The sequence below is a fragment of the Limnobacter sp. G6BE5S genome (assembly GCF_058448965.1).
In genome coordinates, this window is the sequence record NZ_JBZFLM010000006.1 from 115,344 (window position 1) to 311,968 (window position 196,625).

186 protein-coding genes, 4 tRNA genes and 1 pseudogene (1 of these 191 only partly in view) are annotated in these 196,625 nt (G+C 52.8%); 62 read left to right on the forward strand and 129 right to left on the reverse strand.

All coding sequences use genetic code 11. The features are described from left to right. The 4 genes from aspS to ACVL1J_RS12045 form a co-directional block, all read right to left on the reverse strand. Nucleotides 1-1,420 carry the 5' portion of an aspartate--tRNA ligase gene (gene aspS, locus ACVL1J_RS12030; RefSeq protein WP_341236906.1) on the reverse strand. Its footprint begins 386 nt before the window's first position, so only the first 1,420 of its 1,806 coding nucleotides appear in the window; it begins with the start codon at nucleotides 1,418-1,420; its stop codon lies off the left edge, out of view. Nucleotides 1,421-1,425: 5 nt separating this feature from the next. After that, nucleotides 1,426-2,118, reverse strand: coding sequence for a DUF502 domain-containing protein (locus ACVL1J_RS12035; protein ID WP_341236907.1), 693 nt, complete (start codon nucleotides 2,116-2,118; stop codon nucleotides 1,426-1,428). Beyond that, nucleotides 2,108-2,398, reverse strand: a complete 291-nt coding sequence (locus ACVL1J_RS12040) for an FmdB family zinc ribbon protein (protein ID WP_341236908.1) — start codon at nucleotides 2,396-2,398, stop codon at nucleotides 2,108-2,110. Before ACVL1J_RS12040 ends, ACVL1J_RS12035 begins: the two co-directional genes overlap by 11 nt. Nucleotides 2,399-2,618: 220 nt before the next feature. Further along, a complete protein-coding gene (locus tag ACVL1J_RS12045; RefSeq protein ID WP_341236909.1) occupies nucleotides 2,619-3,740 on the reverse strand; it encodes a fatty acid desaturase in 1,122 nt (373 codons plus the stop codon). Nucleotides 3,741-3,854: 114 nt separating this feature from the next. On the opposite strand from ACVL1J_RS12045, the gene ACVL1J_RS12050 reads away from it, so the two are divergent. Beyond that, the gene (locus ACVL1J_RS12050; RefSeq protein ID WP_341236910.1) at nucleotides 3,855-4,898 is read left to right on the forward strand and encodes an AraC family transcriptional regulator; all 1,044 of its coding nucleotides are present in this window, start codon (nucleotides 3,855-3,857) and stop codon (nucleotides 4,896-4,898) included. 124 nt (nucleotides 4,899-5,022) lie between these two features. After that, the gene (locus ACVL1J_RS12055) at nucleotides 5,023-7,065 is read left to right on the forward strand and encodes an alpha/beta hydrolase (RefSeq protein WP_341236911.1); all 2,043 of its coding nucleotides are present in this window, start codon (nucleotides 5,023-5,025) and stop codon (nucleotides 7,063-7,065) included. Here ACVL1J_RS12055 and ACVL1J_RS12060 read toward each other — a convergent pair. The 4 genes from ACVL1J_RS12060 to ACVL1J_RS12075 all read right to left on the reverse strand — a co-directional run bounded on the left by ACVL1J_RS12060 (nucleotide 7,040) and on the right by ACVL1J_RS12075 (nucleotide 10,216). Continuing rightward, nucleotides 7,040-7,540, reverse strand: coding sequence for a DUF411 domain-containing protein (locus ACVL1J_RS12060; protein ID WP_341236912.1), 501 nt, complete (start codon nucleotides 7,538-7,540; stop codon nucleotides 7,040-7,042). The two genes, ACVL1J_RS12055 and ACVL1J_RS12060, sit on opposite strands and share 26 nt — an antisense overlap. Before the next feature lie 4 nt (nucleotides 7,541-7,544). After that, nucleotides 7,545-8,204 carry a fumarylacetoacetate hydrolase family protein gene (locus tag ACVL1J_RS12065; RefSeq protein WP_341236913.1) on the reverse strand — a complete coding sequence of 220 codons (660 nt, stop codon included), beginning with the start codon at nucleotides 8,202-8,204 and terminating at the stop codon, nucleotides 7,545-7,547. 157 nt (nucleotides 8,205-8,361) lie between these two features. Next, nucleotides 8,362-8,868: a single-stranded DNA-binding protein gene (ssb, locus tag ACVL1J_RS12070; protein ID WP_341236914.1), complete on the reverse strand. Its 507-nt coding sequence runs from the start codon at nucleotides 8,866-8,868 to the stop codon at nucleotides 8,362-8,364. A 73-nt stretch (nucleotides 8,869-8,941) separates the two neighbouring features. Further along, nucleotides 8,942-10,216, reverse strand: a complete 1,275-nt coding sequence (locus tag ACVL1J_RS12075) for an MFS transporter (protein WP_159568996.1) — start codon at nucleotides 10,214-10,216, stop codon at nucleotides 8,942-8,944. 102 nt (nucleotides 10,217-10,318) lie between these two features. Here ACVL1J_RS12075 and uvrA point away from each other — a divergent pair, with 102 nt between their 5' ends. After that, nucleotides 10,319-13,213 (forward strand): excinuclease ABC subunit UvrA, encoded by a 2,895-nt coding sequence (gene uvrA, locus ACVL1J_RS12080; protein ID WP_341236915.1) that lies wholly within the window; start codon nucleotides 10,319-10,321, stop codon nucleotides 13,211-13,213. 59 nt (nucleotides 13,214-13,272) lie between these two features. Then, nucleotides 13,273-14,175 carry a mechanosensitive ion channel family protein gene (locus ACVL1J_RS12085; protein WP_341236916.1) on the forward strand — a complete coding sequence of 301 codons (903 nt, stop codon included), beginning with the start codon at nucleotides 13,273-13,275 and terminating at the stop codon, nucleotides 14,173-14,175. Between the two features lie 90 nt (nucleotides 14,176-14,265). Here the strand turns inward: ACVL1J_RS12085 and ACVL1J_RS12090 are convergent, their stop codons facing one another. The 11 genes from ACVL1J_RS12090 to ACVL1J_RS12140 all read right to left on the reverse strand — a co-directional run bounded on the left by ACVL1J_RS12090 (nucleotide 14,266) and on the right by ACVL1J_RS12140 (nucleotide 28,977). After that, nucleotides 14,266-15,753: a glutamate synthase subunit beta gene (locus ACVL1J_RS12090; RefSeq protein ID WP_341236917.1), complete on the reverse strand. Its 1,488-nt coding sequence runs from the start codon at nucleotides 15,751-15,753 to the stop codon at nucleotides 14,266-14,268. Between the two features lie 30 nt (nucleotides 15,754-15,783). Continuing rightward, nucleotides 15,784-20,508 carry a glutamate synthase-related protein gene (locus ACVL1J_RS12095; protein WP_491665351.1) on the reverse strand — a complete coding sequence of 1,575 codons (4,725 nt, stop codon included), beginning with the start codon at nucleotides 20,506-20,508 and terminating at the stop codon, nucleotides 15,784-15,786. A 156-nt stretch (nucleotides 20,509-20,664) separates the two neighbouring features. Continuing rightward, nucleotides 20,665-21,369: a transposase gene (locus ACVL1J_RS12100; protein ID WP_491665352.1), complete on the reverse strand. Its 705-nt coding sequence runs from the start codon at nucleotides 21,367-21,369 to the stop codon at nucleotides 20,665-20,667. Nucleotides 21,370-21,378: 9 nt separating this feature from the next. After that, nucleotides 21,379-22,512 carry a deoxyguanosinetriphosphate triphosphohydrolase gene (locus ACVL1J_RS12105; RefSeq protein WP_341236920.1) on the reverse strand — a complete coding sequence of 378 codons (1,134 nt, stop codon included), beginning with the start codon at nucleotides 22,510-22,512 and terminating at the stop codon, nucleotides 21,379-21,381. Between the two features lie 2 nt (nucleotides 22,513-22,514). Beyond that, entirely contained in the window at nucleotides 22,515-23,609 is a 1,095-nt protein-coding gene (gene aroB / locus ACVL1J_RS12110) for a 3-dehydroquinate synthase (RefSeq protein ID WP_159569003.1), read from the reverse strand. Continuing rightward, nucleotides 23,606-24,166 carry a shikimate kinase gene (locus ACVL1J_RS12115; protein WP_236550812.1) on the reverse strand — a complete coding sequence of 187 codons (561 nt, stop codon included), beginning with the start codon at nucleotides 24,164-24,166 and terminating at the stop codon, nucleotides 23,606-23,608. Before ACVL1J_RS12115 ends, aroB begins: the two co-directional genes overlap by 4 nt. Before the next feature lie 49 nt (nucleotides 24,167-24,215). After that, the gene (locus tag ACVL1J_RS12120; RefSeq protein ID WP_491665353.1) at nucleotides 24,216-26,297 is read right to left on the reverse strand and encodes a type IV pilus secretin PilQ; all 2,082 of its coding nucleotides are present in this window, start codon (nucleotides 26,295-26,297) and stop codon (nucleotides 24,216-24,218) included. Beyond that, nucleotides 26,294-26,812, reverse strand: a complete 519-nt coding sequence (locus ACVL1J_RS12125) for a hypothetical protein (RefSeq protein WP_341237505.1) — start codon at nucleotides 26,810-26,812, stop codon at nucleotides 26,294-26,296. The genes ACVL1J_RS12120 and ACVL1J_RS12125 overlap by 4 nt, the downstream gene beginning before the upstream one ends. Continuing rightward, nucleotides 26,809-27,453, reverse strand: coding sequence for a type IV pilus inner membrane component PilO (locus ACVL1J_RS12130; protein ID WP_491665354.1), 645 nt, complete (start codon nucleotides 27,451-27,453; stop codon nucleotides 26,809-26,811). The genes ACVL1J_RS12125 and ACVL1J_RS12130 overlap by 4 nt, the downstream gene beginning before the upstream one ends. Beyond that, complete coding sequence (locus ACVL1J_RS12135) at nucleotides 27,440-28,018, reverse strand: PilN domain-containing protein (RefSeq protein WP_491665355.1); 579 nt, start codon at nucleotides 28,016-28,018, stop codon at nucleotides 27,440-27,442. The genes ACVL1J_RS12130 and ACVL1J_RS12135 overlap by 14 nt, the downstream gene beginning before the upstream one ends. After that, nucleotides 28,009-28,977 (reverse strand): hypothetical protein, encoded by a 969-nt coding sequence (locus tag ACVL1J_RS12140; RefSeq protein WP_159569008.1) that lies wholly within the window; start codon nucleotides 28,975-28,977, stop codon nucleotides 28,009-28,011. Before ACVL1J_RS12140 ends, ACVL1J_RS12135 begins: the two co-directional genes overlap by 10 nt. Before the next feature lie 180 nt (nucleotides 28,978-29,157). Between ACVL1J_RS12140 and ACVL1J_RS12145 the strand changes: the two genes are divergently transcribed. Then, on the forward strand, nucleotides 29,158-31,638 hold the full coding sequence (locus ACVL1J_RS12145) for a penicillin-binding protein 1A (protein ID WP_159569009.1): 2,481 nt from the start codon (nucleotides 29,158-29,160) through the stop codon (nucleotides 31,636-31,638). Between the two features lie 5 nt (nucleotides 31,639-31,643). Here ACVL1J_RS12145 and cyaY read toward each other — a convergent pair whose 3' ends face one another. Further along, nucleotides 31,644-31,970, reverse strand: coding sequence for an iron donor protein CyaY (cyaY, locus tag ACVL1J_RS12150; RefSeq protein ID WP_159569010.1), 327 nt, complete (start codon nucleotides 31,968-31,970; stop codon nucleotides 31,644-31,646). On the opposite strand from cyaY, the pseudogene lptM reads away from it, so the two are divergent. Both lptM and lysA read left to right on the forward strand, forming a co-directional pair. Next, nucleotides 31,969-32,076, forward strand: a pseudogene (gene lptM / locus ACVL1J_RS12155) (LPS translocon maturation chaperone LptM); the annotation flags it as partial. The gene cyaY and the pseudogene lptM overlap by 2 nt on opposite strands. 78 nt (nucleotides 32,077-32,154) lie before the next feature. After that, nucleotides 32,155-33,462: a diaminopimelate decarboxylase gene (lysA, locus tag ACVL1J_RS12160; RefSeq protein ID WP_159569012.1), complete on the forward strand. Its 1,308-nt coding sequence runs from the start codon at nucleotides 32,155-32,157 to the stop codon at nucleotides 33,460-33,462. A gap of 85 nt (nucleotides 33,463-33,547) precedes the next feature. On the opposite strand, the gene ccsB is transcribed toward lysA, so the two are convergent. The 3 genes from ccsB to ACVL1J_RS12175 form a co-directional block, all read right to left on the reverse strand. Beyond that, entirely contained in the window at nucleotides 33,548-34,888 is a 1,341-nt protein-coding gene (gene ccsB / locus ACVL1J_RS12165; protein ID WP_341237509.1) for a c-type cytochrome biogenesis protein CcsB, read from the reverse strand. Then, on the reverse strand, nucleotides 34,885-37,062 hold the full coding sequence (locus ACVL1J_RS12170) for a cytochrome c biogenesis protein ResB (RefSeq protein ID WP_341237510.1): 2,178 nt from the start codon (nucleotides 37,060-37,062) through the stop codon (nucleotides 34,885-34,887). The genes ccsB and ACVL1J_RS12170 overlap by 4 nt, the downstream gene beginning before the upstream one ends. A gap of 105 nt (nucleotides 37,063-37,167) precedes the next feature. Continuing rightward, nucleotides 37,168-37,845, reverse strand: coding sequence for a c-type cytochrome (locus ACVL1J_RS12175; RefSeq protein WP_491665356.1), 678 nt, complete (start codon nucleotides 37,843-37,845; stop codon nucleotides 37,168-37,170). A 151-nt stretch (nucleotides 37,846-37,996) separates the two neighbouring features. Here ACVL1J_RS12175 and yihA point away from each other — a divergent pair, with 151 nt between their 5' ends. From yihA to ACVL1J_RS12190, 3 genes are read left to right on the forward strand one after another with little or no spacing between them, the layout of a single operon-like run. Continuing rightward, a complete protein-coding gene (yihA, locus tag ACVL1J_RS12180; RefSeq protein ID WP_159569014.1) occupies nucleotides 37,997-38,650 on the forward strand; it encodes a ribosome biogenesis GTP-binding protein YihA/YsxC in 654 nt (217 codons plus the stop codon). Beyond that, nucleotides 38,647-39,642 carry a porphobilinogen synthase gene (gene hemB, locus ACVL1J_RS12185; RefSeq protein WP_341237512.1) on the forward strand — a complete coding sequence of 332 codons (996 nt, stop codon included), beginning with the start codon at nucleotides 38,647-38,649 and terminating at the stop codon, nucleotides 39,640-39,642. Before yihA ends, hemB begins: the two co-directional genes overlap by 4 nt. Before the next feature lie 5 nt (nucleotides 39,643-39,647). Then, nucleotides 39,648-40,691 carry a magnesium transporter CorA family protein gene (locus tag ACVL1J_RS12190; RefSeq protein WP_341237513.1) on the forward strand — a complete coding sequence of 348 codons (1,044 nt, stop codon included), beginning with the start codon at nucleotides 39,648-39,650 and terminating at the stop codon, nucleotides 40,689-40,691. 14 nt (nucleotides 40,692-40,705) lie between these two features. Here ACVL1J_RS12190 and dsbD read toward each other — a convergent pair whose 3' ends face one another. The 50 genes from dsbD to ACVL1J_RS12440 form a co-directional block, all read right to left on the reverse strand. After that, nucleotides 40,706-42,607, reverse strand: coding sequence for a protein-disulfide reductase DsbD (dsbD, locus tag ACVL1J_RS12195; RefSeq protein ID WP_341237514.1), 1,902 nt, complete (start codon nucleotides 42,605-42,607; stop codon nucleotides 40,706-40,708). Then, nucleotides 42,600-42,944 (reverse strand): divalent-cation tolerance protein CutA, encoded by a 345-nt coding sequence (cutA, locus tag ACVL1J_RS12200; RefSeq protein ID WP_341237515.1) that lies wholly within the window; start codon nucleotides 42,942-42,944, stop codon nucleotides 42,600-42,602. Before cutA ends, dsbD begins: the two co-directional genes overlap by 8 nt. Next, the gene (locus ACVL1J_RS12205) at nucleotides 42,941-43,708 is read right to left on the reverse strand and encodes an ABC transporter permease (protein ID WP_341237516.1); all 768 of its coding nucleotides are present in this window, start codon (nucleotides 43,706-43,708) and stop codon (nucleotides 42,941-42,943) included. The genes cutA and ACVL1J_RS12205 overlap by 4 nt, the downstream gene beginning before the upstream one ends. After that, nucleotides 43,701-44,630 (reverse strand): ATP-binding cassette domain-containing protein, encoded by a 930-nt coding sequence (locus ACVL1J_RS12210; RefSeq protein WP_159569020.1) that lies wholly within the window; start codon nucleotides 44,628-44,630, stop codon nucleotides 43,701-43,703. Before ACVL1J_RS12210 ends, ACVL1J_RS12205 begins: the two co-directional genes overlap by 8 nt. A gap of 168 nt (nucleotides 44,631-44,798) precedes the next feature. Continuing rightward, on the reverse strand, nucleotides 44,799-45,197 hold the full coding sequence (gene rplQ / locus ACVL1J_RS12215; RefSeq protein ID WP_008249425.1) for a 50S ribosomal protein L17: 399 nt from the start codon (nucleotides 45,195-45,197) through the stop codon (nucleotides 44,799-44,801). Nucleotides 45,198-45,230: 33 nt separating this feature from the next. Further along, on the reverse strand, nucleotides 45,231-46,211 hold the full coding sequence (locus tag ACVL1J_RS12220; protein WP_008249422.1) for a DNA-directed RNA polymerase subunit alpha: 981 nt from the start codon (nucleotides 46,209-46,211) through the stop codon (nucleotides 45,231-45,233). 71 nt (nucleotides 46,212-46,282) lie between these two features. Next, on the reverse strand, nucleotides 46,283-46,906 hold the full coding sequence (gene rpsD / locus ACVL1J_RS12225) for a 30S ribosomal protein S4 (RefSeq protein ID WP_159569021.1): 624 nt from the start codon (nucleotides 46,904-46,906) through the stop codon (nucleotides 46,283-46,285). A 75-nt stretch (nucleotides 46,907-46,981) separates the two neighbouring features. Further along, nucleotides 46,982-47,377: a 30S ribosomal protein S11 gene (gene rpsK, locus ACVL1J_RS12230; protein WP_008249418.1), complete on the reverse strand. Its 396-nt coding sequence runs from the start codon at nucleotides 47,375-47,377 to the stop codon at nucleotides 46,982-46,984. 27 nt (nucleotides 47,378-47,404) lie between these two features. After that, nucleotides 47,405-47,770, reverse strand: a complete 366-nt coding sequence (gene rpsM / locus ACVL1J_RS12235; protein WP_008249417.1) for a 30S ribosomal protein S13 — start codon at nucleotides 47,768-47,770, stop codon at nucleotides 47,405-47,407. A 15-nt stretch (nucleotides 47,771-47,785) separates the two neighbouring features. Further along, the gene (gene rpmJ / locus ACVL1J_RS12240) at nucleotides 47,786-47,899 is read right to left on the reverse strand and encodes a 50S ribosomal protein L36 (protein ID WP_008249416.1); all 114 of its coding nucleotides are present in this window, start codon (nucleotides 47,897-47,899) and stop codon (nucleotides 47,786-47,788) included. Between the two features lie 24 nt (nucleotides 47,900-47,923). Then, nucleotides 47,924-48,142, reverse strand: a complete 219-nt coding sequence (infA, locus tag ACVL1J_RS12245) for a translation initiation factor IF-1 (protein ID WP_008249415.1) — start codon at nucleotides 48,140-48,142, stop codon at nucleotides 47,924-47,926. Nucleotides 48,143-48,145: 3 nt separating this feature from the next. Then, a complete protein-coding gene (secY, locus tag ACVL1J_RS12250) occupies nucleotides 48,146-49,474 on the reverse strand; it encodes a preprotein translocase subunit SecY (protein ID WP_159569023.1) in 1,329 nt (442 codons plus the stop codon). An 11-nt stretch (nucleotides 49,475-49,485) separates the two neighbouring features. Continuing rightward, nucleotides 49,486-49,920 carry a 50S ribosomal protein L15 gene (gene rplO / locus ACVL1J_RS12255; RefSeq protein WP_159569024.1) on the reverse strand — a complete coding sequence of 145 codons (435 nt, stop codon included), beginning with the start codon at nucleotides 49,918-49,920 and terminating at the stop codon, nucleotides 49,486-49,488. Continuing rightward, the gene (gene rpmD / locus ACVL1J_RS12260) at nucleotides 49,920-50,102 is read right to left on the reverse strand and encodes a 50S ribosomal protein L30 (RefSeq protein WP_130557594.1); all 183 of its coding nucleotides are present in this window, start codon (nucleotides 50,100-50,102) and stop codon (nucleotides 49,920-49,922) included. Before rpmD ends, rplO begins: the two co-directional genes overlap by 1 nt. A 2-nt stretch (nucleotides 50,103-50,104) precedes the next feature. Further along, on the reverse strand, nucleotides 50,105-50,629 hold the full coding sequence (gene rpsE / locus ACVL1J_RS12265; protein ID WP_008249411.1) for a 30S ribosomal protein S5: 525 nt from the start codon (nucleotides 50,627-50,629) through the stop codon (nucleotides 50,105-50,107). A gap of 9 nt (nucleotides 50,630-50,638) precedes the next feature. Continuing rightward, nucleotides 50,639-51,001, reverse strand: a complete 363-nt coding sequence (gene rplR / locus ACVL1J_RS12270; protein ID WP_159569025.1) for a 50S ribosomal protein L18 — start codon at nucleotides 50,999-51,001, stop codon at nucleotides 50,639-50,641. A gap of 18 nt (nucleotides 51,002-51,019) precedes the next feature. Beyond that, nucleotides 51,020-51,553, reverse strand: a complete 534-nt coding sequence (rplF, locus tag ACVL1J_RS12275) for a 50S ribosomal protein L6 (protein ID WP_341237517.1) — start codon at nucleotides 51,551-51,553, stop codon at nucleotides 51,020-51,022. 13 nt (nucleotides 51,554-51,566) lie between these two features. Beyond that, the gene (gene rpsH, locus ACVL1J_RS12280; RefSeq protein ID WP_138516976.1) at nucleotides 51,567-51,962 is read right to left on the reverse strand and encodes a 30S ribosomal protein S8; all 396 of its coding nucleotides are present in this window, start codon (nucleotides 51,960-51,962) and stop codon (nucleotides 51,567-51,569) included. A gap of 12 nt (nucleotides 51,963-51,974) precedes the next feature. Next, a complete protein-coding gene (rpsN, locus tag ACVL1J_RS12285) occupies nucleotides 51,975-52,280 on the reverse strand; it encodes a 30S ribosomal protein S14 (RefSeq protein ID WP_105028071.1) in 306 nt (101 codons plus the stop codon). Nucleotides 52,281-52,288: 8 nt separating this feature from the next. Next, entirely contained in the window at nucleotides 52,289-52,828 is a 540-nt protein-coding gene (gene rplE, locus ACVL1J_RS12290) for a 50S ribosomal protein L5 (RefSeq protein WP_159569027.1), read from the reverse strand. A gap of 10 nt (nucleotides 52,829-52,838) precedes the next feature. After that, the gene (gene rplX, locus ACVL1J_RS12295; RefSeq protein ID WP_159569028.1) at nucleotides 52,839-53,153 is read right to left on the reverse strand and encodes a 50S ribosomal protein L24; all 315 of its coding nucleotides are present in this window, start codon (nucleotides 53,151-53,153) and stop codon (nucleotides 52,839-52,841) included. Between the two features lie 7 nt (nucleotides 53,154-53,160). Then, the gene (gene rplN, locus ACVL1J_RS12300; RefSeq protein ID WP_159569029.1) at nucleotides 53,161-53,529 is read right to left on the reverse strand and encodes a 50S ribosomal protein L14; all 369 of its coding nucleotides are present in this window, start codon (nucleotides 53,527-53,529) and stop codon (nucleotides 53,161-53,163) included. 108 nt (nucleotides 53,530-53,637) lie between these two features. Then, nucleotides 53,638-53,910 (reverse strand): 30S ribosomal protein S17, encoded by a 273-nt coding sequence (gene rpsQ / locus ACVL1J_RS12305; RefSeq protein WP_008253346.1) that lies wholly within the window; start codon nucleotides 53,908-53,910, stop codon nucleotides 53,638-53,640. Continuing rightward, entirely contained in the window at nucleotides 53,907-54,101 is a 195-nt protein-coding gene (rpmC, locus tag ACVL1J_RS12310; protein WP_008253344.1) for a 50S ribosomal protein L29, read from the reverse strand. Before rpmC ends, rpsQ begins: the two co-directional genes overlap by 4 nt. Nucleotides 54,102-54,104: 3 nt before the next feature. After that, the gene (gene rplP / locus ACVL1J_RS12315; RefSeq protein WP_008253343.1) at nucleotides 54,105-54,521 is read right to left on the reverse strand and encodes a 50S ribosomal protein L16; all 417 of its coding nucleotides are present in this window, start codon (nucleotides 54,519-54,521) and stop codon (nucleotides 54,105-54,107) included. Nucleotides 54,522-54,535: 14 nt separating this feature from the next. Beyond that, nucleotides 54,536-55,342: a 30S ribosomal protein S3 gene (gene rpsC, locus ACVL1J_RS12320; protein WP_105028068.1), complete on the reverse strand. Its 807-nt coding sequence runs from the start codon at nucleotides 55,340-55,342 to the stop codon at nucleotides 54,536-54,538. Between the two features lie 9 nt (nucleotides 55,343-55,351). Continuing rightward, entirely contained in the window at nucleotides 55,352-55,681 is a 330-nt protein-coding gene (gene rplV / locus ACVL1J_RS12325; protein WP_130557584.1) for a 50S ribosomal protein L22, read from the reverse strand. Between the two features lie 10 nt (nucleotides 55,682-55,691). Beyond that, complete coding sequence (gene rpsS, locus ACVL1J_RS12330; protein ID WP_159569030.1) at nucleotides 55,692-55,967, reverse strand: 30S ribosomal protein S19; 276 nt, start codon at nucleotides 55,965-55,967, stop codon at nucleotides 55,692-55,694. A 15-nt stretch (nucleotides 55,968-55,982) separates the two neighbouring features. Next, complete coding sequence (gene rplB, locus ACVL1J_RS12335) at nucleotides 55,983-56,810, reverse strand: 50S ribosomal protein L2 (RefSeq protein WP_105028065.1); 828 nt, start codon at nucleotides 56,808-56,810, stop codon at nucleotides 55,983-55,985. Nucleotide 56,811: 1 nt separating this feature from the next. Then, on the reverse strand, nucleotides 56,812-57,108 hold the full coding sequence (rplW, locus tag ACVL1J_RS12340; protein ID WP_008253367.1) for a 50S ribosomal protein L23: 297 nt from the start codon (nucleotides 57,106-57,108) through the stop codon (nucleotides 56,812-56,814). Next, nucleotides 57,105-57,725, reverse strand: a complete 621-nt coding sequence (gene rplD, locus ACVL1J_RS12345) for a 50S ribosomal protein L4 (RefSeq protein WP_008253364.1) — start codon at nucleotides 57,723-57,725, stop codon at nucleotides 57,105-57,107. The genes rplW and rplD overlap by 4 nt, the downstream gene beginning before the upstream one ends. Before the next feature lie 10 nt (nucleotides 57,726-57,735). Beyond that, nucleotides 57,736-58,380 (reverse strand): 50S ribosomal protein L3, encoded by a 645-nt coding sequence (gene rplC, locus ACVL1J_RS12350; protein ID WP_159569031.1) that lies wholly within the window; start codon nucleotides 58,378-58,380, stop codon nucleotides 57,736-57,738. A 99-nt stretch (nucleotides 58,381-58,479) separates the two neighbouring features. Further along, complete coding sequence (gene rpsJ, locus ACVL1J_RS12355) at nucleotides 58,480-58,791, reverse strand: 30S ribosomal protein S10 (protein WP_008253393.1); 312 nt, start codon at nucleotides 58,789-58,791, stop codon at nucleotides 58,480-58,482. 99 nt (nucleotides 58,792-58,890) lie between these two features. Further along, entirely contained in the window at nucleotides 58,891-60,084 is a 1,194-nt protein-coding gene (tuf, locus tag ACVL1J_RS12360) for an elongation factor Tu (protein ID WP_159569032.1), read from the reverse strand. 33 nt (nucleotides 60,085-60,117) lie between these two features. Further along, nucleotides 60,118-62,220 (reverse strand): elongation factor G, encoded by a 2,103-nt coding sequence (fusA, locus tag ACVL1J_RS12365; protein WP_159569033.1) that lies wholly within the window; start codon nucleotides 62,218-62,220, stop codon nucleotides 60,118-60,120. Between the two features lie 18 nt (nucleotides 62,221-62,238). Further along, a complete protein-coding gene (rpsG, locus tag ACVL1J_RS12370; RefSeq protein WP_008253357.1) occupies nucleotides 62,239-62,709 on the reverse strand; it encodes a 30S ribosomal protein S7 in 471 nt (156 codons plus the stop codon). 112 nt (nucleotides 62,710-62,821) lie between these two features. Beyond that, nucleotides 62,822-63,208 carry a 30S ribosomal protein S12 gene (rpsL, locus tag ACVL1J_RS12375; protein ID WP_105028062.1) on the reverse strand — a complete coding sequence of 129 codons (387 nt, stop codon included), beginning with the start codon at nucleotides 63,206-63,208 and terminating at the stop codon, nucleotides 62,822-62,824. Nucleotides 63,209-63,350: 142 nt separating this feature from the next. After that, nucleotides 63,351-67,580 carry a DNA-directed RNA polymerase subunit beta' gene (gene rpoC / locus ACVL1J_RS12380; RefSeq protein ID WP_159569034.1) on the reverse strand — a complete coding sequence of 1,410 codons (4,230 nt, stop codon included), beginning with the start codon at nucleotides 67,578-67,580 and terminating at the stop codon, nucleotides 63,351-63,353. Between the two features lie 23 nt (nucleotides 67,581-67,603). Next, the gene (gene rpoB, locus ACVL1J_RS12385; RefSeq protein ID WP_341237960.1) at nucleotides 67,604-71,713 is read right to left on the reverse strand and encodes a DNA-directed RNA polymerase subunit beta; all 4,110 of its coding nucleotides are present in this window, start codon (nucleotides 71,711-71,713) and stop codon (nucleotides 67,604-67,606) included. Nucleotides 71,714-71,851: 138 nt separating this feature from the next. Next, nucleotides 71,852-72,226 carry a 50S ribosomal protein L7/L12 gene (gene rplL / locus ACVL1J_RS12390; protein WP_159569036.1) on the reverse strand — a complete coding sequence of 125 codons (375 nt, stop codon included), beginning with the start codon at nucleotides 72,224-72,226 and terminating at the stop codon, nucleotides 71,852-71,854. A gap of 47 nt (nucleotides 72,227-72,273) precedes the next feature. Continuing rightward, nucleotides 72,274-72,804, reverse strand: coding sequence for a 50S ribosomal protein L10 (gene rplJ, locus ACVL1J_RS12395; protein ID WP_159569037.1), 531 nt, complete (start codon nucleotides 72,802-72,804; stop codon nucleotides 72,274-72,276). Nucleotides 72,805-73,013: 209 nt separating this feature from the next. Then, nucleotides 73,014-73,712 carry a 50S ribosomal protein L1 gene (gene rplA / locus ACVL1J_RS12400; RefSeq protein ID WP_159569038.1) on the reverse strand — a complete coding sequence of 233 codons (699 nt, stop codon included), beginning with the start codon at nucleotides 73,710-73,712 and terminating at the stop codon, nucleotides 73,014-73,016. Next, nucleotides 73,713-74,144: a 50S ribosomal protein L11 gene (gene rplK, locus ACVL1J_RS12405; protein ID WP_159569039.1), complete on the reverse strand. Its 432-nt coding sequence runs from the start codon at nucleotides 74,142-74,144 to the stop codon at nucleotides 73,713-73,715. 114 nt (nucleotides 74,145-74,258) lie between these two features. Then, on the reverse strand, nucleotides 74,259-74,792 hold the full coding sequence (gene nusG / locus ACVL1J_RS12410; RefSeq protein WP_008248014.1) for a transcription termination/antitermination protein NusG: 534 nt from the start codon (nucleotides 74,790-74,792) through the stop codon (nucleotides 74,259-74,261). After that, nucleotides 74,792-75,175 carry a preprotein translocase subunit SecE gene (gene secE / locus ACVL1J_RS12415; RefSeq protein WP_159569040.1) on the reverse strand — a complete coding sequence of 128 codons (384 nt, stop codon included), beginning with the start codon at nucleotides 75,173-75,175 and terminating at the stop codon, nucleotides 74,792-74,794. Before secE ends, nusG begins: the two co-directional genes overlap by 1 nt. A gap of 57 nt (nucleotides 75,176-75,232) precedes the next feature. Then, nucleotides 75,233-75,308 (reverse strand) — tRNA-Trp (locus ACVL1J_RS12420). Nucleotides 75,309-75,322: 14 nt separating this feature from the next. Continuing rightward, nucleotides 75,323-76,516, reverse strand: a complete 1,194-nt coding sequence (gene tuf / locus ACVL1J_RS12425) for an elongation factor Tu (protein ID WP_159569032.1) — start codon at nucleotides 76,514-76,516, stop codon at nucleotides 75,323-75,325. Nucleotides 76,517-76,565: 49 nt separating this feature from the next. Next, nucleotides 76,566-76,640 (reverse strand) — tRNA-Thr (locus tag ACVL1J_RS12430). Between the two features lie 17 nt (nucleotides 76,641-76,657). Continuing rightward, a tRNA-Gly gene (locus tag ACVL1J_RS12435) sits at nucleotides 76,658-76,731 on the reverse strand. Nucleotides 76,732-76,784: 53 nt separating this feature from the next. Beyond that, nucleotides 76,785-76,870: transfer RNA gene (locus tag ACVL1J_RS12440), tRNA-Tyr, on the reverse strand. 50 nt (nucleotides 76,871-76,920) lie between these two features. On the opposite strand from ACVL1J_RS12440, the gene ACVL1J_RS12445 reads away from it, so the two are divergent. Continuing rightward, nucleotides 76,921-78,144 (forward strand): AmpG family muropeptide MFS transporter, encoded by a 1,224-nt coding sequence (locus ACVL1J_RS12445; protein ID WP_341237809.1) that lies wholly within the window; start codon nucleotides 76,921-76,923, stop codon nucleotides 78,142-78,144. Here ACVL1J_RS12445 and ACVL1J_RS12450 read toward each other — a convergent pair. Continuing rightward, nucleotides 78,094-79,116, reverse strand: a complete 1,023-nt coding sequence (locus ACVL1J_RS12450; RefSeq protein ID WP_491665357.1) for an AraC family transcriptional regulator — start codon at nucleotides 79,114-79,116, stop codon at nucleotides 78,094-78,096. The genes ACVL1J_RS12445 and ACVL1J_RS12450 overlap by 51 nt on opposite strands. 109 nt (nucleotides 79,117-79,225) lie before the next feature. On the opposite strand from ACVL1J_RS12450, the gene ACVL1J_RS12455 reads away from it, so the two are divergent. Both ACVL1J_RS12455 and ACVL1J_RS12460 read left to right on the forward strand, forming a co-directional pair. After that, nucleotides 79,226-80,122: an alpha/beta fold hydrolase gene (locus tag ACVL1J_RS12455; protein WP_341237811.1), complete on the forward strand. Its 897-nt coding sequence runs from the start codon at nucleotides 79,226-79,228 to the stop codon at nucleotides 80,120-80,122. Between the two features lie 20 nt (nucleotides 80,123-80,142). Further along, nucleotides 80,143-80,964 carry an SDR family NAD(P)-dependent oxidoreductase gene (locus tag ACVL1J_RS12460; RefSeq protein ID WP_341237812.1) on the forward strand — a complete coding sequence of 274 codons (822 nt, stop codon included), beginning with the start codon at nucleotides 80,143-80,145 and terminating at the stop codon, nucleotides 80,962-80,964. Here the strand turns inward: ACVL1J_RS12460 and glmS are convergent. The 10 genes from glmS to ACVL1J_RS12510 all read right to left on the reverse strand — a co-directional run bounded on the left by glmS (nucleotide 80,951) and on the right by ACVL1J_RS12510 (nucleotide 91,333). Further along, on the reverse strand, nucleotides 80,951-82,792 hold the full coding sequence (gene glmS, locus ACVL1J_RS12465; RefSeq protein ID WP_341237813.1) for a glutamine--fructose-6-phosphate transaminase (isomerizing): 1,842 nt from the start codon (nucleotides 82,790-82,792) through the stop codon (nucleotides 80,951-80,953). The two genes, ACVL1J_RS12460 and glmS, sit on opposite strands and share 14 nt — an antisense overlap. Before the next feature lie 16 nt (nucleotides 82,793-82,808). Beyond that, on the reverse strand, nucleotides 82,809-84,176 hold the full coding sequence (glmU, locus tag ACVL1J_RS12470; RefSeq protein WP_341237814.1) for a bifunctional UDP-N-acetylglucosamine diphosphorylase/glucosamine-1-phosphate N-acetyltransferase GlmU: 1,368 nt from the start codon (nucleotides 84,174-84,176) through the stop codon (nucleotides 82,809-82,811). A gap of 14 nt (nucleotides 84,177-84,190) precedes the next feature. Next, nucleotides 84,191-85,462 (reverse strand): FIST signal transduction protein, encoded by a 1,272-nt coding sequence (locus tag ACVL1J_RS12475; RefSeq protein WP_159569047.1) that lies wholly within the window; start codon nucleotides 85,460-85,462, stop codon nucleotides 84,191-84,193. Then, complete coding sequence (locus tag ACVL1J_RS12480; protein WP_159569048.1) at nucleotides 85,463-86,119, reverse strand: PhaM family polyhydroxyalkanoate granule multifunctional regulatory protein; 657 nt, start codon at nucleotides 86,117-86,119, stop codon at nucleotides 85,463-85,465. A 41-nt stretch (nucleotides 86,120-86,160) separates the two neighbouring features. Further along, on the reverse strand, nucleotides 86,161-87,048 hold the full coding sequence (gene argB / locus ACVL1J_RS12485) for an acetylglutamate kinase (RefSeq protein ID WP_341237816.1): 888 nt from the start codon (nucleotides 87,046-87,048) through the stop codon (nucleotides 86,161-86,163). An 87-nt stretch (nucleotides 87,049-87,135) separates the two neighbouring features. Beyond that, a complete protein-coding gene (hslU, locus tag ACVL1J_RS12490) occupies nucleotides 87,136-88,467 on the reverse strand; it encodes an ATP-dependent protease ATPase subunit HslU (protein ID WP_159569050.1) in 1,332 nt (443 codons plus the stop codon). Between the two features lie 4 nt (nucleotides 88,468-88,471). Continuing rightward, nucleotides 88,472-89,035 carry an ATP-dependent protease subunit HslV gene (hslV, locus tag ACVL1J_RS12495; RefSeq protein ID WP_159569051.1) on the reverse strand — a complete coding sequence of 188 codons (564 nt, stop codon included), beginning with the start codon at nucleotides 89,033-89,035 and terminating at the stop codon, nucleotides 88,472-88,474. 58 nt (nucleotides 89,036-89,093) lie between these two features. After that, complete coding sequence (locus tag ACVL1J_RS12500; protein WP_341237817.1) at nucleotides 89,094-90,092, reverse strand: septal ring lytic transglycosylase RlpA family protein; 999 nt, start codon at nucleotides 90,090-90,092, stop codon at nucleotides 89,094-89,096. A gap of 15 nt (nucleotides 90,093-90,107) precedes the next feature. Continuing rightward, nucleotides 90,108-90,749 carry a thiol:disulfide interchange protein DsbA/DsbL gene (locus tag ACVL1J_RS12505; RefSeq protein WP_394673079.1) on the reverse strand — a complete coding sequence of 214 codons (642 nt, stop codon included), beginning with the start codon at nucleotides 90,747-90,749 and terminating at the stop codon, nucleotides 90,108-90,110. A 5-nt stretch (nucleotides 90,750-90,754) separates the two neighbouring features. Further along, on the reverse strand, nucleotides 90,755-91,333 hold the full coding sequence (locus ACVL1J_RS12510) for an SPOR domain-containing protein (protein WP_491665358.1): 579 nt from the start codon (nucleotides 91,331-91,333) through the stop codon (nucleotides 90,755-90,757). A gap of 174 nt (nucleotides 91,334-91,507) precedes the next feature. Between ACVL1J_RS12510 and ilvA the strand changes: the two genes are divergently transcribed. Continuing rightward, nucleotides 91,508-93,028, forward strand: coding sequence for a threonine ammonia-lyase, biosynthetic (gene ilvA / locus ACVL1J_RS12515; RefSeq protein WP_341237819.1), 1,521 nt, complete (start codon nucleotides 91,508-91,510; stop codon nucleotides 93,026-93,028). Between the two features lies 1 nt (nucleotide 93,029). Here ilvA and ttcA read toward each other — a convergent pair whose 3' ends face one another. The 3 genes from ttcA to ACVL1J_RS12530 are packed head-to-tail and all read right to left on the reverse strand — an operon-like array spanning nucleotide 93,030 to nucleotide 95,070. After that, the gene (gene ttcA, locus ACVL1J_RS12520) at nucleotides 93,030-93,902 is read right to left on the reverse strand and encodes a tRNA 2-thiocytidine(32) synthetase TtcA (protein WP_159569056.1); all 873 of its coding nucleotides are present in this window, start codon (nucleotides 93,900-93,902) and stop codon (nucleotides 93,030-93,032) included. Between the two features lie 2 nt (nucleotides 93,903-93,904). After that, on the reverse strand, nucleotides 93,905-94,309 hold the full coding sequence (locus ACVL1J_RS12525; RefSeq protein WP_159569057.1) for a dihydroneopterin aldolase: 405 nt from the start codon (nucleotides 94,307-94,309) through the stop codon (nucleotides 93,905-93,907). Beyond that, nucleotides 94,306-95,070, reverse strand: coding sequence for an SDR family oxidoreductase (locus ACVL1J_RS12530; protein ID WP_159569058.1), 765 nt, complete (start codon nucleotides 95,068-95,070; stop codon nucleotides 94,306-94,308). The genes ACVL1J_RS12525 and ACVL1J_RS12530 overlap by 4 nt, the downstream gene beginning before the upstream one ends. 183 nt (nucleotides 95,071-95,253) lie before the next feature. On the opposite strand from ACVL1J_RS12530, the gene ACVL1J_RS12535 reads away from it, so the two are divergent. Then, nucleotides 95,254-96,309 (forward strand): class I SAM-dependent methyltransferase, encoded by a 1,056-nt coding sequence (locus ACVL1J_RS12535; RefSeq protein ID WP_491665359.1) that lies wholly within the window; start codon nucleotides 95,254-95,256, stop codon nucleotides 96,307-96,309. Between the two features lies 1 nt (nucleotide 96,310). On the opposite strand, the gene ACVL1J_RS12540 is transcribed toward ACVL1J_RS12535, so the two are convergent. From ACVL1J_RS12540 to ACVL1J_RS12550, 3 genes are read right to left on the reverse strand one after another with little or no spacing between them, the layout of a single operon-like run. Beyond that, a complete protein-coding gene (locus tag ACVL1J_RS12540; RefSeq protein ID WP_159569060.1) occupies nucleotides 96,311-97,042 on the reverse strand; it encodes a hypothetical protein in 732 nt (243 codons plus the stop codon). After that, a complete protein-coding gene (locus ACVL1J_RS12545; protein WP_159569061.1) occupies nucleotides 97,039-97,860 on the reverse strand; it encodes a type III pantothenate kinase in 822 nt (273 codons plus the stop codon). Before ACVL1J_RS12545 ends, ACVL1J_RS12540 begins: the two co-directional genes overlap by 4 nt. Continuing rightward, complete coding sequence (locus tag ACVL1J_RS12550) at nucleotides 97,857-98,609, reverse strand: biotin--[acetyl-CoA-carboxylase] ligase (protein WP_341236693.1); 753 nt, start codon at nucleotides 98,607-98,609, stop codon at nucleotides 97,857-97,859. The genes ACVL1J_RS12545 and ACVL1J_RS12550 overlap by 4 nt, the downstream gene beginning before the upstream one ends. Before the next feature lie 88 nt (nucleotides 98,610-98,697). Between ACVL1J_RS12550 and ACVL1J_RS12555 the strand changes: the two genes are divergently transcribed. Genes ACVL1J_RS12555 through ACVL1J_RS12575 form a run of 5 tightly spaced genes read left to right on the forward strand, consistent with a single transcriptional unit; the run spans nucleotide 98,698 to nucleotide 102,359 of the window. Then, nucleotides 98,698-99,843, forward strand: a complete 1,146-nt coding sequence (locus tag ACVL1J_RS12555) for a VanZ family protein (protein ID WP_491665360.1) — start codon at nucleotides 98,698-98,700, stop codon at nucleotides 99,841-99,843. 41 nt (nucleotides 99,844-99,884) lie between these two features. Next, a complete protein-coding gene (locus ACVL1J_RS12560; protein ID WP_159569064.1) occupies nucleotides 99,885-100,196 on the forward strand; it encodes a (2Fe-2S) ferredoxin domain-containing protein in 312 nt (103 codons plus the stop codon). Next, a complete protein-coding gene (locus ACVL1J_RS12565; RefSeq protein WP_341236695.1) occupies nucleotides 100,193-100,831 on the forward strand; it encodes an alpha/beta hydrolase in 639 nt (212 codons plus the stop codon). Before ACVL1J_RS12560 ends, ACVL1J_RS12565 begins: the two co-directional genes overlap by 4 nt. Before the next feature lie 46 nt (nucleotides 100,832-100,877). Continuing rightward, a complete protein-coding gene (locus ACVL1J_RS12570; protein ID WP_394673082.1) occupies nucleotides 100,878-102,071 on the forward strand; it encodes a D-alanyl-D-alanine carboxypeptidase family protein in 1,194 nt (397 codons plus the stop codon). A gap of 3 nt (nucleotides 102,072-102,074) precedes the next feature. After that, on the forward strand, nucleotides 102,075-102,359 hold the full coding sequence (locus ACVL1J_RS12575) for an HP0495 family protein (protein ID WP_159569066.1): 285 nt from the start codon (nucleotides 102,075-102,077) through the stop codon (nucleotides 102,357-102,359). On the opposite strand, the gene pyrE is transcribed toward ACVL1J_RS12575, so the two are convergent. Next, nucleotides 102,360-103,064, reverse strand: coding sequence for an orotate phosphoribosyltransferase (gene pyrE / locus ACVL1J_RS12580; protein ID WP_159569067.1), 705 nt, complete (start codon nucleotides 103,062-103,064; stop codon nucleotides 102,360-102,362). Nucleotides 103,065-103,088: 24 nt separating this feature from the next. Here pyrE and ACVL1J_RS12585 point away from each other — a divergent pair, with 24 nt between their 5' ends. Beyond that, the gene (locus tag ACVL1J_RS12585) at nucleotides 103,089-103,871 is read left to right on the forward strand and encodes an exodeoxyribonuclease III (RefSeq protein ID WP_491665361.1); all 783 of its coding nucleotides are present in this window, start codon (nucleotides 103,089-103,091) and stop codon (nucleotides 103,869-103,871) included. 339 nt (nucleotides 103,872-104,210) lie between these two features. On the opposite strand, the gene gatB is transcribed toward ACVL1J_RS12585, so the two are convergent. The 3 genes from gatB to gatC form a co-directional block, all read right to left on the reverse strand. After that, nucleotides 104,211-105,650, reverse strand: coding sequence for an Asp-tRNA(Asn)/Glu-tRNA(Gln) amidotransferase subunit GatB (gene gatB, locus ACVL1J_RS12590; protein WP_159569069.1), 1,440 nt, complete (start codon nucleotides 105,648-105,650; stop codon nucleotides 104,211-104,213). A gap of 14 nt (nucleotides 105,651-105,664) precedes the next feature. Further along, nucleotides 105,665-107,149, reverse strand: coding sequence for an Asp-tRNA(Asn)/Glu-tRNA(Gln) amidotransferase subunit GatA (gatA, locus tag ACVL1J_RS12595; protein ID WP_159569070.1), 1,485 nt, complete (start codon nucleotides 107,147-107,149; stop codon nucleotides 105,665-105,667). A gap of 63 nt (nucleotides 107,150-107,212) precedes the next feature. Continuing rightward, complete coding sequence (gene gatC / locus ACVL1J_RS12600; RefSeq protein ID WP_341236698.1) at nucleotides 107,213-107,512, reverse strand: Asp-tRNA(Asn)/Glu-tRNA(Gln) amidotransferase subunit GatC; 300 nt, start codon at nucleotides 107,510-107,512, stop codon at nucleotides 107,213-107,215. A 233-nt stretch (nucleotides 107,513-107,745) separates the two neighbouring features. On the opposite strand from gatC, the gene ACVL1J_RS12605 reads away from it, so the two are divergent. From ACVL1J_RS12605 to ACVL1J_RS12635, 7 genes are all read left to right on the forward strand, one after another. Further along, complete coding sequence (locus ACVL1J_RS12605) at nucleotides 107,746-108,789, forward strand: rod shape-determining protein (RefSeq protein WP_008248080.1); 1,044 nt, start codon at nucleotides 107,746-107,748, stop codon at nucleotides 108,787-108,789. 65 nt (nucleotides 108,790-108,854) lie between these two features. Next, nucleotides 108,855-109,757 carry a rod shape-determining protein MreC gene (mreC, locus tag ACVL1J_RS12610; RefSeq protein ID WP_341236699.1) on the forward strand — a complete coding sequence of 301 codons (903 nt, stop codon included), beginning with the start codon at nucleotides 108,855-108,857 and terminating at the stop codon, nucleotides 109,755-109,757. Then, nucleotides 109,747-110,271, forward strand: coding sequence for a rod shape-determining protein MreD (gene mreD / locus ACVL1J_RS12615; RefSeq protein ID WP_159569072.1), 525 nt, complete (start codon nucleotides 109,747-109,749; stop codon nucleotides 110,269-110,271). The genes mreC and mreD overlap by 11 nt, the downstream gene beginning before the upstream one ends. Continuing rightward, nucleotides 110,268-112,190: a penicillin-binding protein 2 gene (gene mrdA / locus ACVL1J_RS12620; RefSeq protein WP_341236700.1), complete on the forward strand. Its 1,923-nt coding sequence runs from the start codon at nucleotides 110,268-110,270 to the stop codon at nucleotides 112,188-112,190. Before mreD ends, mrdA begins: the two co-directional genes overlap by 4 nt. Then, nucleotides 112,187-113,311: a rod shape-determining protein RodA gene (gene rodA, locus ACVL1J_RS12625; RefSeq protein ID WP_159569074.1), complete on the forward strand. Its 1,125-nt coding sequence runs from the start codon at nucleotides 112,187-112,189 to the stop codon at nucleotides 113,309-113,311. Before mrdA ends, rodA begins: the two co-directional genes overlap by 4 nt. 10 nt (nucleotides 113,312-113,321) lie before the next feature. Next, the gene (locus ACVL1J_RS12630; protein WP_341236701.1) at nucleotides 113,322-114,167 is read left to right on the forward strand and encodes an NUDIX hydrolase; all 846 of its coding nucleotides are present in this window, start codon (nucleotides 113,322-113,324) and stop codon (nucleotides 114,165-114,167) included. A gap of 17 nt (nucleotides 114,168-114,184) precedes the next feature. Further along, nucleotides 114,185-116,098 carry an ATP-binding cassette domain-containing protein gene (locus ACVL1J_RS12635; RefSeq protein WP_159569076.1) on the forward strand — a complete coding sequence of 638 codons (1,914 nt, stop codon included), beginning with the start codon at nucleotides 114,185-114,187 and terminating at the stop codon, nucleotides 116,096-116,098. Between the two features lie 7 nt (nucleotides 116,099-116,105). Here ACVL1J_RS12635 and ACVL1J_RS12640 read toward each other — a convergent pair whose 3' ends face one another. Further along, nucleotides 116,106-116,969, reverse strand: coding sequence for a hypothetical protein (locus tag ACVL1J_RS12640; protein ID WP_341236702.1), 864 nt, complete (start codon nucleotides 116,967-116,969; stop codon nucleotides 116,106-116,108). Nucleotides 116,970-116,971: 2 nt separating this feature from the next. Further along, complete coding sequence (locus ACVL1J_RS12645; RefSeq protein WP_341236703.1) at nucleotides 116,972-118,060, reverse strand: phospholipase A; 1,089 nt, start codon at nucleotides 118,058-118,060, stop codon at nucleotides 116,972-116,974. 61 nt (nucleotides 118,061-118,121) lie between these two features. Here ACVL1J_RS12645 and ACVL1J_RS12650 point away from each other — a divergent pair, with 61 nt between their 5' ends. Then, entirely contained in the window at nucleotides 118,122-118,994 is an 873-nt protein-coding gene (locus ACVL1J_RS12650) for a MerR family transcriptional regulator (protein ID WP_159569078.1), read from the forward strand. A gap of 10 nt (nucleotides 118,995-119,004) precedes the next feature. On the opposite strand, the gene ACVL1J_RS12655 is transcribed toward ACVL1J_RS12650, so the two are convergent. After that, the gene (locus ACVL1J_RS12655) at nucleotides 119,005-122,085 is read right to left on the reverse strand and encodes a response regulator (RefSeq protein ID WP_341236704.1); all 3,081 of its coding nucleotides are present in this window, start codon (nucleotides 122,083-122,085) and stop codon (nucleotides 119,005-119,007) included. 6 nt (nucleotides 122,086-122,091) lie between these two features. Then, nucleotides 122,092-122,430, reverse strand: coding sequence for an STAS domain-containing protein (locus ACVL1J_RS12660; RefSeq protein ID WP_341236705.1), 339 nt, complete (start codon nucleotides 122,428-122,430; stop codon nucleotides 122,092-122,094). 247 nt (nucleotides 122,431-122,677) lie between these two features. Here ACVL1J_RS12660 and bcsB point away from each other — a divergent pair, with 247 nt between their 5' ends. Genes bcsB through bcsR form a run of 9 tightly spaced genes read left to right on the forward strand, consistent with a single transcriptional unit; the run spans nucleotide 122,678 to nucleotide 135,217 of the window. Next, a complete protein-coding gene (gene bcsB / locus ACVL1J_RS12665) occupies nucleotides 122,678-124,909 on the forward strand; it encodes a cellulose biosynthesis cyclic di-GMP-binding regulatory protein BcsB (RefSeq protein ID WP_341236706.1) in 2,232 nt (743 codons plus the stop codon). 2 nt (nucleotides 124,910-124,911) lie between these two features. After that, nucleotides 124,912-126,060 (forward strand): cellulose synthase complex periplasmic endoglucanase BcsZ, encoded by a 1,149-nt coding sequence (bcsZ, locus tag ACVL1J_RS12670; protein WP_341236707.1) that lies wholly within the window; start codon nucleotides 124,912-124,914, stop codon nucleotides 126,058-126,060. Then, on the forward strand, nucleotides 126,053-128,452 hold the full coding sequence (locus tag ACVL1J_RS12675) for a cellulose synthase subunit BcsC-related outer membrane protein (RefSeq protein ID WP_491665362.1): 2,400 nt from the start codon (nucleotides 126,053-126,055) through the stop codon (nucleotides 128,450-128,452). Before bcsZ ends, ACVL1J_RS12675 begins: the two co-directional genes overlap by 8 nt. Further along, nucleotides 128,453-129,859 (forward strand): hypothetical protein, encoded by a 1,407-nt coding sequence (locus tag ACVL1J_RS12680; protein ID WP_341236709.1) that lies wholly within the window; start codon nucleotides 128,453-128,455, stop codon nucleotides 129,857-129,859. Next, complete coding sequence (locus tag ACVL1J_RS12685; RefSeq protein ID WP_159569085.1) at nucleotides 129,856-130,065, forward strand: hypothetical protein; 210 nt, start codon at nucleotides 129,856-129,858, stop codon at nucleotides 130,063-130,065. The genes ACVL1J_RS12680 and ACVL1J_RS12685 overlap by 4 nt, the downstream gene beginning before the upstream one ends. Beyond that, nucleotides 130,062-130,802: a cellulose biosynthesis protein BcsQ gene (gene bcsQ, locus ACVL1J_RS12690; RefSeq protein WP_341236710.1), complete on the forward strand. Its 741-nt coding sequence runs from the start codon at nucleotides 130,062-130,064 to the stop codon at nucleotides 130,800-130,802. Before ACVL1J_RS12685 ends, bcsQ begins: the two co-directional genes overlap by 4 nt. Continuing rightward, entirely contained in the window at nucleotides 130,799-133,285 is a 2,487-nt protein-coding gene (gene bcsA, locus ACVL1J_RS12695; protein ID WP_341236711.1) for a UDP-forming cellulose synthase catalytic subunit, read from the forward strand. Before bcsQ ends, bcsA begins: the two co-directional genes overlap by 4 nt. Nucleotides 133,286-133,289: 4 nt before the next feature. After that, nucleotides 133,290-134,993 carry a cellulose biosynthesis protein BcsG gene (gene bcsG / locus ACVL1J_RS12700; RefSeq protein ID WP_341236712.1) on the forward strand — a complete coding sequence of 568 codons (1,704 nt, stop codon included), beginning with the start codon at nucleotides 133,290-133,292 and terminating at the stop codon, nucleotides 134,991-134,993. 14 nt (nucleotides 134,994-135,007) lie between these two features. Further along, complete coding sequence (bcsR, locus tag ACVL1J_RS12705; RefSeq protein WP_159569089.1) at nucleotides 135,008-135,217, forward strand: BcsR/BcsP family cellulose biosynthesis protein; 210 nt, start codon at nucleotides 135,008-135,010, stop codon at nucleotides 135,215-135,217. A 9-nt stretch (nucleotides 135,218-135,226) separates the two neighbouring features. Here the strand turns inward: bcsR and ACVL1J_RS12710 are convergent, their stop codons facing one another. Both ACVL1J_RS12710 and ACVL1J_RS12715 read right to left on the reverse strand, forming a co-directional pair. Then, a complete protein-coding gene (locus ACVL1J_RS12710) occupies nucleotides 135,227-136,639 on the reverse strand; it encodes a WS/DGAT/MGAT family O-acyltransferase (protein WP_159569090.1) in 1,413 nt (470 codons plus the stop codon). Nucleotides 136,640-136,724: 85 nt separating this feature from the next. After that, entirely contained in the window at nucleotides 136,725-137,528 is an 804-nt protein-coding gene (locus ACVL1J_RS12715; protein WP_159569091.1) for a crotonase/enoyl-CoA hydratase family protein, read from the reverse strand. A 53-nt stretch (nucleotides 137,529-137,581) separates the two neighbouring features. On the opposite strand from ACVL1J_RS12715, the gene ACVL1J_RS12720 reads away from it, so the two are divergent. The 3 genes from ACVL1J_RS12720 to ACVL1J_RS12730 all read left to right on the forward strand — a co-directional run bounded on the left by ACVL1J_RS12720 (nucleotide 137,582) and on the right by ACVL1J_RS12730 (nucleotide 139,635). After that, the gene (locus tag ACVL1J_RS12720; RefSeq protein WP_159569092.1) at nucleotides 137,582-138,181 is read left to right on the forward strand and encodes a thermonuclease family protein; all 600 of its coding nucleotides are present in this window, start codon (nucleotides 137,582-137,584) and stop codon (nucleotides 138,179-138,181) included. 5 nt (nucleotides 138,182-138,186) lie between these two features. Beyond that, a complete protein-coding gene (locus ACVL1J_RS12725; protein ID WP_341236713.1) occupies nucleotides 138,187-138,588 on the forward strand; it encodes an acyl-CoA thioesterase in 402 nt (133 codons plus the stop codon). A gap of 126 nt (nucleotides 138,589-138,714) precedes the next feature. Beyond that, nucleotides 138,715-139,635: a metal-dependent hydrolase gene (locus ACVL1J_RS12730; RefSeq protein ID WP_341236714.1), complete on the forward strand. Its 921-nt coding sequence runs from the start codon at nucleotides 138,715-138,717 to the stop codon at nucleotides 139,633-139,635. A 78-nt stretch (nucleotides 139,636-139,713) separates the two neighbouring features. On the opposite strand, the gene ACVL1J_RS12735 is transcribed toward ACVL1J_RS12730, so the two are convergent. Further along, nucleotides 139,714-140,871 carry an AI-2E family transporter gene (locus ACVL1J_RS12735; RefSeq protein WP_159569095.1) on the reverse strand — a complete coding sequence of 386 codons (1,158 nt, stop codon included), beginning with the start codon at nucleotides 140,869-140,871 and terminating at the stop codon, nucleotides 139,714-139,716. A gap of 32 nt (nucleotides 140,872-140,903) precedes the next feature. Next, on the reverse strand, nucleotides 140,904-141,815 hold the full coding sequence (locus tag ACVL1J_RS12740; RefSeq protein ID WP_201301423.1) for a DMT family transporter: 912 nt from the start codon (nucleotides 141,813-141,815) through the stop codon (nucleotides 140,904-140,906). Between the two features lie 60 nt (nucleotides 141,816-141,875). On the opposite strand from ACVL1J_RS12740, the gene ACVL1J_RS12745 reads away from it, so the two are divergent. Further along, nucleotides 141,876-143,117: an NADH:flavin oxidoreductase/NADH oxidase family protein gene (locus ACVL1J_RS12745; protein WP_341236715.1), complete on the forward strand. Its 1,242-nt coding sequence runs from the start codon at nucleotides 141,876-141,878 to the stop codon at nucleotides 143,115-143,117. A 20-nt stretch (nucleotides 143,118-143,137) separates the two neighbouring features. Continuing rightward, a complete protein-coding gene (gene sorU / locus ACVL1J_RS12750; RefSeq protein WP_201301424.1) occupies nucleotides 143,138-143,467 on the forward strand; it encodes a SorU family sulfite dehydrogenase c-type cytochrome subunit in 330 nt (109 codons plus the stop codon). A gap of 12 nt (nucleotides 143,468-143,479) precedes the next feature. Here sorU and ACVL1J_RS12755 read toward each other — a convergent pair whose 3' ends face one another. After that, the gene (locus ACVL1J_RS12755) at nucleotides 143,480-144,247 is read right to left on the reverse strand and encodes a class II aldolase/adducin family protein (protein WP_341236716.1); all 768 of its coding nucleotides are present in this window, start codon (nucleotides 144,245-144,247) and stop codon (nucleotides 143,480-143,482) included. Between the two features lie 150 nt (nucleotides 144,248-144,397). Between ACVL1J_RS12755 and ACVL1J_RS12760 the strand changes: the two genes are divergently transcribed. Together ACVL1J_RS12760 and ACVL1J_RS12765 are read left to right on the forward strand one after the other, a co-directional pair. After that, nucleotides 144,398-145,090, forward strand: coding sequence for a fatty acid hydroxylase family protein (locus ACVL1J_RS12760; RefSeq protein WP_341236717.1), 693 nt, complete (start codon nucleotides 144,398-144,400; stop codon nucleotides 145,088-145,090). A 188-nt stretch (nucleotides 145,091-145,278) separates the two neighbouring features. After that, complete coding sequence (locus ACVL1J_RS12765) at nucleotides 145,279-146,346, forward strand: FkbM family methyltransferase (RefSeq protein WP_341236718.1); 1,068 nt, start codon at nucleotides 145,279-145,281, stop codon at nucleotides 146,344-146,346. Nucleotides 146,347-146,349: 3 nt separating this feature from the next. Here the strand turns inward: ACVL1J_RS12765 and ACVL1J_RS12770 are convergent, their stop codons facing one another. Genes ACVL1J_RS12770 through ACVL1J_RS12780 form a run of 3 tightly spaced genes read right to left on the reverse strand, consistent with a single transcriptional unit; the run spans nucleotide 146,350 to nucleotide 149,034 of the window. Then, nucleotides 146,350-147,111: a glutathione S-transferase N-terminal domain-containing protein gene (locus tag ACVL1J_RS12770; RefSeq protein WP_341236719.1), complete on the reverse strand. Its 762-nt coding sequence runs from the start codon at nucleotides 147,109-147,111 to the stop codon at nucleotides 146,350-146,352. A 14-nt stretch (nucleotides 147,112-147,125) separates the two neighbouring features. After that, nucleotides 147,126-148,031, reverse strand: a complete 906-nt coding sequence (locus ACVL1J_RS12775) for a DMT family transporter (protein WP_341236720.1) — start codon at nucleotides 148,029-148,031, stop codon at nucleotides 147,126-147,128. Continuing rightward, on the reverse strand, nucleotides 148,024-149,034 hold the full coding sequence (locus ACVL1J_RS12780) for an MDR family oxidoreductase (protein WP_341236721.1): 1,011 nt from the start codon (nucleotides 149,032-149,034) through the stop codon (nucleotides 148,024-148,026). Before ACVL1J_RS12780 ends, ACVL1J_RS12775 begins: the two co-directional genes overlap by 8 nt. 111 nt (nucleotides 149,035-149,145) lie before the next feature. Between ACVL1J_RS12780 and ACVL1J_RS12785 the strand changes: the two genes are divergently transcribed. After that, on the forward strand, nucleotides 149,146-149,937 hold the full coding sequence (locus ACVL1J_RS12785; RefSeq protein ID WP_341236722.1) for a PaaX family transcriptional regulator C-terminal domain-containing protein: 792 nt from the start codon (nucleotides 149,146-149,148) through the stop codon (nucleotides 149,935-149,937). Between the two features lie 24 nt (nucleotides 149,938-149,961). On the opposite strand, the gene ACVL1J_RS12790 is transcribed toward ACVL1J_RS12785, so the two are convergent. After that, a complete protein-coding gene (locus ACVL1J_RS12790) occupies nucleotides 149,962-150,156 on the reverse strand; it encodes a hypothetical protein (protein ID WP_491665363.1) in 195 nt (64 codons plus the stop codon). A gap of 234 nt (nucleotides 150,157-150,390) precedes the next feature. On the opposite strand from ACVL1J_RS12790, the gene ACVL1J_RS12795 reads away from it, so the two are divergent. From ACVL1J_RS12795 to ACVL1J_RS12815, 5 genes are all read left to right on the forward strand, one after another. Further along, complete coding sequence (locus ACVL1J_RS12795; protein WP_341236723.1) at nucleotides 150,391-151,590, forward strand: alpha/beta fold hydrolase; 1,200 nt, start codon at nucleotides 150,391-150,393, stop codon at nucleotides 151,588-151,590. Nucleotides 151,591-151,662: 72 nt separating this feature from the next. Next, nucleotides 151,663-151,998, forward strand: coding sequence for an ArsR/SmtB family transcription factor (locus ACVL1J_RS12800; RefSeq protein ID WP_341236724.1), 336 nt, complete (start codon nucleotides 151,663-151,665; stop codon nucleotides 151,996-151,998). Beyond that, complete coding sequence (locus ACVL1J_RS12805) at nucleotides 151,991-152,491, forward strand: arsenate reductase ArsC (protein WP_341236725.1); 501 nt, start codon at nucleotides 151,991-151,993, stop codon at nucleotides 152,489-152,491. The genes ACVL1J_RS12800 and ACVL1J_RS12805 overlap by 8 nt, the downstream gene beginning before the upstream one ends. Beyond that, nucleotides 152,488-152,976 (forward strand): arsenate reductase ArsC, encoded by a 489-nt coding sequence (locus tag ACVL1J_RS12810; protein WP_341236726.1) that lies wholly within the window; start codon nucleotides 152,488-152,490, stop codon nucleotides 152,974-152,976. The genes ACVL1J_RS12805 and ACVL1J_RS12810 overlap by 4 nt, the downstream gene beginning before the upstream one ends. 7 nt (nucleotides 152,977-152,983) lie before the next feature. Beyond that, nucleotides 152,984-153,670: an MIP/aquaporin family protein gene (locus ACVL1J_RS12815; RefSeq protein WP_159569108.1), complete on the forward strand. Its 687-nt coding sequence runs from the start codon at nucleotides 152,984-152,986 to the stop codon at nucleotides 153,668-153,670. A gap of 117 nt (nucleotides 153,671-153,787) precedes the next feature. On the opposite strand, the gene pstS is transcribed toward ACVL1J_RS12815, so the two are convergent. From pstS to ACVL1J_RS12840, 5 genes are all read right to left on the reverse strand, one after another. Beyond that, nucleotides 153,788-154,828 (reverse strand): phosphate ABC transporter substrate-binding protein PstS, encoded by a 1,041-nt coding sequence (gene pstS / locus ACVL1J_RS12820; RefSeq protein WP_256366105.1) that lies wholly within the window; start codon nucleotides 154,826-154,828, stop codon nucleotides 153,788-153,790. Nucleotides 154,829-154,980: 152 nt separating this feature from the next. Beyond that, nucleotides 154,981-155,757, reverse strand: coding sequence for a phosphate ABC transporter ATP-binding protein PstB (gene pstB / locus ACVL1J_RS12825; RefSeq protein WP_159569109.1), 777 nt, complete (start codon nucleotides 155,755-155,757; stop codon nucleotides 154,981-154,983). A gap of 22 nt (nucleotides 155,758-155,779) precedes the next feature. Continuing rightward, nucleotides 155,780-156,697, reverse strand: coding sequence for a phosphate ABC transporter permease PstA (gene pstA, locus ACVL1J_RS12830; RefSeq protein ID WP_159569110.1), 918 nt, complete (start codon nucleotides 156,695-156,697; stop codon nucleotides 155,780-155,782). Nucleotides 156,698-156,700: 3 nt separating this feature from the next. Then, nucleotides 156,701-157,651, reverse strand: a complete 951-nt coding sequence (gene pstC / locus ACVL1J_RS12835; protein ID WP_159569111.1) for a phosphate ABC transporter permease PstC — start codon at nucleotides 157,649-157,651, stop codon at nucleotides 156,701-156,703. Between the two features lie 135 nt (nucleotides 157,652-157,786). Beyond that, nucleotides 157,787-159,769, reverse strand: coding sequence for a peptidase U32 family protein (locus ACVL1J_RS12840; protein WP_341236727.1), 1,983 nt, complete (start codon nucleotides 159,767-159,769; stop codon nucleotides 157,787-157,789). 117 nt (nucleotides 159,770-159,886) lie between these two features. On the opposite strand from ACVL1J_RS12840, the gene msrA reads away from it, so the two are divergent. Both msrA and ACVL1J_RS12850 read left to right on the forward strand, forming a co-directional pair. After that, a complete protein-coding gene (gene msrA, locus ACVL1J_RS12845; RefSeq protein WP_341236728.1) occupies nucleotides 159,887-160,495 on the forward strand; it encodes a peptide-methionine (S)-S-oxide reductase MsrA in 609 nt (202 codons plus the stop codon). A gap of 79 nt (nucleotides 160,496-160,574) precedes the next feature. Beyond that, nucleotides 160,575-162,533, forward strand: coding sequence for a hypothetical protein (locus tag ACVL1J_RS12850; protein WP_341236729.1), 1,959 nt, complete (start codon nucleotides 160,575-160,577; stop codon nucleotides 162,531-162,533). On the opposite strand, the gene ACVL1J_RS12855 is transcribed toward ACVL1J_RS12850, so the two are convergent. After that, nucleotides 162,465-163,337: an AEC family transporter gene (locus ACVL1J_RS12855; RefSeq protein WP_341236730.1), complete on the reverse strand. Its 873-nt coding sequence runs from the start codon at nucleotides 163,335-163,337 to the stop codon at nucleotides 162,465-162,467. The genes ACVL1J_RS12850 and ACVL1J_RS12855 overlap by 69 nt on opposite strands. Before the next feature lie 51 nt (nucleotides 163,338-163,388). Beyond that, on the reverse strand, nucleotides 163,389-164,312 hold the full coding sequence (locus tag ACVL1J_RS12860) for a LysR family transcriptional regulator (protein ID WP_159569116.1): 924 nt from the start codon (nucleotides 164,310-164,312) through the stop codon (nucleotides 163,389-163,391). A gap of 107 nt (nucleotides 164,313-164,419) precedes the next feature. Here ACVL1J_RS12860 and ACVL1J_RS12865 point away from each other — a divergent pair, with 107 nt between their 5' ends. Next, nucleotides 164,420-164,767 carry an HPF/RaiA family ribosome-associated protein gene (locus tag ACVL1J_RS12865; protein WP_341236731.1) on the forward strand — a complete coding sequence of 116 codons (348 nt, stop codon included), beginning with the start codon at nucleotides 164,420-164,422 and terminating at the stop codon, nucleotides 164,765-164,767. Then, nucleotides 164,764-165,642 carry a protease HtpX gene (htpX, locus tag ACVL1J_RS12870; protein ID WP_159569118.1) on the forward strand — a complete coding sequence of 293 codons (879 nt, stop codon included), beginning with the start codon at nucleotides 164,764-164,766 and terminating at the stop codon, nucleotides 165,640-165,642. The genes ACVL1J_RS12865 and htpX overlap by 4 nt, the downstream gene beginning before the upstream one ends. A gap of 70 nt (nucleotides 165,643-165,712) precedes the next feature. On the opposite strand, the gene ACVL1J_RS12875 is transcribed toward htpX, so the two are convergent. From ACVL1J_RS12875 to ACVL1J_RS12930, 12 genes are all read right to left on the reverse strand, one after another. Continuing rightward, the gene (locus ACVL1J_RS12875) at nucleotides 165,713-166,231 is read right to left on the reverse strand and encodes an NlpC/P60 family protein (RefSeq protein WP_341236732.1); all 519 of its coding nucleotides are present in this window, start codon (nucleotides 166,229-166,231) and stop codon (nucleotides 165,713-165,715) included. Further along, nucleotides 166,224-166,571, reverse strand: coding sequence for a DUF4870 family protein (locus ACVL1J_RS12880; protein ID WP_341236733.1), 348 nt, complete (start codon nucleotides 166,569-166,571; stop codon nucleotides 166,224-166,226). The genes ACVL1J_RS12875 and ACVL1J_RS12880 overlap by 8 nt, the downstream gene beginning before the upstream one ends. Nucleotides 166,572-166,698: 127 nt before the next feature. Next, nucleotides 166,699-167,106, reverse strand: coding sequence for a heme-binding protein (locus tag ACVL1J_RS12885; RefSeq protein WP_341236734.1), 408 nt, complete (start codon nucleotides 167,104-167,106; stop codon nucleotides 166,699-166,701). A gap of 93 nt (nucleotides 167,107-167,199) precedes the next feature. Beyond that, the gene (locus tag ACVL1J_RS12890; protein ID WP_491665364.1) at nucleotides 167,200-174,915 is read right to left on the reverse strand and encodes a two-partner secretion domain-containing protein; all 7,716 of its coding nucleotides are present in this window, start codon (nucleotides 174,913-174,915) and stop codon (nucleotides 167,200-167,202) included. Nucleotides 174,916-174,928: 13 nt separating this feature from the next. Continuing rightward, complete coding sequence (locus ACVL1J_RS12895; protein WP_341236736.1) at nucleotides 174,929-176,629, reverse strand: ShlB/FhaC/HecB family hemolysin secretion/activation protein; 1,701 nt, start codon at nucleotides 176,627-176,629, stop codon at nucleotides 174,929-174,931. Between the two features lie 80 nt (nucleotides 176,630-176,709). Beyond that, a complete protein-coding gene (locus tag ACVL1J_RS12900; protein ID WP_341236737.1) occupies nucleotides 176,710-177,495 on the reverse strand; it encodes a PP2C family protein-serine/threonine phosphatase in 786 nt (261 codons plus the stop codon). Then, complete coding sequence (locus tag ACVL1J_RS12905; RefSeq protein WP_341236738.1) at nucleotides 177,486-178,478, reverse strand: type VI secretion system-associated FHA domain protein; 993 nt, start codon at nucleotides 178,476-178,478, stop codon at nucleotides 177,486-177,488. The genes ACVL1J_RS12900 and ACVL1J_RS12905 overlap by 10 nt, the downstream gene beginning before the upstream one ends. A gap of 9 nt (nucleotides 178,479-178,487) precedes the next feature. Then, on the reverse strand, nucleotides 178,488-179,246 hold the full coding sequence (locus ACVL1J_RS12910) for a hypothetical protein (protein ID WP_341236739.1): 759 nt from the start codon (nucleotides 179,244-179,246) through the stop codon (nucleotides 178,488-178,490). Further along, nucleotides 179,239-180,612, reverse strand: coding sequence for a hypothetical protein (locus ACVL1J_RS12915; protein ID WP_341236740.1), 1,374 nt, complete (start codon nucleotides 180,610-180,612; stop codon nucleotides 179,239-179,241). Before ACVL1J_RS12915 ends, ACVL1J_RS12910 begins: the two co-directional genes overlap by 8 nt. Continuing rightward, nucleotides 180,609-181,085: a hypothetical protein gene (locus tag ACVL1J_RS12920; RefSeq protein ID WP_341236741.1), complete on the reverse strand. Its 477-nt coding sequence runs from the start codon at nucleotides 181,083-181,085 to the stop codon at nucleotides 180,609-180,611. The genes ACVL1J_RS12915 and ACVL1J_RS12920 overlap by 4 nt, the downstream gene beginning before the upstream one ends. Before the next feature lie 9 nt (nucleotides 181,086-181,094). Then, on the reverse strand, nucleotides 181,095-183,152 hold the full coding sequence (locus tag ACVL1J_RS12925) for a type VI secretion system Vgr family protein (RefSeq protein WP_341236742.1): 2,058 nt from the start codon (nucleotides 183,150-183,152) through the stop codon (nucleotides 181,095-181,097). Nucleotides 183,153-183,172: 20 nt separating this feature from the next. Further along, nucleotides 183,173-183,715 carry an OmpA family protein gene (locus ACVL1J_RS12930; protein ID WP_159569129.1) on the reverse strand — a complete coding sequence of 181 codons (543 nt, stop codon included), beginning with the start codon at nucleotides 183,713-183,715 and terminating at the stop codon, nucleotides 183,173-183,175. Nucleotides 183,716-183,874: 159 nt separating this feature from the next. On the opposite strand from ACVL1J_RS12930, the gene tssK reads away from it, so the two are divergent. From tssK to ACVL1J_RS12960, 6 genes are all read left to right on the forward strand, one after another. Further along, a complete protein-coding gene (gene tssK / locus ACVL1J_RS12935; RefSeq protein WP_341236743.1) occupies nucleotides 183,875-185,239 on the forward strand; it encodes a type VI secretion system baseplate subunit TssK in 1,365 nt (454 codons plus the stop codon). After that, nucleotides 185,236-186,609, forward strand: a complete 1,374-nt coding sequence (gene tssL / locus ACVL1J_RS12940; RefSeq protein ID WP_341236744.1) for a type VI secretion system protein TssL, long form — start codon at nucleotides 185,236-185,238, stop codon at nucleotides 186,607-186,609. Before tssK ends, tssL begins: the two co-directional genes overlap by 4 nt. Nucleotides 186,610-186,627: 18 nt before the next feature. After that, nucleotides 186,628-190,101, forward strand: a complete 3,474-nt coding sequence (tssM, locus tag ACVL1J_RS12945; RefSeq protein WP_341236745.1) for a type VI secretion system membrane subunit TssM — start codon at nucleotides 186,628-186,630, stop codon at nucleotides 190,099-190,101. Next, nucleotides 190,098-190,694, forward strand: coding sequence for a type VI secretion system-associated protein TagF (tagF, locus tag ACVL1J_RS12950; RefSeq protein WP_341236746.1), 597 nt, complete (start codon nucleotides 190,098-190,100; stop codon nucleotides 190,692-190,694). Before tssM ends, tagF begins: the two co-directional genes overlap by 4 nt. After that, nucleotides 190,691-192,292: a protein kinase domain-containing protein gene (locus ACVL1J_RS12955; protein WP_341236747.1), complete on the forward strand. Its 1,602-nt coding sequence runs from the start codon at nucleotides 190,691-190,693 to the stop codon at nucleotides 192,290-192,292. Before tagF ends, ACVL1J_RS12955 begins: the two co-directional genes overlap by 4 nt. A 71-nt stretch (nucleotides 192,293-192,363) precedes the next feature. Beyond that, nucleotides 192,364-193,371, forward strand: a complete 1,008-nt coding sequence (locus ACVL1J_RS12960; RefSeq protein ID WP_159569135.1) for a putative solute-binding protein — start codon at nucleotides 192,364-192,366, stop codon at nucleotides 193,369-193,371. Between the two features lie 12 nt (nucleotides 193,372-193,383). Here the strand turns inward: ACVL1J_RS12960 and lipA are convergent, their stop codons facing one another. Continuing rightward, the gene (gene lipA, locus ACVL1J_RS12965; protein WP_159569136.1) at nucleotides 193,384-194,367 is read right to left on the reverse strand and encodes a lipoyl synthase; all 984 of its coding nucleotides are present in this window, start codon (nucleotides 194,365-194,367) and stop codon (nucleotides 193,384-193,386) included. Between the two features lie 39 nt (nucleotides 194,368-194,406). Next, entirely contained in the window at nucleotides 194,407-195,102 is a 696-nt protein-coding gene (gene lipB / locus ACVL1J_RS12970) for a lipoyl(octanoyl) transferase LipB (RefSeq protein ID WP_159569137.1), read from the reverse strand. A 45-nt stretch (nucleotides 195,103-195,147) separates the two neighbouring features. Between lipB and ACVL1J_RS12975 the strand changes: the two genes are divergently transcribed. Further along, on the forward strand, nucleotides 195,148-195,807 hold the full coding sequence (locus ACVL1J_RS12975) for a GNAT family N-acetyltransferase (protein WP_159569138.1): 660 nt from the start codon (nucleotides 195,148-195,150) through the stop codon (nucleotides 195,805-195,807). A gap of 1 nt (nucleotide 195,808) precedes the next feature. On the opposite strand, the gene ACVL1J_RS12980 is transcribed toward ACVL1J_RS12975, so the two are convergent. Further along, nucleotides 195,809-196,465, reverse strand: coding sequence for a cupin domain-containing protein (locus tag ACVL1J_RS12980; RefSeq protein WP_341236748.1), 657 nt, complete (start codon nucleotides 196,463-196,465; stop codon nucleotides 195,809-195,811). Nucleotides 196,466-196,625: the final 160 nt, after the last annotated feature.

Sequence of the window (196,625 nt, forward strand, 5' to 3'; positions counted from 1 at the left end):
CCGTGGTCAGGTAGTCCTCGTGGCCGTCTTTCGGGCTGGTAAAGGGGTGGTGACACGCCACCCAGCGACCGGCTTCCTCATCCAGTTCGAACATCGGGAAGTCGATCACCCACAGTGGTTCCCACCGGCCTTGCACCAAGCCTACTTTCTGACCAAATTCGCTGTGACCAATCTTCAAGCGAAGGGCACCGATTGCGTCGTTCACCACTTTGGCTTTGTCGGCACCGAAGAACAGAATGTCGCCATCGGCGGCACCACTGCGCTTGAGCAATTCATTCAAGGCTGTGTCGTGAATGTTTTTCACGATGGGCGATTGCAGGCCGTCACGGCCCTTGGCCAATTCGTTCACCTTGATCCAGGCCAAGCCCTTCGCACCATAAATGCCCACAAACTTGGTGTAGTTGTCGATTTCAGAGCGAGGAATTTCAGCACCGCCCGGCACACGCAAGGCCACCACGCGGCCATTGTCCATATTGGCCGGGCCAGAGAACACCTTGAAATCCACATCCTTCATGATGTCGGTGAGCTCAGTGAATTCCATTTTTACGCGCAGGTCAGGTTTGTCTGAACCAAAACGCGCCATCGCTTCGCTGTAGGGCATCACGGGGAAGGGGTTTTGCAATTCCACATCCATGGTTTGCTTGAACACCTTGCGGATCATGTCCTCGAACAGGTCACGAATTTCCTGCTCACCAAGGAATGAAGTTTCGATGTCCACCTGGGTGAATTCAGGCTGACGATCTGCGCGCAAATCTTCATCACGGAAGCATTTGGTGATTTGGTAGTAACGGTCGTAACCCGCCACCATCAACATTTGCTTAAACAGCTGGGGCGACTGCGGCAAGGCAAAAAACTCGCCAGCGTGCACGCGTGAAGGCACAAGGTAATCGCGCGCGCCTTCAGGCGTGCTCTTGGTCAGCATGGGGGTTTCAATATCAACAAAACCCTGTGCGTCAAGGTGGTTGCGAATGGCCATGGCCACTTTGTAACGCAGCATCAGGTTTTTCTGCATTTGCGGGCGACGCAAATCGAGAACTCGGTGCGTAAGGCGCGTGGTCTCTGAAAGATTTTCGTCGTCGAGCTGGAAAGGAGGAGTCACTGATGCATTCAGAATTTCCAGTCCCTTGCACAACAGTTCCACAGCGCCGCTTTTCAGGTTGCTGTTCTCAGTGCCTTCAGGGCGGGCGCGCACCAAACCTTCCACACGCACACAAAATTCGTTGCGCAGGGTTTCTGCGGTCGCAAATACCTCAGCCAGGTCGGGATCGCACACCACCTGTACCAAACCCTCACGGTCACGCAGATCAATAAAAATAACACCGCCGTGGTCTCGACGACGTTGCACCCAGCCACACAGGGCAATGGTTTGGCCCAAGTAGGCCTGTGACACATTGCCACAATAGTCAGTACGCATTTTCATGAATGTCAGTCTTGTTTAATGGGTTGATCCAACACGTCGTCCGAAGGTGTTACCACCCCCAGCGACACAATGTACTTCAAGGCCTCGTCCACAGACAAACCGGACGGGCGCAATAGTTTTTCGGGCACCATGATCACGTATCCCGAGGCGGGGCTGGGCGATGTGGGCACATAAACCGACACCAGCGGGCCTTGATCATTCAGGTTTTCAAGCAGGCTGGGCGGCGGTGTTCCGGTCACGAACCCCAACGCCCAAACTCCGGGGTGCGGATACGGCACCAGCACCGAACGGGTAAATGCCTTGCCAGACGAGCTTAACAGCGTATCGGACACCTGTTTCACGCTGTTGTACACGATTTTGAACAAGGGAATGCGCGACAACACCCAATCCCCGGCCTTGAACAGCCAAGCACCAAAATAATTGGCTGCCAGTACGCCTGTGCCCAACAACACAGCCAGGGTCAGAATGACACCCAAACCCGGAATGTGCACACCCAGCCAAACCCTGGGGTGCAGCGCATCGGGCAACAGCATCAGGGTTTGATCCATTAAACCCACCACCAGAGCCAACACCCACAGGGTGATGCCCAAGGGCACCCAGATCAACAAACCTGTCAGCAGGTATTTTTTGATGATGTCTGAGTTCAAGACCCGTTCAGGCAGCTTGGCCGACGACTTGGTTGTGGTCTTAGCTGGCATCTGTACTGGGCGCCGTGGTTGAGGGCGGGCTGGTGCTTGGTGTCGCAGCCGCAGCAGACGCACCACTTGTTGGGCCAGCGGCCGACGATGCACCGCTGCCCCCCCTGAAGTCAGTCACATACCACCCCGAGCCTTTCAATTGAAAGCCTGCTGCAGTCACCTGCTTTGCAAAACTGCTTTGACCACAACTTGGACACTGGGTCAAAGGTGCATCGCTCAGTTTTTGCAACACGTCTTTTTCGAAGCTACACGCTTCACAGCGATACGCATAAATTGGCATTTCTGCTACACCCGCAAATACAAACGAAAAACCCCCCATTATAAGATGGAAGGCAGAAGAACTCCAACACCATGAATTTCAAAGACAAAAAAAGAGCGCTTTCCTTTCGAAAAGCGCCCTTCGTGTCGACGGAGTAGGCTGCCCCAATAAGAATTCAGCCAATGACACTAGAACTACGCCGCCCCCCTCTAGCAAAGGGCGGTTTTGGATCAACAGGCTCTTAAGCGGCCTGGTATCCTGCCTCTTGTTGACCCTGCTCCTTGACGGACCAGCGATTGGCCCGTTTAAAGGTGCCCAGGTCGTTGAATCGAACGCCGTTTTCACGCATGACTTCATGGCCCTTCTTGGCAGTCATTTGACGGATGTAGAAGGGATCTCGCACTACAAAGTGGTGAATACCGTGAGTCGAGCCAAAGTTGAAACAGAACAGGTGGGGGATAATGAACCACTTGCTGTTCAGCACCTGGCACTGCTGTACGAAGTTACCGTCTTCAATGTCACCGAAATAGTGCATGTTCGAGCTGATGAAGTTGATCGAGAACGAACGCAACAGGTTGGGGGCGAAAATCAGCACAGCAACCGTATTCGCTGTGGCCACCAGTTCAGGCGTTACAAACGCGGGCCAAGGTACGCTGTAACCAACCGCCCAGGCCGCCGCTTCCACTGCCCAGTAAGCCACGTAGGCGTGCCAGCCAATGTAAAAAATCGAAGCCAGCGGGAAGTTACCAATCGCACCGCGCATCAATGCCTTCAAACGCAAGTGCTTGGGCACCTTCATGATGCGCAACACCACGCTCAGCTCCAAATCCAGCATCATCAACAAACGCAGGGGGGTGAAACGCTCGCCGTTGGTAATGGCACGCTCTTCCAGATCGGTTTCTGTGCCGGAGTGTTTGTGGTGGTGCAGGTGCAAGTGGCGGCGCAACCAGGGGTTGATGGTGCTGGGGCGGCAAATCCATACCAAAGCCATCATCAAGTTGTGCATGAACTTGTTCTTGCGGAAATACATGTAGTGGATCAGGTCATGTTCCAATTCATGCGTGAAACTCAGGAAAATCGCAATCACAGGAATAGTTACATACCAGGCCAGCACGCCCTCCAGGTATGCCCAGCCTGTCAGCACGGCACCGCCCATGGAGAACAACAAAATGGCCATGCCGATGGCGTCTTGATGTCGCAAAATCGGGTACTTGGCGCGAATTCGATCGCCTTCCGCAAGCACCGCAGTCTTGATTGCGGCAATGCGCTTTTGATCTTGCGCATTGATGTTGTTCTGCTTGATTCGTGAACCACCTTCGGCTTTTGCCGGCTGGCTCATCAGCTTTTCACTCAAACTTGACATACTCTTGCCTCTTTCTGTTTTGGCTTTTCGTGATTGAAGTATGCTTGGAGTTGTGCAGTAAAGCTTGTTCTGAAACGCCAAGCCCATGACTTTCGACGCCAAAATAAGCACTCAATGACCAACAAAGTGACCAGTAAAGCGTCCAACCTACCCGGCAACACGCCAACGGCCCTAGCCAGTTGGATGCGCGGCCTTGCCCGCGAAATTGAACATCAAGGCTGCGATGCGCATGCCCTGTTTAGCGAGGCTGGGTTGGACTTTGATCTGTTGGACTCGCCTGAGGCCCGCTACCCCGTGCCCCAAACCACCCTGCTTTGGCAAAAAGCAGTGGCCCTTACTGGCGACGAAACACTGGGCATCAAGGCCATTCGACACATTACCCCGGCCACGTTTCATGCCGTGGGCTTGAGTGTCATGGCCAGCGAAACCCTGGAACAGGCTTTTGGTCGCATGCGCCGATTTGTCGACCTGGTCACTGATGCCAGCGAAATTGAGCTGCTCAGCACTGAACGCGAATTTGTTGTCGAATTGAAACTTAAAGATGATACACAACCCGCGCACCAATCGACCGATGGGTTTTTGTGCCTGCTGGCCAATGCAGGCAAAGGATTGGGCGACGCAAGCCTGGTACCGCTGCGTGTTGAACTAAGCCGCCCCGCACCCCAAGCGGGCAACCTGGACTTTTTTGAGAAAAGCTTTGCAGCACCACTGACGTTTGGCTGCAACACCATGCGGATTGTGTATGAACTCACCATGGTGCGTACCCGGCTTAAAGGCGCCAACACCTTGATTGCAGAACACCTGGACCAAGCCAGCCAAGCCGCAATCGACAGACTGAAACCCGCAAACAGTGTGAGCAGAAAATTACGTGACTGGGTCGCTAACCACCTGCCCCAAGGTGCACCCAGTATTGAAGACGCAGCCACCTACATGAACATGAGTGCCCGGAACCTGCAACGCAAGCTGGCGGACGAAGGCACCAACCTGGCGGGGATTGTGGATGAAATCAGGCAAAGCGAAGCCACGCGCCGCCTGAAACAAAGCGGGGATTCTTTGACCGCCATCGCGCTGGACCTTGGCTTTTCCGATGCGTCTGCGTTCAGCCGGGCCTGCAAACGCTGGTTTGGCAAAAGCCCCAGCGATATGCGCGAGAGATAGTTAATATTCTTAGAGTCTCGCACCTACAAGCAAGGCACAGGTTTTGCACCGCAACAAAAGTAAATCTGATGAATGCCAAGTCTTACCGACGGCAACTTGATTACTTTTGATTGGAGTTGGTGCAATGCTAAGTAATAAACCCACACGATTCTCTATTTCCTGCGCACTTGTTGTGCCCCTTGCACTGAGTGGGCTGATTGCATTTGGTGCAGCAAGCAGCAATTTACAACAGCAGGATATTGCACCCAGTGTACGCGAACAAGCCGGGGCCTCACGTGTGTCTGAACCCCTGGATTATCGATCCTCACAGATCATCGTTACAGATCCCGAAGGCATTGCCTACAACGCAGACGTGAATGCACTGGTGCGCTACCCACTGGACGGAGATGGGCCCTTTCCAGTGGTGCTTTATTTGCATGGCCGCCACGTAACCTGCAGCTATTTGGGTAACGAGTTTTTAAGTACTGGCGAATGCGATCTTGAATTACCCAGAGTGCTGGGCCAGCCAGTAAACGTGATCAAGTCGGTGGACAGCTACAAGGGATATGACTACATGGCCAGAAATTTGGCTGCACATGGCTATGTAGTGGTGTCGATTAACGCCAACGATGTAAATGACAAAGATTTGGCAGGTGATGCCGGAGTTCAAGCTCGGTCTGAATTGATTCTGCATCACCTCGACATACTCCGAGAAATCAATGAAACCGGTTTTTACAGCAAGTTGGATCAACCTTACTTGTTTGCCAGTCTTCGTGGAAAAATTGACATGACCAAAGTGGGCTTAATGGGCCACTCTCGAGGTGGTCAAGGTGTAACCCATGTGCTAAGCGTCAATCAAGCGCGAGGACCGACGATTGAAGTGGGTGAATTAAGGCCCGCTGGTAGTACATTTAATCAACCACACAACATTCGTGCCGTTTTTGCTTTGGCTCCCACGAATTTTGACTTCATCAATGCGCCAAATACAACTTTCGCAGTGTTGCTACCTTATTGCGACGGTGACGTATCCAACCTTCAAGGTGCATTCATGTATGACGAAAGTCGCAACCTGGAAGAGACAACTCCCAGCAGAAAGTTCCAGCTTGTAGCCATGGGTGCAAACCACAATTTTTACAACACCACGTGGTCTGGAGACGATTATTCCAATCAAGACCCCTGGTGTAGCAGCAACGCTGAAAATAGCGGCCGTGACGATCCCATTGATCAGCGCCGCCATGGTGAATTTTTGATGTCCTCCTTCTTTCGTCATTTTCTCGGAAACGAGACAATCTTCTCGTCATACTGGTCGGGTATGGCCAGTCTTCCGGCCGATGCATGCCCAGTGCAGTCGACAAACTCAGGGCAACGCTGCGACGATCGAGTTCATCTAAGCATTCAAACCCCGAAACAACAACGCTTGGAAATAGACAACACCAGCACATCCCTATCACTGACAATGAATCAGTTGGGTGGCGCGAACAGCACAAGCGACGCAGACCGTTTTGAATTTTGTTCAACAAGAAATGACTCGGGCAGTGTGAATTCCACGGGCTGTCCAAGTGTTCGCACCTGGGCAACCAGTGGGCAACTGTATCTAGAGTCAGACAACAGTGAATCGCAGTTCAAAACGATCCTTAATGATTTGGATGTAACTGCTTACGATAGTCTTACTTTTCGGGTTGGCATACCGGTAAAAACCTCCGAGAACAACCCATTGACCTCTGCACCCGAGATGCACGCAATCCTGACCGACACTTTTGGGCAAAGTGCGGCAATCGAAATTTCCAGTTATTCGAACGCCTTGTATCTTCCACCTGGCGACCCACTGAATACTGAAGGCGCCAAAACATTGTTGAACATGGTTCGTTTACCACTGGCCAGCTTTCAAGGTGTGAACTTTGAACATTTGGCATCTCTGGAATTGGTTCACATCGGCCCCACCCAATTACAACTGACAGATTTTCAATTCCAGGCATTGGCCGGCGAGCTGAAGCTTGCCAACACAGACACGGAAAACCCAACCGACTTGGAACCGAGCGAAAACAATATGGCAGAAACGGCCTCTTTCCTCGATGGTCAATCAGGTGGTGGCGGTTCAACTACGCTGCCTGGTCTGGCAGTCTTGGCATTGATGTTGAGTGCATTCAAACGCAAAAGAACGGTTAATTGCGTGCGCTGTAATGATTGAATGAACGGACTTCGCCTTGATTACTCACCAGCAACACGTCGTATTCGGCGCGTTTGCTGGGGTAATCTGGGTGTTCCATGCCGGGCGAACCTATGGGCATGGCGGGCACCGACAACCCCACCACATTGGCAGGCTTCTCGACCAACAGTTTTTTGATGTCATCTGCTGGCACATGGCCCTCGATGGCGTAGCCCGCAATTTTGGCGCTGTGGCAACTGCCGTATTGCTGCGGCATGCCCAAAGCTGCCCGGAAAGAATCCGTGTTTTGTACATCATTCACCTTCACGGTAAAGCCATTTTCTTCCAGGTGCTCAACCCACTCCGAGCAGCAACCACAGGTGGGTGTTTTCCACACCTCGACAAAGTTATCGCCTTGCTGGGCAACCTCAGCAGGCTTGTCGCTGCATGCCGCAATGACGACGGAACAACTCACCAGCAGTGCGCCCAACAAATAATTGGTTCGAAATTTTTGCATTGAATCAGTCCACGTTAAATTCTGTATCTATAAGACCCGGCAGCACCAATCGAGCCAAATCGCCGGTTTTTAGAGCCCCAACGCCCTCAGGAGTTCCGGTAAAAATCAGATCCCCCTCCTGCAAGGTAAACACCTGGCTTAAATAACGCACAATGAATGGAATCGGAAACAACATTTTTCGCACATCGCCGTGCTGCCGAATTTGCCCATTCAAATGCATTTGAAACTCAATATTATGGGGATGCTCAATGTGCTCGGCAGGAACAAACTGGGTCACCGTGGCCGCACAATCAAAACCCTTGGCGACCGCCCAAGGTAACCCACCTTGCTTGGCTTTGCTCTGCAAATCACGGGCAGTCAAATCCAGCCCCAGACCATAGCCCGCAATGTGTTTCAAGGCTTTGTCCTCTGCAATGTTTTTTCCGCCTTGCCCCACCAGCAAAACCAATTCTGCCTCGTAGTGAACATCGCTGGAATGCGCAGGCAACACGATCGGCGTACCGGGCGGGTGCAGGGCCGAGGTGGGCTTGATAAACACCACCGGGTCTTCTTCAGGGCGATTGCCCAGTTCTGCAATGTGTGCCGCGTAATTGCGACCAATACAAAAAATATTGCGAACCTGGACGGCTTTGGCTTGCTGGGCAAGCAGGGTAATGTGGGGCATCAGGTGTCCTTAAAACGAAATCGATGAGTTTGATATTGCCCTAAGCTGACACAATGTGCACTTCGGTTAAATACCTGCTTCTTTCAGGGAAGGCCTGAAACGAAAAAAGCCTGTAACTATTAAAGTCACAGGCTTTTCTCGCGTGCCGGGTATTCAGTTAAAACGGAATATCGTCATCCAGATCAGCAACACTTTGTGGGGCTGAGCGCTGAGGCGCTGGCGCGGAAGAGCGCATGCTGCTGCCACCCGAGCTGCGGCTTGGTGCGGGCGACTGATCAAAGTCATCCCCACCACTCATGGACGAACCACCGCCGCCACCACCGCCGCTTTCACGGCCGCCGAGCAATTGCATTTGGTCTGCAATAATTTCAGTGGTGTATTTGTCCACACCCGACTGATCTTGCCACTTGCGGGTTTTCAAACGACCCTCGATGTACACAGAACGGCCTTTCTTGCAGTATTCGCCGGCAATTTCAGCCAAGCGACCATAAATGACCACGCGGTGCCATTCAGTTTCTTCGCGCTTTTCGCCCGTATTTTTGTCTTTCCAATTGCTGGAAGTGGCCAATGCAAGATTCACAACGGCGCCGCCGTCGGGCAAATAGCGCACGTCGGGATCTTTACCCAAATTACCGACCAGAATTACCTTGTTTACTGAGGCCATGGAATGAATTGCTCCTTAGATTCTTGAAATATGTCTTGAAATGCGCCCCGAAGGGACTGCAGTAATTGGGCTATTAGTGGCTTGCCGGGTTGCCCACCGGCTCACTGACTGGTGCAACACTTGCTGAGCGTGGCGGCAAGGCTTTGATACCCATCGCCAATAAGAACCACACCACGACCAACAGCAACACACCCTCGAATACGCCCTGTGCACCCAAGTGACGAAATACCAAACCACCCAGTGCGCCACCGGCGAAAAGCCCAAGCGCTTGAGAAGTATTATATACACCCAATGCCAAACCCCGGTGACTGAGGGGTGCCACTCGTGACACCCACGAGGGAAGGGTAGCCTCGAGCAAATTGAAACCCACAAAGTAGGCCAACAACAGCAAAACCACCACCCAGCCTTGCTGTGCAAATAGCACGAGGCCAAGTAGCACCAAGCCCATCAGCCCGATTGAACCCAGTTTGACCTGCTTGGTTTTGGCTTTTTTTTCTGACCAAACCATCAATGGCACCATCAGCACGAACGAGCCCAGCACCACGGGCAGGTAAACCTTCCAGTGTTCAGCCAAAGGCAAACCCAAACCGCTGAGCAGCAAACTGGGCACCACGACAAACAGGGACATTTGGGTCAAGTGCAGGGTAAAAATACCCAGGTTCAAACGCAACAGGTCGGGTTTGGTCAGTACCGCCCAACCGTCAGCAAAACTGCCCTTGAGTTTCGCTTCCTGGTCGGCCAAATTCGGCGTGGGCAGCAGCCAAATCACAACGGCAATTCCAAAAATACTGAGCACGCCCGTGATGGCAAAAAGACCGCTCAATCCAAAAAACTTGTACAACACCGGTGAGAACACCAATGACAAGGCAAATGTAACGCCAATTGATGCGCCGATCATGGCCATGCCTTTGGAGCGCACTTCGTCACGGGTCACGTCGGCCAACAAAGCCGACAAGGCCGCTGAAATGGCGCCAGCCCCTTGCAGGGCCCTTGCCCACACCAGTTGCTCGACCGTTTCGGCCACATAACCCAGCCAGCAACCCGCCGCAAACAGCAACAAGCCACCGATGATAATCGGCTTTCTGCCCAGTTTGTCTGAGGCCCAACCCAGCGGAATTTGCATACAGGCCTGCGCCAGGCCGTAAATACCCATGGCAAAACCCACCAGGCTTAAATTGTCACCACCGGGCATGCCTGCCGCGTGCAGGGAAAAAACCGGCAAAATCATGAACATGCCAAACATGCGCAAGGCATAAATGCTGGCCAGCCACCCAGCGGCTTTTCGCTCGGCAGGCAACATTTTGAATGCGTCGGGGGCTGCGGTACGGCTCACGGTCTTGCGGCTCATGTGTGATTGAAATTCAAGGGCTTGAACTACCCGTGCGGATGTGTTGATCCAGGAAACCGTCTATAGTATCAGGTTGGCCGCTGATTCCATTTGTTGTACCGCATGAACTCCATTCGCATTCGTGGCGCTAGAACCCACAACCTGAAAAACATTTCGCTCGACCTGCCCCGCGATTCGCTCGTGGTGCTGACCGGGCTGTCCGGCTCGGGCAAATCCAGCCTGGCTTTCGACACCCTGTATGCCGAAGGCCAACGCCGTTACGTCGAAAGTTTGTCGGCCTATGCACGCCAGTTCTTGCAGCTAATGGAAAAACCCGATGTGGACTTGATCGAAGGGCTGTCACCTGCCATTTCCATCGAGCAAAAGGCCACCAGCCACAATCCGCGTTCCACTGTGGGCACGGTGACTGAAATTCACGATTACCTGCGCCTGTTGTTTGCCCGTGCGGGCACGCCGCGTTGCCCCGAGCACGACATGGAACTGAGCGTGCAAACTGTGTCGGAAATGGTCGACACGGTATTGGGCTGGCCCGAAGAAGCACGCATCATGATTTTGGCGCCCGTGTTGAACCAGCGCAAAGGCGAGCATGTCGATTTGCTCAACGACCTGCGCGCACAAGGCTTTGTGCGTATTCGGCTGAAGAAAGGCCCCCAGGACGCACCGGAAATTCTGGAACTGGACAAGCTGCCCCCGCTGGACAAGCACCACAAACACAACCTGGATGTGGTGGTCGACCGTTTGAAAGTGCGCGTGGACGCCCGCCAGCGTTTGGCAGAAAGTTTTGAAACAGCACTGCGCCTAAGCGACGGCAAGGCCGTGGCCGTGAACCTGGACACCAACACCGAAACCGTGTTTTCCAGCAAGTTTGCCTGCCCGGTGTGCGACTACAGCTTGACCGAGCTTGAACCCCGTTTGTTCTCGTTCAACAACCCGGCAGGTGCCTGCCCCGTTTGCGATGGCTTGGGTCACGAAACTTTTTTCGATCCGCTGCGTGTGGTGGCTCACCCCGATATTTCACTGGCTGCTGGCGCGATCAGCGGCTGGGATCGCCGCAATGCACTTTACTACCAGATGATTCAAAGCCTGGCGGCGCATTACGGCTTTGACCCGGAATCGGCCTGGAATGAATTGCCTGACGATGTTCAACAGGTGGTGTTGTATGGTTCGGGCAGTGAACAAATTACGTTTACTTACTTAAGCGAACGCAGCAAACCAGTTGCAAAAACCCATGCCTTCGAAGGCATATTGCCGAACCTGACCCGCCGCCACCGCGACACCGATTCCTCCGCTGTGCGAGATGAACTCGGTAAATTAATGGCCGTGCGCAGTTGCCAAGCCTGCCAGGGTTCGCGCCTGAAAACCGGTGCACGCCATGTGTTCATTGGCGAGCATGATCACCGCAAGGCCTTGCACCAGGTCACTGAATTGCCCATTCACAAGGCACTCAGCTATTTCGAGTCCATGCAAATGCATGGTGCAAAAGGACAAATCGCCGAAAAAATTGTGGTGGAAATCAAGGCACGCTTGCAGTTCCTGAATGATGTCGGACTGAACTACCTCACGCTGAACCGCAGTGCGGATACGCTGAGCGGCGGAGAAAGCCAACGCATTCGATTGGCCAGTCAAATTGGTTCTGGCCTTACCGGCGTGATGTATGTGCTGGACGAGCCTTCCATTGGCTTGCATCAGCGCGACAATGACCGTCTGATTCAAACCCTGTTGCGCCTTAAAAATTTGGGCAACACCGTGCTGGTCGTAGAACACGACGAGGACGCAATTCGCTGTGCCGATTACGTGGTCGACATGGGCCCGGGTGCCGGTGAGCATGGCGGGCAAGTGGTTGCACAAGGCACACCTGCTGAAATTTTGGCAAGCCCGGAATCGCTGACCGGCCAGTATTTAAATGGTAAACGAAAAATTGAACGCTTAAGCCCACTACGCAAGCCCGACCCAGCGCGCGCACTGACCATTCACAACGCCACTGGCAACAATTTGAAAGACGTCACTGCCAATATTCCGGTGGGTTTGTTTGTGTGTGTCACTGGTGTTTCAGGTTCGGGCAAGTCAACGCTGATCAACGACACCTTGCTGGCTGAGGCTGCGCACCAGCTAAACCGTGCGCACAGGGAAGGCGCACCGCACAGCCACATCAGCGGGCTTGAGCATTTCGACAAAGTCATTGCCGTGGACCAAAGCCCGATTGGCCGCACACCACGCAGCAACCCAGCTACCTACACGGGTTTGTTCACACCGATTCGTGAGTTGTTCGCCGGCGTGCCCGCATCGCGTGAGCGCGGATACGACGTGGGCCGCTTTTCATTCAATGTGAAAGGTGGTCGCTGTGAGGCCTGTCAGGGCGACGGCGTGGTGAAAGTGGAAATGCACTTTCTACCCGACCTGTACGTGCCTTGCGACGTGTGCCACGGCAAACGCTATAACCGCGAAACACTTGAAATTTTGTACCGCGGAAAAAGTATTGCCGAGGTGCTGGAACTGACCGTTGAACAGGCACTGGAAGTATTTTCTGCTGTGCCCAATATTGCACGCAAACTGCAAACCCTGATTGATGTGGGCTTGGGTTATATACGCCTTGGGCAATCTGCCACCACACTTTCCGGCGGTGAAGCACAGCGTGTGAAGTTGTCGCTTGAATTGTCGAAACGAGACACAGGCAAAACGCTTTACATTCTCGATGAGCCAACCACCGGCCTGCACTTTCACGACATTGCCATGCTGCTGAAAGTATTGAACCCACTGGTGGAACAGGGCAACACTGTGCTGGTGATCGAACACAACCTGGATGTGATCAAGTGTGCCGATTGGGTACTGGACATGGGGCCGGAAGGTGGTGACAACGGTGGCATGTTAATCGCCGAGGGCACGCCCATGGACATTGCGAAGAATACAAACAGTCACACCGGGAAATTTTTGGCACGCTTTTACAACGACGAAGCCGAACCCACCAAGCCCACTCGAAAGACCACGCGGAGCGCCTGAAGAAAACCGAAAAAGCAAGTCATGTACAATAGGGAGTTCTTTCAAGCAGTGGGAGCACCATGAACGAACAACTCGAAACCCTATTCAAATACATCGAACCAGCCAAACTGCTGGACCTCGGACTTCAAGCCACCAAATTCATTCTGGTCATCATCGTTGCACTAATCGTGCTGCGATTGGTTAAAGCCGCCATTGACCGGGTGGGCAAACGCATGCAAAACCGTAGCTCCACACTAGATGATCAAAAACGAGTTGAAACCCTGACACGCGTTTTGAAGTACGTGTCCAATGTGGTCATCTTGCTCTTGGGCTCACTGATTGCGCTGGGCACCATCGGCATTTCAATTGCCCCAGTGCTGGCCGCAGCGGGTGTGGTGGGCTTGGCCGTTGGTTTTGGTGCACAAAGTTTGGTGAAAGATTATTTCACGGGTGTTGTGCTGTTGATCGAGAACCAGATTCGCGCAGGCGACTTCATTGAGGTCGGCGGGAAAAGCGGCACCGTGGAAAACGTGACCTTGCGCTACGTTCGCATGCGCGATGCACACGGCAATGTGCACTTTGTGCCCAATGGTCAAATTGATTCAGTCACCAACTCCACCATGGACTTTGCCTATGCTGTTGTTGATATTGGAATCGCCTACAAGGAAGATGTGGAAGGTGCCATTCAAGTGATGCAGAAAGTGGGCACTGAATTGGCTGAAGACAAAGAATGGGGCGTCAAAATTACCGAACCCATGGCAACTTTCGGCGTTCAGGAGTTAGCTGATTCTGCGGTAATTGTTCGCGTTCGGTTCAAAACCACACCGGGCGATCAATGGGGCGTGCGCCGCGAATACAACAAACGCATCAAAGCGGCGTTTGACAATGTGGGCATTGAAATTCCATTTCCACATGTCACGATGTACCCTGGTGCAGGCGTGGAAATTGGTGGTTCAACAACCCCCCAGATTTCATCGAACTAAGAAAATCGTCAGGACTCAATACGGTCCAGAAAACAAAAAGCCGCTGATCGAAATCAGCGGCTTTTTTTTGGCCTTCCAACAAACAGCAAATTAACGTGGAAGTACGGTGGCGCCCATCAGGAACTCGTCCACTTCACGTGCAGCCTGACGGCCTTCGCGAATGGCCCACACCACCAAAGACTGACCACGGCGCATGTCACCAGCAGCGTAAACTTTGTCAACATTGGTGCGGTAGCAGCCTTCACCATCGGTGGTGGCTTTGGCGTTACCACGGTTGTCTTTCTCAACACCGAAAGCATCAAGAATACTTTTCGCGGGGTTGGTAAAGCCCATGGCAAACAACACCAAATCGGCCTCGACCATGAACTCTGAACCTGCAATTTCCTGCATCTTCATTTGGCCGGTGGCCTCGTCTTTCACCCATTCAACCTTGGCACACTTGGCTGCTTTCACATTGCCTTTGCCATCGTCGATGAATTCTTTGGTGGTCACCGCCCAGTCACGTGCCACACCTTCTTCGTGTGAAGACGATGTGCGCATTTTCATGGGCCAGTAAGGCCAAACCAAAGGCTTGTTTTCTTCTTCGGGTGGCTGGGGCATCAATTCAATTTGGGTAACCTGCTTGGCACCGTGGCGGTTGGATGTACCCACGCAATCGGAACCCGTATCGCCACCACCAATCACGAGCACGCTTTTCTTCGTGGCCATGATTTGGTCTTTCAATTTGTCACCGGCATTGACACGGTTTTGCAGTGGCAAAAATTCCATTGCAAAGTGAACGCCGTTCAACTGACGACCCGGAATTGGCAAGTCGCGGGGCACCTCTGAACCACCAGTCAAAATCACGGCGTCAAACTGTGCCATCAATTCTTTCGGGGTAATGGTTTCGCGGGCCAGGTTGGTGATGCCACCCTCTGCCAGTTTTTCGCCCACAAACACACCCGTTTTGAACGCAACGCCTTCGGCCTGCATTTGCTCAACGCGACGATCAATGTGGAATTTTTCCATTTTGAAGTCAGGGATGCCATAACGCAGCAAACCACCAATGCGGTCGTTCTTTTCGAACACGGTGACATCGTGGCCGACACGTGCCAGCTGCTGCGCAGCCGCCATGCCTGCGGGGCCTGAACCCACTACCGCCACTTTCTTGCCGGTTTTTTGGGCGGGTGCTTGTGGCACAACCCAGTTGTTTTCCCAGCCCTTGTCGATAATGGCGTGCTCAATACTTTTGATACCCACCGGTTCTTCGTGAATACCCAGTGTGCAAGCCGCTTCACAGGGAGCCGGGCAAATGCGGCCCGTGAACTCGGGGAAGTTGTTGGTGCTGTGCAGGGTGTGCAACGCCGCTTTCCAGTCTTGCTTGTAAACAAGATCGTTGAAGTCGGGAATGATGTTGTTCACTGGGCAGCCGTTGTTACAAAACGGAATGCCGCAATCCATACAACGCGCGCCTTGAATTTTGGCTTCGTCGTCGTTCAGCGTAATAACAAATTCTTTGTAGTGTTTGACGCGTTTTTCAGGGGCCTCACTGGCTTCCTTCAAACGCTCAAATTCCATAAATCCTGTGACCTTTCCCATTTTTCTAAATCCTCGTTAACAGGTTGGTTCTCAAGCAGCCACTGCAGGTTTTTCCTGCGCTACCACATACAGTTCTTTCAAGGCGCGACGGTATTCGGTCGGGAACACTTTCACAAACTTCTTGCGCTCTGTGCCCCAGTTTTCCAGAATTTCCTTGGCGCGTTCGCTGCCGGTGTAACGGGCGTGGCGTTCAATCAGTCCTTTCAGAATCACTTCGTCTGGCTGACGGTCTGCGCCCCGTGCCGGGCTGTGCCAAATTTCACGGTTGCTCAAGGCTTCCTGCTCAGTCGCGGACACCACCTCTTCCAGCTCAACCTGTGCCATGTTGCAGCGCTTGGAGAACAGGCCATCGATGTCGTACACGTAGGCCATGCCACCACTCATGCCAGCGGCAAAGTTGCGGCCGGTTTCACCCAGCACAACCACAGTACCGCCTGTCATGTATTCGCAACCATGGTCACCAGTGCCCTCAATCACGGCAGCTGCGCCTGAATTGCGAACCGCGAAACGCTCGCCGGCCACGCCGCTCAGGAATGCTTCACCTGCAATGGCGCCGTACAACACGGTGTTACCCACGATCATGTTTTCTTCAGACAGGCCGCGGAAATCGTTGGTGGGGCGCACAATAATGCGACCACCGCTCAGGCCCTTGCCCACATAGTCGTTGCCTTCACCCACCAGGTCAGCCGTTACGCCATGTGCCAAAAAAGCACCGAAGGATTGACCAGCCGTGCCAGTGAACTGAATGTGGATGGTGTCGTCGGGCAAACCAGCGTGGCCGTACTTCTTGGCCACTTCGCCTGACAACATGGCACCGGCTGTGCGGTTCACGTTCTTGATCGGTGTAATGAAGGAAACGCGCTCGCCTTTGTCCAAAGCTGGCTTGGCCAACTGAATCAGTTTCTGGTCCAGTGCCTTGTCCAAACCGTGGTCTTGGCCGCCAGTGTGCAACAGGGGCTCTGTGGTGCCTTCCGGTACCCACAGCAAGCGGCTGAAGTCCAGACCCTTGGCTTTCCAGTGTGAAATTCCTTTTTTCATGTCGAGCAAGTTGGCGCGACCAATCAGGTCGTCGAACTTGCGAATGCCCAACTGCGCCATGATTTCGCGCACTTCATTGGCCACGAAGAAGAAATAGTTCACCACGTGCTCGGGCTTGCCAGTGAACTTCTTGCGAAGTTCGGGGTTTTGAGTGGCAACACCCACGGGGCAGGTGTTCAAGTGGCATTTGCGCATCATGATGCAGCCTTCAACCACCAGCGGTGCGGTGGCAAAGCCGAATTCATCTGCACCCAACATGGCACCAATCACCACGTCGCGGCCGGTTTTCATCTGGCCATCGACCTGCACGCGAATACGACCACGCAAGCCGTTCAACACCAATGTTTGCTGTGTTTCAGCCAAGCCCAGTTCCCAGTTGGTACCTGCATGCTTGATTGAAGACACGGGCGATGCACCTGTGCCGCCGTCTTGACCGGCAATTACCAGGTGGTCGGCCTTGGCCTTGGACACACCGGCAGCAATGGTACCCACACCCACTTCAGACACCAGCTTCACCGAGATAGAGGCTTGTGCATTCACGTTTTTCAGGTCGTGAATCAGCTGGGCCAAATCTTCAATGGAATAAATGTCGTGGTGCGGGGGCGGCGAAATCAAGCCAACGCCAGGCACGGAATAACGCAACTTGCCGATGTAATCGGACACCTTGCCGCCAGGCAGTTGACCGCCCTCACCGGGCTTGGCACCTTGGGCCATCTTGATCTGGATTTGATCAGCAGAAGTCAGATATTCAGCGGTGACGCCAAAACGACCAGAAGCCACCTGCTTAATGCGTGAGCGCAGTGAATCGCCTTTCTTCAAGGGGAAGTCAGCAACCACTACATCACCCAACTCGCTTTTCAGTGTTGCGCCCTCAGCAATCGGACCGGTGCCTGGGCCAAACTTGTCCAGGCCAGCACGCAGTTCGGCACTGTAACGCTTCTCGTCTTCACCACCTTCACCGGTGTTGCTCTTGCCGCCGATGCGGTTCATGGCAACAGCCAGTGTGGAGTGGGCTTCAGTCGAGATGGAACCCAGTGACATGGCGCCGGTTGCAAAGCGCTTGACGATTTCCTCAACCGCTTCCACTTCTTCAATTGGAATGGCTTTTGAAGGGTCGATCTTGAATTCAAACAACCCGCGCAAAGTCATATGACGCTTGCTTTGGTCGTTGATGATCTGCGCGTACTCTTTGTAAGTGTTGTAGGTGCCGCTGCGTGTGGCGTGCTGCAATTTTGCAATTGCATCGGGCGTCCACATGTGCTCTTCACCGCGGGTACGCCAGGCGTATTCACCACCTGCATCCAAAGCGCCAGCCAACACGGGGTCAGGGCTGAATGCGGCTTGGTGTACACGAATGGCTTCTTCAGCCACTTCAAATACGCCAATGCCTTCCACCTTGGTGGGAGTACCTGCAAAGTAAGCATCAATAAAGGCTTGGTTCAAACCCACCGCTTCAAAAATTTGCGCGCCGGTATAACTCATGTAAGTGGAAATGCCCATTTTGGACATCACTTTCATCAGCCCCTTGCCCACCGCCTTGATGTAGTTGTATTCCGCCTTTTCGGGGCTCAGGTCACCGGGCAAGCCCAGACTCATCTCGGCAATGGTTTCCATCGCCAAATAGGGGTGCACAGCTTCAGCACCATAACCCGCCAACAAGGCGAAATGGTGTGTTTCGCGGGCAGAACCCGTTTCAACGACCAAACCGGTACTGGTTCGCAAGCCCACTTTCACCAGGTGCTGGTGAATGGCAGACACCGCCAACAGCGCAGGAATGGCCACGTTGTCACGGTTCATCATGCGGTCGGTAATAATCAACACGTTGACACCTTGCTTCACGGCGTCACGGGCTTCGGCGCACAGGGAAGCGATGCGCGCTTCAACGCCTTCCTTGCCCCAGGCAACGGGGTAGCAAATGTTCAATTCATGGCTGGTGAATTTGCCACCGGTAAAGGCCTCAATATTGCGAAGCTTCGCCATGTCCTTGGAAGTCAGCACCGGCTGTGACACTTCAAGACGCATGGGCGGGTTGATGTTATTCAGGTCCAGCAGGTTGGGCTTGGGTCCGATAAAGCTGTTCAAGCTCATGACCAGGTTTTCGCGGATCGGGTCGATCGGCGGGTTGGTTACCTGGGCGAACAACTGCTTGAAGTAGTTGTACAGTGGCTTGAGCTTGTTGGACATCACGGCCAATGGGCTGTCGTTGCCCATGGAACCGGTGGCTTCTTCGCCGTTTTGCAGCATGGGCGCCATCAGGAATTTCAGGTCTTCCTGGGTGTAACCAAAAGCCTGTTGGCGATCCAGCAAGGTTTCAAGCGGCTCGATTGGCTCAGGTTGACCTTCCACTTCATCGAGCTTCACACGGATGGTGTCGATCCACTGCTTGTAAGGCTTGGCTGCGCTGAGCTGGTTCTTCAACTCGTCGTCGTCAATAATGCGACCGGCTTCCATGTCGATCAGGAACATCTTGCCGGGCTGCAGGCGCCACTTCTTCACGATCTTGCTTTCTGGAATGGGCAATGTGCCTGATTCAGAAGCCATCACCACCAAGTCGTCTTCAGTCACGATGTAGCGGGCCGGGCGCAAGCCATTGCGGTCAAGCGTGGCTCCGATCTGCTTGCCATCGGTGAAAGCCATGGCGGCGGGGCCGTCCCAGGGTTCCATCATGGCTGCATGGTATTCGTAGAAGGCACGACGGTTGTCGTCCATCAGGGTGTGCTGTTCCCAGGCTTCCGGCACCATCATCATCATGGCTTGGGCAATCGGGTAGCCGGCCATCACCAACAGTTCCAGACAGTTGTCGAAACAGGCGGTGTCAGATTGACCTTCGAAAATCAAGGGGTACAACTTCTGCAGATCGTCGCCCAACACGGCGCTTTTCATCACGCCTTCGCGTGCACGCATCCAGTTGAAGTTGCCCTTCACGGTGTTAATCTCACCGTTGTGGGCCAACATGCGGTAAGGGTGAGCCAACGGCCACTCGGGGAATGTGTTGGTGGAGAAGCGCTGGTGAACCAGTGCCAATGCAGACACGCAACGTGGGTCTTTCAAGTCAAGATAATACTCACCAACCTGGTTGGCCAGCAACAAACCCTTGTACACAATGGTACGGGCGCTCATGGAAGGGCTGAAGTACTCAGTGCCGTGCGCCAGGTTCAGGTTCTTGATGGCGTGCACAGCGCGCTTGCGAATCACATACAGTTTACGTTCCAGCGCGTCGGTCACCATGATGTCGCGGCCACGACCTACAAACACCTGGCGAATCACGGGTTCTTTCAAACGCACGGTGGGGCTCATGGGCATGTCGGCATTAATTGGCACATCGCGCCAACCCAGCAACACCTGACCTTCTGCTTTCACGGCACGCTCAATTTCCTGCTCGCAGGCAATGCGTGAAGCAGTTTCTTTGGGGAGGAACAACATGCCCACGCCATATTCACCAGCGGGTGGCAGGGTCACACCTTGCTTGGACATTTCTTCGCGGAAGAAGGCATCGGGAATTTGAATCAGGATACCGGCCCCATCGCCCATCAAGGGGTCGGCACCTACGGCGCCACGGTGATCCAGGTTTTCCAGAATCTTCAAGCCGCCCGCAATGATGTCGTGCGTGCGCTTGCCTTTGATGTGCGCCACAAAACCAACGCCACAGGCGTCGTGTTCATTGCTGGCGGAGTACATGCCTTTTTCTTCGGCAATCTTTCGGATGTCTTGTTGCATGGAAAAGCCCCTGATTTCGGTACGTGGGACACTTTACTGCAGCGCGGCAAGATTCTCAAGAAAAATAAAAGGGGTCTGACCCCATTTTAAGCACCCCATCAAAATTAGGGCCTAAAAATTAGGGACATACCAGTTAAATTCATGTGTTTCGTGCACCTAGTCGGTGCTCTTCTTTTTTAAAACTGGGCGGCCACGAGGCCGAGGTCGAACCGAACGATTCGCAAGCTCTTGAATTTGCACACAGAAAGCATCATCGCTCCAAAGCCAACCTTTTTGCAAGCAGCGGGATAAGGCCTGGCAATCGCGCTCACTCAAACCCTGCTCACTGAACTGTCGGTATCGACTTTGGCGCTCAAATGGCGTGTTGCCCAGCTGCCAGTACACGGGCAAATCGATCAACCAGGCCTCGTTCACCACCCCAGCGTGGGCTGCAAAACTACTCCAGGGGTAAGTGGCCAAATCGGGCGCACCCGCCGCACGGGCTGCCAACTGCTCAACAAACAGGCACGCTTTCAGGCTATGCAAACCGGGTTGCACCACCGTGGACTTAAAACGAGGCTCCCACAGCGCACTGGAATGTACGGTTTGCACCTGACGCACGGCCGGCGAAAAATGACGATTCAGATTTTGGACAAACCGCCCCGCCCTGGGGGCCTCCGACGTGCTGATCATGATCAGCGCACCGGCAGGCACCATACAATAGGCATGAATGGCCACTTCTTCCTCAGCAGCACTCAATGGCAACTGGGTATAAAACAGCGAAAAAGCCTCGCGGGTATTGAATACTTCCTGACCTGCAATGCCCTGCAACTCCAGCACCATGGGGCAGTCAGGAATGAACAGGCGGGCTTGTCGAGCCATCGTGATGAATTACTGAACACCAGGCACGGTGAGGCGCTGGTGCTCTTTCATGGCATAGCGGTCGGTCATGCCAGCAATGTAATCGGCAATGGCGCGGGGAATGTCGTCCTCAGAGCGGCGATAAAACTGGGGTGGCAACAAGCGCGGATCGTCCATGAAAATCTGGAACAGCTCCTCCACCACGCGCCGCGCTTTCAATGTGGCCCGTAATACTTGATAGTGCTGGTAAAGTGCCTTGCGCAAGAAGACTTTCAGCTCATGATTGAGTTCCGCCATTTCGCTGCTAAAACCAATCAGCTTGTCCGCCAGTTGCACGTCAGCCACACAGGTGGGTTTCATGGTTTCAATCCGACGTTCGGATTCATGCAACAGGTCTTGAACCAGTGCATTGATAATGCCCCGCACGGTTTCATGAATCAGCCTGCGCCCTTCCAGGTTGGGGTGCCGGGCCTTAACCCGGTCCAGGTGTATTTTAAACAGGCGCACTTCGGCTGTTTGTTCCAGCGTGATCAAGCCCGAACGCAATCCATCGTCAATGTCGTGGTTGTTGTAGGCAATTTCATCGGCCAGGTTGGTCACTTGTGCTTCAAGCACGGGGCGGCGATTGCTTAAAAAACGATCGGCCACCTCGCCCAGCTTTTCAGCGTTGGGCTTTGAGCAGTGCTTCAAAATACTTTCGCGGGTTTCAAAGCACAAATTCAAGCCAGTGAAACTTGCATACTTTTCTTCCAGCTCATCCACAACCCGCAGGCTTTGCAGGTTGTGCTCGAAACCACCATGCGTGGCCATGCATTCATTGAGCGCATCCTGACCCGCATGACCAAACGGTGTGTGGCCCAAATCATGGGCCAGCGCCACCGCCTCGGTCAGTTCTTCATTCAAACCAAGATTTCGGGAAATGCTACGCGCAATTTGTGCCACTTCCAGGCTATGTGTAAGGCGGGTTCGGTACAGATCACCTTCGGTATTCACAAACACCTGGGTTTTGTACTCCAGGCGGCGAAAAGCAGCACTGTGAATAATTCGGTCACGGTCGCGTTCGAACTCGGTGCGTCCTTCCGGGCTTTTTTCGGGATGCAATCGGCCACGGGTGTTTGTGGAGCTGACGGCATAAGGGGCCAGGCTGAGTTCGAAGTTGCGCACGTTTAGTCCCCCGCCCCCATTTCCTGCAAGGTTTGCCGCACCAGCGCCTCATCGGCTGGTGACGTGGAGGCTCCACCCAAACCATTGAGCAATACATATTTGATGGAACCTGAATCGGCTTTTTTGTCGTGCGCCATCAGTTCCATGAATCTGTCCACACCCAAACGTGGCGGAATGGCAGGTAGCCGGGCTTCAATCACCACTTTCGTCAAGCGCGCAGCTTCTTCAGCACTTAAGCGGCCCATGCGGCGGCAAAGGTCGGCAGCAATTACCATGCCGCAACCCACCGCCTCGCCGTGGTACCACTGCCCATAACCCATACCTGCCTCAATGGCATGGCCAAAGGTGTGGCCAAAATTCAAAATGGCGCGAATCCCGCCCTCACGTTCGTCCTTGGACACCACATCGGCCTTGATCTCGCAAGAACGTTTCACCACCAAGGCCAGCAACTCGGGGTCGCGGTTCAGCAAGGCGGGCATGTTGGTCTCGACCAGGTCCAGGTAATCCGTGTCAGCGATTGCCCCGTGTTTGATGATTTCAGCAAGACCGCAACTCAGTTCACGATCAGGCAATGTGTTTAGCGTAGAAATGTCGGTGACCACCATTTGCGGCTGGTAAAACGCACCGATCATGTTCTTGCCCAAGGGGTGATTGATGCCGGTTTTTCCGCCAACCGAGCTGTCCACCTGGCTAAGCAGGGTGGTGGGCACCTGAATGAAGGGAATACCGCGCATGAAGGCCGAAGCGGCAAAACCACCCATGTCGCCTATCACGCCGCCACCCAATGCCACCAACACGGTTTTCCGGTCGCAATGATTTTGCAGCAAGGCGTCGAAAACACGCTGCAAGGTGGGCCAGTCTTTGTATTCCTCGCCATCGGGCAAGCTCACCATGTGCATCTGCTTGGCGCCGGCTTGCTGCAAAGTAGATTTCAAGCGATCTGCATACAGGGGGCCCACGGTGGTGTTGGTACAAATCATCACGGTTTTGCCCGCCACATGGGGCTCGAACAACTCCGGGCGACCTAGCAAGCCCGCTCCGATGTGAATCGGATAGCTGCGGTCTCCCAAATCTACTTGAAGGGTGTATTGACTCATTCTGTTCCGGTGGCCTTCTGTTCTGTGCCTGCGGGGGTTTTTTGTCCCAGGTTCAAGGCGTGGCTGATTTTATTAACGATTTGATAAACAGGTTGACGGCCGGTCTCAACGACCACATCCGCAACCTCTTTGTACAGGGGCAGGCGCGCAGCCAACAACTCTTCGATTTTTCGGCGAGGATTGGGGCCTTGAAGCAAAGGACGATTTTTGTCCAGGCGAGTGCGTTGATAAAGTTCGCCAGCAGCAGCGCTGAGATAAACCACCGCACCAATTTGCTTGAGAATTTCACGATTTTCTGCGGCCAGCACAATGCCACCGCCGGTTGCAATCACCTGCCTTTCCCTGCCGACAAAGCTGGCCAGTGCAGTCGACTCTCGCCGACGAAAACCCGCTTCGCCTTCAATCTCGAAGATAACAGGAATGCTGACACCCGTTTGATGCTCGATCAGGTGATCGGTGTCAGTGAATTCCCAGGACAGATGCTTGGCCAAGGCCTTGCCGACTGTGCTTTTGCCGGCGCCCATCATGCCCACCAGCACAATGCATTGATTAGACACTTCGTTGAATCTTTGTGAACAATCAAATCATTGTACGGTAAAGCTTGTGTTATTGGCTTGTGAGCACAACCGGCGTTAAAAAGATTAGCAATTCGGCACGACGCTTGGATTCATTTTTGCCGCGAAACAACACACCCAGGCCCGGGATATCTCCAAGAAACGGAGTTTTGTCATTCAACACATTGTCGTCCTCTTCAAAAATACCGCCCAAAACCACTGTACCCCCATCGCTGACCAATACTTTGGTTTTCACGCGGCGGGTGTCAATCGCGGGCCCATTGGAGGTCTCGATGCCGATAGAGTCTTTCGCAACATCCACGTCCAGCAACACAGTGCCATCAGGCGCAATTTGCGGGGTTACCGCCAGCTTCAAATTGGCCTCCTTGAATTCGGTGGCCGTTGCCCCACTGCTGGTTGCAATTTGGTATGGAATTTCCGTACCCTGCTCAATCAAGGCAGGTTCTTTGTTAGAGGTAATCACACGTGGATTTGACACCGTGCGCACCTTGTTCTCAAGCTCAAGCGCCCTGAGCTGCAAATTAATCAATCGGGTGGAATTGGCATTGAACAGTGTGTAGCCAAGGTTGGCTGCATTCTCAACACCCGTATTCAGAAAATTACCGCTGCCAAACTGGTCACCAACATCTTTGAAACCAGGATCAGCTCGCGAGGACAAAGCCCTTAACCGGATGCCCAAATCCCTGGACACCGAAGTGTCTGCCAAAACCACCCGGGCTTCAATCATCACTTGCTTCACGGGTTTGTCCAGTCCATTGACGATCATGCTGATACGTTCCAGCCTAGTGGGGGTATCCTGCACAAAAATCTGGCTGGTGCGTTCATCAGAAATCAAGGTGCCCCGGGCGGACAACAGCTTGGAATCTTCAGACTTGATCAATGTCACCAAATCGGCTGTTTTCTGATAACTGACCTGGAACACCTTCGACACCAACGGCTCCATTTCGTCCTGTGCCCGACGGTTTGCCGATTGAAACTGATCATTGTTCACATCGGTGGGCGTGGACACCAACAACACATTGCCCGACTGGCTCGATACCAAACCCTTGGAACGCATCACAATGTCCAAAGCCTGATCCCAGGGCACATCTTTCAAAAATACCGTCACCTTGCCCTGCACGGAATCACTCAACACAAGGTTCATCTTGGTGAAGTCGGCAAATACCTGCATTACGGTGCGGATGTCCGCATCCTTGAAATCAAGCGTAATTGGGCGACCAATGTAGCGTGCCACCAGACTTTGATCTGAACTCGCAGGCTTGATCTCAATTGCCTTGCCAGAGACAACACTTGATGACACCCGATTCACCTCCACTTCCACAACAGGTCCACTTTGACGTATCAGGTGAGTGGCTCCATCGAGCTGCATTTGAACTGTCAGGGCCAGGTCACCCGGCTTCAATTCAAGCTGCCTGATCGGTGAATCCTCACCAGTTTGCAGTTGCTGTTTTACACCGGCAGCAAGTCGCACATTCGCAAACCGAACCTTCAATTGATTATTGAGAAGTACTGCGTCGGCAACAATATCAGGCCGGTCAAACTCCAGCCTTAATACATGTCTGTTGGCAGATTTCTCCAACTTCCATGCTTTCAAGACCGGGCCTTCCGCAATCACGGCTGGCCTGCCCATTGCCTTCGCAACCGTGTCTTTCAATGCACTGTGCTCGGATAAAATCGCTGCCTGCCCACCATCGGGTCGGAAGGGCTTAGGCCCCGAAAATATCAACTCAACGGATCGATCTTTCTGGTTAAGCCGCACTTCATAATTTTGAGCCAACTCCAACACCAGGCGGGTTTTACCGCCAGCGGCAATCAGCTGCGTCTTTTTGATTCTTCCACCCGGAGGCAAATCGATTGGCAAGGTGCTGTTGCCGAGCTCGACGGGGAAATCGACCACTTGCCGCGCCGGATTCGAAATGCGAAACAATCCAAGCTTGCCATCAAAATTCTGGTCAAATGTCAGCGTGATTCGAGCCTGGTCGGCAAGCTCCTCAAGGCTGCCGTCGACAATGCTTAAAGCATGAACCTGAGCATGGATAAGAAAGGTAAACACGAGTGCCGCCAGTTTAAAAACCTTCGGCGCAAACCCGAGTGTGGGCAATTGATTGTTCATTGAGCGTCCCCGAATGTATTCACTGGCATCAAATTCAATTCAAGGCGTTTGTCTCCCGCCCTGGCGTCTATTCTTGACAGCACAACCCGCCCCGGTCCAAACGAGGTCACTTTGTAAAGACCCAGCACGTAGCTGCCCACCCCAACAACATGGTCCATTTGTCCATCATTGAGTATGGCGACCTGATGACCCGCAGATTCGATCAAACCAGTGAGGCGCAACGACTCCGCCGACAAATCAATGGCGGCTCGTCGATTGGCCTCATCGCCCCATTGACTGCTGGACCACTGAAACAAACGACCTGTAATCGGAGGTAACTCGGCTGATTCAATACTCAAGGTGCTGCCCTTGGACTTCAGGTGGTCTTGGCTGGGTTCCGCTTCCCCCACCGCCAGTTTTTGGCCCGCGCTCAGTCGCTGCTCAAGCTCAGTGATAGCCCCGGCATGATTTCGTCTGGGATCATCCAATTCCGGGAAAAATGGCACCAACAATATCGAGAAAAGAAAATCCATCATGGGTTTGGGCTCTCCACGGTCTGGTCCGGAGCGGGTTCGTCCGCAACCACCCTCGGTGCATTCTTGGGCAACTGTGCAAAAGCATTCAGCTCCCCGGTCATCTGCCACCCGCCGCCATCGGGCAGATAGGCCATGTCAAACTCGCTCAAACTGACTTGCCGGCTCAACGCAGCAATGTAATTGGGCAAACGGGAAATCGCCTCACCACTGCCGCGCACGCTCACTTTCACGGGGACCACACGCATCACCTCGCGATTCAAAGACGCCTTGGGTGTGAACTCCGCCAGCTTTAACTCATGGTCTAAAATCACATTATTGATGCGCTCCAGAAGGGAAGCCAACTCTCGCTCAGAGGGAAGCGCCATTTTCAACAAGGGCAACTGCACCTCCAACTGAGCCAGCTCCGCTTCGATCACAGGTTGGTCCAGCAACAATTGCGACTGGGTATCCAAACGTGCCAAGGATTCCTGAATGCTGACCTCAAGTTGCGTGCTCGTGTCCAAACTGTTTTTCCAAACCAGAATGAACCCCAACACCAAAACAAGCAGCCAGATTCCCGCGATCAGCAAAAGCCTTTTTGAAAAAGGCAGAAGAAGCAATTCTTCAATTAAATCCCGTAGACTCAGCTCATCCAGGCGCATGATTGGTACCTCGCAAAATTGCCCGGATTTCAAACAGATGCCGGTTATCAATCGCCCCATCCACGGTCTTTTTCGGTTCGGTTACCGACACAAGATCAACCGACTCAAATAAACCGTTGCCCGCCTCCATTTGGTCAACCCACTGAGCCAGACTCGACACGGCTTCTGTAAATCCATTGAGAATCAATACCTCTTTGCTGACAAACAACCGTGTCATGGACACGTTGGAGGGCACGGTGCCATCCAGGTAAGAAACCCACCTGCTCGCTAGAATCGACTCTTTCTCCACAGCCTCCAAAGTACTGACCTGACGATTCAGCACAGCAACCCTGTCCTTCATGGCCTGAACCTCAATCACCCGGGCTGCCATCTCAGACTCCATCGCACTCAACTGCCCAAGAAATATCTCCTGCCTGTCTACCCGTGCTTCAAATTCAGTTCCAATCGCGTAACAAACGCCAAGTCCAAGCAGAGAACCCACGGCCAGCTCAGCAATCAAGCGGCGCTTCTTGCGTCTTTCACGCAACGCACGATAGGGATACAGATTGAACAGAATCACTCGCATGGCATGGCCTCCAGCGCACCAAAAGGCACCACATCATCGTGCCAGCGTCCCTGTAATTCCTTCCGGGGTGCAATATCGATCAAACGAGGCGAGAGGGTCTGACTGCGCTTGGCGGTTGATTCGCAGCCTTTCGCATACATCAACTCGCCGCCCAGAATCAATCGAACCGAGGCCACTTCCTCGGGCGCGCCATCGCGGGTCCAGGTTGACACCAAACGCTCCAGTGCAGACACCGCTTGCACCACCGAGAATCCTTCCTCGCTGTGTTCCCAACTTTCGTTGAACAACACGCCCTGCGAGAAAACAGCCAAGCGAACATGATTGCGAGACAACTCACCGTGCAGCAAAAAACGGATGTCAGCGGACTTCAGCGCCGCAGGTGCCATCTGCAAGTACCCGTTCATGGCGGCAACGGTGTCCAGCGTAATGCCCAGGCAAGTCAACCCACACGCCTGACAAGCGCGCAATATTTCATCCACCTGTTTTTGATCAATTCCTGCCACAGCCAAACTGACGCTACCATCCGACAACTCAGCCTTGACCTGCCAATCAAAAGCCGCCTCGCGTTCAGATTCCCCCGCAGCAGCCTCCATCAGCTCCTGGATCTGGAACCGGATCAAGTTCTCGCGTTCATCCTTGGCAACACCAATCTCACCCAAATAAGCATGTTTGGACGGCACGGAGACCACCACATACTGCGGTCTGGGCAAAGCAGGCGGCAATTCCCGAATTACCAGGGCAATCGCCCGCTCAAGCGACACTGCGCTCAACAGGGCATCATCCTTCGGGACGACCTCCAAAGTACCGCCACCCGAAGCCCTGATCGATTTGAAGGACAAAATCTGTTGACGCTCTATTTCTCCATAAACCCACCGCCACCGTCCTCCGCTGAAAGAGATGGACAAAGCGTGGGCCGCGCCCGCGTGCAAGCTGAAAAACCAATGTCGAGCTGATTTCATGAGTAAACCCTGAGCAAGGTAGAGCTTCAGGGTAGAGAATTCAGCGCAAGCAGCTAACCCTCATTGGAGGGGGACAACCACTAGGGGGAGACCATGAATTCATCACTAGAGTCAACGATCGGAAATTCCCGTGCGTTGGCAGATACAATGTAGCCACTAACACCAATCCTGCACCGACCTGTGAATTCAAACAAAATCCGCCTCAAGCACCACTCCGATGGCTTTATCGCAACCACCCTCGCCGTACTTATTGGTTTGGGTGTGTCAGGCGCACTCTTGGTTGGCGTCGCCCTGGCGCTAATTTTTCCAAAGCTGCCCGACCTGGACACGCTGACCGATTACCGACCCAAAGTGCCGTTGCGCGTGTTGACCACAGACGGGGTGCTGATCGGTGAATTCGGGGAAGAACGTCGCCGCCCGGTGGACATCACTGAAGTGCCCCTCGTCATGCAACAGGCCATTCTGGCAGCAGAAGATGACCGGTTTTACCAGCACGGCGGCATTGACTTCATGGGCGTTGCACGCGCCTTGGTCACCAACGTCACCTCGGGTGGGCGCACGCAAGGTGCCAGTACCATCACCATGCAGGTGGCACGGAATTTTTTCCTGACTCGCGACAAAACCTGGACACGCAAGCTTTACGAAGTATTGTTGGCCTATAAAATCGAAGACAGCCTGAGCAAAGACGAAATTCTGGAGCTGTACATCAACCAGATTTACCTGGGCCAACGTGCCTATGGATTTCAGTCCGCTTCACAGGTTTATTTTGGCAAACCCCTGCGCGATATCAATGCCGCCGAAGCAGCCATGCTGGCGGGCTTGCCCAAAGCCCCCTCTGCCTACAATCCAATTGTGAACCCCAGCCGTGCCCGTGTTCGCCAGGAATATGTACTGCGCCGCATGAACAACCTGGAATATATCGACGATACGCAATTCGAAGAGGCACTGAAAACCGAGCTGGTGTACCGCAACCGAAAAGTCAACGGCGACGATATCGAAGCCACAACGGGCCTGACCATCAAGGCAGACTACGCCGCTGAAATGGCCCGCCAGGCTGTGGTTGAAATGTATGGCGAAGAAGCCTATACCTCGGGCATCACCGTCACCACCACACTGATCGCCAAAGAACAACGCGCGGCCGAGCGCGCATTGCGCAACAGCGTGATGGACTACGAACTGCGACAGTACTTTCGCGGCCCAGAAGGTTACATTGAGTTACCCAACGACCCCAAAGAAGCTGAAGAAGTCATTGGTGACAACATCAGCGATTACTCCGACTACGGCTTTTTGCAAAGCGCGGTTGTGCTGTCTGCCAGCCCCACTGAAGTTGTTGTATCACAGGGTGCAGGCGAACCCTTGAAACTCACTGGCGCAAGCCTGAAGCCTGCGGAAAGCTGGCTCAATGAGCGCGCGCCTGCCAACAAACGACTGAAGCGTGGCGCTGTCGTGCGCATTTTAAAGCGCAAAGACCAGCCTCCGATGCTCACGCAACTGCCTGAAGTAGAAGCGGCATTTATCGCCATCAACACCAAAGACGGCGCCATTCGCGCGCTGTCAGGCGGCTTTGAATTCTCGCGCAACAAATTCAACCATGTCACGCAAGCCACTCGCCAACCTGGCTCGGCGTTCAAGCCTTTTGTGTATTCCGCGGCGCTTGAGAAAGGCATTACGCCCACCACACTGGTAGCAGACGAGCCCATTTTCGTACCTGCGGACACACCAGGTGGAAAAGACTGGAGCCCGAAAAACTACGACGGCAAGTACGATGGGCCCATGCTGCTCAAAGAAGGCTTGGCCAAGTCCAAAAACATGGTGTCCATTCGCGTGTTGCAAGAAATCACCCCGCAATACGGTCAGCGCTGGGCCACCCAATTTGGCTTTCCCGCGGCCAACGTACCGCCCTATCTAACCATGGCACTGGGTGCGGTCACCACCAACCCGCTACAAATGGCCAGCGCATTTGCCGTGTTTGCAAATTCGGGCTATCGCGTAAAGCCCTATCTGATTGAAAAAATTACCGATGGCACAGGCCGCATTGTTGCGCGTGCGCGACCAGCGGTGGCGGGCGAAGAGGCCAACCGGGTCATCGACGCCAGAAATGCATTCCTGACCACACGCCTGTTGCGCGAGGTTGTTGAACGCGGCACCGCAACACGGGCTAAAGTGCTGAACCGTGGCGACATTGTTGGCAAAACAGGTACCACCAACGACAGCCACGACGCCTGGTTTGCCGGGTACAACAGGGATATTTCAGCGGTTGCCTGGGTGGGCTACGACCAACCCAGAAACCTGGGGGCCCGCGAAACGGGTGGCGGCTTGGCCCTGCCAATCTGGATTGATTACATGAAAGTGGCGTTGGCCGACCTGCCTGAGAAACCACAAGTGGTGCCGCCTGGCATCGAATACATCGACGGAAATTATTACTACTCCGAATACACGCCCGGCAACGGTGTAGCCCGCATTGATGTAAACGGTGGCAGTGATGACATTCCAAGCCTGTTCAACTTCTTGAAAGGATTGGGCGGCATGCTGGAAGGCAGTGGGGAAAGGCCAATTAACAGCAACCCGACCGGCGGGGGCGATGGCACCAGTCATGCTGCACCAGCCCGCTCGCGCGATCAGCCTCGGGACGAGATTGAGCGACTTTTTGGCAACAACTGAACCGATTAAAACTTGGGGCAGGCCTGCCCCAATTGACCACTCAGCAGTTCCACAAAGTGGGTTTTAAAAGGGACTTTACTGCGGGTGTCAAACCAGTCGCCATTGGAATATTGATAATGAAACCCGCCTGATTTCGCAGCCAGCCACAGCTCGTGGTTGGCCACCTGGCTGTTCAATATCATCTTGCCTTTGTCTTCAAAATCAAGGGTTAATACATTGCCCGAGCGCATTGAATCTGCATCAAGGTCAAGCGTATCGACCAAGGATTCAATATACTCTTCTACTTGAACCAAGGTGGCATCCACCACGGCCTGGAATTCTGTATCTGTCATGAAAAAATCACCTCTAAGAACATTGGCTATTGTCACCCTGTTTGCGCTGGGCTTGAATGCGTGTGGCCAACGCGGGCCACTTTATTTGCCCGAGCCACCGGCCCCCTTGCCAAAGCCTGCTGGCTACGACAAACCTGAACAAGAACAAAACCGCTAAACCTTCAATTTTCGAGCAAATTTTACCGTGCAAAACAATTCAGTGAAGCCCAGCGACCTCAACCCTCACTTGCAGTTTGATGCAGCCAGTGGCGAACTTCAATTCGAAAGCACAGAGCTTTCAGGCTTGGCGCAGGAATTTGGTACTCCTTTGTATGTGTACTCCGCCACCTCCATCAAATCCGCTTATCGCGCCTATGCCAGCGCCTGCCAGGGTTTGGCCCAGGTCACGATTTGCTACGCGGTCAAAGCGAACTCCAATATCCACATTCTGAAATTGCTGGCCCAGGAAGGCGCCGGATTCGACATCGTGTCTGCCGGTGAGTTGGCGCGTGTCATTGCGGCCGGTGGTGCCCCCGAAAAAGCAGTGTTTGCGGGCGTAGGCAAATCCACCCAAGAGATCGAATACGCACTCGAGCAAGGTGTGGGGTGCTTCAACGTCGAATCTGAAGCGGAAATGCAACGTGTGGCTCAAGTGGCAGAAAAAATGCAACGCATCGCCAACGTATCGCTGCGGGTCAACCCAGACGTGGATGCAAAAACCCACCCCTACATTTCCACAGGCCTGAAAGAGAACAAATTCGGCGTCTCCATGAATGCAGCCAAACGGGTATACCAGTTTGCCAATGCGCACCCTTGGTTGAACGTTCATGGCATTGATTGTCATATTGGCTCACAGTTGACCGACGCCAGCCCTTACTTTGACGCGCTTGACCGGGTGCTGGCACTGCTGGACCAGCTGGCGCTGGAGAGCATCGAAATACACCACCTCGACTTGGGCGGCGGTATCGGCATTCGTTATCTTGATGAAACACCACCCACACCGGCTGAAGTACTGCCAAAACTGATTGCCAAAGTGAAAAGCTGGGCCCAATCCAAGGGCCGTAGCATGCCAACCTTGTCATTCGAACCAGGCCGCTCCATTGTAGGCAATGCGGGTGTGCTGCTCACCCAAGTGGAATTCCTGAAAGAAAACGAGGGCAAGCACTTCGCAATTGTCGATGCCGCCATGAATGACCTGATGCGCCCCGCCATGTACAAGGCTTTTCACGGCGTGGTGGCTGTGCAGAACAACCCCCATGCCGCGGCACAAGAATATGATGTAGTGGGCCCGGTTTGCGAATCGGGCGACTGGCTGGCCAAAAACCGTACCCTGGCCATTGAACAAGGCGACTACCTAGCCATTCTGTCAGCAGGTGCCTATGGTCAGACCATGGCATCGAACTACAACAGTCGCGGCCGTGCTGCCGAAGTCCTCGTGGAAAACGGGAAGGTCACATTGATTCGTCGCCGCGAAACCATCGAAGATCAGCTGCGCCCTGAACTCGACGTTTAACAGCGCTCAATGCCTGGTTTTTTTCCGTGCATAAAAAAGCCCCGATTCAAAAGAACCGGGGCTTTTTTGTAACAAGAAACAGTGATTACAGCTCGCCGTAGGAGTGCAAACCAGACAGGAACATATTCACACCCAGGAAAGCAAAGCCTGTCACCAGCAAGCCCACCAAAGCCCAATACGAGGCAACCACACCACGCAAGCCCTTCACCAAACGCATGTGCAACCAGGCTGCATAGTTCAACCACACCACCAGCGCCCAGGTTTCCTTGGGGTCCCACTGCCAGTACGCACCCCAGGCTTCAGCCGCCCACAGCGCGCCCAAAATGGTTGCCACGGTAAAAAATGCAAAGCCCACAGCAATGGACTTGTACATCACATCATCCAGCACTTCCAGTGAAGGCAGGGCATCCGCAATTCGCCGGCGGGCCAACAAAATAGCCCCCACCACCGCACAACCAATACCCAAGTACAAGGCCCAGTAAATTGAAATACCCTCAGTGCGAAATACCATGGGCTCCAGGAACATCAACACACCCAGAATACCGGTGGGAATCAGCGCCTTGATGCTCGGGGCATGCGCATACACTTTCAACAGGTAAGCAAACGCAACCATGGCTGCGATCGAGAAGGTGCCATAACCGATGAAATTGGCTGGCACATGAATCTTCATCCACCAGCTTTGCAGTGCCGGCACCAAAGGCTGAATCGCGTAAGCCTGGCGTTCAACACCGTACCAGGCCAAAAAGCCCACGGCTGCAACCACCACCAGCATCACAAAAGCACCCAACTGGCGTGTTTTGTAAACTTGCTCGTAGAACAGGTAATACATCGCTGTAATCAAGGAAAACAGCACAAAAACTTCGTACAGGTTTGACACCGGAATATGACCGACATCTGGTCCAATCAAGTAGCTTTCATACCAGCGAATAAACATGCCGGCAAAGCCCATTACCACGGCACCCCAAGTCAGGGCAGTGCCTACGAAACTGGCTGTTGGCGAACGGCCCACCAGGCCTATCCAATAGGCCACGGTAGCCACCACAAACATCACGCCCATCCACAAGATTGCAGACTGGCTAGACAGCAGGTATTTCAGGAAAAACTTTTGTTCGGCCGCTGCCAAATCACCGCCATAGCTTGAAATCGCCAACAGGCTTAAACCCGCAACGGTCAAAATCAACCACTTGAGCGAACCCCAACGGTAAGCCATGTAAGCAACCACCGGCACACAACTCCACAATATGCTGATTTCATAGACATCCATGAAACTGTGGTACTGCTGCGAGGCATAACCCGCTGCGGCCATCAACAAGGCTGCAAACGCAAAATCGCTCCAATGAAATGATTTCGAAAACCAACCTGCTTTCTTGGTGGGCAAGCTTGGCTTCCCACCTGCAGGCGTTTGGTTAATCCAGGTCGAACTCATACTGCATCTCCTGCCGGGGCTGTTTTAGGCGCAGCCCTGCTGTTCAATTCATTTACAAACTGCTCGTACTCTTTCTCAAAATCCATGGTCTTTCGAGTTGTGGACATGCCCATCATGACTCTTGAGCCCACCTCATCCTGGGTCACCCAGAAAAATGCCCGGCGCTCTCGAATGTAGAACATCGAAAATACCCCGATGCACAAAAACAAACAACCCAAATAAACAATCCATTGCCCCGGCGCCTTGGCCAACTGAAACACGCTGGCTTTCACCTCATCAAACTGATCCAGCTGAAACATCACTGGCGCGCCATACAGCGACAAGTCAGACAGGGCAATTTGCGCATCTTGTACAAAACGACCATGCACTTCGTCGGGTACGGCCGGTGGCAAGCCAGCTGTAGTGCGGGAAAGCTGATAAACCTCCCACATTGCACCCTGCAACAGGCGAATAATTACATCACTGGCTTTTTCCCGCTCACCTTCGGGCACCGTGCTTTCAATAAACTGGGCAATGGCAGGCAAACCCGACAACGCATTGTTCAAGCCAGCAAACCGCTCCAAGGCACGTTGAGCACTATCGGCCACACTGGCCACCAGTTGGGTGGAGTCGGGTCGATCACCAAATGCCTGTTGTGCAAACCGCTGTGCAGCCGTTCTTCGAATCTCATCGCTCTGAAGCGCAGCACGGAAACGCATAAACCCTTCTAACTGACCGTTGTCGTCTACCGGAATCCGAAGGTATTTGAACCCATCTGCGGGGGTTTCACGTACCCCTGCCAAGTAGTAACGGCCACCATCCAGATTAATTGGCAACATGTAGTTGTGAAACTCGCGCGCTTGCCCAGCCTGATCACGCAACTTGTAGGTAATGCTGGGGCCGATGTTCGTAAACTTGGTTTTGGCGTCTTCTTTCACGCCAGGACCCAACACACTGGCCAGGTTCGTCTCGAATGGTGACAATGCATCGGCATTACCCAGTGCCAAATCATCCACGCTCACTTGGTCGGCGTTGTCGACAGGCAAAGCCTCTACGTTAATGGATTTGAACGCAGTGAACTCCACTTTCAAATCCCGGCTCGGCTCGCCCTGCAGCTGGCTCAAGTCTCGGCCTCCGCCTACCACTCCGTCCAGATCAAAGCGGTAATCACGCTCGCCAGTCAGCGGAATGCCTTTCAATTGAACCTTGGTGCCGCCGTCGTCAAAACTCGACTGGTAAACCGTTACGCCTTTGTAAATCAACGGTTTATTCACTTCAATGGTGGCTTCGAAACGTTCTTGGGTGTCAGGATCAAAAACCTCCACATCGCTGGCAAACAACTTGGGCATGCCTGTGCTGTAAAAATCGATTCGAAACTCTTTCAAGGTTAATTCGAAGGGCAGGTCTTGCACCAACAAACCATCATCGGTGTTCAGCACGGCAACCCGGCTGGTTTCACCCTCTGGCAGCAGCAAGTTGGCTCGATAACTGGGGTTCGATTCCGCCAAGCGCGCCTTGTCCGGAATACCCGATGCAATCTCTGACCCTGTCACCGGGGTTTTTCCCGTTGCCCATACAGCCACCTGCAAAGGAACACCGCTGTCGAGCAAACCACCAATACAAATCACAATGATTGACAAATGGGCCGCAATGTAACCAAACCGGTTCGCGCTGCCTGCTTTGGCGGCAACCATGGTGCCGTTATCGCGCACAGACTGCTTCACTTTGAAGCCCTTGTGTTCCAGCCACTCCGTGATAATGCCCGGCAGGGTATCCGGCTTTTCGTGAAAACGGCCTTCCCAACGATGTGCAAATGCTTTCAGGCTGTTTTCGCGAATATTCTCACGATAAACCCGCATTTCTTTGATCATTTTTGGCGTGTTGCGGTACACGCACAAGGAAGTGGACGTCACCAAAAACGCCATCACGGCGATGAACCAAGGCGCATTGTAAATGCGGAACAAACCCATGGGCTCGAAAAACGAGGCCCAGAAAGGTCCAAACTGGTTAACGTAATTCACCCAGGGATCAGCCTGCCCCACCACCGTACCAATCGCTGAAGCGATACATATCAGGGTCAGCAGGCTGATGGCAAAGCGCATGGAACCAAACAGCTCCATCACACTGACCCAAAACGACTGCTTACCCATTTTTGGTGGGTTCAAATTGTTTGCAATGTCCCCTGAACTACTCACACGATTCCCCGTTATTGACTCTCTGCACTTCTTTGACTCTTGCCCATGTCGAAAAAAAAGGGGCTACCTTTAGCCCCTTTTTTGACCGACGATTGCATCAAATGTTCAACGCAAACCTGCAATATAGTCAGACACGGCTTTCATTTCTTTATCTGACATTTTGGTTGCAATTGCACTCATTTGCTCGCTGTTGTTGCGTACACCATCACGGAAAGCCACCAACTGGCTCTCGGTGTATTGCGCATGCTGACCGCCCAAGCGAGGATACTGCGCAGGAATACCTGCACCGTTGGGGCTGTGACATCCCGCACAAGCAGGAATCTTTTTCTCGGCAATTCCGCCACGGTAAATCTGTTCACCCAAGGCCAAGGTGTCTTTGTTCTTTGCTGAACCCAGAGCCTGCTTTTGCGCCTCCAGGTACGCGGACACGTTTTTCATGTCGTCATCAGACAAGCCTGCAGCAAAACCAGCCATGATCGCGTTTTCGCGCAAGGGCTTCTCGCCATCCTTGCCAGATTTAAAGTTCACAAGTTGCTTGTACAGGTACTCCGCATGCTGACCGGCAATTTTGGGATAGATCGGCGCGGAAGCGTTGCCGTCAGCACCGTGGCAGGCCACGCACTGTTGCATGATTTCCTTGCCTTTGGCCAAGTCGGGCTTGAACACTTTTACAGGGCCGGCAGCCTGGGTCACAGACATTGAAAACATCAAAGCGGCAAACAGAGAACTCAGTTTAAGCGTCGTCAGCTTGTTCAGCATGGTCAAACCCATCAAAAAGTGCATCAAAAAATAGTGCGGTGATCTCAAAAACTTCGCTCAGCGCAAGTCAACAAAAGCATTGCCCCAACAAACAAAGGCGCGCAACCACAGCAAAGTTTTCACAAACCCTAGATTATAACCACTCAAGCGGCTGTCTTGCATCTAAAATGTGCGCATGACAATCAATTTCCACAACACGCATTTCGAGATCTCCGCATCTCGCATGGTCGAATGCCCGGGCGCCAGCGTCCCCGAGATCGTATTTGCAGGGCGTTCCAACGCCGGCAAGTCCACGGCCATCAATACTCTGTGCAAGCAACGTCAACTGGCCTATGCCAGTAAAATGCCCGGCCGCACGCAGCTTCTCAACTTTTTCCATGTTATCGAGCAGGCGGAACCCATCGCCAGGCTGGTTGACCTACCGGGCTATGGCTTTGCCCAACTGGCACAAACAAGTCAAAGCGTGTGGGACAAAGAACTGGGTAGCTACCTGGCTGACCGGCCAAGTTTGGTGGGCACGGTACTGATCGTAGACTGCCGTCGCGGTCTGCTTGAGCTTGACTATGCGCTAATCAAATGGGTAGGACATCGCCAGTTACCGGTGCACATCCTGCTGTCCAAAGCTGACAAATTCAACCGCCAAGAACAAGTACTTGCCTTGCGCGCAACCCAGAAGGCGCTCGACCCTTATCGGGTCAATGGCCACGAAATCACCGTTCAACTTTGGTCCGCACTGAAAAAAATAGGTATGGTTGAACTGGAAACGCAACTATCGAACTGGGTCCGCCCACCCGAAGCAAAACCCGAAACAGAAACACCCACGCCATGACCCAACACCTTTATCACCGCCCTCGTCGCCTGCGCAGAACCGATGCACTGCGTCGTCTGGTCTCTGAACACACGCTAAGCGCAGCCGATTTCATTTATCCCGTGTTCGTGATACCCGGAAACAACAAACGCGAAGTCGTGGCCTCCATGCCCGGCGTAGAACGCCTTTCGCTCGACCTGTTGTTTGCCAAAGCCGAACAATGCCTGGAATTGGGTGTTCCAGTCATGGCCCTGTTTCCGGTGATTGAAACCGAGAAAAAAACCGCCGACGGCTTTGAAGCCACCAACCCCGAAGGTTTGGTGCCACATGCCGTGCGTGAACTGAAAAAGCGGTTTCCTGAACTGATGTTGCTCACGGATGTTGCACTCGACCCTTTCACCAGTCACGGCCAGGATGGCCTGATTGACGACAACGGCTATGTGCTGAACGACGAAACCGTCGAAGTACTCCAGATGCAAGCCTTGGTGCAAGCGCAAGCTGGTGTCGACATCGTCGCTCCCAGTGACATGATGGACGGTCGCATTGGCGCAATTCGTGAAACGCTTGAAGCGAACCGGTGCATACACACCAGCATCATGGCCTACTCAGCAAAATATGCGTCTGCTTTTTACGGCCCCTTCCGCGATGCAGTGGGCTCCAGCAGCAACCTGGGCAAAGGCAACAAAAAGGTGTATCAAATGAACCCGGCCAACAGCAACGAAGCACTGCTGGAAGTGGGAATGGACCTGGACGAAGGTGCCGACATGGTCATGGTCAAACCCGGCATGTCCTACCTCGACATTCTGTGGCGCGTGAAAGAAAAATTCGCGCGCCCAACCTTTGCCTATCAAGTCAGTGGCGAGTACGCCATGATCAAAGCAGCCGCGCAAAATGGCTGGCTCGATGAAAAGGCGGTCATGCTCGAATCTTTGCTCGCCTTCAGGCGCGCTGGCGCCGATGGCATACTCACCTACTTCGCACTCGACGCCGCACAGCTGCTTAAAAAAGGGTAAAGCACATGGGAATCTGGACGCATCTGACTCAAGACACAATCAAAAAGTTAAGTGATGCGCCCAGCAGGCTGCCCGAATCCGGATTTCTGTGGTTCGACACGCAACTTGACGAGGAACTTGCCTGGCTGCCGTCCGTAGAACCCTTGCTCGGCTTCAAACTAGACGAACTGCACCTCGAAGACCTGGGCAACATTTTTCACCCCAGCCATTTCGACATCGGAGACGGCTACAACATCCTGATTATTCGATCCCTGTCCAGCAAACCCCTGTTCGACGAACACAATCGTCTCAGCATCAAAACCCGTCCGGTGTTTTTCGTGATCACCCCAAAACTGTTGATCACGTACCGTCCAAAAGACAGCCGTACTTTTGCGATGGCTCGCCAGTTTGTGGACAGCACACCCAAGAAAACGCTCGATGAAATAGAGATTTTCCTGAAGTTCAAACGCGCCCCAGCCAGCACAGATGAGTTGATGATCCAATTGGTGAGCAACCTTGTCGACCGTTTTATGGAAACACGAATTGAAATTTCAGAACAACTGGATCGCTGGCAACGGGATTTGTTGAACCCGCGTAAGCGTTTTCAGGACTGGAATGCCCTGCTGGCTGCACGCAACGAAATGAACCGACTAGAGTCTGTGGCACAAGACCAGCGTGATGCACTCACAGACTGGCAGGATGAACAGGAACGGGAGGGACCGATGGCCGCCTCTTTGCAAGTAAACGCCCGGGATACACTTGAACACCTTGAACGAGTGGTCAGCCTTACGCGGCGGCTGGGCTCCAACACAGAGACAGCGGTGCAGTTGCACTTTTCAGCCACCGCTCACAAAACCAATGAAATTGTCACTGTGCTGACCATGTTGACGGCCTTGTTCATGCCACTTACTTTGATCAGCGGCATTTTTGGCATGAACTTCGAGGAGACTCCCCTTCTGAAAAACCCAAATGGATTCTGGATCAGCGTAGGACTCATGGCATTGTCCAGCGTCATATCCATCGCACTGATTTTATGGATCAAAGGACGAAATCACCTCGGAAAGCCCTGAAACCCCAGTCGGAATTACAAACCCAGGTTGGGTCGGATCTGACTCAAGGTTTCGTCAAATCGCTTCGCATTCTGAAAGCCAATCACTTGGTGAATTGACTCCGTCTTTCCGGCCGGAAAAAACAAAATTGCGGGCGGTCCAAACAGACTGTATCGCTTCAACAAAGTCTGATCACCTGCAGTGTTGTCTGTCACATCCACCTGAACCAAACGAATACCTTTCAACTTTTCTTTCACCGTCGCGTCAGTCAAGGTGAACAACTCAAACTCTTTACAACTCACACACCAGTCTGCGTAAAAATCGAGCATGACCGGTTGCGGACTCGTGGATATCAAGGTCACAACGTCTTCACTGGCCACCTTTTCAAAGGCGGGTTTGCCAGCGATTGAATTACTCACTGCGCTCTCGGCAGCCCCTCTTGGCTGCCCATTCAAGCCTGCCAGGGGCTGAAGCAAGCTTCCAGACCCGGAAAACAGTCCCATCAGATAAATCAAAGCCAAAAGCGTGAACAACAAGCCGAACGTCTTGCTGATTACTTTGCCTCGTGATCCCATGGTCGCCATACTACTTGCACCATGAAACAAGGCCGCGGCGGTCATGCAAGCCAGCAAAGCCCACATGGCCATCACCAACCACACCGGCGTCACCGGCGTAATCGTCCACACCGCAACTGCCAGCAACACAAAACCGAAAGCCGCCGACACCCAACTCATCCAGGCACCCGCTTTGGGCAACGCAGCACCTGCACCAGCTGCAAACAACACCAATGGCAAACCCATACCCAAGGCCAGCAGGAACAAAGCTGCACCACCCAATACCGCATCACCGGTTTGACCGATATACAACAATGCCCCAGCCAATGGCGGTGCTACACACGGGCCCAACAACAATGCCGACAACACACCCATGACCAAAACCGGAATGAATTGTCCGCCCTTCAGGCGACCGGTTTTCTCTTGTAACCACCCCTGAAAACTGGCAGGCAGTTGCAATGAATAACCCATCAACAAGGCAACACCCAGCAAAGCCAACACGCCACCAAACGCCCAAAGCACAGGCGGCTGTTGCATGGCCATCACCAGGCTTTGCCCAGTCAAACCAGCCAGCACGCCCAACAAGGCATAGGTCAGTGCCATACCCAGCACATACACCAACGCCAAGGCCATCGGCCTGGCCTTGCCCTCGCTGTTACCACCCGCCTGTTGTCCAACCACCAGGCTGCTCACTATCGGCAACATCGGCAAGGTGCAGGGTGTAAATGCCAACAACAAACCCAAACCAAAAAATACCGGGAGCACAACCAGCCACGACTGTGCTGCCAGCCTGCTCGCCAAGTCACCCGCCTCATCCGCCGGCAAACCAACTCTCGACTGACTGCTGTTGCCGGCCGGCGAATCAGGTTTCTGACCAAAAAACGCACCAACGCCACCACCCAAGACCCCACCCAGCAACCCTCGCTCCTGAAAAACCACGGGGGTAGTCATGGGCGGGTAGCACAAGCCAGCGTCAGCACAACCCTGCGAAATCATTACAGCCTTGGCCATATCCACAGGGTTATCGCCCAATCCGTATCGAATCTGAAACGCCATCTCACCGCGAAGCGCCTCAATTTCCTGATTCAGAAACTCATCAAACTTGCGATCACCACGTGGCAACTCCACAAATTCAAATACAGGCAAATTCATCGGGTTTTCAAGCGCAAATCGCTCCCGATACAAGTAATATTCCGGCGCCACTTTGGCACGAACATCAAGCAGGCAGTTTTCCACACACGCAGCATCGTGCACAGTCAGTGTGAATTGAAAAGCCTCCTCAGGAGGCAAGAAATCATTGGCTCGGGCTTGGCTAAGCCCTATCCACACAACAGCGCACAGCAAAAACGCCATTGATATAAAACGCATTGCTCGCTCACTCATGCCCTACTCCCGCTCCACTGGCAGCAATCCAGTCCAGGTAAGCTGAATGTCCATCAGCAATCGGAAACATGATCAATTCCGGCACTTCATAGCTGTGCAAACGCGGCAAAGCCATCTTCAATTCTTCACACTGTGATTCAGAAAACTTCATCATCAAAATCCATTCCGTGGTCTGTTCGACCTTGCCTTGCCAGGAGTACACGGATTCCACCGGCCCCACAATATTCACGCAAACTACCAACTGTTTTTCCACCAAACTACGCGCCATTAAAGACGCACGCTCTTTTGAGTCCGTCGTCGTGTAAGCCACCCAACAGCGTTTCGCTTGATTTTTCATGCACCTTTCCGCTTAAACCGGCGTTCAGTCAGAAACATGGCCAACCCAACACCCACCATGGCATAGACAGTCATTTGGGCCAAAAGTGCCGGCAACAAACTGAAATCCCGAGCGTAAATACCCCTCAGGGCATCCACCACGACAGACAAAGGCATGAAGTCCGCCACCACCCTTAACCATTCAGGCAACTGCGCCCTGGGAAAGAACGCACCCGATAAAAAAGTCATGGGCGTGACCACCAGGGTGAAATAGAACATGAAGAAGTCATAACTGGGTGCCCTTGCATTAATACAAAGCCCAAATCCCGCAAACATCAGGCAGGCCAGAATCAACACCAGCCAGGACAACACCCAAAACTGCAAGTCACCAATACCCAATAGCGCCACAATCAAAAGCATCGCACCAGTACTAATCAAGCCTTTGCTGGCGGCCCAGGTACACTCGCCCAAAACCACCTCACGCAAACGCACTGGCGTGTTCATAATGACTTGCCAGGTTTTCTGGGTGTGCATACGAGAAAAGGCAGAATACAAAGCCTCGAATGTGGGTGCATTCATGGCGCTGATACAAACAGCCCCCACAGCCAAATAATTAAGATACGGCATACCGCCGACGTCGGGCAGCATTGAGCCCAAACCCAAACCAAAGGCCATCAATGCCATCACCGGGTCGACCACATTGCCCAGCAACGATGGAAGCGCAAGCTTTCGCCAAACCATAAAGTTTCGACGCCACACATGAAAAACCGCATGAAAATTAATCATCACGCAAGGCCCTGCCAGTCAAACTAAAGAACACGTCTTCCAGATTTCCCGGACGATAAATATAATCCACATCGGCCTGTGGGGAATGCTTGAGTGCCTCCAGCATCTCGTCTGCCTTTTCATTTCTAAAATAAAAAGTTTCACCACGTTGTTCAATCGGCGCATCGTGAGACCCCATAATCTGGGAAACACAACGCGCAGCGCCCGTGCCCCACAACTCCAGTACAGCGTGGCCTACTACATTGCGAATCAAGGTGAGTGGTTTGTCACAGGCAACAATATTGCCGTGGTCCAGCACCGCCACCCGATCGGCAAGACGCTGTGCCTCATCCATATAATGGGTCGTCAAAAACATTGCCATGCCCTGACGCTTTAAATCGACCAAACGATCCCAAATGACATGCTTGGCCTGCGGATCCAGTCCGGTGGTCGGTTCATCCAGAAACAGAACCTTGGGCTGATTAATCAGGGCACGAGCCAGCATTAAACGCCTGCGCATTCCACCCGACAAAGTCGCCACTGAATCATTTCTGCGATTAACCAGTTGCGCAAAACTCAACAAAGCTTCGGCACGCTCCCTTAATCTGCTTCCGTGCAAACCGAAGTAACGGCCAAAAACCAACAGGTTCTCAAACACTGTGAAGTCAGGGTCCAGCGCATCGTACTGCGGCACGACACCCACTTCCTGCCGAGCGATATGCCCTTTCTGTGGCAGCCCCTGACCCAGCAAACTGACAGTACCAACATCGGCCTCAGCCAAGCCCAATGCCAAGGCGATCGTAGTCGACTTTCCAGCGCCGTTAGGGCCCAACAAGGCAACGCACTCACCAGCACTCAGCGAAAAATCCAACCCGTTCAGTACTGTGCGTCCACCATAGGTTTTCCGCACGCCGCTTAAATTCAATACAGTAGAACCAGTCACTTACCGACATCCTTAACAACTGTAACAATCGCGCTGTTCCAGCATGGAAAACAAAAAAGCCGCGCCAGCATAAGCTAACACGGCTTTCTTGCAACTGATTGTAGCGTAAGCATATTCAACAGAACTTGACGGAGCAACACAGTTGCCCCATCAAGCCGTATTGAATAATCAGGCCTGCTCTTCAGCGATTTCTACGATTTCCGCTGTTTCTGGACGATCCACCAGCTCAACAAGAGCCATTGGTGCATTGTCGCCCTTGCGGAAACCAAACTTCAGAACGCGCATGTAACCACCTGGGCGAGCTGCGTAACGAGGACCAATCTCGTCAAACAGCTTCACAACCATTTCACGGTCACGCAAACGGCTGAATGCCAGACGCTTGTTGGCCAGTGTAGGCGACTTACCCATCGTGATAATAGGTTCTGCAATTTTGCGCAGTTCTTTGGCCTTTGGCAGCGTTGTTTTGATCACTTCGTGACGCAACAAAGCGTTGGTCATGTTTCTAAACATTGCAAGGCGGTGGCTGCTGGTGCGATTTAGTTTACGCAATCCATGACGGTGACGCATTTTAAATATCCTTCAATCTAACAAACGCTAAGCTCAGGGCTTATCGAGACCGGCTGGTGGCCAGTTTTCCAATTTCATACCGAGTGTCAAACCGCGTGCGGCCAACACCTCCTTGATTTCGTTCAATGATTTGCGACCCAGGTTAGGAGTCTTCAACAACTCGTTTTCCGTGCGCTGAATCAGATCGCCGATGTAATAAATGTTTTCTGCTTTCAAGCAGTTTGCTGAACGTACTGTCAGTTCCAGATCATCGACTGGGCGCAACAGAATTGGATCAACCTGTGGTGCACGCTGAGAAACCTCAGGCTCAGCCGTATTTTCCAGCGCAGCAAACACAGACAGCTGCTCCACCAAAATGCGGGCTGCCAGACGAATGGATTCTTCAGGCGACAACACACCATTGGTTTCAATGGACATAACCAAACGGTCAAGATCAGTACGCTGTTCTACACGCGCGCTTTCCACTGCGTATGAAACACGTTTAACCGGGCTGAATGAAGCATCCAACACGATGCGACCAATTGCCTTGCTTGGCTCATCAGGAAAACGACGAACTGAACCTGGCACGTAACCGCGACCCTTTTCCACTTTGATTTGCATGTCCAGCTTGCCGCCTTGCGACAAATGAGCAATCACGTGATCCGGATTGATGATTTCAACATCATGGGGCAGCTCAATATCGCCCGCTGTCACAACGCCCTCAACTTCGCGCTTCAAAGTCACGGTCACAACGTCGCGTGACTCAAGCTTGAACACGATACCCTTCAGGTTCAACAACAGGTCAACTACATCTTCCTGCACACCATCCAGGGTCGAGTATTCGTGAACCACACCAGCGATTGACACCTCAGTGGGTGCATAGCCGATCATGGATGACAGCAATACGCGACGCAGAGCGTTACCTAGAGTGTGGCCATAACCACGCTCAAACGGCTCCATTACAACTTTTGCACTATTGGGGGCGACTGTTTCGACCTCAACAATACGTGGCTTCAGCAAGCTAGCATTAAACATTCAAAATCCTTTTCAATACCCTCGGCTCGTTACACCGATAAGGCTGGGGATCCCTGGGATCAGTTAAAAAATTAACGTGAGTACAATTCGACGATCAAGCTTTCATTGATCTCTTGGGAGAGATCTGCGCGATCGGGAATGCTCTTGAAAGAGCCTTCCATTTTCTTGGCATCCACATTAACCCACAGCGGGAAACCCATCTGTTCGGCCAAAGTAACAGACTCAACAATGCGCGCCTGTGTCTTCGACTTTTCGCGAATGGAAACCACATCATTCAACTTCACAGCATATGAAGGAATGTTTACGGCCTTGCCATTCACCAAAATTGCCTTGTGACTTACCAGCTGACGTGCTTCGGCGCGAGTGGAGCCAAAACCCATGCGATAAACCACGTTATCCAAACGAGATTCCAGCAACTGCAGCAATGTTTCGCCAGTGTTGCCTTTGCGACGTGAAGCCTCTGCGAAATAACGACGGAACTGCTTTTCCAGCACACCGTACATACGTTTCACTTTTTGCTTTTCACGCAATTGTTGACCGTAATCAGAGGTACGAGCACCCGAGGTGCGACCATGCTGACCTGGCTTTGAATCAAGTTTGCACTTGGAATCGAGACTACGACGTGCGCTTTTCAGACTTAAGTCTGTGCCTTCACGACGAGACAACTTACATTTTGGACCTGTATATCTAGCCACTTGAAACCTCTTTCATTACGCGATGTAAATCGCTTCAGTTCGTCAAACGATCTGACGAACAATGGTCTTAAAAAATTAGATGCGACGACGCTTGGGAGGACGACATCCGTTGTGCGGGATCGGAGTGATGTCAGAAATACTGGTCACTTTGATACCCAATGCATTCAAAGCACGTACGCTAGACTCACGGCCTGGGCCTGGTCCTTTGATAAGCACTTCAACTGTCTTGATACCGCATTCCTGTGCAGCCTTGCCAGCAACTTCAGCAGCCACCTGGGCAGCAAAGGGAGTGGACTTGCGTGAGCCCTTAAAACCCTGAGCACCGGATGTAGACCAAGCCAGCGCATTGCCCTGACGATCCGTGATGGTGATGATGGTGTTGTTGAATGAGGCGTGTACGTGCGCAATACCGTCAGAAATATTCTTTTTGACTTTCTTGCGTGCGCGGTTATTCGCTGTTCCTTTGGCCATTTGGCTAACCTTCCTATGATTACCTGATTATTTCTTCAGTGCGATACCAGCACGCTTCGGACCCTTGCGAGTACGCGAGTTCGTGCGGGTACGCTGACCACGTACAGGCAGACCCTTGCGGTGACGGAAACCACGATAGCAACCCAAATCCATCAAACGCTTGATGTTCATGGTTACTTCACGGCGCAGATCACCTTCTGTAAGGTACTTGCCCACTTCGTCACGCAGCTTTTCCAAATCCGCGTCGTCGAGGTCTTTAACCTTCTTGGACTCTGGAATTGAGGTCACTGCACAAATTTTCTTGGCGGTGGAACGACCAATGCCGAAAATAGCAGTCAGACCGATAACGGTATGCTGGTGGCTTGGAATGTTAATGCCGGCAATACGAGCCATTTAAATCCCCTTTTATTAACCTTGACGCTGCTTGTGGCGCGGCTCAGAACAAATCACGCGAACAACGCCTTTGCGCTTGATCACTTTGCATTTTCTACAAATCTTTTTTACAGATGCCTGAACTTTCATGGCGAAACTCCAAAAAGAACCAATTCATTTGGCTCGAAAAACAATTCGTGCTCTGGACAAGTCGTACGGTGTTAACTCAACCGTCACCTTGTCACCAGGAAGAATGCGAATATAGTTCATGCGCATCTTGCCCGATATGTGACCAAGCACCACGTGACCATTTTCCAATTTCACTCGAAAAGTGGCGTTAGGGAGGTTTTCTACTACCTCTCCCTGCATTTGGATAACGTCGTCTTTAGACAATCACTACCTCGTTAATCCAGAGCCCTTGAAGCTTGATTTCTTCAAGAGGCTGTCGTATTGCTGGGACATCACGTAGGCCTGAACCTGAGCCATGAAATCCATCGCAACCACTACAATAATCAATAGAGATGTACCGCCAAAATAGAACGGAACACTCAATCCCAAAACCAGGAACTCAGGCAGCAAACACACCAAAGTGATGTAGGCCGCGCCAATCAAGGTCAAACGTGTCAACACCTTGTCGATGTATCGTGACGTCTGTTCCCCAGGACGAATTCCCGGCAAAAATGCACCGCTTTTCTTCAAGTTGTCCGCAGTTTCCCTGCTGTTAAACACCAATGCCGTGTAAAAAAAGCAGAAGAAAATGATCGCAGCTGCGTACAACAGCATGTACAGAGGATGGCCTGGAGACAATGTCTGAGACACTTCTTTAAGGATACCAACCACAGCACCGTCACCTGAACCAAACCAGCTAGTCAACGTTGCAGGCAACAAGATAATGCTTGACGCAAAAATCGGAGGAATAACACCAGCCATATTCAACTTCAATGGCAGATGTGAAGTTTGCCCCTGATAGATCTTGTTACCGACCTGTCGTTTTGCGTAGTTGACTGTGATTTTTCGCTGACCACGTTCTACGAACACAACCAGGTAGGTCACGGCAACTGCCAGCACAACAATCATCAAGGCAATCAAGGAGTTCATCGCACCAGTTCTAACCAGCTCGAACAAACCGCCAATTGCACCAGGCAAGCCCGCCGCAATACCCGCAAAGATCAAGATTGAAATTCCGTTACCCAATCCGCGTTCGGTGATCTGCTCACCCAACCACATCAAAAACATGGTGCCAGTGACCAAAGAAACAGCAGTTGTAAAGCGAAATGCCATTCCTGGATCAATTACCAACCCAGCCTGAGACTCCAAGGCCACCGAAATACCGATCGCTTGGAAAGTGGCAAGGAAAAAGGTGCCGTAGCGTGTGTATTGGGTAATCTTGCGACGACCCGCTTCACCTTCCTTTTTCAAAGCCTCTAGCTGAGGTACAACCACACTGGCAAGCTGCATGACAATCGAAGCCGAAATGTACGGCATGATACCCAGAGCGAAAACTGTGAAACGCGAAAGCGCACCACCTGAGAACATGTTGAACATGCCCAAGATTCCGCCTTGCTGGCTATCAAACAACTGCTTCAGTTGAGTAGGATCAATCCCAGGTACTGGAATGTGTGCGCCAATACGATACACAATCAGAGCCAACAACAAAAATACCAAGCGCTTGCGCAGATCAGCAAATTTGTTGGATGACGCCAATGTAGATGGATTAAAGGCCACGCGATGCTCTCTTAAGCGTTAATGGTGCCGCCAGCTGCCGCGATGGCCTCTGCTGCGCCTTTCGTTGCCTTAATGCCGTTGAGTACAACAGCACGCTTGATCTCTCCAGCCAGAATCACCTTCACAGCCAAAGTCTGGGCTGGCACAAGACCAGCCTGCTTCAACGTCAGGATATCCACGGTATCAACAGCCAATGTATCCAAGTCTGTCAAACGAATTTGAGCATTGAACGCTGCAGTACGTGAAGAGAAACCACGCTTGGGCAAGCGACGGTGCATCGGCATCTGACCGCCTTCAAAACCGACCTTGTGAAAACCACCACTGCGCGACTTCTGACCTTTGTGACCACGGCCAGCAGTTTTACCCCAGCCGGAGCCAATACCACGGCCCACACGCTTGCGGTTGAACTTACTGCCTGGTGCAGGTGCAAGTGTATTCAGTTCCATTATGCAGCCTCAACTTTCAACAGGTAGGACACCTTGTTAATCATTCCACGCACTTCGGGTGTATCAACCAGCACTCGGCTATGGTTTATACGACGCAGACCCAAACCACGCACGGTTGCGCGATGAGTTTCTTTGGTCCCGATAATGCTCTTAACCAACGTAACTTTTACAGATCCGCTCATGATTAAGCCTCAAATAACTTTTCAACTGACAAACCGCGCTTGGCGGCAATCTCAGCTGGGGTTTGCAACTTGCCCAAAGCATCCAGGGTTGCACGTACCAGGTTGTACGGGTTCGATGAACCGTGGCTTTTCGCCACAATATTACGAACGCCCACAACTTCCAGAACGGCACGCATTGGGCCACCCGCGATAATACCGGTACCTTCTTGCGCTGGAGCCAGGAACACCTTGGAGGCGCCATGCTGACCGTACACAATGTGGTGGATGGAACCATCACGCAGTGATACTTTTTCCATTTGGCGGCGAGCTTGTTCCATAGCCTTCTGAACAGCTACAGGAACTTCACGAGACTTGCCTTTACCCATACCCACGCTACCATCACCATCGCCCACTACGGTCAATGCTGCGAAGCCGAGGATACGACCACCCTTAACAACCTTGGTCACGCGGTTTACCGCGATCATTTTTTCTTTCAGGCCGTCATCACGCGCTTCAGGCGCGGCATTTTTACCTTGCATTCTTGCCATGATCACTCCTTAGAATTTCAAGCCAGCTTCACGCGCAGCGTCAGCCAGTTCTTTAACGCGACCATGGTAGGCAAAGCCTGAACGGTCAAAAGCAACTTCGCTGACACCTGCGGCCAAAGCGCGCTTGGCGATAGCAGCCCCAACCAATGCAGCAGCGGCCTTGTTGGAACCGGACTTGCCGCCCAATTCAGCGCGCAGATCTTTGTCATTGGTAGACGCAGCTGCCAACACTTTGCCACCATCTGCAGAGTGAACCGCTGCATAAATGTGGGAGTTGGTACGGAACACACACAAACGGGTCGCACGAGCAAGTGCGATACGACGTCTGGTTTGTTTTGCACGACGGGCACGTGCTTCTTGTTTAGTTTCCATGATTTACCTCTTGGCGCCTTATTTCTTCTTGGTCTCTTTGATAACCACACGCTCATCCGAATAACGTACACCCTTGCCCTTGTAAGGCTCTGGTGGACGATATGCGCGGATTTCAGCGGCAGTTTGACCAATCACTTGTTTGTCGGCACCCTTCAAGATGATCTCTGTAGGCGTTGGCGTTTCAGCCTTCACGCCGGCGGGCAGCTTGTGAACAACCGGGTGAGAGAAACCGAGCGCCAGGTTGATTGAATCACCCTGAACTGCAGCTTTGTAACCCACGCCAACCAGTTGCAATTTGCGTTCAAAACCTTTGCTAACACCGTTGACCATATTCGCCAACAATGCGCGGGCAGTACCCGCCTGTGCGTTCGCGTCAGTTGTATCCACAACTGGCTTCACAGACAGCACACCATTTTCAAACACTGGCATCACCAGAGAATTGACATTCAGCTTCAACTCGGCATTACCGCCTTTCACTGATACAACCTGTCCATTCACAGTAACCTGCACACTTGAAGGTACAGAAATGGGAGCTTTTGCTACTCTTGACATTTCACTACCCCTTTTAAGCCACGTAGCAGATAACTTCGCCGCCGATACCAGTGGTACGGGCTTTGCGATCAGTCATCACGCCTTTGGAAGTTGAAACGATTGCCACGCCCAAGCCATTCATCACCTGAGGAATGTCGTCTTTACCTTTGTAAATACGCAAACCTGGCTTTGAAACGCGCTCGATTTTTTCAATCACAGGGCGACCAGCATAATATTTCAACTCGATTTTCAATACAGGCTTTGCCGACTCACCTACAATTGAGAAACTCTCAATGTAACCTTCATCTTTAAGAACCTGCGCAATAGCTACCTTCACTTTTGAGGAAGGCATCTCAACCGAAACCTTGTCAACACCCTGAGCATTGCGAATGCGGGTCAACATGTCGGCGATTGGATCACTCATACTCATAATTAGAACCCCTTACCAACTTGCCTTAGTGATTCCAGGAATCTCACCACGCATGGCAATTTCACGGATCTTGTTACGGGCCAAACCGAACAAACGGAATGTGCCGCGGGGACGACCAGTCAATTCGCAGCGGTTACGCTGACGAGTTGGGTTCGCGTTTCTTGGCAGCGCCTGCAACTTAAGACGTGCCTCATAGCGGTCTGCTTCACTGACCGACTGATCTTTTACAATCTTGTTCAAAGCCTCACGCTTGGCCGAATACTTCTTGACCAGGGCTGCGCGCTTTTTCTCACGATTAATCAAAGCTAGTTTTGCCACGTCACACCTCAGTTACGGAACGGGAACTTGAAAGCGGTCAACAAAGCCTTGGCTTCGTCGTTGGTACGCGCTGTCGTAGTTACGCTGATGTTGAGACCCCGAAGTGCGTCGATTTTGTCGTACTCAATCTCAGGGAAAATAATTTGCTCTTTGATACCGATGTTGTAGTTACCGCGTCCATCAAATGACTTGCCGGACACACCACGGAAATCGCGCACACGAGGGAACGCGATCGTTACCAAACGATCCAGGAATTCATACATGCGGTCGCCACGCAAAGTCACCATACAACCAACTGGATAACCCTCACGAATCTTGAAACCCGCAATCGCCTTCTTGGCTTTTGTAACCACTGGCTTCTGGCCAGCGATTTTTGTCAGATCACCAACGGCGTGCTCAATGATTTTCTTGTCATTGACCGCCTCACCAACGCCCATGTTCAGCGTGATTTTGGTGATGCGAGGCACTTCCATTACCGACTTGTAACCAAACTGCTTGGTCAACTGACCAACCACTTCGCTTCTATAAAACTCTTGAAAACGTGACACGACGGCCCCCTTAGTTTGCCAACTGAGCGCCGGTTTTCACCAGTACTCGCACGGACTTGCCATCCATCTGCTTGATGGCTACACGAGATGGCTTACCTGTCTCTTTGTCAAACAAACTGACATTGGACTGGTGAATGGGCATTGTCTTGTCAACAACACCACCAACATCTCCCTTCATAGGATTTGGCTTTTGATGCTTCTTAACGATATTGACACCCTCTACCAAGAGGTACTCGTCATTCACACGGGAAAGCACAACGCCTTTCTTTCCCTTGAACTTGCCGTTAAGAACCAGCACTTCATCGCCTTTGCGAATTTTGTTCATATTTACCTCACAGAACTTCTGGTGCCAACGACACGATTTTCATGAACTTTTCATTACGAAGTTCGCGTGTCACTGGGCCAAAAATACGGGTACCGATGGGTTCAAGTTTTGCATTCAACAAAACTGCTGCGTTGCCGTCGAACTTAATCAACGCACCATCCGGGCGACGAACACCCTTGGCCGTGCGCACGACCACAGCGTTGTAAATCTCGCCTTTCTTGACGCGACCGCGTGGGGCCGCATCTTTAATGGACACCTTGATGATGTCACCAATGCCCGCATAGCGGCGCTTGGAACCACCAAGGACCTTGATGCACATTACAGAACGCGCACCCGTGTTGTCGGCCACATCTAGCCGTGATTGCATTTGTATCATGGATTGTCAAACCAACTTAATCGCTTTCGCAACCAGTTTTGGTCCCGCAAGGGTTGAAAAGATAGCCTGCTATATTAGCAGGCTTGAATTACTTGAGCAAGACAAAAATCAAATGATTTTCGCTTTCTCCAACACTTTGGTCACACTCCAAGATTTTGTCTTGGAAATTGGACGACCTTCGCAGATCTCAACCAAATCACCCTCTCCGACTTCATTGCTTTCATCGTGAGCAGTGTATTTGTGTGACTTAACGATGTACTTGCCATAAATTGGATGCTTGATACGATTTTCAACCATCACAACTACTGACTTGGTCATCTTGTCACTTACAACGCGCCCCACCAGGGTACGTTTCAAACTAACTTTCGCTTCGGTGCTCATGCGGACCTCTTCGATTGAGTCATCACTGTTTTAACACGAGCGATGTCTTTACGTACTTTTGCCAACTGGGAGTTGTTGGTCAGCTGCTGCGTAGCAGCCTGCATGCGCAGCGAAAACTGTGCACGCAACAACTCTTCCAACTCTTTAGTCAATTCTGCAGCGCTTTTGCCGCGCAATTCAGAAGCTTTCATTGCTTAACTCCCAATTTGACGTGTAACGAACACGCAAGGAAGAGGCAACTTGGCAGCCGCCAGGCGGAAAGCCTCACGCGCCAACTCTTCACTCACACCGTCCATCTCGTAGAGCACCTTACCGGGCTGAATTTCAGCCACGTAAAACTCAACGCTACCTTTACCGTTACCCATACGAACTTCCGCAGGCTTGTTGGTAATTGGCTTGTCCGGAAACACGCGAATCCAAATCTTACCGCCACGTTTAATGTGACGAACCATGGCTCGACGAGCTGATTCGATCTGGCGTGCCGTCAAACGACCGCGACCAGTAGACTTCAGACCGTAAACACCAAAAGAAACACTTGCGCCACGAGTGGCCAGACCAGTATTGCGGCCTTTGTGTTCTTTTCTATATTTGCGACGTGATGGCTGTAACATCATGCGCTCCTAGATTACTGTTCTGAGGAAGTGCTGGCAGCGCCTTCCTCTTTGTTTGAACCACTAGCTGCTGCGCTAGCACCTTCGGGTTTACGCGCCTTGCGCGCACCGGCCCCGGCTGGACGTGTGGAAGGACGACGAGGACGACGCTCTTCCTTTTCGGCTTCAACTGGTGCAGCGGCAACATCACCGCGACCCAATGTATCGCCTTTGTATACCCAGACCTTGATACCGATAATGCCGTAGGTTGTTGCGGCTTCGCTTGTAGCGTAATCAATATCAGCGCGCAGTGTATGCAAAGGCACACGACCTTCACGGTACCATTCAGTACGCGCGATTTCGATACCGTTCAGTCGGCCTGAAGACATGATCTTGATGCCCTGGGCACCCATGCGCATCGCGTTTTGCATCGCGCGCTTCATTGCACGACGGAACATGATACGGCGCTCAAGCTGCTGGGAAATACCATCAGCAATCAACTGCGCGTCAATTTCAGGCTTGCGAACTTCTTCGATATTCACGTGAACAGGCACGCCAACCAATTTCTGCAAACTGGCCTTCAACAATTCGATGTCTTCGCCTTTCTTGCCGATCACAACGCCCGGACGTGCCGAATAGATTGTGACGCGCGCATTCTTGGCGGGACGCTCGATAAGAACACGACCAACTGACGCATTCTTCAACTTCTTCTTCAAGAAATCACGAACCTGGATGTCCTCAAGAAGCATCTTGGAGAAATCACGATTCGATGCGTACCAGCGAGAAGCCCAGTTGCGTGATACCGCGAGGCGAAAGCCCGTAGGGTTAATCTTCTGACCCATGTAACCCCCTTAGTTTCCAACCGTCACATAAATGTGACTGGTCTTCTTAGTGATACGATTGCCACGACCCTTGGCGCGCGCCGTAAAGCGCTTCAACACAGGCCCCTCTTCCACGTAAATGGTTTTTACTTTCAGTTCATCAACGTCGGCGCCATCGTTGTGCTCGGCGTTGGCGATTGCACTCTCCAACACTTTCTTCACAATCAATGCCGCTTTCTGTGGTGAGAAAGCAAGAATGTTCAAGGCTTGATCAACCTTTTTACCGCGAATCAAGTCAGCGACCATACGGCCACGCTGAGGAGACAAGCGAACACCCTTCAAAATTGCACGAGTTTCCATTTCCTACCCCTTATCGCTTGGCCTTCTTGTCGGCCGCGTGACCCTTGAATGTGCGAGTCAACGCAAATTCACCGAGTTTGTGACCAACCATGTTTTCGTTGATGTACACAGGCACATGTTGCTTGCCATTGTGAACAGCGATTGTCAGACCGATGAACTCAGGGAGTACAGTCGAGCGACGGGACCAAGTTTTAATTGGACGCTTGTCCTTGGATGCTGCAGCAGTCTCCACTTTTTTGATCAAGTGGGCGTCGCAGAAAGGACCTTTTTTTAATGAACGAGACATATCTGTTTACCCCACTTAACGCTTGTGACGACGCTGAACAATCATCGAATTGGTACGCTTGTTGTTGCGAGTGCGGTAGCCCTTGGCTGGTTGGCCCCATGGGCTAACTGGCACACGGCCTTCGCCGGTCTTGCCTTCACCACCACCGTGTGGGTGGTCTACCGGGTTCATCGCAGTACCGCGCACTGTTGGACGAATGCCCTTCCAGCGTGTTGCACCAGCCTTACCCACTTTCTTCAAGCTGTTTTCTTCGTTACTAACCTCACCGATGGTGGCGCGGCATTCAATATGAACGCGACGAATTTCACCGGAGCGCAAACGCATCTGGGCGTACGTGCCATCACGAGCCAGCAACATGGCAGAACCACCCGCGGAACGCGCAATTTGAGCACCCTTGCCAGGCAACATTTCAACGCAGTGCACAGTAGTACCTACGGGAATGTTCCGAATCGGCAATGTATTACCGATCTTGATTGGCGCCTCAGATCCATTCACAACAGTTTGACCCAATTGCAAACCACGAGGAGCAATGATGTAAGCGCGCTCACCGTCTGCATAGCAGATCAGGGCAATGTGCGCCGTACGGTTTGGATCGTACTCAATCGTTTCAACTTTCGCAGGCACACCGTCTTTGTTGCGCTTGAAATCAACCATGCGGTAGTGCTGCTTGTGACCACCACCCATGTGACGGGTTGTAATACGACCGTTGTTATTGCGGCCAGCAGTCTTGGACTTCTTCTCAAGCAGCGGCGCGTAAGGCTCACCCTTGTGCAAATGCGGGTGAACCACTTTCACCATGGCACGGCGGCCTGGTGACGTTGGCTTTAATTTAACTAATGGCATGTTACGCAGCCTCCGAGAAATTAATTTCTTGACCAGCTTTCAGCGCAACATAGGCTTTGCGCACATCGGAGCGACGCCCCATGGTGCGGCCAAAGCGCTTTTGCTTGCCAGCAATGTTAACCACACGCACAGCCTCAACCTCAACTTTGAACAGCAGCTCCACGGCCGCCTTGATCTCGTGTTTAGTTGCAGTGGTGCAAACCTTGAAAGCAATTTGCTCATGCTTGTCGGCCAACATGGTGCTCTTTTCAGAGACGATGGGCGCCAACAAAATTTTCATTAAACGCTGGGTGTTCATGCGTACATCTCCTGCAGTTTGTCGATTGCAGCACGAGTCGCAACCACCTTCTTGAAATAAATCAAGGAAAGGGGATCGGCGTAACGTGGCTCGACCACTGCCACATTGGGCAGATTTCTGGATGCCAGGTACAAGTTTTCGTCCACTGAATCAACAATCATCAGGACTGAATCGAGACCCATGCCTTTCAATTTTTGATCAAGCAACTTGGTCTTCGGTGCTTCCAAGTCCAAGGACTCGACCACAACCAACCGACCTTCGCGACTCAACTGAGACAGGATGGAACAAACACCAGCACGGAACATTTTCTTGTTCAGCTTTTGGGTGAAATTCTCATCGGGAGAGTTCGGAAAGGTCTTGCCGCCTCCACGCCACAATGGGCTGGACACCGCACCAGCACGCGCGCGGCCGGTACCTTTTTGCTTCCATGGCTTACGCGTTGAAGCACGCACTTCCGAACGATCTTTTTGTTGACGCGTACCCTGACGCGCGTTGGCTTGGTATGCAACAACCAACTGATGAATCAGCGGTTCGTTGTACTCACGACCAAACACAACATCGGAAACCTGAACAGTTTGAGAGGCCTGCCCAGAATCACTAATGACTTTCAATTCCATCTGGTTCCCCTTACGCCTTTGCCTTGACAGCTGGCTTAACCAACAATTGGCCACCCTTTGATCCAGGCACAGCGCCCTTAATCAAAAGCAGACCACGCTCGGCGTCTACACGAACCACTTCCAGATTCTGGGTGGTGCGATTTACGTTACCCAACTGGCCGGCCATGCGCTTACCAGGAAATACTCGACCCGGATCTTGAGCCATACCGATTGAACCAGGAGCATTGTGCGAGATCGAGTTACCGTGAGACGCGCGCTGCGAGCTGAAGTGGTGACGCTTAATAGCGCCACTAAAGCCCTTACCCTGCGTTACGCCACTGACGTCAACTTTTTGACCTGGCGCGAAAATTTCAGCAGACACAGCAGAACCGACTTGCAATTCAGCAAGCTTGGCTGTATCAACACGGAATTCAACAAGGGAAGATGCCGCCTCAATAGAAGCTGCTGCAAAGTGACCAGCCTGCGCCTTGACAACGCGGGAGGCTCGCTTGGACCCGTAGGCAAGCTGAACGGCTGTGTAGCCGTCTTGTTCGAGTGTTTTGAGCTGCGCAACACGGTTAGAAGACACATCCACAACAGTCACAGGAATAGAAACACCCGCGTCTGTAAAGATGCGCATCATGCCGATCTTGCGACCAATAAGGCCTAGACTCATGATTTCTCCAATTTCGGCTACGATTGGCCGAATGATTAAATTCTATCTAAAGCTAACCTTTTGAAAAGGTTAGCCAAAGATTATATGCGTTAATTAAATTTATTGCAACTTGATTTCAACATCCACACCAGCCGGCAGATCCAACTTCATCAAGGCGTCTACAGTTTTGTCTGTAGGATCCACGATGTCCATCAAACGCTGATGAGTACGGATTTCAAACTGGTCACGTGAAGACTTGTTCACGTGAGGCGAACGCAGAATATCGAATCGCTTGATACGGGTAGGCAAAGGAACGGGGCCCTTTACGACAGCACCGGTGCGCTTGGCTGTTTCAACAATTTCCAATGCAGACTGATCAATCAGTTTGTAATCGAAAGCTTTCAAGCGAATACGAATTTTTTGGTTGTTCATGGTTTTTCCTAAAGAGCTAAATGAGTGTGACCAAACATTACTTTCGGCTCACCTCAAAATTGCCCGCACCAGTTGACTGATGCGGGCGCATTCCAAGTATTACTTGGTAATTTTGGCAACTACGCCAGCACCTACCGTACGGCCACCTTCGCGAATCGCGAAACGCAGACCTTCTTCCATCGCGATTGGCGCAATCAATTCAACATTGATCGACACGTTGTCGCCAGGAAGAACCATTTCCTTGCCTTCGGGCAGGCTGATTGAGCCCGTTACGTCGGTTGTACGGAAATAGAACTGTGGACGGTAGTTGTTAAAGAATGGCGTGTGACGACCACCCTCTTCTTTGCTCAACACGTAAATTTCTGCGCTGAACCCTGTGTGCGGCTTGATTGAACCTGGCTTGGCCAACACTTGACCACGCTCCACGTCTTCACGCTTGGTACCACGCAGCAACACACCAACGTTGTCGCCCGCCTGACCCTGATCCAACAACTTGCGGAACATTTCCACGCCCGTGCAAATTGTCTTGACCGTGTCTTTGATACCCACGATTTCAATTTCTTCGCCAACCTTCACCACACCACGCTCGATACGGCCTGTTACTACAGTGCCACGACCAGAGATGGAGAACACGTCTTCGATTGGCATCAGGAAGGTGCCGTCGATTGCGCGCTCGGGTGTTGGAATGTAGTTGTCAAGCGCTGCTGCCAACTGCTTGATTGCGCCTTCGCCCAAATCGCCTGTGTCACCTTCCAGGGCCAGCTTGGCTGAACCCTTTACGATTGGCACATCGTCGCCTGGGAAGTCGTACTTGGAAAGTAGCTCGCGCACTTCCATTTCAACCAACTCCAGCAACTCTTCGTCATCCACCATGTCGCACTTGTTCAGGAACACGATGATGTAAGGTACGCCAACCTGGCGAGCCAACAAGATGTGCTCACGCGTTTGTGGCATGGGGCCGTCGGCTGCTGAACAGACCAGAATTGCGCCGTCCATCTGCGCTGCACCAGTAATCATGTTCTTGACGTAGTCGGCGTGACCTGGGCAATCCACGTGTGCGTAGTGACGTGTTTCTGTCTCGTACTCAACGTGGGCTGTGTTAATCGTAATGCCGCGCGCCTTTTCTTCCGGAGCCGCATCGATCTGGTCGTAGCCCTTGGCTTCACCATGGCCGCTCAGTCGCGCCAATACTGTTGTGATCGCCGCCGTCAATGTTGTCTTGCCATGGTCCACGTGACCAATCGTTCCAACGTTTACGTGTGGCTTCTTACGCTCAAACTTTTCTTTTGCCATTGCAAATACCTCTTTTCAGTTCTTTAATTTCAATTATTTGGCGCGGGCGCTGATCACAGCTTCCGCTACGTTTTTCGGTGCTTCACTGTAGTGCTTGAATTCCATGCTGTACGTTGCGCGACCCTGCGTCAAAGAACGCAGTGTAGTGGAATAACCAAACATCTCAGCCAATGGCACTTCCGCCTTGATTGCCTTGCCGCCACCAGGAATATCGTCCATACCTTGAACCACACCACGACGTGAGGACAAGTCGCCCATCACTGTGCCGGCGTAATCTTCTGGCGACTCAACTTCAACAGCCATCATAGGCTCTAGCAACACAGGGCTGGCACGACGCATACCTTCCTTGAAACCCATGGAAGCTGCGATCTTGAACGCTGTTTCGTTCGAGTCAACATCGTGGTATGAACCAAAGTGCAAAGCAACTTTGATGTCAACGACCGGATACCCAGCCAACACACCATTGCTCAAAGACTCTTCAATACCTTTTTGAACCGCAGGAATGTATTCGCGAGGAACCACACCACCCTTGATCTCATCGAGGAACTCGAAACCTTTGCCTGCTTCGTTTGGCTCAACACGCAACACAACGTGACCGTACTGACCGCGACCGCCAGACTGACGAACAAACTTGCCCTCAACTTCTTTGACCACGTTGCGAATTGTCTCGCGGTACGCAACCTGAGGCTTGCCAACGTTGGCTTCCACGCCGAATTCGCGCTTCATGCGGTCCACGATAATTTCGAGGTGCAATTCGCCCATACCAGCAATAATGGTCTGACCTGACTCTTCATCGGTGCGAACACGGAATGAAGGATCTTCTGCGGCCAAACGACCCAAGGCAATACCCATTTTCTCTTGGTCTGTCTTGGTTTTTGGTTCCACAGCCTGCGCAATCACCGGCTCTGGGAACACCATGCGCTCCAGCGTAATAATGGCCGAAGGGTCACAAAGGGTTTCACCGGTCGTCACGTCTTTCAAGCCTACGCAAGCGGCAATGTCACCCGCACGAATTTCTTCAACTTCCAAGCGGTTGTTGGCATGCATCTGAACAATACGACCGATACGCTCTTTCTTGCCGCGCACAGGGTTGTATACAGAATCGCCCTTGTTCAACACACCGGAATACACTCGAACGAATGTCAGCTGGCCCACGAAGGGGTCAGTCATCAGCTTAAATGCCAAGGCTGACAGCTTTTCTTCGTCGTTGGCGTGGCGAACGATTGGCTCTTCATCTTCATCTGTGCCAGACACTGGTGGAATGTCCACTGGTGATGGCAGGAAATCGATCACGGCGTCGAGCATGCGCTGAACACCCTTGTTCTTGAACGCCGTACCACACAACATCGGCTGAATTTCAGTCGAAATGGTGCGGGTGCGAATGCCCAGAATAATTTCAGCTTCTGACAAGTCACCACCTTCGAGGTACTTGTTCATCAGCTCTTCAGAAGCTTCAGCCGCAGCTTCCACCATCTGCTCGCGCCACTTGTCAGCTTCGGCTTTCAGTTCTGCCGGAATTTCACGGTAATCAAACTTCATGCCCTGGGATGCTTCATCCCAGTAAATTGCCTTCATCTTGATCAGATCAACCACGCCCTGGAATTTTTCTTCCGAGCCGATTGGAATCACGATTGGCACTGGGTTTGCGCGCAAGCGCAGACGCATTTGTTCAACCACCTTGAAGAAGTTGGCGCCAGTGCGGTCCATCTTGTTCACGAAAGCCAAACGAGGCACCTTGTACTTATTGGCCTGACGCCAAACAGTTTCGGACTGGGGCTGAACGCCACCCACCGCACAGTACACCATGCAAGCACCATCCAGAACACGCATGGACCGCTCAACTTCAATCGTGAAGTCTACGTGCCCCGGTGTATCAATGATGTTGAAGCGGTGTTCTGGGTAGGAATTGTCCATACCCTTCCAGAAACAGGTAGTAGCCGCAGAGGTAATGGTAATACCACGCTCTTGCTCCTGCTCCATCCAGTCCATGGTAGCTGCACCATCGTGCACTTCACCAATTTTGTGACTTACGCCTGTATAAAACAGGATACGTTCAGTCGTTGTGGTTTTACCGGCATCAATGTGCGCGGAAATACCAATGTTGCGATATCGCTCAATGGGCGTCTTACGAGCCATTTGCTACTCCAGTTAAATTTAGAATCGGAAATGCGAGAAGGCTTTGTTGGCTTCAGCCATGCGGTGCACTTCATCACGCTTCTTCATCGCACCACCGCGACCTTCAGCAGCCTCGAGCAGTTCACCTGCAAGGCGAAGGTCCATCGACTTTTCACTACGCTTCTTGGCTGCTTCACGCACCCAACGCATGGCCAGGGCCAAACGACGTGAGGGACGAACTTCCACCGGAACTTGGTAGTTCGCACCACCGACGCGGCGAGACTTCACTTCAACAACAGGCTTTACGTTGTTGATCGCGGCGTTGAACACCTCGAGTGGGTCTTTACCAGCTTTCGTTGAGATGCTGTCAAAAGCACCATAAATAATACGTTCTGCAACAGCTTTCTTGCCAGACAACATGATGACGTTCATGAACTTGGCTACTTCTGTGCTTTGAAACTTTGGATCTGGCAGCACTTCTCTGCGCTGCACTTCGCGACGACGTGGCATCTTGACTATTCCTTTATCTTCAGCGTGGGCAATCCCACTTATGCATCTGCTTACTCGACACACCAAATGTGTGCCGCACGGAATGCGGTTTTAAATTGACCAATGTAAAAACTTACTTGGCCTTAGCAGCTTTTGGACGCTTCGAACCATACTTGGAGCGAGCCTGCTTACGGTCTTTAACGCCTTGCAAGTCAAGTGAGCCACGCACGATGTGATAACGCACACCAGGCAAGTCTTTCACACGACCGCCACGGATCAACACAACTGAGTGTTCCTGCAGGTTGTGGCCTTCACCACCAATGTAGGAAATCACTTCGAAGCCGTTGGTCAGGCGAACTTTGGCCACTTTACGCAGCGCAGAGTTTGGTTTTTTTGGAGTTGTTGTGTAAACACGAGTACACACGCCACGTTTTTGAGGGCAATCCTCAAGCGCGGGGCTTTTGCTCTTCATGGTCACACTGGTGCGTGGTTTACGCACTAGTTGATTAATGGTTGGCATAGTTCCAGTTCCGGTTAAAAAAACAAAAGGGCTACGGGCGTGCCCGCAGCCAATTTAGCCCGCGATTGTATTCCAAAACACAAGCGCGGGTCAATGAGGAAGGTGAAGTTTTAACATCACCTTTCATATTTCCGTCAACAACTTAGGCTTCGTCAGAACCCTCTGAAGCTGGCAGATTGAACAAGGCCTCGGCTTGCGCACGTGGGTCATGTTCGGCTTCCATCTGGCGCAGCTCTTCAGCCTCACGCCCTTCTTTGTCCTTGCGTGCCTTGTGGAAGGCCATACCAGTACCGGCTGGGATCAAGCGACCTACAATCACGTTTTCTTTCAAACCACGCAATTCGTCGCGTTTGCCCATAATGGCCGCTTCGGTCAATACCCGGGTTGTTTCCTGGAAGGAAGCAGCCGAAATGAACGAATCGGTTGACAAGGACGCTTTGGTAATACCCAACAAGATGTTTTGGTAGGTAGCTTCGCGTTTGTTTTCGCTACGCATTTTGTCGTTTGCATCCAACAGTTCGGAACGCTCAACCTGCTCACCAGGGATGAAGCCAGTTTCGCCCGCATCGCTCACAATGACGCGACGCAACATTTGACGAACAATCACTTCAATGTGCTTGTCGTTGATCTTCACACCTTGCAAGCGATACACATCCTGAACTTCGTCCACGATGTATCGGGCCAAGGCTTCGATGCCCAACAAACGCAAAATGTCGTGAGGATCGGCTGGGCCGTCAACGATGCTTTCGCCCTTGTTCACCACCTGGCCGTCGTGCACCAGAACGTGCTTGTCCTTGGGGATCAGGAATTCATGTGATACACCGTCGAGGTCTGTAATGACCAAACGCTGCTTGCCCTTGGTGTCCTTACCGAAGGAAACCGTACCCGTGACTTCGGCCAGCATGCCTGCATCTTTGGGCGAGCGGGCTTCAAACAGTTCAGCCACACGCGGGAGACCACCAGTGATGTCACGAGTCTTCTGGCTTTCCTGAGGAATACGAGCCAGCACTTCACCCACAAACACGTCCTGATTGTCGCGCACGGTAATCAGTGCACCTACCGGGAAGCTGATATTCACTGAATGATCGGAACCGGCAATCTTCACTTCATTGCCTTGTGGATCAATCAACTTAACCTGTGGACGCTCACCTTTGCTGCCAGCAGTACGACGCTTGGCATCAATTACCACCAAAGTGGACAAACCAGTTACATCGTCGATCTGTTTGGCAACAGTTGCGCCTTCCTCGATGTTCTCGAAGCGGATCTTGCCTGCGTATTCAGTCACGATCGGACGAGTCAAAGGATCCCAGGTTGCCAACATCGCGCCAGCCTTAACCTGATTTCCGTCGAGCACGGCCAGCGTGGCACCGTAAGGTACTTTGTGACGTTCACGCTCACGACCGAAGTCATCGGTGATCAACACTTCGCCTGAACGGGAAATCACGATTTGCTCGCCTTTGCCGTTGGTCACGTAGCGCATGGTGGCCGTGAAACGGATCACGCCGTTTGACTTGGCTTCAATGCTGGACACCACGGCTGCGCGAGAAGCAGCGCCACCGATGTGGAACGTACGCATGGTCAACTGAGTACCGGGTTCACCGATGGACTGCGCGGCGATTACACCCACAGCTTCACCATTGTTGACCAGGTAACCACGACCCAGATCGCGGCCATAACACTTCGCACAAAGACCGTAACGCGTGTCGCAAGACAAGGGAGTGCGAACGCGAACTTCGTCAATACCCAAGTGATCAATCAATTCAACTGCGTCTTCGTCGAGCAACTTGCCCACTTCAAACACAGTTTCCTGAGTTTCAGGATTGACCACATCGGACACCACAACACGACCCAAAATACGATCGCGCAGGGCTTCAATGACTTCACCGCCTTCAACCAAGGCCTTCATGGCCACGCCATTGGTGGTGCCGCAATCGTCTTCGACTACAACCAGGTCTTGCGTCACGTCAACCAAACGACGTGTCAAGTAACCGGAGTTCGCTGTCTTCAATGCCGTATCGGCCAGACCCTTACGCGCACCGTGGGTTGAAATAAAATACTGCAACACGTTCAGACCTTCGCGGAAGTTCGCGATGATCGGTGTTTCAATGATGGAGCCGTCAGGTTTGGCCATCAGGCCACGCATACCCGCCAACTGACGAATCTGCGCAGCAGAACCACGGGCACCGGAGTCGGCCATCATGTAAATCGCATTGAACGATTCCTGACGCACTTCATTGCCGTTGCGGTCAATCACTGGCTCGGTCGCCAGCTGTTCCATCATGGCCTTGCCCACTTGGTCGCCTGCACGGCCCCAAATGTCAACGACCTTGTTGTAACGCTCGCCCTGAGTTACCAAACCCGAGGTGTACTGGGACTGAATTTCTTTCACTTCGGCTTCAGCCGCAGCGATGATCACTTGCTTTTGCGCTGGAACGACCATGTCGCCCATGGCAATCGAAATGCCGCCGCGAGTTGCCATGCGGAAACCGAACTGCATCAATTTGTCAGCAAAAATCACGGTTTCACGCAGACCACAACGACGGAAAGAGGCGTTGATCAAGCGGGAAATTTCTTTCTTCTTCAAAGGACGGTCGATGAAGGAGAACGGCAGACCTGGAGGCAGAATTTCAGACAGCAAAGCACGGCCCACGGTTGTTTCGTAGCGTGTGCGCTTGGATGTCTTTTCGCCGGTTTCCCTGTTGACGTCGTATTCGGTGATGCGAACAGTCACGCGGGTGGCCAACTCAACTTCTTTGTTGTCGTAGGCACGGTTTACTTCGCCCACGTCAGAGAACATGATGCCCTCGTTCTTGCCGTTCACTTTGTCGCGGGTCGTGTAATACAAACCCAACACGATATCTTGTGAAGGAACAATTGAAGGATCACCGTTGGCTGGGAACAGCACGTTGTTGGAGGCCAGCATCAGGGTACGTGCTTCGATCTGGGCTTCCAGAGACAAAGGCACGTGAACCGCCATTTGGTCACCGTCAAAGTCGGCGTTAAACGCAGCACATACCAATGGGTGCAATTGAATGGCCTTGCCTTCAATCAACACAGGCTCAAATGCCTGAATACCCAAGCGGTGCAGCGTTGGCGCACGGTTCAGCATGACCGGATGCTCGCGAATTACTTCTTCCAGGATGTCCCAAACGATGGGTTCCTGATTTTCAACGAATTTCTTGGCCTGCTTGATGGTGGTTGCAATACCCATCACTTCCAAACGATTGAAAATGAAGGGCTTGAACAACTCGAGTGCCATCAGCTTGGGCAAACCGCACTGGTGCAGTTTCAGCTGTGGGCCCACCACAATCACGGAACGACCAGAGTAGTCCACGCGCTTGCCCAGCAAGTTTTGACGGAAACGACCGCCCTTGCCTTTGATCATGTCGGCCAACGACTTCAATGGACGCTTGTTGGCGCCTGTCATGGCTTTTCCGCGACGACCGTTGTCGAGCAACGAATCAACCGCTTCCTGCAGCATGCGCTTTTCGTTTCGCACGATGATATCGGGTGCGTTCAATTCGAGCAGACGCTTCAAGCGGTTGTTACGGTTGATCACGCGACGATACAAATCGTTCAGGTCGGAAGTCGCAAAACGACCACCATCCAGAGGAACCAATGGACGCAACTCAGGTGGCAACACTGGCAACACTTCCAGAATCATCCACTCAGGCTTGATACCGGATTTCTGGAAACCTTCCAGCACCTTCAGGCGCTTGGCGATTTTCTTGATTTTGGCTTCAGAGTTGGTGGTACCCAATTCTTCGCGCAGTGTTGTGACTTCGCGGTCAATGTCAATTGACTTCAACAGTTCCTTGATGCCTTCGGCACCCATGAATGCCACGAAATCGTCGCCGTATTCTTCTTGCTTGGCCAGGTAATCTTCTTCGGTCAACAACTGGGCGCGCTTCAATGGAGTCATGCCCGGTTCAACAACCACGAAACCTTCGAAGTACAGTACGCGCTCGATGTCCCGCAGGGTCATGTCCAGCACCATACCCAAACGGGACGGCAGGGACTTCAGGAACCAGATGTGTGCAACGGGTGACGCCAGGTCGATGTGGCCCATGCGTTCGCGACGCACTTTGGCCAATGTAACCTCAACGCCACACTTCTCGCAGATCACGCCACGGTGCTTCAATCGCTTGTACTTGCCGCACAAGCATTCATAGTCTTTGATTGGGCCAAAAATCTTGGCACAAAACAGACCGTCGCGCTCAGGCTTGAAGGTGCGGTAGTTGATGGTTTCTGGCTTTTTAACTTCACCGAAAGACCACGAACGGATTTTGTCGGGCGATGCGATCGCAATCTTGATTGCGTCGAACTGCTCGTCTTGCTGGACCTGTTTAAACAGATCTAATAAAGCTTTCATTTAAATACCTCCGTCGCGACCGATCAATTACGGTCCAGATCAATATCAATACCGAGTGAGCGGATTTCTTTCACGAGTACGTTGAAAGATTCCGGCATACCGGCATCGATCGTGTGATCACCTTTGACCAAATTCTCATACACCTTCGTACGACCATTCACGTCGTCTGACTTCACAGTCAGCATTTCCTGCAGAACGTACGATGCGCCATATGCTTCCAAAGCCCACACTTCCATCTCACCGAAACGCTGACCACCAAACTGGGCTTTACCGCCCAATGGCTGCTGTGTAACCAGCGAGTAAGGTCCGGTTGAACGGGCGTGCATCTTGTCGTCGACCAAGTGGTGCAATTTCAGCACGTGCTTGTAACCAACAGTCACCTTGCGGTCGAAGGCATCACCAGTGCGGCCGTCGTACAAGGTCACTTGGGTCTTGGACTCGTTAAAGCCCAATGCTTGCATGCGTGGATCTTCGTCGGGGTAAGCCAAACGAAGCATTTCCAGAATGTCTTCTTCGTTCGCACCGTCAAATACTGGTGTGGCGAATGGCATACCCTTGGTCAGATTCTTGCCCATATTGATAATTTCAATATCGGTTAGGGAATCAAGATCAACTGTGGTGCCAGTGCCGTTGTACACCTTGTGCAGATATTCACGCAGGCGTGCCACGGCATTTTGTTCACGCAGCATTTCATTGATGCGATCACCAATGCCTTTCGCTGCCCAGCCCAAGTGAGTTTCCAGAATTTGACCCACGTTCATACGTGAAGGCACACCCAAGGGGTTCAACACGATGTCCACGGGACGGCCATCGGCCATGTGCGGCAAGTCTTCCACGGGAACGATCTTGGAGACCACACCCTTGTTACCGTGACGGCCTGCCATTTTGTCACCGGGCTGCAAGCGACGCTTGACTGCCAGGTAAACCTTGACCATTTTCAAAACGCCTGGTGGCAATTCGTCACCTTGTGTCAATTTCTTGCGCTTCTCTTCAAAAGCCAAATCGAACTGATGACGCTTGTCTTCAATGGACTTTTTCAGTGTTTCGAGCTGACCTGCGGCTTCTTCTTCCGCAAGGCGAATATCGAACCAGTGATGGTGATCCACTTCTTTCAGGTATTCCGCTGAAATTTTGCTGCCCTTGGCCAGCTTGGCTGGGCCACCGTTGGCAACCTTGCCGATCAGGAAACGTTCGATACGGCTGAACGCATCCGCCTCAACGATACGCATTTGATCGTTCAAATCGAGGCGATAGCGCTTCAATTCGTCGTCAATGATGGATTGGGCACGCTTGTCGCGCACAATGCCTTCACGTGTGAAGACCTGAACGTCGATCACGGTACCTGTCATGCCGGAAGGCACGCGCAGGGACGTGTCTTTCACGTCAGAGGCTTTTTCACCGAAAATGGCACGCAGCAATTTTTCTTCCGGGGTCAGCTGGGTTTCGCCTTTTGGCGTTACCTTACCGACCATCACGTCGCCAGCCTGAACTTCTGCGCCAATGTACACAATGCCTGACTCATCGAGGCGAGACAATTGGGCTTCGGACAGGTTGGAAATGTCACGTGTAATTTCTTCGGAACCCAACTTGGTGTCACGTGCAACCACTGACAGCTCTTCGATGTGAATCGATGTATAGCGGTCTTCGGCAACCACGCGCTCGGAGATCAAGATTGAATCTTCGAAGTTGTAACCGTTCCAGGGCATGAACGCCACCAGCATGTTTTGACCCAAGGCCAACTCGCCAAGGTCAGTCGACGCGCCGTCAGCGATAACATCACCCTTGGCGATGATATCGCCCTTGTTGACGATCGGACGCTGGTTGATATTGGTGTTTTGGTTTGATCGTGTGTACTTGGTCAGGTTGTAAATATCTACACCCACTGAGCCAGATTCGACTTCGTTGTCGTTCACACGAATCACGATACGGTTTGCATCCACATAGTCGACCACACCACCGTGGTCGGCCACGATTACTGTGCCCGAATCGACGGCCACAGTGCGCTCGATGCCTGTACCTGCAAACGGCTTTTCAGGACGCAGACATGGAACAGCCTGACGCTGCATGTTGGCACCCATCAAGGCGCGGTTCGCATCGTCGTGCTCCAGGAACGGAATGAGTGATGCAGCAACAGACACGATTTGCCCTGGTGCAACGTCCATCAGCTCAACGCCGGATGGATCCATCAATTCAAATTCGCCTGCAACCCGACAAGAAACCAGGTCGCCGACCAAACGCTTCTTCTCGTCGATTTCCGCGTTGGCCTGAGCGATTACGAAGCGCCCTTCTTCAATGGCTGACAGGTACACGATTTCATCGGATACCACGCCACCTTCAACCTTGCGGTAAGGTGTTTCCAGGAAACCGTACTCGTTCAAACGAGCAAACATGGCCATGGAGTTGATCAAACCGATGTTTGGACCTTCCGGCGTTTCGATCGGGCACACACGGCCATAGTGGGTGGTGTGTACGTCACGAACTTCAAAACCAGCGCGTTCACGGGTCAAACCACCTGGGCCCAAAGCTGAAACACGACGCTTGTGCGTGATTTCGGACAACGGGTTGGTTTGGTCCATAAACTGCGACAGCTGAGAGGAACCAAAGAATTCTTTGATTGCAGCAGAAATTGGCTTGGAGTTGATCAAGTCGTGCGGCATCAGGTTTTCGGCTTCAGCCTGACCCAGACGCTCTTTCACTGCTCGCTCAACGCGCACCAAACCGGCACGGAACTGGTTTTCAGCCAATTCACCAACACAGCGAACACGGCGGTTACCCAAGTGATCAATGTCGTCGATTTCGCCATTGCCGTTACGCAGATCAACCAGAATCTTGATTACAGCCAGGATGTCACTGTCTTGCAGCACCATGGCGCCTTCCACTTCTGGACGGCCCACGCGACGGTTGAACTTCATGCGACCAACGCGCGACAAATCGTAAGAGTCTTCGCTGTAGAACAAACGGTTGAACAACATTTCAACGGCTTCTTCTGTGGGCGGCTCGCCTGGGCGCATCATGCGATAAATAGCGACGCGTGCAGCAGTTTGATCCGCTGTTTCATCAGTGCGCAGTGTTTGCGAAATGTAAGCACCGTGATCCAGTTCGTTGGTGAAAATGGTCTCGACCACTTTCACACCTGCGTCACGGATTTTGCCCATGATTTCTTCAGTGATTTCGTCGTTGGCAGATGCAACAACTTCACCAGTACTGCCATCAACAATATTCTTGGCCAAAGTGCGACCAATCAGGAAATCTTCCGGCACAGAAATTTTCTTCAGGCCAGCCGCTTCAATGTCGCGAATGTGTTTGGCATTGATACGCTTGTCTTTCTGAACCAGCGCCTTGCCAGCTTTGTCAACGATGTCGAACTTGGCCACTTCACCCTTCAAACGGGAGGTGATCAACTCCATCGACGCGCCTTCGGATTTGATTTCAAACTGATCGAAGTCAAAGAAGGAGGAGAGAATCTGCTCGTTGTTCATGCCAATGGCTTTGAGCAGAATCGTGACAGGCATCTTGCGACGACGGTCGACACGGAAATAGAGCACGTCTTTCGGATCAAATTCGAAATCGAGCCATGAACCGCGATAAGGAATAATTCGCGCCGAGAACAGCAATTTGCCGGAACTGTGGGTTTTGCCACGATCGTGCTCAAAGAACACGCCCGGGGAACGGTGCAACTGAGACACGATCACGCGCTCGGTACCGTTAATCACGAAAGAACCGTTTTGTGTCATGAGCGGCAATTCGCCCATATACACTTCCTGCTCTTTTACTTCTTTCACAGTGGGCTTGCTGGCCTCACGATCCAAAAGCACCAAGCGCACACGAGCGCGCAGTGGCGAGCAGAAGGTCAGACCACGCTGTTGACATTCTTTGACGTCAAATGCGGGTTCGCCCAGTGCGTACTGCACAAACTCCAAGCGAGCGTAACCGTTGTGCGAAACAATTGGAAATACAGACTGGAATGCTGCCTGTAACCCTTGTTCCACACGTTTTTCAACGGAAACACCCAATTGAAGAAAGTCAGTGTAAGAGTCAAGTTGAGTGGTGAGAAGATACGGTACATCCAAAACTGGAGGCCGTTTCGCAAAGCTTTTGCGTATGCGTTTTTTCTCGGTGGCAGAGTAAGACATATTTTCTGTCCTGATGTCGAGCGGATTAAGCGATATGCATGTGTTCTACACATGGCTTAACACACTCTAGTTTGTAATCGCTTTTTCAAGCGCAAAAAGCCCGGAGGCAAAAACCCCCGGGCATTTCAAAAACCGACGTTACTTAACGTCGACTTTTGCACCAGCTTCTTCAAGTTGCTTCTTGACGTCGTCAGCTTCAGCTTTGGAAACGCCTTCTTTAACAGCTTTCGGTGCGCCGTCAACCAGGTCTTTCGCTTCTTTCAGGCCAAGACCTGTCAGTGCGCGAACAACCTTAATTACGTTAACTTTGCTTTCGCCAGCAGCAGTCAGAATTACGTCGAATTCTGTCTTTTCTTCAGCAGCAGCAGCGCCAGCAGCAGGAGCAGCGGCTACGGCAACAGCAGCAGCGGCAGCAGAAACGCCAAACTTCTCTTCCATTTCTTTGATCAGTTCGGACAATTCGAGTACGGTCATGCCAGCGATGGCATCTAGGATTTCGGCTTTAGTGGCCATGTGAGTATTCTCCAGTTAAAAGTTTGATTCGGCTATCTTGAAAAAAGTTAAGCAGCTTGCGATTCTTTCTGATCACGAACGGCAGCAACACCGCGAACAAATTTCGTAGGTACTTCGTTAAGCGTACGTACGAATGTCGCGATAGGTGCTTGCATCGTGCCCAGCAATTTCGACAGAAGCTCGTCACGACTAGGCATGGTGGCCAAGGCCTTCACACCGTCTACACCCATCACCTGACCGGGCAGCGCACCGCCGGTCAGAACAAGTTTGTCGTTTGTCTTCGCGAAATTAACCAACACTTTGGCTGCTGCTACAGGATCAGTACTGATACCGTAAATCAGCGGGCCAACCATTTTGCTGGACAGGCCTTCAAAGGCTGTACCGGCAATGGCTCGCTTTGCCAAGGTGTTCTTCAGAACACGCAAATAAACACCTGCTGCACGAGCATCCTTGCGGAGCTGCGTCACACTTTCTACAGACAGACCACGATATTCAGCAACAACCACTGCTTGAGCACCGGCCAATTGACCTGTGATCTCTTCAATGACTGCTGCTTTTTCTTGGCGATTTAATGCCACGGTCTTTCTCCAAAAAGAAGCGCTTATTGCACTGTTTAAAACAGGCGACCGAAATCAAGCTTTGAACATTCATTCATTACTTTTACTCGGGACCGCCATCTAGGTTGGATGGTTTTTTAAAAAATCAGGTTTGAAAACAAGCCTTCAATTTCCAACGGTCTTTGACAACCTGTGAATACCAATTAATCAGTATTCACAGCCCAAAGTTCTTACTGACCCAACACTGAAGTTTGGTCAACGCGTACACCACCACCCATGGTGCTGGATACGGCAATCTTTCTCAGGTACACACCCTTGGACGATGCTGGCTTGGATTTGTTCAATGCGTCCAACAGGGCGGACAAATTGGACTTCAGCTTTTCAACATCGAACGAAGCGCGACCGATTGTGCAATGGATGATACCTGCCTTGTCAGTACGGAACTGCACTTGACCAGCCTTGGCGTTTTTAACCGCAGTGGCCACGTCAGGAGTAACAGTACCTACTTTTGGGTTTGGCATCAGGCCACGTGGGCCCAAAATTTGACCCAAAGTACCTACGATACGCATGGTGTCAGGGGATGCAATCACCACGTCAAAGTTCATGTTGCCCGCTTTAACTTCAGCAGCAAGATCATCCATGCCCACGATGTCTGCGCCGGCTGCCTTGGCTTCTTCAGCCTTTGCGCCTTGAGCAAACACAGCTACACGAACTGTTTTACCAGTGCCGGCAGGAAGAACAACTGAACCGCGGACAACCTGGTCTGATTTGCGTGCATCAACGCCCAACTGAATGGCTGCGTCAACTGACTCGTCAAACTTGGCGGTTGCTGTTTCCTTGATCAAGCCCAAAGCCTGCTCTACGGGGTATACGGCATTGCGATCGATTTTCGCGCGCAATGCTTGAGTGCGTTTAGACAACTTAGCCATTTATAGACCCTCCACCACAATGCCCATGCTGCGAGCTGAGCCAGCGATGGTGCGTACAGCAGCATCCATGTCAGCAGCGGTCAGGTCAGGCATTTTTGTTTTTGCAATTTCTTCTGCTTGTTCACGAGTGATCTTGCCCACTTTGTCCAAATGAGGACGTGGCGAACCTTTCGTGATTTTTGCAGCCTTCTTGATCAGCACGGTTGCAGGAGGAGTCTTCATGATGAACGTGAAAGACTTGTCTGCGAATGCGGTGATTACCACTGGAATTGGCAAGCCTGGCTCTACACCCTGTGTTTGGGCATTGAACGCTTTACAGAATTCCATGATATTCAGACCACGCTGACCCAGTGCTGGACCGATGGGTGGGGATGGGTTTGCTTTACCAGCCGGTACTTGCAGCTTGATAAAGCCAATGATTTTCTTGGCCATTGAAATTTCTCCGTGAGTTCAAACGCAGCGTATCGCCGCTCCTCTGTTGCTTGAATTACCGTGCACCCTGTCAGCAATCAAATACAGGCGGCGGGAAAACTTGCTACGCTCAGATCAAACTTTTTCGACCTGATGAAAATCAAGCTCTACGGGTGTGGCGCGACCGAAAATGGTCACCGACACACGAAGCTTGCTTTTCTCATAATTAATTTCTTCAACGTTGCCGTTAAAGTCCGCGAAGGGGCCCTCTTTGACTCGAACCATTTCGCCAACCTCATACAACACCTTCGGACGCGGCTTTTCCGCACCCTCTTGCATCTGCTGCATGATTTTATCGACTTCTTTTTGAGAAATCGGCGTTGGACGATTACCCGTTCCACCAACAAAACCGGTGACCTTGGGCGTGTTCTTGACCAAGTGCCAAGAGTCGTCCGTCATTTCCATTTCAACCAGCACATAACCTGGAAAGAAACGGCGCTCTGAAATTGATTTTTGACCACCCTTGATCTCAACCACCTCTTCAGAGGGAACCAGGATTTGGCCAAACAAGTCCGAAAACTCGGAACGGTCAATGCGCTCCTGCAGTGCTCGCTGCACACTCTTCTCGAGTCCCGAGTAAGCGTGCACCACGTACCAGCGTTTTGACATTATATTGTCCACCCTAAAATCAGATCGTAGAACACCCACTCAAGTGTTTTGTCCACCAGAAGAAGATAGATCGACATGATCAACACAAACACAAAGACCACACCGGTCATTTGCATACCTTCTTTTCGGGTGGGCCAAACCACACGCTTGGCTTCGTTCACAGAATCTTTGGCGAAACCCACAAACCGCTTACCGGTTTGCGAGAGCAGAAAGCTGCCAACCGCCAGCACAACACCCAACAAGACAACGCCAAGGCGAATGAAGAAATCTTCTGCTGACAAAATCTGAAAAGCCACAGCGCCTCCGATTGCAAATGCAACCGCAAGCGCAAGCATCAGCTTGTCTTGACCTGTAGATACTGTTTGAATGTCGTTTTGTGCCATATTCTCAAAATGTAAGCCGCCGCTGAATCGCTTCAGCGGCGACGATCCTACCAAATTTGGCAGGGCAAGAGGGAATCGAACCCACAACCTTCGGTTTTGGAGACCGACGCTCTGCCAATTGAGCTATTGCCCTAAAAAACTCGAATATTACTTGGTAATTTTGGCAACTACGCCAGCACCTACCGTACGGCCACCTTCGCGAATCGCGAAACGCAGACCTTCTTCCATCGCGATTGGCGCAATCAATTCAACATTGATCGACACGTTGTCGCCAGGAAGAACCATTTCCTTGCCTTCGGGCAGGCTGATTGAGCCCGTTACGTCGGTTGTACGGAAATAGAACTGTGGACGGTAGTTGTTAAAGAATGGCGTGTGACGACCACCCTCTTCTTTGCTCAACACGTAAATTTCTGCGCTGAACCCTGTGTGCGGCTTGATTGAACCTGGCTTGGCCAACACTTGACCACGCTCCACGTCTTCACGCTTGGTACCACGCAGCAACACACCAACGTTGTCGCCCGCCTGACCCTGATCCAACAACTTGCGGAACATTTCCACGCCCGTGCAAATTGTCTTGACCGTGTCTTTGATACCCACGATTTCAATTTCTTCGCCAACCTTCACCACACCACGCTCGATACGGCCTGTTACTACAGTGCCACGACCAGAGATGGAGAACACGTCTTCGATTGGCATCAGGAAGGTGCCGTCGATTGCGCGCTCGGGTGTTGGAATGTAGTTGTCAAGCGCTGCTGCCAACTGCTTGATTGCGCCTTCGCCCAAATCGCCTGTGTCACCTTCCAGGGCCAGCTTGGCTGAACCCTTTACGATTGGCACATCGTCGCCTGGGAAGTCGTACTTGGAAAGTAGCTCGCGCACTTCCATTTCAACCAACTCCAGCAACTCTTCGTCATCCACCATGTCGCACTTGTTCAGGAACACGATGATGTAAGGTACGCCAACCTGGCGAGCCAACAAGATGTGCTCACGCGTTTGTGGCATGGGGCCGTCGGCTGCTGAACAGACCAGAATTGCGCCGTCCATCTGCGCTGCACCAGTAATCATGTTCTTGACGTAGTCGGCGTGACCTGGGCAATCCACGTGTGCGTAGTGACGTGTTTCTGTCTCGTACTCAACGTGGGCTGTGTTAATCGTAATGCCGCGCGCCTTTTCTTCCGGAGCCGCATCGATCTGGTCGTAGCCCTTGGCTTCACCATGGCCGCTCAGTCGCGCCAATACTGTTGTGATCGCCGCCGTCAATGTTGTCTTGCCATGGTCCACGTGACCAATCGTTCCAACGTTTACGTGTGGCTTCTTACGCTCAAACTTTTCTTTTGCCATGACGACCTCGGTGCGGGCACCCAACAATGCGAGTGCGGTTATAACGGTATGGTGCTCATGGGCAGGATCGAACTGCCGACCTCTCCCTTACCAAGGGAGTGCTCTACCACTGAGCCACATGAGCAACTTTCTATTAAAGCCTGGAGCGGGTGAAGGGAATCGAACCCTCGTCTTAAGCTTGGAAGGCTTCAGCTCTACCATTGAGCTACACCCGCACACCTTGTGAACCCCTTTTCAAGGGCGCACTCGGTTAAACTGCTTGAATTCTTGGTGGAGAGAGCTGGATTCGAACCAGCGTAGGCATACGCCAACAGATTTACAGTCTGCCTCCTTTAGCCACTCGGACATCTCTCCAAAAGAGAACCCCGGATTATGTATGCTTTTTTAATTACCGTCAACACCCCATGCCCCCTTTCCGCCTTATTTGTATATTAATTCTTGGTTTTTCCAGTGGTCTGCCCCTTGCCTTGACGGGAAGTACGCTTCAAGCGTGGCTTGCTGTCGAAAATGTGGACATCAAAACCATCGGCTTGTATGCGGTGGTTGGATTTCCTTACACGTACAAGTTTTTGTGGTCGCCCTTTCTGGATTATTTGAAACCCGGTTTTTTTGATCAGCGACGCGGCTGGATCGCGCTGATGCAATTGGCATGCGCCGGATTAATCGCGGCCATGGCATTTGTGGATGCCCATTCCGCGTGGACTGTCGCTGCGGTGGCAGTCGCCATTGCCTTTTGCTCCTCGACCCAGGACATGGCAATTGACGCCTATCGGACTGACTTGCTGCCCGCCCAGGAACGTGGTCTTGGCGCTGCGTATTACGTGACGGGCTATCGTGTGGCCATGTTGGTGTCTGGCGGATTGGCACTGATTTTGGCGGGCGAGTACCTGGGCTGGACTGGCACCTACCTGCTGATGGCGGGACTGCTTGCTGCCTGCGCCGTGATTACGGCTTTAAGCCCGACAGCTGATACGGCTGAAGATTTGGCCCGAAGGGAGAGCAAACGAAACCTGTTTGGAATTGTGAAGGAGTCAACGCGCAACTTCATGAGCAAGGAAGCCGCTATCTGGATTTTGGTACTGATTGTGCTTTACAAGGTGGGCGATGCATTTGCTGGATCACTGACCACTGCATTTTTACTCAAGGGCCTTGGCTTTACCCTGACCGAAGTGGGCGCGGTGAACAAGACTGTCAGCCTGATCGCTACCCTGTTAGGTGCATTTCTTGGTGGCGCCTTGATGACTCGAATGGGCTTGTATGGCTCACTGATGTTGTTCGGTATTTTTCAAGCTGTGTCCAATTTGTCGTTTTGGGTTTTATCGGTAATTGAACCGAATATTTGGGCGATGGGGGGTGCTGTATTTGTTGAAAACCTGTGCGGGGGAATGGGCACAGCAGCCTTTGTGGGCTTGCTGACAAGCCTGTGCAGCAAGGAGTTTTCGGCTACACAATACGCGCTTCTTTCGTCGCTTGCCGCCATGGGGCGTGTTTACCTGGCAGCCCCTGCAGGTTATGTAGTGGACGCCTATGGGTGGAGTGATTTTTTCGTGTTTTCAACCCTGGCGGCCATACCGGGCCTAATCGCGCTTTATTTGCTCCGATCGAGCATCCAAAAATTGGCGCGGTGAGCAACTGTGCCATTTCTGGAAAGCGTGAATAAAAGCCGATGGAGAGGAATAGCCAAGCCGGGCGGAGACCTCTGACACGCTCAGCCCCGTAGAACCGAGTAATTCTTCGGCCATGGTTTGACGAACTTCTGCCAACAAATCGCGATAGCTGGTGCCCTCATCGGTTAATCGCCGGCGCAAAGTGCGCTCAGTCATGAAGTGGTCGGTGGCAATTTGCGCCAGACTTGGGGAAGAGGACAAGTCGGCCAGCAACTTGTTGCGCAACCACGCGGAGACTCCCCCCCTTTGCATTCTGCGGGAGAGCAGATTTTCCAATTGGGTTTCACAGAACCTGGCACTGTGCTCATTGGCTTTGGGCAGCGGCAAATTCAGCCATTGCTCGTCAAATGTGGCCCTGTTGACCGCTGCGTTGAACTGCGGAATACAGCCAAACATGGCTTCGTATTGAGCCATGGGCGCATTCGGCGCAAAAGCAAATTCAACCGCGCGCAAAGGCAGGCTGACACCAAATAATTCGCGCTGTAAAACCTGAATCGCAGAGCAGTCCCGTTCGGCCACAAATGAACGCACCGCGGGCGGCAAATGATCGACTGTCAAGACCATGGATGCGAGGCCATTGCCCAAAGCCAACTCAACTTTTGAGAACGCGAAAGTGAGATCGAGATAACGCAAGCCAAGTTCAACAGCCTGCCGGAAGGTGGGGCTGGTGATTAAGGCATAGCCCCATATTCCATAGGTCGTGAGATGATACTCAGAACCTGCCATAAGCCCCAAACCAGGAACCTTGCCGTGCAGACGCACCAGGTTGTGGATCACCTGCAATTCCTGATCCGGATCGATTTCAACGTGGGGATCGTCAAGCTGGGCTGGCAATATGGAAGAGCCGGTGAGGAGCGCGCTGCGGGTGGAGCCCAGCCGCACACCCAGCTCACTCAGAATTTTCACGCTAACAACGGTTCGGCGAGCTGGCATAGAGAAATGGGGTTTGTCCGGAAATATCAATCATCATTGATTGTAATCAAGTTCGAACAGAGTGTGTGGCTTCTACACTGTCATGGAACAAAACCAAGGGAGACGTTGCTTGAATCGATTACTGAATGAGTTTGGATGGGCTGGCCCAGACAAGAAAACACTGATTGAAAAACATGCGTTGCCCACATCAATTTTTCTGGATTGCATGGGCATGAAAGTGCATGTGAGCATTGAGGGCAGCGGCCCCGATGTGGTCATGATTCATGGCTTTGCGGCGAACTTGCACACTTGGAGTGATGTTTGCGCGCACATGAGCAAACAGTTTCGGATCATTCGCTTCGATTTGCCCCCCTTCGGCCTGACCGGACCTGCACTCGATGAACAAGGAAACATTCGCAAAATGGATGTGGCCTTTTATCAGCAGTTTGTGGACGCTGTGTTAAACGAGTTGCAGATTAAAAAATGCGTGATGATCGGCAATTCGTTTGGTGGATTTTTGAGCTGGGACCAAGCCCAAAGACACCCGGAGCGGGTTCGTGGATTGATTATTTCGGATGCGGTGGGATACCAGCAACCTTTACCAATCTACATTACCCTGTTCACGATTAAGCCAATCGCTTGGCTGACGCGATATACGGTGCCGGCATTTTTGCTGCGAATGGCGGTACGGGATGTGTATGGCGACAAAAGCAAACTGAAAAAAGAAGTGCTGGAAAGGTACCTTGAGTTGTTTATGCACAAGCCAAACCGAAGCGCTGTGGGCAAGATGGTGGGCGTGTTTACCGATGGTGAACTGGGTTCGGAGCGACTTTCCGAAATACAGTGCAAAACGCTGATTGTGTGGGGAGGGAATGATCGATGGGTCAGTATCGAGATGGCGGGACGATTCAACCGGGACATCCCAAATTCGGAATTGAAGGTGTATCGCGAAGTGGGCCATATTCCGATGGAAGAAACACCTGATCGTTTTGCGGCGGATTGCATTTCTTTTATTGAATCACTTTAACGACATTGACGGAAAACAACATGAAGAACAAGGTGGTTTTTATTACAGGTGGCGCCCGCGGACTTGGGGCAGGACTGGCAGCGAAAGTGGTCAGCAAGGGTGGCAAGGCTTTTATTGTGGATTTGAATGCCGAAGCCGTGTTCGAGCAAGTGGAAACATTGGGCGGCGAGGCAATAGCCGGCTGCCAGGCCAATGTGTGCAAGCCTGCTGACCTTGAGCTTGCGATGGCGGAGTGCAAGGAACGTTTTGGCCGGATTGATGTGGTGGTTGTGAATGCGGGTATTTTGAAAATGGGTTCGATTGAACACATGAACCCGGCTGATTTTGATGCCGTGATGCAGGTGAATGTAAATGGTGCATTCAACACCATTCGCGCTGGCATTCCTTACCTGCGCGAGACCAAGGGTTACCTACAGGTTATTTCGTCCCTGGCTGCTGCAATTCACACACCACTGATGGGGCATTACGCTGCATCGAAGGCGGCGGTTGAGGCACTGGCGGATGTTGCGCGCCAGGAGCTTGCACTGGACGGCATTGACGTGGGCTGTGTACACCCGACGTTTACCAACACCGCCATGATTCAAGAGGTGAATGCAGGCGTGCTGTGGGGTGGCCACAAAGGTGCATTTGGCGCAGTGGAGCCCGAGCAGGTGATTAATGCCATGTTCCGTGGCATTGAAAAGCGCCAAAGAAAAATTATTGCGCCCAGAACCATTGCACCCCTGATATTGGCACCCGGTTTATTTCACCGGGTGGCAGAGGGCCTGAGCAGGCTGCAAGGCTCGGAAAAAGCCTTGAAAAAATTCAAGGCAGAAGAAGCGGAGTCGCTTACTCGACGGTAACTGACTTGGCGAGATTGCGGGGCTTGTCCACATCGGTGCCTTTTACCAGTGCCACATGATAGGACAACAATTGCAATGGCAAGGTGTGCAAAATCGGGGACAAATGCCCGGCGTGGTCAAGCAGGTTGATCACGTGCACGCCGTCGGCTTTCTCGATTTTGGTATCACGATCAGCAAAAATGTAAAGTTCGCCACCGCGCGCACGAACTTCCTGCAGGTTCGATTTCAGCTTTTCGATCAGTGTGTCTTTGGGTGCAACCGCCACCACGGGCATGTCTGCATCGACCAAGGCCAGCGGACCGTGTTTCAATTCCCCTGCCGCATAAGCCTCGGCGTGAATGTAGCTGATTTCCTTCAGCTTCAATGCACCTTCCATGGCAATGGGGTAATGCACACCACGTCCCAAAAACAGTGCGTGGCGCTTTTCTGCAAAACTGGCCGCCAAAGCCTTGATTTCTGGCTCGAGTGCCAAGATGTTTTGCATGGCGGAAGGCAAGTGACGCAGTTGGGTCAACAGGGTTTTTTCCTGCTCAACATCGAGTTTGCCGCGCAATTTGGCCATGACCAACGTGAAGGTAAAGAGCGCCGCAAGCTGCGTGGTGAACGCTTTCGTTGACGCCACACCGATTTCCGGACCCGCCCGAGTCAGGAATTTCAAATTACTGGCGCGAATCAGCGCAGATTCTGGAACATTGCAAATGGAGAGCGCGTTCACCATGCCTTGTGACTTGGCGTGTTCAAGCGCGGCAAGAGTATCGGCTGTTTCTCCGGACTGTGAAATGGTGATCACCAAAGTATTGGGAAGACTGACACTGGTGCGATAGCGATATTCGCTTGCGATTTCAACGTTGGTTGGCAGACCAGCAATCGATTCGAGCCAATAACGTGCAACCGATGCAGCGTGATAGCTGGTGCCACACGCAAGAATGAGTACTTGCTGAATACCAGGAAGAATATGGCCTGCCTCAGCGCCGAATAACTCGGGCTTTACCGCGGAGGCATTGCTGACCATTTCCAGCGTTGCCGCTATTGCGCCAGGCTGCTCATAAATCTCCTTCTGCATGTAGTGGGCATAAGGGCCAAGCTCTACTGCATCGGCAGACAACTGACTCTCGATGATCGAACGCTCAACCTGTTGGCCTGCGCCGTCAAAAAACGAGACTCCCGCTGCTTGCAACTGAACCACGTCATTTTCTTCGAGATAAGTAATTTGTTTGGTATAGGCCACCAATGCAGACGCATCGGAGGCGAGAAAATATTCTCCATCTCCGTGCCCAACCAACAGTGGCGCACCTTTCTTGGACGCAAGCAAGGTCAGTGGCGCAGTGTTGCAAATCACCGCAATGGCAAAAGCACCTTGAAGCTTTTTCACGGTGGCCTGCACAGCTGCCCGCAACGCGAGCCCTTGCACCAAGTGTTTGTGGGTAAGGTGGGCAATCACTTCGGTATCCGTGTCGGATTGAAACACGTAGCCTTCAGCGGTGAGCGCCTTTCGAATTTCTTCGTGATTTTCAATAATGCCGTTGTGCACAACACTGACTGACACGCCCTGCCCTTCACTGATGTGAGGGTGTGCATTGCGCTCGCTGGGCACACCATGTGTGGCCCAACGGGTGTGAGCGATGCCCATACGCGCACTCAGTGTTTTGGTGCTGGAATCGAGCTCAACCACGCGACCGACACTGCGTGCGCGGTGAATGGATTGATCGGTATCCGACTGAATGGCCAACCCGGCCGAGTCATATCCGCGATATTCAAGTTTTTTCAGGCCATCGATCAACACTGGCACGCTGTTGGTTTTAGAAAGTACGCCGACGATTCCGCACATGGTGTGAGGTATTCCTTTATTTTTTGGTTGATTTGACCGGGCGCTTCCAGCCCGTGATCGTGATTTGTTTGGCACGTGACACGGTGAGTGCGTTTTCAGGTGCGTCTTTGGTGAGGGTGGTGCCCGCGCCAAGCGTGGCCCCTTTCTTCACGGTAACGGGTGCAACCAACTGTGTGTCTGAACCGATAAAAACGTCATCTTCAATGATGGTGAGGTGTTTGTTGGCGCCATCATAATTGCAGGTGATGGTTCCTGCACCCACATTTACCCTTTCACCGATTTGCGCATCGCCAATGTAGGCGAGATGATTTGCTTTGGACTGGTTGGCAATGCTGGCATTTTTGACCTCGACAAAGTTGCCGATGTGTACTTCGTTGCCCAGCCGGGCACCGGGGCGCAAACGTGCATAGGGGCCGATGACTGCATTTTCTCCCACTGTTGCATCAGAGAGATGGGAATAAGCCTCGATGCGGGTACCTGCCGCGATGTTGACGTTATTGAGTATGCAATAGGGGCCGATGGATACGCCATTGCCCAAAGTGACTTCGCCATGAAATACACAGCCGATGTCGATGGACACATCCGTGCCACAACGCAACGTGCCGCGCAAATCGAATCGGGCTGGATCGAGTAGCTGAACACCTTCAAGCATGAGCTTTTCTGCCTGATGCTGTTGCCAGATTCGCTCAAGCTCAGCCTGCTGAGCACGGGAATTAACACCTGACACTTCCCAGCTTTGCCCTGGTTGGCAAGTGCGCACCAAGAGGCCTTCTGCATGCGCCATCGCGACGATGTCGGTGAGGTAATACTCGCCCTGCGCATTGTTGTTGCTTAGTTTGCCGACCCAGCTTTTCAATTGGGCAGTGGGACAGGCAAAAATGCCGGTATTGACCTCTGTGATGGCCTGTTGTGCAGGCGTAGCGTCTTTTTGCTCAACAATTCCAACCACCGCCCCTTCGATGTCGCGAAGAATTCGGCCATAACCTTGCGGATTGGGCATGTTCAATGTCATCAAACCCAATTGCCCGGCCTGCGCAGCCTGAACCAAAGGTTGCAAGGACTCGAATTGAATAAGGGGTACATCCCCGTACAAAATCAAAGTGACTGCGTGGTCGACCAGTGCGGAACTGGCGCACTGAACGGCGTGGCCCGTGCCCAGTTGTTCTGACTGAGTGGCGAATTGAATGCGGGGCTGTGAGGACAAATGACTTTGAACCGCTTCGGCGCCGTGCCCAACCACCACCACCACATGTGGATTGTCAAACTGGAAAGCCGTGCTGGCCACACGCCCCAGCATGGATTGTCCGCCCACCGGGTGCAACACCTTGGGCAAGGCGGACTTCATGCGGGTGCCTTTGCCCGCTGCGAGTATCAAAATATTCATGTCAGTATTCAAATTTAGAAAAACAAAGCCAGCACACCGGTGTAACCGTACAACGCACCGCGGAAAATTTCACCGTTGGCCGAAAAACCGATGAGGGGAATATCGCCCAACTGTTCACGCACGATTTGCTGCTCAACGCCTTGAAGGCCGAACAATGCTGCCCCCCGTCCATTGCATGCAATGTACACTGCGCCGCGCGGTTTGCGCTGAGAATGGATTCCAGAAAAACCGGCTGCCTGTAGCTCGTTTAATTTGGGTGCAGGTGCATCAAGGTCTTCACGCAATTCAGCACACATGCGGGTGAGATCAACCCGCGCAGAATTTTCATCGCGGGTACAAAATGCCAAGCGATCGCCCAGCTTGAAGTCTTCTGCCACAGCAAGGGACTTTTTATTGGGATCCATGCCAACTACCGGGCGAACTTTCAACTGATGCGCTTCGGAGCGACCCGCCGTAAGACCTTTTAGTGCGATTGACTCCGCCAGGGCTCGGTCGGTTAAACCCACAAACAAGCCATGGGCGAAACGCTTGGCCAACACCTCGGCGGCCTGACTTGCCGGGTCACCTTCGTCTGAATCGGGCTGCAGACCCAAGTCGGCAAGCAGCACGTCGAGCGCGGGCATCCCGTCGAGCTCTTCAACAAAATTACCGCGCAGCCCGGTGATTTCATGCTCGACACCGACCACTTGGACACCTTGTGTCATGCGGACTTCGATCGGCAAACCACTGGCAAACACCACACCAGAGACCCCACCCGACAAGGGCTCGAGCGCGATATGGGTGTTGGCGGCACCTGCGCACACCAAACCACCGAAAATTTGACGCGTGCTGACTTTAAGCGATAAATCATCAAGCAGGTCATCGATGTCCTCGGTCAGCGGATCGATGTGGATCAGCGCAGAGTACATTGCATCACGCCCCGAGGCTGTGACAGTACCCGGCTTTGGCAAAGGCAATTTGCCAGAAAACACTCGGGCAGAATCTGCAGGAAATTCCATCAACATGACAGCCAACGCAGGTTCCTGATAGTACTCAACCCCACTACTGCACACACCAGGCGCCAGCCCACCAACCCATTCCTTGATGCCGGTTCGCTGGCGCAAACCCTGAAGAATTTGCGGCATGTTGTCGGCAAATGCCTCGGTGGCATAAATCAAACCCAATTTCTGAGGTCGGGAGATGTCGCTTGCGAACTGCTCCAGTTGCATTTGGCCTTCGAGCTGCACCAACACGAGTTCAAGTGCTTCTCTCCAGTTGGGGTGTGTGGCATGGCCAAAACGAAACATCTAGGTCCTTGTGCGCGCGGGGCGGGTGCTACTTGCTGTTTTTTTGCGAGGCGTCGCTGCACGCTTTGCTTTGGGTTTAACGGGCTTTTTGGCGGGCTCAGCCTCGTCCGGACTGGCTTCGGAGCCAGCGCCAGCCATGGCTGCTGTGGCCACCACCTTGTTGAACTGATCCTGCAGTAAACCCCACCAGGCTGTGGCGTTGGTCACCATGGCCTTCGAGGATTCCTGAGCGGCTGCGTCGCTTGCAGACGGTGCAGCGGCAGGCTCGGGGGCTGGAGTTTTCGGCGCTACCGGCTCGACACGCGGAACGGGCGGCGGTGCCACCGCGGCCTGCATGGCATTCCGGATAATCTCCTCGTTGACTGCCTGATTGACGTCGCTTGCGCGATCACCACCCAAACCCAGATTTGAACTGAAAGACTTGATGGTGGCGATGGTGCCACGCTGCACCTCCAGCCCTTGTATGGTGGCGCGGAGCATGCTGAGGTTGACATTCAGCCATTGCTCGACGGCTTTGAGATCGGAGATTCGCTTATCGAGCTCATCGAGATCGGTGGTCGGATTCATGACGCTGGGGATCGGCAAACTTCCCCAGATTTTCTTTACGAAATCAAATCCATCGGTAACCGATAAATTGGGTATTCTTTTGTTCGACATGCTTCCTCCTGCGTTTGACGCGGATTGCCCTGCTGAGTTTTTCAGTGACTGCGAATCATGGTTCCCACGCCTTGGTCTGTCAGAATTTCAAGCAGAAGGCAGTGAGGAACACGACCGTCTACCACGTGAACTGAGTTTACTCCGCTTTTTGCCGCCTCAATCGCGGAAGACAACTTGGGCAGCATTCCGCCTGAAATGGTGCCATCTTCAAACAGTTCGTCAATCCGCTTGGCAGTAAGGCCGGTGAGCAGCTTGCCATCTTTGTCCAACACCCCGGGGGTGTTTGTCATCATGATGAGTTTTTCAGCCTTCAGGATTTCGGCAATTTTCCCGGCGACAAGATCTGCGTTGATGTTGTAGGCCATGCCGTCTTCACCAAAACCAATCGGAGAAATAACGGGGATGAAGGCATCGTCTTGCAGGGCTTTCACAATGGCCGGATCGATAGACGCAATTTCGCCCACAAAGCCGATGTCGTGGAATTTTCCCGGCTCGCTTTTGTCAGCAAGTTTCATTTTGCGAGCCTGAATGAGCCCACCATCCTTGCCGGTTAGACCAACCGCCTTGCCGCCATGCTCGTTGATCATCATGACGATGTCTTGCTGTACCTGTCCACCCAATACCCATTCAACCACTTCCATGGTTTCCTCATCGGTGACACGCATGCCTTGAATGAAGGTTCCCTGCTTGCCAATGCGGCGCAATGCCTCGTCAATTTGTGGGCCGCCGCCGTGAACAACGATTGGGTTGATGCCCACCAGCTTGAGCAATACAACGTCGTGTGCGAAGGATTTTTGCAGATTGACATCGGTCATGGCGTTGCCGCCGTATTTGACCACCACGGTTTTGCCGTGAAAACGGCGAATGTAGGGCAGAGCCTCGGACAGAACTTTGGCTTTGATTGCAGAGGTAAGGATGTCGGTCGTCATGAGTTGTCCGGGTAGAAACTGGGCACAAAGTGCATTTTAAAGCGAATCTACCCGGACAAAGACGACAAGAATGCCGATCGACGGATTCTAGAGGATGAATTGGGCCAGATCCTCGGATTTGGCTGCTTCACCCAGCCTGGAGTCCACAAACTCTGCCGTGACTTTGACCTGCCTGGCCTGACCATTGGCCTCGAATGCCACCTCTTCGAGCAGACGCTCCATGACGGTGTACAAGCGGCGAGCGCCGATGTTCTCGGTTTTCTCATTCACCGTGAATGCGATTTCCGCCAGCCTGCGCACCCCTTCGTCCGTGAATTCCAGCTCGACACCATCGGTGACCAGCAAGGCTTTGTACTGCTCGGTAAGACAGGCATCGGTGCTGGTCAGAATTCGCGTGAAATCTTCAACGGTCAGCGATTCCAGTTCAACCCGAATGGGGAAACGCCCCTGTAACTCAGGAATGAGGTCGGAAGGACGGGACAAATGGAAAGCGCCGCTGGCCACAAACAGAATGTGATCTGTTTTAATCATGCCGTATTTGGTGTTGACGGTTGTGCCCTCGACCAGTGGGAGCAAATCACGTTGAACCCCCTGCCGGGATACATCGGTGCCGCGCCCATCGGCTTTCGTGGCAATTTTGTCGATTTCATCAAGAAACACAATACCGTCTTGCTCGACCCTTGAAATCGCTTTGGCTCGAACTTCCTCTTCGTTCACACGCTTGGCGGCTTCTTCGTCCTGAATTGCCTTGAGCGCCTCGGACACTTTCATTTTGCGCAGCTTTTTCTTGCCACCGGACATGTTCTGGAACATGGACTGCAACTGCCCGGTGAGCTCTTCCATGCCGGGAGGACCGACCACATCCAGCGACGGAGAGGCCGCAGCGACTTCGATCTCGATTTCCTTGTCATCGAGCTCGCCAGCAAAAAGCTTTTCGCGAAAACGAATGCGGGTTCGATTTTCATCGGGCTCTGGCGCTTTCTCGGTGAAGCCAAAATCACGGGCAGGCGGTAGCAAAGCATCCAGTACACGATCGAAGGCAGCAGTTTTAGCCTCTTCGATAACGCCAAGTTGGGCTTCTTCGCGCACCTGCTTCAAAGCGATTTCAATCAAATCACGAATAATGGTGTCCACATCGCGCCCCACGTAGCCGACCTCGGTGAACTTGGTGGCTTCGATCTTGATAAATGGCGCATTGGCCAGCTTGGCCAATCGACGGGCGATTTCGGTTTTACCCACGCCAGTTGGGCCGATCATAAGAATATTTTTGGGCGTAATTTCCTGGCGCAGAGGCATGGGCACCTGCATGCGACGCCAGCGGTTGCGAAGTGCAACCGCCACAGCACGCTTGGCGGCATCCTGGCCAACAATGTTCTTGTTGAGTTCTTCAACAATATTTGAGGGTGTAAGTTGAGTCATGGCGTTAACCTTTGCTGCCAGATGCTTCGGGGGCACCCAACACTTCAATGGTGTGATGTTGATTGGTGTAGATACACAATTCGCCGGCAATGGTCAGCGATTTCTTGACGATCTCTTCTGGTAACAGTTCGGTGTTTTCGAGCAAAGCCTTTGCCGCGGAATGCGCATACGCACCGCCACTACCGATTGCCACCAAACCTTGCTCGGGCTCCAGTACATCGCCATTGCCGGTAATGATCAGGGAATGATTTTCATCGGCCACGGCCAGCATGGCCTCGAGCCTGCGAAGCATGCGATCGGTACGCCATTCTTTGGCCAGCTCTACAGCCGCGCGCAAAAGGTGGCCCTGGTGCTTCTCGAGTTGGGCTTCAAAATGCTCGAACAGGGTGAACGCATCGGCCGTACCGCCAGCGAAGCCTGCAAGAATTTTGTTGTGGTGAAGACGCCTGACTTTGCGGGCTGACCCTTTGACCACAATATGACCCAGAGTAACCTGCCCGTCGCCTCCCAGCGCGACATGCTGACCTCTGCGTACTGACAATATGGTGGTGCCGTGATATTGCTCCATGCCTATCCTTTGGTTGGGGTGTTGCGCTTTGCGCGTCGATTTCCCGATATGGGGACAATCAGGGCAAGATCAAGTCTTGTTTGATGACCGGCTGAACCTGAACGAAGGCACTGAGTTCGATGGCGGCCTCATTGGCCTGATCGATGCTGGTGAATGGGCCCACCAGTACCCGGTGAACGCCCGCTTCGGAAAGAATTTGACTGGCTTTGCCGAAGACCTCGTGATTGGAAGACACTTGAGACACCAGGGCTTCCGCGTTGTTTTTGTTGCCGAAGGCACCAATTTGCAGATACAGCGGAATTCGATGGACGGGCACCAATGCGGAGGTATTGCTCATGGCAACCTGCTCAACCCGCACACCATTCTTGGCCACCACTGTGCCATTTTTTTCGGCATGGTACTGCGCGATTGCGTCGGGAGTCATTTTTTCAACGAGTACTTCAGCGCTACCTTGCTTGATGTAGTCCAGCTGATACGCGGCGGCATAACTGAGATCGATGATTCGGCCACGTAAAAATGGCCCCCTGTCGTTGACCCGAACAATAACAGACTTGCCATTGGCCAGATTGGTAACCTTGGCATAACTTGGCAAAGGCAAAGTGGTGTGCGCTGCCGTCATTTGATGCATGTCGTAAATTTCACCGTTGGCAGTTTTTGCACCATGAAATTTTTTGCCGTACCAACTGGCCCGACCTTTCTGGCTGTAAGGCTCTTCGAGAGAAGTTTGCGGCGTGAAATCCTGGCCCATGACGGTGTAAGGCCGGGTATTGCGAATTGCGATGGGCTCGAGCTGTGGTTCGGCAGAGGGCAAGTCGTCGAGGTTTGCCGGACGCAAATCGCCGGGACCATCATCCAGATAATAGCCACCACCTTGTGGAGCTGGCTCCCAGTTTTCATGTTTCACCGGCGGAGGCACCGAGGGTTTGGCCACGGTTCTCGCTGGCGGCGACGAAACAGGCTTGTCCAGAGGAACGCTGGAGCAAGCCCCCAGGATCAATGACAGCGATGCAAAAGCAACAAACCGGACAACACCACCGCGCATAGAATCCTCCTTCATCTTTTCCCCTGATTTTCAGGCCTGGCGCTGTCGTCGGATCAAGGCCTCGGCCACACGAATTGCATTGTCTTCAGAACCCGCGATCGATGCGGAGGTGAAAAATTTGCCATCAACCCCAAGGGTAGGAACGCCATCTGCACCGTAAGCTTCAAAAATCGACTTGGCTTGCGCACATTTCGCATTCACACCGAATGATTTGAACATGTTGGCGAACTCTTCGCGCTTCAGACCGAGAGATTCGGCAAAGTCGAAAATTTGTTCATCATTCGCCAACTGCTTTTTGTCTTTGTGCATGGCTTCGAATACCTTGCTGTGGGCCATATCAAGCTTGCCCATGGCCTCTAGTGTGTAATACAGGCGCTGGTGACCCTGGAAGTTGACACGCTGACTTTGATAAACGATCGGGATTTTGGTAAATACGACATCGCTGGGCAGCTTTTTGTACCAGGCATTCACCTTGGGCTCGAAGTTGTAACAGTGAATGCAGCCGTACCAAAAGAACTCAACCACATCAATTTTGCCGGGGGTGGAGCGAGGAACTTCCCGACGTACTTTTCGGAATGCGCCCGCATCTTGTGCCAAGGCCGGGGACAAGCCGCCCAAGGCACTTACTACGCCCAATGCAACTGCACTTTGAATTAATTCACGACGCTTCATTTTCTTTACTCCTTGACCACAGTTGCCTCGAAACCGCCTTTGGTAAGGGGGATTCGGGCCTGATAGGCTTCGTTCGCACTGCCGAATGGCCCCACACGAACGCGGTTTACAACATTGCCGTTGACTTCGCCCACGGCAATTTCGGATTCTGTGCCCACAAACGCCAACTGCGCCCGCAGTTGCTCGGCGTCTTCTCGATTTCGAAAACTTCCCAGCTGCAGAAAGTAAATGGCCTGAGCCACAGGTTCAATTTGTTGAATTGGAGTGCCATCACCGGTCTGAGGTTCCGTGCCCTGCTGAAATGGATCGATGGTAACCACATTGCCCTGATTGGCATTGGCTTTGCCATAAATGGCAGTGTTGGGATCAGGTGGACTGTTACCAGGCCCAGGCGACACATTGGGCACAGCCCCTTGCGTTTCGGCGCCCGAGAAAGGCAGTTGGGACTTGCTGACAAACAACGCCACTCCCAGCGCAATCAAAAGCCCAAACACCATGCCGAACACGAATGCGGGGATGGTATTTCCAAGGGATTTTTTGACTTGAGGTTTCGCTTTGGGTTTCGATGATTTTGTAGATGCCATTGGGGGTTTGAACCTGTCCTTGAGAAACTGAGCCTAAATTATGCCCGAAGGCGACCTGCAGATGCGACCCAAACGCGCAAGCCGGCTTTTGGGATTGCCCTCATGCTGTAAAGTGTAGCCTTCATGGGCAAAAGCTCGAAATTTGCTTAAAAATCTGCAATAAATAGGTGCTTTGTGGGTCTTGACTATCTAAAACGCATACTGACCGCCAAGGTTTACGACGTGGCCATTGAAACACCGTTGGAACGTGCACATTCCTTGTCTGTTCGCACTGCCAATGAGGTGTTGCTAAAGCGTGAGGACATGCAAGAGGTATTCAGCTTCAAGCTGCGCGGCGCTTACAACAAGATGGCCCATTTAAGCCCTATTCAACTGGAACGGGGTGTGATCGCCGCATCTGCAGGCAACCACGCGCAAGGCGTTGCATTGTCTGCAGCGAAGATGCGCTGCCTGGCCACCATTGTGATGCCCACCACCACCCCAGCCCTGAAAATCGACGCTGTGAAACGCTTTGGCGGCGACTGGGTGAATGTAGTGCTGTTTGGCGACAGCTACAGCGATGCGGCAGGACATGCTACCGAATTGGCGCAAGCCAAGGGCTTGACCTTTGTGCACCCGTTTGATGACCCAGATGTGATAGCAGGACAAGGCACAGTGGGCATGGAAATTTTACGCCAGCACCAAGGTCCCATTCATGCCATTTTCATTGCGATTGGCGGCGGCGGTTTGGCTGCTGGAGTGGGTGCTTATGTAAAGCAGTTGCGCCCCGACATCAAAATCATCGGCGTGCAAACCGTGGACTCCGATGCCATGGCGCAAAGCCTGGAACAACGCAAACGCGTGACGCTGGCAGAGGTTGGCCTGTTTTCGGACGGCACCGCAGTCAAGCTGGTGGGCGAGGAAACCTTCCGCCTGTGCGAGAAATATGTCGACGGCGTTGTTCGCGTGACGACTGATGAAGCCTGCGCTGCAATCAAAGATGTTTTTCAGGACACACGCAGCATTCTGGAGCCAGCAGGGGCCCTGGCTGTAGCCGGCTTGAAACAGTATGCCGCTGAAATGGGTCTACAGAATCAAACCCTGATCGCCATTTCCTGTGGCGCAAACATGAATTTTGATCGTCTGCGTTTTGTGGCTGAACGCGCAGAAGTGGGTGAGCAACGCGAGGCAATTTTTGCCATCACTGTGCCAGAGGAACGCGGCAGCTTCAGAAAGTTTTGTGATTTGCTTGGCCCCACCAATGTGACGGAGTTCAACTACCGCATGTCCGATTCGGCCAAGGCCAATATTTTTGTCGGCATTCAAATTGGCAGTCGCACGCAAGCAGATGAATTGCAACAACGCTTTATCGCATCTGGTTTTGACGCACTGAACTTGACTGACGATGAAATGGCGAAGCTGCACTTGCGGCACATGGTGGGCGGAAGGTCCAATTCGGCAGACCATGAACTGGTGTATCGCTTTGAATTCCCCGAGCGACCAGGCGCATTGACGAAATTTTTAACCGCCCTGAACCCAGGCTGGAATATCAGCCTGTTTCACTACCGCAATCATGGCGCCGACTATGGTCGTATTTTGGTGGGCATTCAGGTGCCGCCTGCGGACCACGGCGAGTTCGACAAGTTTGTAAAACAATTGGGCTACCCGGCGGTGAATGAAACGGAGAACCCGGCGTACAAGCTGTTTTTGAAGTAAGTTAGCACTCGTCATCCGCATCAAACGCTTTGTCACCCGCGCCGTCTTCAAGCGCCGCACCGGGGCGAATGGTTTCGAACGGAAACAGCTTGCGATCCATCAGGTGCGAAGGCACCACGGTGGACAGGGACGTGAACAGGTTGGCGATCCAGCGTGGGTTGTGTTTCTCCCACTGATTGAGTAACGCCGCCATTTCCTTGCGCTTCAGGTTTTCCTGACTGCCGCACAAGTTGCACGGAATGATCGGGAAATTCTTTTCTTCGGCATACCGCGCCAAGTCCCGTTCCCGGCAATAAGCCAATGGGCGAATGATGGTGTGTTCGCCATTGTCGCTGACCAACTTCGGTGGCATGCCTTTCATGCGACCGCCGTAGAACAAGTTCAGCAACAGTGTTTGCAAAATGTCGTCTTTGTGATGCCCCAAAGCCACTTTGGTGGCACCCAACTCGGAAGCAACACGGTACAAAATACCGCGGCGTAACCGTGAACACAAAGAACACGTTGTTTTGCCTTCGGGAATCACGCGTTTCACAATTGAGTAAGTGTCTTGTTCTTCAATATGAAACGGTACGTTGATGCTGCGCAAATAGTTGGGCAGCACTTCTTCAGGGAAACCGGGCTGCTTCTGATCCAGATTCACGGCGACAATGTCGAAATGAATTGGCGCACGCTGACGCAACAGCAACAAAATGTCGAGCAAGCCATAGCTGTCTTTGCCACCCGACACGCACACCATCACTTTGTCGCCGTCTTCAATCATGTTGAAATCGGCAATGGCCTGGCCCACTTGCTTGGTCAGGCGTTTCTCAAGTTTGTTGAACTCAAACGCGTCTTTCTGCTCGGCCTTGTTGGGGAAAATCGTGATGGTTTGCATGATTAAATACTTTGCGAAGATTTGAAGCGGAATACCTCGACACCGGCTGATTCACAGTCGGGATAGACCTCGGATTTTTCAGCGCGAACACGGGCCGCGAGTACCTTGGGGTGCTCGAGTACCAGCGCCAGGGTTTTGTCCACCAGCGTTTCAAGCAAGCCAATGTGGCCCGACTGAATGAGACCGTGAATGCCCGGGCGAACGAAGTCGTAATCAACGACATCGACCAGCAAATCACGCTCGGAAGGGGTGGAGGCGCACTTTACCCAAAAATCAATGTTGATGCGCACCGCCTGCGTGCGCCCCAACTCTTGGGGGAACACACCGATGGCAGCCGATACATCGAAATCACGAATAAAAACGCGACGGCAGTCGGCGAGGCGAGAATCAAAAAACCAGTCTGTCATGGTGTCATCATGCTGAAATCGCGCGCCATGGGCACCAGGTGCTGCCCGCCATCCACAAGAATGGTGGTGCCAGTGATTGCGCGGCTTTGCACCAGGAACAACACCGTGTTGGCGATGTCTTGGGGCTCGGAGGATTTGTTCAAAGGCGAAATTCGGTGTGTACTCTCGAATTGCGCATCGGTTTGCAGGTGCGATATCAAGGTAAGGCCTGGGGCCACGCCGACCACGCGCACCTTGGGGGCCAATTCCATGGCCAACATGGTGGTGGCGGTTTCAAGGCCCGCCTTGGTCAAGGTGTAACTCAAGAAATCAGGGTTCAGATTTTTCAGCTTTTGATCAAGCAGGTTCACCACGACAGCTTGCTCGTTGTCGGGTACATGCTGAAACAGGCGTTTGGCCAATTGAATGGGTGCAGCCAGATTCGAGGCCATGTGCCGATGAAAAAGCTCGGGCTGAAAGGTTTCGCCAGAATCGAACTCAAACAATGACGCATTGTTGACCACGCAACGGATGGGCCCGGTTTGTTCGGCTGCGTCGAACAGGGCTTCAACCTCGTCGGGCTTTTCAAGATCGGCCTGAACCACCACACACTGCACACCCAGGGCTTCAATTTGCGCCGCTGTGTCGCGGGCCTCAGCCAGCGAGGAACGGCAATGCAATACGATGGACCAGCCAGCGCGCGCAAGCTCGAGCGAAATGGCTTTACCCAGTCGCTTTGCGCCCCCTGTTACCAGGGCATATTGAGGATTGGCATGTGTCATCGCTGTGTCATCGCTGTGTCATCGCTGTTTGATCGGTTAGAATCTGAAAACCGAGGATACTCACCATCAAGCAAACAAGGGTTCACTTCAAGGCTTTGATTTTTAAAAGAAGAACCCGCTATTCTAAACCAGACCTGCCCCATGCTGTCGAATTTTAATCACGCCACTCGCTTTGACGAGTTCATGCGATTTGCACTGTACGACCTGCAAAATGGCTACTACGCCAGGGGCGAGCAAATTTTTGGTCGCCAGGGTGACTTCGTTACTGCACCCGAACTAAGCCCCCTGTTTGGACAAACGCTGGGGAAAGCCCTGCGTGACGTGCTGCCACGCTGCAATGGTGTTGTGTATGAGTTTGGTGCCGGAACCGGGCAACTGGCTTGCGATATTCTTCAAACCGCAGGGGATTTGATTACCCAGTACAACATCGTGGATGTGTCGGCAGGATTAAAACCCGTGCAACTGGCCAAGTTAAAGGCACTGCATGGCCCGGAAGTGGTGCAGAAAGTGCATTGGCTTGGTGAATTGCCGGATGAACTCCGCGGCGTAGTGTTGGGCAATGAGGTGCTCGACGCCACCCCGGTTCGTCGATTCAAATGGCAAAGCGACGGGCCACTTGAAGCTTGGGTTCAACACCTGAACGGCGAGTTGCGCTGGGTATGGAAACCAGCCGACCCGGTTTTAGCCACCGCCATTTCTGACCTGCAATCGGCCCACGGTCCCTGGCCTGAGGGCTATGAATCTGAAATTGCAGAGCAAAGCACCGCGTGGGTAAAAACAATGACGGAGCGCTTAAACGGCCTTGCGCTGATGATTGACTATGGTTTTCATGAAGCCATGTACTACCACCCTACGCGCAGCAAAGGCACCTTGCGCGCGACAAGCCGCCACACAGCACATGATGATTTTTTGGTGAAAGTGGGCCAACAGGATTTGACGGCCCACGTGAATTTCAGCGCGGTGTATGAGGCGCTGACAAGCTGCAACGGCGAACTCGAAGGCTATGCACACCAAGGCGAATTTTTATTGGCGCATGGCATTCTTGAACTGGCCCAACAACAGCCTGATTTTACTCACCCGACGCGTGGCGCCTTGATGCGTCAACATTTGAATACACTGCTGAACGAAGCCGACATGGGTGAAGCATTCAAAGTGATTTGCTGGAGCAAAGGCGTGAACGCGGAGGGCACACAGTTGGCCCAGATATTTTTAGACAAGGACCGAAGCGGAGACCTTTAACTCAGGATGCTGCTTGCGATTCGCAAGGCTTTAGCTCGCCTTTTCTGTTCAACTCAAACACTGAACGCATTGATTCAATTTGCGTGGCATTTCCCCGAAGCTCAAAAAACACACGCACCGGACCAAGTCGCTCCCGAATTTGAACCCCCACGACACCACGCCGGGCCAGGTCAGCCTTCTGAACATTCGCCCGATCCAGGTCCCTAAACAAGCCCAATGAAATAGTGCCTTGCAACGGCCCAGGTGTGGTGATGTAAAACATGTCGGTAATACCCTTGCCAGAGAGTTGGTCAATACCGACCCCACTGTTCACAATGTCTTGCGGCAGGTAAACCACGTAGCCTACTGGCACTTGTCGTTCGAGCCTGTCAGTTTCCCCGCCCCAATTCAGCAAGGCCTCTTGGACGCGCGCAGATTCACTTTGCAGCAATGGGCCCCACAACAGGCATTCCTGATTGAGTTTCGGATTCTCGAACACCTGTTTACTTGCATTTTCAATTGCACTGTCGAGCTGGGCTTGCCCCTGTTTCAAATCAATTTTAGGGGCCACGGGTGTAGGCGCACGAATGACATCAACAGCCTGATCCCAGGGGCGCTCTACGCCGACCCACTCAGCACGCAAGCCAGGCGAATCAATCGCTTTTTGCGAACTGCTGTTTGTAACAACACCCAAACCCAGCAAGACCAGATTACCCAATAGCAGGAACACAGCCAGAACACGCCAACCATTCATGCTGCCGCACCTTTCTGACCCAATAGATAATCAACCAACAAACCCTTGAACACAGCATGCTCAAGCAGCTTGGCCTGCGGCAAACTGGCCTGCATCATGGGTGCAAACCCACCCGAGAGCCACACCACGGCAGGCTCACGATGCTCCTGCTCCAACTGCGCCGCAATTGACTGCACCATTGCTGCCTGCATGCGACCAACGCCTTGGCCAATTGCCTGCTGCGTGCTGACAGGCCAAGTGTTGGCAGTGGCGAGATTGAAATCCACCTTGGGCAATTCAGCGGTGTTGGAATGCAAACTTTGAAGCATGGTTTCAATGCCCGGCACAATGTATCCGCCCAAGTGTTGCCAGTGGGTATTTTTGACCACGATGTCGAACGTGGTGGCCGTGCCAAAGCTCACCAACAAATTGACAGCAGCCTGGCTGACTTGAGTCAACGCCATGCATGCCGCCCATCGGTCTTTACCCAAAGCAGCTGGGGTTTCGTATGCCGATTGAACCTCGGCATGCCTGTTCACAGTCAATACATGCAGGGCCACGCCAGCAACCTCGCACACTTCGCGCACTGACCGTTCGAAATCCGGGCCCAAGACATTGCTGAGCAACACCGCCTGCACTGGGGACTGAGCATGATCCAAACAAGGCGCAAGTTGCTGGTGCAACAACTTCGATGCGCCAGAGAAAGGCTTAAAACCTGTGGTCGGGTGACTGAAAAAAGCCGAGGGTTGCTCAAACGGCAAACTGACGCTCGCGTGCAAGCACCACTTCACCAACGTGTTTCCTGCGTCGATACACAACAAACTGCCAGTATTGCTCACAGCCGCACCCTCAATGACAGATCGCCCGCATGAACTGCACGCAGGCCCTGTTCTGTATTTACCAAATACGCACCTTGCCGGTCAATTCCCATGGCCTCGCCTGTAAAACAAACCACCCCTTGGTCTTCCACTTGCACTGGATTGTGCAGCCAGGAATCACGCCGGGTGAATTCAGCAAATATCGCGTCAATTCCTTGTACGCTTGCCATGTCAATCCATCTCAAAACCGAAAACACGACCTGCTCGGCCAGGTTGCGCGATGAAGGCATACTAGACGCTGGCAAATAGTTCGACAAACTGGTGGCCCCCCGACCGGAAAGCGCGTCGGGAACATCGACGGGCTGAATATTCAGCCCAATCCCGACCACAGTGACTGCACCCTGCCCGGTTTGAAAGGATTCGCACAGCACACCGCCCAATTTTTGTTGGTCCGCCAACAAATCATTGGGCCACTTCAGGTGCACGGGTACATTCCATTGCTCAAGAACCTGAGCCACTGCCACGCCGACGCAAAGCGGCAAGAATGGCATTTGCAGCCCCGCCATGGGCAAGCCCAAAGACAGGCACAAACCAGAACCGGGCTGCGCCTGCCACACTCGCCCGCCACGCCCGCGGCCAGCAGTTTGCATGTTGGCCAGCACTGCCGCAACACCCGACACTCGCCCCTGCTGGTAAGCGCGGCTGAGATAATCATTTGTTGAGTCGACTGAATCGAGTTCGATCCAGTGCACTTCGGCTTGGGTTAACATCGGATGACGATTATTTCAGGCAAGTTGTGAAATTTCGCCCATCTTAACCCTCGAATGGGACTCAAAACCAAGGAACTGCTCAAACCCAATGTCACCAATCCATTCCAGCCTGCTGAAAAGAACCCCATACACCGGGATTCTGATGTTTGCGAGTCTGTATGCGTGCATGGTCATTCACCTGAGCCTGTTTCCTTACAGTGACTGGCGACACATTGGCATTGGTCCTTTTGAATTTCTGTTTGGCCCCTGGATACCCGTGCATCAAAAAGTACTGTGGGCCGATGTATTCATCAATATCGGGGGCTACATTCCGCTGGGCTTTCTGATGCTGCTGGGGCTGAACCGGCAGCCGCGTACATTCGACAAAATACTTGTGGTGCTGGTGTGTGCGCTGATCTCGCTGGCCCTGGAATCGATGCAAACATTTTTGCCAAGCCGGGTGCCTTCGAAAATGGACCTGGTCACCAATGCGATTGGTGGCGCCTTGGGCGTATTGGCGGGTATTTACGTGACCGCGCACCACCGAATTGCCCCATTATTAAACCGCAGAATTGAACATTGGCTGATTCAGCGTGCATGGATTGGCATGGGCTTGCTCAGCCTTTGGTTTCTCAGCATTTTACCGCCGCAAAACCCGACATTCAGCACAGGGCTGTGGCTGGGTAATTTGCTGGAAATACCCGGCCCGCTGCAGCACAGCACGCCATTTGGAATACCCCTGGAGGTATTGCTGAAAATTGAAACAATCGCCCCCACATTCATCAACTATTGTTTTTTGATGTGCGCCTGGATGGTTGGCCTTGCCCAGACCCATGCTGGCTCGCCACGAACACGACTCTTGATTGTGTTGATTGCGCTGACGCTATTGATTCGCTTGCTTGATTACCTGGTACTGGCACCCATGTCGGCGTGGAGCTACTTGGGGCAACGTTGGTTTGAGGCCAATAGTTTGGGCCTGCTGATCGCCTTTGTGGTAGCACTGACCATTTCGATGATGCAGGTGTTGCCCCACCACATGGCTCGCATCGGCCTGCTGCACTTGTTGGGTGGGTGGTTGATCACCTTGCTTTTACCCGGTGTTTACGACCCCGACCTGGGCAACCCAGGCAGCGGCATTCTGGCAATTTTTCGTAGCCTGCAAGAGGCCGGGCGCTGGGTGAGCGAGTTGTGGCCAATTTTGGCGCTGACTGTTTTGACCTTTTTGAGCCTGCCCGAGCGACGTTTTCGGCGATAATAGGAACCATACCCTGAGCAATCACGCGGATTCACCCAGCCATGAGCTACTTCGAGAAGCACGTTTTCTTTTGCACCAACCAACGCCCCAACAATGAAAATTGTTGCGCAGATTGCCACGCATCGGCAGCGCATGCACACGCCAAGGAGCGCATCAAAAAGCTGGGCTTGAATGGACAGGGGAAAATCCGGATGAACAAAGCGGGTTGCCTGGACCGTTGCGATGAAGGCCCCGTGATGGTGGTGTATCCCGAAGGTGTTTGGTACACCTATGTGGACATCTCGGACGTGGATGAAATTATTGATTCTCACTTGGTGGGCGGTGAAATCGTCGAACGCCTGCGATTGCCATGAATCCGAAAACCCGACATGAACTGTGGGACGGCCACGCAGGCCCGATTGAAGTGTCTATTGACGAGCCCACCGCAGCGATACGCGGCTTGGCGGTCATTGCACACCCCCACCCTTTGTTTGGCGGCACCAAAGACAACAAAGTTGTTCAAACGCTAGCGCGCGCGTTTCTTCAAATGGGCTACACGACCTTGCGCTTCAATTTCAGGGGTGTCGGTCAAAGCGCTGGCACGCACGACAACGGTCAAGGCGAAACCGACGACCTTGCGCAACTGACTGAACAGGCCCGCACAACTTTGCTGCCCGTGGAGCTACAAAGCCAGCCGGTTGCCATGGCTGGTTTCTCCTTCGGTGCATTTGTCACCAGCCACGGCGCACAACGACTGCGCGAGGCTGGAATAAACATCGGAAAACTGGTGCTGGTGGGCACTGCCACGAGTCGTTTTGACGTGGCCCCTGTACCTGACAACACACTGGTGATTCATGGTGAAGTCGACGACACTGTGCCGCTAAGCGATGTTTTACGTTGGGCAGGTGAACAAGACCTGCCAGTGATGGTCTTGCCAGGAGTGGAACATTTTTTTCACGGCAAACTGCCTCAACTCAAAGAGCTGGTTGTGCGTTATTACCCAAGCTAAACGCCATCCACTTTCCTTACCCATTTCTAGTACAGGAGCTTTTTACTTGTTTAATTCAGGAATTTCCCGATTCAAACGCCATGTGGGCCAACTTTCATTGGTTCTGGGCCTGGGTATCGGAGTTGCCACGCAAGCGGTTGCCCAATCCAGTGTCATGCCCCCTCCACCCGAAATCGGCGCGAAGGGCTATATGTTGCTAGACCTGACCACGGGCCAAACCCTGGCCGAGTTCAATAGCCGCGAACGCCTTGATCCCGCTTCGCTGACCAAGTTGATGACGGCCTACATGGCTTTTGCAGCACTTGAAAGCAAGCAAATTCGCATGGATCAACAAGTGCCAGTGTCACCCTATGCCTGGAAGGCGGAAGGTTCACGCATGTTTATCGAACCCAACAAGCCAGTCACAGTTGAAGAACTGCTTTACGGTGTGATTGTGCAGTCGGGCAACGACGCAAGCCGCGCGATAGCCGAACTGTTGGCAGGGGACGAAAACAACTTTGCGACACTGATGAACCAGCAAGCCAAGCGACTGGGCCTGACGGACACCAACTTCAAAAACGCCACAGGCCTGCCCGATCCGCAGCACTACACCACGGCGCGCGATCTGGGAGTTCTTGCAAAACGGATCATTCAAGACTTTCCTGAGTACTACAAGAAGATGTACTCGACCAAGGAATACACCTACAACGGCATTCGTCAGCCCAACCGCAACCGCCTGTTGTGGATCGACTCTTCCGTGGATGGCATGAAAACCGGCCACACTGAGTCGGCTGGCTATTGCCTGGTCAGCTCGGCCAATCGCACACTGCCCAACGGAGTTGATCGCCGCCTGCTGTCGGTGGTACTGGGCACCACATCGGACCAGGCCCGCACCCAGGAAAGCCTGAAACTGATGAACTACGGTTATCAAATGTTTGAAACCGTGAAGCTTTATTCAGCCAAGCAAGCCATTAGCACCAGCGAGGTCTACAAAGGCCAGGCCAAAGAGATAAAGCTGGGCGTGAACAAGGACCTGCTGATCAATGTGCCACGCGGCATGGCCAAACAATTGAAGGCCACAGTCGAGAAAAAAGGCACCCTGATTGCGCCAATTCCTGCGGGCACCGAATTGGGCACCTTGAAGTTGACACTGAACGGCGAAACAATTGGTACTGTGCCGCTTCTGGCCCTGTCCACAGCCGAAGAAGCCGGTTTGTTTGGCCGAATGGTAGACTCTGCCAAATTGTGGTTTGAAGAGTAAACAATGAGCACACCGACACCCAGTGAAGGCAAGAAAAGCCTGATTGAGTTTCCGACACACTTTCCCATCAAGGTGATGGGAAAGAATGTGCCTGAATTTTCTCAGGTAATTTGCGATTTATTGCTCAGCATGAGCCCTGGATTTGATGTTGCAGGCGTTGACATGCGCCCCAGCAGCAAGGGCAATTACCTGAGCTTGACCTGCAACGTCTATGTCCACAACCAAGACGAGCTGGACGACATCTACAGGGCGCTGTCCGGCCACGAGCTGGTGTCGGTTGTACTTTGATCAAACCCCGTAACGGGAACGATATTCCTTGACCTTTTCGTACCAGCCGGCCAGGCGAACATTGGCCGCTTGGCGAGTCAACAGGTAGCGCAACAAATCTTGCAGGTTGGCAATGGCCAGCACAGGGATACCATACAACTGCTCAACTTCCTGAACCGCCGAGTGCTGTGTGTCCTGACCATCGCGCATACCTTTTTCCATGCGATCAAGGGCAATCAGCACAGCTGCGGGCTCAGCCCCGTTGGCGCGAATGATTTCAACGGATTCGCGCACCGATGTGCCTGCCGAAATGACATCGTCAACAATGACAACACGCCCTTCCAGTGGAGCACCTACCAAAGAACCACCTTCTCCGTGGTCCTTGGCTTCCTTGCGGTTAAAGGCGTAGGGCACGTCTCGACCACGGCGGGCCATTTCCATGGTGGCGCCTGCCACCAAAGGAATACCCTTGTAAGCCGGACCAAACAACATGTCGAACTCAATTCCCCGCTCAGCGGTTTGCTCAAGCAAGGTTTGTGCGTAAAATTCACTGAGCTTTTGTAAAGAAGAGCCTGTGTTGAACAGACCCGCATTGAAAAAGTACGGTGACATTCTTCCGGCCTTGGTTTTGAATTCACCGAAGCGCAACACCTGCTTTTCGACAGCAAACTGCAAAAACTGGTCGGAAAGAACCTGTAAATTTTGATTTGAATCGACCACGATCAATCCCTAAAAAACTGACTTCATACAATGACCCGCATTATCTCAGCAAATCTGAATGGAATTCGTTCTGCCCACACAAAAGGGTTTTTCGACTGGATGAACCAAAGCCAGGCCGATGTGGTGTGCGTGCAGGAGATCAAGGCGCACTTGGCCGATCTTGGGCCGGAACACCTGCAACCAGGGGACTACCAAGGCTACTTTCAGGCTGCAGAGAAAAAAGGCTACAGCGGAGTAGGCATTTACAGCAAAATCGAACCACTTAATGTGACTTATGGACTAGATAACGCCGAATTCGATGCTGAAGGCCGCATGGTCACCGCAGAATTCGAGAACATGATTGTGTCGTCCATCTACTTTCCGTCTGGCAGCAGCTCAGAAGAACGACAAGAAGCCAAATTCCGGTTTTTAGATCACTTTGCGCAAATTTTCGACAATTTTGAGAGCAAGAAGAAGCCTGTTGTTTTGTGTGGCGACTGGAATATTGCCCACAAGGAAATTGACCTGAAAAACTGGAAAGGCAACCTGAAAAACAGCGGTTTCACCCCTGAAGAACGCGCCTGGATTGGCGAGGTAATTGAAAATCGCGGATGGGTAGACGCTTACCGCGTGCTGTACCCAGAGGAAACCGAGGCTTGCTACACCTGGTGGAGCAACCGAGGGCAAGCTTATGCCAAGAATGTGGGGTGGCGAATTGATTACCAGATGGTGAGCCCCGCATTGCGTGACTTGATACGTGAAGTGAGTGTTTACAAGGGCCAGAAGTTTTCAGACCATGCACCGCTGATTGCGGATTACGATCACCCGCTGTGAGTTTGGCAAGCTGGTTTGGATCGCTCAACCGGCTTGACTTCCGATAACGCGTAGCTCTTTAAGGCCCACTCGGCGCGAATTTCAATCTCTCGCCTGAAAACCTGTAGCTCCCTTGCTGAACCTTACGATGCCTGAGAACGACCCTCCTAAAAAGCGGGTCGGGTCCGTTCTCTGTCGCCCATACTGGGCAACACCGGCCCTGCTCGGCACGCAAGGGCAGGTTTTCTTGAAGGCGAAGCGATCGAAACATCGCCGCCGATTGGGCGTTAAGCCCCGCGGTGAGATGCGCCTTGGTGGAGATTTGCAAGCCGCCGGCTCAAGCCAAATCGAGATGTCAAATCAAGAACTCAACTTGGCTTTCAAAATCTCATTCACCTGCGCCGGGTTGGCCTTTCCGCGCGCGGCGCGCATGATCTGCCCAACCAAGAAGTTAAACGAGGCTTCTTTGCCTGCCTTGTACTCGGCCACAGGGCCGGGATGCGCAGCCAACACATCGTCAATCATTTTCTCGACAGCGCCTGAGTCGGAAATCTGCTCCAAACCTTCACCTTTGATACACGCATCCACGTCAGCGTACTTGCCTTCCCACAGGGCAGCAAACACCACTTTCGCAGTTTTGTTGTTCAGGGTTCCGTCTACCACGCGCTTCACCAAAGCAGCCATCAGGGCTGGCTCAATGGGTGATTCAGCAGGCGTTTTGTCTTCCCGATTCAGGTTGGCCGAAAACTCACCCAGCAACCAGTTGGCCAAGGGCTTTGCTTTGTCATTGCCTGCAACGGCCAAGGCCGCTTCAAAGTAATTGGTCATGGCCCGGCTGCCAGTGACGGTAACCGCATCGTATTCACTCAAACCCAAATCAGCGGTGTAACGCGCCTGTTTCTGGCCTGGCAATTCAGGCATTTCAGCGCGAACCTGCTCAACCCACTCCTGGGAAATCATCAGTGGAGGCAGATCAGGATCGGGGAAGTAACGGTAGTCTTCCGAATCTTCCTTGCTGCGCATGGAACGGGTTTCGTTGCGATCTGGATCGTAAAGTCGCGTTTCTTGCTTGATAACGCCGCCATCTTCGATGATTTCGATTTGACGCTGCGCTTCGAACAAAATGGCAGCCTGCAAGAACTTGAAACTGTTCAGGTTTTTGATTTCACAACGCGTACCCAGCTTGGTTTCGCCTTTGGGGCGAACCGACACGTTGGCGTCGCAGCGGAAGCTGCCTTCCTGCATATTGCCGTCGCAAATGCCCAGCCATGTGACCAGCGTGTGCAAAGTTTTTGCGTAGGCCACCGCTTCTTCGGCCGAGCGCATGTCGGGTTCGGTCACAATTTCGAGCAGCGGCGTACCAGCACGATTCAGGTCGATACCCGACTGGCCTGCAAAGTCTTCATGCAGGCTTTTGCCTGCGTCTTCTTCCAAATGGGCGCGCACCAGGCGCACGGTTTTCATTTGATCGCCCAGCAAAAAGCTGACTGTTCCGCCCTGCACCACAGGAATTTCAAACTGGCTGATTTGATAGCCTTTGGGCAAGTCGGGATAGAAATAGTTTTTACGCGCAAATATGGAGTGCTCGGCCACTTTGGCGCCCACGGCCAAACCAAACTGAATGGCACGCTGCACGGCGGCCTTGTTCATGACTGGCAAAACACCGGGCAAAGCCAAATCAACGGCACAGGCCTGTGCATTGGGCTCGGCACCAAAAGCGGTGCTAGCACCCGAGAAAATTTTTGATTCTGTTGTGAGCTGGGTGTGGGTTTCAAGACCCACCACAATTTCCCATTGCATGGTGTGATCCCTTTTTAAGACGGTGTACGAAGGTGCCAATCGGTAGCAAGCTGATAATGATCAGCCAATGCCAGCAATTCCCCTTCCTTGAAATAGTTGCCAATCAGCTGCATGCCCACGGGGCGGTTTTTGTCACCGAAGCCCACGGGCACACTCATGCCGGGCAAACCAGCCAGGCTGGTGCTCAGCGTGTAAATGTCGGCCAGGTACATTTGAACCGGGTCAGCCGACTTCTCGCCCAAATTCCACGCCACTGTGGGGCTGACCGGGCCAGCGATGAAATCACACTGCTGAAAGGCAGCCTGGAAGTCTTGCGCAATCAGGCGGCGAATTTTCTGGGCCTGCAAATAATACGCGTCGTAATAACCATGCGAAAGCACATAGGCACCCACCATGATGCGACGCTGTACTTCAAGGCCAAAACCTTCGCTGCGCGAATTCTCGTACATGGATTTCAAATCGGTGTAATCGGCCGCGCGGTGACCATAACGCACACCATCAAAACGCGACAGGTTGGAGCTGGCTTCGGCCGGGGCGATTACGTAGTACGCAGGAATGGACAATTCAGTGCGCGGCAGGCTGATGTTCACCAGCATGGCGCCCATGGCTTCAAGCTGTTTCAGTGCAGCATCAATTGGCGCGCGTACATCGGCGGCCAAACCCTCGCCAAAAAATTCAGCGGGAAGACCCACACGCACACCAGCCAGCGGTTTTGCGACATCGCCGTTTCTCAAGGCCTTGCCAAAACCGGCCGTGAAATCCTCTTGATCAACTGGACGCTGCACGCTGGTGCTGTCTTTCGCATCAAAGCCCACCATGGCATTGAGTACCAAGGCGCAATCGCGGGCACTGTGGGCCATGGGGCCAGCCTGGTCCAGGCTGCTTGCGTAGGCGATCATGCCATAGCGGCTGCAACTGCCATAGGTGGGCTTGATGCCGGTGATGCCGCACAACGAGGCAGGTTGGCGAATAGAACCACCCGTGTCGGTGCCGGTTGTAAATGGCACCACACCAGCGGCCACGGCCACCGCCGAACCACCCGAGGAGCCACCGGGCACAGCCAGCGAGTCCCAAGGGTTCAAACACGGACCGTAGGCGCTTTTTTCGTTGGACGAACCCATTGCAAATTCATCGCAGTTCAATTTGCCAATGCTGACGGTTCCAGCAGCATTCAAGCGCGACACCACCTCGGCATCAAAGGGGCTTTGGTAACCTGCCAACATTTTGGAGCCTGCCGTGCTGGTCCAGCCCTGTGTAACAAAAATGTCTTTGTGCGCAGTGGGAATACCCAGTAGCGCACCTTTTTCACCGGAAGCCAAACGCAAATCGGCAGCTTTGGCTTGTTCAAGGGTGAGGTCATCGCGAATGTCAACGAATGCGTTCAGACTGGATTGCTGACCCGCTTCGCGCAGGGCGTCGTGGGCCAGCTCAGTCGCGCTGGCTTTTTTCTCGTCCAGCAGGGTGCGCAGCGCGGAAATACTTTGAAGTTTGGAAGACATGCTTAAAACCACATTCCAATGTCAGATTTGCAAAATTAGGAGGTAAAACTTTTCAATGAACAATTATTCGATCACTTTGGGCACCAAAAACAAGCCTTTCTCGGCTGCTGGCGCGTTGGCCATGTTGGCAGTGCGGTTGTCTGCTTCTGTCACCAGGTCTTCGCGCAAGCGAAGCGCGATCGGCTGAATCAGCGAGATGGGATGCGCGAGTGGCTCAACACCTTCGGTGTTTTCACTGCTCAAGCGATCGGCCAATTGCATGATCTTGTTCAATTGTTGCTCAAGGGCCAGGGCTTGCTCGGGAGCCACTTTCAAGCGCGACAAGGCCGCAATTTTTGCAATTTGTCCGGAATCAAGGGACATAAATTTTCTCCGCCGACCAGCAGGCCTGAGCATCGCTTCTAAATGATGCAAAAGCCGCTTGGTGAAAGTCTGTGTTGATCAAAGTCTACTTATTTTATAGGTTATCATCGGTAGTTACGCCACTTGACAAGTGAAGTCCCATAAATAGTGGCGAACCGGACAACTTCTAGACAACTTTGAGCTTCGCGGGCTTGGCAGCTCTCCAACTACACGACACAGGTTAGAACATCACCATGTTTGGGTTTCTACGCAGCTACTTATCAAACGACTTGGCCATTGATTTGGGCACGGCCAACACGCTAATTTACGCCCGCACCAAAGGCATCGTTCTCGACGAGCCCTCCGTGGTTGCCATCCGCCAGGAAGGCGGCCCCAATGGCAAGAAAACCATCACTGCGGTTGGCCTTGAAGCCAAGCAAATGTTGGGTAAAGTGCCAGGCAACATCGAGGCCATTCGCCCCATGAAAGACGGCGTGATCGCCGATTTCACGGTGACTGAGCAAATGCTCAAGCAGTTCATCAAGATGGTTCACGAAAGCCGTCTGTTTTCTCCCAGCCCCAGAATAATCATTTGCGTGCCCTGCGGGTCGACGCAAGTTGAGCGCCGCGCCATTCGCGAAAGCGCATTGGGCGCAGGTGCATCCCAGGTTTACCTGATTGAAGAACCAATGGCTGCTGCAATTGGTGCAGGCCTGCCAGTTTCCGAAGCATCGGGCTCCATGGTGGTTGACATTGGCGGCGGCACCACCGAGGTGGGCATCATTTCCCTGGGTGGCATGGTGTACGCAGGCAGCGTGCGCGTGGGCGGCGACAAGTTCGACGAAGCCATCATCAGCTACATTCGCCGCAATTACGGCATGATGATCGGCGAACCCACAGCGGAAGCCATCAAGAAGCAAATCGGATCCGCCTTCCCCGGCTCGGAAGTGAAAGACATGGAAGTGACAGGCCGCAATTTGTCGGAAGGCATTCCACGCCGATTCACCATTTCTTCCAATGAAATTCTGGAAGCGCTGACCGAACCATTGAATGCAATCGTGTCCGCAGTGAAATCCGCACTGGAACAAACTCCACCAGAACTGGGCGCAGACATTGCCGAGCGCGGCATGATGCTGACCGGTGGTGGCGCCTTGTTGCGCGACCTGGACCGCTTGCTCATGGAAGAAACCGGCTTGCCTGTGCATGTGGCCGAAGACCCGCTGACTTGCGTGGTTCGTGGTTGCGGCCTTGCGCTGGAACGCATGGACAAGTTGGGCACCATTTTCACCAGTGAATAAATAGAGTACAAGCGGTTCGAACTCCGGCTTCTAACCCAGCCTAGCCTTGAACCGGCGACAAGCCTATGGAGTACACACCACCACCGTTGTTCAAACAAGGCCCATCCGCACGCGTGCGGCTGGCCTTTTTTGTCGCGCTCTCGGTGGGCCTGTTGTTTCTCGATTCGCGCTTTGCTGCCATGGAAGTGGTGCGCAAAGCGGTGGGCACCGTACTTTATCCATTACAAAAAATTGCAAGCCTGCCCATTGAGTGGAGCCAGGCCGGCATTGATTATGTGTCAACGCTCGACACGCTTCAATCCGAAAACAGAACCTTGATTCTCGAGCAACTTCAAGACAAACAAAGACTGCACGAACTGGAAACCCTGCGCCAGGAAAACGAGAAACTGCGCAAACTGATGAATGTGGGCAACACGCTGAAAGTGAAGCGCTCCATACTCAGTGAAATTGTCAGCGATGCACGCGATCCGTTTTCCCGAAAAATCATCATTGGGAAAGGTCTGATTCAGGGTGTGAAGGAAGGAATGCCTGTCATCGATGAACTGGGCTTGCTGGGGCAAGTCACCCGCGCATTTCCAAGCCGTGCCGAAGTCAGCCTGATCACAGACAAGGAACAGATCATACCGGTTGAAAACTTGCGCAATGGGATTCGCAGCGTGGCCTATGGCGGGCTGGACGGCGGTTTGCTTGAACTCCGATTCATGGCGGCCAACGCCGACATTGAGAACAACGATTTATTGGTGACCTCCGGGCTGGATGGGGTGTATCCCCGAGGCGTTCCGGTGGCACGAGTTATTCGCGTAGAACGCAATTCACGCTATGCCTTTGCCAGTATTTTCTGTGAACCCATCGCCGGTGTAGAACGCCACCGTTTTGTACTGGTACTGGACACATTCAGGGAAAAACCACCTGCCTTGCCCACGGCACCTCCCTCTGCGACCAACACGGAGGCTGGCAATGGCAATTAACCCGTTTGGCGACTCCGAGATTTTACGGCCAGTGAACCCATGGTTCATCACCTTCTCACTGCTGGCTGCAATGCTGTTCAAGTTTATTCCGATCGACAGAAACTGGATCACGCCCGATTTGTTGGCCTTGGTGTTGGTGTTCTGGAATATTCGTCAACCCCGACGAATTGGCATTGGTGTGGCTTGGTGTTTTGGTGCCGCAATTGATGTGCATTCAGCCAGCGTGTTTGGTGAACATGCCCTGGCCTACACCCTGCTTTCCTACTTCGCCATCACCATTCACCGGCGGGTGATGTGGTTCTCGCCAATGATGCAAGCGGCGCATATTTTTCCGTTGCTGTTGGCTGCGCAAGCAATTACCGTGGCCATTCGTGTCATGTTCGGCGGCACATTTCCGGGCACCTTGATATTTGCTGAAAGCGCGTTGACCGCTGCATTGTGGCCACTGACTCAATTCTTGCTGCTCGCACCACAGAAGCTTCCGGAAAACCGTGACAACGACCGCCCGATATGACCGAGTTTAACCACCCAGAACAAGCCATCAAACAGTTCCGGTTCCGGCTGTTTCTGGCTGGCCTCTTTGTGGTGTTGCTGTTTCTGGTGCTGGTGGCGCGCCTGCTTTGGCTTCAAGTGATCAGCTATGACAAATACCAATCCAAAGCCGAGGACAACCGAATCACCATTGTGCCGCTGGTGCCCAACCGCGGGCTGATTCTTGACCGCAACGGCGTGGTGCTGGCGAACAATTATTCAGCCTACACACTTGAAATCACCCCATCCAAAATCGACAACTTGAACGAGATGATTGATGAACTCGGCAAGATTGTTGAAATCTCCGCCCTGGATCGCAGACGATTCAAGAAACTGCGTGCTGAATCGAAACGATTTGAATCCATTCCGATTCGTACCCGCCTGACGGACGAAGAAGTGGCCCGGTTTGCGGTGCAAAGCTTCCGTTTTCCCGGCGTGGAAATTCGCGCTCGCCTTTTTAGACAATACCCATATGGCTCATATGCGGCGCACTTGCTGGGTTACATTGGTCGAATTTCGGCACGGGATCAAGACCGCATTGAAGAACTCGACCAAACAAACAACTACCGGGGCACGGCCTACATCGGCAAAGACGGTCTGGAAAAACGTTATGAAACGCAATTACACGGACGAACCGGCTTTGAAGAGGTAGAAACCTCGGCGGGTGGCCGAGCCGTTCGGGTGCTTTCACGCTCGCCCGCAGTGCCGGGTGAAAACCTGATGCTATCGATCGATATCCGCTTGCAAGAAGCCGCGGAGAAGGCATTGCAAGGCAAACGGGGGGCGCTGGTTGCCATCGATCCGCGCAATGGCGATATTCTGGCCATGGTAAGCGCCCCCAGTTTTGACCCCAATCTGTTTGTAGAAGGCATTGACTCTGAGAACTGGAAGCTACTGAATGAAAGCATCGATCGGCCTTTGTTAAACCGGCCATTGACAGGCACTTATCCGCCCGGCTCCACCTTCAAGCCCTTCATGGCGCTGGCCGCCCTGGAGCGCGGCTTTCGCACGGCATCCAGCACACTGCGCGACCCCGGTTACTTTGACTTCGGCTCGCGCCGATTCATGGATGACAAAATTGGCGGCCACGGTATGGTGGACATGTACAAATCAATTGCCGAGTCATGCAATACCTATTACTACATGCTGGGCAGTGAAATGGGTATCGACATCATTTCAGAATTCATGGGCCGCTTTGGTTTTGGTTCACGCACTGGTATTGATCTGGACGGAGAACGAACCGGTGTGTTGCCCTCACGGGAATGGAAAGTAGCTGCTTTTAAAAAAGCCGAGGCTCAACGCTGGTACTCGGGCGAAACCATTTCGGTGGCCATTGGCCAAGGCTACAACAACTACACACCGCTGCAATTGGCGCACGCCACAGCAGTGTTGGCCAGCGGCGGAATGAACGCAACACCCCGACTGGTGCGGGCTTTCCAAAACCCGGTGAGTGGACAAGTCACTGAAAAACCACTGGAAGCTTTTAAGCAACTCAACTTGCAACAACGGCATGTCGATACAGTCAAACTGGGCATGCGCGGCGCAGTGCTTGAAGGCACGGCACGGGGTGTTTTCAAGGACGTAAAATATGAGGTGGCGGGCAAAACAGGGACTGCGCAGGTGTTTGGACTGAAACAGGGCGAAACTTACAAAGACCGTGCCGCCTCGGCCGAACGCCTACGCGACCACGGCTGGTTTATTGCTTTTTCACCCATGGAACAACCCCGAATTGCCTTGGCTGCCATTGTTGAGAACGGCGGGTTTGGCAGTCAGTCTGCGGCCCCTGCGATCAAACAGGTACTCGATACTTTTTGGCGAATTGACGCGGAGAACGATCCCTCAATTGCTTTGCCAGCGCCCCAAGCTCCTGAACAGGCTGCAAACCTGGAGGCCTTGCCTTGAACCGAACCCGCGCCATTCAACGCGAACCGATTTGGCCGCGCATCAAACCATTCCTGACGGTATTTGACCCGGTGCTCAGCACCATTTTGCTGTCGCTGGTGGTGTTTGCGCTGATTACCCAATACAGTGCCGCTTTCGATTTCGAGGGCAGATTCATCGACCACTCCCGCAATCTTCTGATTGCATTCATGGTGATGTGGATCACTGCAAATTTGAAACCGCAGTTTTTGATGCGCATTGCCGTGCCGCTGTATGTGGTGGGGGTCATTTTGCTGATTGCCGTTGAACTGTTTGGCGACATCTCCAAAGGTGCGCAGCGTTGGCTTAACCTGGGTTTTATTCGAATTCAACCGTCAGAAATCATGAAAATTTCCATGCCGCTGATGTTGGCGTGGTTCTTTCAGCAGCGAGAAAACGTCTCTGGGTGGCGAGAATTCGCAGTGGCCTCGATTATTTTGGCCATCCCGGGCGTTTTGATTCTGAAACAGCCCGACTTGGGTACGGCGCTGCTGGTGTTGGGCTCGGGCTTCTTTGTCATTTTCTTCGCGGGCTTGTCCTGGAAAGTGCTGGCTTGGCTCACTGGTTTATTCTTGGCAAGCCTGCCCGTGTTCTGGACGCTGATGCACGATTACCAGCGTCAACGGGTACTTACCTTGCTCGACCCCACCCAAGATCCGCTTGGAAAAGGATTTCACATTATTCAGTCCACGGTGGCCGTGGGTTCGGGTGGGTTTACCGGCAAAGGATTCTTGCAAGGCACGCAAACCCACCTGGAATTTATTCCGGAACGCACCACTGACTTCATTTTCGCGGTGCTGGCAGAGGAGTTCGGCTTGTTGGGCTGCCTGGTGCTGTTGACACTTTATACCTGCCTGATTGTGCGGGGACTGGTGATTGCTGGCAACGCGCCCACGTTGTTCTCACGCCTGATGGCGGGATCCATGGCCCTGATTTTCTTCACCTATGCATTTGTGAACATTGGCATGGTCAGCGGTATTTTACCGGTGGTGGGTGTGCCGCTGCCCTTGATGAGCTACGGCGGAACCGCCATGGTGACCTTGGGCATGGGTGCAGGTATTTTGATGAGCATTCAAAATACCAAAAAACTGATTCAAACCTGAAGGCCTTGTCATGATTCAAGCCAGCAAAGCCTGGTTGCAAAACGCACTACCCGGAAAGTTTCAGCCCTTCACAGCGCGCTGGCGCGACGAGAACAGCGCCCCTGCCCAGCAATTCATTCCATGGATATTGAATGGCGAACACCTGGGTTTTTGGGACACCCAACACCAGACCACCTTTGACAAAGTGTTTCATGCTGCAGACCTTGCATGCACAAGCACCGCCCTTGGGATGAATTGCACAAGCACTGCCGGGCCACAGCTTCTTAGCGCGAAATTGGCCAGTGCAGGCAATATGCTCAAAGCCCTGGGCCTGGTACCAGGTTGGCGCAACGAGGAACAACTGCTACTGAGCCCACAAGGGCAGGTGCTGGCCACCGCCGAGCGGGCCTTGTTCAAGACACTGGGTTTGCGCAGCCGCGCGGTGCATGTTCATGTTGAAAACCACAACGGCTGCGTGTGGACAGGTGTGCGTTCGCTCACCAAACATGAAAACCCAGGGATGCTGGACAACCTGGCCGCTGGCGGTATTGCCAGTGCCGAAAGCGTTGAGCGCACCCTGTGGCGTGAACTTGATGAAGAGGCGGGGCTGAATTCAGACGATTTTGCCTGGATCAAACCTTTGGCCCCGCATGAACTGGTGTTAAGCCGCCCCTTGCTGTATGGTGGCTGGCATCACGAAACAGTCATTTTGTTTCATGGCCAGTTAAAGCGGGGTCGTCGCCCCGAAAACCGCGATGGCGAGGTAAGCGCCTTCCAGTTAATGTCGCCCAATGCCTGCGTCGAAGCAATCAATGCCTGGCAATTCACACCCGATGCAGCCCTGTGCTGCGCGCTGGCGCTGAATGCCACCAAATAAATACGAAAGGAACAAACATGTTGTTGGGTTTAAAAGCCGCCACGTACCGGATTGGTACCACTGTGCTGCTGGATCAGGTTGATTTTTCAATTGAAGAACGTGAACGCGTGGCCTTGGTAGGCCGCAACGGCACGGGCAAAAGTACTTTGTTCCGGATTTTGACTGGCGAAACCACCCCTGAAGACGGCTTGGTGATCAAGCAAGACGGCATTCGCATGACCTGCCTTGAACAGGCTGTACCGCAAGAACACGATGACACTATTTTTGATGTGGTGGCGCAGGGTTTTGGGGAGCTGGGCAAACACATCAGTATCAGCCGCACACTGGGCCCACTGGATCATGACTCGCTAACACCGGAGCAAGCGAAAACACTGGAGAATGCTCAACACGAATTGGGCGAGCACCACGGCTGGCATCTAGAAAGTGAAGTAGACCAAATGCTTTCCCGCATGAAGTTGCCTCCTGATTTGCCATTCGCCAAGTTGTCGGGCGGCATGAAGCGCAAGGTGATGCTGGCCAAAGCCATGGTGAGCAGCCCCGATGTGCTGCTGCTGGACGAGCCCACCAACCACCTGGACATTCCCAGCATTGAATTGCTGGAGGAACAAATTCGTCAGTTCAAGGGGGCGGTGATTTTCGTAAGCCACGATCGTTCCTTCATGCGCAAGCTGGCCACCCGCGTGTGCGACCTGGACCGCGGCATGCTGAAAAGCTGGTCAGGTGGCTACGAAGGCTTTTTGAAAGGCAAAGCTGAATTTTTGCATGCGCAGGAAAAAGCCAATGCGCTGTTCGATAAAAAGCTGGCTGAAGAAGAGGTTTGGATTCGCCGTGGAATTGAGGCACGCCGTACCCGCAACGAAGGCCGCGTGCGCGCATTAATGGACATGCGCAAACAGTTTTCAGACCGCCGCAACATTGTGGGCACTGCCAAGGTACAGGTACAGGAGGCCGAGCGCAGTGGCAAACTGGTCGCCGAACTGACCGACATCAACAAGCAATTGGGCGACTTGCCAATTTTACGCAATTTCACCAACACCATTTTGCGTGGTGAAAAAATTGGTTTTCTGGGCCCAAACGGTATTGGCAAAACCACTGCCCTGAAGGTGTTACTGGGGCAGCTACCCCCTGACTCGGGCCACATTAAGTTGGGCACAAAACTGGAAATTGCTTACTTTGACCAGTTGCGCAGTCAGTTCAACGAAGAAGACACTGCGGTAGAAATTATTGGTGCCGGCAAAGAGTTCATTACCATTGATGGGCAGGCCAAGCATGTAATTGGCTATTTGCAGGACTTTTTATTCACACCCGACCGCGCGCGCCAACCGGTGCGAAGTTTGTCGGGCGGCGAGCGTGCGCGGCTTATTCTGGCCCAGTTGTTTTCAACACCCTCGAACGTGATGGTGCTCGACGAGCCGACCAACGACCTGGACATTGAAACGCTTGAGTTGCTGGAAGAAAAGCTGATGGCTTACCAAGGCACACTGATTTTGGTCAGCCACGACCGGGAATTTTTGAACCAGATTGTCACCCGTTGCCTGGTATTTGAAGGCGATGGCGTGGTGGGTGATTACGTGGGGGGCTATGACGATTGGTTGCGCCAGCGCACCACTGACCCCTGGGCCAATGTGGGTAAGGCCATTACCCCGAGTGCAGCATCGGTAGCAACGCCCCCTACCCCGGCTGCACCCACTGCACCCACTGCCACCAAAAAAACCAAAAAACTGGGATACAAGGAACAACGCGAGCTGGAAATGCTGCCCGCCTTGATCGAGAAACTTGAAACGGAACAGGAAGCGTTGGTTGCCAAAATTGGCGACCCCAATTTTTACCAGCAAGATGCCGGCGTGGTGACTGCTGCGCAAGCCCGCATGGTGACACTTGAAAACGAACTTTTGGCAGCCTATGCCCGTTGGGAAGAACTGGACGGCTGAGGAAGTATTAGCGACGAATTCGGCTGGGTTGGCCCTGTGCGGTCAACACCATGCCCAATGATTGCCAAACTTCGTTGGCTTCCTTGAACGCATTGGCCAGCTGAAGACGCATGCCGTAATACAGCTTCGATTCAGGCAAAACCTCATCGGTGTCAGGCACCCTGGCTTCCAGCAAGCTGCGCGCAGTCTCTTCGCTTGCAATGTGAAAACTGCCGCTGGTTACTCGGCCACCAGTCAGGCGCCGCACTTCCCAGGTGAAACTTTGCCCCCACTCAAACTTCGCGGCGGGCGGCAAGCTGACATACTCACTTTCAAGCGGCTCCACCCAGAACCGTTTGCCTTTTGAGTCGAACAACATCAAGTTGCCCTCTCGGGGCAGCTCACCCTGAAAAACAAATTCGGGATTGCGCGTTAGCAACAGCGATCCGTCGATTGGTCGCAAAACACGAAGAGTATTTTCCTTGGGTGGCTCGGCCTTGCCATTCTTGGCTGGCTGAACACCACGCGGGCGAGCATACAAATTAACCCACTGATCAATCAAGTCCTGGTGCGCTTGCTCTATTGGAAACACTTTGACTGGCGGACCACTAAGCACCCGCACGGTATCGGCAATCACACGAAGCTGTGCGGGGCCAGTGAACACCCGGCGATTACCAGTCTTCAGCACCTGCACCGAGAAACGTTCGCCTTTGGGTACGTTAATGACATGCCCCTGAAGCAACCGCTGTGTGGGCAAGGCGCTGTACTTCTGACCTTTCGGGTTGGTCACGACCACTTTGTCAGTGGCTGCCAGCACGAAAACAACCGGGTCTTTGGCATGCGCAAATCCGGTCAACAACAGGCACGCGAGAAAAGCACTCTGTAACCACACGTTCAATACCACCCTACCAAGGACAGCCCGACCCCCAGGTAATCAGACTTGTAATTGTAATCAATCAGACTTTCACCGAAGCCGGTGAAGTATTGCAAATGGCCACGCAAATTGCTGGTAAGGGGAAATGCCCAATCGAATTGAACCGCTCCACGCGACTCGTCGCCACCGCGAAAGTTGTGCCGGGTAAGCAGCGAGTATTCATGGCCATTGTGTTTGTGGACCAGCAGCATATCGCCGCGCCCCATGAAATCACTGATGTCGGGATTGTCATCTTCGGCGGCATCTTCCGCTAAACGGATCCACGGCCTGAACTGCACCATGGTGTTCTCGCGTTCAAGCCCCACCATGCCAATCAGGCGATTCCAGGAGCGAGACAAAGGCAAGGCTCGCCCATTGGATTGGTGATTCAGGCTTAAACCAAGCAGCCGTGGCTCCCAGCCGGTGGCGTCTTTGAACTCGCTCCAGCTCGAGCGCCAGGTAAAGATCAGCTCAGGCTCGTAATTGGTCTCGCGAAACGGGCGGGAAATATCCTGGTTCATGACCTGCCAACGACTCGATTGCGTGTATGCAAACCACAAATCACCGTTGTCACCGAACATGTTCTCCATGACCTTGGTTTTCAGGCTCAGCTGAAATTTCAACTCGTTTCGATCCACACTCTCAGATGCCTGGTTTGGCTGTACTGTGTTGGCGGGGTTTGGGCTTGTTGGGCGAACGTTGGGCGATTTGTTGTGATACACCGGCAACAGGTAGACCGGCTGATAAGGGCGAATCGAGAACGTACCCCGTTTGGCTGCAGGGGCCAGCTCCCATCGACGATCCAGCCAACTCAATGTGGTGTCTTCGCTGCGTTTGTACAACAACAAACCACCATCCAGGGCTGCAGCTGCTTCAGGCGCTGAACCATCTTTGACCACCAGGCTTCTGCCTGTGGCATCATCGAAGCAGCGCAGGCGAAGTTGATCGTCTTCAACAAACAGGCAAGCTCGAAGTGCCCCTTCATCCAGAGTTTTGTTTTGAATGTTTTGGGCAGTTGCCCAGCCGCTTAGGCCCAAAAGGCCGATGGCAAGAAGTAAGTGTTTGTTCATAATTGCGCACTGCATCAAGCTTGGTTCGCTAGATACTCTCACATTTGGTTACAATTCTTAAATGGTTTCATTCCGCTTCAAAAAATCGTCGGCAAACAAAGACACTTCCACCAGTGGGCAGGGTCGCGAGTTTACCATTGATGAACTGGCGCGCACCGCCAACACCACCGTGCGAAATGTTCGCGCGTATCAAGACCGAGGCCTGTTGGCCCCACCTGAAAAACGCGGACGTGTCGGCTTTTACAACGAAGACCATTTGTCGCGACTAAAGCTTATTGGACAAATGTTGGGTCGTGGTTACACCTTGAGCAACATCCACGAAATGCTGGATGCGATTGACAAGGGTTACGACCTTCGCCAATTGCTGGGTTTAACGCACGCCATTACCAGTCCGTGGACCGACGAAATTCCAAAGAATTACAACCCAGTGCATTTGGCCACCATGTTTGGCACGAGCCTGAGCCGAGGGGCGCTAGCCAAGACAATCGAGTTGGGTTTGCTGGAACCTGATGGTTTGCGCTACCGTGCGCCAAGTCCGAAAATTCTGCATGCGGGCGCGGAAATGGCCAGCGCTGGCCTGCCGCTGCTCGACCTGCTTGATTTGATTGCCTCACTTCGGGGGCACCTTGAAAGCTTCTGCGATCAAGCGGTCTCACTGTTCGTCAAAGAACTGGATCAGTATGGTGACAACCTGCCCCCCAAGGAAGAATTGCCCAGGCTGGCACAATTAATCTGGAAGATTCGTCCCTTGGCCATGACAGCCATTGAATCGGAAGTGTCGCGGGCTCTGCAAAAGTCGGCCAGCAAGTTTGTAGATGAGCGCATTGTCGGCCTGATCGACAAGATGGCCGAGGAAATGCCGAACAACCCAGCCCTGCAACCCACGGGCTGGTTGCCCCCAGAGCCACCAGTCAACAGCGAAGAGAAAAAATAAAGACTTTAGACTAGAGCAACAACAGCAATCGGTTGGGGCTTCGATTTTGGCCAGCTTGATACACAAAACGTTGTGACACCATGCGCATGAATGCCAATCCCATTCCACCCTCCGGTAAATCGCCAAGACTAAGATCGTCTTGAAACGAATGCTCGTGGTGCATTTTGCTCAACACCTGCTGCGGTATGCAGTTGCCAAGGTCCTCAATCAATACGCCCACGCCCTGCTGAAAAGCAAGCACAGTGAGCTGTGCCGGCTCAGGGCGTTTGTCTTTAAAACCATGCAACATGACATTGGTCAGCGCCTCGGACACAACCAGATCCGTGTTGTAACAAACTTCCTCGGAGTAGGCCAATTCTTCAACGAAGGTTCGCACGGCACGGCTTAATACACCAATACTGACCGTATCAGCCACTGCACTGAAAGCTATGTAGTTCAGGAACTCGCCTAACTTGAACGCTTTCTCATGCGAATCAAACTCGTCCTTGACAGTCAAACCAGTTTGAACGAATTCTTCGGCAAGTTCTGAAATTCGACTGGATGATAATTCTGTGCGCTGTACATCAAAACTTTCGCGCCACTGGATACCAAGCAGGCACAAATCCCCTTCGGCCCCCACTTCTTGTTGTCCTGAATCGAGCAATCGCGAAAACTCCCGAGTCAGCACATGCCCTTGACTGTCATCCAGCAACACCGATTGCTGCCAAACCTGTGGCTTGGGTACCCCCAAGGTGTTCGCACATTCTTGCGGATAAAAATACAGGCGACTGCCTGGTGCAATCACACCTTGGTAAATAATTTGTCCAAGCCCATGGGCTTGGGCCGACCCGCTCTGAGAACCAAAAAAAGCAGGCGCCAGCCCTGGCTGTGCCATGACCATGGCCCAATCGCCAATGCCGGCCACCAGCAATGTGCCTTGGTCTAGATTGATCAAACCATACAGGAGGTCGAACTGGGGTGGCTCATCTTTCAGGGACGGAGAAATACTCGCAAGCTGGGACAGCACCTGCTCGGGACTGGCCAAATAGCGTCGAATCTTGGAACTGGTTTCCTCGATAGGAAACAATACACGCGTGGCTCGGGCCATGGAAAACCAGCGTGCCAGTGCCATGGTTTGCAAGGCCGTTGCCGTGTCTTGCCCAGCCATGTTGAGCATGAAAAAGCCGTGCTCGTTGGCTTGGGTTTCAAGCAAACCCATTTGCTTGCCACACACATAGCCATAAGGTTGGTAGATCGTTTGAATCGCAAACGGCCAAGGTTCTTGTTTGCTTTTGGGTAGCAAGGCACGCTGAATGCGGGACACTTCCCGCATGTCGCGCTGCAATGCTTCATACAACTGACTGAGCTCTGTGTGCCTGTGCTCAAGGCCTGTGTGCAAGTCTGCGATTCGCTCGGCGGTTTGCAGCCGCACCTTTAACTCGCCCGGGTTGACCGGTTTGGTCATAAAGTCATCGGCACCCACACGCAAACTGTTCAACAAATCATCGCGACTGGCATAGCCAGTAATCATGATGATGTAGGTGTACGCATTCTGTTTCTGGGCACGCACCTGCTCGCAAAGCTCAATGCCGCTCATGCCGGGCATGTCCCAGTCGGTCAGTACAAAGTCGGGTTGATGCGTTTCAATCAGGGGCAATGCTTCGTGGCCATTTTTTGCCGAATACACGGTGTAACCCCAACTGTGCAGCATGGCCTCAAAAATTCTCAAGAAGCTTCGGGAATCATCAACGATCACAACTGACTTGCCGGCTTTCACAGGCGATGTCGCTGGGCGACTTTCCTGAATTTCCTGAAGGCGAAAAATGAGTTCGGGCACTTGTCGGTCGGCATCAACCACATCGCATTGATCCAGCACACCGGGACGCGGGGCCAACATCAAAATGGACACATCGTCTTCGAAACCCTTTTGCCGAATGACCGAGCCGCCCCAATGTTGAACACGCATCTGAATGCGCTCGGGCAATTCGGACCAACGCCCCTGACTGCTTTGCTGATTGACAAACTCCAGCAACCGTTCTTCTCCAAATGCTTCTGAGCTGGTCGAGAGCACCTCGGTCACGCCATCGGAGTAAAGAATCAAAGAGTCATCGTCGCCCAAAGTCAGCTCGATGTCTTCGAAATCATCAAGTTCGAATAAGCCAACGGGATAACCCCCACCACCCAACACAGTGGCTGTGCTTCCTTTTGATAACAGAAGCGGAGACGGGTGACCTGCCTGGCACAGGGAGACATTGCGGTTTGCCGTGTTAAACACACCGTAGATCATGGTGAAATACGACAGGTCAGACTCGGTTTGCTGAAACAATCGATTCAGACGCGCCACCACATCGCGTGGTTTGGAAACAATCCGTTGTCCGTCGCTGCCCAAGCGTCCTTCGAAAACGATACTGGTGTTGGAACGGTCAGCAAACATTTGAACCAGTTGCATGGATTTGACCGCTGCCGGAATGCCATGACCAGACACATCGAGCAGGTAAAAACCATAGACGTCGCGCTGCAATTCAAAAACCTGCAGGTGATCACCCGACACATACTTGGATGGCACAGACAGCCACTGGTAATTCAGCCCCTGAAAGGGACTTTGCGCCTCGGGCAGAAAACTGCGCTGCAAACCAGAGACCGCACGCAGATCTTGTGCAATTACTTCGTGCGCATGCGCCAGTTCATTGGTTTTCCGGGTAAGTTGAGCTTGAAGCTCGATTCGACGCACAGCGGACTGCAGCCGTGCCTCAAGTTCATTGCCATCAACAGGCTTTGCGAGTACGTCATCGGCACCGGCATCCAGCGCCTTGATCAGAAATTCTTCATCATCTTGGGCCGACATCAAAATAATGTAGGTGTACTGCCCCAAGTCGAGTTGGCGTAACGCCACGCACAACTCGGTGCCCTGCATACCTGGCATTTGCCAGTCCGCAAGTACCAACTGAAAACGGTCACGTTCAATCAGTTCGATCGCTTCCTGACCGCTGGCTGCAAACTCAACCGGATAACCCCACTTGGCCACCATGTGAACGAAGAGGTTTCGCTCAACCACCGAATCATCAACAACCAGAATTCGGGGTAGCTGCTTGTTGAGGTCGTGTTCTGTCACAGTGGCTCAAGCCTGCTGTAAAAAGGCAACAGCTTTGGGCATGTCATCCAGCAAGGAAAACTGGCGATCCATTCGAGATAGCTCGAACATCATTCGCACGGATTTATTCATGCCAACCACGGCCAACTTGCCTTGGTGGTTGGTGATGTTTTTGAGCAAAGCAACCAGAGAACCCAAACCACCAGAGTCCACCAGTTTGACAGCCCCAATGTCCAAAGCAAATTTTCGGGTGGAGTCCAGTTTGGGCACCACCGCGTTGCGGATGATTGTTCCCACCGCACTGTCCAGTCGAACTGCATCTACGCGCAGCAAGAAAATATCCCCCACCTCTTCTGTCGAAACCATGTTGTTCGCCCTAAACTGTTAATTCTCTTTTCTAAAAGTGTGCGCTTTTCGGCACTTCACGCGATAATTGTATAAAACAAGCTCTACAAATTAAGCATATACAAAAACAATAGGATAACGTGTCAATTAATGATTCATATTTTTTTAAAGATTGACAAATATTAATCAAAATTGACCTTTGCAATGATCAGATCAGGTCAATATTTAAAGCCTGTTCTTACAACCAAGCAGACCAGCGACCCCACTTATGCGACACATATTTTATTTAGCCTTCGCCCTATTTTGCCTGACTGGTCACGCCCAAGAAAGCATTGAGGCCAATACTTCGGCAGCCAATTTGGAAAGCACAGTGGCGATAGAACGGAGCCGAACCCTGACTTTTACCGAGATGGGACAGCCCAACGGGGTCCGCTTAAGTGGTATTAACCGCTTTGTTGATTTGAATTCCGGTATTCGGCTGGACGAATTGGTGACTCGCGCCAATCTGAGTTTGCGTGTGCTGTACCCCCAAGGAATGCGACACGATCAGTCATTTGTGCGCGTGTACGTGAACAATCAGCTTTCGGGTATTTCTCAACTGAGCGTGGCAAGGGCTGGTGTACCACACACGATAAATATTGAACTGGATCCGTTGCTGTTTTCCGATTTTGCGACAGTGCGGATTGAATACGACGGTACTTACGACAGTGAATGCGTAGACCCGGGTAACCCAACCCTGCGCCTTGACATGCGCCCCGAAAGCACACTGACGATTGGCTCAACACCATTGAACCTGGTGAATGACCTGGCCTTGTTGCCAGCACCCTTTTTTGATCCCCGCGACAACCGCAAACTAAAACTGCCATTGGTTTTACCACTGGAGCAAACCGAAACAAGCATGAAGGCAGCCGGTATTCTGGCCTCTTGGATGGGAGCCCAGGCCTTTTACCGACAGGCTGAGTTTGATTTGCTTGAAACGGCGTCGAGCACCCGACACACCATCATTTTGACCAAAGGCAAGAAAATGCCTGAGGGTATGAGTGAGGCGGACATTGAAGGCCCATCACTCATGATTGTGAGCGCCAAAGAAAACCCATGGATCAAACACCTTTACGTGATGGGCCGTACTGACGAGGAGTTGTTGCAGGCCGTGTACGGTTTAGTGATTGAAGGCCAGGTGCTCAGTGGACAGAAAGCCTTGGTCAAAAAAGTAGACCTGGGGGCGCCACGAAAGCCCTATGACGCACCACGCTATGTGCCCACCAACCGACCAGTGCGCTTTGGTGAATTAATCGACTTTCCGGGTCAACTTGAAGTCAGCGCAGACAAACCGCGTGCTGCGATCAATTTGCGCCTTCCGCCCGATTTGTTCAGCTGGGCAGGCCGCAATATCCCGATGGATTTGAAGTACCGGTACACAGCACCCTCGCGCTGGAATGATTCACTGCTGAACATTGAAATCAATAATTCCCTGATTCAATCCTTCCGCCTTGCACCACGATCCGAGCAGGTACAAAACAAAATCAATATTGATTTGTTGGGCCAGGCCGAACTGACCAGCGAAGAAGCCTTGCAAATCCCGGCCTTCAGGGTGGGCGGCAACAACGAGCTGGCATTCGCTTTTGGATTCATGGCGGAGGGTGGTGGCGCCTGCACGCGGGTATCGCAAGTGGCACGCGGTTCCATTGATCCAGAATCCACCGTGGATTTTTCCAATTTGCCCCACTACACCCGCATGCCGAACTTGACTGCGTTTGCCAACGGCGGTTACCCATTCAGCATCATGGCTGACTTGTCAGATACTGCAATTGTTTTGCCAGCCAACCCCACGCCGCTTGAAATTCGCTCGTACCTGAACGTGATGGGCTTGTTTGGTCAGTGGACAGGTCTGCCTGCCACACGCACCAGCCTGATTGTCTCGGACAAACCCGAGGGTATTGGCAGCAAGAACTGGCTGGCCTTGGGCACCAGCGAACGCCTGAGCTGGCTGGATTCCGCAAGTAAAAACCTGCCAATGGTACTCAGCGAAACAGAGCGGAGCATGGGCCTGCCCCCAGCCATTCAATGGCTGAAAGGTTTGTGGCAAAGCGAGTCTGAATTGCAACCCAGCAACAATGCACGCGCCTTGATTCAAACAGCAGGCTCATTGGGCGCAATCATGGGGTTTGAATCACACCTGGCACCCAAAAAAGCAGGGGTGGTGATTACCGGCACCGATCAGGACAGTTTCGAGCGCGCCGTGGCCGCTTTGTCCGATTACGGCGATGTGGCAAAAATCAAAGGCAGTGTGAGCCTGATTCGTGGTGACGACATTCAAAGCTACAGCCTGGGCGAAACCTACATTAGCGGCGCACTGCCTTGGTGGTTGCGTTTGCGAATTGCGTTTTCCGAATACCCGGCCCTGATCGCTGTAGGCGGAGCGCTGGCTGGGGTCATTTTGGCGATACTCGCATTCGGCTGGTTGTCTGGCCGGGCTTCGCGCCGCACAAAAGGCAGTTGAACATGGCCTTGTGGCGTCAATTGCTCAAACGCCTGGGGCTCGGCGCCACGCTGATTGTGGCCTCCGCATGCAGCGCTGCGCCAGCGCAGTCGTGGCCCGCTTGGGAAGGCTTTAAAAGCGCTTTTGTCAGCGAAGACGGGCGTGTAATCGATCGCAGCCAGGAAGACTTGCGCACGGTGTCGGAGGGGCAGTCTTACGCCCTCTTTTTTGCATTGGTTGCCCAAGATCAAAAAACGTTCGACGCCATATTGGAATGGACTGAGAACAACCTGAGCGCTGGTGACATGGGTAAGCAGCTGCCCGCCTGGATTTGGGGAAAGCAGGGGGACTCGTGGGGCGTGATCGATGCTAACAGTGCTTCAGACGCTGACCTGTGGATCGCTTATGCGCTGCTGGAAGCCAGTCGGGTGTGGTGCCACACACCTTATGCCGACAAAGCCCGCGCCCTGGGCGAACTGATTCTGAACAAAGAAAGCATGGAAGTAAGTGGCCTGGGTTTGAGCCTGTTGCCGGGTCACACCGGATTTGTGCTGGACAACGGTGCTGTTAAACTCAACCCCAGCTACGTACCGCCTTTCATGATGGCCCGCTTTGCCAATGCCTGGGCGGACGACACCCGCTGGTCGCAAATTTACCTGGCCAGCCAACAATTGCTGCTTGAAACTGGCAAAACAGGCAGTTATCCCGACTGGGTGCTATACAACAACGGTGAAATGAGCCTTCCCGAGGACGAGCAACGTGGCGATTACGATGCCATACGCACCTATCTGTGGATTGCCATGACCAGTAAAAACGACCCCACTGCCGCAGCATTGTTGAAACAACTTTCTCCCATGGCGGCACTGCTGCTGAAACGACAGAACATGCCAGAATGGTTTGAACCAATGAATGGAAAGTTTTCTGGTGAACGTGGGCCTGCCGGTTTTCAAGCGGCGATGGCCCCGTTTCTGCAAACAATCGGCATGCCCGAACTTGCGAAAAAATTTCACGCGCAAAGCCTGAAAACTTCAAACCAGGAAGAATGGCTAAAGTACGGCTATTACAACGGCGCACTCAGCCTTTTTGGGCAAGGCTATATGGATGGCTTGTATCGATTCAACACCTTGGGCGAATTCATGCCCCGTGGCAAAGAGGTTAAAAGCTGTGGCTAAGTGCAAAAAAAATCCAAGTCTGCGGACCTACGCACTCGCATTGGCCATTCAAGCCTGTTTTGTAGCAATGCCCTTGGCAATTGCAGGGCAAGCCCATGCCAATGTGGATACACAGCAAACCAATATTCGTGCACTAAGCGACAAAGGGGTTTACTGGTATGAGCGTTTCCGGTTCGATCTGGCAGCACAGTCGTTCAACAAAATACTGTTGATTGAGCCCACCAATGCGTCTGCCCTGCGTTGGCAAGGTTTAATCGATATCGCACGCGGCGACGTACAGGCCGCCAACATTTGGCTTGGCAAACTACAGCTGGTGCATGGCAACACCCGGTTTTCCATTGAACTGCAACAGACAATTACACTGGCTTCAGACAAGCGGCAGCAATTCGCCGAGTTACGTTACCTGGCCGACAGCGAGCAAATTCCACCCAACCTGCCACAGCGACTTCAGCAGTTGTTGCCACAGCCACCATTGGGTGAGGCCGCTGTGCAAATATATCGCCTGATGAACCGCACAGCCGAGGGCAGAGCATATGCTCGCAGACAAGTGGCTGAGCTGGCCAAACAGTACCCGGATGACCGACGTTACAAAACACTATTGGCCGAACTGGGCGGTGTTGCTGGCAATACACTTGCACAATCACCCGCATCCGGTAGTGCTCGCCCCACCCGTCGACCAAACAATGTGGCACGGACAAACGCAGCACCGGTTAAGCAAGCTGAACCCGCAATACCCGAGGTACAGGCACAAGCCACTCCGGTGTTGTCTGACTTTGAGCAAGGACAACAACTGGCTGACCAGGCACAAAAACAGATTGATCAAGGCAACAAAAACGAAGCGGCACGGCTGCTTCAAAACGCGGTGGACCTGAACCCGGGCTACCCGTGGTTTCGGTATGACCTGGCCAGCCTGCTGGATGACCAAGGAGATACGGGCAGCAAGCTGGCTGCACAACGAATTATGGATGAAGGCCTGGCCCTTGAAAAAGGACAGGAAATGCGATTTGCCGCGGCACTGCTGGCCGCCCGCCAAAACCGCAATGAAGAAGCCGTTGCATTGATCAACGCGGTGCCCCGCGAGAACTGGACTGAAGGCATGACCGCGCTTGAAAAACGGGTGCAATACGGCCAGTACCTGGATGGACTTCGCGCACAAGAAAGGAACGGCCAGTTCAATGCACTGGCAAGCTCAATTGGGGCAGCGCCTAAATGGCGCGCTGAACCGGAGGTGCAGGCACTGGAACAAGGCCTTCAGCGCAAACGTCAGGTACGGCTGCGTATGTCCTATGAGAACGCGATCATCGACGGGGATGAAGGCGTATCGAGAATCGATAGCGATGAAATTCCTTTGCAACTGGATTTGCCGCTCGATTTTGAGCGCACCCTGTTTTTACGCGCGGACACATTGAACGCGAATTCTGGCCGGGTGAACCCAGCCACCGCCAGCAACTTTGCAAAATTGGGCACCACATTGCCCACCGACCCAGCCATTGCCAATAACCGGCTGGACCAGAATTACAAAGGCCACGTGGTGGGGTTGGGCGTACAAACCGAGCAATACCGGGTGGATGTAGGTACCACCGTGGGCGACTACCCGGTCAATGACTGGGTGGGTGGTGTGCAGTGGAGTACCAATGTGGGAGCGGGTTCATTGCGACTTGAGCTGGCCAGGCGCATGGTCAACGGCAGCGTACTCTCGACCACTGGCGCTATCGACCCGTTGACCGGCGAAACCTGGGGTGGCGCAAGGCGCAACGGTATTAGCGCGGTGTATTACCAGGCATTTGACTCCACACTCGACTTTGTGGGCATTGCACGCGCCAACCTGATTACCGGCAAAAATATTCCGGACAATACCGAGTACAACCTGCAAGGCATTGTGGGCAAAACCGTATTTCAACGCCCTGGGCATGAAGTGGAAATTGGTGCGTCGCTGTTTTTGTGGTCGTTCGAGAAAAACCTGCGCTTTTACACCTTCGGCCAAGGTGGCTACTACAGTCCACAGGCGTTTGGATCGTTGACCTTCCCCATCACCTGGACTGGCACCATGAATGGCTGGTCCTGGCAGGCTCAAGCACGTGTGGGCGCCAGTGAGTCACGCGAAGACGACACTGCCCTTTACCCACTCAACCCGGAACTGGCTGCTGCAGCTGCCGCGCAAGGCAACCCGACCTTGCAGACTGGCGGCCCAGGTGGGGGCACCAGCACGGGTTTGCGCCTTGCACTTGAACGCCAAGTATTGAAAAACTTTGTGGTCGGCGGTTACTTTGAAATTGACCGCTCTGAGGGCTACAACCCCGACAGATTACAGTTGTATGCGAAATATTCGTTTGGTGACTTTTTCGAACTGAGTGTGCCGCCCGAGGGTGTAACACCCTACTCGAGGTTTTGAATGATTGACTTGCCCAAGCCCGGAGCCTACGTTGTGCGAGCCCCCCATGCGAATCACTTTTCGCAGGGCCTGGTGCAACACTGGCTGAACTCGCAAGAAGAGACGCCATTCAAATCTTGCCTGTGGTTGACCGCAAGCCCAAAAAACGAAGTCCGCAGTTTTCTGGAACCCTACCTGCTTACACGCACAGGCGCTCCGAAAGGACTTGATGTGGTGTCAGTTCGAAATTTGTGGCCCAAAGGACATACAAAAAACGGCATTCGACAGCTGTGCCGTTCGCTCAACACCTTGTGCGTGCTCAAGCCTGCACTGGTTATTATTGACCATGCCGAGCTTTGGTTTAATGACAATTCTGAACCCGTGAGCCGACAAAACCCGCTGGCGCAAATGCGCTTGCTGCACCAATGGGCTCACCACGCACAAGCGCATGTGGTGACCACGGTGCAAGGCGACCTGCCAGAATGGTGCACCTTCGCAGACGGACTTGCCGATGTCAGCGACCATGGTGAATTTGAGTTTCGCCCTTGGTGGCCCACACAGTGGGGCCTGCAAACCAACCTGTGGAATGACCCCACCAGGTTTTCGAAGCTGCCCATACACCATGTGTTGGACAGCCGTGTATTTGGCAGCCTGAAACAACTGGCACAAACCTGCCATCGCCTTCGCTTTGACACCAACGAGCTACACGGAATTCATGTACAGGCACGCGGCGAAATGAGCGCTCAAGACGCATCGGTATTGATTCGCATGGGTGCCGACACCGTGTGGCTGCAAGAAGAAAACATTGAAACCTGGTTGGGCATTACGGCGATGCAGCTTCACAAACCCACGCTGATTCAGCCTGCAACAGAGAATCACCAGAACACGTTTGCCCGCGACTTGCATGAAGTATTCATGCCTGGGCTTTTAACGGTGGTGGCCAACCCCACTTTTGCTGCGCAGGGTTTGATGATGTTGCAATTGTCCAAGCAGTGGTCCATGCATTGCACGCTGACACGCCTTTCCCTGATGCACCACATGACTGCGCAAACTGCTCTGCGACTGGCCAACTGGTCGCAAGCCACCTGCGTATTCACAGCCACCCGAGAGGCCATTTACCTATTGAAAGTGTGGGTCAGCGAACCCGATGACACTAGCTACCGCAATTGGCTTGAATCGTGTTTCCGGGAAAACCTGCCTGTGCTATTTAGTGGTGACATTCAATTTTTGGGCGAGGAAACCCAAAGTGAATTGCTTGCAGACTTGCACGAAGAACTTGAGCCTTTGTCGGTCGAGGACTTGATGGGTACAGACTTGAGTGAACCCGCGAAACTTGCGGAACTTTGGGACGAAACCCCCGAAGCCATGAACCAGAACAGACCATGGACCCAGCGATTGAGCAGGCTGCTTGGCGAGGAAGCGAAATGATTGTTTTTGGGCTGATCCTGAGTGGCCTTTTACTGGGTGTTTTACTTGCCATTTTGCTGGTGGGCAAAATGATGAAGAACCCGACAACCCGAATCTGGTTAAGCGACTGGGTGAACTGGAGTAACAACCAGTTGCCTGACAACTGCTATCAGTTAGTGCGGCATGGCAAGTGGATTGCCAGCCCCGATGACAAAGAGGACGCATGATCATTATTGCATTGGTCTCCCCCACCGGGGGTGCAGGGCGTACCAGCCTGGCGATCGCCGCAGCAACTCACCTCAGCATGCTGGGGCGCAATGTCACGCTAGTGCAGGCCGACCCCATCAACAACATTGAATTTCAGCTGGGCTATACCAACAGCAGTGGGCGTGGTCTTGCCCATGTGATTTTGCAGGGTGAACCACTTGAACATGTGGTGAACACCAGCAATACCAGCTTCAAAATATTGCCATTTGGCGAGATTTCAATTGCCCAACAACTGGCCATTGATCGCGTGCTGATGGAGCAACCCCAACGCCTGAGCGAGCTGTTTCAAAAAGATGAATTTGCTGACGATGCGGTGGTGATCATTGACTTGCCGCGTTGGCCCACTCCCTGGTGCCAGAAAGTCATGGCACTTTCTGACCTGAACCTGATTACACTGATTCCGGATTCAGCCTCCATTTTGGGTATTGATACCTTGCTGCCGCACTTGCTGGAGAGCCGGGGCGCATCTTACTTTCTCATGAACCGCTTCGACTCGGCCAAAGTATTGCACCTCGATTTGTGGACATTGTGCAAAATGAAATTAAGCCACCGCCTGCTGCCTTTCTATTTGCATGAAGACCAGGCACTGGCCGAAAGCCTTGCAGCGGGACTGGTACTGGCAGACTATGCGCCCCGTTCACAGTTGGTTGAAGACCAACAAAAACTGTGCAACTGGATTGACTCGGAGATCGGATGAGCGCCTCCTCAAACTGGATCAACCGACTTGAGCGATTGCTTGATTTGCGGGAATTTCCAAACCTGAAAACGCGGGTGCGTTTGCTGCGCCTTTTTCAGGCACTTTGGTTGCGCCCAAACAGTTTGAACAGCGCATTCGAGGCGTCCAATGGTCGACAAGGCCGCAGCCTTCCGAGCTTCGTGTTTCATATTATTGCGGTGGCCTTGCATGATTTGCTCAGCCCGATTGCTTATCTGTTCAAGCTACTGATTCAACGCCCTTACCGAGCGGTGCGCGCCATGTTCAGCAGGCTTACCGACTACGCGGTACGCGCGGCACGGCTTGAACAGCGCATTGAAAACACCAGTCAATTTGTAGCCCGTCACAAGCCATTTCGTTGGGGACTCGGCCTTTCGGCATTGGTGCTTTTTTTGTTTACTGCACAAGCCTCGCTGCCCTTGGCGGGCCAATGGATTTTCATTGTGGTGTGCTACCTGTTCGCCATGTTGTTCAAACGGCTACCCGAGCGATTCGCCAACCTGTGTTTGATGGCGTTGACCATGCTGCTATTGGCCCGCTATGTGTTTTGGCGTTTTACAAGTTCTCTTGATCTTGAAAGCGGCGCAGAAATTTTCTTGGGCTACACGCTGGTTGCCGCCGAGGCTTACACCTGGGTCATCCTGATTTTTGGTTTTATTCAAACAGCCTGGCCGCTAAAACGCAAACCCATGCCACTGGAACTCAATTTGAGTGACTGGCCCACGGTGGACGTGTTCATCCCCAGTTACAACGAGCCCTTGTCAGTGGTGCGTCCAACGGTGTATGCCGCCAAGGGACTGGACTGGCCGCTTGAAAAAATCACGGTCTATATTCTGGACGACGGCCACCGCCCGGCCTTTGAGGAATTCGCGAAGCAAGCCGGCGTGGAGTACATTTCCCGCCCGGACAACTCGCATGCCAAGGCGGGCAATATCAACTATGCCTTGAAGCATACCCACGGCCAGTACGTTGCAATTTTCGATTGCGACCACATTCCCACGCGCTCGTTTTTGCAAACCAGCATGGGCTGGTTTAGCCGCGACCCCAAGTGCGTACTGGTGCAAACGCCACACCACTTTTTCTCGGCGGATCCGTTCGAGCGTAATTTCAATTCATTTCGGCAAATGCCCAACGAAGGATCGCTGTTTTACGGTTTGATTCAAGACGGCAATGACTACTGGAATGCTTCGTTTTTCTGCGGCAGTTGTGCTGTCATTGAGCGCAAAGCCCTGCTGGAAGTGGGTGGTATTGCGGTGGAAACAGTGACTGAAGATGCTCACACCGCCTTGAAACTGCACAGCCTGGGTTACAACAGTGTGTACCTGAACAATATTCAGGCGGCGGGCCTGGCCACGGAAACACTGGCGGGTCACATTGGTCAGCGTATTCGCTGGGCGCGCGGCATGGCGCAAATTTTCCGCACTGACAACCCCATGTTCAAAAAGGGTTTAAGCGTGTTTCAACGCATTTGCTACTCCAATGCAATGCTGCACTTTTTCTACGGTATTCCACGCATGATCTTTTTGATCATGCCAATGGCTTACCTGTTTTTCGAACAGCACCTGATCAATGCGGCGGCGGTCACGATTCTCAGTTACGCCTTGCCCCAATTGATTATTTCCAGCTATACCAACTCGGTCATACAGGGCAAATACCGACGGTCGTTTTGGTCGGAGGTCTATGAAACCGTGTTGTCTTGGTACATTATTTTGCCAACAACACTGGCCTTTATTAATCCGAAGCTGGGCAAGTTCAACGTGACTTCCAAAGGCGGCCTGATCGAGAAAAGCTATTTCGATTCGAACATTGCAAAACCCTATTTGATCCTGCTGTTGATCAATTTGCTTGGATTCTCCGTGGGTTTACTTCGACTGTTTGTGTTCAACACCCATGAAACTGGCACCGTGATCATGAACCTGCTTTGGTGCGGTTTTAACCTGGCAATTTTGGGTGCTGCCGTGGGTGTGGCCACCGAGTCGGTACAGCAGCACGTACACCATCGCGTGCGCATGGTTATGCCAGCTTTCCTTAAACTGCCAGGCGGCTACACGGTGAGCTGTTACACCGAGGAGTATTCTGCCGCTGGCCTGACTTTGACCGTGGCCGACACCGCGGGCATCAGCGAGTTCAGCCAGGTACAGGTTGGATTGCACCGAGGCGACCGGGAATTTCTGTTTCCTGCAAAAATTCATTTCACGGAAAGTGGGCATGTTGAAGCCTTGTTCACCAACCTGACTCCAGAACAGGAAACACAATTGATTCAGTGCACATTTGGACGAGCCGACGCTTGGCTGAACTGGCAAGAAGACCAGACACGTGATCGCGCGCTGGGCGGCCTGAAAGACGTATTCGCCAAAGGTATGATTGGTTATGTGCGCCTGTTTGCCTGGCTCAAAGGTGGTGCAGTTGGCCTGGGCAATCGCCTAATGGGCAACAAAAACCAAACCGAAAAGTGGGAGAACTAGGGCCATGTTGTTGTGGAACCTGTACTTCCTGATCAAGTTTGGCCTGCACTTTGCGGGGCAACTAACGCTCAGCCCACTGTGGAACCTGGGATTGTTTGCCCTGTTGATTGCCACCAACCCCGCAGCCTACCAAAACAAACAACTGATGAAGGTGCTGCGCTACCTGGTATTTACAGGCCCTGCAATTGCCTTGTTGCTGCATGAATTGGGCTTGGTGGTGTCACTGGCTTTGGTTGACCAAATCAAGGCGCTGTTCGGCTTCTCGCTTGACTACCTGTGGGAATTGCTTAAACGCACCATTCAACCCTGGATGCTGTGGGGGGCATTGCTCGGATTCATGGTGATTCGGGTATTGGATCGTTATATACGAATCAGCAGTTGGGTGGGCTTTGGGCTTTTGGCCATGCTCGGAATTCAGGCGCTGCCTTTTATTCAGAAACAAACTCAAACCAGTGATGCGGTGGCCTTGCGGGAAGCTCAAATTCAACCCCGCGAAAATCTGTCACCGGCTGAGTTTTTGGCGCTGGGCCAGGTGGACTTTCAAAAACTGCGCGTGGCGCGTGACCAGGAAAGCCCAACCAAATTGCGTGACAATGCCTATGATGGTGCAGGACCAGGCGCGGTGCTTGCCGGCTTTTTTGATCGACAGCGCACTGTTGCGCTGGCCCCTTTCTCACCTGTGTCTGGCCCCGATTTTGATGTAATCGTGCTGCAAATCTGCTCACTGTCCTGGGCCGACCTGCAATACGCCAAGCAGAGCCAGCACCCCACCATCCGGCAAGCTGATTTTGTGTTTGAGAACTTCAACTCGGCCACCAGTTATTCTGGCCCTGCTGCCATTCGCCTGTTGCGCGGCAAGTGTGGCCAAACGCCGCACGACGCACTTTACAGCGCGGCCAACAGCAGTTGCATGTTGTTTGAACAACTGCGAAATGTGGGTTTTGAAGTGGAGATGGGTTTAAATCACAATGGAAAGTTTCAGGATTTTTCAAAACTCGTCAAAACCAACCTCGGCGGCAAAGTCACCGAGCTGGTTGCCCATGACGAAGTGCCTGCGGGGGTGCAAGCTTTTGACGGTTCCCGCGTGGGGCGCGATGGCGATTATCTGCGCGCATGGTGGAACAAACGCGTTCAACAAAGCGGGCCCGCTGTGGCTTACTACTACAACAGCATTACCTTGCATGATGGCAACCGTTTGCCCAACAGCAACTTGAACAGCCTGAACAGTTACCCTTTGCGCCTTGAGCGGATGCTGAACGACATTCAATCTGTATTGGGTGAAATTCGTCGCAGTGATCGCAAAGCCTTGGTGGTTGTAGTACCCGAGCACGGCGCCGGGCTGACCGGCGAATTCGGTCAACTGGTGGGGCTTCGCGAGTTGCCAACACCTGCCATTACGAAGGTGCCTGTGTTCGGTTACTGGATTGCGCCCGGATACACACCGGCAAGCACGGGCCCCGTCACAGTGAAGCAATCGGTAAGCTACACGGCACTCAGCGAATTGTTGGTGCGGTGGCTGGCACAACCGCTGGAACAGCAACTAAAACCCACTTGGCCCGTGTTGCTCAGCGATTTACCCGATACCCGCTTCGTGTCCCAGCAAGGCAATATCACGGTGATGGAAAGTCAGGGTGCTTATTGGATCAAAGCGCCTGGTGCGGCCTGGAAAATGCTGGGCCCGGTTCAAACCATTGCGGCCAGCAACTGAAGGGGAAAAAAGCCATGGCACAATTTGACCCCAACACACCACCAGCCCTGTTCATGCCCCCCGCCGACATGGCACATGACATTTATGCGCTCAGCGCACAGCTGGAGGGTTTTGATCACAACATGTACCAGGACATTCAACAGGACCAGGCGATGTACGACTCGTTCCAGCGCTGGCCCTTTTTGTTTGGCATTGCCATGGCCTCGCGGTTTAGCGAGGAATAAGAACGTCAATCAAGCTGCGCTGCGCTTTTTCAGATTGGCATTGGCTTCCTTGGCGGCAGCCTCTTCAAGCTCGACCAAACCGTCCTCGAGAAACTGCAGAAGTCGCTGCATCGAGGGCATTGTTCGTCGGCACGCCACCAAACCAAACTCAAGCTTGCCCGCGTAGCTGTTCAACGTAATGTTCAAGGCCTGACCGTCGAGCAAGAGTGAAACTGGATACACACCATCCACTTCTGCACCGTTGAAATAAAGGGTGTGTTTGGGGCCTGGCACATTGGAAATCACAATGTTGAAAGCCTGCAATTTGGGCGCCAAACCAGTCAGCATATTGAACCCGCTAATGCCCATCATGGTGGCCACATAGTTCATGATTTCAGTTTGATTCATGCTGGCAAACCGTTCCTTGGAATGGTTCACCGAACGCGCAATGGTTTCAATCCGCTCCACGGGGTCTTCCGTGTCAGTGGCCAAATTGGCCAACAACAAGGCCACGTGGTTACCTGTTGCGGTGTCATCTTTTCGAAGCGACACCGGCACCATGGCCACCAAAGGGCGGGCGGGCAGTGCATTTAACTCCCCCAGGTAGGCACGCAAAGCGGAGCCGCACATTGCCAGCACCACATCATTCAAGGTCATGTTCAAACCATTCGCACAGTTTTTAATCCGCTCCATGGACCACGATTGCGCTGCCACTCGGCGTGACGCGGTGATGCGGCGGTTCAACACACTGCGTGGCGCTTGAATAACCGACACAAAATCGGGATCGGCCACACTGGTTTGCCACAAAGAACGCCCCACTTCCTTGACCACTTTGGGCAAACTGAACAACTGGGTTTTGGCTGTATCGACAACTTGCCCCAGCAAGGTCACGAGCCCCTCTGAAGCTTCGGAACGCTGTACCGATCCACGCAAATTCGGATTGGCCCACAAGGGCGGAATGTCGAGGATTTCCGGGCTGTCGGCCATGGACCGCTGCAGCATTTTCATACAGGCCACGCCATCAACCAGCGCGTGGTGCACCTTGGTGTACAAGGCCACGCGACCGTCTTCCAGGCCGTCAATGACATACGCTTCCCAAAGCGGTTTGGCACGATCCAATGGCGCGGCATGCAGCTTGGAAGTCAATTCCAGCAACTCGCGAATGCGGCCAGGCTTGGGCAGCGACAAATGAATGAAATGCGCCTCGAGGTCAAACTCATCGTCTTCCACCCAAAACCACATGCCCAAGCGCGACTTCAAGCGCAAACTGAACGGCGCCACCGGTTGGGTGTACGTGCGCATGTCGGCCACCACCTTGTGTACATAATCAATTGTGCTTTGCCCCTTGGGGGGCTTGAGCAATACCAGCCCACCCACATGCATGGGTTGGTTGCGGCGCTCCAGCCACAAGAACAATTGATCATTGGGGGTCAGGGCCTTCATGGGCATGTCTCCGTGTTGTGTTTTTTATTCCCTAATTGTTTGTTACTGCCCCACCTGCGCCGCTGGATGCGGTTTCGCTACAATTTCAGCGAATTTGACGTTTGGCAAAAGGCAGGGTCGGTTCTTTGCTGTTTTTCACCACGGAAATACGCTGGTTCTTGAAACCCAACACCCGGCGTTGCCAGCGGCGCTCCTGCGTTAAGTGTGCATTTTCATCAATGCCAAAAATTCGCTGAAGCATGAACTTGCTGGCAGCCACGGAATCGGGCGATCGGGTCAGAATTTCCTGCACCAAGGACTGCACCTTCTCTTCTGTGTTTTCAACTGTATGGGTTACCAAACCCAGTTCCTTGGCTTGCAGACCACTAAGAATGCGCCCGGTCATGGTGAGTTCCTTGGCCACGTCTACAGGCAACAGCTCGCGCACCAGTGCGGCACCTCCCATGTCTGGCACCAAACCCCACTTGGCTTCAAGAATCGACAATTGTGAATCGGGTGTGCACACCCGAATGTCTGCCCCCATGGCCAGCTGAATGCCGGCACCAAAACAATTGCCATGAATTTGGGCGATCACCGGCACACCCAGGTCGCGCCAGCCCATGCTCCAGGTTTGAAAAATATTGCGCATGGGCAACCACAAATTGGCATACATCACCAAGCCCGTTTTCGGGTTGCTCATCACCGATTTCACATCGAGCCCGGCGCAAAACGATGGGCCTTCCCCTTTCAAGATCACTGCTCGCAGGGTTTTGTGTTTGGCGAGCTGCTGTTGCACCTTGCGTATGTCCTTCAACATGGGCCAATCCACACCGTTGTGTTTCTCGGGGCGATTCAGGGCCACCGTGGCCACGGTGTTGTCGCTGTTGAACTGCAGGTTTACTCTGTCCATGGTACTCTCGGCTGTTTTTTGAAACGTTATTCGGCTCGCTAGCCATCTTAACCTTGAACATTCTCAAACCCAATATGATCTTTAAAGTGTTGGCTCTGCTTTTGGCCCTGTTGGGCTATTACATGAGTCCCTATGGCCCAAGTGCCACGGAAAACAGCAAACCTGACACGGCGAACTCTGGTTCGTATTACTTGGCTCAGGTTACCCGTGTGGCCGACGGCGACACAATCACCGTGCGCAATCAGGACGGTGCCACACACAAGATCCGCATGCATGCAGTGGACGCGCCCGAACTGAATCAAGCTGGCGGTGAACAATCGAAACGCTGGTTAAGCGATCGGTTGATGAATAAAACCGTGAAAATTGTGGTCAACAACACCGATCGCTACAAACGGCAAGTGGCCAAGGTCGTACTTCCTGTTGAGGGTTGTTCGCAACGCCTTTGCGCGGGCGACACCGATATCAACCTGAAAGCCATTGAGGCGGGGCACGCCTGGTGGTATCGGGAGTTTTCCCGCAGTCAAAGCAGCGAAGACCGTGTGCTGTACGAACAGGCCGAGGACTTGGCCCGCAATGCACGCAAAGGCTTGTGGCAACAAACTGCACCGCTTGCCCCTTGGCAGTGGCGTACAGAACAACGCAACCAACGCTAAATAACATGAAAGAAATTTACTCCACCACAGTGCCACTTCGCTGGGGCGACATGGATCAGATTGGCCATGTAAACAACACCGTTTATTTTCGTTGTTTCGAACAGGCTCGCGTGGAATGGATCGACCTGTTGCCTGCGGCAATCGACAACAACCCTGCCTATGTGGTGATCGTTCACACCGAATGCAGTTTTTTAAAAGAACTGAAAGCACCCGGCACAGTTGAAATCAAAGTGTTTGCCGGCGAGGTGGGGCGCAGCAGCCTGGTACAGCGCTATGAAATGCGCCGCACCGACGCACCCGATGTACTGGTGGCCACGGGCAGCGCCAAAATGGTGTGGGTCAGCCCCGACACAGGCCGCTCGACACCCATCCCAGACCGGTTCAAAAACACCCTTGTTGTGGGGTAAATCCTGACGATTTTCTAGAATGGGTACTCAGGTTTTGCTATTGTGGACACGAAATTTTATTGTTACATTCATCAATGTCACGGTCAAACGTGGCAACAACAATAAAACAAGTGTAGGAGTCAAACCATGAAGAACATCATGCCCGTACGCCGCGATGTCAAATTGAATTTGCCTGAAGAGAAGGTATCCAATTGGCATGAGCAAGGTCCCCACGTGACCCATTTCATGAATGCGCTGTCGCTGTTTTTCCCGGCGGGCGAGCGCATGTTCATGGATGCGGTACGCAACTACCGCGACGACATCACCGATCCCGAATTGAAAAAGGCTGTGGTGGCTTTCATTGGCCAAGAAGCCATGCACAGCCGCGAGCACGTTGAATACAACGAAATGCTGGACCGTGCTGGCCTGCCTGCTTCCAAACTGGACAGTTTCCTGTGGGGCTTTCTGGCTTTCGTCAAGAAAACCCTGGGCAAGCGCCTGACACTGGCTGGCACCATTGCACTGGAACACTACACCGCATTGATGGCAGACCAGTTGCTGCGCAACCCCGACGTGCTGGGTGAGAAATCCGAACCCGCTTACAAGCAAATGTGGATGTGGCACGCCTACGAAGAAACTGAACACAAGGCAGTGGCTTACGACGTTTGGAACCATGTGTTGCCTGACAACATGCACAACCGGTTCAGCCGCCGCCTTGCCATGGTATTGGCCACGGCACTGTTCTGGCCGCTGGTGGCTTACTTCCACATGCGCCTGGTGTTTGCAGACAAAACCATCCGGGGCGGTCACATCAAGGGCTTCTGGACCGTGACCAAAATGCTGTGGGGCAAAAAAGTCGGCGTGCTGCGCAACCCGGTGGCCAACGGCGAATTCATGGATTACTTCAAGGCCGACTTTCATCCATGGATGCACGACAACAGCCGATTCCTGACAGAAATCGATAACTTCGTGGCTTCTGTTGAGAACTCAGGCCGCAAACCAAATACGGAAATTGCCAATGCCATTCGTGCCCGCATGAACAGCCAGCTGAAGGCAAACGCAGCTTAAAAAATTTCGTGACAGAAATCTTGGGCTAATCGGCCGGTGGGAGAAGTGAGCAGCCCACCGGTTTTTTTTCGTCTTGATTTACCTGGCCTGCCGGTAATAGTCACTTTGCTCGTAATGGGCAAATGCATGCAGATACGCCACTTTAAAAATTGCTGCCAGTGGCAAGGCCAAAAACACCCCAACCAAGCCGAATACTGCGCCGAAAAACGCGAGCGCAAAAATAACAGCCAAAGCAGACAAACCAATTTTGTCGCCCACCACCAAGGGCGTGAGCACAAAACCTTCAAGAAACTGCCCAACCACAAACACCATCAGCACCAAAAGAATTGGCAAGAAACCTTGTAACTCCAGCGCCGCTGTGAGCAAACCCACCAACAAGGCCACTGCAAAACCCAAATAAGGCACCACACAAAGGACCCCGGCCAGCATGCCCAAAGCCCAACCACTTTGCAGCCCGACCACGCTCAAACCAATGGAGTAAAACGTGCTGAGAAACAGCATCACAATCATCATGCCCTTGATGTACTCGGTCATGACTGAATCGATTTCGCTGAACAGGGGGCGTGCGCGCGTCCACAAATGCGGTGGAAATACTTGCTGAAACTGTTTCGTGATCTGCGTCCAGCCCGGCAAGATGAACAGCGTGGCAATCACGGTCAGCGACACAAACCCGGTAATACCCAACACGGACTGCGAACCTGAACGCAAAACCTTCGTACTGATTTCAGCCAGCGTGCCCCGGTTTTCGCTGATATAAGCGGCAATACGGTCTTTCATCTCCGTGCTGTCCACGGAAATGGTCAAGCCAAACGCCTCATTCAACCAAGGCAATACCGTTCCTTTCACATTGACGATCAACTGCGGCAGGTTGTTTTGAATCAGTTCGAGTTGAGTCAGCACCACAGGGATAAACAACAAACCCACGCTTGAAAAGATCAACAGCAGCGCGAAAAAAGTGAGCACCGCACACACTGGCAAAGGAATGCGACCGCGCAACTTGCTGTGCACCCATCGACTGGGTGCTGCCAGCAAATACGCCAACACAAACGCAGCCACAAATGGTGCCAGCACTGGCCACAGGTTGATAACCACCGCGAACACCAAAGCGGCGCTTAACAACAAACCCCAGTGCTGCAGGTAAAACTGTTTGGCCAAGGTTGACAGGCTGGCCTGGTCCGCCTGGTTTGGTCCGCCCGCATCGGTGTTCTTGTTTTTGGGTTTTACGACTTCATTCATCGATTCATTGTCCAGCCAATAGAATTAGTACCTTAACGCTTGCCGCGCAAAACCAGATACACCCCACCCAGCGTCATGACCATGGCCACCAACAGTGTTGCAGTTACCGCTTCATCCAGAAACACGACACCCGCCAGTGCAGCAATGACAGGCACACTCAGTTGCACACTGGCAGCCGACGTGGTGGGCAAGGCGGGCAGTACTTTGTACCACACCGCATAACCAATGCCACTGGCCAGCATGCCCGAGGCCAAGGCAAACAAAACGCCCGCCACAGTGGGTGTTGGCAAATACACCGTGTACAGGGCCAAACCCCGCTCCACGGTAACACCTGGAATGTGAACACCCGCTTTGGCAGAAAAATACACGGCGACCCACACCAGCACCATTAGCAAGGTGGCTTTGGAGAAATTACCCGCCGTATCGGCTAGGGGCAATTTGGACCCCTTGCCCACCACCGAGTAAACACCCCAACAGGCGCCCGCCAAAGCCATGCTTGCCGCCGCCAAAATCGATGCCGGTGTTTGCAAATGCGGCCACAACAGCAACACCAAGCCCGCGGCAGCCACCACTGCGCCCAGTGCACGCAGGCCCTTCAAACGATCACCCTGCGTGGCAGCATAAGCAATCATGCTGAGCTGCACACTGCCGAACAAAATCAACGCACCCGTGCCTGTACTCATGTACAAATAGGCCATGGAAAAAAGTACCGCATAACCAAACAGCGCCCACGCACCAGCCCAACTGCCCTGCTGCCTGCCCTTGTTTTGAATGCGCAAACACAACCACAACGTGATTGCACCGCTGATCAGCCGAATGGCAGTAAAGCTGGCCGGGTCAATTTGCCCGGCACCCAAAGCGGCCCGACAAAAGAAGGAATTGGCCGCAAACGCACACATGGCGAAGGCCGTAAAAATTAGTGTGTTGATTTCAATTTTTTTCATTCGTGCAGGCTACTATGTGACAACAATAATTTTCAACTTCCAGAAGCCGGAGACCTCTTCATGCGCATCGAGCTACGCGACCCCCTTACCCTGCCTTGTGGCGCCACTGTTCCCAACCGACTGGTAAAGGCTGCCATGAGCGAAGCCCTGGGTACCCGGGACAACCGCGTAACACCGGAAATTGTACGGGTGTACCAGCGCTGGACCGCAGGTGGCATCGGTTTGAATATAACCGGGAATGTGATGATTGATCGCCGCGCGCGTGCAGAGCCGGGCAACGTTGTCATTGAAGACGACCGCGACATGCCCCTGTTGCAGCAGTGGGCCAAGGCAGGCCAGGCCAATGGCAGCAAAATCTGGGTACAAATCAACCACCCCGGCAAACAATGCCCAAAAGGCATGAACAAGGAAACCGTGTCGCCTTCAGCTGTGCCGTTTCACAAAAGCCTGCAAATGATGTTTGCCACACCGCGCGAGCTCACCGAGACTGAAATTCTAGACCTGATTGCCCGCTGGGGCCGCACCGCCAAGGTGTGCAAAGAAGCCGGTTTTGATGGCGTGCAAATTCACGGCGCACACGGTTACTTGATCAGCCAGTTTTTAAGCCCACTGAGCAACCAGCGCACCGACCAATGGGGCGGCAGCGCTGAAAACCGTCGCCGTTTTGTACTGGCCATTTACGACGAAGTGCGCAAGCAGGTTGGCGCTGATTTTCCGGTCGGCATCAAATTGAACTCGGCTGACTTCCAGAAAGGCGGTTTTTCCGAGGAAGAATCACTGGCTGTGATTCAAGAACTGACCGCGCGCGGCATCGACATGATTGAAGTGTCGGGCGGCACCTACGAAGCACCTGCCATGACCGGCGCAAGCGCCAAGCCCAAGAAAGAAAGCACCGTAAAACGCGAAGCGTACTTCATGGACTTCACCGAGAAAGTACGTGCAGTGTGCAAGGTACCCTTGATGCTGACAGGCGGTTTCCGCACCGTGGGCGGCATGAAAGAAGCGCTGAACAGTGGCGCGGTCGACTTGATTGGTTTGGCCCGCTCCATTGCCATGGAACCTGACCTGCCCAAGCGCCTGCTGAGCAACAAAGAAGCCCTGCACCCGGTCAAGCCGCTGATTACCGGCGTGAAAGCCGTGGACCGCACCGGATTGCTGGAAATTCAGTGGTACACCCGCCAAATTCACCGCATGGGCAAAGGCAAAAACCCTGTCCCGAACGAGAGTGCCCTGAAAGCCCTGTTTTTCTATATTCTTGACAGCAGTTGGGGCTTGTTCAAAGCCCGCAAATTACGGGCTTGATCAACTCAGGGAGTTTAAGAATGGTGAAATTCAGCTGCATGCTGGTGTTGGTCCTGAGTGCGTTCAATGCGTTCGCCATGGACGACGCAACCGTTCTTGAACAAGGCCGCAAACTGTTTCAAACCGATGCCGACCCCGCTTGCGCCATTTGCCACACCTTGGCCGATGCTGGCACCAAAGGCAAAATCGGCCCGGTGCTGGATGTGCTCAAACCCAGCGAAGAACGTGTGCTGAATGCGCTCAAAAACGGCAAGGGGGGCATGCCCCCCTTTGTGGATCACCTCACGGTTGATCAAATGAAAATTTTGGCGAAGTATGTTTCCACCGTGACAGGTGGAAACAAGCCTTAAGCAAAAAGCAACTCAGTTTTTGTAATCAGGCTGCTCGCGGTCCAGCTTGCGCAACAGGGCAGGCCAGGCAATGTTGCCACCCAAACCACGGGTTACCTGCGCCGCAGCGGCCCGAATGCCGTCCACAATCGGTTGTGCAATTGGAATCAAGGTGGCTCCGCCAGATTGCGCTGCAATTTGAACCTCGCAAGCACGCTGCAAAATAAACATATTCAAAAATGCGTCAGCCACAGTCGAACCACAGGTCAGCAAACCATGGTTGCGCAAAATCAGGTTGTTGGCCTCGCCCAAGTCGGCTTGCAGGCGGGCTTTTTCATCTTCCCGCAGGGCCAGACCTTCGTAGTCGTGGTAAGCCAGGCCAGCCAGCGGAAACAGCGACTGCTGCGAAATGGGCAACAAGCCTTGTTCCTGAATTGAAACAGCAACGCCGGCCACCGTGTGGGTGTGCATCACACAGTGGGCATCATGCCGAATGGCATGCACGGCACTGTGAATGGTGAAACCAGCCGGGTTCACGTCGTAGGGGCTGTTGTCCACCTTCTCGCAATTCATGTTCACCTTCACCAGGCTGCTGGCGGTAATTTCCTCAAACATGAAGCCATAAGGGTTGATCAAAAAGTGGCCTTCTTCACCGGGTACGCGAGCCGAAATGTGGGTGAACACCAGGTCGTCCCAACGGTGCATGGCCACCAAACGATAAGCTGCAGCCAGATCAACGCGGGCCTGCCATTCTTGCTGGCCAATGTGGGCGGGTGGTGTACTTGAAAGCGGTGCGTTCATAGTGGGTCTCCTTTGCTGCTTTTGGAATTGTGTTTTTTAAAAGTGTACCAGCGCACAGGCAAATGCTTGCGAAAGCACTTGAAATTCAAGGCAATCGGGGGCAATCTAACATTACAAAATAAAATTCATACTGTGGGAGACAGTAATACCATGCATGCCAAAGTCAAACAGCTTGTACCCAAGGAATCTCAAGACGAAGCCGTTCGATCGGTGCGTGCCAATTACCGGGCCGAATTCATTTCCGCCGGCTACCAAGGCTATTTGCACCTGGCCATGACCATGACCTTGGGCTTGGGTGTAATCGCCTTGTGTATTTATTGGCTTGAATCACCCAGCCTGCTGGAATGGCTCATCATTCCCGCCACTTTCTTATACGCAAACTTTGCTGAATGGGCTGGTCACAAATACGCCATGCACCGGCCGGTGAAAGGCCTGGGCTTTGTGTACAAACGGCACTCGCTGCAACACCACAAGTTTTTCACAGACACCCACATGGAAATTGACAGCAACCAGGACTTCAAAGCCGTGCTGTTTCCAATTGCCATTGTGGGGTTTTTCGTGGTGGCGTTTTTTGTACCCATGGGCTTTTTGCTGGCGTGGCTATTCAACCCCAACGTGGCCTTGTTGCTGGTGGCCACCGGCATGGCCTACTACCTGAATTACGAACTGTTTCATCTGTCTTACCACTTAAAGGAAGACCACTGGGTGCACCGCATTCCGGGCTTCACACACTTTGCCCGCTTGCACACCACGCACCACGATCAGCGAATCATGGCGCACAAAAATTTCAATATCACCTACCCCATCATGGACTGGTTGATGGGCACGTGGGACAGGCGGTAATTCAACGTTCAAGAAGGCTCATCAGGTGACTGCACCAACTAAGGCGTATTGACCGCCCCCCCACTCTGCGGGGGGATCAGCAAGGTCAAACATCAGGATAAGCGCCTGTTTTCCCTCGCTTTTCTACCGCTTCAACCGCAAGACATGTCTTTAGACTGGTTTCATCGCCACCCTTCACGTGCATCGCCATGAAACAACTCAGTCAAAAAGCCCACGCCGCCGCCTTTCATGCGGAATTCTTCGGCAACACCACCCAAAAACGCTTTGTACTGGGCATCAATGAATTTGCCGATGCAGTGGCCGATCGCGCTGATCTTGACGGCTTTATCGACGAGTACACCACCGCCACTGAGTACCGTGGCAAACCGGTGGTAAAACCAAGCCAGGTGCCAGCAGGCAGCATGGTGATTTCCACGGTTACGCAAGCGCGCCCGAAAACAGCCATGAACAAACTGCTGCGCCTCAATGGTGTGGTGTCGATGGATTATTTCGCAGTGGCCGATGCCAGCCACTTTCTGCTGCCGCAAGTGCAGGCCTTGGCCGACACCCAGAAAGAATACGCTGCACAGCCAGAAAAATTTGAGTGGGTACGCGACCTGTTCGCCGATCAGGAATCGCGGGAAGTGTTCAACCGGGTGATGGAATTTCGCCTGAATGCCAACCTGCGTGCCATGCGGTTTTTCGACTACACAGCCGACCAGCAATATTTCGAGCCCTTTGTAAAATTTGCACCGGGTGAAGTGTTTGTAGATGGTGGCGGCTTCGACGGTTACACCACCGAAGAATTCATCAAGCATTGCCCCCAATATGGCGGCGTGCACTTTTTCGAACCCACTAAAACCACCCTTGCTGCCGCCAAAACCAAGTTGACCGGGCACCGCGACATTCACTACCACCCAGTGGGTTTGTTCGATGAAAAGCAAACCTTGTCGTTTGACGCAGGTGCTGGTTCAGCCTGCAAAATTTCAGAAACCGGCAGCACACAAATTGAAGTGGATGCACTCGACAACCGAGTGACAGAATCAGTGAGCTTCATCAAGCTTGATCTGGAAGGCGCGGAGCCCAAAGCACTGGAAGGCATGAAGTGGCATATTCAGGAAGACCACCCCAAACTGGCCGTGGCGGTGTACCACGACCCCGCACATTTCTGGCAAGTGCCAGAAATCATTCTCGGTGTACGCAACGACTACAAGGTGTATTTGCGCCACTACACCGAAGGCTGGACAGAGACCGTGATGTTCTTCATCCCGAAATAAGTCTCACCCGCCGTAGGTTTCCAGCAGGTACTCCACAATCGCTTTGGATTCGAACATGGCTTTGCCCGTGTTCGGGTCTTCCAGATACGGCACCATCATCTTGTTGGTTTTGGCCATGAACTGCTCACGTTTGCCGCCCTTCACCGGGTTGTATTCGCCCACGGCAGCATGCACACCATTCACGCCCATGTCTGCAAATTGCTCTTTGCCCAAATTGACCAAGTGGTAGGGAATTTCCAGTTCACACAGCACTTCTCGCACTGGCCTGCAAAAAGGCGAGGCTTCGAAACCGTACAAGGTCAGCATTTGCTCAGGCTTTTTTGATGCACGTACCTTGGTACCCGCGCCCAAACCCAGGGCTGAATTGGCCAAGCTTGACACAGCCTGCGGCAGGGCCGCTTTCACGCGCAAGGGCACTGAACGCTTGCCGTAGGTGGTGTACAGGTACTCGATAATATCGGCAGACTCGTACAAATTCGCACCTGTGTTGTCATCCACCAAAAACGGAAACTGGGCCTTGCCTCCCAACTCCAGCACTTCGGATCGAAAACGTTTACCGCCCTTGGGACAAGGGTAAATGTCCGCGTCCAGTGCCAACTCGGTCAGTGTTTCACGCACCAGGCGGCAATAGGGGCAACTCTCGAACTCATACAATTTCAGCGGTTTTTCTGGTTGAACGGCAGCGGGCTCAGTCACCACCATGCCTTGCCAGCCTCGCAGCGTAGACGCCGCTGTGGCCATGGCCACCTTGAACAAATGATTCATGTTTTCTCTCCCAATCAATGCGCGTCCCTGCTTTCAAGCGCGCTTAAAGCAGCCGCCAGCAAAATCATGGCGCCACCAATTCCAACTTGCGGGGTCAGTACCTCGTTGGTCAATAAAATTGCAGACAAGGTTGCAAACACCACCTCTGACAACATCACCACCGAGGTTACATTGGCTGGCAATCGCGATGCACCGTACTGCAAACCATAGTTGGCCACCAGCAAAGAAACGGTGAAGCCCAACAACACCACACCGCCGTATAAACCGGGCGACACCGGCCATTGCACAATCGAATTGCCCTCACCCAACCACACCGCCAGGCCAGCAGCCACTGCCGCAGGCGCTACAACACCGCCTACAAACATGGCAAACAAACGTGCCTGAGCCGTACGCTCAGCCTGGTGGCGCAACAGGATATTGTTCAGTGCGAACGCCGCACCGCCCATCAAACCCAAAGTTTCTGCCAAATTCGATGGCACCGGGAAGCCCAAAGTTCCATTTGGGCTTAACAGCAATACAGCACCCGCAAACGCCAGAGCAACCCGAATCAAAGCCCTGCCAGTGATCGGCTCTTTCAATATCAGCCGCGCCAACAACACCGCCCAGATTGGCATCAGGTAGAACAGCAGCACCACCCGAATTACTTCGCCAATCGACACACCCCAATTAAAACCCACCATGGTGGTGCCAGCGGCCAAAGCCAGCAACCAAAGCGCTTTGTGCTGAACAAACTCACCCAACACCTTGGGCATGAAGCACAACATGGCCACAGCGCCCAACAAGTAGGTTGCAGCCGAGGACCACAACGGGTGCAATCCTTCGCCTTGCAATTCACGCAATGGCCACCAGGAAACGCCCCACACCAAGGCATTCAAAACCAGGGCCAGATACGGCAAAGCCCAAGCCCGGTTCTCAGGCACAGTTCACCACCACGCGCCCCTGTAATTGATTGGCCAACACAAGCCGCGCACTGTCCAAAGCCTGCGCCAGGCGCACTTCCTTGATCATGAAATCCAGATCGTACTCACCCAAAGCTTGCGCCAACATGCTCCAGGCACGGTCACGCTCAGCGTGGGTGCGGTATACACAGTTAATGCCGCGCAAGGTAATACCCCGCAAAATGAAGGGGGCTACACTGCCCTGAAAATCCATGCCCTGCGCCAAACCACACGCGGCCACTACACCACCGTACCTGGTTTGGGCGCATGCATTGACCAAAGTGTGGCTGCCCACGCTATCCACAACGGCGGCAAATTGTTCTTTTTGCAAAGGTTTCCCGGGGCGGGACATGGACTCACGGTGAATCAAGTGGGTAGAACCCAACTGCAAACGTTCAAAATGCTTGGCCGCCGATTCAGACACAGGCTCACCCATGGCATCGATTGAACCCGTCAAGCCCACCACCTCGTAGCCCAAATGCTGAAGCAGCAGGCAAGCCACCGTGCCTACACCGCCACTTACCCCAGTCACCAGCACTGGACCGTCTTCAGGTTTCAGGGGGTGATCCTGCAAAGCCATCACGCACAGGGCAGCGGTATAGCCCGCCGTACCCAAAGCGGCGGCCCACCGTGCACTGCGGCCCTCCGGAATCGGAGAAATCCACTGAGCAGGCACGCTGGCCCGTTCAGCCAAGCCACCCCAATGCGTTTCACCCAAACCCCAATCGTTCACCTGGCACACCGTGCCCACTGGCCATTGGTCCGAATTCGATTCAATCACCTCGCCCACCGCATCAATGCCATGCACCATGGGGTACTTGCGCGCAATGGGGGCAGTGTGGGTCAAAGCCAAAGCGTCCTTGTAATTCAGGCAGCTGTAATGCAACTTCAGCACCACATCCTGCCCTGCGAATTCAGACTCATCCAAAGTTTCCAGCTCAGCCTGCGTTTGGTCGGCTGCCCGGGAAATCCATGCCCTGATCATTTCATCTCCTTATTCTGGGTGAGGCAATGATCGCACAAACCAGCGATCAAATTTGCGTGCTGCGCCAGCCTTGCATACACTTCAGCTTTGCCTTAGAAGAACAATCACATCGTGCGCAAACCCACCGCCAAAAGCCTCATTCTCGACCTGTTGCTGGCATCCAAAGGTCGCCCTCTTTCAGCCAAGCAGGCCATTGCCGCTTGCAGCATTTTCGACATCAGCGTAAACAACACGCGTGTGGCCTTGGTTCGACTCTCCGCTGAAGGCCTGATCGAGTCGGCTGGACGCGCCCTGTATCAGCTGACCGACGATGCACACACACTGGCCGACGACGTTGCCGCCTGGCGCACCCGCAGCACCCGGGTTCGCCCCTGGGACGGCAGCTACATTGTTGTTCAGGCAGACAAACTGTCCCGAAACGAAGCCAAACAGCAACGCGCCCGTGCCCGAGCCTTGTTGATGTTGGGCTTTCAGCCCCTGAACGAGCACCTGTTCATTCGACCCAACAACATTGAAGACACCCTGCAAGCTGTGCGCAATCGGCTTTACAAACTGGGACTCGAGAAAGATGCGCCCGTCTTTGAAGCTCGCGGCTTTGATACAGACACGGAAAGTCGAATCGCCAAGCTTTGGCATGCGAAAGAGCTTGAAACCAATTACACGCAACTAGAAAAGAAAATGCGTACCTGGCTTGATCGGTCTGGTTCGTTAGAACCTGAAGTGGCCGCACGTGAGTCATTTTTGTTGGGTGGTACAGCAATCAAACACGTGGTGTATGACCCCTTCCTACCTGCAGAGTGGGTGAATGTTCAGGCACGGGAGCGGTTTTTAAGCGCCGTGGACGAGGTGGACCAGGCGGGCATGCGGATTTGGGGCGGGCTTTGGGCGAGCATGGAAGGATGATTTTTAGCGGCAGATTTGTTTAGCTCAGTCAGCCGGGGTTCTTGTGGGCTTTTCATCAGGGTTCAACACCCAATCAGCTTGGGCTGTGAACCCTGCGGTGAGCTGCGCGGTGGTGGAGATTCGCGAGCGCCGGTTCAAGCCAACTCGGCAGTGGGATTGCTTGGGACGCACTTCAAGAAAACCGCCCCGTTTGAGTTTAATCGCAGCGTTCGGCTTCACGCCGACACCGAGACTCGGCCCGCCCTTTTGCCGAGCTCGGTGAGCAAGAATGAATTCAAAAAGGGATTCAGCGGTTTTCAGTGCGGAACGGGCAACCCACGCTGAGGTGGCAAGAAACCCAAACAGTGACCCTTCAAGTTCCGATCAGAAATCAGTATTTAGAGTAAACCCTCATCCGAAACGCCACAGTCTGCGTATAAACTTCGACCATTCCAACATTGCACTGCAGCAACCGTGAAAAAACTATTCAAAACCGCCCTGAAAATCAACGAGTTGGCCGTCAACACCGCGACCAATGCGGCGGACTGGTTTTTTCGCAAGGAAATCCTGATTCAATCGGGCAAAACCGAATATGAAGTCATCGCCGAACACCTGCCAATGCGGGTGCGTTATTACGCGCCTGCCGAGAACTCGCCAAGCGCCAGCCTGGCTGACGGTGAAATCGAAGCACCCAAGAATCGCCAACACGCGGTGCCAGTGGTGTTGGTGCCGCCACTGGGCGTAACCACAGAAACATTCGACCTGATGCCCGACCGCAGCCTAGTGAAAGCCATGGTTGAAGCGGGCTTTCGGGTGTATTTGATTGACTGGGGCAAGCCTGAGCGCAAAGACGGCCATCTCGGCCTGTTCGACTACAGCTATGACATGATGGGTCAAGCACTCCACGCCGTGCGCGAGCACAGCAACTCCAAACAGATTTCCCTGTTCGGCTGGTGCATGGGCGGCTTGCTGTGTTTGTTGTATGCCGGTTACGGGCACGACAAAAACATTCGCAACCTGGTCACCGTGGCCAGTCCGATAGATTTGCGCGACGGCAAAAACATCATGGCAGTGGCCTCCAACACCCTGAACGTCACCGCCCGCTTTGTCCGCAAGTACAGCGAGTTCCGTCTGGACCGAATCAACCCCGCCCTGTTCAGCCCACCCGGCTGGATGGTCAGCCTGGGTTTCAAGCTCACCGCGCCTGTGGCCAGCATCACCACGTATTGGGACCTGCTGACCCGGCTGAATGATCGCGAGTTTGTTGAACAACACACCACCACCGCCGATTACCTCAACAACATGACGCTATACCCCGGCGGTGTGCTTCGCGATTTCATGGTTCGCTTTGCAGTGGACAACAAACTGGCCCAAGGCAAAGTCAAAATTGGTGAAAAAATCTCTGATCTAGGCAATATCAACGCCAATATGCTGGTATTTGCCGGGGAAACTGATCACCTGGTGCCAGGCAGCATGGCCAAGAAAAGCCTGATGCTGGTGTCTTCAAAAGACAAATCGTTTCTGTTGGCCCCGGGTGGCCACATGGGTGTCATTTTGGGCAGTCAAGCCCAAGAACACGTGTGGAAGAAAGCTGCTGACTGGCTACGGGGTCATTCTCAGCCAGAAACCCCCACGCCTAAATCACGCAAAGAAAGCCCCCCTCGCGCCGCCTGATTCAGCGCAATTTTTTGTGCGCTGTCACAAAAGTTTCATCAAATAATTCCATATTTCCATTATTATCGAATTATGGACGAACAAAATATTATCAAAGCGCTTGCCGCACTTTCACACGTATCTCGATTGCGTGTATTTCGCACGCTCGTGGTCACAGGGCCTGAAGGGCTCACGCCTGGCCAGCTGTGCGAAAAACTGGACATTCCCGCTGCCACCATGTCCTTTCACTTGAAAGAACTCAGCAACGCGGGCTTGGTTCAACCCATTCGCGACGGGCGCAATCTGATTTACAGCGCCCAATTTGATCACATGAACGGCGTGATTGCTTACCTGACCGAAAACTGCTGTGAAGGTCGGAACTGCGCCACCAACACCCACCCTGCCCACAATGAGGCTCACCATGAGTGACAAAACATTCAACGTGCTGTTTATCTGTACAGGCAACTCGGCCCGATCCATTTTGGCCGAGGCCATCCTGAATCAACTGGGCCGTGGCCAGTTCAAAGCCTATTCTGCAGGCAGCTTCCCGGCTGGCCGCGTGAACCCTTACACCCTTGAAATTTTGCAACGGTGGGAAATGGACACCAGCACGCTACGCAGCAAAAGCTGGGACGAGTTCGCTGCGCCTGGCGCACCAAAAATGGACTTCGTATTCACCGTGTGCGACCAAGCCGCAGGTGAGGTTTGCCCCGTGTGGCCCGGTCAACCCATTCTGGCGCACTGGGGTGCCCCCGACCCGGCCAAAGCCGAAGGCAGCCACGAGCACATCATTCAGGAATTCCGCAATGTCGGCCTGTTGCTGCGCAAGCGCATTGAGCTAATGCTTGCCCTGCCAATTGCAACACTCGAAAAATTAGCCATTCAACACGAAGTCGAACAAATAGGAAAAGTATCTTCATGAGCACCAACGTACTCATTCTTTGCACTCACAACTCTGCACGCAGCGTATTGTCGGAAGGCATGCTGAATCACCTTGCCCGGCAATACGGCAAAGACATCAAAGCCTTCAGCGCAGGCAGTGCGCCCAGTGGCCGTGTGAATCCATACGCGCTTCAGGCGCTTGCCAATGTGGGCATTGACACCAGCCAATACACCAGCAAAAGCTGGGACGTGTTCACCGAGCCCGGTGCACCAAAAATCGACATTGTAATTACCGTGTGCGACAGTGCGGCCGCCGAGCAATGCCCCTACTGGCCTGGTAGCCCGGTAAAAACCCACTGGGGCTACCCCGACCCCTCCAACGAGCTAGAGGAAAACAAGCCCCGCGCATTCGAGCTGACCCGCCAAGCCATTGCATTCAAAATGATGCAGCTGATTCAGCTGCCGCTGAGCACCATGAACCCAGCGGAATTGAATACCGCCCTGGCTGCCATTTCACGGAGTTAAAACAACCATGTATTCCTTGCAAAAACGTTTGGGTGCCGAGTTTCTGGGCACCCTGTTGCTGTTGGCCATTGTGATTGGTTCTGGCGTCATGGCCGAGAACCTGTCAGAAGGCAACAACGGCATTGCCCTGATCGCCAATACCCTGGCCACCGTGTTTGGCCTTTATATTTTGATCGAGGTGTTTGGTCCCATCAGTGGTGCCCATTTCAACCCGGTCGTCACGCTCGGCATGGTGCTTCTAAAACGCCAACCCGGTGCCGAACTGCTGCCCTATGTGGTGGTTCAACTGGCAGGCGCATTTCTGGGTGCCATACTGGTTCACCAAATGTTCGACATGGAGCTGTTTCAGTTCTCTGAAAAGGCCCGCACAGGTTGGGGCATCTGGACCGGGGAAATTGTAGCCACGGCGGGTCTGCTGCTGGTGATTCTAATGGCCAAGGCCGAACGGGTTTCTGGCATGGTGGCCTGTTACATTGGTGCTGCGTACTGGTTTACTTCCAGCACCTCGTTCGCCAACCCGGCCGCCGCATTTGGTCGCCAGTTCTCCAACAGTTTTGCGGGCATTGCGCCAGCCGATGTCCCCGCTTACGTGATTTTTGAAGTGGTGGGCGGTTTGCTGGCACTGGTGTTGTACAAAGCCTTCAGTGCAAACAGCGAAGTCACCACTTCTCAGGCACCCAACCCGGCGGCTTGATCAAGCACAGCATCCGGTTTTTGAAGTCTCGGGTGCTGGCTTTGTTTTCTCTGAAACCACATCCAAAAAAAGAAAAGGGTCCCGAAGGACCCTTTTCCGATCAACCTGGGTTGATTTTTACTTCAGTGCAATCGCCTTGCCGTTGTCCGACTTTACAGACTTCCAAGCGTTTTCGATCAGCTTGACTGTTGCATCTGGCAGTGGAACATAGTCCAGGTCAGAGCTCAACTTGTCGCCCTTGGCGTAAGCCCAGTTGAAGAACTTCAACACTTCAGAAGCCTTGGCAGCGTCAGCCTGTTGTGTGTGAAACAGGATAAACGTAGCACCGGTGATGGGCCATGCGGCTTTACCTGGTTGCAATGTCAGAATTTCGTAGAAGCTGTTGGACCAATCGGCACCTGCAGCAGCCGCCTTGAAAGTCTCTTCATCAGGCTGAACAAATTCACCTTCCTTGTTGTTCAACTGTGTGTGCGTCAGCTTGTTTTGTTTCGCGTAAGCATACTCAACGTAACCAATTGAACCGGGCACGCGTTGTACGAAAGCAGACACGCCCTCGTTACCCTTGCCACCCAAACCGACTGGCCACTTCACTGCGGTGCCTTCGCCAACAGTGCTCTTCCAGTCTGCGCTGACCTTGCTCAGGTAGTTGGTAAAAATAAAGGTTGTACCGGAACCGTCAGCACGACGAATCACGCTGATGTCCTGCGCTGGCAACTTCACGCCTGGGTTCAGGTCTGCAATTGCCTTGTCATTCCACTTGGTAATCTTGTTCAGGTAAATGTTGGCCAGTACTTCACCGGACAACTTCATTTGGCCTGGGGCGATACCTTGCAGATTCACCACGGGCACAACGCCACCGATCACGGTTGGAAACTGCATCAAACCTTTTTCTTTCAGGTCTTCTGGCTTCAAAGGCATGTCAGAGGCACCGAAATCGACTGTTTTTGCAGAAATCTGCTTGATACCACCACCGGAACCGATGGACTGGTAATTCACCTTGTGGCCAGTTTCTTTGTTATAAGCATCGGCCCACTTGGCGTAAACAGGAGCGGGGAAGGAAGCGCCAGCACCAGTAATTTCAGCGGCGTTCACAGAAGTCATACTCAGGGCCAGGGCGCCTGCGGAAATCGCTGTAGCGATTGTTTTGATGTTGAACATTTTTCACCTCACTTATTAAAGTGCCTCAATCATGCCGCAGCAATGTTTCAGAATAATGACAAATATAAGGCAATAACATAAATGTCAAAAAACCACACCGGGCGACCCAAATGTGGTTTTTCAGCAAACAAGTCAAGTACTTGTAGGCCGCGTTAACCGAATCGACCCGTAATGTAGTTCTCAGTTTCCTGCTTTTTGGGTTTCAGGAAAATTTGATCAGTTACGCCAAATTCAATCAACTCACCCAAATACATATAGGCGGTGTAATCCGACACACGCGCAGCTTGCTGCATGTTGTGGGTCACAATCACCACGGTGTAGTCCTCTTTTAATTCAGTGATCAGCTCTTCAATGCTCGCCGTTGAAATAGGGTCAAGCGCCGAACAAGGCTCGTCGAGCAACAGAATTTCGGGCTTGATCGCAATGCCACGTGCAATACACAGGCGTTGCTGCTGACCACCCGACAAGCCATTGCCACTTTGGTGCAGCTTGTCTTTCACTTCTTTCCACAAGGCGGCTTTGGTCAGCGCCCATTCCACGCGCTCTTCCATTTCGCCTTTGGACAACTTCTCGAACAGCCGCACACCGAAGGCAATGTTTTCGTAAATGGACATCGGGAACGGTGTTGGCTTCTGAAACACCATGCCGATCTTCGAGCGAATCAAAGCGATGTCTTTCTTGCTGGTGATCAGGTCTTCACCGTCCATCAGGATTTGGCCTTCTGCACGCTGCTCAGGGTACAGTGCGTACATTTTGTTGAACACGCGCAACAAAGTGGACTTGCCACAACCTGAAGGTCCAATAAATGCGGTGACCTTCTTCTCGGGAATGCTCAAGTTGACCGATTTCAAGGCCTGAAATGAACCGTAATAAAAATTCAGGTTCTTCACTTCAAGTTTGATCTTTTCTTCAACGTCAATCGTGGACATATTCTTGGCCTTTAAAGGTCAGTTATTTCGAGTTCTTCAGTAGCGAACGCGCGATGATATTCAACACCAGCACGCCAGCAGTAATCAGGAATACACCAGCCCATGCCAGTTCCTGCCACTCTTTGAAAGGGCTGAGCGCAAAGTTGAAAATCATCACTGGCAAGTTCGCCATGGGTTTCATCATGTCGGTGTTCCAGAACTGGTTCGACAAGGCTGTAAACAACAAGGGCGCAGTTTCACCGGCAATTCGAGCCACCGACAGCAAAATGCCGGTCATGATGCCCGCATAGCTGGCCTTTACAGTAATGGCCATGACCATTTTCCACTTGGGTGTACCCAAGGCAAAGGCCGCTTCGCGCAGGGCATCTGGCACCAGTCGCAGCATGTTCTCGGTGGTGCGAATCACAATTGGAATCTGGATCAATGCCAGTGCCACAACGCCTGCCCAGGCGGAGAAGTGCCCCATGATGCGAACCATGACCGCATATACAAACAAACCAATCACGATAGAAGGCGCGGACAGCAGAATATCGTTGATGAAACGGACAGAGCTGGCCAGCTTGTTGTCTTTGCGGGACTCGGCCAAGTGAATACCCGCCAAGATACCCAAGGGCGTGCCAAACAAAGTGGCAAAGCCCACCATCAAAAGGGTGCCGGTAATGGCATTGGCCAAACCACCGCCTTCTACACCCGGGGGTGGCGTCATTTCAGTGAACAAGTCCCAAGACAAACCATTAATGCCCAAGGTCACTGTGGTGTACAAAATCCAGATCAACCAAAACAGGCCAAAAGCCATGGCCGCCAGCGACAGTGTCAAGGCGAAAGAGTTGATCCGTTTGCGCTTGGCCTGCATTTTCACGCGCATTTTTTCATCCGTGGCAACAGTAGTCACCGAGGAGTCTTTGGACGTCACAGTGGGATCAGAATGAATGCTGCTCATGCTTTATCTCCCGTTGCTCGATAGTTTGGCCAAAAGCAGCTTGGAGGCGACCAGCACAAAGAAGGTGATGACAAACAGAACCAAGCCCAGCTCCATCAAGGCCGATGTATGCAAACCTGGGCCAGCCTCGGCAAACTCGTTGGCCAAGGCGGAAGTGATACTGTTGCCGGGCGAGAACAGGGAAATGTCATTGAGATAATTGGTGTTACCAATCACGAACGTCACCGCCATGGTTTCACCCAAGGCACGGCCAAGGCCCAACATAACTCCACCAATCACACCCACCTTGGTGTGTGGCAATACAATTTTCCACACCACTTCCCAAGTGGTACATCCCATGCCGTAACCCGCTTCTTTCAGCATCACAGGGGTTACTTCAAACACATCGCGCATTACTGCGGCAATGTAAGGAATGATCATAATGGCCAGCACAACACCGGCTGTCAGCAAACCAATGCCGATGGGAGGCCCGGAAAACAATGCACCGATCACAGGCACCTGACCAATGGTGGCATTCATTGGGCCTTGCACGTACTTGGCAAAAATTGGCGCAAAAACCAGCAAGCCCCACATGCCGTAAACAATGGATGGCACCGCGGCCAGCAACTCAATGGCCGTGCCCAGTGGGCGGCGCAACCAGGGAGGAGAAAGCTCAGTAAGAAACAATGCAATACCAAAGCTAATTGGAACGGCAATCACCAATGCAATCAGCGAAGTGACCAAGGTGCCGTAGATCGGGACCAATGCGCCGTATTCATCAACGGGAGGATCCCAGTTGGCGGTAAACAGAAAATCAAAGCCAAACGCAGTGATTGTGGGCCACGAGGCCACAATCAACGAGGCAATGATGCCACCGAGCATCAGCAAAGTGAAAACAGAAGCTCCGCTGGTTAACAGGCCAAATATGGCGTCGCCCCGCTTGGTTGGGGCCTTGATCGTCGAAGTATCAGACATATTGGTAAGTAATTAATCCAGCAGAAAGTTTCACGCAGACCTGCAAGGGTATCCAAGAATTATGACAAAAAAATGACAAAAATTTGACACACCCGTGAAATCGAATATCACGGCACGGAACCGTGGGCTAAAACCTCATGCTGGCTTGCGCTTCATGAATGTGATTGGCACCACCGACGGAGGCGGGCTATTGAAAATGTCTTTGCGCATTCTACCCATGATGTGCATTTCACAAGGTTTGCAATCGAATTTCAGGGTGTACTTTTGATCACCATTGACCAACACCATGGGCTCGGCCTTCACCTGCCCCTGCACACCTGTTACACCCTTAGCTTGTTTTGGGCACAAATTAAACGAAAATCGCAGACAATGCTTGGTGATCATAACAGGCACCTCGTCAGCTTCCTCATGTGCCTCGTAAGCTGCCGCAATCATCTGCACGCCATGTTTTTTGTAAAATTCACGCGCTTTGTCGTTGTAAACATTGGCCAGAAAGCTGAGCGACTTTTCGGGATAGTCCACATAGGGCTGCACAGGCGCTTTGCGAGCAGGGCGTTGCCAGGCCGCAATCCGCACCCTGTTCAAGGCCTCGATCGCGTCTCGACGCATGCCATTCAAAGTACTGGCCGGCACAAACCAGGGCTGACTCAGGTGTACATTCAGGCCCAAAGCGGAATAATCAGTACCCCCCAGCTTGCCCAAGTGGGTTTTAATGCTTTCTACTGCCGTGTCGGCCTGTTTGGCCAACTCCAGCGCCATTTCAACCTGCGCAGTGGTGGCAATGCCGTCTTCGTCGGTCAGGCTAAGTTGCAGGCCTTTCAACACATCGCCTTCCATCCACTCGGTCAGTGTTAGCCAAAGGCCAATTCGGCGCTCGGCACTTTCTTTGGTCAGCGCCATGTCCCAAGCGTGGTCGCGGTTACGGTGCATGGGCAAGCCAGCCTTCAGGCCGCCATAACTGCCAATCGTGTCTTTGGGAAACACGCGGTACACCGCCTGCCCTTCGCCTTTGCTGTGCAGTTTCTCGGCACGGTTCACGTGCAAGCCCACCACTTCGCGTTTGCGCATGAAGTTCAAGCCGTCGCCGTTGTTCAGCTCATCGCTGGTTTGAATGTCGATGCTTTTGTCATTCACCGCAATCACATGGCCAATGGGCTGACCAATGAATTTGGGTGAATCGAAGGCGCCGATGTCGATTTTCCGGCCACTGGCAAAATAATCGGTTGAGCCACGGTGAAAGTTGCGGTCCGGATCGGGCCTGAAATAGTGGCGTGCAGCACCACTGGATGCGCGGGTAAACTCTCCGCGCTGCTCCATGATCTCGTCCAGCAAAATGCGGTAGTGAGCCGTGATGTTTTTTACATAGGCCATGTCTTTGTACCGGCCTTCAATTTTGAAAGACCTTACACCCGCATCAATCAAGTGCTCCAGGTTGCCGCTTTGATTGTTGTCTTTCATCGACAGCAAATGCTTGTCAAATGCCACCACGGCACCACTTTGATCGGTCAGCGTATAGGGCAGGCGGCAGGCCTGCGAACAATCGCCCCGGTTGGCACTGCGCCCGGTTTCGGCGTGGCTGATATAACACTGCCCCGAAAAAGCCACACACAGGGCACCGTGAATAAAATACTCAATGGTTGCTGAATTGCCCACTGCGCCATGCACGGCGGTAATTTCTTCAACTGTCAGTTCTCGGGCCAATACAAGCTGGGAAAAACCACTGTCGGCCAAAAACTTTGCTTTTTCTACTGTGCGAATGTCGCACTGCGTGCTGGCATGCAGCTGAATCGGCGGCAAGTCCATTTCCAGCAAACCCATGTCTTGAATAATCAGGGCATCCACACCCGCGTCATACAACTGCCACACCAGCTTGCGGGCCTCTTCAAGCTCGGCATCGTGAAGAATGGTGTTGATGGTTGTAAAAATACGCGCATGGTAGCGGTGGGCAAACTCAACCAGTTTTGCAATATCCGCCACCGAATTGGCTGCATTGGCGCGTGCGCCAAACACCGGCCCACCCAGGTACACCGCGTCTGCGCCATGCAAAATCGCCTGGCGACCAATTTCAACGTCGCGTGCGGGGGCTAGCAATTCCAACTCGTGCGGCAACAAACTCATGATTTCACTAATCTTTTCAGGCAAAGGGTGAACATTATTTCAAAAAGCGGGTCTGAATGAAAGCAAAACCGTGGTGCTTGCCACAATCAGTTTGAACATTGCGCAAGGAGTCCTGGCATGACATGGGTAAATTGGTCCCGTAATACCGCAACCTTTCTGGTGGGGCTTTCCAGCTTTTTACCCGTGGCACACGCCCAACAGCTTGATGAAGCCATATTTGGGGGCGGGTGTTTCTGGTGTATGGAAGAGACATTCGAGAAAATCAGGGGCGTTAAATCAGTCGATTCCGGTTACACCGGCGGGCGCACCCCCTCACCCACCTACGAACAAGTCAGCCAAGGCAACACTGGCCATGTTGAAGTGGTGAGGGTGCAATACGACCCCCAACAAGTCAGCTACAGCACCCTGTTGAAGGCCTTCTGGACCAATATCGACCCCACAGTCGAGAACCGTCAGTTCTGTGATGTGGGTGCGCAGTATCGATCGGCGATTTACTACTTGAACAGCGAGCAGCACCAACAAGCCAAACGCAGCAAGGAAGAATTGCAAGGAACGGGCAAATTCAAAAAAATCTACACCACCATTGAAGCGGCCCAGCCCTTCTACGTAGCCGAGGAATATCACCAGGACTTTTATCGCAAAAACCCATTGCGTTACCAGTACTACAAAACCACCTGCGGCCGGGAAAATCGCTTGAACGAGGTGTGGGGCTACAAACCCAAATAACAACACCTAGAAGCCAAACTCCAGGAAAAACAATCACATCCGGCTACACTTCACCCCAAATTCACTCTGGCTTATTGTGATGAAGCATCAAGTTCGCCTGTTGGTCGCCCTTGTATTTACTACTTTCACCGCCTGCTTTTCCCCTGCTGCGTTGGCCGAAACGCTGGAGAAAGTTCAGGATTGGCGTACCGTACTTCCCGACAACTGGGGCAACAGCGAAATCGTATCCGTTCAGGTGCGCAACAGTCGTTTGGCACTCGCCAACAACATTCAATTCGACGTGAAGTCACTGCACGGCCAGCTGCTGCCGCACCAGGCCAATGCACCTGTATTGCTGGAAAACCTGTCGGCCTTTGACGTTCGTGTTGACCATGCTCAACTGCGCATTTCCGATGACGTGCTGCAGGCATTGGTACAAGCCGAATTACAGGCCAGTGAAGCCCCCTTGCGAATCAGGCAGGTGAGCACCCAACCCGGGGGAATTTTAATTACTGGCGATATCCGGCGGCTTGGCCTTTGGATTTCATTCTCGATGGAAGGCACACCCACCATAGAAAATGGCCAGGAAATTACATTGACGCCACGCACACTCAAAGTGGCTGGCCTACCCGTTTACAAGGCGCTGCTCGCCACCAACATTCAACTGCAGTCACTCATCGACATGAAATCCAGAGCAGTTGCCTTGCAAGGGCAAGCCATGGTGCTGCGCTTGGGCCAACTGCTACAGGCACCCAAAATTGCGTTTGAACTGAACTCGCTGCAACTTGGGCAAGGAGAAGTTCAACTCGGGCTGGGAACCAGCAAAACAGGCCCCGCCTTTTTTTGCAAATCCGAATGCCCCAGTAATTTTGTGTACACCCACGGGGGTGAATTACGCGCCGCCGGCATGGTGCTGGCAGGCCAGCCCACCTTGGTTACGGGAATCAGCGATGGCAGCCTGCCGATTGCACTGCACGATTTAAACCGCTTGATCACCACCAGCACAGTTCAGCTTCGAACCGACGGTGCACTGTGGATAAGCGCACAAGAAGGCTTACTCAATACCGATGACCTCTTGCTGCTGGCCACGGGCGAAAAAGCGCTCGCCCAACTGGCACTTCTCGTGGGCACCCAAAGCGACCCGGTCACCCTGGCTGTGCACCATGCCACCCTGCTGTCACAAGAAGGCGTCGAATTGCGCGTTGAAAAGCTGTTGGCCAGCACCAGGTCCACCAACCTGGGCCAACTGCCCACCGCCGCACAAACCGTTCATGTGGGCGAAATTTCCCTCAGTGAAACCGCATTGAACACCATGATGAACAAAGCCCTGTTCAATTTCAAAGGCAGCCCGATCCGCAAGGTGAGTGCCACCATTGGCGAACCTCACCTTCAGCTTGCCTTGCAGGCGAGGCCTGAAATTTTTGGCATTCCCCTGTTCTGGTTGCCTGCCAAACTTAGCGGGCCTCTTGTCATTTCAAACGACAGGCAGCACCTTGAATTCACACCCACCCAAGTGCGCATGTTCGGCCTCTCGGTGCTGCCGATCATCAAGTATGTGGGACTGAATCTCGGCGATCTGATTAAAATTGACGAAACTGCGGTGAAGCTGCAAGGCAATACCATTCGCATCGCCCTGGGCAGCGCACTGCCACCCTTGCGGCTCAACACCGAATTGCGAGCCATTAAAAACGTATTGCGCTCGCCTTTGGGGCCTTACTTGCAAGTGCATGTCGGCAAATTGACCGCTGAAAAAATTGGTGAAATTTACAACACCATGGAATTGCTGCCATTGGGCTTGTGGATGAACACACCTGAATTCACTGCGCTGGGCATGCGCACCGGGCCCACCCTGGGCCATGTTTACAATGACCCACGCCAGGAAAGGCTGGTAATCGACCTGGCCCGTTACCCCGATTTGTTGGCCAACGCCACACTGCGCTTGCCGAAAACAGAACGCGTGTGGGTCAGCATGCCCAGCCAGGGTGCGGGCTCACAGCACCCAGTACAAGGCCATCGGCACGAAAATCAGGCTCATCAGGTTCCCCATCATCACCAGTGAAGCCACGCGTTGGGGCTGAAGGCCATATTTTTCAGCAAACACGAAACTGAGCACCGCGGGCGGCAGGGCACCAAACACAATCAACATGGCTGTGTGTTCAGGGCTTAAAGGCAGCAACCACACACACAAAGCGGCGAAAATTAGCCCGGTGAGTGGGCACAACACACCGCCAATTACACCCAGTTTCACGTCCGAAAAATCAGCCTGTGTCAGCCGCACACCCAGCGAAAACAGCAGCAGGGGAATGGACACATCGCCCACCATGTCAATGGCAAAGTACAGAGGTGACCACACCTCGATATTCAATACACTGACCAACAAGCCCGCAATGGACGCCGCAATCACAGGTTCTTTCCAGAGCATTAAAATGCGCGCATTGGGGCTCATCATCCACGTGCCTAGCGAATAGTGCAGCGTGTTGCCCACCAAAAACAACATCACTGCGGCGGGCAAAGCCTGCTCGCCAAACGCCAGAATGGCCAATGGCAACCCCATGTTTCCCGAGTTGTTGAACATCATGGGTGGAACAAAAATCCGACTGTCTATGCCCAGCAAACGTCCAATGGGCCAAGCCAACAGGCCCGAACCCAATACAACAATGGCACCGCCCACAGCCAACATCCAATACGACTCAATTTCAAACGACTTGCTGGCCAGCGCAGAGAACACCAGCGCCGGCACAAAAATTTCCATATTCAGCTGATTGGCAAACTTCATATCGGGCTTTTTCACCCGGCCATACCAATACCCCAAAGCCACAACCGCAAACACCGGAAAAATAACTGCAACAATGCGCAAGAACATAAAAGGCCGTAAGGAGAAAGGGCTGGAAAAGTCGCAGTGTACTGCAAGCCATTAAACGGGGCGATTCGGGTTTGTATTGGTGTTGGCGTTCGGCGTGGCGTTAAACAGCAGCTTGAGCGCCGGGTGATTTAAATTGCGCGGATGGGTAAAAGCAAAAAAATCCTCAACTACACCTTGGGCGTCGCCCATGTGCACCACCGTGTGGTCACGCACCACATCTTCAATCAACAGTGCCGGCACTGCAAACAAGCCCAAGCCTGCACGCCCAAAAGTTTCAAGCAAAGCGAGGTCGTCGAATTCCCCCACCACGGTCACTTCAACCCCCACACTTTCCAGCCAGTGCTCAAGTTTCAAGCGCAGCACGTTGTTTCGAGAGGGCATCAGAAATGGCGCATGGTGCAGGCTGTGCGGGAAATTCTCTTCATACTTCTTTTTCAAGACCGGGCTTGCAAATATGCGCACCGGGTAGCTGAGTAACTTGGCCACCTGCAAGTGGGCCGTGCCTTGGCCTCCCGGGCGCTCGGCCAACACCACGTCTACGCTGTGCTGCACCAACTCGGAACACAGGGCTTCAAAACGACCTTCATGACACACCAGGCGCACTGGGCGCTGCATGCCCAAAATTGGCTCAATCATGTGAAACGACACTGTTTTTGGCAACGCGTCAGCAATACCCACCGACAAACGCAAGGTGTAATCCAGTTGCTCATCGCCCAGGCTTTCGGCCATTTGCTCGCCCAACTGGAAAATTTGATCGGCATAACGCAAGGCAATTCGCCCCGCCTCAGTCAGCCCCAAGCCCCGGCCCACCGGTTGAAACAGCGCCCTGCCCAGCGTTTGTTCCAACTGGGTAATTTGGCTTGAAAGCGTTTGTGCGCGCAGGCCCAGCCGCTCAGCCGCTGCCGTCAGGCTGCCCGTGTTCGCCACCATCCAGAAGTAGCGCAAATGATGGAAATTCAAGTCAGTAAGTTTCATTAACCCTTCGATTTATTCGAATATTCACTAAACAATTGTTCTATTTATTCTTACATTGAACCGGCGTACACTTCAACTGTCTATTTCCCCGAAAGGAGGACGCAACCATGAATACAGAAATTGTGGCTCGGCATCCCGAGATCGATGACACCCTGCGCAGGTATGTACTTCGCCGCGTGCGCTCGGCCATCAATCAACTTTCGACACAGATCAAAAACATCACAGTAAAACTGGACCGGCGCACTGCCCAACAGGCTGATCAGCGCAACTGTGTGATTGAAATTCGAATCGACGGGCAAGCGCCCGTGATCGTAGACAGCGCCGGGTCGCATTGGCTCAGCGCAATTGACCAGGCGGTTGAATCAGCCGCACGCGCCGTTCGCCGCCAATTGAAACACACCCTTCACCAGGTGACCCCCCACTTGCAATTGTTGAAAGGACAACACGCATCATGAAACGCATTGTTTTATTTTTAGCCACCAACGTCGCCATCATGGTGGTACTGGGCATTACCGTGCATGTACTGGGCTTGAACCAGTTCATGGCCGGGGGGCAGCTTAACCTGACCATGCTGCTGGCATTCAGTGCTGTACTGGGCTTTGGAGGTTCATTCATCAGCCTGTTGATCAGCAAAAAAGTGGCCAAGTGGAGCACCGGTGCACAAGTCATTGAAACCCCGCGCAATCCGACCGAGCAGTGGTTGGTGCAAACCGTTCAGCGTTTTGCGCAGAAAGCCAACATTCCCATGCCGGAAGTGGCCATTTACGAAGGCGCACCCAATGCATTTGCGACCGGCCCCAGCAAAAACAATTCGCTGGTGGCAGTCAGTACCGGTTTGCTGCAAAGCATGAGCCGTGAAGAAGCCGAAGCCGTGCTGGCCCACGAAGTAGCCCACATTGCCAATGGCGACATGGTGACACTCACGCTGATTCAAGGCGTGGTGAATACCTTTGTGTTTTTCCTGGCGCGCGTCGTGGGGTTCTTTGTGGATCAGTTTTTGCGCAAAGACGATTCCCAATCCAGCGGCACCGGCATGGGTTATTTCATCACCGTGATCGTGATGGAAATTACGCTGGGCATTTTGGCCTCCATCATCGTGATGTACTTCTCGCGTCAGCGTGAATTCCGCGCTGACTCGGGTGCAGCCACGATTATGGGCTCACGCCAACCCATGATCTCGGCGCTAAAACGTTTGGGTGGCATGCAGGCTGGTGAGTTGCCTTCCAACATGGCTGCCTCGGGCATTTCAGGCAAAGGCGGTGTGATGGCCTTGTTCAGCAGCCACCCGCCCATTGAGCAGCGCATTGAAGCACTGGCACAGCAGCGATAAATACACCGAGGCACAGTGCGCACCAACAAAAACCCGCCGAAGTTTGGCGGGTTTTTTATTGCGCTGAAATTCACATCACCCTTCTTACTTTCCAGAAGGTTTTTCGCCAGTACAAATCATCCAGCCGACTAATCGTGACACCGACTTTGGTCGAGGCATGAAGAAACTTCCCGTCCCCCAGATAAAACCCCACGTGCCGGGTGGAATAGCCTGTTCTGAAAAACAGCAAATCGCCCACCTGCATGGCGTCGCGTGCAATTTCATCTCCCATTTTCAATTGCTGGGCGGTGGTTCGTGGTGCCTTGATTTGAAAATGAGTGCTCAAGGTTTGTTGCACAAACGCTGAACAATCAATTCCTGCTCTGGAATTTCCGCCCAATTGGTAGGGCGTGCCACGCCATTGTCGAAACTGCGCCAGCAAACGTTGTTGAACTTCACCGTTTCCTGCGGCATCGCCAAAGAAAAGCGAACCGTCTTCAAGCACAAGAACATCCGATGGCCCATCGGGCGCGGTTGCACAGGCTTGCAAAACCACTACCGCGCACAACAGCAGGCTTCGCAGATTCAGCGTGTGGCCTTGCTTAAACAACCGCCTTCCTTTCGCTGAATCGCAGCAAACCTTTCACAAAACGATACAGCAACCACAGGCTTAAAATGCCATACACAATAAAGCCCACGCCAAACACCATGGTGATCATGGCCACGACAAACCAGAACATACCGATCCAGAAAGTTGATATAAGCCAGTCATAGTGGCTGTAATAAATGGTGCCGGTTGCTTCACCACGCTTCACGTAGCAAATAATGAGAGCAATCAGGATAGGAATGAAGGCAGTGAATATGCCAACAGCCCCCAACACATAGGCCACCAAAACGATGGTGCGGTTGGATTCTTCCTGATTGGGAACCGGATTGGGTTGATAGCTCATCAAGTGATACCCGTGTAATCGATGACGATTTATTTTAGACGACCCAAGGTGCTCAAAATTCAAAGTATCGGCATTGAATGCAAAAAACCCCGCGAAGGCGGGGTTTGCAATTGGAGTTGCGCAGCGCTTACAGCTTTAACGCAGCAATGCCGGCACGTGCAATTTGCGCGTCTTGATCTGATTTCACACCAGAAACACCCACAGCGCCTACCACTTGGCCATCGACCACAATAGTTACACCGCCTTCCAGCAGACCATCTACATACGGCGCAGTTACAAATGCTGTACGGCCGTTGTTGATGACGTCTTCAAGAATTTTGGTGTCTTTGCGGGCCATGGCAGCAGACTTGGCCTTGGAAGGGCCAATGTGCGCGCTCATGGGGGGTGCGCCGTCCAAACGGATCAAACCCAGCAGGTGGCCACCATCGTCGGCCACCGCAATGGTTACAGCCCAGGCATTGGCTTCAGCTTCAGCGCGGGCCGCTGTCAAAATTGCTTGAACGTCGTCAGCAGACAACATGGGTTTGGTTTTCATAAACTTGCTCCAATTCGATTTAAAAATTCAAACCGAAGTATGCGGCACACTTCCCGTGATGGCTACACAGGAAGTCCCTAATCCAGCCAGAACTTAAGGGTTGCAAGCCAACCCTGTGTCTGCCGCGTCACAAGAAGTAGGCTTGCCAGCACCACCCTCCCCTTCGGTGGCGGGGCGCCCTGGCCCAACCTCAACAACCACCCCATGAATAATTTTGCCAGCCACATTCTCGGTTCTGACTACCGAGCGGGTTTGCTCCTGGCGGGCCAGAACCACTGCGCCCTGCGCCGTTGTCAAAGCAGCGGTCTCTTGCGGTGAAAGCAACAAGCTTCCGTTGTAAACCACCGGCACACGATTCAGATTGCGTGCGCCATCGTAAAAGAAGGCCTGAGTGCCTTTGCGCTCCGGACCGGCAAGATACACCACTTGCCCGGGCAACAGGTTGCTGCCCTCGAAAGGCAATACGGTAAGGAACCCGCCCAACCCAGGCCTCGAGGTGTCACCCACTTCAACGCGAATGGCCCCCGCACTGCCCGGCAAACCATTGTCCGACGACTCGCCGAAACTGGCATTTGAACCTTGTGCCCCACCCGATGGGCTCAGGGGGATAGACAAAGTCAGACCCGCATAGGACCGGGCGGTGCCCACCGCAACATCGTTATACGGCATGCGCGCCCTTATCAACGACTCTTCACCCGGCGTGGCCAATCCACGGGCACGAATGGCAATGACATCGGCTTCCACGCCTTGCGCACCCACGAGCAGTTTCACCGTGTTGTTCACGGCAAAAAGGCTGGCTCCCCGATTGGGCAAATAGTCAAATGACATAGCGAAACGATCGCCCGACAAGGCGCTGACCTGGCCGTTGATCTGATTACCCTGCGTCAGGACAACCGAACCATTTTGCGACGCCTTGAACTGGGTCAGCGAACCCGCTGCTGTCGTGATTTGCCCACCGGTTTGCTCAATGGCCGTACTGGCCAAACTGATTCGCCCCAAGCCGGTGATTGGATTGGCAGCTTCTTTGTTCGAGAAAACGTCCAGTGCTGGTGGTAGCAACAGTGCAATTTCAGCTGAAGACAAAGGACTGGGTACACCATGCGCAGCAAAAGTCAGCGTACCACCTTGTTGCTCAATATTACCCAGCAGAAGCAAACGACCATCCGCCGTAATTTCACCACCTCGACTGCTCAGGTTCATCAGTTGCAAATCACGGCGCCCTGCGATATTTGTTTGCTCGGCGCTTGCACTGACATGCCCGGTAAACCGGTTGTTTGAATTCAGCAGATTAATGCTTCCGCCCACCGCAACCAGCTGCGTATTGCCTTGCACTTCTAGCGCATGCGAACCTGTCAGCACCTGGGAAATCTGGTTGGCATTGACTGACAAATTTTCGCTGAACTTTGATTGCGAAAACCTGACATGCTCACCTTGCAGGTTTGTATTCCCATCAACATTCAACTTCAGGATTGCATTTGACGAGCCAACATCTGCGTTGAAATCACCAGCCGTGCGAAGCACCACCTCGTCCGAGGCGTCCAGCGTGGTGTCACCCTTAAAAAGGTTGGCAGAGTTATTTAAAACAATTCGATCTGCGTTCAGCAAAGCATTGTTCAAACTCACCGCGCCGTTTTGGGTCAACTCACCTGTCAGTATTAGCTGACTATCGCCGAGTACTGCGGTTTGCCCCAGAACCAGATTATCTGCTAGCACAGTTAAATCGCCTTGAATTTGAGCGCTTAACTGTAAATCATCCCCCTGCACGGTCAATGAATTTTTATCAGCGATTTCTACAACAGGGTTTGACGAGACATAAGCCTGAACAAGCACGTCACCCACAAAGTCATTGCCTGAATCACCCAGTTCCACTTTGCGCGCTGTCAACGTGGTTTGCCCTTGCACCAACAAGGCTGAATTTTGATCCACTTTGTCAGCGACAACATTCAACGTTTGAAATTCACCCAATGCACCCAAGCTGACTTCGTTCGCGGTCAACGACAAATGTTCAAGACCTGCACCGGTCAGGGTTAAGCGGCCAGTACTGACCAAATTGGCGTCGACTGCATTTTCGATCCGAACCACGCCATTGAATTGATTGCCGGAATTGCCGAGGTTAACATTCGCAGATTGCAGCAGCAGGGAAGAACCTGTGGTCAAAGCACGGGTTTGCTCAATGCGCTTTGCCATGAACTGCGTGCTTCCGTTCACCTGACCTGAAACAGCCAAGGAGTTCGCATCAACCACACGGGCGCTGCCTGTGGCATTGAACACCACCTCACCCTGAAAATCGTTGTCCGCATGATCCAACGTTACGTTGTTGACATTCACATGGGTATCACCTACCACCGCCAGCGCACCACGCTGCTCAAGATTTCGCGCGTAAACATCCAACTGGCCAACCGAACCTTCCAAACCCAGGGTATTGCTATCTCGCAGCTGCGCCTGTTCAGTGACTTGTAAATTCACCACACCTTGAAAATCGTTGTTACCACGAAGGTCAACCGCCGTTGCCTTCAGTGTAGTTTCACCACTCACCTTAAGCGTCTGCCCCGGCTGAGTTGATTGAAGAACACGCTCTGCCTCAGCATTCAGCTTGTTGGCGAGCAAGCCAGTGAAAGTCAGTGACTCATCCGCCGACACATTGAATTGATCAACCACACCGCCTACAGTCAATTGGTGCTTGCTTACAAGATTTACTGTGCCGGCACCCTCAAGAATCAACTCGCCTGCAAAGTTGTTCTCCGCATGAGTCAAATTGATGACAGGCGCTGCCAGCGTAATTTGACCGCCCGTGCTGGCAGCTTCATTTTGAGTGATCAGTTCAGCCTGTAAGCGCACTGCGTCTGTAACATCCAATTGGTTTAATTCAATCGTGGCTGCGGTCAAAGTACCTCGCTCAATTTGCAGCTTGTCAGTGTCACCGGCGATGAAAGTTCCGTTCTCGGCGCTTGCATTCAAACTTTGAGAGGCACCTTGAATTTGCAAACTATTCCGGTCAGTCACAGTGGAGTTCTCTGCGACAGCCAAATTCACAATGCCTTTGAAATCATTGCCTGCGTTGTTCAACAAAACAGACTGTGCACCCAATGAGGCTTCCTCATTAATTTCTATCGCGCTCAAGGCAGTCTGTGTAATCTGTCCCCCAGCTGCAGCTGTCAGGCGCCCCAAAGTCAACGCACCCAACTCCAAATCGCCACCCACTGTCGCATTCAGACTTTCAGCGCGTCCTGCCACCAGCAAGTTCTGCTCGGCTTGCACGTTGGCAGTTTGATCCGCATGCAAGGTAACTTCTCCGCCGAAGCTGTTCGCCACATTGTTCAGTTGAATGTTCGCTGCGGTGGCCCGCGTCGTACCGGTAACTGCAAGTGAGGCGGACTGTTCTATATCACCATTGGCCAACAACTCCAGTGCCGCTGTACTGCCCTGAATGTGAATGTTGTTGTCGTCGCGAAGCGCGGCACTGCCAGTGACATTCAAAATGACATCACCCTGGAAATCATTGCCCGATTCGCTCAGATTCACGGCACCTGCATTGATTTGGGTCTGGGTCTCGACAAGCAACGCCGAATTTTCACGTTGACCCAACTGTTGCGTAAAGACCGCCAATCGACTGGTAGTGCCCTCCACCTGCAATGTATTTGCATCTCGCAGTTGCGTGTTCCCGGTCACTTGTAACTTCACCGCACCTTGAAAATCGTTGTTGTTGCGAAGTTCAACGTCTGCTGCAGCCAGACTGGTTTCACCACGCACCAGAACGACACTGCCAGGCGAGGTGATTTGATCGATCTGCTGTGCGCGGGCACTCAAGTTATTGGTCTGCAACGCGCCCAAGGTAAGGCGCTCTGTCGCTTCCACATTCAAGTTGCCCGTGGTACCGCTTATGGTCACTTGGTTTGCGTCCACAATATCAGCGATTCGAACACCATCTAAAACCAGTTCGCCGGCAAAATCGTTATCCGCCTGGGTCAAAGAAACCGTGTCGGCTTTCAATGTAATTTTGCCACCGGTATTGCTGGCTTGGCGTTGCGTGATTGAGTTGGCTTGCAAGCTGACGTCGTTCAACACGAGCAATCGATCCAGTTCGATAGTCGACGCTGTCAATGTTCCGTTGCTTACTTCCAGGCTTTCATTGCCACCTGCGATCAAGATCCCATTGCTGGCATCGACGATCAAATTTTGAGTGCCCCCCTGAAGAGTCAGGTCATTTCGATCCCGAATTTCGGTGCTTTCCTCGACAGTCAAATTAACAACACCTTTAAAGTCGTTGTTGCTGCCATCGATGCGAACATTTTGGCCACTCAATGTAGCCCGCTCTTCGACAGTGATAGCACTTGCAGAGTTTTGCCCAATCATACCGCCTGAAATTGCATTCAGGGTTCCTACCTGGGTGTCGCCCAATACAAGGTTTCCGGTCGTATTAACATTTAATGTCGCAGCGGTGGAGCGAAGCTGCAGATCGTGCGCGCTGTGTATTGTGGCTTCCTGCGTTGCCTGCAGATCTACCATGCTGCCAAACCGGTTGAACGTGTTGTTCAAATTGATCGTGGCCCCCTCGAAACGGGAAAAGCCATTAATACCCACAGCGCCCGTTTGTTCAAGAATCGTGGTGGCTTCAACCTGCAAGGCCTCGGCCTGACCTTGAATGCGAATGTCATTCATGTCGTGCAGTGCTACCTGCCCGGCGTCGTTGAATATCACCTTGCCTTTGAAATCATTGGAGGAGTCGACCAACTCAACCCGGCTTGCGCCCAGTGTGGTGTCACCCTCAACGGTCAAAGCGCCCTGCTGGCTTACACTGCCGCCATTCAGCGTCAAATTACCCGGTGCCACTAAATTGTTTAGCACCACATTTGCCGCGTTCAGTGAAATATCTTGTGCATCCAATTGACTCACAGCCAGTTCACCTGCCGCTGTTGCATTCACCAACTCAGCCTTCCCAAGAAGCGCGAGATCACCAGAGGAATGCAAAGCCACTTCACCAGTCAAATCCAGGTGAACAGTGCCCGAAAACGTATTGCTTGTTGAGGTGGCAAGGTTGGCCGTTCCACCCACCAAGCGCGTGTTACCGTTGGCAATCAGGCCACCTTCCTGTTGAATTGAATCGGCATGAATCGCTAAATCACCCTGCGCGGTCAATCCATCTATTACTGCAGTTTGCGCTTTCAGGCTGAGTGCATTAACAACGCCTTTCACGCGCAACTCGTTGGTGTCCTGCAAGTCAGCCTGTCCACCCACACTCAGGTTAACTGCACCAACAAAATCATTCTCGAAGCCATTCAGCTCAAGTTCGCTGGCATTTAAACTACTTTCACCGGTTACGACCACCGAGCCACTTTGCGCAATACGCTGTGAATTCACAACAAGACTTTCAACCGTCAAATCGCCCAGCGTAACCAGGCCAGAGCCTGCAAGCGGCGTTGACACTTCCAGAGAACTCGCCTGCCCCAGCACCTCGATGCCATTTCGATCAGCGAGTACCACCTCTCCGGCGTCGAGAAGATTCACCGCGCCTACAAAATCGTTTGTCGTGTTGTTCAAGCTTGCAATGCTTGATTGCTCAATCGTTGTAACTCCAGCCACGGACAGGGGAGCATTGCCTTGAACACGCTCTGCTTGCAAGTTCAAGTTGCCAGTCACGTTGAATGCTCCCGCCAGCTCGATTGAACTGGCCTCAAGCCGTGTATTGTGGGTTACACCTTCAACACGCAATTGATTGGCATCGCGAATTCTCGCTTCATCATCAACATTCAAATTGACCGTGCCCGCGAAGTCATTGGCGCTGTTTGCAAGCTCAACATGGCTGGCGTTCAGGTGTGTGGAACCAGACACACGAATGGCGCTACCTGGTTCGCTTGCATTGATATGGCGCACCGAATTTGCTGCCACAGTCAACGACTGCGCCTGCAAATTACCCAACGCAACAACACCGGAAACTGCGTCTGTAGACACAACACTGATATCGCCCGCCTGGCCACTCAGTTGGATAGTATTTCGATCAGTCAAATTGACTTCAGCCAGGTCGGCTCCAGCCAAGGTTACAAGACCGACAAAATCGTTGGATGAATCAAGATTAACTGCTGATGTGTTTTGAATAGTCGTGTTGCCATGTGCTACCAGGCTCGCCGTTTGACCAATGGTGTTTGCAACAAGACTTAAATTTCCCTCGGCATTCACACCACTCAAAACAAGGTTGTCTGCCTGCAACAATGCGTTGTTTACCTGCCCGGCCACTTCAAGACGTCCACTGCCGCGCAGTTCTGTTTGCGAGCTCACATCAAGGTTCACCAAACCGCTAAAACGATTGCTGTCCTGGTTCAAGGTCACGCTGTCAGCCAGCACAGTGGTGGTGCCTCCAACAGTTAGCGCGTCATTGCCCAGTTGGCTTAATTCACTGGCCTCCACGTGAAGACGACCTGTATTCAATTCACCAAGCACCACATGGTCACCTGTCAATACGGCTTGCCCAGCCTCACCTGTTACGGTCAAAGATTGGCTGCCATGCAGTGTGGCTTGTCCTTCAACTGCCAAGTCGACTACACCGTTGAAGCGATTCTCGCTGTTACCCAAGGTCACTCGGTTGGCGGTCAGGTTACTGCCCGCGCTCACGTCAACTGACGTATTTTGAATTTGGCTCACGCTTTGCGTATTGATGCTCAAGCTGTTGGCGCTCAAGTCGCCAAGGCTTGCTTCTGTGCCAGCGTCGATTCTCAAGTGATTGTTCACATGAAAGCCGTTCACCAGAACACTCTCGCCTGCATTCAGCGTTGCATCTTCTGCAACACCTTGAATGTCGAGACTGTTTGAATCGCTCAAACTGAGCTGCCCAGTGACATTCAGTGTCACTTTGTCTGAAAAATCATTTTGTGCATTCTGCAAATTCACTGAATCTGCATTCAACACCACTTCACCGCCCATGCTCACCGCGTTGAGTTGCGCAATATTGCGAGCAATGACCTCGACTGTGGCATTGCTTAGCGTCGAATTAATGTCGCCACTTAAACGCACCGAATCACCCTGCACGGAAATTTGCGTGGCCTGGTTCAGGTTCGAGACATTGATCACGCTAGGTGCACCACCTGCCGAAGCGCTTGCCAGGAAAACAATTCGCCCGCCCTCAGCCATCACTGTGCCAAGTTGCTCGATCAGGGCATTCTCGTGACCCGCCATGACTTGAAAAACCAGATTGCCATCGGCTGTGTTCACCGTGACTTCGCTTGCAGCAAGCAGTTGTACAGACGAGTTGGCAACATTCGACGCCAATGTTCCGTTGTTCTCAATGGTGGGGGCAATCAACAGAATGTCTTTTGCTGATATATGGCCATTGTTGATGATGCTTCCAGCGGTGCCATTGATCTCCAGGCCCACCTCATCCGAATTAGATTGCATTCCAGGCTTCAAACTCAAGGTGGAGGCCACCAGACCATTCACACTCACCTGCGAGTTCGCACCAAATACAATGCCGTTGGGGTTAATCAAAAAGACACGCCCATTGGCCTGCAAGTTACCCAGAATTCTTGAGGTGTCTTCACCGGTCACGCGATTCAGTATCACTGCGTTTGCGTTGTCTTGAAGGAACTGAACCGTTTCATTTGCCTCGATCGAGAAATCGCGCCAGTTGGCCACTGCACGGCTACCTTCCTGGACAACCACAGTAGTTTGAGCGTCAGGATTGCTCACCGTGACATTGCTGCCGAGTGAATTTTGAAAAACAGGTGCCGATTGAATGCCGGTGGCATAGATCAGCAACACTGCCGCAGCCAATGGCTTGAGTGGAAAGGAACGTACAGACGTGCAAATGGCGGAGTTCATGATTAATACTCGCTTAGAAATAGTAGATGTAAGATGCAAAAATTCGTGGTGATTGACGCTTCGGATCAGACTTGCGTATGCCCGTTAATTCCCAGGCCAAACTCAGGTTGAATGTGAATACGTCTTGGCGATCCCAGGCCAGACCAAGTCCATAACCAGCCAATTCAGCGTGATTGTCAAAGCCACTGGCCTGTGAACTTGCATCGTGTCGCAGTTGCACACGACCTTGGTCATAGAACACGTTGAACGACAATTCGCGTGCGTAACCGTCGAGCCAGGCAGCCGACGGCAAATAACGGGCTTCCAGCGTAAACAGGTCGCAACTGTCACCCGATGTTTCACCTTGGGCAAAAGCACGTACTGCCGTGGCACCGCCCAAGGAACATTGTTCACTGCTGTCAAGATTGTCAAAGGCCTGCTGGCCACGTAAATAAGCCCACAGCATGAGCTTGCCCGGAACAATTGACTGCAAGCGTCCCAGTGAATAGTTGGCCCGCATGGCACTCAGGTCATCATCCAGACCAAACGGCACTCCACCGGGATAGTTCACTTTGCTTTCTTCGTAAGTCAGATTGAAAAAATTCAAACCGCCGCCTGCGAAACTGTCACGGGAATCACCGTTTAAACCCAATCTGAACGAGTCCACTTGCTTGACTGTTTCCAAGCCGGTCAGCGTTTGTCGGTCAGTAAATTCTTTTTGATCCAAACCTGCCAGGACAAACAGGTTCAAGTTTCGCGAACGCAACAAGGGGTACAAGGCAAAGACCCCGAATGACTCAGCATCGCCATTCAATCCCAAGGGAAAATCATCTTCGCTCAGCTGGTAATTCACTGTGGACACGTTCGCGCCCAACTTCAATCCATTCGAACCCACCGGCAGTGTGTAACCGAGCAAGGTAAAGTCCAGACCACCGGTATCAGACTTCAAATGGCTGACTGACAGGGAATCACCAAGGCCCAAAGGGCTTTCCCATGACAGGGTGGCAATTCCACGGTATGTGCCCGCGAAACGTGAGCCATTTGTATCCACCCCAACGCTTCCGGTCAACGGCTTATCGTTCGTGGGTGTGGCCACCAAAATTGCCTTTCCGGCTTGAGTGCCTGGCTTGATCGCAAAAGACATTCGAATGCCACGCAGATCATTGAGCAGGAAAACCACGCGCTCAACCTCGTCCACGCGAATGATTGACCCGGGCCTCAGGCTTGCCAAATGTGACTGGACAATTTCGCGCTTCACCCTGAGTTCATCTGCAGGCCACACCACCTCTACAGACTCAAGAATCCCTGGCAGTACCGCAATACGAACCACACCATTTTTGATGTCCTGCGCAGGCAGATAAGCATAGGCCAGGTACAAACCCAGTTCACGTTGAAGGTATGCCGTTACAAGTTGCGCTGCGTTGCTGAGGTCTTCAAACGACCGGCCTGCTCCCACATAGGGAGCCAACAATGTTTCAAGATCGTTCTGGTATCGGGCTTCCACGTCGTCAATTCGGTAAGCCGTGACATCAATTGAGATGTCATTCAAGGGCTTACCAAGTTCGGGCGCCGCTTTGTCGGGCACCTGATTGTCAATCGTGGGCACTGGTGAGTTTTCTCGGCTTGATACAGCGGGCTTGGCGTTCAACAAGGTGGAGGGGGTATCAACCTGCGCCTGCAATGGCAGGGCGAACACCGCACACAAAGTGGCAAGACAAAAACGAAAGGGGAACATGGCTGGAACACTTAAAATAAAGGCGAACGCGATTGAAGCATCAAACTGGAAAATGAGAAAATAGGGTCGTTGGCATGGCATCAACCGTTCGAATGACACCCCTCACCTACGAAAAGAACCATGCTGCTTAAATTGTCTGCACGCCCTGTCGCACGATTAAGCGCAAGTTGGTGAATGTGCGTACAAAAACCCTCCTGATTCCAAAAACTCGATCCGATCAAGCCCAGTTCTGCATCACTGAAATGCTCCCAAAGCCCGTCACTGCACAACAAAAACCAATCGCCAGGCGTCACGGTGTAAACATCAGAAATATCAATGGTGAGTTCAGAAGGCTGCTCGCCAAGCGCGGTATAGAGCGTGTTGCGGGCTGGTGGCGAATGGTCAGGCTGGTGGTCAGTCATCCACTGCAACATGCTGTGGTCACGGGTTCTTGACACCAAATTGTCTTGATGAAACCTGTATACGCGCGAATCACCGACATGCAACCACAGAGCCTGCAGGGTGTCACGATTCACAACAAGTGCGCAAAAGGTGGTGTGCATGTCCTGTAGCCCGGCATTCAATTGCTGCATTTCAAGAATGTGTTTGTTCACCTGATTCACCATGGCGAGCAATTGCACACGGCAAACAGTTGGTTGCAGCAAGAACAATTCGAGAAACAAATCAACGGCCTGCTGAGCAGCAACCTGACCACCTTGGTGCCCCCCAGCACCATCAGCAAGCGCGCACACATGCCACGCACCCGAAACAGCATGGTTCAATGCGTCCTGATTCTCGTCACGATCACCTTGATCGCTACGAGAAATAACATGCAGTGAAACGGGTCGCGATTCACCGCAGGCTCCGAGCTGAATGGTCAACTCCATAATTCGCCCAACAATCGATACCGCTCGCAATAAAGATCCCACAAACGGGCTTTTCGGGAAGATGCGAGCTTCAGGTTGAATCCGCCTTCGTGCTGAAGTTCGTCAGCGATCAACTGTGGGTTCAGTGTGGTTTGTGCTTGTTCAATCACTTGTTGAACCTGTGCAATGCTCAGCTGCATGTGCGCAAGCAAATCCTGACAGGCCTGCTCCAAGGACTGTTCTGCAGGCAAGTATCCGGGAGACTGCCCGCCGGTCAACAAGGCCATGGCTTCATCCACGGTCTTGGAGAATTTCAGTGGATTATTGCCCTTGCCGGACAGGGACGTGTAGTCGCCCCCCAATTCTGTTTTGTACAATCGTCGGGCTTGCAACAACTGCATGTAACCTTTAACACTGATGCGTAACAGTTGCCTGACAGTGGCCAGCTCCATTTGCAACCCGGCGCTATCCACTGGTGCAACTGCAGGCCCCGGTGCGACTTGTGCCTGCTGCTGGGGACCCACATACATTCGCTGAGCGAGCACCGGAACCTGCCCGGAATCGTTGGATAACTCCGCAACTTGCTGTTCATCGTGATCACTCAACAGCGCATCAATCTGAATTTCGGGTACCGACTGTGGCGACAGAAAATCAAATGAATCCGTCGCGGGGTCAAACCAATTGTTCGGGAGTTTTTCCACAACAATCGAATAATCGCCCAACTTTACAATGTCGCCTGACATCAAAAGCGTGCGCTGAGAAGGATTCATCGGCTTGCCATTGACCTGTGTGCTGTTGGTACCCAAATCGGTCCAGTAGCATTGCTCAGCCTCAAGATCTATCCTGGCGTGCTGGCGTGAAATAACCCTGCCGGGATCGGGCAACACCCAATCGCAGTCAATCGCCCGACCAAGCAAACCGCCTTTCGACGGCACTCTCCATTCATCGATGGAAGGCGACAGCAAAAAACTCGACTGAATTTTGAACACCCAACTTGAACTCATGATGAAGCCCTATCGCAGTACAAAAACCTCACCGCCCAAAACGCCCACATGCATGGGAATTTGAAGTGCGGTGCCGTCATCGTCAAATTGAAGTTGAAAGAGCGGCTGATGCTGATTGTTGAGCAAGGCATACACTGCAGCTCGACGAACCGGAAGCAAACACCACGATTGAGAATCCCATACGCAGTCCGGGAAAATTCCATGTGTGGTGATGCGCCGAAGGTGCTGTTGAAAATCATGATGAACCTGCTGCGCATCCAAACCGTATGCAATGGCGATCTCCCTGTTTCTGACTGAGAAGAAAGGCAGCAAAAGGGTAGTTTTCCTCTCTTGCATCAGACGCAAGAGCTGGAGAATGAAGTCTTGGATTTTTTGCAGATCCTGACCATCGCTGCTTGCCTGCATCACGTCCAGGTAACGCCATTTCGGAAAGGACACGGGCAGATCAACACAAACATCGATCAGTCGGTTTTTCTCCAAACGTTCTCCACGTAACAGCGATTCTTCAAATTCATACAACACCTGAGGCTGAACAAGTACATCGGCACCCCTGTCTTTCTGTAACTCGACGCACACACGACTGTGGGTGTCATTCAGTACGCTTCCCACCAAAACCACTTGAATCCGGTTTTCACCAGACTGAATAAACTCATGCACCGGCAAACGCATTTCTTGCCCTGAAATCAATTTGCACAAGACCATGCCATTGAGGCACAGCAGCGCATCTGAGCCGGTCACGCACGCGCGTATCAACAAGGTTTTATCCATGCGTTACATTCCAGCTTGCGATGTGCGCTTGAGTGAGCAATGTCGATGAACCGAAGGACCTTCCCAGCAAGGCGTCCGCAAATTGCCAGTGATACTGCAACTCTGAATGACTCAAACTCAATTCAAGATCTAAGCAGTGCGTATCGGCATTTACGTGACCCTGCAAGCGAATAGTCAGGTATCCAGCCACACCGGGGGGCGTACTCAATACAGCCTGACCAACCGCCAATGGTGCGGTGCAGTTCACCACCACAGGCACAGTGTGCTCACGGATTAGAAACGGTTCCCCGAAGGGCAGTTGCCCCTCGTCCCACGCATGGGACAAACACCATTGCGTTTGCGAGTTCTGCTCGGGTTGCACAGTGAGGTACATGCGCACGCCCTTGTGCACAAGACTTGCATGCCATTGAATTGCATCTGCCTGAATTTCCACTGACGCGTTGCCTTGTACTTTGAACTGAAACTTGTGCCCCACCTTCTCCCATGCGGCAGTCAGTTGCATGGCGAAATCAAGCAAAGACTTTTGTACCAACACCTGCGCTTCACTGAGAGAACGCTGAGATTGCCAAGTGGACTGAAGAGCTTGCTTATCGCTCGTCGGGCATTCAAGTGGCCTGCGATCGAACTTGAACTGCAGCTGCCTTGCATCCAGCAAAGCGACATGGTGCGCAACTGTGAACTTGTTGTGGCGCATTTCACCAAAACTGCATTGAGCAACAACAGCTTGGAGGCTAAGTGCGGTTTCGCAGCGGGGCAACGCCTGAAGGCACACTTGTTGAATCAATGCCGACGGTGTGAATTTTCCAGATACCTTGTGCCGGAAACCCGACTCTGTGCACAAGTGATTAATGTCCTCGGAAAAAGGAGGCAAATGATCTGAATTCAAAATTCCGTCGTGAGTACAAGCCAAATACAGAAGACTTGGATCGGCCTTCGAATTCACCGCGGCAGGCAAACTCACGGTGCTGTTCAATGGCGCAAGCCAGATCTCATCAAACCGGCCCAGACCCGCAAAAATTTGTTGTATCCGATCCAGATTTTGCTGCAGATTCTGTGAATCAGGAGACTGCTCAACACACTGCTTCAAACACACATCAAACGAATTATTCATTTGTAGGGTCTTTAGCAATGTGGTCATGCAACATGCTTCAGTGAGCACGCAATAAAGCGCTTGTGTTTGCTCGGCGGCACCGTGTAGCCCCTGGTCTGCCAACGCTGAAATACAAGCGACAAGCCGCGTATTAAAATCAGTCTGTTGACTATAGCCATGACTGATGTCCAGATCCGTCAGGGTCGCTGAAACTCGCAGAAGGTGATCTGCTCGCGCCAACTCGGAGAAACGTTCCTTGAGGTCCAGGGTGATCATGCCGCAACCTTTTTGACAAGCAAACCATCCAGACCCAATTGATACAATTCAATCGCGTGAATATTGTCCGCGTTGTCATTGGCTACGAATCCGAAAGCCTGAATCGGACCAAACATGAAACTTAGCTCTGAACCTTCAAGCGAGTTCAGTGCCAGCTTGAGATAACGTGGGTCAAACCAAGGCCACACTCGGTTCTGTCCAAACTCATCTTGAAGATAACGAATCTTTCTCAGTTGATTTTTCAGTGCGCTGCCAGGCTGTTCGTTGAGCAAAACAACATAGCCACGGTTTGTCGGCTTCCATGGCCAATGCTCGGAAGACTTCCCAGCCGAACTCGAGAGCTCGAGAACTCCCGTTGGGCAGTCTACCGGGACAACGCCCCCCGCTGTTTGCCCAGAGAACGACGGGAATTCAGCCACAACTTTTCCGGATGAAATCAGATCGCTTGGGGCCACACCAAAGACGCTCAACATGATGTGCAATCAGGAAATCGGATCAAGCGGTGGCTCAACCACGGAAGGAGCCTGAGCTTGCTCGGGCGGCGCAGGCGAGGCGCTGGCAGCACCCGAGCCCCCACCGCCTGAATTGACTGAAATGGAGGGTCCGCTCATCGTGATTCCGGCGGCTGAAATCGACAATGAGGAGCCACCCACATTGAGTGAAAGACTGGAACCAGCGGTAAGCTTCAGACTGGCACCGGCTTTTAGATTCCCTTGTGCTGCAGTACTCAAGCTCAAATTTCCACTGGCATCGAGCTCGGTGCTTCCTCCAGACTTGATGGACAGTTGGCCCGTGGTGCTGACTGCAATTTGCCCCTGATTAATCAGACCCAGCAATCCTTGTACAGTGGCGAGAAGATCGTCGTTCACGGTGAGGTGCAAGGCTTTCTCGATTTGCTGACTGACCTGACCCAACACGGTACGAGATACATCTGCCTTGATTTCTTCAATCAGGTTGCCGTGTACAAGGCTGTTTGAATTGCCGCCAATTTCTGTATTGCTGTTGTTTTTGATCAAGCTGAGATAATCTTTTTCTGCTTGAAACCACACATATTCACTGCCAAGTTTGTCTTCGAATCGAAGCTCATTGAAATTGGAGGGAGCACCCTTCTCAGTAGATTGGGTGCGCCAACCTGACACTGTTTTGTGATCGGGCAAGGAATAGGGAACCGTTTGCTCAGCGTTGTAGACAACCCCTGTAATCAAGGGGCGATCGGGATCGCCGTCTTCAAAGGACACGACAACCTCTTGCCCAATGCGTGGAATGGCAATAAATCCCCAACCTTTTCCAGCAGCCGGTGTTGCAACACGAACCCAACATGAACTGTCCTGATTGCGCTTGCCGTAACGATCCCAGTAGAACTGCACTTTCACGCGTCCAAATTCATCAGTGTGAATTTCACGCCCTTCAGGCCCAACCACCAAAGCAGGCAAGGGGCCTTTCACATGCGGCTTTCTGGATTTGCGCTCTGGTCGGTATGGTTGAACCGATTCAATGGCTTCAAACTGGCAGTCAAAATCGGACTGTGCTCCGCCATTGGCCTCAGGTTCGGCTTCGTAAATTGCCAAATGGGTACTGACAATCAACAAGCTATTGGAGAATGCTGGATTGTCTTTGCACACCGACGTTAGCAGGCAACCTGTGCTGACACCGCGTGCTGTTGTGCTGCCACTGAAAATTTGTTGACGCGCCTGGGCCTCTTGGTGTCGCAGTTTGCTGTAGTGAGTCCCCTCGCCTTCGTCATTGTATTCCCCTGGATACTCAAACACTTCAAAAGCCGAGTTATAGGATTCTGACTTGCCTTGCGAATTGACCAGCAAAGACGTGGAAGGCGTTTTGAAGTTGTAATCCGACTGTGCGTGCCTGGGGGGCTCAATCGATTTTTTCAACGACAAGCTGGAAATGACTTCTTCTGGACTCAATCGCCCGCCCAAAGAACCCGGATTGTAATTAAGCGATTCGTAACCGGGGTAAGGTGCATGGCTTGTACCGGAATCCACCAGCACCAAGGTGTGCTGATTCTCGGCATGCTCGAAATAAAAATAAACGCCTTCTTGTTCAAGCACGCGCCGAATGAAATTCAGGTCACTTTCGCCAAACTGCACAACGTATTCCCACACACGCTTGGCTCCCAGTGTGCGATCAGAAAAACGCACGGACGAATGGGCGTGCCGACCAATGACCTCGGCCACGATATCGGGAATACTTTTGTGCTGATAAACACGAAACTCCTGATTTTTACTCAACAACCAGGACCATGATTTCAACTCAACACGATAAGAACAGCGCCCACTGATCGCCATGGAGGTTTGCTCCATTTCCACGACCACACCATCGAAGTAGCGCTTTTGTTGCTCCCGAGTCTCAAAACCCAGGCAAAGATTCTTTCCGAGGAAATCATCGGCATTCAAGGTGGCGACATCCGATTCAAGATAGACGGTGCCAGTGCTGTTTTCCGACAAGGACTCCAGAAGGCGAGCCGATCTGAAGTGCAGTTCTTCCAGCGGCACTGCGCCGCTCATGGTGATCAGTCTGTTCATGTGATGAGGTGATTGTGTTATCAGGGCAAACGGCTGATTTCAACCCGGCGGTTGGCCGGCGCAAATGGATTGTTCACATCTGCCAGTTTCTCGGCACCCTTGCCTTCAATGCGCAACAAGGCTGGCGAGACCCCTTTCTGGATCAAATAGCTTTTGACCGCTTTGGCCCGATCGGCTGAAAGTGCCTGATTCAAAGGTTCGTTGCCACTTGCATCCGCATGGCCAGTCACCAGCACCGGGGCTGAGTCGGCGGGTCGATTGCTCAAGACCTTCGCAAAGACATCGAGCTGCTTTTTTAAATCGACCGGCAGCTCTGCGGAACCCAACTGAAAGTGGGCATTCGGAATCGAGAAGCGCACCGCGGGCTTGAAGCCCATGCACTTGAAACCGTTCTTGCGCAATTCCTCGCAAGCCTCTTCGGGAAACAAACCCTCTTTGACCTGTTCGACTGCGGGAACTGTACCGGCCAGATCAACCACCAAGGACTCTGCATGGCCAGGTGAAAGCATGCTGAAGAAAAACGGCACTGCCAATGAACACTTCAGAATGGATTTATCAAACATAGCTACTCCGAAATAGGTAGGAGATTGGTAAAAAAATCACCTTAAAAAATCTCGTGTTAGGATTTTTCGCGACTTGGGCGTCGAGTCTATTCCTTTTGAAAAAAGTCGCTCAAAGAGTGATACATCCCCATCAGCAGAGAGTGAAACTCATCCCCCGTTATGACTAAAAACAACCGCGTCATCTGGAGTGAGGGCCTTTTCCTTCAGCCCCAACATTTCCAGCAACAAGAACGACATTTCGAGCACGAGGTCCATATAAGGACCGCTCACTTCAATGCGCACTGCCATGGTTTTCATGAATTGAAACTGGATCAAGACTTGCTGTTGGCCGGAAAAATTTCGATCTTGAAAGCATCGGGCTATTTTCCGGATGGAAGTTACTTTTCCATTCCCGATCAAGACCCGGCTCCGGCATGCCTGGACCTTTCAAGCAACGTGAAAGACAACAAGGTTTTTTTGACATTGGCCCGACCGCATTGGCAGGCTCAACATGTGGCTTGGTGTGCCGAGAATCCCGAAACCGGTGTTCAGCCAGACACACGATATGTGGCTCAAGGCGCGGAAATCCTCAGTATTTATGACCACGAGCTGGAAGCACAGACCATTGAAGTGGGACAACTCAATATGTTTCTAAGCGCTGGGCAACAGATCCGAGACGGCGTGGTTGGTCTGCAAATCTGTGAACTGCGCGAGACCAAACACGGCATGCAGCAAGTCGACGAAACATTTATAGAACCCTGTTTGTGCGGCATTCAGAACAGCAATATTCGTCGTACGCTGGAAACAGTGGTCAGTTTGCTCCAAAGCAAAATTGATCAGCTTCGACAACGGCGTGTGCGCAAGGGTAGCCACAACAGTTCGGAAATTGGCGATTTTCTGCTGCTACAAAGTTGCATTGAACACCGTTTGGTTTTTTTGCATTTGCTGACCAGCCACAGGCTACACCCAGAGTCTGCCTATATTCGACTGCTTGAATGCCTGGGTTCCGTAACCTTGTATGGTGACGACTCTGCCGCTGACTTTAGCCCCGCCTACGACCATGACAACCTTCGTACCGCTTTCTCCCCAGTGCTGGCCGCCATCAGAAATGCTTTGGCATCCATGCATGACCAACACGCCGTTCAAATTCCACTTAACCTAAAACAAAGCGGCGTACACCTGGCACAAATTACAGACCGCACCTTGCTCACCGATGCCCATTTCTATTTGACAGTGCATGCACTTGCGCCGGAAGAACTCGTACAGCGTCAATTCCCAAGCACCGTGAAAATTGGCCCAGCTGAGAAACTGCGCGATCTTGTCAATTTGAATTTGCCAGGAATCCGCTTGAAGCCCGTTCAGCAAAACCCGCCAGCCTTGCCCTACTATGCAGACCATCTTTACTTTCAACTGGAAACCCGCGCCGAGGTACTTTGGAAAATACTGGATCAAACCGGGCATTTGGCGATTCACTACGCGGGAGATTTGCCAGAGCTAAGAATGGAACTGTGGGCTGTTAGACGCGAACAGGAGCGCTTGCTTTGAATCCACTTGACCCCTTTTCAGCCTTGAGTGGCGAGCGCACCATTATTAAACCCCGGCTGGGTAAAACGGGTAAAACAAATACCCACGCGATTGACTCGATTGACAACATTCTCGGCCCAGTGTCCCAATCGAAACCCATGGGTCAAGATTCACCACAGGCTGCACAGAGTCAACTGAATCAGCTGCTCAGTCAGTTGAAAAACTGCCCGCCGGCGAGCAAGAACATTCTGTTGATTCAGACTTCGCATTTGCTTCGCCTGATGTGCACCGTCGCTGAGATGGCTGACCTGCCTTCCCCCAAGTTACTTTCCACAACCTTGTCGGCAGGCCTGCTAGAACTTGACCGCTCTTTGGAATTACTTCAGCGACCGCAGGCTGAAAGGCTTTCAGTGCGCTATTTGTTGTGTACCTACATGGATGAGCGCGCTGCGAACACACCCTGGGGTGGCGCCGGGCAATGGGCCAGCCACAGTTTGCTGCATCAGTTTTTCAGTGAGACCTGGGGCGGCGAAAAAGTATTTGCACTGATCCAGAAAATGATGCAAAACCCAACAGACAACCGTGACCTGCTTGGTTTGATGGCAGTTGTTCTCAGTCTCGGGCTTCAAGGAAAATACAAAGTCGAACCAGGCGGCGAGTCTGCCCTGAACCAATTGCGCTCCAGGCTATTTCAGCTTGTTTCGTTGAACTTGAATACGGGGACTCGCGGCTTGCATCCTGATCTTTGGCAGTCAAAAGCACCCAGCCCAAACCATCGATTTTTACAGATTCCGCTCTGGTTGCCCATGAGTGCAATGTGTTTAATCGGCGCAATCTTCTTTGTTGGCCTTTACTTCGATATGAACACGCAGTCCGATACGGTTTTCAATGAAATCGCCGCCATTTCTTTTCCACAACCTGAGTTCACAAAATCACAAGTTCAACCATTGCCGCCTGCTGTTGGGCTTGAATTACCGAGCCAGCTACAACAGGAAATTATTGGCGGCCAACTCACCTTGAAACAATCGGGCAACAGGTCCACTGTCGTGTTGGTGGGTGATGGCCTGTTCAGCTCGGGTAGCGCTGAACTTTCACCCGATGCCTTGCCATTGGTCGACAAAGTTGCGCGGGAACTGGCGCAGCACCCCGGTCAAATCACGGTAACGGGATACACCGACAATCAGCCGATTCGATCAATCCGTTTCCCATCGAACTGGCAACTGTCCGCAGCACGGGCCGACCACGTGGGCCAACGGATCGCCATTCATTTGCCCAATGTGGCCATTGCCACGGAAGGAGCGGGTGCAGCCAACCCGATTGCACCCAATGACACGTCCGAAGGTCGAGCCTTGAATCGTCGTGTCGAAATTACCCTGCTTCATGCCCAATAAAACACCTTCGAGTTCACTATGTTTTTGAGATTTGCTTTAAGCCTTTTGGCGTTTTCAGGGTTTGCTGTATTCATTTGGCTGGTGGGTCCCATCATTGCGATTGGCGAAATAAAACCGTTTGAAAAATGGTGGGCCCAAGCCCTGTTGATTTTGATTGTCGGGCTGCTTGTTTTTATTCCACTGACCTGGCGCTGGTGGAAAGTTCGCACAGCTGAGCAGGCATTGAAAGCGGGACTGACCCGCCAGGATGAACAGGCTTTTGCACAAACTGCGAAGCTTCAGGATATCTTCAACCAGGCGGTGCACATGCTCAAGCAGCATCAATCCCGAAAGGCCTGGTATCAAAGCAAACCAGGTTTATACCAACTTCCCTGGTATGTCATGATTGGTCCGCCTGGCAGCGGCAAAACCACTGCCCTGAAAAATGCAGGTCTGCGTTTTCCGCTGCAAGACCCCTTGGGAAAAGATGCGATCAAGGGTGTGGGGGGAACCCGAAATTGCGACTGGTGGTTTACGGATCAAGCGGTCCTGATCGACACAGCCGGCCGCTTCACCACACAGGATTCAGACCACAACACCGACTCGGCAGGATGGAATTCGTTTCTGAACCTGCTCAAGAAACATCGCCCCAAGCAACCACTCAACGGCGTATTGCTCACGATCAGCGTTCAAGAATTACTGGACAGTGAATCAAAGCAAAAAGACACAGCCACCAAGATTTCCCTGCGCCTTCAGGAAATGATCCGTGCGCTGGGCATGTGTCCGCCGGTGTATGTGTTGATCACCAAACTCGACTTGCTGACCGGTTTTCGTGAAACCTTTGGGCGACTCGCCGAAGTTGATCGAGCCAAGGCCTGGGGAGTCAATTTTGATCACCCCAATGCTTTGGACACAACGCTGAAACAGACGCTACCCAATGCGTTAAGCCACATGGTTGAGCACCTGGGCGAGCAACTTAACCAACGACTTGAGGAAGAGGAGCAAGAAAACAAACGCATCAAACTGTTTGAATTTCCACTGGCCTTTGCCCAACTGAAGCCCGCTATTGAAGGTCTTCTACAGCAGGCACTGCAATCAGACAGTCCATTTGAGCAACCCGTTGTGCTGCGTGGAGTTTATCTGAGCAGCGGCACTCAGGAAGGCAATGTATTTGATCGAATTGCACTGGGCATTGCCCCGAATAAAGCACTGGAAACGCCCACAGGCAAGCAGGGTAAAAGTTTTTTCATTCGTGAATTGTTGGCCAAAGTTGTTTTTCAAGAACAGCATTTGGCCGGGTACGTTAAAAAAACGGCACTGTTTGAACGCGCAATTTACATCGGCCTGTTAGGTGGCTCGGCGGCCCTGCTGTCTTTGTTGTTGCTTGGCTGGTGGATTAGCTACAGCAACAACAGCACAACGCTTGACCAAACCTTGCAGACAAGCCGTGCAGTGTCCGGGCAGGCGTCTACCTTGCAGACCGAGTCGCAGGCCTCTTTGCAACCCCTGTTCTCGACGCTTAGCCGGCTGCAAGATATTGCTCAACCCAGCCCAGCGGGTTTTACACACCATCTTGGATTAAACCAGGACGACAAATTGCGCCAAGCCGAACAATTGGCCTATCACAAAGCGCTTGAAACAGCGTTGATGCCAAGGATTGCAAAGCGTTTGGAGGACAGGTTACGTACGGCCCTGAACCAAGACATGGAACTGGCCTACGAGTCATTGAAAGCGTATGTCATGATTCATTCACCCACACATTATGATGCGCAGGCGCTGGCGAGCTGGGTGGTGTTTGACTGGCAGCAGAATGTTCTGGCCAGCTATGCGCCGCCGCTGCAAGACGCCGCCATACAACACCTGCAGGCAGCAATTGCCCTGGGGGCACCAGGTGGTTTGCCTGAGAAAGACGATGAGCTGATTGAAACCGCACGACAAGTGATTGGCGCTCAGGCTCTGGATGACAGGCTGTACAAGCGCATGGTTCGATTTTACAGACCAGAACCGAATGGCGGCTTTAATTTGATCGGTGCGGTGGGCGCAAGTTCAGCTGCGATATTTACGCGGCCCAGTGGTCAATCCTTAAGCCAGGGAATTGATGCGATCTACACACGTGACACCTACATCAAGTACTTTCTAAAACAGTTGCCAGATCAAGCGAATCGCCTGACACAGGAATCCAGCTGGGTGATGGGAGAAAGTAGAACAAGCAGCTCAGTCAAGGCAACTCAAATATCCGAACTTCTGAGTCAGGTTCGCGGTTTGTACATTCGCGATTACATCCGTATTTGGGACAGCTATCTGAAAGATGTCCAGATTCAGCGACCCGCCCAGTTTGAACAAGCGGTTGATCTTGCGCGGGTTCTGGCCTCGCCTCAATCTCCCTTGAAAAAATTCCTTGAAGAGGTTTCGGAAAATACCCGGCTTGCAGGTGGACTGGTGAAAACCGGCGAGAAACTTGAGACGCTCACAAACCAGAAAGCCCAACAAACCTTGTCCCCAAGCGCGGCGCTTTTGGCAGGTTCCGATTTTAAAGCCACAGACTTTGAGGCGCCGCTCGAGCAACAGGTCGACGATTACTTCAGCGACATCAACAACCTATTTGAAGGCAATCCACCTGCATACAACCAGGTGTCTGGCTTGTTGAATGATCTTTACGCACAACTGGCGGCCATTGCCAGTGCAAAAAAAAGCAAGTCTGCGCCACCACCTGCGGCTTCCATGGATTCATTGCTGGTGGGTGCCGGGGTTTTACCAGAACCAGTTCGCGCCATTGTCGGGCAATTGGCGGGGCAAGGCAGTGCGCAGGGCCGTGCAGCCGAGCGAGCCAATCTAAGCGCTGACCTGCGGCCACTGCAGGAAATTTGTCGGCGAACTGTGTCCAATCGCTACCCCATTCACCCCGGATCGGGTCTGGATGTACTAAGCGATGACTTTGCCCGTTTTTTTGCACCGAATGGATTGATGGATCAGTTTTTCATGAGCCGCCTAAGCCAGGTGGTGGATACCGGCGGGCCGAGCTGGAAACTGAAACCGCTCGGTGACGGATCGCAAGCACCGAACAACCCGTCGCTGATTCAATTTCAGCGTGCCGCAAGAATTCGCGACGTATTTTTCTCAGGCAATTCTGCAGTGGCGAAATTTGATGTGGAAATGCGCTTGGTGCAATCAAGCCACCCGAGCGATGTTTTTTATCTTGAAACCAATGGGGAGTTGAAAATGTTTTCTAAACAGTTTCAACCTAGTCACCGCATTCAATGGGGTGGGCAGGCCCCTTCGAGCACTTTGCGCATCCGGGCATCCGAGGGTGCACACAAAACTTACAACGGCCCCTGGGCCTTGTTTCGAATGTTTGATGCCGCGCAAATCGAGAACACGGAGCGCCCGGAAAAGTTCAGGGCACGCTTTGTACTTGAAGGCAAACAGTTTGATTTTGAGGTGTTGGCCAATTCGGCATTCAATCCACTTCGCTTAAGTGAACTTCGGCAGTTTAGATGTCCGGGGAATTTATGAAACGGGAAAAACGCGCGGTGTCCTGGTTTGGCAAACTGCCTTGTGTCGGCGATTTTTGTAGTAACAACATGTCTGAGCCCCTGCTTAACGCTTTGGATCTTTGGCTAAGCGCAGCCATGCAAAATGGTCACGAAAAACATGGCGCTGCCTGGACAAACGCATACTATCAGGCCCCAATGCACGGTTTTCTGTTGGGGGGAAAAGCCCTGCCAGCCCTGAGCGGTCAAAGTGCAGTCGGTGTGATCATGCCCTCTGTGGACAAAGCGGGCCGCGCGTTTCCTTTTGTACTCATGGAGCAACTGGACAGGGCTTTAACAACGCGCCCGAATCACGAAGAATTGGCAAGTTGGTTTTTACAGGCGCACACACTATGCGCCAGCGCGCTGGATGAAGAGTGGACATTGAAACGGTTCGGCGATGCGCTTGATCTTCTGCCCGAACTGCAAAGTACACACGCCTTGACCACCGAAGATACTGACAGCCATTGGTATCGGCTTGAATTCTCGGGTTCGGTCCAATGGTTGACACGATACCAAGGACTGCCCGACATCAGTGCCTTTGAAACGCTGTTTGGTTTGAATACAGCGCCATGACAGCAGACATTACCGTGATTCAGCCTGCGCCCACCGATTCAGGCCATCTCGACAAGCCCGGCAGTCCTGACACGCTTACGCACGGCACACAAATTGAGGGACTTGAAATTCGCGATGTCATCGGAATTGGTGGATTTGGCATTGTTTACAAAGCCTGGGACCCCATGCTCGAGCGGCTGGTTGCGCTCAAAGAATACTTCCCAAGTGCACTCGCCGTACGAACACCAAGAGGTACTGTGAAAGTAAGGGAGGAGCGACACCGCGGCACCTACGAATCGGGCTTGAGCAGCTTTGTGAATGAAGCGCGTTTGTTGGTCCAGTTCGACCATGCAGCACTTGTCAAGGTATACCGATTCTGGGAAATGCAGGGCACCGCTTACATGGTCATGCCCTTGTATCAGGGCATAACACTGAAGCAGTATGCAGCCCAACACGCCGAACCCATTTCGAATGACCTGCTGCTGAATTGGCTTGTGGCATTGACCGAGGCCCTGGAATGCATGCATGCGCAGCAGTGCTATCACCGTGATATTTCACCCGAAAATATCATTATTCAGGAAGGCACCGGGCTTCCCATTCTTCTTGATTTTGGTGCCGCACGCAGAGCAATTGGCAGTGTCTCGCAACCATTTACAGTGATATTGAAAGCGAGCTACGCACCCATAGAACAATATGCCGAGGTGCCCACCATGAAGCAAGGTCCCTGGACTGACGTGTATGCACTGGCCGCTGTTGCACATTATTTGATCACTGGCAAAACACCTCCTTCATCGGTCAGTCGATTGGTCAATGACACTTACGTGCCGCTAGAAACCCGGGTTGAATTGCAGTTCAATGCAGAAATCAAACAAGCCATTGACCATGCCTTGCGTGTACAGGTGCATGACAGAACTGCCAGCATGGCCGATTTTCGCAACGCCCTGCAGCCAAAACCGAGCGCGAACTTGCCGCACGTTTTAACTTCATCCCGAACTACAAAACGTTTAACAATGGGGGTTGTATCCGCAGCATTGTTTGCGGTGGCGTTTGCGGGTATCGCCTTGCTTGGCGTCACAACGAGCAATACGCCTGAAGACGTTGTTGCAAAACCCACAGTAATTGCAATGCAAGCTGAACCCGAAATACCTGACAACCCGATTGCCCCTGTATTTCAAAAGGTACTCGCCAAAGCGGAGAGCGCCTTGAGTATTCACATGGACAATCCTGTACTGAAAATCGGTGAGGACTTGTTGAGGTTTCAGGTTCAATCGCCATTGAACGGATATGTGGCCGTGTATGTGCTGTCATCTGATCAATCAGTCATTCAGTTGCTACCCAATGTTCGCGTGCCCCAGGTCACGATCAAGGCGAATGAAAAAATACTGCTGCCTCCTGGCAATGAACCCATACAGGCAACGGGACCCGCCGGCAGCAACCAATTTCTGGTCATCGTCACAGAAGACCCGCGTGATTACTCACAACTGAACATGACTGACCATTACGGATTTGGATTGATTCAGGAAAACAGCGCACCGCTGGAGGGCGTGACCACCTGCACAACAACAGCTTGCGGCGACGGACTGGCGGCCGCCTGGTTCTCGGTGGACGAAGTGGATTAATTATTCTGTAGAATAAAAAAAATCAAGGGGCTGAAATATTACAAAAAAAGCCCAAAACTACTGGAGACGAAATGAACACCATCAAAGCTGCAGCACTCGTATTGCTGGGCGCCAGCCTGGCCGCCCCCTTCCAGGCCCATGCAGAAAGCACCAAAATGTGTATTTTTGATATTGCTGGTCGCAGTGGGCCTGCCTTTGCACAGGCAAAAGATTACGCAATCGCCGCCAAAGCATGGGGGGTAAACATTGAGCTGGAAGCGTATGTCGATGAACGCCTGGCTGCCGAAGATTTCAAAACCGGCAAATGCGATGCTGCCGCAATTTCCACCTTGCGTGGGCGCCAGTTCAACAAGTTTGTGGGCAGTGTAGATTCAATCGGTGCGGTACCCACCTACAAGCACTTGCGCACCGTGATCGACCTGTTAAGCAATCCGAAACTGAATGACAAAATGACCTCGGGCCTTTTTGAAGTGGCCGGTATTTTGCCAATTGGTGCCGCGTATGTGATGGTGAACGACAGGGCAATTAATTCAGTAGAAAAAGCGGCGGGTAAAAAAATTGCGGTACTGGACTACGACAAGTCGCAAGCAAAAATGGTGCAGCAATTGGGTGCACAACCGGTTGCCAGCGAGGTGATCAACTTCGGCACCAAGTTCAACAATGGCCAGGTGGACATTATTGCCGCGCCCGCAATTGCCTATCAACCGTTGGAGTTGTACAAAGGCATTGGCAGCAAGGGCGGCATTTACCGTTTTCCATTGGTGCAGCTAACCGCCAATATTTTGATTCGCAAAGACAAGTTTCCAGAAGGATATGGGCAAAAATCTCGTGAATGGGTTCAAAAACAGTTTGAGCGCGCCATTGCATTGGTAGACACTTCTGAGAAAGCAGTGCCCGCTGCCGCCTGGCTGGACATTCCCGAGACTGACCGTGCCAAGTACGATGTGCTGATGCGTGAATCCAGAATTCAAATGACGGCAGACGGGTTTTATGACCCCGAAATGATGAAGATTCTGAAGCGAATTCGTTGCCGGCTGGATGGCAGCCTGGGCGAGTGTGCAGACAAGCGGGAACTTTAATCCCGCTGTGCTTTACACCAAACCATGCGCCTGTTCATCGGCATGGTATGAACTGCGCACCATGGCACCCACCGCTGCGTGGGTGAAGCCCATTTCATAGGCTTTTTCTTCAAACATTTTAAACACATCGGGGTGCACGTACCTGCGCACAGGCAGGTGGTGGCCCGAGGGGGCCAGATACTGGCCAATCGTGATCATGTCCACTTGGTGTTCGCGCATGTCGCGCATCACTTGCAGAATTTCTTCGTCGGTTTCACCAAGCCCAACCATGATGCCGCTTTTGGTGGGCGTGTCGGGGTGGGCTTTTTTGAAGTCTTGCAAAAGCTTTAACGAATGTTTGTAGTCCGAACCGGGGCGGGCTTCCTTGTACAGGCGCTCGGTGGTTTCCAGGTTGTGGTTCATCACGTCGGGCGGGGCGGCATTGAGAATGCCAAGCGCACGGTCCAGGCGACCACGGAAATCAGGCACCAGAATTTCAATTTTGGTGTTGGGCGACAGTTCACGGGTTTTTTCAATACAGGCCACAAAATGGCCGGCGCCACCGTCGCGCAGGTCGTCGCGGTCTACGCTGGTAATGACCACGTAGTTCAGGCGCAATGCGGCAATGGTTTTCGCCAAATTCAGGGGTTCGTTTTCATCCAGTGGGTCGGGGCGGCCATGGCCCACGTCGCAGAAGGGGCAACGGCGGGTGCACTTGTCGCCCATGATCATGAAGGTGGCGGTGCCTTTGCCAAAACATTCACCGATGTTGGGGCAAGACGCTTCTTCGCACACAGTGTGCAACTTGTGCTCGCGCAGAATTTCCTTGATTTCGTAGAAACGGGTGGAAGGCGAGCCTGCTTTTACACGAATCCAGCTGGGCTTTTTCAGCTGCTCCACCGGCACAATTTTGATGGGAATGCGGGCTGTTTTCGCGGCTGCTTTCTGTTTGACGGTCGGATCGCTCACCGCGCTCAGTTCTTTGGCAACGGCTGACTTTTCATTGATCTCGGACACGTTTTTGCTCCCTGGCCATAGGGTGAATTGGCCGTTTGTTTACTTTGACACCGCGGATCGCGCAGCCTCAAGGTGTTGAATCAGGTATTTCATCAGATGCACTTGCATCTCAGAAGGTGAAATTTTAACACCAATCGTGGCCAAGTCCACTGTTTCCAAACCCGCGTAACCACAAGGGTTTATTTGCTGAAACGGTGTCAAATCCATGTTCACATTCAATGACAGGCCGTGATAACTACAGCCCTTGCGGATCTTGATGCCCAAGGCTGCTATTTTGGCCAACGCGCCATTGTGAAATGTGTACACACCGGGCGCACCTGGTTTGCGTTGGGCATCTGCCACACCCACTGCGACCAAGGCGTCAATAATGCTTTGTTCAAGCAGTTGGACGTACTCGCGCACCTTCAGGCCAAAGCGGCGAAGGTCCAGCAACGGATAAATTACGATTTGCCCGGGGCCATGATAGGTAATTTGGCCGCCGCGGTCGGTATTCACCAAAGGGATGTTGTTGCGCTGCAACATGTGGGCAGGGTCACCTGCAAGGCCCAAAGTGAATACAGGGGGGTGTTCACAAATCCAGATCTCGTCGCTAAGCTGTTCTGAACGGGCGTCTGTGAAATTTCGCATGGCTTCCCAGGTGGGCAAATAGTCCACCAAGCCCAGTTCCCGAATTTGAAGTGGTACTCCAACTTGCGGGGTGTTGGGTTGCGGCTTGCTTTCTTGTTGGTGGATCATGTAGGCATATTTCCGATTTTCACAATTTTTGCAATCGAGTTCATCATGTCGTCAGAGCCCATTGAATGGTTTGATATTCCCAGCGTCCTCGGACGCCGGGCTGCTTCCATTCTTGGATTGTCCAAGGTACCCATTGTGGAACTGGATGAATCGCACCGCCCGTTAATTCTTGCACACTTGCTGGCCTTGGACGAAACCGATCGCCGTTTGCGCTTCAGTTATGCGCTGGGCGACGCTGCAATTGCCAAGTACGCTGCCAGTCTTGATTTTGAACGCGATTCCGTATTCGGTATTTTCGGACGGGACGATGTATTGCTGGGCGTTGTGCACCTGGCTGAACTGAATTCGTCTGCAGACAGCACTGCCCCCAAAGGCGCCGAGCTGGGTTTGTCGCTGGACGCCAATATGCGCGGTCATGGCTTGGGAACTTTGTTGTTTCAGCGGGCTTTGCGCCGTGCGCGCAATGAAGGCATTGAAATGCTGTTCATATACACCCTGATGGACAACGAGGCCATGCTACGCATTGCGCACAAGCTGAACATGCGGGTGAGCAATGCCGACGGCCAATGTGAAGCCCACTTGCGGGTGGAACCCGCCAGCACCAGTTCGGTGGTGCGGGAGTTTGTAGATGAACACCTTGCCGACATTGACCACCTGTTCAAAGGCTCGCTGAATCAGTTCAAGAAGTGGGCTGAAGAGTTTTAATTTAATCGACCAAATGCCCTGTGCGCACAAGAATGGTACAACCGGGTTTGCTGAATGGTGTGTGCGCGCTGGCATGCGGGCTACGTAACCACGTGCCAGCCGGGTAGTCGCCATGCTCGTCTGAAAACACGCCATCCAATACAAAAATTTCTTCACCACCCATGTGGCGATGCATATTGAAATAGGTTTCGGGTGCCCACTTCACCAGCGCAGTATGGCGAGTCTCGAAGCTGTCCAACGGCATTACCTTCAACCCCGGTACCAAGCCCTGCCGCCATTCCTCATGGTTGGTGTTGATCACCACTGGGGTTTGATCCTCTGGCCGCATGTGGCGTAGCTTGACCAGAATGGTGCAACCTTCAGTGGACTTGGGTGAGTGTTTGGTCCCCACCGGGTTCTTTACAAAGGTGCCCGCCGGGTAAGCACCAAACTCGTCTTCGAACGTGCCTTCCAGCACGAAGAATTCTTCGCCGCCACCGTGCTCATGTTCAGGAAACGCACAGCCTGCGTCGTAACGAACAATCGAGGTAAGGCGAGCCACTTCATCACCATCGCGTTCCAGCGGCTTGCGCCAAACCCCAGGGGCTGGGGACTGTACCCATTCCACTTCGTTGCTGTTGACGACTGCGCGTTGGGAGAGATCGGCGTTGAGTTTCATGGTGCTGCTTGTTGTGTACTGCAAAGGTTTGATTTTACCGCAAAGTTCGGCCGCTGGTTTTTTAACCCGATCGGCTTGGGTTGTTGCTCACTCAACTGCTGGTTAGCTGCCCCAATCGGCTTGGGTTTCAATCTCTCGCCTGAAAACCTGTATTTCCCTT

What these genes read in the sequence shown, in the direction of transcription:
- rplV (WP_130557584.1), bottom strand. Translation starts at nt 55,681, where the DNA reads ATGGAAACTCGTGCAATTTTGAAGGGTGTTCGCTTGTCTCCTCAGCGT.
- rpsS (WP_159569030.1), bottom strand. Translation starts at nt 55,967, where the DNA reads ATGTCTCGTTCATTAAAAAAAGGTCCTTTCTGCGACGCCCACTTGATC.
- mreD (WP_159569072.1), top strand. Translation starts at nt 109,747, where the DNA reads ATGGCAATTAACCCGTTTGGCGACTCCGAGATTTTACGGCCAGTGAAC.
- ACVL1J_RS12800 (WP_341236724.1), top strand. Translation starts at nt 151,663, where the DNA reads ATGGACGAACAAAATATTATCAAAGCGCTTGCCGCACTTTCACACGTA.
- sorU (WP_201301424.1), top strand. Translation starts at nt 143,138, where the DNA reads ATGGTGAAATTCAGCTGCATGCTGGTGTTGGTCCTGAGTGCGTTCAAT.
- rplX (WP_159569028.1), bottom strand. Translation starts at nt 53,153, where the DNA reads ATGAACAAAATTCGCAAAGGCGATGAAGTGCTGGTTCTTAACGGCAAG.
- rpsJ (WP_008253393.1), bottom strand. Translation starts at nt 58,791, where the DNA reads ATGAACAACCAAAAAATTCGTATTCGCTTGAAAGCTTTCGATTACAAA.
- ACVL1J_RS12120 (WP_491665353.1), bottom strand. Translation starts at nt 26,297, where the DNA reads ATGAACAATCAATTGCCCACACTCGGGTTTGCGCCGAAGGTTTTTAAA.
- mrdA (WP_341236700.1), top strand. Translation starts at nt 110,268, where the DNA reads ATGACCGAGTTTAACCACCCAGAACAAGCCATCAAACAGTTCCGGTTC.
- ACVL1J_RS12035 (WP_341236907.1), bottom strand. Translation starts at nt 2,118, where the DNA reads ATGCCAGCTAAGACCACAACCAAGTCGTCGGCCAAGCTGCCTGAACGG.
- ACVL1J_RS12535 (WP_491665359.1), top strand. Translation starts at nt 95,254, where the DNA reads ATGCGATTTGCACTGTACGACCTGCAAAATGGCTACTACGCCAGGGGC.
- glmS (WP_341237813.1), bottom strand. Translation starts at nt 82,792, where the DNA reads ATGTGCGGAATCGTCGGCGTACTTTCTAAAACCAACAGCGTGCCAGTG.
- rplR (WP_159569025.1), bottom strand. Translation starts at nt 51,001, where the DNA reads ATGGAAACTAAACAAGAAGCACGTGCCCGTCGTGCAAAACAAACCAGA.
- ACVL1J_RS12100 (WP_491665352.1), bottom strand. Translation starts at nt 21,369, where the DNA reads ATGGCTCGACAAGCCCGCCTGTTCATTCCTGACTGCCCCATGGTGCTG.
- cutA (WP_341237515.1), bottom strand. Translation starts at nt 42,944, where the DNA reads ATGAAAAATCAAGCGAAACGCTGTTGGGTGGCTTACACGACGACGGAC.
- yihA (WP_159569014.1), top strand. Translation starts at nt 37,997, where the DNA reads ATGACAATCAATTTCCACAACACGCATTTCGAGATCTCCGCATCTCGC.
- ACVL1J_RS12805 (WP_341236725.1), top strand. Translation starts at nt 151,991, where the DNA reads ATGAGTGACAAAACATTCAACGTGCTGTTTATCTGTACAGGCAACTCG.
- rpmJ (WP_008249416.1), bottom strand. Translation starts at nt 47,899, where the DNA reads ATGAAAGTTCAGGCATCTGTAAAAAAGATTTGTAGAAAATGCAAAGTG.
- ACVL1J_RS12920 (WP_341236741.1), bottom strand. Translation starts at nt 181,085, where the DNA reads ATGTTGAGCGTCTTTGGTGTGGCCCCAAGCGATCTGATTTCATCCGGA.
- ACVL1J_RS12130 (WP_491665354.1), bottom strand. Translation starts at nt 27,453, where the DNA reads ATGCGCCTGGATGAGCTGAGTCTACGGGATTTAATTGAAGAATTGCTT.
- tuf (WP_159569032.1), bottom strand. Translation starts at nt 76,516, where the DNA reads ATGGCAAAAGAAAAGTTTGAGCGTAAGAAGCCACACGTAAACGTTGGA.
- ACVL1J_RS12885 (WP_341236734.1), bottom strand. Translation starts at nt 167,106, where the DNA reads ATGAAAACCAAACCCATGTTGTCTGCTGACGACGTTCAAGCAATTTTG.
- ACVL1J_RS12045 (WP_341236909.1), bottom strand. Translation starts at nt 3,740, where the DNA reads ATGTCAAGTTTGAGTGAAAAGCTGATGAGCCAGCCGGCAAAAGCCGAA.
- rplF (WP_341237517.1), bottom strand. Translation starts at nt 51,553, where the DNA reads ATGTCAAGAGTAGCAAAAGCTCCCATTTCTGTACCTTCAAGTGTGCAG.
- ACVL1J_RS12730 (WP_341236714.1), top strand. Translation starts at nt 138,715, where the DNA reads ATGAAGAACATCATGCCCGTACGCCGCGATGTCAAATTGAATTTGCCT.
- bcsZ (WP_341236707.1), top strand. Translation starts at nt 124,912, where the DNA reads ATGGCCTTGTGGCGTCAATTGCTCAAACGCCTGGGGCTCGGCGCCACG.
- ACVL1J_RS12085 (WP_341236916.1), top strand. Translation starts at nt 13,273, where the DNA reads ATGAACGAACAACTCGAAACCCTATTCAAATACATCGAACCAGCCAAA.
- mreC (WP_341236699.1), top strand. Translation starts at nt 108,855, where the DNA reads ATGGAGTACACACCACCACCGTTGTTCAAACAAGGCCCATCCGCACGC.
- pstA (WP_159569110.1), bottom strand. Translation starts at nt 156,697, where the DNA reads ATGAGCAGCATTCATTCTGATCCCACTGTGACGTCCAAAGACTCCTCG.
- hslV (WP_159569051.1), bottom strand. Translation starts at nt 89,035, where the DNA reads ATGGAGCAATATCACGGCACCACCATATTGTCAGTACGCAGAGGTCAG.
- rpsE (WP_008249411.1), bottom strand. Translation starts at nt 50,629, where the DNA reads ATGGCAAGAATGCAAGGTAAAAATGCCGCGCCTGAAGCGCGTGATGAC.
- ACVL1J_RS12065 (WP_341236913.1), bottom strand. Translation starts at nt 8,204, where the DNA reads ATGCCCCACATTACCCTGCTTGCCCAGCAAGCCAAAGCCGTCCAGGTT.
- pstS (WP_256366105.1), bottom strand. Translation starts at nt 154,828, where the DNA reads ATGTTCAACATCAAAACAATCGCTACAGCGATTTCCGCAGGCGCCCTG.
- ssb (WP_341236914.1), bottom strand. Translation starts at nt 8,868, where the DNA reads ATGGCCTCAGTAAACAAGGTAATTCTGGTCGGTAATTTGGGTAAAGAT.
- ACVL1J_RS12680 (WP_341236709.1), top strand. Translation starts at nt 128,453, where the DNA reads ATGATTGACTTGCCCAAGCCCGGAGCCTACGTTGTGCGAGCCCCCCAT.
- rplK (WP_159569039.1), bottom strand. Translation starts at nt 74,144, where the DNA reads ATGGCCAAGAAAATCATTGGCTTTATCAAGCTGCAAGTACCGGCTGGT.
- cyaY (WP_159569010.1), bottom strand. Translation starts at nt 31,970, where the DNA reads ATGACAGATACAGAATTCCAGGCCGTGGTGGATGCCACCTTGGTTCAA.
- ACVL1J_RS12975 (WP_159569138.1), top strand. Translation starts at nt 195,148, where the DNA reads ATGTCGTCAGAGCCCATTGAATGGTTTGATATTCCCAGCGTCCTCGGA.
- lipB (WP_159569137.1), bottom strand. Translation starts at nt 195,102, where the DNA reads ATGATCCACCAACAAGAAAGCAAGCCGCAACCCAACACCCCGCAAGTT.
- ACVL1J_RS12205 (WP_341237516.1), bottom strand. Translation starts at nt 43,708, where the DNA reads ATGATTAATTTTCATGCGGTTTTTCATGTGTGGCGTCGAAACTTTATG.
- ACVL1J_RS12765 (WP_341236718.1), top strand. Translation starts at nt 145,279, where the DNA reads ATGAAACAACTCAGTCAAAAAGCCCACGCCGCCGCCTTTCATGCGGAA.
- ACVL1J_RS12480 (WP_159569048.1), bottom strand. Translation starts at nt 86,119, where the DNA reads ATGTCGAACAAAAGAATACCCAATTTATCGGTTACCGATGGATTTGAT.
- ACVL1J_RS12925 (WP_341236742.1), bottom strand. Translation starts at nt 183,152, where the DNA reads ATGAACAGACTGATCACCATGAGCGGCGCAGTGCCGCTGGAAGAACTG.
- aroB (WP_159569003.1), bottom strand. Translation starts at nt 23,609, where the DNA reads ATGAGTCAATACACCCTTCAAGTAGATTTGGGAGACCGCAGCTATCCG.
- msrA (WP_341236728.1), top strand. Translation starts at nt 159,887, where the DNA reads ATGACATGGGTAAATTGGTCCCGTAATACCGCAACCTTTCTGGTGGGG.
- ACVL1J_RS12605 (WP_008248080.1), top strand. Translation starts at nt 107,746, where the DNA reads ATGTTTGGGTTTCTACGCAGCTACTTATCAAACGACTTGGCCATTGAT.
- rpsC (WP_105028068.1), bottom strand. Translation starts at nt 55,342, where the DNA reads ATGGGTCAGAAGATTAACCCTACGGGCTTTCGCCTCGCGGTATCACGC.
- uvrA (WP_341236915.1), top strand. Translation starts at nt 10,319, where the DNA reads ATGAACTCCATTCGCATTCGTGGCGCTAGAACCCACAACCTGAAAAAC.
- rplB (WP_105028065.1), bottom strand. Translation starts at nt 56,810, where the DNA reads ATGCCATTAGTTAAATTAAAGCCAACGTCACCAGGCCGCCGTGCCATG.
- bcsQ (WP_341236710.1), top strand. Translation starts at nt 130,062, where the DNA reads ATGATCATTATTGCATTGGTCTCCCCCACCGGGGGTGCAGGGCGTACC.
- rplC (WP_159569031.1), bottom strand. Translation starts at nt 58,380, where the DNA reads ATGAGTCTAGGCCTTATTGGTCGCAAGATCGGCATGATGCGCATCTTT.
- ACVL1J_RS12635 (WP_159569076.1), top strand. Translation starts at nt 114,185, where the DNA reads ATGTTGTTGGGTTTAAAAGCCGCCACGTACCGGATTGGTACCACTGTG.
- ACVL1J_RS12860 (WP_159569116.1), bottom strand. Translation starts at nt 164,312, where the DNA reads ATGAAACTTACTGACTTGAATTTCCATCATTTGCGCTACTTCTGGATG.
- ACVL1J_RS12505 (WP_394673079.1), bottom strand. Translation starts at nt 90,749, where the DNA reads ATGAAGCGTCGTGAATTAATTCAAAGTGCAGTTGCATTGGGCGTAGTA.
- gatA (WP_159569070.1), bottom strand. Translation starts at nt 107,149, where the DNA reads ATGTCTTCCAAACTTCAAAGTATTTCCGCGCTGCGCACCCTGCTGGAC.
- rplP (WP_008253343.1), bottom strand. Translation starts at nt 54,521, where the DNA reads ATGTTACAGCCATCACGTCGCAAATATAGAAAAGAACACAAAGGCCGC.
- rplA (WP_159569038.1), bottom strand. Translation starts at nt 73,712, where the DNA reads ATGGCTAAGTTGTCTAAACGCACTCAAGCATTGCGCGCGAAAATCGAT.
- tagF (WP_341236746.1), top strand. Translation starts at nt 190,098, where the DNA reads ATGAAACGGGAAAAACGCGCGGTGTCCTGGTTTGGCAAACTGCCTTGT.
- ACVL1J_RS12880 (WP_341236733.1), bottom strand. Translation starts at nt 166,571, where the DNA reads ATGAGCTATCAACCCAATCCGGTTCCCAATCAGGAAGAATCCAACCGC.
- gatB (WP_159569069.1), bottom strand. Translation starts at nt 105,650, where the DNA reads ATGCAATGGGAAATTGTGGTGGGTCTTGAAACCCACACCCAGCTCACA.
- tssK (WP_341236743.1), top strand. Translation starts at nt 183,875, where the DNA reads ATGACTAAAAACAACCGCGTCATCTGGAGTGAGGGCCTTTTCCTTCAG.
- ACVL1J_RS12710 (WP_159569090.1), bottom strand. Translation starts at nt 136,639, where the DNA reads ATGAAGGCCCTGACCCCCAATGATCAATTGTTCTTGTGGCTGGAGCGC.
- ACVL1J_RS12960 (WP_159569135.1), top strand. Translation starts at nt 192,364, where the DNA reads ATGAACACCATCAAAGCTGCAGCACTCGTATTGCTGGGCGCCAGCCTG.
- ACVL1J_RS12040 (WP_341236908.1), bottom strand. Translation starts at nt 2,398, where the DNA reads ATGCCAATTTATGCGTATCGCTGTGAAGCGTGTAGCTTCGAAAAAGAC.
- ACVL1J_RS12755 (WP_341236716.1), bottom strand. Translation starts at nt 144,247, where the DNA reads ATGAACGCACCGCTTTCAAGTACACCACCCGCCCACATTGGCCAGCAA.
- glmU (WP_341237814.1), bottom strand. Translation starts at nt 84,176, where the DNA reads ATGAATATTTTGATACTCGCAGCGGGCAAAGGCACCCGCATGAAGTCC.
- secE (WP_159569040.1), bottom strand. Translation starts at nt 75,175, where the DNA reads ATGGCACAAAACGACATTCAAACAGTATCTACAGGTCAAGACAAGCTG.
- rpsL (WP_105028062.1), bottom strand. Translation starts at nt 63,208, where the DNA reads ATGCCAACCATTAATCAACTAGTGCGTAAACCACGCACCAGTGTGACC.
- ACVL1J_RS12810 (WP_341236726.1), top strand. Translation starts at nt 152,488, where the DNA reads ATGAGCACCAACGTACTCATTCTTTGCACTCACAACTCTGCACGCAGC.
- ACVL1J_RS12780 (WP_341236721.1), bottom strand. Translation starts at nt 149,034, where the DNA reads ATGATCAGGGCATGGATTTCCCGGGCAGCCGACCAAACGCAGGCTGAG.
- ACVL1J_RS12460 (WP_341237812.1), top strand. Translation starts at nt 80,143, where the DNA reads ATGAAGAACAAGGTGGTTTTTATTACAGGTGGCGCCCGCGGACTTGGG.
- ACVL1J_RS12725 (WP_341236713.1), top strand. Translation starts at nt 138,187, where the DNA reads ATGAAAGAAATTTACTCCACCACAGTGCCACTTCGCTGGGGCGACATG.
- ACVL1J_RS12585 (WP_491665361.1), top strand. Translation starts at nt 103,089, where the DNA reads ATGACCCGCATTATCTCAGCAAATCTGAATGGAATTCGTTCTGCCCAC.
- argB (WP_341237816.1), bottom strand. Translation starts at nt 87,048, where the DNA reads ATGACGACCGACATCCTTACCTCTGCAATCAAAGCCAAAGTTCTGTCC.
- ACVL1J_RS12555 (WP_491665360.1), top strand. Translation starts at nt 98,698, where the DNA reads ATGTCACCAATCCATTCCAGCCTGCTGAAAAGAACCCCATACACCGGG.
- ACVL1J_RS12645 (WP_341236703.1), bottom strand. Translation starts at nt 118,060, where the DNA reads ATGAACAAACACTTACTTCTTGCCATCGGCCTTTTGGGCCTAAGCGGC.
- ACVL1J_RS12855 (WP_341236730.1), bottom strand. Translation starts at nt 163,337, where the DNA reads ATGTTCTTGCGCATTGTTGCAGTTATTTTTCCGGTGTTTGCGGTTGTG.
- rpsQ (WP_008253346.1), bottom strand. Translation starts at nt 53,910, where the DNA reads ATGAGCACCGAAGCGAAAGTTAGTTTGAAACGTACCCTGGTGGGGCGC.
- ACVL1J_RS12980 (WP_341236748.1), bottom strand. Translation starts at nt 196,465, where the DNA reads ATGAAACTCAACGCCGATCTCTCCCAACGCGCAGTCGTCAACAGCAAC.
- ttcA (WP_159569056.1), bottom strand. Translation starts at nt 93,902, where the DNA reads ATGCAAACCATCACGATTTTCCCCAACAAGGCCGAGCAGAAAGACGCG.
- rplL (WP_159569036.1), bottom strand. Translation starts at nt 72,226, where the DNA reads ATGGCCACTAAAGCCGAAATCCTAGATGCCATCGCTGGCATGACCGTA.
- htpX (WP_159569118.1), top strand. Translation starts at nt 164,764, where the DNA reads ATGAAACGCATTGTTTTATTTTTAGCCACCAACGTCGCCATCATGGTG.
- ACVL1J_RS12930 (WP_159569129.1), bottom strand. Translation starts at nt 183,715, where the DNA reads ATGTTTGATAAATCCATTCTGAAGTGTTCATTGGCAGTGCCGTTTTTC.
- ACVL1J_RS12630 (WP_341236701.1), top strand. Translation starts at nt 113,322, where the DNA reads ATGATTCAAGCCAGCAAAGCCTGGTTGCAAAACGCACTACCCGGAAAG.
- ACVL1J_RS12525 (WP_159569057.1), bottom strand. Translation starts at nt 94,309, where the DNA reads ATGACAGACTGGTTTTTTGATTCTCGCCTCGCCGACTGCCGTCGCGTT.
- ACVL1J_RS12050 (WP_341236910.1), top strand. Translation starts at nt 3,855, where the DNA reads ATGACCAACAAAGTGACCAGTAAAGCGTCCAACCTACCCGGCAACACG.
- gatC (WP_341236698.1), bottom strand. Translation starts at nt 107,512, where the DNA reads ATGTCCCTTGATTCCGGACAAATTGCAAAAATTGCGGCCTTGTCGCGC.
- rpsK (WP_008249418.1), bottom strand. Translation starts at nt 47,377, where the DNA reads ATGGCCAAAGGAACAGCGAATAACCGCGCACGCAAGAAAGTCAAAAAG.
- ACVL1J_RS12125 (WP_341237505.1), bottom strand. Translation starts at nt 26,812, where the DNA reads ATGATGGATTTTCTTTTCTCGATATTGTTGGTGCCATTTTTCCCGGAA.
- ACVL1J_RS12890 (WP_491665364.1), bottom strand. Translation starts at nt 174,915, where the DNA reads ATGAACTCCGCCATTTGCACGTCTGTACGTTCCTTTCCACTCAAGCCA.
- rplQ (WP_008249425.1), bottom strand. Translation starts at nt 45,197, where the DNA reads ATGCGTCACCGTCATGGATTGCGTAAACTAAATCGCACCAGCAGCCAC.
- ACVL1J_RS12905 (WP_341236738.1), bottom strand. Translation starts at nt 178,478, where the DNA reads ATGAGTTCAAGTTGGGTGTTCAAAATTCAGTCGAGTTTTTTGCTGTCG.
- ACVL1J_RS12955 (WP_341236747.1), top strand. Translation starts at nt 190,691, where the DNA reads ATGACAGCAGACATTACCGTGATTCAGCCTGCGCCCACCGATTCAGGC.
- nusG (WP_008248014.1), bottom strand. Translation starts at nt 74,792, where the DNA reads ATGTCAAAACGCTGGTACGTGGTGCACGCTTACTCGGGACTCGAGAAG.
- hemB (WP_341237512.1), top strand. Translation starts at nt 38,647, where the DNA reads ATGACCCAACACCTTTATCACCGCCCTCGTCGCCTGCGCAGAACCGAT.
- ACVL1J_RS12445 (WP_341237809.1), top strand. Translation starts at nt 76,921, where the DNA reads ATGCCCCCTTTCCGCCTTATTTGTATATTAATTCTTGGTTTTTCCAGT.
- ACVL1J_RS12090 (WP_341236917.1), bottom strand. Translation starts at nt 15,753, where the DNA reads ATGGGAAAGGTCACAGGATTTATGGAATTTGAGCGTTTGAAGGAAGCC.
- ACVL1J_RS12500 (WP_341237817.1), bottom strand. Translation starts at nt 90,092, where the DNA reads ATGAAGGAGGATTCTATGCGCGGTGGTGTTGTCCGGTTTGTTGCTTTT.
- ACVL1J_RS12075 (WP_159568996.1), bottom strand. Translation starts at nt 10,216, where the DNA reads ATGAGCCGCAAGACCGTGAGCCGTACCGCAGCCCCCGACGCATTCAAA.
- ACVL1J_RS12530 (WP_159569058.1), bottom strand. Translation starts at nt 95,070, where the DNA reads ATGACACATGCCAATCCTCAATATGCCCTGGTAACAGGGGGCGCAAAG.
- ACVL1J_RS12770 (WP_341236719.1), bottom strand. Translation starts at nt 147,111, where the DNA reads ATGAATCATTTGTTCAAGGTGGCCATGGCCACAGCGGCGTCTACGCTG.
- rpsG (WP_008253357.1), bottom strand. Translation starts at nt 62,709, where the DNA reads ATGCCACGTCGTCGCGAAGTGCAGCGCAGAGAAGTGCTGCCAGATCCA.
- ACVL1J_RS12865 (WP_341236731.1), top strand. Translation starts at nt 164,420, where the DNA reads ATGAATACAGAAATTGTGGCTCGGCATCCCGAGATCGATGACACCCTG.
- ACVL1J_RS12510 (WP_491665358.1), bottom strand. Translation starts at nt 91,333, where the DNA reads ATGGCATCTACAAAATCATCGAAACCCAAAGCGAAACCTCAAGTCAAA.
- bcsB (WP_341236706.1), top strand. Translation starts at nt 122,678, where the DNA reads ATGCGACACATATTTTATTTAGCCTTCGCCCTATTTTGCCTGACTGGT.
- ACVL1J_RS12650 (WP_159569078.1), top strand. Translation starts at nt 118,122, where the DNA reads ATGGTTTCATTCCGCTTCAAAAAATCGTCGGCAAACAAAGACACTTCC.
- ACVL1J_RS12140 (WP_159569008.1), bottom strand. Translation starts at nt 28,977, where the DNA reads ATGAAATCAGCTCGACATTGGTTTTTCAGCTTGCACGCGGGCGCGGCC.
- rplO (WP_159569024.1), bottom strand. Translation starts at nt 49,920, where the DNA reads ATGGAACTGAATACACTTGCACCTGCACCAGGCAGTAAGTTCAACCGC.
- ACVL1J_RS12910 (WP_341236739.1), bottom strand. Translation starts at nt 179,246, where the DNA reads ATGGATAAAACCTTGTTGATACGCGCGTGCGTGACCGGCTCAGATGCG.
- rpoC (WP_159569034.1), bottom strand. Translation starts at nt 67,580, where the DNA reads ATGAAAGCTTTATTAGATCTGTTTAAACAGGTCCAGCAAGACGAGCAG.
- ACVL1J_RS12740 (WP_201301423.1), bottom strand. Translation starts at nt 141,815, where the DNA reads ATGAAAAAAATTGAAATCAACACACTAATTTTTACGGCCTTCGCCATG.
- ACVL1J_RS12450 (WP_491665357.1), bottom strand. Translation starts at nt 79,116, where the DNA reads ATGCCAGCTCGCCGAACCGTTGTTAGCGTGAAAATTCTGAGTGAGCTG.
- ACVL1J_RS12060 (WP_341236912.1), bottom strand. Translation starts at nt 7,540, where the DNA reads ATGCAAAAATTTCGAACCAATTATTTGTTGGGCGCACTGCTGGTGAGT.
- bcsG (WP_341236712.1), top strand. Translation starts at nt 133,290, where the DNA reads ATGTTGTTGTGGAACCTGTACTTCCTGATCAAGTTTGGCCTGCACTTT.
- ACVL1J_RS12745 (WP_341236715.1), top strand. Translation starts at nt 141,876, where the DNA reads ATGCGCATCGAGCTACGCGACCCCCTTACCCTGCCTTGTGGCGCCACT.
- ACVL1J_RS12685 (WP_159569085.1), top strand. Translation starts at nt 129,856, where the DNA reads ATGATTGTTTTTGGGCTGATCCTGAGTGGCCTTTTACTGGGTGTTTTA.
- rplN (WP_159569029.1), bottom strand. Translation starts at nt 53,529, where the DNA reads ATGATACAAATGCAATCACGGCTAGATGTGGCCGACAACACGGGTGCG.
- ACVL1J_RS12840 (WP_341236727.1), bottom strand. Translation starts at nt 159,769, where the DNA reads ATGAGTTTGTTGCCGCACGAGTTGGAATTGCTAGCCCCCGCACGCGAC.
- ACVL1J_RS12815 (WP_159569108.1), top strand. Translation starts at nt 152,984, where the DNA reads ATGTATTCCTTGCAAAAACGTTTGGGTGCCGAGTTTCTGGGCACCCTG.
- dsbD (WP_341237514.1), bottom strand. Translation starts at nt 42,607, where the DNA reads ATGAGTGAGCGAGCAATGCGTTTTATATCAATGGCGTTTTTGCTGTGC.
- tssM (WP_341236745.1), top strand. Translation starts at nt 186,628, where the DNA reads ATGTTTTTGAGATTTGCTTTAAGCCTTTTGGCGTTTTCAGGGTTTGCT.
- rplW (WP_008253367.1), bottom strand. Translation starts at nt 57,108, where the DNA reads ATGAACACCCAGCGTTTAATGAAAATTTTGTTGGCGCCCATCGTCTCT.
- ACVL1J_RS12735 (WP_159569095.1), bottom strand. Translation starts at nt 140,871, where the DNA reads ATGAATGAAGTCGTAAAACCCAAAAACAAGAACACCGATGCGGGCGGA.
- ACVL1J_RS12475 (WP_159569047.1), bottom strand. Translation starts at nt 85,462, where the DNA reads ATGTTTCGTTTTGGCCATGCCACACACCCCAACTGGAGAGAAGCACTT.
- pstB (WP_159569109.1), bottom strand. Translation starts at nt 155,757, where the DNA reads ATGTCCACGATTGACGTTGAAGAAAAGATCAAACTTGAAGTGAAGAAC.
- ccsB (WP_341237509.1), bottom strand. Translation starts at nt 34,888, where the DNA reads ATGAGTTCGACCTGGATTAACCAAACGCCTGCAGGTGGGAAGCCAAGC.
- ACVL1J_RS12660 (WP_341236705.1), bottom strand. Translation starts at nt 122,430, where the DNA reads ATGGTTTCGACAGAAGAGGTGGGGGATATTTTCTTGCTGCGCGTAGAT.
- rpmC (WP_008253344.1), bottom strand. Translation starts at nt 54,101, where the DNA reads ATGAAAGCTTCTGAATTGCGCGGCAAAAGCGCTGCAGAATTGACTAAA.
- ACVL1J_RS12220 (WP_008249422.1), bottom strand. Translation starts at nt 46,211, where the DNA reads ATGTTTAATGCTAGCTTGCTGAAGCCACGTATTGTTGAGGTCGAAACA.
- ACVL1J_RS12850 (WP_341236729.1), top strand. Translation starts at nt 160,575, where the DNA reads ATGAAGCATCAAGTTCGCCTGTTGGTCGCCCTTGTATTTACTACTTTC.
- rplD (WP_008253364.1), bottom strand. Translation starts at nt 57,725, where the DNA reads ATGGAATTGAAAGTCATTAGTGATTCTGGGCAGGCCTCTCAAACTGTT.
- hslU (WP_159569050.1), bottom strand. Translation starts at nt 88,467, where the DNA reads ATGACTCAACTTACACCCTCAAATATTGTTGAAGAACTCAACAAGAAC.
- ACVL1J_RS12175 (WP_491665356.1), bottom strand. Translation starts at nt 37,845, where the DNA reads ATGCACTTTTTGATGGGTTTGACCATGCTGAACAAGCTGACGACGCTT.
- tuf (WP_159569032.1), bottom strand. Translation starts at nt 60,084, where the DNA reads ATGGCAAAAGAAAAGTTTGAGCGTAAGAAGCCACACGTAAACGTTGGA.
- bcsA (WP_341236711.1), top strand. Translation starts at nt 130,799, where the DNA reads ATGAGCGCCTCCTCAAACTGGATCAACCGACTTGAGCGATTGCTTGAT.
- ACVL1J_RS12565 (WP_341236695.1), top strand. Translation starts at nt 100,193, where the DNA reads ATGAATCCGAAAACCCGACATGAACTGTGGGACGGCCACGCAGGCCCG.
- ACVL1J_RS12560 (WP_159569064.1), top strand. Translation starts at nt 99,885, where the DNA reads ATGAGCTACTTCGAGAAGCACGTTTTCTTTTGCACCAACCAACGCCCC.
- ACVL1J_RS12715 (WP_159569091.1), bottom strand. Translation starts at nt 137,528, where the DNA reads ATGGACAGAGTAAACCTGCAGTTCAACAGCGACAACACCGTGGCCACG.
- rpmD (WP_130557594.1), bottom strand. Translation starts at nt 50,102, where the DNA reads ATGAGCGGATCTGTAAAAGTTACGTTGGTTAAGAGCATTATCGGGACC.
- ACVL1J_RS12135 (WP_491665355.1), bottom strand. Translation starts at nt 28,018, where the DNA reads ATGCGAGTGATTCTGTTCAATCTGTATCCCTATCGTGCGTTGCGTGAA.
- ACVL1J_RS12575 (WP_159569066.1), top strand. Translation starts at nt 102,075, where the DNA reads ATGAGCACACCGACACCCAGTGAAGGCAAGAAAAGCCTGATTGAGTTT.
- ACVL1J_RS12540 (WP_159569060.1), bottom strand. Translation starts at nt 97,042, where the DNA reads ATGAATGGTTGGCGTGTTCTGGCTGTGTTCCTGCTATTGGGTAATCTG.
- ACVL1J_RS12055 (WP_341236911.1), top strand. Translation starts at nt 5,023, where the DNA reads ATGCTAAGTAATAAACCCACACGATTCTCTATTTCCTGCGCACTTGTT.
- rpoB (WP_341237960.1), bottom strand. Translation starts at nt 71,713, where the DNA reads ATGTCTTACTCTGCCACCGAGAAAAAACGCATACGCAAAAGCTTTGCG.
- pstC (WP_159569111.1), bottom strand. Translation starts at nt 157,651, where the DNA reads ATGTCTGATACTTCGACGATCAAGGCCCCAACCAAGCGGGGCGACGCC.
- rpsM (WP_008249417.1), bottom strand. Translation starts at nt 47,770, where the DNA reads ATGGCTCGTATTGCCGGCATTAACATTCCAAGCCACCAGCATACCGTT.
- ACVL1J_RS12900 (WP_341236737.1), bottom strand. Translation starts at nt 177,495, where the DNA reads ATGGAGTTGACCATTCAGCTCGGAGCCTGCGGTGAATCGCGACCCGTT.
- ACVL1J_RS12190 (WP_341237513.1), top strand. Translation starts at nt 39,648, where the DNA reads ATGGGAATCTGGACGCATCTGACTCAAGACACAATCAAAAAGTTAAGT.
- ACVL1J_RS12915 (WP_341236740.1), bottom strand. Translation starts at nt 180,612, where the DNA reads ATGATCACCCTGGACCTCAAGGAACGTTTCTCCGAGTTGGCGCGAGCA.
- bcsR (WP_159569089.1), top strand. Translation starts at nt 135,008, where the DNA reads ATGGCACAATTTGACCCCAACACACCACCAGCCCTGTTCATGCCCCCC.
- ACVL1J_RS12095 (WP_491665351.1), bottom strand. Translation starts at nt 20,508, where the DNA reads ATGCAACAAGACATCCGAAAGATTGCCGAAGAAAAAGGCATGTACTCC.
- ACVL1J_RS12550 (WP_341236693.1), bottom strand. Translation starts at nt 98,609, where the DNA reads ATGTTAACCCAAGCCGAAGTGCACTGGATCGAACTCGATTCAGTCGAC.
- ACVL1J_RS12760 (WP_341236717.1), top strand. Translation starts at nt 144,398, where the DNA reads ATGCATGCCAAAGTCAAACAGCTTGTACCCAAGGAATCTCAAGACGAA.
- rpsH (WP_138516976.1), bottom strand. Translation starts at nt 51,962, where the DNA reads ATGAGTATGAGTGATCCAATCGCCGACATGTTGACCCGCATTCGCAAT.
- fusA (WP_159569033.1), bottom strand. Translation starts at nt 62,220, where the DNA reads ATGGCTCGTAAGACGCCCATTGAGCGATATCGCAACATTGGTATTTCC.
- ACVL1J_RS12895 (WP_341236736.1), bottom strand. Translation starts at nt 176,629, where the DNA reads ATGTTCCCCTTTCGTTTTTGTCTTGCCACTTTGTGTGCGGTGTTCGCC.